The organism is Actinacidiphila bryophytorum (assembly GCF_016916835.1).
Lineage (GTDB): Bacteria > Actinomycetota > Actinomycetes > Streptomycetales > Streptomycetaceae > Actinacidiphila > Actinacidiphila bryophytorum.
Window position 1 is genome coordinate 54,824 of sequence record NZ_JAFFIX010000004.1, and the last position, 225,561, is coordinate 280,384.

A 225,561-nucleotide genomic window follows, 5' to 3' on the forward strand; every position below is an offset into this window, starting at 1 on the left:
GCCCCGTCTCCCGGGCGGGGCCGGCGGTCAGTCCGGCGGTCACACGGTCTCCCGCGGCGCGGGCTCCTGTGCAGGCCCCGGTACGGCCGCCGCGCCGTCCGCGTCCTCGCGCCTGGGCGCCGGCCGCACCAGCAGGGCCAGGGCGCCCAGCAGCCCGCCCGCGCTCGCGCCCACCGCCGCGGAAAGGGCAGCGGAAGGCGAGGCGGGGGAGGACGGCGCGGCGGCGGGCGAGAAGACCAGCAGCCGCACCCCCGTGCTCGGGGCGCTGCGGTTGCCCGTCGCGGTCAGCGACTGCGCCACGGCGTTGGCGTAACGCGCCGCCGCCGCACCGCTCGACGCGGTACCCGTCACCGAGATCATGGGCGCGTCGGGCGACGTCTGCGCCTGTACGTGCTCGCGCAGCCGGTCCGCGGGCGTTCCGGCGGCGGCCTGAGCCCCCACGAGCACAGCCGAGCCGGTCACCACCCTGCCGTACGCCTGCGCGAAGCCAAGCGCCGTCGGCGAGTCGGCATGGCCGGGTACGACCATCACGTAACTGGTCGCCGCATATTGTGTCGGCGCGGCAATTGCGTAGCCGATACCGCCCAGCAGGCCGATACCCAGGCCCAGCGGGAGCGGAAGCCAGCGGGGTGCCTTCATGCGCGTGCTCATTTCTTCCTGGCGGACGCGAGAGCCGACTCGTACAGGGCCAGCACCCGGTCCGCGGTATGGGCGATGTGGTAGGTGTCGACGGCCGGCGGCACCGGCAGCCGGTCCGGACCGCCCGCCTGGCGCTGCCGGCCGATCGCCGCGGCCAACTCCCGCAGGCCCCCGCCGATCCGGCTCGCGCCGGGTGCGGCGTCCGGCGGCAGGTCCTCGATCGCGGGGCACGCCGCATAGAGCACCGGCAGTCCCGCAGCCAGCGCCTCCACCACGGCCAGCCCGAAGGCCTCCTCGGGGCTCGGCGACACGAACACGTCGGCTGCCGCCAGCACTTCCGGTACGTCCGGGCCGCCGTCCTGCGCGCTCACCACGCGGACCCGGTCCGCCGCGCCCAGGTCCGCGGCCAGTCGCAGCAGACCCTCGCGCTCGGGGCCGCCGCCCGAAAGCAGCAGCCATGTGCGGGGGTTCGCCGCCACGGCCCGCACCAGCAGGTCGAAACGCTTGGCCTGGACGAGCCGTCCCACGCCGGCCACGGTGTACGCCCCCGCCGGCAGCCCCAGGCGCCCGCGCACCGCCGCGCGCACGGCAGGGTCGTGGCGGAAACGGGCCGGGTCGATGCCGTTCGGGGCCAGGTGGATGCGGTCGTCGGCGACGCCCCACTCGCGCAGCCGCCGCGCCACCGTCGCCGACACGGCAGCGGTGCCGCTGCCCAGCCGCTCCGTCGCGCGGTACAGCGCGCGCGTGCCCGTGCTCAGCGGCCTCCCCTCGATCTGCGACTCCCCGAGCGAGTGCTCCGTCGCCACCACCGCGCGGACGCCCGCCAGGCGGGCGGCGATCCTGCCGTACACGCATGCGCGGTACAGGTGGGTGTGCACCACGTCGAAGCCGCCCGCCCGGATCACCCGCACCAGGCGGTGCACCGCCCGCAGGTCGCGGTTCCCCGCCATGCCCAAGTGGGTGACGGCGGTGCCGTCCGCCCTGATCCCGTCCGCGACCGCGCCCGGATTCGTCAACGTCACGACCCGGCACTCGACCTTCTCCGGCGGCAAGTGCCGCAACAACAACCGCAACTGCCCCTCGGCCCCGCCCACCCCGAGCCCCGTGATCACCTGCACCACCTTCACCACCTGCCCCCCGGACCGCGCCCCCACTGCACCGGCGCGGGTCCGCGGTGGCCGGTCGCGCAGTTCCCCGCGCCCCTGGGGGTGGTTGCGGTGCGTGTGCCCGTGCCGGTCCGCTGTGGCGTGTCGCGCCGTTCCCCGCGCCCCTGGGGGCGGTTGCGCCCGGTGCACTGGGGCGGGTGCGTCGTGGTTGCGCGCGCGGTTCCCCGCGCCCCTTGGGGTTGTTGCGCCCGTTGCGCTGGTGCGGGTGCGCGCGTGAGGCCTGGTCGTTGGCCACAGAGGGCGACCGCAACAGGGGCGCGGGGAACGGCGCGACCAGCCACGATGGCGCGGAAGATGGCAAGGTCACAGCAAGTGGCACTCACCCAGGGGCGCGGGGAACTGCGCGCGCAACCACGACGCACCGTCAGGTGGCCGGCGGGCGCGACAAGCCACAGCGCACCCGCAGGGGTGCACGCGCGGAACGCACAGCAGGGGCGCGGGGAACGGCGCGACCAGTCACGGCGGACCGGCATGCGGTGGAGGCGGGTGGGAATCTGCCCGTCGCGGCAGCGGCTAGGCATGGAGGGCCTCCCGCACGGCGGGAAAGGCGTGGAGGAGGCGCTTGGCGTGGAGCCGGGGAGAGGAGTCACGGTCGCCGACATATGTGCGCGCGAGCGCGTAGGTCCCGGTGAGGGCACCGGGCGCGACCCCGCACGCGTACCCGTACCCCGCGGAGCGGACCGCGTCGAGGGCGCGCTCGTCCACGGCACCGTAGGGGTAGCAGAAGCCCTCAGGAGCGCGCCCGGTGACCTCGGTCAGCAGTGCCCGGCTGTCCTGCACCTCGGCGGCGAGCCGCTGTTCGTCGACGGAGGCTGACGTGAGGTCGGTGTGGAGGAGCCCGTGGGATCCGACTTCCATGCCGGCGGAGCACACCGCCCGGATGCCCTGGGCGGTGAGGAGCGCTTTGCGCGGCCCGTCCGCGTCCCACGCGTTGGTACCGCCGAGCCGTCCTGGCAGGGCGAAGACGGTGGCGCGGTGGCCGTGTTCGAGCAGCAGCGGCACCGCGGTGGTGAGGAAGTCGTCGTAGCCGTCGTCGAAGGTGAGCCCGACGAGCCCGCGCCCGCGGCCTGCCGCGCGGGCGGCGAGGAGTTCGGCGACGCCGACGCCGGTGAGGCCGCGGCGCCGCAGCCAGCCGAGTTGTGCGGCGAGCCGCTGCGGGCTGACGGTGACGTGGTAGGGGTCGTCGCGGCAGTCGGCGACGGAGTGGTACATGAGCACCCAGGGTGCTTGCGTGGTGTCAGACGGCATGGTGCAGGCTCCGTACGGGTGCGCCGGCCGCGGCTGCTGCGGCGGCGAAGGCGAGCGGGACGGTGAGGCAGCAGGCGGCGGCGACGGCCGCTGCGGGGGCGCCGGCGGGCAGCAGCCGGGTGGTGCACCACCCGGCCCCGGTGGCGGCGGCCGCGGCGAGTGCGTAGCGGGACACGGCCGCGGTGAGTGCGGGGATGCGGACGGGGACGGCGCGGGCGGGCAGCCCGCGCAGCAGCAGGGCGGCGGTGAGGCTGATCCCGGCCGCATTGCCGGCGGCGATGCCGTAGGCGCCCCACGCGGTGACGGCGGCGGCGTCGGCGGCGGCGGTGACGCCGAGTCCCGCGGCCATGGCGGCGACGGGGTACCAGGTGGGCCGCCCCGCGGAGAAGTACGGGCGGATGAGCGCCCCGACGAGGCTCTGCCCGAGCAGCCCGAGTGCGTAGACGCGCATGACGGATGCGGTGGCGGCGGTGTCGGCGGCGTCGAAGGCGCCGCGCTGGAAGAGCGCCTGGACGATCTGCGGTGCGCAGGCGAGGACGTATGCGGTGCCGAGCAGGACGACGACGCAGGCGAGGGTGAGGTCGCGTTCGACGCGCTGCCTGGCGCCTTCGCGGTCGCCCTCGGCGAGGGCGCGGGCGACGACGGGGAAGGTGACGGTGCAGACCATGAGCGAGAGCACCATCGGCAACTGGGCGACCTTCTGGGCGTAGTTGAGGTGCGAGATGGCGCCTGCGGGCAGGTCGGCGGCGAAGAACCGTTCGACGAGGACTTGCGCCTGCCGTGTGAGGGCGAAGAGCACGACCGGTGCGACCACCGCCATGCCGACGGCGGCCGTCCGCCCTCCGGACGCGGGCGCGGACGCGGGCGCGGGCAGCGGGGGCAGGCGCAGGGCGCGGACGAAGGAGGGCAGCTGGACCAGCACCATGGCGGCGCCGCCGACGGCCACGCCCGCCGCGGCCGCCCGCACTCCCCACCGGGCGTGCAGGGCCAGCAGGGTGGTGATGATGGCCGCGTTGTAGGCGACGTAGACCGCCGCCGGGGGCAGGAAGCGGCGGTGGGCGCGGAGGGCGGCGCTGAGGTAGCCGGCCAGGCCGAAGGTGAGGACGGTCGCGGCGGTCAGCCGGGTGCAGCTGACGGCGAGCCGGGGGTCGGCGAGCCCGGGGGCGAGGAGGTGGACGACGAGGGGCGCGGCGGCGTACAGCGCGGCGGTTGCCGCCGCCAGCAGCGCGGCAAGGCGCGGCAATGTGCCGCGGACGAGGGCGGCCGCGCCGCCCTTGGCAAGGGCAGCGCTGAAAGCGGGCACGAGCAGCAGCGCCATCGCGTCCTCGATGAGGACGGTCGCGGCGAGTTCCGGCACCGTCCAGGCGACGAGGAAGGCGTCGCTGCCCGCGCCCGCGCCGAAGAGCCGGGCGATGACCTGGTCGCGTAGGAGGCCGAGCCCTGAGCCGGCCACGCTGAGGCCCGCGGTCAGTGCGGCGGCCCGCGCGACGAAGCTGCGGGGCGCCGCATGCCGCGCCCGCTCCCGCGCTCGTACGCGTACGACGTCGGTCATCGCGCGCCGCCGTCCTCGGGGTGCAGCGCCCACCACGCGGCAAGGCCGAGCAGCAGCGCGGTCAGCACGGTCGAGGGGCCGCCGATGTCGGCGTAGAGGAAGTCGGTGCACTGCCACAGCAGCAGCCCGACGGCGGCGAGCCCGGGTGCGCGCCCCGAACGCCGGGGGAATGTGCGCAGCCGCCGCAGGCCGAGCGCCAGGAGGGCCGCCCAGCCGCCGGCCAGCAGGGTGCAGCCGAGCAGGCCCTGCTCGCTCAGTGCGAGCAGGTACATGTTGTGCGGGGAGAGCAGGGGTTCGCGGGCGAAGGCCTGCCCGGCGCCCGCGGTGTCGCTGGCCGAGGACAGGGCGAGCCCCGCGTGGCCGTCGCGTTCCGCGGGGAAGCGCTTCAGGCCGACGCCGGTGGCGGGGTGTTCGCGCCACATGCCGAGCGCCGCGGCCCACAGGGTGTAGCGGTCGGTGACGGAGGGGTCGGGGGCGTCGGCGACCCGGGTGATGCTGGCGGCGCGTTCGCTGATCATGTGCGAGCCGACGCCGAGCCCGCCGACCACGACGACGGCGACCGCGGTGAGCGCGGCCAGCACGCGCACCGCCTGGCGCCGCCCGGCGAGCAGGATCATCACCAGGCACGCGGCGGCGGTGGCGATCCACGTGCCGCGGCTGAAGGACACCGCGAGCGGGACGACGAGCAGCGCGGCGCAGCACATCGCGGCGGGCCGCAGCCACCGCGGGGCGCCGGGGCGCGGCGGTACGAGCGCGTAGCCGACGGCGACGACCAGGCCGTACGCCACGACCGTGGCCATGCCCATCACGTCGGAGGGGCCGAAGGTGCCGACCGCGCGGACGTCCTCGCCCATGTACGAGGCGCCGCTGCCCGTCGCGTACTGCCAGGTGCCGATCGCGCCCTGGAGGAGGGCGAGCAGCACGATCGCGCCGGCGACGACGCCGAAGTCGCGTCGGTCGCGCAGCAGCAGCACCACGGCGGCGGGCACGGCGACGAAGACCTGCACATAGCGCAGGAATCCGGCGAGCCCGGCGCCCGGGTCGAGGGAGGTCGCGGCGGCGGCCGCGAAGCCGACGGCGGGTGCGCCGAGCACGGCTGCCGCCGCCGGGGTGAGCGGGCGCGCGCGGTCGCGCAGCGCCCGGACCACGGCGGTCGCGACGAGCACCGCGGAGGCGGCGTCGGCCGGGGTGACCTTGCCGGAGGTGCTGACGTCGCCGGTGCCGACCGGCGCGGCCAGCAGCAGCACGGTGGCCAGCGCGGGCAGCAGCGGCGCGAAGTGCCGCAGGCGGCGCAGGGCGGGCGTAGAAAGGCCCGGAAGGCCCGGAAGGCCCGGAAGGCCCGGGAGGCCCGGGAGGGCCGTGCTGCCGCGCGGCGGGCCGCCCGCGCGCGCACCGGGCGCCGCGGCCCCGGCGGCGGGCGGCGGGACGTGGCGGACAGGCCCTGGGGTCATGGCTGGTCAGCTCCCGCCGCAGCGGAACAGCGTGGCGGCCGTCCGCAGCAGGATCGACACGTCCTGCCACAGCGTCCAGCTGTCGATGTAGTGGTTGTCGAAGCGCGCGCGGTCGGCGATCGAGGTGTCGCCGCGCAGCCCGTGCACCTGGGCGAGCCCGGTGATGCCCGCGGGCATCCGGTGCCGGTCGGCGTAGCCGGGCAGGGTCTGGCTGAACTGGGCGACGAAGTAGGGGCGTTCCGGGCGCGGCCCGACCAGGCTCATGTCGCCCCGCAGCACGTTCCACAGCTGCGGCAGCTCGTCGAGGGAGGTGCGCCGCATCAGGCGGCCGGCGCGGCTCATGCGGTGGTCCTCGGCGATGTTCCACAATGTCGCCGACTCGTGCTCGTCCTCGGGGCGCAGGGTGCGGAACTTCAGCAGCGTGAACGGCCGCCCGTGCAGCCCGATCCGCTCCTGCCGGAAGATCACGCCGGGGCCGTCCGCCAGGCGCATGGCGAGCGCGCACGCGGCCAGCACCGGCGCCAGGCAGAGCAGTGCGGCGGCGGCGACCGCCGCGTCCAGCAGGCGCTTGCCGCCGCGGGCGGCGCGGCCGGCGGTCGGCGGGTACGGGTCGAGCCGGCGGCACGGGTGGCCCCACAGGTGGCCGGCGTCTGCGCCCTTGCCACGCCGTTCCGCGTCCACCTGCCAGAGCCGGCAGCCCTGCGCGGCCAGCAGGCGCACGGTCGCGGTGGTCCTGGCGTCCAGCGTGGCGGGTCCCGCGACGACCGCGTCCCTTACCGCGTTCTGGATCACCGCCCGGGTGACGTCGCCGGGCGAGGGCAGCACGGGCAGCACCGGCGGGGGTACGGGCGCGGCACCGTACGGCGACGCCATGTGCACGTTCTGCGGTGGTTGCGGCGGCGCGGGACGTACGGGCGCGGGCGCGGCCAGGCCCACCGGGCGCATCCCGTACTCGGGCCTGGCGTGCAGGACCGCGGCGATCCGGGCGGCGGAGGCGGCGTCGGCGCCGACGACCAGCGTCGAGGCGGGGCGCCTGCGGGCCATCCGGCGCCGCGTGCCGTAGACGGCGGCCCGCAGCCCGCCCGCGACGGCCACGGTCACCGCCACCGCCGCGGCCAGCCCCGCCCAGCCGGGCGCGCCGGGACCCGCAACGACCGCGAGCAGGCCCCAGGCCAGGACCGTACGCCAGGCCAGCCCCGGCAGCTCCGTGAACGCCCCGGGGGCGAAGCCCGGCCGGTACAGCCCGGCTCTGTGCTGCGTCAGCAGCAGGCACCCTGCGACCACGCACCCGGCGACCACCCCGTGCGGCACGGCGACGGCGACCCCGCCGACCGCCCCCGCACAGTCCGCCCCGGCCAGCACTCCCCCGACCCGCTCCCGCACGGCCCGATGCCGCGGCTGCCCCACCCCCCGCCTGCCGACCCCGGCATACCCCCGCCCCCGCACCCCACCCAGCGGCCTGCGCCCGTACGTGCGCGTGCCCCCCGGCCGGCTGCCGAGCCGCTCGTCGGCGCGGGTGGGGTCGTACGTGCGGGTGCGTGGCCGCTGTTGGGCGGCCGTGCGGGTGCCGTGCGTGTCGGGCGTCGGCCGGTTGCCCGGCCGGTTCTCGGGGCGGGTGGGGTCGTACGCGCGGGTCGCCGCGGGTTGTTGGGGGGCGGGGCGCATGCCCGGGCGGTCGTCGGGGCGGCCCGGGTCGTATGGGCGGGTGCCGTACGTGTCCGGCGACGGTCGGTTGACCGGGCGGTCCTCGTCCCGCGGGGGCTTTTCCGCGCGCGCCGGGTCGTACGTGCGGGTGGATGTCGGTTGTTGGGGCGCTGGTGGGGTGGGGTCGGGGGTCACCGGGGGAGCCGCCGGGCGCGGGCGGGGTGGGGGAGTGCCAGCACGTCGCGGTAGAGCGCCGCGGTCTCGGCCGCGGCTCTTGCCACGTCGTGGCGTTCGCGTGCCCGGGCCAGTGCGCGCAGCGACGCGGCCGTACGCAGCGGGTGGTCGGCCAGCAGCCGCTGGAGCGCCGCGGCGAGGGCGGCGGCGTCGTCCACCGGGACGGCGCAGGCGTCGGCGTCGGACGGGTGGAGCGCCTCACGGGCGCCGCTGACGTCGGTGGTGACCACCGGGCGCCCGCAGGCCATCGCTTCGAGCGGTGCCAGCGCCATGCCCTCCCACCGCGAGGGCAGCACCACGACGTCGGCGGCGCGATACCACGGCACCGTGTCGCGGGCTGCGCCCGCGAGCAGCACGCCGGGGGGCGCGTCGAGCAGCAGCCGGCGGTGGTCGGGGCCGTCGCCGACCAGGACGAGGCGGGCCTCGGGCACGGCCGCGGCGACGGCGGGCCAGGCCCGCAGCAGCACGTCCTGGCCCTTCTGCGGGCACAGCCGGCCGACGCACACCACCAGCGGCGTACCGGGTCCGACGTCGGACAGCGCGGGCAGCGCGGCCCTGACGGCGGCGCGGTCGGCGGCCGGGGTGAAACGGGCCAGGTCGACGCCGTTGCGCACCACGGCCCAGCGGGCGCGTACCCCGGCCGCCCGGCCGGCGAGGCACTCGGCGTCGCTGACGCACAGCACCCGGTCCGCCCAGCGCGCGGCGTACCGCTCCCAGGCGCGGGCGCCCGCGGCGGTGGCGCCGCCGACCGCGTCGAAGGACCAGGCGTGCGGCTGGAAGACGGTCGGCACCCGGCCGCGTACCGCGAGGCGTCCTGCGAGGCCCGCCTTGGCGCTGTGCAGGTGGAGCAGGTCGGGGCGTACCGCGCGGACCAGCCGGGCCGCCGCCGCCACTTCCCCGGCGAGCGCGGGTCCCGGCGCGCGGCGGGCCGGCCAGCGTACGACCTGCGCGCCGGCGCGGGCGGCGGCTTCCGGCAGCGTGTCGGGCGCCGGGACCAGCGGGTCCCGCGCCCGCGCCCGCCCCCCGGCGCCCGGGTCGGGGCAGCCGACGACGACGCGCGCTCCCGCGCGTACCTGCGCGCGGACCAGGTCCGCCACGACGCGGCCCACCCCGCCCTCGACGGGCTGGGCCATGTGCAGCACCGTCAGCCCGGCGAGTCCGTCCTGCTGTTGCGGCATCGCGCGCGGTTCTCCCTCTACGAGCCCGTCAAACCCCGCCACTCGGTCTCGCGGGGCGGCTGCGTGGACTCAACGAATACCGAGTCGGTCAGGTAATCCCCGGAAACAGGAATGCACGGTCGCAGAAGGTGCGTCGAAAATCACGTAAGCCGCGCTCACCGGCGCCTTGTTACCGCCTCTTGTGACGATCACACCGGCAGCGTGTTGACGTGGTGTCAACCGGGAGGCGGCGCACTCACCCCGCCGCCTGGCGCACGCGAGTGCCATGCCCGGCGATAGCCATTCGAGTGAAAGGTCATTACCAAACGCAGGCGCCGGTGTTGGACAGGCAGACCCGTCTTCCGGGGGCAATCTCACTCCAGTTCACAAAGGACCCACCGTGATCAAGAAGTTCCTCGCCACGGCCGCCGTGGCCGTCTCCGTCGCGGGCGTCTCGGCGTCGATCGCCCCGCAGGCGATGGCCATCGGCAACGACACCGGGACCACGACCGCCAACGGCAACGGTTCCGAGCAGAACTACGGCAACACCTACACCAGCGGCTACATGAGCCCGTCGTTCGCGCTGATCCAGGGCTCGCTCAACAAGCCCTGCATCGCCCTGCCGGCGAAGGCCAACCTGGGCTCGCTGGTCGGCGCGATCCCGATCACCGTCCAGGACATCAACGTCCTGTCGTCGCCGCAGAACCAGCAGTGCACCGAGAACTCGACCCAGTCGAAGGGCGACGAGCCGCTGTCGCACATCCTGGACAACATCCCGGTGCTGTCCGGGAACGGTGCCGGCAACAACTGAGGACGCGGCCGTCCGGGTTCCGCCAGGTCCCCTTTCGCGGCTCCGGCCGCCGGTGGAAATCCGGCAGCCGGAGCCGTTCCTCGTACCGGTAAGGCGAATCACGCCCTCCATTCGAGTGGATGATGCCACCCGAAGAAGAGCGGGGAGTCACCTACCGGCATCAATCGTCGTTGACCGGTCGGCGCGGTGTGCAGGTACTCGGGATTAACGGGTTCGCCGCCACGAAATCCGTGACGGCTCATGGCCGCCGCCGCCGGAAAAGGAGTAGAACCGTGAAGAAGCTCACCAAGGCCGCTGCATTCGCCGCGGGAACCGTGATCGCCATGGGCGTGGCCACCCCGGCCTTCGCCAGCTCGGGTGCGGGCGGCGTCGCCGCCCACTCGCCCGGCGTGCTGTCCGGCAACCTCATCCAGGTCCCGGTCCACGTGCCGGTCAACCTGTGCGGCAACACCGTCAACATCATCGCCCTGCTCAACCCGGCGTTCGGCAACACCTGCGTCAACGCCGACTCCCACTGAGGTCGACCGACGCAGAACCGGTCGGGCGCAACGCTCTGATCAGGTACCGCCCCGGGCCGAGTGCACACAGCACTCCGGGGCGGTCCGTCATCTGCACCACCTTTTGCACGACCCTGCACCATGCACGAGCGGAGAAGAGAGTCCATGCGACGACAGATTCTGAGCCGGAGTCTGCTCACCGTTGCTGCCGCGAGCAGCATCCTCGCCGTGACGGGCGGCTATGCGAGTGCCGACACCGACGCCCAGGGCGGCGGAGCCGATTCCGGCCATTCGGCTGACGATCATTCGGCCGACGACTATTCGGACGGAGCCACCGCGGACAGCAGCGCGCACGGCTCCCCCGGAGTGCTGTCGGGAAACAGCGTGAACATCCCCGTCGAGGCACCGGTGAACGTGTGCGGCAACTCCGTCGACGTGGCCGCACTGCTCAATGCGGTGAGCGGGAATTCCTGTGCGAACGGTGCGGCGCCCGCCCCCGTGGTGCCCGGTCCGCGGCACTCGGAGCCGCCCGCGCCCCAGGTCGACACGCCCGCGGCGCCCGCTCCCGCCCCCGAGGTGCAGTTGGCGGAGACCGGTACGTCGAGCGCCGCGGTGGGCACCGCGACCGGCGCGGGAGCCGCGCTGCTGCTGAGCGGCGCGATGCTCTACCGGCGTTCCACGCGGGCCGCGCGTATTCGCCGTACCTATTCCTGAGCCATTCACTGCCGATTTGCGGGAAGTCACGTCCGCACTATCGGGTGATTGTCACGCGGCGGGTCTGCACACAGTTTCCGTTGCAATCCGTAGTCGTTGTCCAAGAGACAGACATCCGGCGCTACCGAAAGGGTGGCAAGTGAAGTACTCGAAGGTTGCAGCGGTTGTGGCCGGCTCCGTGATGGCGGTCGGCGTGGGTGCGCCCGCGTTCGCCGACACCGTGAGCACCGACAACATGAGCACGATGCCCACCAGTATCAACGGTGGGGTCGAGCAGGCGCTCAACGAGCAGCCGCTGCAGAAGGCCGCCGACAGCGCGCAGGTCGACTCGACGCTGAACACCCTGACCCAGGCGACCGAACACCTCCGGGGCGACACCTCGGCCGACGCCCTCCTGGGGCAGGCGAGCACCGCCACCCAGGGCGTCGCCAAGTCCGGTCTCGGCGGTGCCGTGCCCGGCGCCTCGCTGCTGGGCGGGCTGCCGCTCGGCAGCCTGCCGCTGGCCGGCGTGCTCGGTGGTCTCGGCGGCTGACGACCCGTCACATCTCCGGCGCCCCCACTCCACCGTCGGAGTGAATCGCCGGAACCAAACCCCCCGTGAGCGGTTGATCAGATCGCTCAGACCTTCCTTCCACAACCGTGCAACCTCGCACCGCAAAGGGACATTCAATGATCAAGAAGATGCTGGCCGGAGCCGCCCTCGCCGCCTCGGTCGTCGCTGTCGGCGCCTCCGCCGCCCCGGCCATGGCGATCGGCGACGACTCGGGCACCACCACGGTCAACGGCAACGGCGCCGTGCAGAACTACGGCAACACCGTGACCAGCGGCACCGAGAGCCCGCAGATCGGCCTGGTCCAGGGCACCCTGAACAAGCCCTGCGTCGGTCTGCCGGTCAAGGCGAACGTGGGCTCGCTCATCGGCTTCATCCCGGTCACCGTCCAGGACATCAACGTCCTGTCGTCGCCGCAGAACCAGCAGTGCGCCGAGAACTCGACCCAGGCCAAGGGCGACGAGCCGCTGTCGCACATCATCGACAACATCCCGGTCCTGTCCGGCAACGGCGTCAACAACAGCTGACCCCTGCTCGACCAGCACCACCAGTACCACCAGCACTACCTGCTCCACCTGTTCCGCCAGGGCCGTCGGCGATCTCGCGCCGGCGGCCCTTTCGCCGTCCGCCGATGGCAGGAAAGGTGGGAAACTCGTCATTGCCGCCATCCGGGCGCACTGCAAGGCTGAACGGTGTGACCACCCGTGACGTGCTCATCGTGCTCTTCGAGGGCGTGCAGAGCCTCGACGTGACCGGCCCGCTCGAAGTCTTCGCGGTCGCCGCGGACCTGGCCCCGCAGGCCCCTGCGCAGGACGCCGGCCCGCCCGCGTACCGGATCAGGACCGCGGCGCTCGGCGGCGGTCCGGTACGCACCTCCGCCGGGCTGCGGCTGCTGCCGGACGAGGACCTGCGGACCGCCGCGGTGCCCGACGTCCTGCTGGTGCCCGGCGGCCACGGCACGCACCCCGCCGACCCCGAGGTCGTGGCACGGGTCGCAGAACTCGCCGCCGGCGCCGGGCGCGTCGTGTCGGTGTGCACCGGCGCCTTCCTGCTGGCCGCCGCGGGCCTGCTCGACGGCCGCCGGGCCACGACGCACTGGGCGTACTGCGGCACCCTCGCCCGCCGCTACCCGCAGATCACCGTCGACCCCGAGCCGATCTTCGTTCGGGACGGCCGGTACGCCACCTCCGCCGGTGTCACCGCGGGCATCGACCTGGCGCTCGCCCTGGTCGAGGAGGACCTGGGCCGGGACCTCGCCCTCGCCGTCGCCCGCGGCCTGGTGGTCTTCCTGCGCAGGCCCGGCAGCCAGGCGCAGTTCAGCACGCAGCTGGCCGCGCAGGTCGCGCAGCGGCACCCGCTGCGCGAGGTCCAGCGCTGGATCACCGAGCACCCCGACGCCGACCTGTCGGTGGCCGCGCTCGCCGAGCGCGCCGCCCTCTCACCGCGGCAGTTCGCCCGCGCCTTCCGCGCCGAGGTCGGCGTCACACCCGGCCAGTACGTCGACAGGACCCGCCTGGAGGCGGCCCGCCGGCTGCTGGAGGACACCGGCTCCGGGGTCGCGGAGATCGCCCGCGCCGCCGGCTACGGCACCGCCGAGGCCATGCGCCGCGCCTTCGTCCGCACGCTGTCGGTCCCACCGGCGGAATACCGCAGGCGCTTCCACTCTGTCAGGAGCTGACCATGCAGATTGCCGTACTGCTCTACGAGGGGTTCACCGCGCTCGACACGGTCGGACCGTACGAGATCCTGTCGCGCATCCCCGGCGCCGAGGTGGTCTTCACCGCGGCCGAGGCCGGGCCTGTGCGCACCGACATGGGCAGCCTCGCGCTGACCGCCGACCTCCCGCTGGCCGAGGTCACCGCACCCGACCTGCTCGTCGTGCCCGGCGGCCCCGGCACCGAGCAGGCGCTCGGCGACACCGCCGTACTCGACTGGCTGCGGGCCGCCGACGCCACGACGACCTGGACGACGTCCGTGTGCTCCGGCTCGCTGCTGCTGGCCGGGGCGGGCCTGCTGCGCGGGCGGCGGGCCGCCTCGCACTGGATCACCCTGGAGCACCTGCCGCTCTTCGGCGCCGAGCCGAGCACGGACCGGGTCGTCTTCGACGGCAAGTACGCCACGTCCGCCGGCGTCTCGGCCGGCATCGACCTGGCCCTCCAGCTGGCCGGCCGCCTCGCCGGCGACGCAGTGGCCGAGGCCATCCAACTGGTCGTGGAGTACGCCCCCGATCCCCCCTACGCCTGCGGCTCCGCCCTCACCGCACCCCCCACCCTGCTCGCCTCCCTCCGCGCCTCCAACCTCGTAGTCCACGCCTGATCATCTTCCCCGCCGAGGACAGACGTTTCTCAGGGGCGCGGGGAACTGCGCGCCCAGCTCCGATGGCGCTGCGGGCGAAGGCGGCCCGCAAGGGGCAGGACCTGAGGGGCGCTGGGGGTACCCCAGGTGAAGCTCTGGGGGGCGGAACTGCGCGCCAAGCCACGGTGCAGCCGCAGGCAAGTCACGCACCACACAGTGGCAATCACCCGACAAGTCGTCCGGGGCCGAACCCCGCGCCCCCCGGCGGGGGGAACACGCGCGCCCCCCGCGGGGAAAGGGTGACTGCCCTCCGCGAGGGCGCCGCTGCTCACACGCACAGGCCCCCGCCTGTGCAGAGGGTGTAACCGCGGGCGGCCCGCGGAGTGACCGCCGCGTAATGGCGGCTTCGTAGCGTCGGGCTGGCGCGGCCGCGGGGGCCGCGGAGGGAGGACCCGCGGGTGGGCACGACGGTGGGCACGACAGTGCGGACGGTGTGCTCGTACTGCGGCGTCGGCTGCGGCCTCCTCCTGGACGTCGGGGCAGGCCCCGACGGCCACCGCACCGTACTGAAGGCCGTCGGCGACAAGTCGCATCCGGCGAACCACGGCCGCCTGTGCACCAAGGGCGCCACGACGGCGGACATGCTGTCGGCGCCGGGCAGGCTGGATCGGGCGCTGGTGCGGGCGGAGCGCGGCGCCGAGGCCGTACCGTCGCCCGCCGCTGAGGCGATCGCCGAGACCGGCCGCCGGCTGCGGGCGATCGTCGACGAGCACGGCCCGGACGCGGTGGCCCTGTACGTGTCGGGCCAGCTGAGCCTTGAGGCGCAGTACCTGGCGAACAAGCTGGCCAAGGGCTTCGTCGGCACGAACCAGATCGAGTCGAACTCCCGGCTGTGCATGGCGAGCGCCGGCAGCGGCTACAAGCTGTCGCTGGGCGCGGACGGCCCGCCCGGGTCGTACGAGGACCTGGACCGCGCCGACGTCTTCCTGGTCATCGGCTCGAACATGGCCGACTGCCATCCGATCCTCTTCCTGCGCATGATGGAGCGGGTCAAGGCGGGCGCCAAGCTGATCGTGGTGGACCCGCGGCGCACCGCGACCGCCGCGAAGGCGGACCTCTTCCTGCAGATCCGCCCGGGCACGGACCTGGCCCTGCTCAACGGCCTGCTGCACCTGCTGCACGAGAACGGCGACACCGACGAGGACTTCATCGCCCGCTGGACCGAGGGCTGGGAGGCGATGCCCGGTTTCCTCGCCGACTACCCGCCGGCGGCCGTCGCCGCCACCACCGGCATTCCGGAGGCGGACATCCGGCGGGCCGCCGAGCTGATCGGCGGCGCGGCCGAGTGGACGAGCTGCTGGACGATGGGGCTCAACCAGTCCACGCACGGCACCTGGAACACCAACGCGCTGATCAACCTGCACCTGGCGACGGGTGCGATCTGCCGCCCCGGCAGCGGCCCGTTCTCGCTCACCGGCCAGCCGAACGCGATGGGCGGCCGGGAGATGGGCTACATGGGTCCCGGCCTGCCCGGCCAGCGCTCGGTGCTGGTCGCGGAGGACCGGGCCTTCGCCGAGCAGCTGTGGGGGCTGCCGCCGGGCACCGTGCGGGCCGACGGTGTCGGGCGCGGCACCGTGGAGCTGTTCCGGCGCATGGCGGACGGCGAGATCAAGGCCTGCTGGATCATGTGCACCAACCCCGTCGCGTCGGTCGCGAACCGCCGCACCGTCATCGAGGGCCTGGAGGCGGCCGAGTTCGTCGTCACGCAGGACGTGTTCGCCGACACCGAGACCAACGCGTACGCCGACATCGTGCTGCCCGGCGCGATGTGGACGGAGTCCGACGGCGTCATGGTCAACAGCGAGCGCAACCTCACCCTCGCCCGGCAGGTCGTGGACCCGCCAGGCGAGGCGCTGCCCGACTGGCGGATCATCGCCGAGGTGGCGCGCGCGATGGGCTACGGCGACGCCTTCGACTACGCGGGGCCCGAGGACGTCTTCGACGAGATCCGCCGCGCCTGGAACCCGGTCACCGGCTACGACCTGCGGGGCGTGACGTACGAGCGGCTGCGCGGCACCCCCGTGCAGTGGCCGGCGCCCACCGCGGACGGGCGGGACCGCAACCCGATCCGCTACGTCGAGGGCGACGGCCTGCGCTTCCCGACGCCCAGCGGCCGGGCGGTCTTCCACGCCAGACCGCACGTGCCGCCGGCCGAGATGCCCGACGACGACTTCCCCTTCGTGCTCAACACCGGCCGCCTGCAGCACCAGTGGCACACCCTGACCAAGACCGGCAAGGTCGCCAGGCTCAACAAGCTCAACCCCGGCCCCTTCGTGGAGCTGCACCCGCGGGACGCCGCCGAGCTGGGCATCGCCGAGGGCGACGCCGTCGAGGTCGCCTCGCGGCGCGGCCGTGCGGTGCTGCCCGCGGTGCTCACCGACCGGGTGCTGCCGGGCTGCTGCTTCGCGCCCTTCCACTGGAACGACCTCTTCGGCGAGTACCTCAGCGTCAACGCCGTCACCAGCGACGCGGTCGACCCGGTGTCCTTCCAGCCGGAGTTCAAGGTGTGCGCGGTGTCGCTGACCAGGGTCGCGGCACCCGCCCCTGCCCCCGATCCCGTCGCACTGCCCGCCGTGGAGCGGGGGGTCGCCGCGGCCGGGCAGGTCTTCGGCGTGACCGACATGGCGCCGCCGGTCCTGGCGGAGCACGAACGCCGCTACCTGATGGGCTTCCTGGCCGGTATCAGCTCGGGCCTTGCCGGGGTGCCGGTACTGCCGACCGAGGCGCCCTTCACACCCGAGCACCGGCTGTGGGTCAACGGGGCGCTCGCCGGCATGTACTCGCGGCAGCCCGCGGCACCCGACCCCGCCGCCGGCGGCGACGTACCGCAGTCCGGCCGGGAGGTGGTGGTGCTGTGGGCCTCGCAGACCGGCAACGCCGAGGACTTCGCCGCCGCCGCGGCCGAGCGCCTCACCGGCACAGGGCACCGCGCCACCCTGCTCGGCATGGCCGACGCCTCGCCCGCGGCGCTGCCCGCCACCGCCGACCTGCTGCTGATCACCAGCACCTTCGGTGACGGCGACGCCCCCGACAACGGCACCGGCTTCTGGGACGCCCTCACCGCCCCCGACACCCCCCGCCTCGACGGCCGCCGCTTCGCCGTGCTGGCCCTCGGCGACTCCTCCTACGACGACTTCTGCGGGCACGGCCGCCGGCTCGACGAACGCCTCGGCGAGCTGGGCGGCGTACGCCTGGCGCCGCGCACCGACTGCGAGCCGGACTACGAGACGTCAGCGCTGGCCTGGCTCGACCGGGTGCTCGGCGCCCTCGCGGACAGCCCGGCGCCGCCCGCCGCCGCACCCGCGGCTCCGGTGCGCAAGGCCGCGGGCGGCACCGCGCGCCTGACCGGCAACGTCCTGCTGAGCCGCCAGGGCGCCGCCAAGGAAGTGCGCCGCTTCACCTTCGACACCCGCGACAGCGCGGTCCCGCTGCCCTACGAGGCCGGCGACGCGCTCGGCGTCATGCCCGTCAACTCCCCCGCCCTGGTGGACGAGTGGCTCGCCGTGGCCGGCCTCGACGCGCACACCGCGATCACCGTGCCGGGCGTCGGCGACGTACCGCTCGGCGAGGCGCTGCACCGGCACCTGGACATCACCAGGATCAGCCCCGACCTGCTGCGCTTCGTCGCCGACCGCACCCACGACCGGGTCCTGAAGAAGCTGCTGCGGCCCGACAACAAGGACGAGCTGGCCAAGTGGTCCTGGGGCCGGCAGGCCGTCGACGTCGTCGCCGAATACGCCGTCAAGGCCCGCGCCGACGAATGGGCCGGGGTGCTCAGGCGGCTCCAGCCGCGCCTGTACTCGATATCGTCCAGCCCGCTGACCGACCCCGAGCACATCGCGGTGACGGTCTCCGTCGTGCGCTACGACAACCCCGAGGGCCGCCCCCGCGGCGGTGTCTGCTCACCCTTCCTCGCCGACGCCGAACCGGGTACGACAGTGCCCGTCCACGTCCGCCGCACGCCGGGGTTCCGCCCGCCCGCCGACCCCTCGATCCCCATGATCATGGTCGGCCCCGGCACCGGCGTCGCCCCCTTCCTCGGCTTCCTCGACGAGCGCCGCGCCCGCGGCCACCGCGGCCCCAACTGGCTCTTCTTCGGCGAGCAGCACCGGGCCACCGACTTCTACTACGAGGACGACCTGGCCGCCCGCCTCGCCGACGGCACCCTGACCCGCCTCGACACGGCCTTCTCCCGGGATCAGCGGGCCAAGGTCTACGTCCAGGACCGGATGCGCGAGCACGGCCCGCTCCTGTGGTCCTGGCTCCAGGACGGCGCGCACTTCTACGTGTGCGGCGACGCCGCCCGCATGGCCAAGGACGTCGACCAGGCCCTGCGCGCCATCGCCACCACCCACGGCGGCCTGTCCCCCGAGGCGGCAACCGCGTACGTCAAGGCCCTGGCGGCCGACAAGCGCTACGTCCGCGACGTCTACTAGGCGCCGCCCCCCCCGCGGCCCTCAGGCCCTCAGGCACTCAGCTGAGGATCTTCTGCTTCGCCTGCTGGAACTCCTCCTCCGACAGGTGCCCGGCACTCTTCATCTCGGCGAGCTTGGCCAGCTCGTCGGCGGAGGACCCGCCCCCTGAACCGGCGGTCTTGCGGATGTACTCGTCCACCTCGTGCTGCTGCGACTTGGCGTGCTGCGCCTCCCGGCGCCCCATACCGGCGCCGCGCACACAGACGTAGACGAAGACGCCCAGGAAGGGCAGCAGCACCACGAAGACCAGCCAGCCGGTCTTGGCCCAGCCGCTCAGCGAGTCGTCGCGGAAGAGGTCGGCGATGATCCGGAAGAGCAGGAAGATCCACAGCACCCACAGGAAGACCCACATGGCGGTCCAGAAGGCGCCGAGCACGGGGTAGTCGTAGGCGAGATACACGGTGTTGTTCATGGCGGTGCCTCCGGATTCAGCCGGGATGGGGGGATGCGGGGACGCGGCCTTCCGCCGCCGCGGCGGCGAGGGCCTGGTGGTCGAGGGCGTTGCGGTCGGCGTAGGCCTCGGCGAACTCGGCCAGGGCACGGTCGAGCGCTTCGCCGGTGCCGGCGTAGGCGGCAAGGGCGACGGGGTCGCCGGAGCGGGCGTGCGCGCGGGCGAGCGAGGCGCCGCAGACCCGGGCGAAGAGCCGCAGCATCTCCGCGGTCATCGTGTCGGGCCGCGCGATGCCCTTCCAGTCGCGCAACTGGCGCACGTAGAAGTCGCGCTGCCGCCCGTCGATGCCGACGACCCGCTCCCAGCCGAGCAGGATGTCGCCGGCCGACTGCATCAACCGCTGGCCCGCCACGACGCGTTGGCCCTGGTTGTCGTGGGCGGCGGCGCCCGCGTAGGGGGTCAGGACGGAGGGTCCTGCCTCCTTGGCCTGGAGCAGCAGCGGGTCCTGGTCGTCGCGCCCGATGGCCAGGATCACCCAGCAGCGGGTGCCGACACTGCCGACGCCGACGACCTTGCGCGCCATGTCGACCACCTCGAAGCGGCTGAGCAGCAGCCGCCGCTCGGCCGGCAGGCTCTCGCCGTAGCGGCGGATCAGCTCGCGCAGCGTCGCCTCCAGCTCGGCCCGCCGGGCGTCCGGCAGCAGGTCGCGCAACGGCGTGATCAGCGGCGGGTCGGGGGCGATCCTGCGCTGCCCGTCGACGAGGCGGGTGAGCTTGTCGAAGGCCTGCGCCGTGGTCCTGGTGCGGGCTTTGGCGAGCGCCTTGCCGGTCCGCTTGCGTATGCCCGCGCCTGGCTGCTCCTCGGGCAGCAGCGCGGTGAGCTGGTCGGTGTCGTCCTGCGCGTACCAGATGTCGAGGGTGCCCATGCCGGCGAAGAGCTGCATGCGCTCGCGGTAGGACTCCACGGCGCCGCGGACGATCGCCCCGCGCTTGGCGGCGCTGAAACCGCGGGCGCGGGCGACGATCTCCAGGCTGGCCGTCAGCCGCTTGAGGTCCCATTCGAAGGGGCCGGGCAGCGTCTCGTCGAAGTCGTTGATGTCGAAGACGAGATGGCGCTCGGGGGAGGCCAGCAGCCGGAAGTTGAGCAGGTGCGCGTCCCCGCACAGCTGGGTGGTGAGCCCGGTGTGCGGTGCCGTGCCGAGGTCGGCCGCCATGATGCCGGCGGCGCCCCGGTAGAAGCGGAAGGGCGACTCCAGCATGCGGCCGTAGCGGATCGGCACCAGCTCCTGGACCCGCTCGGCGGACTGCCGTTCCAGCAGGTCCACCGGGTCGAAGCGCTTCTTGCCCGGTGCGAAGCGGGCGTGTGCCGACCGTGGCAGGCGGCGGCGTACCGCTTTGCCGTGTGCGGCCCGCTCGGCGGGACTGCGCCGTTCCGCGGCGCCGCCGAGCGGGTCGGGGACTGTGTCACGCATGGGCTCACCGCCCTCCGTTGCCTCCATCCTGACCCCGACCCGGCGACTCCGCCACGCGAGCGTATGTCACTGTCCGTGACGGATGGTGACGGTGCCGCCGTCCACCGATCGGTGGACGGGAGTGTGGCCGTACGGCCGTTCCCCGTGCGGGTGAGCGGCGCGATGGTGGGTTCATGACGGACGACGTGGTGAAGGTGCGCGGGCTTCGCAAGCGGTATGGCGACGTCGACGCGGTGAACGGGGTGGATCTCGGCATCCGGCGCGGTGAGGTGTTCGGGATCCTGGGGCCGAACGGGGCCGGCAAGAGTACGACGGTGGAGATCCTGCAGGGCCACAGGCGCCGCGACAGCGGCGAGGTCGCGGTGCTCGGGCAGGACCCCGGCACCGCGGACCGGGCGTGGCAGGCGCGGGTCGGGATCGTGTGGCAGGACGAGTCGGCGGCGGCCGAGCTGACCGTCGCCGAGACCGTGGGGCACTTCGCGCGCTACTACCCGCGGCCGCGCGACCCCGCCGAGGTCATCGACCTGGTGGGCCTGACGGAGAAGGCCGGCAGCCGCACCAAGGCGCTGTCCGGGGGGCAGCGCAGGCGGCTCGACGTGGCCCTCGGCGTGATCGGCGGCCCCGAGCTGCTGCTGCTCGACGAGCCGACGACCGGCTTCGACCCGGCCGCACGACGGCAGTTCTGGTCGCTGATCCGCCGGCTCGCCGACGAGGGCACCACGATCATCCTCACCACCCACTACCTGGACGAGGCCGAGGCGCTGGCCGACCGCCTCGCGGTGATCGCGGCGGGCCGGGTCGTCGCCGAGGGCGAACCCGGCTCGCTGGCCGGGCGGGCGCAGGCGCGCGCGACCGTGCACTGGGCGGAGCCGGACGGCACCGCGCGCAGCGAGGCGACCGACACCCCGACCCGTACGGTCGCGGAGCTGGCCCGACGCTTCGACGGCGAGATCCCCGAACTTCGGGTCACCCGGCCCACGTTGGAGGACATCTACCTGCGGCTCATCGGATCGGAGGACGCGTGATGGCCGAAACCGCCGCCAGGGCGCTCGGGGTGGTCGGCGACGACCGCACCGCACGGCTGCCGGGCGCCTGGCGCCTGGGCCTGCTGCGCGGGGCGATGGAGATCCGGATGTTCTTCCGGCTGCGCGAGCAGGTGGTCTTCACCTTCGCCTTCCCCATCGTCTTCCTCTTCCTGTTCGCCTCGATCTTCCACGACGACATGGCGGACACCGGCTCGACCGCCTCCCAGTACTACGTGGCCTCGATGACCGCCGCCGGCATCATGTCCACCAGCTTCCAGTCGCTGGGCATCTCCATCGCCATCGAGCGCGACGACAAGGTGCTGCGGCGGCTGCGCGGCACCCCGATGCCGCCGGCCGCGTACTTCCTCGGCAAGATATGGCTGGTTCTCGCCACCGGGCTGATGGAGACGGCCGCGCTGCTCGTCTTCGGCGCCGCCGTCTACGACGTGGACCTGCCCTCCGGCCTCGGCGGCTGGCTCACCCTCGGCTGGATCTTCGTGCTCGGCATCACCGGCTGCGCCCTGCTGGGCATCGCGATCAGCAGTGTGCCCAAGTCCGGCAAGAGCGCCACGTCGGTGGTCGTCCTGCCCTTCCTGGTGCTGCAGTTCATCTCCGGGGTGTACATCCTCATCGACACGGTGCCGAACTGGATGCTGACCGTCGGCGCGCTCTTCCCGCTGAAGTGGATGTGCCAGGGCCTGCGCGGGGTGTTCCTGCCGGACGCGGCCGCAGCCCTGGAACCGGCGGGCAGTTGGGAATACGGACGTATCGCCCTGGTGCTGGGCGCCTGGTGCATCGGAGGATTGGTGCTGTGCCTGCTGACCTTCCGCTGGAAGAGCCGGAACGACGGCTGACGGTGCCGGCCGTGCGGCCCGCTCCGGCCGTGCCCGCCGCGGGCGGCCCCCGCGGCGGGCACGTCTGGGAGCGCAGCTTCCTGCCGTGGGACGCGTACTTCGCCGTGGTGTGGGTCGGCACGGTGCTCTTCGCGCTCGCCGCCGAGAGCCCGGGCATCCGCGTACGGGTCGCCGCCGCCTGCCTGTTCTGCCTGCCGGTGTTCTGGTACGTGTGGGTCGGCCGCCCGCTGCTGGTCATGCAGTCGCAGACCACCGGCACGCCTGCCGCCGTACGCTACCTGGCCGGCCTGGTGCTGCTGTTCCTGCCGCCCGCCGCGCTGGTCGGCGAGACCCGGCTGGCCACCTTCGCCCTCGTGCCGCAGTGCTTCATGCTGCTGCGGGTGCCCGGCGCGCTCACCGCCGTCGCGGTCATCAACACCGCACCGGTCGCCGCGTGGGCGCTGGTCTGGCGGCCCGACACCCACGACCTGTACTACAACTCCGTCTTCGCGGTCGTCACCCTCGCCTTCTCCGCGGTCGTCGGCAGCTGGATCATCCGCGTCATCGAGCAGAGCACCGAACGCGCCGAACTGGTCGCGGAACTGGACGCCAGCCGCGGCGAGATCGCCCGGCTGTCCGCGGAACACGGCGCCCTTGCCGAGCGTGAACGGCTCTCCCGGGAGATCCACGACACCCTCGCGCAGGGCTTCACCAGCATCCTGATGCTCGTCCAGGCCGTCGAGACCGAACTCGCCGCCGACCCCGCCCTCGCCCGCCGCCACCTCGCCCTGATGGCAGGCACCGCCCGGGAGAACCTGGCGGAAGCACGCGCCCTGGTCGCGGGCACCGCCCCCGCGGGCCTGGACGGCGGCTCCCTGCCCGACGCGGTACGCCGCCTCGCCGCCCGCCACAGCGAGCAGACCGGCGCACCCGCCACCGTCGCCATCACCGGTGCCGTACGCGCCCTGCCCGCGGCCGTCGAGGTCGTGGCCCTGCGCAGCTGCCAGGAAGCGCTGGCCAACTCCCGCCGGCACGCAGGCCCCGCCGTCCCCGTCGCGCTCGACCTGGACTACGCCGAGGACACCCTGCGCGTCGCGGTACGCGACACCGGCCGCGGCTTCGACCCCGCGGGGCCGCCCGGCGGCGGATACGGCCTGCCCGGGCTGCGGGCCAGGGCCGCCGAGATGGGCGGCACCGCCGCCGTCGACAGCGCCCCCGGCCGCGGCACCTCGATCACCGTCACCCTGCCGCTCGCCGCCGCCGCAAGGAGCACCCCGTGATCCGCATCCTGCTCGCCGACGACCACCCCGTCGTCCGCGAGGGCCTCCGCGCGATGCTCGACGCCGAGCCCGACCTCGACGTCGTCGGCGAGGCGTCGAGCGGCCCGCAGGCCGAGGCGCTGGCCGCCTCCCTGCGGCCCGACATCGTGCTCATGGACCTGCGGATGCCGGACGGCGGCGGCGTCGAGTCCATCGTCCGCATGACCGCGGCCGGGCTGCCCTGCCGGGTCATCGTGCTGACCACCTACGAGACCGACGGCGACATCCTGCGCGCCGTCGAGGCCGGCGCCGCCGGCTACCTCCTCAAGGACCTGGCCCGCGGCGAACTCGCCGACGCGGTACGCGCCGCCGCCCGCGGCGAGACGGTCCTGGCCCCCACGGTCGCCGCCCGCCTGGTCGACCGCCTCCGCGTCCGCCCGGAACGCCCCCACCTGTCCGACCGCGAGACCGCCGTCCTGCGCCTGGTCGCCGACGGCTGCACCAACGCGGAGATCGGCCGCCGACTCTTCATCGGCGAGTCCACGGTCAAAACCCACCTGCTGCGCACCTTCACCAAACTCGGCGTGACCGACCGCACGGCGGCGGTGACCTCGGCCATGCGCCACGGGCTGCTGTGACCTCGTGGCAACCACCGCAGGGGCGCGGGGAACTGCGCGCCCAATCACGCACCGAGGGAAGGCCGCACCGCCGCGGCAAGTGGCACCCCCGTAGGCGCACCCCCCGGGCACCGCAGGTTCACGCGCCCGCCACATACGCAGGGAAGGAACGGGCCGGGTGGCCGGTCACGTCGTGGACCGCGGAGGTCACGGCGGCATTGCCGCCGCCCCGCACATGGCGGAAGAGGGCCAGCTGCCACTCCACCGCCCGCTCCCCGCCGCCGCCCCGGCGCATCGCGTCCGCGAAGTCCGCCGGCTCCAGCGCTTCGTACCGCAGGGTGCGCCCGCTCGCCTGCCCGAGCAGCCGCAGCGCCTCGCCGTGCGTGAGCGCGGACGGCCCCGTCAGGTCGTAGACCTGGCCGCCGTGCCCGTCCGACGTGAGGGCGATCGCGGCCACCTCCCCGACGTCCCTGGTGTCGACGAAGCTCACGGCCGCGTCCCCCGCGGGAAGCCCCAGCACCCCCCGCGTCCGCAGGCCCTCGGCGAAGCCCTCGCCGAAGTTCTGCTGGAACCAGTTCGGCCGCAGCACGGTCCACTCCCGCCCTGACATCCGCACGTCGTGCTCCCAGCTCGCCATCGGCACCAGCGACGGCAGGCGGTCAGCGCCGAGCACCGACAGCAGCACCACCCGCCGCACATCGCCCGCCTGGTCGAGCAGCTGGTGCATGAGCAGTTCCGGCTCCGGCTGCCCGAAGGGGCCGACCACGTAAAGGCCCTCGGCCCCTTCCAGGGCCGGCAGCCACGTGTCGCGGTCGGCCCAGTCGAAGCGGACCGGCTCGACACCGGGCGCCGCGGCCCCGGGCGTACGGGCGGCGGCGCGGACCTTCGCACCGCGCGCGACGAGCGCGTCCACCACCGGCCGCCCGCTCTTGCCCGTCGCCCCGATCACCAGCACGTTCATGACGTCTCAGCTCCTTCGTGTGTGCCTTGCGAAGCCGACACTATGGACCGAGCCGCGGATGATGAATGCCGCAGAATCCGGAATTCATGTCCATGCGTCCGGCCGCGACAGGGGCGGCCGCCGTAGACTGCCCGGCATGGACGTACTGGCCGACGCACTCGCCGCGATGCGCACGGGCCGGACGCGCTCGGCCCGTACCGAGGTCCGCGCCCCCTGGGGCCTGCGCTTCCCCGAGGTCGGCGGCGCCACTTTCCATGTCGTCCTGGAAGGCGAGTGCTGGCTGCTGCCGCCGGATGCGGGCGCCGCCGTCCGGCTCGGCCCTGGCGACGCCGTCTTCCTGCGGCACGGCAGCCCGATGAGCCTCGCGGACGACCCGGCGACGCCCCTGACCGACTTCGTCCCGGGCGACTGGGAGCCGGGCCAGACGATCGGCCGGGTGGAGATCGAAGGGCCGGGGCCGCGCACCCTGCTGCTGTGCGGCGCCTATCCGCTGGGCCGCGCGCGTCCGCACCCGCTGATGGCCGAGCTTCCCGACCTGGTCCACCTGCCGTGCAGCCCCGCGGACCAGCCGGCGCTGCATGCCGCGATCGGCCTGCTCAGCACCGAGCTGGACGTGCGCAGGCCCGGCAGGGACGGCATCGTGCCCGCGCTGGTGGACGCCCTGCTGCTCTACATCCTGCGCGGCTGGCTCGCGGACAGGTCGGCCGCCGAGGCCCGGGGCGCGGGCCGGCCGGGCTGGGCCACGGCCCTCACCGACCCGGCGGTCGGCCCGGCGCTGGAGGCGATCCACGCCGAGCCGTCCCGCGCCTGGACGGTGGAGGAGCTGGGCGCGTGCGGCGGCCTGTCGCGTTCGGCGTTCGCCCAGCGCTTCACGGCCCTGGTGGGCACGCCGCCGCTGACGTACCTGACGTGGTGGCGTATGACGGCCGCGGGCCGGCTGCTGCTGTCGGGGGACGCACCGCTGCGCGTGGTGGCCGAGCAGGTCGGCTACAGCGCGGAGTTCGCCTTCGCGAAGGCCTTCAAGCGCGAGTACGGGATCGCGCCGGGCCGCTACCGCAGGTCCGCGGAGGTGCCGTCGGGCTGACGGCCGCTGAACGCCCGTGAGCCGACCGCCGTCGCAGGGCCGCTGAACGCCCGTGAGCCGCCTCGTCGGTGACGGGGCGGCTCACGGGGTGGGCGGGGGTCCTGCGGGGCCTCAGCGGCCCGCGGCGGCGGTCACAGGCCGCCGGTGAAGAGCAGCCGGTTCGGCGAGCCCGCGCTGACGCTCAGCACGTTCGCGGTGGCCTGTCCCGCAACCCAGTTGCCCACGGTCTGCGAGTCGGCGGACGGGTTCGCCGCCTTGTAGAGCAGCGCGACGCCCGCCGCGTGCGGGCTGGCCATCGACGTGCCGCTCAGCGCGACGCTGCCGCCGCCGAGCTTGGCGGAGGTGATGTTCTGGCCGGGCGCGTACAGCGTCAGGCAGTCGCCGAAGTTGCTGAAGCCCGTCTGCCGGTCGGCGGAGTCGGTCGCCCCGACGGTGAAGGCGCCCGCGGCGCCGGCGGGCGAGATGTTGCAGGCGTCCTCCGAGCTGTTGCCCGCGGCCACCACGGGCAGCACACCCGCGTCGGCCACCGCGGTGGCGGCGTCGTTGACCGCGGGGGAGAAGCCGCCGCCGAGCGAGGCGTTCAGCACGGCGGGCTGCTGGGCGTTCTTCGCCACCCAGTCGAAGCCCGCGATGATCCCGGCCCAGCTGCCGGTGCCGTCGCAGCCCAGCACCCGGACGCTGACCAGCTTGGCCTGCGGGGCGACACCGTAGGTGGCGCCGCCGACCGTGCCGGCGACATGGGTGCCGTGGCCCTGGCAGTCCTGCCCGTTGCGGCCGTCGCCGACGGCGTCGAAGCCGGGCACGGCCCGCCCGCCGAACTCGCTGTGGCCGAAGTCGATACCGGTGTCCATGATGTACGCGGTCGCTCCCGCGCCCTTGCCGGTGGTGGTGAACTGCCCGTCGAGCGGCAGGTTGCGCTGGTCGATCCGGTCCAGGCCCCAGCTGCTTGCCGCGGCCCTGATGCCGCGCTGCCCGGCCGCGGGCCGGGTGGTGGTGCCGGTGGCGGTGCCCAGGTCGAAGGCGGACACCGTGGCGTTCTCCTCGACCGCCTCGACGCCGGGCATCCTGCGGACCGCGTCGAGCTGCGTGGAGTTGAGCGTGACGGCGAAGCCGCGCAAGGCGCTGCTGTAGGTGAAGAAGGGCTTGACGCCGGTCTTCTGCGCCATCGCCGAAGGGTCGAGTGCCTTCTGCACGGTGACGATGTACTGCCCGGCGACGGCGTCCGCGTGCGTGCGCAGCGGGGCGAGCGTGGCGGCGGGCGTGGGAAGGGGGATGGCGGCGACGGCGGGTGTGCCGACCGCGGTCAGTGGTGCGAGGACCAGTGCCGCGGCTGTCAGGCCGCGCGCGAACAGGCGCATGTCGGACTCCGGTGGGGACGGTGGCGGTTCTGTGGTGGGGCGTGCCCGCGTGTGGTGCCGCCCGCCGTCAGGTGCGGCGTGCACGGGCGTACGAGGGCGTGGCCGCACCTACGATCTGACGATCACTCACCTCGGCGGGCCCGACACACGTACGAGGCGGGGGTGTGTCAGCCGAATGGCTGCCGCATCCGGCGTATATGCGCAGCCGTGGCCATATGCCGCGCCCTACCGGAGCGCCGCGGAAGGGGAGGCCGCCGCGTGCAGCAGCAGTTCGGAGCCGAGCGCGGTGAGGGTGTGGTGGCTCGACCGTCCGCTGCGCCGGGTGGCGACCAGCCCCGCCCGCCGCAGCACCGTGGCGTGCTCGCTGGCCGACGCGGGCGACAGGCCGACCTTGCGGGCCAGCTGACCCGTCGTCACACCGTCGGCGATCACCTCCAGGACGGCGGCCCTGCTGTGCCCGAGCAGCGCGGCAAGTCCCTCGTGCGGGCCGCCCGGCGGCGCAAGCAGCGGGTGGCGGCCGGCGCCGGGCGCCACCTCGTAGTAGAGCGTCGGCTGCTCCTCGTCCGGGTCGCAGGGCACGTACGAGCTGAAGGCGCCGGGTGCCAGCACCAGTCCGCGCCCACCGAGGTGGTAGTCGTACTCGGTCTCCGCCCTGGTCTGCACTTCGAGCACCGGCGCCCGCCAGCGCATCCGCGGGCCGAGGCTGTGCAGCACCTCCTCGATGCCGCCGTCACCCAGCTGGCGGTTGCGGGCGGCCCGATCCGCGGCAAGGGCGGAGGCCAGCGCGCGCCAGTACGGTGCCACGGCCACCCGGTGGTAGTCGCGGACCGCCGCGGCCAGCCGGTCCGCCGCCGCACGGTCGCCGTCGGCCAGGTCCCAGGTCCAGCGGGGCAGCGGGCGGTGCCTGCCGACGTACTCCAGGTCGGCGCGCAGCACCTGCCGCGGTGTGCTCAGCAGCCGCTCCAACTCCTCGTCGAGCGTGTGCAGGCCGACGTTGGGGCGCAGGAAGCGCGGAACCGGGTGCGCAGGGTTGCCCGGCGCGATCTGCGCGAAGTACGGCTCCCCGGCCCGCCGCCGGCCCGTACCGCCGCCCGGCGCCGGTCCTGACGCGGCCAGGCCCGCGAGCACCAGCCGCCGCCAGCCGTCGAGACCGGGCGTGCCGGTGCGCTGCGCCAGCCGGAAGGCGCTGAAGGTGGTGGCCGCCAGCGGGCTCGGGCGGCCCGCTATCCGGGTGCGGGCCAGGTCGGTCAGCGTGAAGTGGATGCGCACGGACTCCCCCATTTGCTTCGACCAGGGCCGAAACGTGTCGCCGCAGTCCTTTCTACACGGCACGGTGGTTGTGCGCGGCGCCCCTGAACGTACGGGGGCGTGACAGGGCCGCCGCGCCCTGGGAGCCGGCCACCGGACCGCCTGGTCACGGGACCGCCGCACGCAACGGGAGGACGCGGGATGAGAGCACGGCAGTGGGCTCAGGGGCGCGGGACGCGCGCCACGGCGCAAGGCGCGGCGCAGACCGCGGCGGGAACGTCCGCCCGCGGACGGGCCTCCGCCAGGATCGGCGGCGCGGCCCTGGTGGCGGGTGCGGTCGCCGCCGCCCTGCTCGCGGTACCGGCCGACGCCAGTGCCGCGGCATCCGGCGGCGGCATCCCCCACCTGCCGGGAGTCCCGGCGGACGTGACGGGCCTGCAAGGCCCCGTCGTCACCCACCCGGTGCAGGAGTCGTTCGACTATCCCGCGGGCGAGGTGTGCGCCTTCCCCTCGCACGCCGACTTCCCGGTGAGCGACCTGACCACCAGCACGTGGACGGACGCGGCCGGCACCCCGGTCTTCGCGATCGAGAGCGGCCCGCTGATCATGAAGGTCACGAACCTCGCGACCGGCAGGTCCGTCGAGCGCGACATCTCCGGCACCGGTGTGATCACCTACCCGGACCCCGACTCGTTCGTCCTCAGCGGCAACGACTGGTCGGCGGGCTTCCACACCGGCGACCACCCGCACAACCAGTGGATCGTGGCGAGCACCTTCATGTCCGTCAAGATCAGCACGGTGGCGGGCAAGAGCACCAGGACGCTGCTGGCGCTGGCGGGACCGTACGAGGACCTCTGCAAGACGCTGTCGTGAGTCGGGCGCACGGGTCGGCGGGCTGACAGGCCGGCGGGCGTTCGGCTTGGCAATAGCCACGCCGAACGCCCGCCGGTATTGCCGCGTGCTGCGGGGGCTTCAGGCCTCGGCCACCGGGGCCGGGTCGCGCCACATCGGGTACATCTGCGGGCCGCCGGGAAGGTCGATGGTGCTGCCGCTCCATACGAAGCCGAGGCGGGCGTAGAGCGCGCGGCTGCGCGTGGAGCTGGCCTCCAGATAGGCGGCGCGGCCCTCGCGGTCGCAGCGGGCCAGCACGTTGTTGATCAGCTCGGTGCCGCGGCCCTGGCTGCGGGCGGAGCTGTCCACCGCGATCAGCATCAGGTGCTCGTGCGCCCGGTCCTTGGGGTGGTTCTCGTCCAGGATCCTGGCGATGGCCTCGACACGCTCGTTGTCCGGGTCGACGGCCAGCCGCAGTTGCGCGGGACCGTCGTCGTCGGCCGGGTGGCCGCCTTCCGGCACCGAGAACCACAGCGCCACGCCGGAGCCGTCCTCCGCCAGGTCGACGTAGCCCTCGGCCAGGGCGGAGGCCGCGAAGGCGCCCATCATCGTGCCGTGCTTGGCCCGCCGGTCGTCCGGGTCGGGAAACACCCAGCCGCTGACCGGGTCCTCACCGAAGACCCGGTCCAGCAGGTCGGTCACCGCAGCCGCGTCGTCCTGCCCGGCCCGTCGGATCGCCACACCCATGTGCTTGTCCTCCGCCTGTCCGCTGGTGGTATCAACTGATCATGCCCATAGGGCGGTTGCAGCCTAAGCCCTGGCGGAGGACGGGGTGGCGGCGGAGTCCTCCGCTGCGGTCCGGGCCTCGATCGCGTGCAGTACGGCGACCATGTCGGCGCCGCCGTGGCCCAGTCCCACGGTCTCGTCGAAGAGGGCATGGCAGACGTCGAGCAGCGGCGACGCCAGACCGGCGGCACGGGCCGCCTCGGCGATGAGCCGGTTGTTCTTGAGCACGTCCAGTGCGGCGGCCTGGACCGCGAAGTCACGGTCCCTTAGTTTGGGCGCCTTCGCCCGGGACACCGTGCTGGCCATCGGCCCGGCGTCCAGCACGGCGAGGAAGGTGTCGCGGTCGAGCCCGTGCCGGTCGGCGAAGTGGAAGGCCTCGGTGAGCCCGGTGACCATGGTGATCAGGAAGAGGTTCACCGACAGCTTCGTGAGCAGCGCGTTCGGCACCGGCCCGCAGTCGGCGGCGTCCCGGCACATCGGCCCGAGCAGCGGCCGTACGGTCTCCACGGCCGGCCCGTCCCCGGCCAGCATGGCCACCAGCTGCCCCTCTTCCGCCGGACCGCGCGACCCCGACACCGGCGCCTCCACGTAACGTCCGCCCGCCGCACGGACGTCGGCCGCCAGCCCGTGCGAGTAGCCCGGTGAGGTCGTCCCCATGTGCACGAGGGTCCGCCCCCCGACCAGCCCGCGGAACGCACCGGTCCCGCGTCCGAGCACAGCGTCGACGGCGCCGCCGTCCGCGAGCATCAGGAAGACCACGTCGCTTTCCCGCAGCACCTCGGCCGCGTCCCGCGCGACCCTCCCCCCGGCCGCCCGTACCGCCTCGCACCTCGCGGCCGTCCGGTTCCACACGAGCAGCGGCGTCCCCCCGCCCGCCGCCAGGTGACGCGCCAGATTGACGGCCATGGGCTGCCCCATGACCCCGAGCCCGAGAAACCCGACTCTGAGCATCCCGCCACGCCCTTCCGCCCATGCCGCATGCTTGCGCTCTATGACGGCCGTCATAATACTGGCTTCTATGACCACCGTCATAGAAGCCGCCCCTTCACAGCCGCCGGATGCGCGGTCCGCACCGGATCCCGCTTCCCGGGAGCAGGGGAGAGACCCCGAGCCGTCGGCCCGGCGCTGGCAGACCGCGTTGGCCACACCCGCGGACGCCGCCGCACTGGCGGACCTGTTCGCCGCGTGCTCTTTGGAGACCGTCCGCCTCCGCTTCTTCGGTCGGGTCCGCGCCCTGCCCGCCGAATACCTGGCCGACGTCCTGGCCGGCCGCCCCGACGTGCACGACGCGGTGGTGGCATACGCGTACGGAGCGAGCAAGGCGCACCTCGTCGGTCTCGCGAGCCTCGCCACGCCCCCGGGCGGGCGGACGGCGGAACTCGGGGTGCTCGTCGCCGACGCCTGGCAGCGGCAGGGCGCGGGCCGCGCCATGGTCGACCTGCTGCTGACGCGGGCCCGCGCCCGCGGGGTGCGGCGCGTCGGCGCCGCCGTACTGCCGGGCCGTTCCGCCCTGCTCGCGGCGCTGGGCCGCCGGCTGCCCGCCGAGCACCTGGCACTTTCCGCGGACGGACCCAGCGGCGTCTATAGGCTGGACTGACCAGAAGGAGGCCCGCGATGACGGCACCCCGCACACACGGCCCGCGGGAGCGCATGGTCTTCGCCGCGGCCCAGCTCATCCGGCGCGACGGCGTCGGCGCGACCGGCATGCGCGACGTCGCCGCCCGCGCGGAGGCGCCCCGCGGTTCGCTCCAGCACTACTTCCCCGGCGGCAAGGAGCAACTGGTCAACGAGGCCGTGACCTGGGCCGGCCGCTACGCGGGCAAGCGCATCGACCGCTACCTCGCCGCCCTGCCCGAGCCCACCCCCGGCGCCCTCTTCGCGGCGATGACCAAGCAGTGGATCGACGAGTTCGAGGCCACCGGCTTCGGCACGGGCTGCCCGGTCGCCGCGGCCACCGTCGACTCGACGGCCTCCACCCCTTCGGCCCGCGAGGCCACCGCCACCGCCTTCGCGTCCTGGTCCACCCCCCTGACCGCCGCCCTGACGACCCTCGACGTCCCCCCCACCCGCGCCCCCGCCCTGGCCACCCTGATGATCTCCACCCTGGAGGGCGCCATCCTCCTGTCCCGCGCCCAAGAGTCCACCACCCCCCTCATGACGGTCACCAAAGAACTCACCCCCCTCCTCAACGCCTCCACCACCCCCTGACCCGCCCCAGCCTGTGAAGGCGCCGCGGGCCGGCCCAGGGGGCGCGGGGAACTGCGCGCCCGGCCCCATCGGACGGATCGCAGGCAACGCCACAGCAAGTGGCACCCACCCCGCCCCCGCCTGTGAAGGCGCCGCGGGCCAGCCCAGGGGGCGCGGGGAACTGCGCGCCTGGCCCGATCGGACGCGCGGCAGGCATGCGGCAGCAAGTGGCACCCACCCGGCCCCCGCCTGTGAAGGCGCCGCGGGCCAGCCCAGGGGGCGCGGGGAACTGCGCGCCCGGCCCGATCGGACGCGCGGCAGGCATGCGGCAGCAAGTGGCACCCCCTCCCCCTCCCGCATAAGGTGCGAATTGCCGGGCGCCCCCCCACCAGGCCCGCGCCCCGCGCACCGAGGCAAGCCAGCCGGCAGGCAATCGGCAAGCCAGCCAGCAGGCAACCGGCAGGCAACCGGCAGGCAAGGAGCCGCACCGACGGCAGTCGGCCAGGCCGGCAGGGCCAGGCAAGGGCCGAAGAGCGCCCACGGCGAGTGAGGAGCACCACCGCCATGACAAACGGCAAGATCATCGTCGGCGTCGACGGCTCGACCCCCGCCCAACAAGCCTTGCGCTGGGCCGGCCGCCAGGCCGAACTGACCGGTTCCTCGCTGGTCGCCGTGATGGCCTGGGAGCTGCCAGGAGCCTTCGGCTGGGCGGGAGTCCCCGGCCTCCCGCAGGACCTCGATCTGGAGGAGCCCGCCGCCAGGGCGCTCGCGGAGGCGGTCGCGGACGCCCTCCCGCCGCAGCAGGCGGAATCGGTCGAGCAGGTGGTCGTGATGGGCAACCCGGCCCAGGCCATCCTGGACCGGGCGGAGGGCGCGGACCTCATCGTCGTGGGCGTCCGCGGCCACGGCACCTTCCGCGCCACCCTCCTCGGTTCGGTAAGTCATACAGTCACAGTTCACGCGTCGTGCCCGGTGGTGGTGGTGCGTGGGACCACCGAAGTGACGGGATAGCCGCAGCTCATCGCACGTGGACGAGAGTTATCCACAGGCTGTGACGACAGCCGCTCCTGAGGTGTGCTCGGCGGAGCATCATGGGGGCATGAACGAAACGACCGGATCCGCCAGCGGGTCCACGCCCGAATCCGACGCCGTGCCCGCCGTGCCCGCTCCCTCCCCCGCCCCGTCGGGCTCCCGGGACGGCGCCCTGCCCGACGCCGTCCCGGGCTCGCTCCCCGACTGGGAGAAGAGGTATCGCGCACCCCGGGTGGGTCTGCCGGAGTGGGCGGAGGACGCCCCGGACCGCAGCCTGTACGTGTCCGACGTCACCGGTACGTACGAGCTGTACGCGTGGAATCGGACGACGGGCGAGCGCCGCCAGGTCACCGACCGGCCGAACGGCACGACGGACGGCACGCTCAGCCGCGACGGCGAATGGGTGTGGTGGTTCTCCGACACCAACGGCGACGAGTTCGGCGTGTGGATGCGCCAGCCGTTCGGCGGTGGCGAGGACATACCGGCCGCCCCGGGCCTCGCCCCCTCCTACCCGGCGGGCGTGGCGCTGGGCGTCGGCGGCCTGGCCGTCGTGGGCCGCTCCACCGACGACGAGGGCACGACCGTGCATGTCGTGCCGCCGGACGGCGCGGAGCCGTACGAGATCTACCGGCACGAGGAGTCCGCGGGCGTCGGCGACCTGTCGGAGGACGGCACGCTGGTGGTGATCGAGCACACCGAGCACGGCGACGCGATGCACAGCGCGCTGCGGGTGCTGCGGGTCGCGGACGGCTCGGTGGTGGCCGAGCTGGACGACACCGAGGGCGGCACCCGGGAGCTGGGCCTTGACAGCCTCGGCTTCGCACCGGTGCCGGGCGACACCCGGCTGCTGGTCGGCCACCAGCGGGCGGACCGCTGGCTGCCGATGATCTGGGACGTCGCGACCGGCGAGGAGAGCGCGCCCGCGATAGACCTGCCGGGCGACGTGCAGGCCGAGTGGTATCCGGACGGCAGCGCCCTGCTGGTGGTGCACGACTTCCGTGCCCGCAGCGAGATGTTCCGCTACGACCTGGCGGACGGCACGCTGACCGCGCTGGACACCCCGCGGGGTTCGGTGGGCGGCGCCACCGCCAGGCCGGACGGCACGGTCGAGTACCTGTGGTCGTCGGCCGCCCGGCCCCCGGCGGTGCGCTCGACGACCGGCGCGGTGGTGCTGGAGGCCCCGGGGCTGCGGGCGCCGGACTCGGTCCCGGTGGAGGACGTGTGGGTGGACGGCCCGGGCGGCCGTATCCACGCCCTGGTGCAGCGGCCGCCCGCGGGCGCCGGCCGGGTCAGGGGGCCGCTGCCGACGGTCTTCGAGATACACGGCGGCCCGACCTGGCACGAGTCGGACTCCTTCGCGGCCGGCCCCGCGGCCTGGCTGGACCACGGCTTCGCGGTGGTGCGGGTCAACTACCGCGGGTCGACGGGCTATGGCAGGGAGTGGACGGACGCGCTCAAGCACCGGGTGGGCCTGATCGAGCTGGAGGACATCGCCGCGGTCCGCGAGTGGGCGGTGACGTCGGGGCTGGCCGACCCGGCGCGGCTGGTGCTCACCGGCGGCTCGTGGGGCGGCTATCTGACCCTGCTGGGCCTGGGCACCCAGCCGGAGGCGTGGGCGGTTGGCATCGCGGCGGTCCCGGTCGCCGACTACCCGACGGCGTATGCCGACGAGATGGAGGCGCTCAAGTCGCTGGACCGCACCCTCTTCGGCGGCTCCCCCGCCGAGGTGCCCGAGCGCTATGCCGCCTCGTCCCCGCTGACGTATGTGGACAGGGTCGCCGCCCCCGTCTACATCAGCGCAGGCATGAACGACCCGCGCTGTCCGATACGCCAGATCGACAACTACGTGGAGCAGCTGCGGGCGCTGGACAAGCCGCACGAGGTGTACCGGTATGACGCGGGCCACGGCTCGCTGGTCGTGGAGGAGCGCATCAAGCAGGTCCGGCTGGAGCTGGCCTTCGCCCTACGCCATGTGGGCGGCTGATCCGGCCGGCTCGTCGGCGCCGCTCGCCGGCTCCGGTTCGCCGGGGTCCGGCGGGGCGACCAGGCCGAGGGCCGCGTCGTCCCGGGCCTCGGCCTCCCGGCGGGCGAGCCGGAAGTACATGAAGACGACGAAGCCGGCGAAGACGAACCACTCACCGGTGTAGCCGAGGTTCTGGAAGGCCTTGAGGTCGAGGCCGCTGCCCGGGGGTGCCACCGGGGGTACCGGCTTCAGGGGCGCCGCCGAGTGGGTGGCGGTGATCCAGCCGCTGTAGACGGGATAAGGAAGGACGTTGACGAGAGTCGCGGCACTGATGATGCCGAGCTGCCCGGTCGGCAGCCCCCCGGGGGCGGCGGGCACGCCGTTGCTGCCCGCGGTCTCCGCGTACTGCATCGCTCCGGTCACGGTGACCTCGCCGGCCGGGGCGGGCGGTACCGCACCCCGCTCGGCGGCGGACGGGACGTCGCCGGGCAGCCAGCCGCGCACGACGGGCAGCGCGGCACCACCGTCGACCCGGAGAGGAGTGAGCACGTAGTAGCCGTTGCGGCCGTCGAGCAGGCGGTCGGGCACGAGGAGCTGGTGGGCGGTGTCGAAGCGGCCGATCGCGCTGACCGGGCGGCCGGAGGCGTCCGGCGGCACCTGGGTCCTGGTGTCGGGCAGCAGTGAGGCCAGTGGCACCGGCGCCCGGCCCGCGGTCTGCACCTCGGTGTGCTTGGCGTCCTTGTGTGCGTCCACCCGGGTCTCGAAGCGGCTCAGCTGCCAACTGCCCATGAAGACGCAGAAGGGCACGGCCAGCAGGACGAGCACGCCGACCACCAGCCAGCGCGGGGTGAGCAGGAACCGGTACACGCCTCCACGGTACGGGGGCGTCCCGGGCCGCCCGCCACCGGGACCCTGCGGGCACACCCTAGGGCGCCGGGGTCTCCGGGACCGCGTCCGGCAGCGGAGTGGTCGTGTAGATGGTGCCGGCGCAGGCGCCCTGCAGTGTGGGGCCGAAGACGACGGGGGCGCCTGCCGCCGGTGTGTGGCGCAGCGAGAGGTCGCCGGGCTGCCCGGTGGGGGTGCCGGAGGGCACGTCGTTCGACGCCATCGGGTTGCCCGCCGAGGTCCCGCCGGCGTCGGGCGCCGCGGTGTTCGTCGGGGTGTCGCTCGGGGTCGGGGAGTCCGGCGGCGAGCTCGGCTGCGGACAGCCGCCGGGTCCGGTGTCCGCGGGCACCCAGACGAAGTCGACCTCGTAGTGCTCGCCCGGGGCGAGGACCAGCGAGGCGCCGGCCGGGTCGGCAGGCAGTTCGCCGGCGGGGTCGTCGGCGGTGTGGTTGACCACGGTGATCTGCGAGAGGTCGGCGTGGCCGACGGGGTAGAGCTGCACCTTGGCGGGGCCGGTCGGCACCGTACAGGCGGATCCGGAGACGTTGGCGACGCGGAACCAGCCGTAGGCGCGTTCACCGGCGTCCAGGGAGCCGGCGTTGCTGGAGCCCTGCCCGAGCTGGCCGCTGGAGCACTCGGGGGTGTCCGGCGGGGCGGTGCGGCCCGGGCTGGTGGCCAGGCTCGACGGTCCGTCGCTGCCCGCGGCGGGGGGCGAGCTGTCCGGCCCCGTGGTGTCCTGCGGGTGGTCGGACCTGCCCGCCTCGCCCGTGGTGCCCCAGATGTCGGTGCGGCCGTCCTCGCCGGGCTCGGCGGCATGCGTGCTGGCCACGGTGGCCGGGGCGGCACTGGTGCGGCCCGAGGTGTCGGCGGCGTGGATCAGCGCGGGCACCGCGGTGCCGACGAGCAGCACCGCGGCGGCGGTGCCGGCCAGCGCCTGCCGCCGGTGCTGGCGGCGGGCCGGCACCGCCCGCCGCAGGTGGTCCAGTGCGTCGGGCGCGGGCTTGAGGTCGCGGACGGCGTCGCGCAGCAGGTCGCGCAGCGCCGCTTCCTCGGGGCTCTCGTCGACCGGCCCGCCGGTCAGGTCGGTCGGGTCGCCCGGGGCGTGCCCGGGGGAGTTGTGCGGGTCCATGCCAGGGGTGTTGTCCGGGGCGTCGGGGGTGGTCATGCCGTGGCCTCCATCGCGACCCGCAGGGCGGCGATGCCGCGCGAGCCGTACGCCTTCACCGAGCCGAGCGATATGCCCAGCGTCTCGGCGACCTGGGCCTCGGTCATGTCGGCGAAGTAGCGCAGCACCAGCACCTCGCGCTGTCTGCGCTGCAGCGTACGCATCGCCGCCTTGAGCTGGTCGCGCTCCAGCAGCTCGTACGCGCCCTCTTCCGCGCTGGCCATGTCGGGCATGGGCTTGGAGAGCAGCTTCAGGCCGAGGATGCGGCGGCGCAGCGCGGAACGGGAGAGGTTGACGACGGTCTGCCGCAGGTAGGCGAGGGTCTTCTCGGGGTCGCGGACCCGGCTGCGCGCGGAGTGCACGCGTATGAAGGCCTCCTGGACGACGTCCTCGCAGGAGGCGGTGTCGTCGAGCAGCAGGGCGGCCAGGCCCAGCAGGGCGCGGTAGTGGGCGCGGTAGGTCTCGGTGAGGTGGTCGACGGTGGTGCCGACGGCCGTCACGGGGTCAGTGCCCTCGCGTTCGCCGGCGGCGCCTTGGGCGGTGTCCACCCGGGCCACCGGCCAGGGCGCGATCACCGGGAGCCCGCCGTAGGGTTGCCCGGTCCGCGCGGGTCGTGCCGGGCGTGCCGGACGTACGGGTACGATCGTCCCCCGCTGCCCGAATACCGTCTCGATGCCCAGTGCCTCCGCCACGTGTGTTGGACACGCATCCCCCCGTCAGGGTTGTACGCGCAAGGCACACCGCCCGACGGAGCGTCAAATATCCCCATGCGCACCAGCTCTTCCTCAGCGCCCCATTTGCACCGACGGCCCCCGTTCACGTTCGGTGTGCAGCACCCCAGGACAGCACCCAGGCAGTGCGCTGACACAAAGACGCTCCCCCATGGCCGGCGGTTGCAGCCACGGGGGAGCAAATTCTCCAACGGTTCGGCGGACGGATTCAAGTGGTCCAGACCAAATTGCGGCCACTTTCCGCCGAATTAAGCGATATTCGCCTGGAATCAGCGCGGTACCAGTGCGGTATCGGTACCGGGGTCGGCACCGGTGCCAGCGCCGGTGTCAGCGTCCGGTGCCGCCGTAGACGACGGCCTCGTCGCTGTCGCTGTCCAGGCCGAACGCCGAGTGCACCGCCTGCACGGCGGGGTTCACGTCGTCCGCCCGGGTGACCACCGAGATGCGGATCTCGGAGGTCGAGATCAGCTCGATGTTGACCCCGGCGTTGGACAGCGCCTCGAAGAAGGTCGCCGTGACGCCCGGGTTGGTCTTCATCCCGGCGCCGACGAGCGAGATCTTGCCGATCTGGTCGTCGTAGCGCAGCGAGTCGAAGCCGATCACCGACTGCGCCCTGGTCAGCGCCTCCATCGCCTTGTGCCCTTCGGCCTTCGGCAGCGTGAAGGAGATGTCGGTCAGCGCGGTGGCCGCGGCCGACACGTTCTGCACGATCATGTCGATGTTGATCTCGGCGTCCGCGACGGCCCGGAAGATCGTCGCCGCCTCGCCCGGCTTGTCCGGCACGCCGACGACGGTGATCTTCGCCTCGGACGTGTCGTGCGAGACGCCGGAGATGATCGCCTGCTCCACTGGCCTGTCTCCTTGCGATGCGATGTGCGGTGCGAGCCGCAGCGCGACCTGCGGCGGAAGGCCCTGCGGCCGTTCGTTGCTGACCCAGGTGCCGGGAAGTCCGGAGAAGGACGAGCGCACGTGGATCGGGATGTTGTAGCGCCGCGCGTACTCCACGCAGCGGTGCAGCAGCACCTTCGAACCGGAGCTGGCCAGCTCCAGCATGTCCTCGAAGGCGATCCAGTCCATCTTGCGGGCCTTCTTGACCACCCGCGGGTCCGCGGTGAAGACGCCGTCCACGTCGGTGTAGATCTCGCAGACCTCGGCGTCCAGCGCCGCGGCCAGCGCGACGGCCGTGGTGTCGGAGCCGCCCCGCCCGAGCGTGGTGATGTCCTTCTTGTCCTGCGACACGCCTTGGAAGCCGGCCACGATCGCGATGTTGCCCTCGTCGAGCGCGGTGCGGATACGGCCCGGCGTCACATCGATGATCCGCGCCTTGTTGTGCACCGAGTCGGTGATCACACCGGCCTGGCTGCCCGTGAACGACTGCGCCTCGTGGCCGAGGTTTTTGATCGCCATCGCCAGCAGCGCCATGGAGATCCGCTCTCCTGCGGTCAGCAGCATGTCGAACTCGCGACCCGCCGGGATCGGCGAGACCTGCTCCGCGAGATCGATCAACTCGTCCGTCGTGTCGCCCATCGCCGACACCACGACAACGACCTGGTGGCCGTTCTTCTTGGTGTCCACGATCCTTCGGGCGACGCGCTTGATGCCTTCGGCATCGGCGACGGAGGAGCCGCCGTACTTCTGCACGACAAGGCCCACGTGCGCTCCTCGCTCAGGGGTGAATCGGTCGGCCCAGTTTAACGAGCAGGTCCGATCCGCCCGGAACGTATCGCATGGTGAGATACGCCGCTCAAAGAATGATCACCGCCGGGAGCCGCCGACACCCCGTACGGAGCCGCCGCGGCCGGCCGCCCCGGGGCGGCCTCACTGCGCCGGGCGCAGCCCCAGCGTCCCCAGCTCGGCCTCCATCACCTTGCCGGCCTCCTCCGCCAGCTCGTCGTCGTCGTCCGCGCCCCCGCCGGTGTCCAGGCCGTTCAGCTCGTCCAGCGGGCTGTCCAGCCGCACGTGCGCGACCAGCGACTGCAGCGCCCGCAGGCTCGCGCTCGCCGTCGAACCCCAGTTGGACAGGTAGGAGAACTGCCACCACCACAGCGCCTCCGACACCCGCCCGGCCGAGAAGTGCGTCAGCCCGTGGGTGAGATCGGCCACGACGTCGGCCATGTCGTCCGAGATCCGGCACGCCACCGGCGTCGACCTCGGCACATACGGGTCGAAGACCTCCGAGTAGACGTCGATCGGCTCCAGCAGCGCCGCGAGCTGCTGCCGCAGGTCGTCCTCGTCCGGCTCGGGTCCCGCGTCCGGCTCGTAGCGCTCGTCGGGCACGAAGTCCTCGTGCGCGCCCAGCCGCCCGCCGGCCAGCAGCAGCTGCGAGACCTCGAGCAGCAGATACGGCACCGCGCTGTCCGGGTCGTCGCCCTTGGCCACCTCGCGCACCGCGACGATGAAGCTCTCGATCTGGTCGGCCACCTGGACGGCGAACTCGTCCGGCTCCTGCGGCACGAACGGCTCGGCCTGCGGCTCCGCCGCGCCGGCTCCCGCGCTCTTGTTCACCACGGTGTCAGACATCGAGCAACCGCCTCCCTTCGAAGGCCCGCCCCAGCGTGACCTCGTCCGCATATTCCAAGTCACCGCCCACGGGCAGGCCGCTGGCCAGCCGCGTCACCCGCAGTCCCATGGGCTTCACCGTCCGGGCGAGGTAGGTCGCCGTGGCCTCGCCCTCCAGATTGGGGTCCGTCGCCAGGATCAGCTCGGTGACGGTGCCGTCGGCCAGCCTGCGCAGCAGTTCCGCGATCCGCAGGTCGTCGGGACCGACACCGTCGATCGGGCTGATCGCCCCGCCCAGCACGTGGTATTTCCCGCGGAACTCCCGGGTGCGCTCGATCGCGACCACGTCCTTGGGCTCCTCGACCACGCAGATCACCGCCGGATCGCGGCGCGGGTCCCGGCACACCCGGCACAGCTCGTCCTGCGCGACGTTGCCGCACACCTTGCAGAAGCGGACCTTCGCCTTGACCTCGGTCAGCACGTGCGCCAGCCGGCGGACGTCCGCGGGGTCGGCCTGCAGGATGTGGAAGGCGATGCGCTGCGCGCTCTTGGGACCCACGCCGGGCAGCCTGCCCAGTTCGTCGATCAGGTCCTGCACCACGCCTTCGTACACGCCGGCACGCCTTCCAGGATTCGGGGGTTCGGGGGTCGTCGGAGGTCGGTCGGGGCCGCCGGGCCGTCAGCAGCCGTCAGCAGCCGTCAGAACAGCCCCGGCAGTCCGCCGCCGAGCCCCTGCGCGAGCGGGCCGAGCTTGCTCTGCTGCAGTTCCTGCGCCGCGTCGGTCGCACTGTGGACGGCGGCGACGACCAGGTCGGCCAGCGTCTCGGTGTCGTCCGGGTCCACGGCCTTCGGGTCGATCACCAGCGCCCGCAGCTCGCCCGCGCCGGACACCGTCGCCTTCACCAGGCCACCGCCCGCCGTGCCCTCGACCTCGGTCTCGGCGAGCTCCTGCTGCGCCGCGGCCAGGTCCTGCTGCATCTTCTGCGCCTGCTGGAGCAGCGCCTGCATATTCGGCTGACCACCGGGAATCACGGTTCGCTCCTGCCTCGCGTCTGCTGTCGTGCTGCTGTCGTGCTGCGTTTTTCACTGACACGCCGAGCCTACGTGCTCGTACGGCGGCGCGCCCTACGCCGTACGGAGGATCGCTGCGGCGCGGTCTCCACCCGGAGTGGCGTACGGCTGCGCCGCAGGGAGTACGCGACCGGGTCCGTCCGCATCACCGCAGGTCAGTCGTGCTGGATTTCCTCGATCACGGTGGCGCCCAGCTCGCGGATGAACAGATCGTGACCGCTGAGTGCAGAATCGACGAGGTCGGGGTCGTCGTCCTCGGGGATGTCGTCCTCGATCGGGGGCGGCGGCATCTCGTCGGTGTAGCGCCGCTCCTGCCGCTCCTGCTGCCGGGGCGCGTCGGCCGGTGCCGAACGCGGACCCGGCGGTGCGGCGGTCGCGGTGGCCGTCCCCGATCCGACATGGCCGTTCTGTACGTTCTGTACGCCGCCGGGCCTGGTCTGCGCTTGCGCCTGCGGCGCGGTCTGCGCGGAGCCGTACGCGTCCGGTCCCGCCGGGCCGCCCCCGCCGTACGCCTGGGGTGCGGTCGGGGACTGCGGCGGCGCGGGCGGCCGCGGTGAGCCGCCACCGCCACCGCCTGCGCCGGGGCCGCCGCCACCGGACGGGTCGACGATGGCCTCGATGCGCCACTGCACGCCGAGCGCGTCGTTGATGGCCTGCTTGAGTACGTCCTCGCTGCCGCTGTTGGCGAAGCTGTTGCGGGCGCCGGGATTGTCGAACCCGACCTGCAGCGTCTCGCCGTCGAAGCCGGAGACCTGGGCGTTGTTGAAGAGCAGCATCCAGGTCAGCCGCCGCCGGTTCTTGACGGCGTCCAGGATCTGCGGCCACATCTGCCGGACCCGGGAGGGGTCGCCGGTGCCGGCCGCCGGTGCGGTCTGGGGCTGGGGCTGAGCCTGGGCTTGCGGCTGGGGCTGCGCCTGGGGCCTGGCCTGCGGTTGGCCTTGCGGCGGCTGCTGGGGTCCTCCGGCGGTGGGCCAGGCCCCAGGTTTGGCGGGCGCCTGGGCCTGCGGCTGCGGTACGGGGTCGGGTGCGCGTACGGCTTCGGGCGCGGGCGGCGCGGGTTCCGGCGCAGGGGCCGGGGCGGGCGCGGGGGCCTGGCGTACCGGCTCGGGCTGCGGGGTGCGTGCCGCGGCGGCCCGGGCGGCGGCGGCCCCGGAGGCGGCGTCCCCCGGCGTACCGCCCACCGGCGGCGTACCGGCGACCGGGCCGGCAGACGTACCCGCGGGCGTACCGGCGACCGGACCCGCGCCGGTTGCGAAGCCGCCCCGCTCCAGCCGTTCCAGCCGGGCCTGCAGGGAGCGCTCGTCGTCGTACGCGGCAGGCAGCAGCACCCGGGCGCAGATCAGCTCCAGCTGCAGTCGAGGCGAGGTCGCCCCCCGCATTTCCGTCAACCCGGTGTTGACGATGTCGGCGGCCCGGCTCAGCTGGGCGGCCCCGAAGACCGACGCCTGCGCCTGCATCCGCTCGACCACGTCACGGGGCGCATCGATCAGCCCCTTGTCCACGGCGTCCGGCACGGCGGCGAGGATGACCAGGTCGCGGAGCCTCTCCAGCAGGTCCGTCACGAAACGCCGCGGGTCGTGCCCGCCCTCGATGACCCGGTCGACCATCCCGAAGACCGCACCGCCGTCCCCGGCGGCGAAGCCGTCCACCACGTCGTCGAGCAGCGCGGCGTCGGTGTAGCCGAGCAGCGCGGTGGCCATGGCGTACGTCACCCCGTCCGCGCCCGCCCCGGCCAGCAACTGGTCCATCACCGACATCGAGTCCCGCACGGAACCCGCCCCGGCCCGCACCACCAGGGGGTAGACGCCGTCCTCGACGGCGATCGACTCCCGCTCGCACACCTCGGCCAGGTAGTCGCGCAGCGTCCCGGGCGGGACCAGCCGGAAGGGGTAGTGGTGCGTACGCGACCGGATGGTCCCGATGACCTTCTCGGGCTCGGTCGTGGCGAAGATGAACTTCAGATGCTCCGGCGGCTCCTCGACCACCTTGAGCAGGGCGTTGAAGCCGGCCGACGTGACCATGTGGGCCTCGTCGATGATGTAGATCTTGTAGCGGCTGCTCGCCGGCCCGAAGAAGGCCTTCTCCCGCAGGTCACGGGCGTCGTCCACACCGCCGTGCGACGCGGCGTCGATCTCGATCACGTCGATCGACCCCGGCCCGTTCCTGGCCAGGTCCCGGCACGACTGGCACTCCCCGCACGGCGTCGGCGTCGGCCCCTGCTCGCAGTTCAGGCAGCGCGCCAGGATCCGCGCACTGGTCGTCTTCCCGCACCCGCGCGGCCCGCTGAACAGGTACGCGTGATTGACCCGGTTGTTCCGCAGGGCCTGCTGCAACGGGTCGGTGACATGCTCCTGCCCGATGACCTCGGCGAAGGTCTCGGGTCGATAGCGGCGGTACAGAGCGAGGGACACGCCACCGAGCCTATCCGCGCCCACCGACACCCGGCCCCCACCCACGCAAAGACCCCCCACGCACCCGCCAGAGCCCACCTACCCTTGCTGCCTTCCGGCCCTGGGGGAGTTCAGCGAGATAGCGCCACGTGAGGGGCTGCCGCCCACCCTACCCGATCCCCCCACCCCGAACGAGTTCGCTACCACCCCCCCGCGTCTTGTACTGTTTGCGGCGGAGGATTCGCCTAGTGGCCTAGGGCGCACGCTTGGAAAGCGTGTTGGGGGCAACCCCTCACGAGTTCGAATCTCGTATCCTCCGCCAGTGCCTCACCGGGCACGACGTCGAAGGGCCCCACCGTCCGCGGTGGGGCCCTTCGACGTTTGGAGCGGCGCCAGCGGCACGACTGTGTCCGGGCGGCCGTCGGTCCGCTTCGCAAGCGGTCGGTCTGCCCGTACGGTGCAGAGGGTGATCGTTCCCCGGGCGCGGCCCATCCTTTTTCTTGACGTGGACGGACCGCTCATCCCCTTCGGGGCGACTCGGGAGCAGTACCCGGGCGGTTACCCGACGTACGTGCCGCAGGAGGCCGACGCCAATCCACTGCTGGCCAGGGTCGATCCGGCGCTCGGCCCCAAGCTGCTGGCGCTGCCGTGCGACCTGGTGTGGGCCACCACGTGGGAGTCCGAGGCCAACGAGTGCCTCGCGCCGTTGCTGGGGCTGCCGCAGCTCCCGGTGGTCACCTGGCCGGAACCGTCCGACGAGCCCGAGCCGGCAGGTCTGCACTGGAAGACCCGCACGCTTCTGCGCTGGGCGGCAGGACGCCCCTTCGCCTGGCTCGACGACGAGATCACCGACGCCGACCGCACCTGGGTCGAGGTTCACCACCCCGCCCGCACCTTCCTCTACCGCGTCGACCACCGCCACGGCCTCACCACCGCGGACTTCGCCGCCCTCGACGCGTGGCTGCAAGCGGAGTAGTCGTCCTCCGGAGCCTTCATGTGCAAGCCGATGCGGCGGATGGGCCTGAGCCCGCTCGTCTCCGTCGCTCGGAGCGTGTCGCCGGACGGCGTCCGGTCGATGTCCGTTGACGTACTGGCCGGCCGCATCCCTACTTGCCCATACATTTGGCTATCTATATAGTCAGCTATATGCGCGATGGTTGGGAGATCGAGATCGAACCGGAAGTCCGGCGCTGGCTGGACACCCTGTCCGATCGCGACTATCTCGTAGCCGAGCACGCGGCCGAACGTCTGCTCGACGCGCCCACAACCCTCTCCGAGCCGTACGCCCGATACCTCGGCGACGGGTTACGGGAACTGCGATTCAGCCTCGGCCACGATGGCAATGCCGTCCGTTTGACCTACTGGCTCGCCCCCGAGCGCCGGATCGTGCTGCTGACCGTGTTCCGCAAGACGCGGATGCGGGAGGATACGGAAGTGGATCGGGCCAAGCAGGCCAGGAAGGCGTGCGAAGCCGAGCGCCACAGCGCGCACGACGAGTTCTCTCGCGACGTCACGAAAGGAGAAGGCCCGTGAACCACGCCCAGTGGAAGCTCGCCCGCGAGCGGAAGGCCGCAGAAGGCTACGCCGAACCTCCCGAAGTGGAAGCGACGCGCACGGAGATCCGTATGGCCTTCGACCTCGGGCAAGCGGTGTACGACCGCCGGACCGAGCTCGGAATCTCCCAGACCGAACTTGCCCGACGAGCCCGCATGACACAGCCCCAGGTATCCAAGCTCGAACTCGGTGGCACCGTCCCCACCCTTCCCTTGCTCGCCCGGCTCGCCGGCGCGCTCGACGCGTCGCTCAACATCGCCCTCGACGGGGAGACCTCTACCGTCGAGTTCGTTGCGCACGCTGCGTGAGGGCTGGTGGTCTCAGTTCTGGTCTCATTCGGCCCCGTCGACGGCGTTCGGAACCCGGACCACCACCTGATTCATCCCAGGTCAGACCGGCTCTGGCTCGTGGCGCACGCCGCCGTGACCGCTTGGAAAGCGTGTTGGGGGCAACCCCTCACGAGTTCGAATCTCGTATCCTCCGCCAGTGCCTCACCGGGCACGACGTCGATGGCCCCCGCTGCTTGCAGCGGGGGCCATCGACGTTCGTAGTCTCATCTACAGTCTCAACGAGTTCTGCCAGCAGGCTCCGAGCCGTCCTCGGTTCCCTCCTTCGCCACCTCCCAGATGAGACCACCGTCACGCGCAGTCCCCTCCATCGGTGTTCGGCGAGTGGTGATCAGAGGTCCCTGGCGGCCGCACCTGCCAGACCGGAGTCGACCAGGATGCGGTCGACGGATTGCGGCAGGCTGCTGTCGGGGCCGATGACCGTTTCGACGCCCCCGGCCAGCAGGTCCAGTTCGCGGTACCAGCTGCGCATCTCGGCCTCGCCGTACTCGTCCGCCTGCGGCTTGTCGGCGTGCCGGGCGAGGGTTTCCGCGAAGGGGACATGTAGGTAGTAGGCGTGCGTCGCGCCTCGGTGATCTGCCATGAGGCGGGCGAGCATCTCGCCGTAGTGGTCGGCGTACAGGATGCCCTCGACGATGACGTGGTACCCGGCATCGAGAGCGTAGCGGGCGACGGTGCTGATCAGGCCGATGTTCGCCGCGCCCGGTTGGTCGCGCTCACGCAGGACGGTCCGGCGCAGGTTGTCCTGGCCGACCACGGCCAGACCGCGACCGAGCCTCGCGCGGAGCCCGGCCGCCACGGACGACTTCCCCGACGCGCTGTTGCCGCGGAGTAGGACCAGGACGGTCTCCTGCGTGCCCACTGTCATGACGGTCACGCTATCGAGGCCCCTGGCACCCGGCGACGCCGTTTGGGGGGCCGCCAGGGGGACGCAGGCACGGTCTCCCCTTGACTTCGGAATGTGTTCCGAAGTAGTCTCGATTCATGTCCAATCTGACCGTTTCGTTCTCCGATCTGTCGAAGAACTCCAAGCGGGTCGCCGACACCGTCGAGCGTGCCCAGCGCGTTCACGTGACGCGTCGCGACGGCGAGGATCTGTACCTCACCACCGAGCGCCATGACCGTCAGCGCGAGGAGACCGCCGACGTCACTGCGCGGCTGTTCGCGGCCCTGATCAGCAGCGACGAAGGTGCCCGCGCGATTCTGCTCGCCCTGCCCGAGGTCTTCCCGTGGACCCGGCACCTGTCGACGGAGGAGGTTCGCGAGTTCGTCGTCGACCTGGTGAACGCGACCCATGACGCCGCGGAACTGGACGTGCACACCAACCTGCACCGAGTCATCGTCGAGTGGCGTGCCACCGCCCGGATTCTCGCGGACCCCGAACTTACGGCGCAGCTGACCGCCCCGCTCCCGGACGAGGACCACGGCGAGGTACCTGCTCCATGAGCCCCAAACGCGGCGACGACGTTCCGCCACCGCCGATCGGCAGCGAATGGCGCCTCCGATTCGCCACGAACGATGCAGCCAAAGGCTGGGGAGACCTGTGCACGGAGGCTCCGGGTAACACCCGGCGCTGCTACGAGGCGCTGCGCGCCGACCCGGCCTCCGTAAAGGACCCCGACCGTCAGCACAGACTCCGTGGCCGACTCGGCACTGCCACCCTCGGCGGCACCGAGTACCCGCAGTGGGAGTACGAGGTCACTGCCGGCGGCCGCGTCCGCTATCTCATCGACCAACCACGCCGGACCGTGCATCTCGTCTACGCCTCCACCCGGCACCCCAAGGACACCGACAGCTGAATCCGTCTCATCGCACGCGAGCGAATAGTTTTCGACCCGATGCGCGATGCCCGGCGCGCGCTGGACGGGCTTATCTCGTGGACGACAGTGCGCTTCGGCCGCTGACCAGAAGGAATCTGCGAAGTCCGGTCTCAGTTCTGGTCTCGTTCGTGCCCGTTCATCGGCGTCCGTAAGCCTTTCGCCCGACCACTCCATCGCTGGTCAGGACGTCCCCGCCTCTCCGTGGATACCAAGGCGACCCGTTGGAAAGCGTGTTGGGGGCAACCCCTCACGAGTTCGAATCTCGTATCCTCCGCCAGTGCCTCACCGGGCACGACGTTGATGGACCCCACCGCTTGCGGTGGGGTCCATCAACGTTCGTAGTCTCATCTGCAGTCTCGACGGGTCGTTCCGGGGGACTCCGAGGTGGCACCTTCCACATGCTGCTGACGAACGGCTCTCCTTGAGAGGGCGGCCGTGGGGCTACCAGGGGAGGGGGTCGGGGCGGCGGGTCCACCACCAGGCCGCGTCGTGCGGGTCGGGGACGTCGAGTCCCTGGGTCCTGAGGTCCAGGTACCAGGCGGGATCGGGGACGGTCAGCTTGATGAACTCCCGGTCCACCAGGTCCACCGCTGCCTCCAGCAGCTCTGCGGCCTGAACGGGGAGTTGCGGCTGCAGGGCTTCCAACTCGTCCCGGGCCGAGAGGGTCTGCACGTACAGGTCCGGCGGGTACCAACCCGCGGGAGCCCAGTCGTCGGCCTTGGTCCGCACGAGCTTTTCCCACGCCCCCAGGTTCGTCGCGGCCGTCCAGTACGGGGAGCCGATGTCGTCCGTACGCCCCGTCCCCAGAATGTTCAGAGACGCGACGAGGCCGTCCCTCACCGGAGTCGGCTTCCGCTGGTATCGCACGATTTCGGGAAGTCGGGTGACCTGGGCGTTCGGGAGGTCGGTAACAGGGGCCTCGACGGCATCGACCTTGTAGCCGGCCGTTTCATCGTGCGGGTCCTCGCCCGGGTCGAGCAGCCGGGCACGGGTGACCGTACCGTCAGCCGCCGCGAGACCGGGGACGCCCTGCAGAAACTCCTCCGCCGGGTAGAGGACCGAGTGACCGAGCACCCGCGCGAGCGCGGCGGCGAGTTCCGGCTCACTCGGCTGCGGCTGCACGCTGTCCCGCGCGTAGATGTCCAGGGACGTCCGTACATCGCCCCGGAGGTTTTCCGTCCCGCAGAGCACCATCGCGTCCCAGTGCCGCGTGTTCTGGTCGGTTTTCTCGTCGGCCACGTCGACATCGCTCACGGGGACCCGGAAGCACTGGGCAAGTGCTTCGGCAACGACTCTGTTGCTCAGGGGCTCGGTGACGAGCAGGTTGTAGTCAGTCATCAGTACGTCCCATCGTAAACTGCCTGGGCTTTCTGGATGGCTTCCGGGTTGTTGATGAAGCGCGGAGCTCTCACAAACGCCTGCACGGATTCGGCATTCCCCTTGGCCTTGGCGATCTCCTGGAGTGCTGCGTATTCGTTGCGGTCGAGTTCGACGAGACCTGTGCCACTGCAAGGGAATACTGTACCCGTATCTTTCACCCTGTACGTGCGTCCGTTGATCTCATAGAGGTTGGTGTCCTTGTCGAATTTTGCCCGCCCTGCCGCGATGCCGGCGATGTCCTGATTGACTTCCTCCTCGTACCCGCGCAAGATCACCGTGTTTTCCTCGTCGACATTGCCGGATGCTGCGCCAGAAATGGTGTGTCGTTTGTTCGGTAGCCGCAGTGATTTACCTTTCGCAGGCCCCTTTACCGACTCGGAAACGGGAAAAGGGCCCTTGCCAGGTCCGGCGCCGCCCTCCCCGGTTCGCATGACCATGCCGAGGTCGTCGAGCGAGGCTGCGGGGCCGCTGGGGAGGGCCAGGCCGGGTTGGAAGTCCGGGAGGTGGAGGCTGTCGAGCAGGCCCTGGAGGCCGCCGTTCTGGGCGATGGTTTTGATCGTGCTGCCGGCGGCGCCTATGCCGCCGCCGAAGACTGCTCCGTAGAGTGCGGCGTCGGTCGCTTCGTCGAGGTTGAGGCCGCTGCTCTGGCCGGTGGCCATGGCGATGGGTTGGGTGACGGCGAGGTCGACGGTGATCGATTCGACGCCGGCGATGGCGGCGGTGGCCAGGGTGGTGCCGATGATCGCGGCGACGTCGGCGGAGACGGTCACGCCCAGGGCGGCGGACAGTTCCAGGACCTCGGCGGTGGCTGCGGCCGCGGCGCCCTCGGAGATCCCGAAGGTGAAGAACGCGAGGGCGGTGCCGGCGACGATGGTGCCGCCGACGATCTCCAGCTCGTGCTCCAGCTGCTTCACCGCGCTGTGGACGCTGTCGGCGTACCGGTCGAGGGCGGTGGCCAGGTCGCGGGCGCCGTCGATCATGTCCTGGAGCCAGCCGCGGTTGCCGTAGTAGTAGCGGCGCCAGAACGGGTCGTCGAAGGCGGATATCGCCTTGCCTGTGTTGTTCTCGATCAGGGTGCGGGCTGTGGTGTTCGCGGCGGCTGTGAGCGTCTCGACGTCGTCGGCGAAGGTCCGCCATGCGGTGGCCGCGTCCCGCAGGCCGCCTTCGTCGGCGTCCGGCCACCACATGCCGGTGAGCTTCATGACGATCTTCTTGGCCTCGTCGGCGACGCTCATTGCAGGTCTCCCCCGGCGGTGTGCGGGGGAGGTTCCGGCTTCGGCCCGTTCCTGCTGAACATCGTGCGGATGAGGGCCTCGTTGCCGACGTGGCCGTCGGCCATGTCGGCCATGGCGTCGTGGATGCTGGCCAGGCCGAGGGCCAGGATCTCGGCCGCCATCGTCATGCTGGTCACGTTCGGTACGTACTGGTCCTCGAACTGCTTGCCCTGGTCGTCCGCGCCCCACGGTGAGCCGGCCGCGGCCAGACCGCCCTGGAGCTTGGCCAGGGCTGTTGCGAGGTCCGAGCTGTGCGTCAGGAACTGCGGTGCGCTCGTCTGCAGGTCCGTGAGCTTGATGTCGAGTATCTCGCCGTCGTCGTTTGCGCCGCCCATACGTCATCCACCCCCATGAATCGACGATTCCCCCAGAGCATCAGCTGATCAACAGCTGTTGCCTCCTGCCACTTTGGCCCAGTGCGCACGGGCTCCGGACAGGAACCGCGGCAAGTGGCAAGGGAATGGCCTGAACAGCGGCATCGCTGACTGGTGTTCAGCGACGCGCGATCTGGCACAGGGCTTGCGGACGGTAATGGCCGTCACATTTCCGCCTGCCCGTCACCCAGGGCAGAAGCGGACCCGGCGCCGCCACGCCCTCGGTCTCAGGTCTGGCCTCATTCAGCCGCGTCCGGGTCCGTCCGCCACCTGCCTGGGTGCTCGCTCGGCCGCAGGTCAGAACGCCTCCGCTCCCGCGCGTACGGCATCGTGACCGGTTGGAAAGCGTGTTGGGGGCAACCCCTCACGAGTTCGAATCTCGTATCCTCCGCACCGCCTGAACAGGCAGAACGAAGACCCCGACCGCCGAGCGGTCGGGGTCTTCGGCATGCTCTGGTCTCAATCTCGGTCTCATTTATTTCCGACATTCGAGACATTCTTGCACTGTGCCACCTCAGCCCTGGCGGGCGCCGCTCATCCGGGGGAGCAGACGCTGCGCGCCTCGGCGGGAGATAGGAGTATGTTTATTGTAAGTACACCTCTACAAGCGGGGCGCCAATGGACAAGCCTGCCGAGATGTTCGACCGGGACCACGAGTGGTCAGCGCTGAGCCGGTTCATCAACGATCCCCAGCGAGGGGCGACTCTGGGTGTGGTCTCCGGGCGTCGCCGCCAGGGCAAGACGTTCCTGCTGGACGCCGCTTGCCGAGCCGCCGGAGGGTTCTATTTCGGTGCGACCGAGGCTGCCGATGCCGAGTCGCTACGGCGGATCAGCACAGCGCTGAGCGCGCACGTCCGCCCCGCAAGCCCGTTCCACTTCGCCAACTGGTCAGAGGCCGTCGACGCGCTGCTCGCGCTCGGCGCCGAGCGACCGGTCCCCGTGGTGATCGACGAGTTTCCCTACCTCGCCAAGGCCAACCCGGAGCTGCCCTCGATCATCCAGGAGGCCCTGCGGCCGCTGCGTGAGCAGCGCACCAGCTCACAAGCCCGGATGCTGCTGTGCGGCTCAGCCCTGTCCTTCATGGGCCGACTGTTGTCGGGCAACGCCCCCCTGCGTGGACGTGCCGGACTGGAACTGGTCGTCCGCCCTCTCGACCACCGCCTCGCCGCCGAATTCTGGGGCATCACCGATCCCCACCTGGCCATGAAGGTGAACGCGATTGTGGGCGGCACCCCTGCCTACCGGCGCGAATTCGCACGCGGGGACGTCCCGAAGGGTCCGGACGACTTCGACGACTGGGTCGTCCGCACCGTCCTCAATCCCGAGACCCCCCTTTTCCGCGAGGCCCGCTACCTGCTGGCCGAAGAACCCGACCTTCGCGACACCGCCCTGTACCTGTCCGTCCTGGCGGCCGTCGCCGACGGGAACGCCACCCGCGGAGGCATGGCCAGCTACCTGGAACGCAAGGCCACCGACATCGCCCACCCCATCACCGTCCTCGAAGACGCAGGACTACTCCACCGCGACGCCGATGCGTTCCGCGACAACCGGCCCACCTATCGCATCTCCGAACCGCTGATCGGCTTCTACCACGCGATCATGCGACCGGTCTGGGACCAGCTCGAACGCCCGGGCAGTGCGACACGCGTCTGGCAGGCAAGCCGCCGCCGCTTCGTCAGCAACGTCCTCGGTCCGCACTTCGAACAGGTCTGCCGCGATTGGGCGCTGCACCACGCCGACCCCGAGCGTCTGGGCGGTCTGCCCGCCCGTGTCGGACAAGGTGTCGTCCACGACCCCAAAGCCCGTACCGGTCATGAGGTCGACGTGGCAGTGATCGGAATCGCGGACGGGGCCAAGCCGCCGCTCCTGGCCATCGGAGAGGCCAAGTGGAACGACACCATGGGCGCCGCTCACATCGAACGCCTCCGGCACATCCGTGACCTCATCACCCTGGCAGGCCGCTACGACACCACCGCCACGCAGCTCATGTGCTTCAGCGGCGTCGGCTTCAACGACAAGGCACACGCCGCAGCGGCAGCCGACCCGGGCATCCGACTGATTGACCTGGCGAGCCTCTACGGCCAGTCCTGAGGCACGCCCAGGCACCCGTTCCCAGCTACGACGCCTTCACCTTGCCCAGCTCGCAACCCACTGCTGCAGAACGCCGGGGGACCCTCGCCGCAACCTCCGGTGCCATCAGCACCTGCGCCCCCACGTGCTGGCGGGAAGAACCCGGCGGACCGGCAACCGACCGGCGCATCGAGGGTGCCGTCCTCGGCCCGACGGCCAGCCGACCACGGCAAGCACTCTGCGTAGCCTGGCAGCCCCGATGAAGAAGCAGAGGCCGATGAGCCGGGCCGAGCTTCTGAAACGGATCGAAGAACTTCGAAGGCTCGACGCCAAGAAGCCTCAGGCGGCCAAGAACCCGCGGCCCCGGCCTCGCTCCGAACCCAGGGTGGTATCCGCGCACACCGCCGCCTCCCTCGAACCGCAGCCGTACGCCGGGGTGGAGATGAAGTACCGAAATGGCCAGTGGGTCCAGATGCACCCCGAATCCGAGTAGTGCCTCACCGGGCACGACGTCGATGGCCCCCGCTGCCCGCAGCGGGGGCCATCAACGTGCGTGGCGGCAGTTGGCCGATGCAGGCCGATCGGTCTCTTGGCTTTGCCTGCCCGGAAACGTGGGCTCAATCCCCGGCTGCGGGCACGAACGCTGTCGGCGGCAGTTCGATCCGGCGAGCCCTATTCGGTGCGAAGTGCGGTCGCGGTGCCGGTGCGGGCGGCCCAGGCCGCCGGCAGGAGGGCGCCTGCAATGGCGATGACCAGGCCGCCGAGGACAAGCGGTACCAGCGCTCCGGGGTGGTAGGCGTCCAGGTCGGCGGCGGGCAGCCGGGTGCCGGCGGCCCGGCCCATCGCGGGCAGCACGGCGTGGTGCAGAGCGACGCCCAACGGGGTGCCGATCAGGCCGCCGAGCAGGCCGATGCCGCTGACGGACGTGAGGACCATGGCGACGGTCTGCTTCGGGGACATCCCGAGTGCTTTGAAGACGCCCAGGTCGTGGACGCGTTCGCGGGTGTCGAGCACGACGGTATTGAGGACGCCGAGACCGGCCACAGCGACCAGCATCCCGGTGAGCATCACGGCCAGCGTGTCCATCGAGAGGATGGTCGGGTTGAAGAGCGGGTGGTAGCTGCCGGGGCAGAAGCCGTAGGGCTTCAGCGCGAGTTGCAGCCGGTCCAGGGCCTCCTGCCGGCTGCTGCCGGGCTTCAGGTCGATCTGGTAGTCGACGCTCTGCGGGTCGACCGGGGTGTTCAGTGCGGCCAGCGAGGCACTGTCGGTGCGGATCGTCATGCCGGACTCCTGCATGTCGAATGCCTCGCCGACGATCCGGACGGGGGCACTTCGGCCGCTGCCGTTGGACAGGGTGATGCTGTCGCCGACCTTGGTGCCGGTGGCCTGGAGGAAGGCCGAGGGGACCACGGCTTCGCCCGGGTGGTGGAACCAGCGGCCGGCGACCATCTGGTAGGCACCCCAGGCGGCGTCGCCGTCGTAGCGGATCACGGTGGTCGGGCCGGCCAGTCCGACCACGCTGAAGGTGGCCCGGTCGGTGCTGAAGTACCGCCTCGTGCCCGGGTAGGCGGCGATCTTCGCCGCGATGGCGGGCAGCTCGGCGACCTGCAATTGGTGGGTGGTGGCGGCGGGGCCGAACGGCGGCAGTGGCATGACCTGCACCGCGCCGGGCCGGTCACGGTTCATGCCGTCCGTGATCGTGTTCAAAGAGACCACCAGGCCCACGCCGAAGGACACCCCGACGGAGCCGAGCACCACAGCGGTGACCATCGTGGCCGACCGCCCTGGCCTGGCGAACGAGTTGCCCAGCCCCAGGCTGACCGAGCGCGGCATCGGGAGCCGGCCGAGCAGCCGGCGGGCCGTCCAGCCACGTCCGGGGCTCGGGGTGCGGCCGACCGTGAGCGCCTCGACGGTGCGCAGCCGTCCGGCCCGCAGCGCCGGCACCAGTGCTGTGCCGGCCACGGCGGTGAGGGCGCCGAGTGCGACGGCAAGGTCGAGCCAGGGGGCGATCAGCCGGCCGGCGCCGGTGTTGAACGCCTCGCCGGCCTTGGCCAGCACCGGGACCGCCGCCAGGTTGCCGAGCAGCACGCCGAGTGCGGTGCCGACACCGGCCGGGACCAGCGCCTGCCCGACGTAGGCCCGCACCACCTGCGCGGGGCTGTAGCCGATCGCCTTGAGGACGCCGATCCGCCGGGTCGAAGCCCCGACCGCGCCGCTGACCACGATGCCGATGATCAGCACCGACATGACCAGGCCGATCACAGCGAAGGCGATCACGAACGGCACGAAGGTGGCGGTGCTCTTGTCCGAGGCCGTCTTGATCTTCAGGTAGGAGGCGGCACTGGTCATCGACCGCGGCGGGACGGCGGCGGCGAGCGCGGTGCGGTCCACGTTCAGCCGGGCGTTGTCGCCGGCTCGGGCGAAGCGGTACAGCATCTGGTAACCGGTCGTGCCGGCCGGCGGGGTCAGCGCGGCCAGTTGCTGGGGGGAGACCCAGGCGTCGGCGCTGTGTCCCGCGGACCGGGCCAGACCGACGACGGTGAGTATCGGCTTGCCCGGTAGAGCCGGGAAGCGGAGCTTGTCACCCACGCCCAAGGGGGAGTTGAAGTCGCTCAGCACGACCTGCCCCGGTCCTGTGGCCCAGTGCCCGGCAGTTACGGTCAGGTCGTCCACAGCACCGCCCGGGCCGGTTCGGCCGACGAAGTCGAGCGCCGGATTGACCAGGCCCACCCGTAGCCCGGAGTTGTTCTCGCCGATCACGGAGTTGAGCGAAGCGATCGGGTAGGGGCCGGCCGATGCGGTGACCCCGGGGACACGGGCGGTCTGCGCCAACTGCGCGGTATTGACCTGGGCGGGGTCGAAGCGGACGGTCAGGTGGGCGCCGCGTTGCCTGGCGAAGCCCTGGTCGAATGAGACGTGGGCTGACACCAGCAGCCCGCCGCCGAGCAGTGAGGCGGTGACCGCCGTCATGGTGGTGAGCATCATGACCAGGCTCTGCACCCGGCGCCGGCCGACTCCGGCCCGAACCACCTTGGAGAGATGGCTCATCGGGCGACCGCCACCGTGACGTCGCGGGTGATTCGGCCGTCGGAAAGCTCGATGACGCGGTTGGCGCAGGCGTCGGCGAGCGAGGTGTCATGGGTGACCAGCAGGATGGTCTGACCGGCGGTATTGAGCTCGACGAGCAGCTCTCGCACCTCCGCTGCCGAGGCGCTGTCCAGCGCGCCCGTCGGCTCGTCGGCCAGCAGCAGAGGTGGCCGGTTCATCAAGGCGCGGGCCACTGCGACACGTTGGCGTTCGCCGCCCGAGAGCCGACCGGGGAAGGTTCGGGTGTGGTGGGCGATCCCCAGTTGCTCCAACAACTCGGCCGCGCGGCTGCGGGCCCGGTCGCCCGGCATCCCGGCGAGCTGAGCCGGTAGCAGCACGTTGTCCTGGACGGTCATGTCATCCAGGAGGTTGAAGAACTGGAAGACCATGCCGACGCGCTCCCGCCGGTACCTGGCCGAGCCCGCCTCGGTCAGCCGGTCGATCCGCATGCCGTCCACCGTGACCGTACCCTCGGTCGGCCTGTCCAGCCCCGCGATCACGTTGAGAAGGGTGGATTTGCCGCTGCCAGAGCGGCCGAGGACGGCCAGCGCTTCACCCGCGTGCACCTCGAGGTTCAGCTGGTCCAGAGCCGGGCGGCCGGCTTCGTAGGTCTTGCTCACATCGCGGATCTCGATGAGCGGCGCGGTCACGGTGTCCTCCAGGGATCGGTCTGCTGAGCGATGACGCTAGGTAGTCGGCGGCCCTGCGGGATATACGGCTGAACGGTGGTTCCGGGGTGTACGCAGGTACACCCCGGATTCGGAGCACAGACCCCCTGTGTGACCGCTCGGCGGCCCGGAAGACTGGAGCCGTCAGTCATCTCGCGGTGATCTCAAGGGAGGAGGACCAATGGTGAGCAGTACGAGGACGGCTCCGGCTCCCCGGGCTCGACGACATCGACCGTTCGGCTGGATCGGCGCGAGGGTGGTCGCGCTCGGCCGCGTGGCAGTCCTGAGCGCGGTGGCATCGGCCGGCGCCGTTCCACTGGTGTCGCTGCTCAGCGTGTTGCGCGGTCTCCTGAGCGACGGCACCAGGCAGATCACCCTGCACGGGCCCTACCACACCTGGGCGATGCTGGGCCTGGTGCTGCTCGGTCTCGGAGTGGTGCGCATGCGGTGGGTGGTGCGGCACACCAGACGGCTGGTCGGGAAATGGTGCGGCGTGGTGATAGCCGAGCCGTACCGACCCGCGCCGACGGGTGATCCGGTCAGCCGGTGGCAGCGCATCGGCTGGCTGCTGAGTGATCCGGCGACCTGGCGCGACCTGTTGTGGACCGGGCTCAACGCGGTCGGCGGCTTCCTCCTACTACTGATTCCGGCGGGGGCGCTGTTGGCGTTCAGCTTCGGTTACCTGCTGCGCGCGCCCTCGTCCGGGCCGCCGGACGAGTCGGCGCCGTCTGCCCCACCCTCGGATCCCTCGGCGCCTCCGCTGCCGGCCCATTCCGGGCGTCCGCTGGCCGGGCCGATACACAGCCTGCTGGCCGCAGACCCGGTGGCGTTGTGTCTGGCCTTGATGTTGTGCGGTCTGCTTGTCGCTGCCGCGCTGCTCGCCGCACCGCGCCTGCTGACGGGCTACGGCCATCTGGCGGGCCGCCTGCTCGGGCCCACTCGGGAGGCTCAACTGGCGCAGCGGGTGGATCACTTGGCAGCGACACGATCCGACACCATCGACAGTGGCGCGGCCGCGATGCGCCGTATCGAACGGGACCTGCACGACGGTGCACAGGCCCGGCTGGTGGCCATGGGTATGACGCTGAACTCGGCCGAGCAGCTCTTCGAATCAAACCCGCAGGCCGCGCTGGCGCTGCTGACCGAGGCCAGGAACTCCTCGGTCAAGGCACTGGCGGAGCTGCGCGACCTGGTTCGCGGCATCCACCCGCCGGTGCTGGCCGATCGCGGTCTCGGCGACGCGCTGCGCGCGCTGGCCCTGGACCTGCCGCTCCACGCACAGGTGGACGGCGTGCTGCCGGCCCGCGCGCCGGCGGCGGTGGAGTCGGCGGCCTACTTCGCCGTCAACGAGCTGTTGGCCAACGTCTCCAAGCACGCGGGTGCCGCCCGGGTCTGGATCGACATCGGCCATACTGGCGAGGCGCTCAGGATCGGCATCACCGACGACGGCCGGGGCGGTGCCGACCCCACCCGCGGCACTGGACTGCGCGGCCTGGAACGGCGGCTTGCCACATTCGACGGCGTGCTCGCCGTCAGCAGCCCACCCGGCGGTCCGACCATAGCCTCACTGGAGATCCCGTGCGTGTTGTCATCGCCGAAGACCTCTTCCTCCTGAGAGATGGTCTGACCCGGATGCTTCAGGCGCACGACATGACGGTGGTTCAGGCCGTCGAGACCGGTCCTGAACTGCTCGCCGCCGTGGCCGCCGAGGAGCCGGATGTGCTGATAGTGGACGTCCGGCTCCCGCCGACCTTCACGGATGAGGGCCTGAGGGCGGCGCTGGAGGCCCGGCGGAGCACACCGGGCCTGCCGGTACTGGTGCTGTCGCAGTACGTGGAGCAGCTCTACGCAAGGGAGTTGCTCGCCGGCGGCTCCGGCGGGATCGGGTACCTCCTGAAGGACCGGGTGATGGCCAGTACCGAGTTCGTCGACGCGGTGCGCCGGGTGGCGGCTGGCGGTACCGCGATGGACCCGGAGGTGATCGCCCGGCTGCTCACCCACAACGCCGGTAACGACGCAGTGGCTTCGCTCAGTCCGCGGGAGCGGGAGGTGCTCGGCCTGATGGCGGAGGGCCGCTCCAACGCCGCCGTGGCCCAGCAACTGGTGATCACAGAGCGGGCGGTGGCCAAGCACACAGCGTCGATCTTCCTGCGACTCGGCCTTCAGCCTTCGGACGACGACAACCGACGGGTGCTGGCGGTGCTTGCCTACCTCAACCGCTGAGGCGACCGGGCACCGAGGGCGTCCTTCCGGCCGCCCCATCGCGTGGTCTCAGTTCTGGTCTCATCCATCACCGTCCGGCGACGTTCGGAACTCGGACCACCACCTGCTTTGCCCCAGGTCAAAACGGCTCCGGCCCGTCATGCACGCCTTCGTGACCCGTTGGAAAGCGTGGTGGGGGCAGCCCCTCACGAGTTCGAATCTCGTATCCTCCGCCAGTGCCTCACCGGGCACGACGTTGTTGGCCCCCGCTGCGAGCAGCGGGGGCCAACGACGTTCTTCAGCCCCATTTGCCCCTTCTGGACACCGCTGGACCTCGGCCGACGCAGCCTGGGAGCCGGTCAGCAGACCAGGCGTCGGCCGCTCGGAACCATGCTGTCGGCGAGCCGGACGGGCGGCCGCTGAAGCGGGCGGAGTCGGCCGGCCGCAGAGGGTGTTCAGGCGTCGCGCCTGCACAGCAGCAGCCCGCCGACAAGCAGCGCCGCGGCTGCCCACCCGGCGGTCACGCCGAGACCGGCCCAGGGACTGATGGGCAGGCTGGGGAGATCGGTGGTGGCCTGGATGGCGAGGCCGGCGCTCATCGGCGCGATCTTCTCCAGCAAGAGCCGCAGATGCGGATCGCTGATGGTCCCCGCCACGATCGGGAAGATGTACAGCAGGCCGAGGACCACCCCGATGCCGGTGGCGGAGTCCCGCACGGCGGTGGCGATACCGAGGCTGAGCAGGCCGATCAGGACCAGATAGAGGACCGATCCGAAGACCGCGCGCAGCGTCGGCCCGTCGGACAGGGACAGCGCCCGGCCGCTGAGGTCGGGCAGCACGATCCGCCCGGTGAGCAGCGCTCCGAGGACGGCCGCCGTTCCGCCGACGGCCGCAGCGCCGCTGAGGACCACGCACTTGGCCGCGAGGACAGTCACCCGTCGCGGTATCGCCGTCAGGCTGGTGCGGATCACGCCCGTGCCGTACTCGTTGCTGACGCCCAGCACACCCAGGATGGCGACCAGCGCCTGGCCGAGATCGACCCCCACAAGGCTGATCCTGGTCGGGTCGCTGCCACAGTCGGCAGTCGTACAGCTCACCGCCGAGGTCGCCACGGCGCTCAGGGCCACCGTCACCGCGACAGCGCCCAGCAGCAGCCAGAGCGGGCTCGTGAGGGTCCGAAACTTCGTCCATTCCGCGTGCAGTGCCACCGTCATGCGTCCCTCCGGTTCAGCAGCACGGCGGCCACAGCCAGCGCCGCCACCGCGTAACCGGCCAGGACGGCGAAGCCGACCCAGGGCTGGAGCGGGTAATAGCCGTAGTAGGGCGTGTAGTTGCTTGCCACCTGGTGATAGGGCACCAGCGTCTGCTGGACGGCGAACGCCGCCCCAGGTGTCACCTTGGCCAGCCAGTCCGCCGCGCCTGCAGGCATGAACGGGATGGCGGTCAGGACATAGGGCAGCACGACGGCCACGGTGACGGTGGTGACCGCACCGGCGCCCTGCCGGAAGATGGCGCCGCACGCCATGCCCGTGATCGCGGTGGTCGCGAGCAGTGCCGCGGTTCCGAGCGCCACCCGCAGTTGGGTCGAGGACGACGTCGGGAAGATGTACACGCCGTGGGCGCTGGCGAGCCGGGTGCCGATCGGAATCGCCGCGGCCGTGCCCACCAGCCCGGCGACGAAGGCGACGGCTCCCACCACGATTGACTTGGCCACCAGCATCCGGCTCCGTCTCGGGTCGGCCGCCAGGGTGGTGCGGACCATGCTGTTCTGGTACTCCGTGGTGATGAACAGCGCCCCGACGACGATCACCGCGATCAGTGCGGCGAACGTGCCGGTGAGGATGTCCCGGAGATGGCCGCCGGTCGGCAGCGTGTCGCGGACCGCGGGAGCGATGTCGCCGGCACCGGTGACCGTGTACCGGTCGCCGGACCGGGAGAACGAACCCGACCCGTGGGCCGGGTAGCCGGAGAACGTGGGCGAGTGTGCCCCCATTTGCTCACCGGCCCAATTGCCGGCCGTCCAGCCCCCGTGGACGCGAAGGTCCTGGAAGGTGGCCGTGGACACGCTGCCGGCCGTCCCCCCGCCGCCCACGGTGGGCGGGGAGGCGACGAACAGTCCGACCTGCGCGGTCGATCCGAGTCCGACCAGCTTCGCGGTGCCCACCTCGGTCCATTTCCTGCCGTCGGTGGAGTCGTAGCCGGTGATCGTGTCTGCCGAGCGGGCCAGCCGCAGCCAGCGGGGGGACCCGGCGGAGACCGCGTCGGGTAGGCCGGCCCTGTCGTTGACGTAGTCGTCCTGCATTCGCACGCCATGGCTGCCGGTGGCCATCACCGCCGCGTAGGGTGCCCCCTGGCGGGTGCTCTCCCTGATGATCAGTCCGGCCTTCGCCCAGGGCACCGCGCCGGGCCGCAGGCCCGTCAGGCCATCGGAGAGGCTGCTGCTCAGCGCGGAGACCGAGACGGTGACGCTGCCGTCCCCGGCAAGCGGCTGATGCACGAAGTAGTAGGTGTCGGCGACCGGTTCGCCGCCCGGCCCGATGGGAACGGGCGATGCGCCCTTCTGATCGCTGCTGAAGCCGGCGAGCAGGGCGACCGCCACCACCAGCAGCGCCGCCACCACCATGCCGTGCACCCAGCTCCGGACGGTGCGGAACTTGGTCCATTCCGCGTGCAGCAACTGGAGGAAACTGTCCCGCCCGGGCATGTGGCCGGGCGGGCCGAGGGGGGTCATGGTGGCGGTCACCGGGCGGCCTCCCCGGGCGTCTCGGCACGGAACTCGACCTCTTTGCGCGTCAGTTCCATGTAGGCTTCTTCGAGGCTCGCCCGATGCGCCGACACGTCGGAGAACGGCACCGCGCTCTCGACGAGCAGCGTCACGATCCGGTCCGCAGGCAGGCCGGAAACGGCGACGGTGTCGCGGCCGGAGGCTGCCACGGCGGCACCGGCATGCGCGAGCACCGTCATCGCGTCAAGCGGGGCCGTGGTCCGCAGGGCCACGCGGTTCCCGGAGACGGCCGCGATCAGGTCGGCCACGCCGGTGTCGGCGATGGCCCTGCCGCGACCGACCACGACGAGATGGTCGGCGGTGTCCTGCAACTCGCTCATCAGATGGCTGGAGACCAGCACGGTGCGGCCCTGGGAGGCCAGAGATCGCAGGAAGCCGCGCAGCCAGATGATGCCTTCGGGGTCCATGCCGTTGAACGGCTCATCGAGCATGATGACCGGGGGGTCGCCCAGCAGGGCCGCGGCGATCCCGAGCCGCTGCCGCATGCCGAGCGAGTAGCCGCCGGCATGGCGCCGGGCCGCCGAGGTCAGGCCGACCTGCTCGATCACCTGGTCCACCCGCCGCGCAGCCAGGCCCTGTGAATGCGCCAGCCAGAGCAGATGGTTACGCCCGCTCCGGCTGGGGTGCAGCGCCGCCGCGTCCAGCAGTGAACCGACGTGTTTCAGCGGGTGCCGAAGACTGTGGTAAGGCCGGCCCTCGATCAGCGCGGTGCCCTCGTCGACCGCAGCCAGACCGAGTATCACCCTCATCGTGGTGGACTTCCCGGCCCCGTTCGGGCCCACGAAGCCGGTCACCACACCCGGACGGATGGCGAAGGACATACCGTCGAGGGCCAAGGCAGCCCTGTACCGCTTGCGCAGTCCCGCAACGACGATCCCCGGGGCGCTCATCGCGGCCGGCTCACGGTTCGAAATTCACTCATGCCGACGGTTGTACGCGGCACCCGGTTCCAGCCGGGGCGCAGCCGCTGCGACCGGGCTGCGACCTGGGATCTGGCATCGTTGACGCATGTCACCTCGACCCGCGGGCCGGTACGCCCGCCCCGCCCGCACGGCGACCGGCGGTGGGGGGAGGTGAGGGTCCTTGTCGTCGAGGACTTCGAAGTCCTCGCCCGCTCCATCGGCACCGGCCTGCGCCACGAGGGCATGGCCGTCGACGTCGTCCTGGACGGGACAGCCGCGCTCGACCAGCTGGCCGTCACCCGCTACGACGTGGTGATCCTCGACCGCGACCTGCCCGGCGTCCACGGAGACGAGATCTGCCGCCAACTCGCGCACGGCCGCTGCGTGACCCGTGTGCTCATGCTGACCGCCTCCGACACTGTCGAGGACCGTGTCGACGGGCTCCGGCTCGGCGCCGACGACTACCTGCCCAAGCCGTTCGCCTTCGCCGAACTGGTCGCGCGCGTCCGTGCCCTGGCCCGCCGCGCCACCCCACCGGTACCGCCCACCCTGGCATGCGGGGACATCGCCCTCGATCCGGCTCGCCACGTGGCGTTCCGGGCCGGCCGGCGCCTTCAGCTGAGCCCCAAGGAATTTGCCTTGCTCGAATGCCTGCTCGCCGAACCCGGTCTGGTGATCTCCGCCGAGGAACTGCTCGAACGCGTCTGGGACGCCGTCGCCGACCCCTTCAGCAGTGCCGTCAAGCACACCATGCACCGGTTGCGGGCCAAACTCGGCGACCCGCCCGTGATCGAGACCGTCCGTGAAGGCGGCTACCGCATCGGATCGTCGTCATGACCTCCCAGCAGCCGGCCAGAAGACCCCTGCAGACACGGCTCGCGCTCGCCTACGCGGCGGGCATCTACGCCGCGGGGGTCTTCGTGCTCGTCCTGGTAGCCGTCGCGCTCAGCAGCGTCGATGCCGGCACACCCGAGGGCCGCCCCTCGTCGCGCGTGACCACCGGAAACGGGCACGGGTTCAGCCTGGCCCAACTCCTCACGGGATCCGCCGTCGCCCTGGTCATTCTGATCCCCGTCGCCCTGGCGCTCGGCTGGTTCGTGGCCGGCCGGTTCCTGCGCCCCCTGCGCGCCATCAGCGCCACCGCAAGAAGCATCTCAGCCGGCAACCTCCACCGGCGCCTCGACCTCGGCGAGCCCACGGACGAGCTGACCGAACTCGGCGACACCCTCGACGACTTGTTCGCCCGCCTTCAAGCCTCTTTCGATGCCCAACGCCACTTCGTCGCCAACGCCTCCCACGAACTACGCACCCCCCTCGCCGGCCTGCGCACCCTCCTCGAAGTCACCCTCGCCGACCCCGACGCCGACACCGGCACCCTGCGCTCGGCCTGCCAGGAGGCACTCGCCCTCGGCGCACACCAGGAGCGACTCGTCCGAGCGCTGCTCGTTCTGGCCACCAGCGAGCGCGGCGTCACCCGCTGGGACACCCTCGACCTCGCCCACGTCGTCGAAGGAGTGCTCACCTCCCGCCGCGCCCAGGCAACGGACAGAGGCATCGGCATCACCGAACACCTGACGCCCGCCGCGACGGCCGGGGACCCGAGACTGATCGAAAGCCTCGTCGCCAACCTCATCGACAACGCCGTCCGCCACAACCACCCGGACGGGTACGTACAGGTCACCACCCACACGTCCGCCACTCAGGCGGCCCTCACGGTCACCAACAGCGGGCCGGTCATCCCCGCCGAGCAAATCCAGTGCCTGTTTCACCCCTTCCAGAAACTGGCACCCGATCGTCACGGCCACGGCGAGGGCTACGGTCTCGGCCTCGCCATCGTCAACGCCGTTGCCCAAGCCCACCGCGCCACCCTCACCACCCGTGCACCCGCCGAAGGCGGCCTGTCCATCACCGTAGGGTTCACACAAACCTCTCAATAGCCGGTGAGGAGATCTCCCTGTGGAGACCCGACCTGTCCGGCGAATGAAGCCGATCGTGTGGGGCCCGCTCGATGATCACCTCGGGCGGCCCGGGCTACCGACGGAGCCCGATCTTGCCGTGGTGTCCCCGTTCCAGCTCGCGGAACGCGTCCCGCACCCCCTCCGGTGGGGTAGGCGCGGGCGATCGGCACCTCCAACTCTCCGCGCACGCCGCCGAGCCTTCTCCGTAGGTCCGCGCACCGACCTTGGCCGCGGCCTGCCAATCGCGGATCGTGTTGATCCGCTCGGGCCGCACGCCCAAGGCTCGCAGCGTGCCCTTCGACGTGCGTGGTCTCAGTTCTGGTCTCAGTTGACGCCCTGCGGCCCTGGCCGTACCTGCATGAATGATGCTCAACGCGGCTCGTGCGACCAGACCGGTCCCTCGTCGGGTGACATGCAGAGGAACGCCTGTGCGGCATCGTCGACCGCCGGTACGACCGACTCATGCAGCGTTGGTCGCGTCTCAACGAACGCCAGCTCGCCCTTCCGACCCGCATTGCTGCAGGTGATGATCCGGCGACCTCGGACAGTCCCGAGCCGGCCCTCTCTGCTCGTGCGCTGAAGGAGCGGCCTGATCACGGTGCTCAAGGGCGGCGGCAAGAAGTGGCGGGCAGTGATGACGGAGGCCGGCACCTTCTCTCTGGAGCACGGCCACCAAAAGGACCTCGCCGTCGGGACGGCTACTGCTGGGTGATGAGAGCGCGGGCGGTGATCGCGGGGCCGGCGCCGGGGGTGGGGCCGGGCATGTCGTAGTTGGAGAGGAAGACCGCCGTCCAGTCCAGGTCCGGGAACCAGTCGAGGTTGGTCCAGACACCGGGCGCCGCTCCGCTGTGGCCGACGGCCCAGTGGTTGTTGACGATGTCGGTGGTGGTCGCGTAGGAGTCGAAGGGGAACTGAGCGGGAACGCCGGGCCCGGCGGGCATCGGCGCCCTGGGCACCTTGGGGCTGAGGGTGAGCTCGGTGTAGACGGGGTCGAGCAGCTTGTGGCTCAGCAAGGCGCGCTTGAAGCGGATCAGGTCCGGTGCACTCGCGAGGGCGTTACCCGCTGGGGAGCCGATGAGGGAGAACGTGCCCTCAAGGGCATCGACACGTTGCCCGGAGGGCTGGTTCTGCGAGGTGTACGGGTGGGCGATGCGCCGGTCGGCTCGCCACTGGGGCGCGGTGTAGAAGTCCGAGGAGGTCATACCGGCCGGGCCGAAGACGTGGTCGCGGACATAGTCGTAGTAGGACTGGCCGGAGACCTTCGCGACGATGGCGCCCAGGACGTGGTAAGCGGAGTTGCTGTACTGCCCCCTGGTGCCGGGGACGAAGCCCAGCGGACCCTTCCGGATGAACTCCAGGGTCTCGTCCATGACCTGCTCGGGGCTGGTCCAGGTGAACGACGCTTCGAAGAACCCCGGGAGCTGCGTGTAGTCGCCCATACCGGAGGTGTGGGTGAGCATGTGGTGGATCATGACGCTGCTTGCCGTGTCCGCCGGGAAACCGTCCAGGTACGTGCCCAGGGTCGCGGTGTACGCGATCTTGCCTTGCTGGGCGAGCTGGGCGACGGCGACGGCGGTGAAGATCTTGGTGATCGAACCGAGGCAGAAGATGGTGTCGGGCCCGTTGGGAACGGCCCGCTTCTTGTCGGCCATGCCGTAGGACCGCGCCAGCACCGGGCGGTCGCGGTGCACCAGGAGCACGGTGCCGGAGAAGGTGTCGTCCGCGGCGAGCTTGGCGATGAGCTGGTCGAATTCGCCGCCGGGCCGCAGCCCCGGCGGTATCTGGCCGGACGCCGGAAGGCCACCGGTGCCGGACGCCCGAGCGGAGCCGTCTGTAGTACCGCTCGTGGCGGCGGCGCCCCAGGCACCGCCGGCTGCGACGGAGACGGCACCGAGCAGGCCGAGAACAGAGCGGCGGCCCATCCGGCGCCTGCGGTGCCCGTCGGGAAAGGGATCACGTCGTGTCATGCGATCACCTTGCTGCGCGGGGTGCAGCGGGCGCGTCTGCCCTGGGGCGCATCATCGGGTCTGTCGCGAGTCGTACGCCGTCGGCCGCCTCCGTCGTACGACAGACGCGCCGCCGCCGGGCGGACCATAGACTCCCCGAACGATGAAGAAGCAGCCGTCCGCGCTACGCGGCCCGGAGCGCCGCGCCGCGGATCGGACCGACATGGGCGCTGTCGTGCGGGCCCTCGTGCCGGAGGTCGCGCGGGACGCGGCACTGGCCTGTGGGCTGTTCGCGGTGTGCCTCGTGGTGAACAACCCGCGAGCGGTCGTGAGCGTGGCGTCCGCCGGGTCGGCCGACGGTGCGGTGCGGGGGCTGACCGTGGCCTGCCTGTGGTGGACGGCCACCGCCGCCCTGCTGGTCGCCGTCACGTTCCGCAGACGCCTCCCGGTGACGATGTTGGCCGTCTGCACGGCCGCCACCGCGTGCCATGTCGTCCTTGCAGTGCCTCCCATGGTCGTCGACACCGGCGTGCCGGTCGTGCTGTGCACGGTCGCCGCCCACCGGGGCCGTGCGGTGTCGCTCGCGGCGCTGGCCGCACTGATCGCTCTGGTCTCCGGGTGGAGCGCGTACTACGCAAATCACGGGCGGCTGGCCCCGGGACTGCCCATGACCGCGACCCAGGTCTTCCACCGGACCCCCTCCGAGGCCGGGGACGCGCCCAGCGGCCCGGACGACGTCAGCACCCAGCTGCGTGACCCCTCGGCGAACGCCTGGAACACCGCATTCGTGTACGGCATCGCCCTCGTGGCCGCCTGGTCGACCGGCTACGGCGCCCGCAACCGCCGCGCGTACCTCGGCCAGCTCCACCAGCGCGCACAGGGCCTGGAACGCGAGCGCGACCAGCGGGCGACCCTTGCCGTCGCCGCCGAACGTGCAAGGATCAGCCGTGAGATCCACGACGTCGTCGCGCACGGCCTGTCCGTCATCGTGATCCAGGCCCAGGGAGCAGCCGCCGCACTCGACGACGACCCGGCCGAGACCCGAACGGCGCTGGAGGCGGTCGTCACGATCGGCCGCGACTCACTCGCCGACATGCGCCGGGTGCTCACCGCGACGAGCGGACCGGGTGACTTGGCCGCGACGGGCGAGGACGGCGACGCCTGGCGCCCCCCGCCCGGACTGGGTCGGCTCCCCGCGCTGCTGGACCGGCTGAACCGAGCGGGCACACCGGTGCGGCTGCGCATCGAGGGCAGCCCCTCCGAACTGCCGACGGCGGTGGACCTGTCGGCGTACCGGATCGTCCAGGAGGCCCTGACGAACACCATCAAGCACGCGGGGGCCGGTGCCGCAGCGGACGTTCTCGTCGCCTACGACCCGAGCGAGGTCTGCGTGGAGATTCGCGACGATGGGCGCGGGCGGCAGCCAGTTGTGGGCGACGGCGGTGGACCCGGTGGTGCCGACGGGCCCATCGGCGTAGGCGACATGCGCGGCATCGGCGCCAAGGGCCTGCGCGGAATGCGGGAACGCGCCAAGCTGCTCGGCGGGAGTTTCACGGCGGGGCCTGGTCCGCACGGCGGTTTCGTCGTACGGACGGTCCTTCCGATACACGCGCCCGACCTGGCGGCCGCCGGGCCCGGCCCGGCGGCGCGTGGGACCGATCCGGCTCACGCACCTCGCGATCGCGCGGGGGTTCCGGGACCCGACATCCAGGACCAGGGCACGTGATCAGCATCCTGCTCGTCGACGACCAGGCGCTGGTCCGGACCGGCTTCCGGCTGATCCTGGAACGGGCGCCCGACATGCGGGTGGTCGGCGAAGCCGGTGACGGCGCGCAGGCCATTGAAATGACCGTCGACCTGCAGCCGGACCTCGTGCTGATGGACATCCGCATGCCCGAGGTCGACGGAGTCGAAGCGACCCGCCGGATCTGCCGGGATGTGGCCGCCGCGCGGACCCGCGTGCTGGTCTTGACCACCTTCGATCTGGACGAGTACGTCTACGCCGCGCTTCTCGCCGGCGCCAGCGGGTTCCTGCTCAAGGACACCCTCGCGCCTGATCTGCTTTCGGCCGTCCGGGCCGTGGCCCGCGGTGACGCGGTCGCGGCACCCAGCGTGACCCGCCGGCTCCTGGAAAGGTACGTGGCGACCGCGCCTGCGCGGACCGAACCCAACGGCCGCCCGAGCCCCCTGACCGAGCGCGAGGCCGAAGTGCTCGTGCTCATCGCCCGCGGTCTGTCCAACGCGGAGATCGGTGGCCGCCTCCACCTGACCGAAGGCACCGTCAAGACCCATGTCAGCCGCGTACTGGCCAAGCTGGGACTCCGCGACCGCGTCCAAGCCGTCGTCCACGCCTACGAATCCGGGCTGGTCCGGCCCGGTGACACCGGGTCCCCCACCTGACCCGGCGCACAGGAGGGAAGGGGTGACCATGTCCGGCCGCGGCAGGCCGCGGGCGCCGGTTCCGCATAGCGCCCTCGCCGTACGAGGGCTCGCCTGCTCTGCCCGATACCCATGCCGGCCACAAGCGGTCCAGCAGGCCACGAGCTTGGCCGGTACCTTGCCACCTCCCACGCGCAGGTAGGCCCGCCTTTTCTCCACAGGACCCGGCTTGCGGAGAGGCGCCCGCCACGTCGAACGCCCCGCATCCCGAAGGGTTGCAGTTCGGGTTGCATTCAGTCCCGTCCAGGGGCGTCCGAAGGACGCACTCCTCAACGCTGCTTCACAGATCAGAACGGTGGCGAACTCCGGCGTACGACGAGACGGAGAGTTGGAAAGCGTGTTGGGGGCAACCCCTCACGAGTTCGAATCTCGTATCCTCCGGCACTGGTCCTCGCGCACAAACGCCCCCTCGGTCGCCGCTCTGACTCTGCGGGTCGGCTCCCTGAACGAGCAGCCAGGTGCCTGGAGGCACCCCGCCCGCGTGCGGGTCGCACCAGGGCTCAAGAGACGGTTGTACTCGCGGGGGTCAGGAGCGTCAGTTCCGTGCGTTGATGTCAGTGCCTCGTGGGGGGGTGTCCTTATGTCAGAGGATCCGATGTCGCCCAGGACCGACCTCGCAGCAACTCTCACAAAGATGAAGCGCTTCGACCCAGAGGGGGACTACTACGCGTTGACGATCGGCTCCGACCGCCGCGGGCAGCCTTTCTGGTCTGTGCAGTCTCACTGGGTCGGATGGTGCGAGAGGAACCCAAAATGGGAGCTTCGCGAGGCGCGTCTGGTCTCACCCGAAGCGATGAGCAAAGCATGGGCCACTATGGGCCAGGACTGGCTGGCGGTTCACGATCAGGCTTCTCTCGCCATCTTCTTTCAACTCGGTGGAAATGCGCTCGTCGGTAAAGAGGTTGCGGAAGCGCAACTTGCCGAGGTGATCGCACCTTCGGAATGCGTACGTGACGGGGTGGTCGAGGTCGGCGGAGCCGGTTTCATCAACACGGAACACCTTCCCGACGAGGCCGTCGGACGCCGGGCACCCACCAGGAAGCTCCGGATGAAAGTACTCAAGCGAGATAATTATCGTTGCGTGATTTGCGGGCGCAAGGCGACTGATCACGTGGACATTGAACTTCATGTACATCACCTAATTCCATGGCGAATGAAGCGGCCCACCGCCGAGGAGAATTTGGTCACACTTTGCGGTACATGTCATAAAGGACTCGATCCCGATTTCGAGCCGTCTCTGCGTGAACTTGCGAGCCTACCCGGCGGGGCGAGAATTCTGGATATGGAGAACTCTGAGTTCAACGCCGAAGTGGCGCGCTACCGCGAGTACATCCAAAGTTTGCCATCAGACGAATAGTCCTTCGACCGTTCGCAAGGAAACCACCATCCTGGAAGCCTCCTTCGACAAGGGCCTCCTCGGAGCCGGGGCGACGGCCACCGGATCTTGGTCTCCCAGGCGTTCGTGGGGCGCAGCGCTGTCGCTCGCGAGCACGTGGTCGCGCTCGCGAGCCGCCCGTTGATCGGTCCGCAACCGGTTGCGCTGCCGGTCGCGGCGGCCCACCGTTCCTGGCACTCGCGGCAGGTCTTCCATGGAGCCCCGCGCCCCACCGAGACGGGGGAATCGCCGGGCGCCCCTGAGTTCACTTGACTGGTAGGTCTACGGACACCTGGAGTATGGTGGCTTATATGGTGAGTAAGAAAGTAACGGTGACGATTCCCGAGGATCTCCTTGACGAGATCCGAGCGGAGGCCGCCGAGCGCGGCCTGTCGGCATACGTTGCCGAGGCGCTACGGGCCAAGCGCGACCGCGACCGGCTCCAGGAACTCGTCGGCTGGTTGGAGGAAGAACACGGCCCCGTCACTGAAGAGGAACGCGTGGCGGCCCTCGACGAGCTGAACAGGCTCGACGCCGAGCACAAGCACCGCCGGGCGGACAGCGCCGGAGAGGCCGCGTGAAGAAGCGCAGCGGTGAGCCCGGACCCGCACTCCGAGTCTTCGTTCTCGACTGCGAAGCCCTGTCCCTCGCCGTGCGCGGTGACCGAAAGATGATCGCCTGGCTCGACCTCGCCGCCCGGGGCGAAGCCGATGTCGTGACGGCTCCCATGACGCTGGTCGAGGCGTACGACGGGAGAACCACCGAGCAGCGCTGGGACTGGGTGCTCTCTCGGCTCAAGGTCGCCGACGTGGGCAAGGACGAGGCCCGCCAGGCCCGCCGCCTTCTGGCTGATGCCAAGCTCCACGGCCACAAGTACGCGATCGACGCCGTGCTCGCCGTCATAGCCCGACAGCAGAAGGGACAGGTCACCGTCTTCACCTCAGACGTCGACGACCTGGAGAAACTGGTCCCGGACACGATCGTCGTCAAGAGGGTGTGACCCGCCGGCTCCGGTCTCGGTTCTGGTCTCGTTCAGTCGTGTCCGGCGGCGTTCGGGACCTAGACCACCATCCGATTCGACGCAGCTCAGATCGGCTCTGGCCTGTGGCGTACGGCCTCGTGACCGGTTGGAAAGCGTACCCAGGGCAACCCCCCACGAGTTCGAATCTCGTATCCTCCGCCAGTGCCTCACCGGGTACGACGTCGAGTGAGTGGCACGAGCAACATGAGCAAGCGGTACACGGCTGAGTTCGAGCGGGGACGCCGACGAGGGCCAGGCCCCCTGCCGCACTGGGGCTGACCGCGCGGGCGGTCGCCGTAGAGACCGCACGGCCAGCGCGCTTCAGGAGCACTGAGGGGGTCTGTTGCCGGACTTCGCTGACAGAAGGTGTCAGTGAACCTTCTGGATAGTGGTGTCGTGATCCTCAACCGCCACTCCCGCCGGGCCGAGCAACTGCTCGTGCCCGCTGCCTTTGCCACCGCTCTCGGCAACAATGTCCAGCTCATTGCCGGTGCGCTGCTCGTGATCAGGGAGCAGCAGGCCATGATGGCCGTCGGCTGGCTCTTCATCGCCGTCGCCGGGCCGCAGGCGTTGCTGTCGCCTCTCTTCGGACGGCTGGCCGACCGCTTCGACCGGCGGGCGCTGTGGATTGGCTGCGATGTCACCAGTGCGGCGCTGGCTCTCGGGCTGCCGTTGTGGCTGGCCTGCGGCGGCTCCCCAGGGCCCGGGATCTACGGCGCCAATCTGGCGCTGGCCGTGGTCGGTGCCCTGTTCTCTCCGGCAAGTTCCGCGCTGATCAAGGAACGGATCTCGGCGGACCGGCTGCGGCGGTTCAACGCCCGCTACGAGATGGGAACCCAGGCGGGGATGCTGCTGTCGGCGACGATCGGCGGACTGTGCGTCCAGGCGTTCGGTGCCGTGCCGCTGCTGGTGTTCAACGCCGGGACCTTCGTCGTCTCGGCGCTCTGCGTCGCCGCGGTGGGGCGGCGCCCGGACCGGGCGCCGACGGCCACCGCCCCCGGGGCGCCGACCCAGGCGACTACTCGCAGGCCGCTGCGGATGCGCCGCTTCATCCTGCTCTACGCCCAGGGGAGTGTGGTCGTCACAGTCTTCAACGCCCTGCTGCCCACTGCCGTCATCGGTGAACTCCACCTAGGGGCAGCGACGTTCGGTGTAGTGGACGCCCTCGGGTGCCTCGGATTCCTGGTGGCCACCGGTGCCTACCGGATCGTCAGCAGACGCGGTCCGGACCTTCGCATCGCCGTCGTGGGCTTCCTGCTCTGCAGCGTCGGCCTGGTGCTGCAGAGCCAGTTCGGGATCGTCGGCTATCTCGTCGGGGTGCCGCTGGGTGCGTTTTTCTTCGGGCAGGCTCGGATCGCCTCCCGGACCATGCTGATGACCTCGGCCGACGACGCCTCGGTCGGCAGAGTCTTCGGGCTGGCGAACGGCGCCGGGCTGGCGGCCACGGTCGTAGTGATGTTCCTGGTCGCGACGGTCACCGACCACAGTGACACGCGCTACGGCTTTGGGATCCTCGCCGCCCTTGCGCTGCTGGCGACCCTGTCCGCCGGACTGCTGCTGAGGTCGCCGGCCCCCGCCGGGCCTGATGTGTCCGCCGGCCAGGCCATCTGCCTTCCGCGGCCCGGCCGGCCGGGCGGCCGGGCCGAAGCCGTCAGGGTGCTCGAAGCCGCCCCACCCGGGAGAGGCACCGCTCAAAGCGATCAGTGACCGATGTGTCTGTCTCGGTGGCCGATCGCTTTGTGGCGGGCCGCAGTAGGGCGGCACCGACGTCGCGGCGGTTGAGGCGGCACTCGGACCGATGCAGCGATCTGGTGCTGGCCGGTGTCATTTCTCCGTGACGCGGCTCCAGGTGAACGGGCCGAAGGATGTGGCCGTCGTCAGGCGGTGGGCGCCCGGGGTGACGGTCAGCTTCAGCCATTCCAGCGGGGTGGTGCTGCCGTGTACGACGATGCGGTGGAAGTTGGCGACGTCGTACGACGGGTGGCTGTTCCAGGCGTCGTAAGCGCAGACGTCCGCGTCGCCTGTGCAGGGCGCGCCCTGGGCGAGGGGGTTGTCCGAGCGGTAGACATGCGAGTCGCCGACCAGCAGCAGCACCGGCTTTCCGAAGGCCGTGGTGTGCTTGGCCAGGCTGGAGACGACCGGCTCGTAGTTCGCCACGTGGGCTGCGGCCTTGCCGTCCAGGTCCCACATGTCGGCCTGGGTCGTGATCACGACGCTGGACACGCCGCCGACCTTGGCGAGCGCGAAGGCGGTGTCCAGCCAGCGCAGGTCGGCCGCGGTGCGGTGGGCGGCCTCGTCGAGTTGCTCCTGCGAGGCCGTCGGCGCGCCGTACCAGGGGTCGGCGTCGTTGTTGGAGCCGCCGGGCACGTCGACCGTCACGAAGAGGGTGCCGTTCTTGACCCACAGCACGTTCTCCACGTACCGGGCGTCCTCGGGGTGTGCCCGGTCGGGCACCTGCGCCTGCGACAGCACGCGCAGCGTCCCGCTGCCGAGGGTGTGGCCGGGCTCGGGGAAGAACGACTGGCGGATCAGGTCCAGGTTCGCGACCGGGTTGCCGGAAGCGTGGTCCACGGGCTTGCCGGTGGCCGGGTCGAGCACGGGGTCGATCTGCCCGGTGGCCGGGTTGTACGTGCCGCCGCCCTCCGCGACCTTGTGGCAGTCGGCCCATTCGTTGTCACCGGGGGTGTAGACCAGCGGATCGGCGAAGGTCCTCCACAGGGCGGCGATGGACCGGTCGTACGCGGCGGTGCAGTACTGCTTGCCGGAATGGATGTCACCGACATGGATCACGCTGCTGACGTCCGGGTCCGCATTGACGTTGGCGATGAACGCCGGCGTCGCGTCGAACTCGGAGGTGTCGGTCGGAGAGGTGCCGTACGGGGCGTCACCGTACACGGCGAGCGTGAACGGCGCCCGGGCACCGTGCCCGAAGTCGCTCGCGTCGGCCGTCGCGGCGGCTGGTACGACGCTGAGCGCGAGGGCCAGGCCTACGGCTGCGTAAGACCTTCTTCTCATTCTGTCTCCTCGATGAATTCGACCGGTGCCGCAGCAGCGTGCTGGCGGCGCACGTCCCATCGGGAACGGACAGGTGAACGGCCGTCCAATGCGAGGTATCGGTGTGTCGATCTGTGACGTCGGGGACGTGGCGAGCGGTGCCCGCCCGGGGTGCTGTGTCCGCGGCGGAGCGCGCAGCGTGGCTCGCCGGGACTCCTACCGCTCGTGGTGGGGCCGCGGGCGGAAGGCCGCAGAAGGCCACGCTGAACCTCCCGAAGTGGAAGCGACGCGCACGGAGATCCGCATGGCCTTCGACCTCGGACAGGCCGTGCACGACCGGCGGACCGAACTGGGCATCTCGCAGACCGAACTCGCCAGGCGAGCCCGTATGACACAGCCCCAGGTGTCGAAGCTCGAACTCGGCGGCACCGTCCCCACCCTTCCGCTGCTCGCCCGGCTAGCCGAGGCGCTCGACGCGTCGCTCAACATCGCTCTCGACGGTGACACCTCCACCGTCGCCTTCATCGCGCACGCCGCATGAGGTGAGTGGTCTCAGTTCTGGTCTCGTTCATCTGCGTCCGGGCACGTTCAGGTACTCGCTCCTCAACTACTCCGTCGCAGGTCAGAACACACCCGGCCCAACCCGTTCACGGGGGTGACCCGTTGGAAAGCGTGTTGAGGGCAGCCCTCACGAGTTCGTATCTCGTATCCTCCGCCAGTGCCTCACCGGGCACGACGTCGAAGTGCCCCAGTGAACTGCGGGGCACTTCGACATTCGTAGGCCACCGGCTGGCGAGGCCCTTCGTCGTTGCCTCAGACACCCGGGCTTGGGCCGCTGCGGAGCATGCTTACCGCCCCGATCAGCTGCGACCTCTCCAACTGGTCCAAGACGTCAGCGAAGGTAACCGGCTTCTGCGTACGGCTGTTTGCTATCTCCATTACACAGCCGTAGACGATCCGGTCGTCAAGGTCGATCAAGTCCATGACGAGGTCATCAGCTGTCTTGCGTTCGATGTCCCAGTTGGCGAGGTAGTCGGACGGAAAGTCTTTACGGTTGTCCGTCACGATGACCTGCGCACCAGCCTTGATGGCCGCAGCGAGTACGTGCCGGTCGTTCGGGTCAGGCAGCTTGAGACCTTCGATGAGCGACTCGTAGCCGGTGACCAGGCAGTCCCGCACCGCTGCGTTCATGCGACGGCGCAGTTCTGTGCGTTTCTCCTCGTCTCCGACACCGTTGCGGCGCAGCGCTTCCTGCATCTCGTCAAGGATCTGCTCGGTCCACTTGGCTTGGACGATGCCGTGCCGAGCCAGGCGGATCAGCAGATCCCTGACGGTGTTCGGGTAAAGCACGTTGGAGTCGTACAGAACAACAAAGGCCATGTCAGAGGAGCCCCAGCTCTTCGTCGAGACTGGTGAGCGAATCGGCTGAACCCTTGCGGTCGCGGTCGTCCTTGCGCTTGTACTCCATGACGTCGTTGAAAGTGACACGCCTATGCCGACCGACGAGTTCGAACGGGATCTCGCCTCTTTCCAGTAGCCCGATGAGGTAGGGCCGCGAGACGTTCAACATGTCCGCTGCCTGCTGCGTGGTCAGCATGGCGTTGACCGGCATCAGCTGAACACCTTGGCCGTTGGCGAGCGCAGCGAGCATCGCTGCGAACATCTCGACGGTAGCCCGAGGCAGGACAAGCGGGTCGTCGTCACCATGTTCGCCGAGGATGGTGATGTCAGTGGTGGCGTCGGCGCTGTGAGCGAGGTGATCGCGGATTCTGCGCAGGGCTCGCTGCGCGCTCTCGGCGTCGACCGTCCCGGGAGCGATTTTGCGGCCCTCTGTTGCTGTAGCCATGTGGGCACTCCTTCCCCTAGTAGTCGAAGTATCCGCAGTATCCGAAATATTCGCAACCGCTTCTCGGTAACGATCCCACGACTGGTCGGTTCGTTCCCCTGTCGAAGGGGCTCCGGCTCCGAGTGGTCGAGCTCTCCTGCACTAGGGCTCCCCAGCTGAGTCATTGCAGGTCAGATGCCGTACGAGTAGAAACGCGCCACGGGCCGACCGAAGGCCGATGCCGATGCCGATGCCGGCCAGACGGCCAAAGGGCAGATCGGCAGTTGCGGCGACCGCGGCGGCTATCCGTGCACCGTTCGACGCCGCCGCTACGGCATCTGGACCACATACCCTCTCTGATTGGCAAGATCACGTGATCCTCTGGCGCAGTCGTGGTCTCATTCAGTCGCGTCCGACGCCGTTCACCGGCCGCCTCGGCACCGCCTCAGTCGCAGGTCAGACCGTCTGTGGGCTCCTGCGTACGGTCTCGTGACCCGTTGGAAAGCGTGTCGGGGGCAACCCCTCACGAGTTCGTATCTCGTATCCTCCGCCAGTGCCTCACTGGGCACGACGTCGAAGGCCCCTGCTGCTCGCAGCGGGGGCCAACGACGTTCTGGGTCTCGCCCTGTGCGTATCTGCGGCCGCCCGCTGACCGGGGCCGGGCCGCCTTCCGCGGTATGACAACCGCGGCTACGTGTTCCTCGACACGGTTTCCGCTGCAGCCGTCATCGTGTGGCTCCGCTCATGACCGGCCACTCGTGTTCAGGTCGAGTGCGGAAGCCCGGCCGACCGCGGCAAACAGGATGAGCGGCAGCTCCTTGTCGGCTTGGCCGATCGCCAGCGCGAGCCAACGGCCGCGGTCGGGAAGCGGCCACACTTGCATGCTCACAACCTGCTGGCTGAGGTGGTCGAGCGGCTCGGGCACAGGCTCTCCCTTGAAGCCAGCACTGAGATATGGTCCGAGATCCACGACGAACGCATGGCCCCACCGAGTCGTCAGGCGTGCTACCAGGTCGTCGAGGCAGGTCCGCAGCTCGGCTTCGGCCTCAACCGCGGCCTGCCCGTCGTCGTCATCCCAGAAATCCCGACTGACCTGCAGCTCGCGCAGATGATGCTCTGGCCCACCGCCCCCGGAGTTGTCGACATAGGTCACCTCCGGGAACGGCCGCACAGCCAACGCGTCAATCGTCGAGAGGTACTCCTCGGTGGTCATGCGCGCAGACTATGGGACCGTGCAGACAACCGCCGTGACCGTGCGCACCGACCGGTGATCGGCCGGACAGCTCCTGGTACTACAGCCGTACATTGGGTTGTGACCTGGGTTGATACCTCGGGAGTGGGGGACGCAACACGGCCGCCGCGTCCGGTTTGTCCGAAGATGGGTAGATGAACGTGCGGCATCACCTGGGTGCGTGGATCAGGCATCGGTGGTCGGCGATAGCGTGGAGTCGAAACCCAAGTGACGAGGAGTTCGCGTGCGATTCGCGCTGGACGCACTGTTCGCTGACGTGCCCGCGGAGCAGGTCGATGAAGTTCGTGACTTCTGCAAGTCGAGGGCGGGAGGCCGCGGCCCCAGCACGCTGCGAGAGCTGGAGGAGGCGCGAGCGAAGAGGTCTGCTCCGCGTGCCGCCGATCCCCCCGCGATCGAGGAGACGATCGAAGCCGCGGAAGCGCGCGTCCCTGTCAGGATCTTCACTCCTGTCGACGGTCCACCGCGGGGCGTCTACCTGGACATACACGGCGGCGGCTTCTACATGGACTCTGCAGCGCGAGGAGACGAGCGCAACCGCGAGCTCGCAGACGCCCTGCAGCTCGCTGTTGTCAGCGTCGACTACCGGCTGGCGCCTGAGCACCCCTGGCCGGCGGCACCCGACGACTGTGAAGCAGCGGCGCTCTGGCTCGTCGAAGAAGCTGATGCCCGCTTCGGGACGTCTCGTCTTGCGGTCGGCGGGAGCTCCGCGGGAGCCACACTCGCCCTGGCGACCCTGCTCCGGTTGAGGGACAAAGGTGCCGTCGGCCGATTCGCCGGCGCCGCGCTCCAGTTCGGCACCTACGACTTGAGCGCACGAACCCCGGCCGGTCGCCGCATCGCCGACGAATACTTCATCCAGGCGTACGCCGGCCATGTGGAAGAGCGCACTGTTCCCGACATCTCTCCCGTCTACGGCGTCCTTGGCGGGCTTCCCCCGACGCTGCTGATCGTCGGCGGCGCAGACGTGTTGCTGGAGGACAACCTGGCGCTGGCAGGTCGGCTGTCAGCGGCCGGCAATGACGTCGAACTCCGGGTCTACCCCGAGGCACCCCACGGTTTCACGAGCCACCCCACGGCAATGGCCGGCACGGCGCTCAGCGGCATCAACTCCTGGCTGCACGACCGGATTACGCGACCGTAGGGAATGCCGCCGACGCGGACATGGATGCGACCACCGTTGATCATCGTGAGTTGTGTGGACTGACGAAGGTCGGCACGTCGGATCTCGGTGCTGAGCGGCGCGGTGGTGTCGGTGCCCCGGCCGGTGGCGAAGAACCGGCGGAAGACGGCGCACTCGGCGGCGATGGCCACCACGCAGAGCAGCGTCATCAGGGCGGCGAACGGGTCTGGTGCAGGTCAGGTCAAGCCGAGGTGGTGACGTCTCCGACGGCACTGGTCGAGGCGTACGCCGGCCGGACCACCGAACAGCGCTGGGACTGGGTGCTCTCCCGGCTCAAGGTCGCCGACATCGGAAAGGGCGAGGCCCGACAGGCCCGTCGACTTCTGGCCGACACCAAGTTGCACGGGCACAAGTACCCGAGCGATGCGGTGCTCGCCGTGGTGGCACGACAGCAGCAGGGCCAGGTCACCGTCTTCACCTCGGACGTCGACGACCTGGAGAAACTGATCCCGGACACCGTCGTCGTCAAGAAGGTATGACACCGACGTCCGTCTCAGTCCTGGTCTCATTCGGCTGTGTCAGGGGCGCGGCCATATACGGGCAGGCGGCTGTCGACCCGTTTCCGGGTCGGCCGGTGGCGCCCGTACGGTGCAGCTGTGACCCGGCCCATCCTCTTCGGCTGCCCTGCGACCTGGTGTGGGCCACCACCTGGGAGTCCGAGGCCAACGAGTATCTCGCGCCGTTCCTGGGTCTGCCGCAGCTTCCCGTGGTCAGCTGGCCGGATCCCTCCGAGGAGCCCGAGCCGTTCACGAATCATCCGGCGAGGATTCACCAGGCCGGGGGGGTGCGGCAGTACGGTCAGGAGCGCTATCGGCCGCAGCAGACGGGCCGACTGGCCGGCACTTCTTCCTTGATGACGCGGGCCGGAAGGCGGAGCGGACAGGAGAACGGCATGGACGCGGCGCTTTCGCTGATTCTGCTCGCGCTGTTCCTGTGGGGACTGTGTTCCCGGCGAGTGGCAAAGGCGGAGCTCACCGGTCCAGTCGTCTTCGTCCTGCTCGGGCTGGTCATGCACGAGGGAATCGGTTCGGTGGACCTGGCACCCTCGCCGAAGACGGTCAAGGTGCTGGCGGAGATCACGCTCACCTGGGTGCTGTTCACCGACGCGGCACGGCTGTCGGTCCGGTCCGTACGGGCGGACCTGCGCTTGTACGTCCGTCTGCTGGCGGTCGGTCTGCCGCTGTGTATCGGGCTGGGGGCGCTTCTGGCGGGCGCTCTGCTCCCGGGCGTCTCCGGTTGGGCCGCGCTTTTCGTCGGCGCCGCTCTGGCGCCGACGGATGCCGCGCTCGGCGCCTCGATGATGGGAAATCCGGTGGTACCGGAACGTATCCGCCGCGCCATCAACGTGGAGAGCGGCCTCAACGACGGCATCGCCACCCCCTTCGTGGTGCTGTCCCTGGCCGGAATCGCCGCCCTGGAGGCCGGGGGCGGCCATGAGGGGCACGGCGGCGCACTTGTGGAACTGCTGATCGGCGTTGCGTACGGCGGCGCACTGGGCCTGGTCGCGGGACAGCTGCTGAACTGGGCGCTCCACCGGGGCTGGGCGACCGAGGATTTCGCACCCGCGGCAGTGCTCGCGCTGGCCCTGCTCAGTTACACCTCGGCCATCGCATTCGGCGGAAACGGTTTCGTGGCCGCGTTCGTCAGCGGCTTGGCGTTCGGAGCCGCGGACGCTCAGGGGGCACCCCAATGGCAACTCGCATTCGCCGAGCAGTCGGCTTCCGTGCTGTCCCTGCTGGTGTGGCTCCTGTTCGGTGCCGTCCTGCTGCCTGAGGCCTTCCATCACCTGTCCTGGCATCTGGTGCTGTACGCGGTGGTGAGCCTGACCCTGGTCCGGATGGTGCCGGTGGCACTGGCACTGCTGGGCGGCGGTCTGGACCGCAGCACGGTGCTGTTCGTCGGCTGGTTCGGTCCGCGGGGGTTGGCTTCGGTCGTCTTCGGCCTGCTGGCGGTCGAGGAACTGGACCCGGCCGCCGCCCGTGAGGTGGTGCCTGTGGTGGTCTGCACGGTGCTGCTCAGCGTCGTGGCTCACGGCACCAGTTCGGCACCTCTCGCACGGCGCTACGGGACGCGGCACGCAGATGCGGCGGCGCAGCCGGAGCGAGGACACGGGCAGGGGGAACTCCCTGTCAGGGGGCTGGCGAAAAGCGCCGGCCATGGTGTGTGAACAACAGGCCCGACACTCTGGCGGTGAACGCCTCTCGGAGAAAGCACCCGCACCTCACCGTGGTCGTGTTCCGCAGCGAGATCCCTGGCTACTTCATGGCCCACTGGGACTTCACGGCCGACAACGTCCGGGTGGCGATGATGAGTCCCGGGCCGACCGGCCTGCGCCCGTTGTCTCGACGACGAGGTCGGTGTCGGTACCGTCCCCGGCGGCGGACGCATGGCGAGACTCGGACGGCTGGTCGGCCGGGGCCGCGCCCTGGAGATCCCGCTCGGCGGCGATGACATTCCCGCCGATCTGGCTGCCCGGTACGGCTATGTCGACCACCTCATTCCGGATGCCCAGATCGAGAACGTCACCGACGCCTTCGCCGCCGGCGAGCACGGCGAAGTACAGCTGCCACGAACTTGCATTCCCGTTGCATTCACCCCCGTCCAGAATCGTGCGGCCGTCACCTATCGGGCCTTTCCATCGCAGGTCAGGCAGCTGGACAGATCCTCCGCGCAGGCCACAATGCCGGGATTGAGACGGACCGTTACTGTGGGAGGGCAGGCCGACCGTTAAGCCCGAATGTGGTGCACGGCGGCTCCCCCACCGCAACTGGAAAGTAGGTCCGGACATGACTACAGCGTCGGACACTCCTGTTCTGGACACCCTCACCGCCATGACGGTCGACTCGATCGAACGCTGCGGCCTGGACGAGCGCGCGCTCATTCTCACCCGCATCGCCGCGCTGGTCGCCATGGACGCCCCCGCAGCCTCCTACCTTGCACACATCGATCCGGTCGTCCGGGCGGGCCTGACAGCCGAGCAGGTGCAGGACGTCCTGGTCGCCGTCGCTCCCGTCGTGGGCAGCGCGCGCGTCATGTCGGCCGCCGCCTCCATGACCGAAGCGCTTGGGTTCGCCATCGCCGTGGCCGAAGACCAGGAATAGGCGTGAGCACGGGCGGTCCGGGGCCGAGGCACCGCTGCACCGCAGGTCATAGCGCCTGCAGTCTCGCGCACGGGCTGCACGGGCTGCACGGACGGCTCGACGGGGCCGTGACCTGTCCGGTTCCCGGTTCCCGGCTCCCGCGTACGGTCGAGGCGGACGCTGCCAGAGGGGTCGTCAGGACGGCGAGGGCGCGGCGAGGGCGTGCTCGTAAGCGAAGATGACGACGTGGACGCGGTCGCGCAGTCCAAGCTTCTCCAGGACGTGGCCGAGGTGGGTCTTCACCGTCGTCTCTGCGACACCGAGGCTCCGGCTGATCTCGGTGTTCGTACGGCCCGCCACCACGAGGTCGAACACCTCGTGCTCGCGTGGGGTGAGCCTGGCCATGGCGGGAGGCCGGCGCGCGGGGCGCGGCCGGTCGGCCGCGAAGGCCTCGATCAGACGGATGGTCACCGACGGCGAGAGCAGCGCCCCGCCCTCGACTGCCGTGCGGATGCCCCGCAGGAGGTCCTCCGGAGGTGCGTGCTTGAGCAGGAAGCCGCGGGCGCCGACGCGAAGGGCGTCGAAGACGTACTCGTCCAGGTCGTATGTCGTCAGGATGACTACCCGGGGTGAGGGTGAGGTGCCGGTCCCCCTGATCCGGCGGGTGGCCTCGATGCCGTCCACGACCGGCATCCTGATGTCCATGAGCACGACGTCGGGGAGTAGTTCGGCCGTCAGCCGGACTGCCTCCTCACCGTTTGCCGCCTGGCCCACGACGGCGAGATCGGGCTGGCTGTCGACCAGCATCGCGAGTCCGGCCCGTACGACGGCCTGGTCGTCGGCGATCAGGACGGAGACCGTCATGCGGCGCCTCCCGCGGGGCCGTGGGGCAGCCGCACGTGGACGGCGAACCCGCCATCGGGCAGTGCGGTGGTGCTCACCCGCCCGCCGTGGAGCCGAGCACGCTCCCGCATGCCGACCAGACCGAGGCGAGCGGTCGACTGGAGGGGACGGCCCGAGGAGGAGTCCGCCGCACGCCCGTTGACGACGGAGAGCTCGAACACCTGCGGCAAGTAGCGCAGCACGACCCGCGCAGACGCACCAGGCGCGTGCTTGACCACATTGGTGAGCGCCTCCTGCACGATCCGGTACGCGGCGAGTTCGACGCCGGAAGGCAGCGGGTGCGCCTGCCCGATCACCGCGATCTCCGCCATGACGCCGGCTTCGCAGGCCGTGGAGATCAGGGCTGGTATCTCCCCCAGGCAGGGGATAGGACGACGGGCGGCCGGCTCGCCGTCCTGCCGCAGCACGCCGAGCAGTTGCCCCAGCTCGACCACGGCTTCGCGCGCCAGACGCTCGACTGTCCCGAGCATGTCGATGGTTGCCGCGTCCTGGCGGCCGTCACCGGTGGCTGCGACGATCCTGACCGCCCCCGCCTGGATGGTGATGGCGGAGAGCTGGTGAGCGAGGACGTCGTGCAACTCCCTTGCGATCCGTGCGCGTTCCGCCGCCTGTGCGGCCTCCAGCGCGGCCTCTTCCGCGAACCGCCGGGACACGGCCGCGTCGCCCGCGAGGAGCCCCGCCGAGAGCAGGACGCCCGGCAACCCGATCGCCATGCGGACCTGGTAGCTCACCGCCGCTGCCAAGGCGGCCGCCATCGCGCCGCCGAGGAGCGGTCGCAGGTGACGGCGTGCGAAAGAACCGTGGGAGCCGACCGCGTATCCCGTTGCCGCCACGGCCGCCAGGCCCGAGACGGTGTGCAGGCCCAGAGCGGTACGCAGGGCCAAGGCGCCGAGTGCGAGCGACAGGCCCGTCCCCGGGAGGCGCCGCCGCCAGATCGAGGGCACGGACTGCACGAGGGCCAGTGCCAGGAAACCGCAGACGGCGGCAGGTGCGCCGCCGTGTCCTGGCGGCCGCCAGGGCCAGGGCACGTCAGCCAGTGCCCAGCCGAGCAGCACTGTGGCGACCAGCAGATCCGCCCCGCTCCGGGCGGCGGTGGCCTGCAGTCGGGCAACCCACGGCATGACGTGAGCGTACGCCCAGGTCAACCCGTCACGTCCAGACGCCGGAACACCACGAACGCGGCCACCGCACAGGTCACGAGCAGTCCCGTCACACCGGCCAAGCCCATCGCGTGGCCTGGCGCGGTGCCGCCGGTGTCGATGAACCTGGACCAGAAGTTGTCCGGCAGGCTTCCGATGGACTCCTGGCCCCCGGCGAACCCCATCCACCCCTGGACCCAGGTGGCCGGTGTCCAGCGGCCGAGTGCCGGCAATGTCGCTGCGATCAGCATGGCGAGGACGATCGCGGCGCTGGCAGCCATTGTTCCGATCGTCCCACGCGTGACCACACCGGCCAGCAGGCCGATCGCCGCGAATGCGGCCAGCACGACCAGCGAACGTCCGAACTGGGTGCCCGCCCATGTCACGGCGTGGTGTGTCGGCTGATGCGGATCCGGCAGATGGTCGGCGGCACGGATCACCGGTCCAGCGACGGCCAGACAGGTCCAGCACGCGCAGACGAGGCCCACACCGGCGATCCACAGGCTGACGAGTTTCGCCGCCACGACCCGTAGGCGCCGTCCGTTCTGCGTGAGTACGTTCTTCAGTGTCCGGCCGGACCACTCCCCACCGATATGGCCGCCGGCCAGCAGCGACACCGCGAGGGCGCCCGGAAGCGAGGCCATCAGGCCGGCAGCCTCGGCTCCGGCGGCGATCGGGTCGAGTTGCGCCGCGGTACGGGCGGCTGCCCTCGTACCGGCGGCGTGCTCCTCCTCGATCCGCCGCTTCTGGATCGCAAGCGCCTGGGCGCACGCCGGTCCCGCCGGCAGGCGCATGACGGCGCATGACGGCGATCGTCCGCCGCCGGTATCGTCCACTGCCCGCCGGGCGTTGTCCGCGCCGCCGATCGCGAGGAGGACGCAGAACAACGCCGCGGCCGTCATGACCGCCCAGGTGAGAGGCCGGTTCAGCGTGGCCAGCTCAGCGCGGAGATGCCGCATCGTCTTCCACCTCCTCGCCGGTGGGTCCGGTCAGAGCGAGAAAGGCGCGCTCCAGGCCGGACCGTTCTACGCGGATCTGGTGCGCCCACACCCCGCCTCGTCCGAGCAGTTCGTTCACGGCATGACCGTCACCGCTTCCGACCACAAGCGCGTCCGAGTCCTCGGCACGCACCGGGAAGCTGCTGGACAGCAGGGTCCGCGCCGCCGCTCGGTCGGCCGGTGCGAGAACTACCCGGACCACGGCGGTTGTCAGGTCGTCCGGGCGTCCCTCGGCGATGACGCGTCCCGACGTCATGACAGCCACCCTGTCGCAGATCTGCTCGACCTCTGTCAGCTGGTGGCTGGACAGGAACACCGTCGTCCCACTGTCGGCGACGCAGCGCACGGTGGCCCGGAACTCCCGGATCGCGGCCGGGTCCATCCCGTTCATGGGCTCGTCCAGCAGCACGACCGAGGGTGCCCGCATCAGCGCCAAGGCGAGGCCCAGTCTCTGGCGCATGCCCTGGGAGTACGTCTTCACCTTGCGATCGGCGGCGGAGGTCAGACCGACCTTTCCCAGCGCTTCGGCGACGGCGTCCGCCCGGCGGAAGGGCGGGCCGTACAACGCAAGCACTTCGAGGCTGCGCCGCCCGGTCATCCAGGGGTGGAATGCCGGCTCCTCGATCATCGCACCGACGTGCGCCAGGCCGGCGGGGTCCGGCAGCGCCCGGCCGTTCAGCCACGCTCGGCCGGAGGTCGGCCGGATCAGTCCTAGCAGCATCCGCATGGTCGTCGTCTTTCCGGACCCGTTCGGCCCGAGGAACCCGTACACTTGGCCTGCTTCGACAGACAGGTTCAGATCGCCAACGGCAACTGCCCTGCCGTAGGTCTTGCCGAGCCCTTCGCAGCGAACGGTCTCCACAGACTCTCTCCCTCCATGTCATCCACCCGGCCGTCCTCCCCGACGTTAGGAGCCACCGCAGCGCGCGTCATCGGCCGCACGACGAAGCCGCCCTCGTCGATTCGACGAGGGCGGCATGCCGGGCGGGCGGACGGCGTCCCCACGAGGTGAGGGATTGAGGCGGAGCGCGGACCACCGGTGCATCGAAGTCCCCAGCCCCATCACGACCACGGCCAGGGCCAAGACCACGCTGACCAGGGCTTGGGCGCGCTTGGGGCATGTACATGTGGTCCTGGTGGGTGAAGAAGGGGCCGATCGTCGCGCGCTGAAGCGGACTGGACGGCGCGACCGGCTACAGGTGTACATATGGTCCAATTCCTCCTGCGCCGACGCGCCGCTCTCCTAGCCCTCGCGGCTATGCTCGTGGCTGCCCCCGGCGCCACGGCAGCCGCGCCCTCGTCGGGCATGTCGTCCGGGTCCTCGGCCACTATCGGTGAGTACTCGCCGCAAGGTGACACCGGCGGGCAGGTGGCCCGTTTCAAGCAGCAGTTGGCCAAGGCCGACTACGTGTGGCAATCAGGCACCGAGGGCGTCTTCGACCTGAACGCCAAGTACTGCGACGGGAGTCTCTTCAGCGGCCTGTGGCCCAATCCCCAGTCGCCCTACATCCTCTCCGGGCTACCGGAGGTACCGGGGCAGGCGCCCGACACCAACCCGGAGAAGTCGTGGCGGCTGCGACAGGACGAGGCCGTCGTCCTGATGGGGACGACACCCCCGCCGGTGGAGTACTTCGGCTTCGACCTCACTACGCTCAAGGGCTCCCTGCACACTGGGCCGATCGTATGGACCTCCGTGGGCGACGCGGTCAACAACAAGACGGTGCGCACCGCAGGTGCGACGCCGTTCGGCCGACAGTTCGCCCTGGTGATCACGGGCAACCGGCGCACCCGAGCGGAAGTGAACCAGATGCTGGCCGCCTCCGGGCTCGGGCGCGCAACGAACAACATGACGGTTTCGCCTGCCCTGTACCGACTGGGTCTTGACAAGAGATCGGACCAGTTCGTGTTCGGGTTGCGCACCAGCGTGGCCAAGCCGGGATTCGACAAGGCGCTCGACGAGTACCGCGCCGTTCCCCCGCTCCAGGTCTTCCGGGTGCGGCCTGAAGGTGAATCCGCAGACCAGACCACGCCCGTGTACGGGCCCGACCCATTGCCCGTGCCCAAGCTGCGCGTGTCGGGGACCGGTGCCACCGAACTCAACCTCAACCCCACGCTGCAACTCCTGCGCCACCGGATCATCGACACCTACCCGGGCTACAAGGCGCGCGACCTCGTCGTTGAGCGCGGCTTCGAGGAGTCGAACCCTGGGTTCCAGGACAACCTAGTGACCAATCCGCCCATCACCGGGGTCGACGAACTCTCCAATGACGCGGACGACCCGATCACCCCGAACTTCCGCCTGCCCAACGGCTCCTTCGTCGTCGCCTACGGCACCAACCACGTGGCCACCCGGCAGGCCAGCTATTCCAGCATCACCCTCTACGCCGGCGCCAAGGCTGCCGTGTCCCTGGCCGCCCAGAACAACGTCGTCCTCCGAGGCAGCGCACGGGACTACATCCCCGACCAACCGAATGCGGACAAGCTCTACGCCTGGAGTTTCAGCCGCGCAGGCAACGCCGGACCGACCGGGCCGCACGTGACCAGACTCCCGTCCGCCAGCGCCAACTACTGTGCGAGCTTCGGCTCCAACAGGTCCGTCGACATGAGCACGCTCCGGGCCGTGGCCCGCGCGTACATGCAACCTGCGACCCGCACCCGGCCCGCCCTCTCCTCCCTCCTCCTGGACCGGATGCTGGTCTTCATCCCGAGATCATGAAGCGGTGATGCGGGGTCGCGATCCATTGCACGCCGCGATCCGTCGGATCCTGTGCTGGGGCAACCCCTCACGAGTTCGCATCTCGTATCCTCAGCCATTGCTCTCACCGGGCAATACGTCGAAGGCCCCCACCCCTCGCGGTGGGGGCCTTCGACGTTGTCTCAGCCCTCGTTGCCCTGGTCTTTGTCCACAGGCGGGGGGCTCCCCGGATCGCTGCGCCGGTCCTCCACCCGCCGCGCCCTGGACACACCCGGTGCAGTTGACCGCTCCGGGCCTGCGACCCGGGATCCAGCTCAGGAGCCAGGGCCGCCTCCGGAGAGGATCGAGCGGGCTCGAGCCAGTGCGTCCGGCCATGTCCTTCCGTAGAGCGTGATGGCCACGAGCAAGATCCCCGCCGACGCCGCCGGCACTCGCGCACCTTCCGGCAGCCGCAGCTCAGCTGGGAGCCACGTCACGAACGGTGCTGCGACCGCGACCCTTGCAGCTGTCCGTACCGGTCACCGCCTACCAGAGCTGGCAGTCCCGAGGCGAGCCATCCAGGAGGGTGGCCCCCACACGCCGGCTCGAGTTCTGGTGGTGGTCGCAACACCCAGTTCAGGGGGTGCGATGGACTACAAGATCCGCCAGGATCGGACCCCGCAGGAGCGGAAGAAGCTGACCGCTGGGCGGGCGGCATACTTCCAGCTCATGCGGGAGGGATACAGCAACAAGGAAGTGTGCCGGATCGTGGGCATCAACCCGCGGACCGGCAAGGTGTGGGGCAACGGGCGCAACGCGCACAAGGGCCGGTCGAGGTCCGCACCCCCGGTTAGGGGGGCGGCCTCGACCGGCCCTTCTCGGTATCTGCGGGAGTCGGACGGCATCCACATCGCCGACGGGCTGAGAGAGAAGGCGTCCTTACGGCCCATCGCGGCCGAGTTCGGTCGCAGCCCCTCCGCCATCGGCCGGGAAGTCCGGCGCAACGGAAAGCTCTACGAGGCCGGCGGCGCGTGGGCCTACCGGCCGCACGCCGCACGAGGCCGTGCTGATGGCCGCCGGCCGCGCCCGAAGCAGGGGAAGATCGGCCGGAACCCGGAGCTGCGGGAGTTTGTCCAGGACCACCTCGAACGCCGCTGGAGCCCTGAGCAGATATCCCGGGTCCTGCGCTTACGCTTCCCTGACGGGCCGGAGATGCACGTGGTGCACGGGACGATCTACCAGGCCCCTACGTCCAGGGTCTGGGACACCCCGGCCGGGCGCCTCGCACAGCTCCTGGACCGCCGGTTGATCACTGCGACGCGCCCACCGCCGGGATGCGCCTCTCGGCGGTGGGAAGTGTCACCCCCAACAACCTGACACGCTATAGCCCGCGTAGTAGAAGTTGTGGACATAGAACCACCCGTTGCCGTTCGATGTCCCGCAAGCGGTATACCGGCCGCCCAGGAGGGGGACACTTCCACCACAGGCCCACGTCTGCCCCTTCAAGGCAGTGGTCACCAGAGCGGCACTGGTACTGGTATCGGTGCGGATGGCCACGTTTTCCAACGCTGTCCCCTTGCCGTCGCTACAGGCCGTGTTGGTCATGGGCTGTAGCGAGCCATCCGCAGCACCCGCAACTCCCGGAAGGGCAAGGCCGACGACGGCGGCAACCGCCAGCGCGACAGTCAGCCTCGAACGCAGAATCTTTCTCATCGAGCCCCCTTTGATCGGCATTTTATGCAGTGAGCACTGACAAGTAGCGCCCGAGCCTCGCACCCCGTCAAGCGCCCTACATCAGGTTGCCGTGTTTTCCGAACTGGAGATTCGTCGGCCGGATGCCGCCGCCCGGAGCTGGACGCCGCTGCCGCCGAACTAACAACATCCGCTGCCATAGCGGACGCCGTCTCGGGCTACCGCCGACTCGACAAGCCGACGGGCGCCGGCGACCACGACGGCCTCGTCTTCCACATCGACACCGCTGCCATCGACACAGCCGCCCCATGGGCGTATCGCCAACCCGCCGCCCTTGTGGCCGCGCTGGGCATCATGCGGCACCCCCACCCACGAAGGTCCGCCGACGAATTGGCTCCGTCGCCTTGACGGAGCGCCCTGCTGGCGCGTTCGACGGCGTTCTACAGTCTTGGTGTCGTCGCTGAGTTGTGGGGTGCTGCAGGTGAGTGAGGCGAGGGAGCCTGACGCGAGGGGGTTACCGGGTGTCGTGAGCGCGACGGGGGGCAGTGCGGCCGCAGGTGGCAGCGTCGAGATCCATGCCGCGGGCGGCTCGATTGCCGCGCAGCGGATCGGGGAGGTTCATCAGCACATCCATCCTCCTCGCTGGGAGCCGGTGTCATGGCCGCACATGGTGGGGCTGATCCCGCCGCGGGCGGGAGCGTTCCAGGACCGCGCCGAGCGCTCCCGGCTGCGGGCCGCTGCCGCGGGCGCCGGGACTGTGGTGTTGTGTCAGGTGCTGACCGGGATGGGTGGGGTCGGCAAGACCCAGTTGGCGGCCGACTACGCCAAGGAGACTTGGGCGGACGGGACCGGGGTGGACCTGCTGGTGTGGGTCACCGCGAGTAGCCGCACGGCCGTCGTGAGCGAGTTCGCACAGGCTGGGGCGCAAGTATGCAACGCGGATCTGTCCGATCCGCTGCGGGCCGCCCACGCTTTCCTCACATGGCTGCAGACCGGGAGACGACGGTGGCTGGTCGTCCTCGACGATGTCGCCGACCCCGCGGATCTGACCGGGTTGTGGCCTCCGGCCGTTTCGGAGGGGCGGACGGTGGTGACCACTCGGCGGCGTGACGCCGCCTTGGCCGGGGGCGGCCGGCGCATGGTCGATGTCGGCGTGTTTACCCCCGCTCAAGCGGGGGACTATCTGGCGTCGGTGCTGGCCATCGGAGGGCGCGTGGAGCCGGCGGGGGGACTCGCGGGGCTGGCAGAGGACCTGGGGTGTTTGCCCCTGGCGTTGTCGCAGGCCGCCGCCTACGTTCTCGACGCGGGCATCTCGGTGGGCGAGTACCGCGAGCTGCTGGGCCGAAGGGCACGGTCGCTAGCCGAGATCAGCCCGGACGTACCACCAGACGACCAGGCGCACAGTATGGCTGCGGCGTGGGAGTTGTCGGTGGACTACGCCGATCGTCTCCGCCCGCGTGGGCTTGCGTGCCCGATGTTGGAGCTGGCCGCCTTCCTCGCGCCCAACGCCACCCCGCTGACCGTGCTGCTCAGCCAGCCAGCTCTCGACTATCTGGCCGCCCACCGCACCCCCTCTCCGCCGGGGCCAAATGCCGCGCCGGCACCGGGGCCGGGTGAGCCGGTCACCCCGCAGGACGCGACGGGGGCGCTGCGCGCACTGCACCGCCTGAGCCTGCTCAGCGCCCCCGACCGCGCGCCCGCGCCCGTGGAAGGCGACGCCGACGCTTCGGGTGGCAGGAGCGAGGCGGCCTGGGACGGTCGGGTGGTGCGGGTGCACCAGGTCGTACAACGCGCCACCCGCGACACCCTCCACGGCGACCGATACCGGAACACTGCTTGGGCGGCCGCAGATGCCCTGCTCGCCGCATGGCCTGAAGTCGAACGCGACATCGAGCTGGCCCAGGCCTTGCGCGCCTGCACCACCGCCCTTGTCACGTCCACTGAGGAAGGCGCCGACCACGCCGGGTGGCTGTACCAGCCCGACGCCCATCCGATCCTCTACCGGCTCGGGAGCAGCCTGGGTGAGTCCGGCCAGGTGGAGGCCGCCACTCACCACTTCCATCAGCTCAGCCAGACCACCATGCACCGCCTCGGCCCCGACCACACCTACACTCTCGCCGCACGCGGCCACCTTGCGAAGTGGCAGGGGCACGGCGGGGATGCGGCCGGGGCGGCGGCGGCCTTCGCCGCGCTGCTGGACGACCAGCTGCGGGTGCTCGGCCCCGACCACCTGCACACCCTCGCTACACGCAACAGCCTCGCCACCTGGCGAGGGCAGGGGAAGGATGCGGCCGGTGCCGCGGCGGCCTTCGCCGAACTGCTCGATGACCAGCTGCGGGTGCTCGGCCCCGACCACCCGCACACCCTCGCTACACGCAGCAACCTCGCAAACTGGCAGGGCGAGGCGGGGGATGCGGCTGCTGCGGCGGCGGCCTTCGCCGCGCTGCTGGACGACCAGCTGCGGGTGCTCGGCCCCGACCACCCCGACACCCTCGCTACACGCAGCAACCTCGCCACCTGGCAGGGGCGTGGGGGGGATGCGGCCGGGGCGGCGGCGGCCTTCGCCGCGCTGCTGGACGACCAGCTGCGGGTGCTCGGCCCCGACCACCCGCACACCCTCACCACACGCGCCAATCGTGCCCACTGGCAGGGGTCGGCCGGGGATGCGGCCGGTGCCGCGGCGGCGTTCACTGAACTGCTGGACGACCAGCTGCGGGTACTCGGCCCCGACCACCCGCACACCCTCGCTAGACGCAACCACCTCGCAAACTGGCGGGGGTCGGCGGGGGATGCGGCCGGTGCGGCGGCGGCGTTCACTGAACTACTGGACGACCAGCTGCGGATGGTCGGCCCCGACCACCCCGACACCCTCGCTACACGCAGCAACCTCGCAAACTGGCAGGGCGAGGCGGGGGATGCGGCCGGTGCGGCGGCGGCCTTCGCCGCGCTGCTGGATGACCAGCTGCGGGTACTCGGCCCCGACCACCCCGACAGCCTTACCTGGCGCCTCAACCTTGCCTACTGGAGAGGGAAAGCGGGGGACACGGTCGGCCAGACGGAAATATATTCCGAGCTGATAAATGCCCAGATACTCGATGCCGACCACGCTAGCCATCCCGACACCCTCGCGACCCGCCGCAGACTGGCCGTCTGGCGGGGGGAGGCGGGAGATCCGGCCGGTGCGGCGGCGATGTTCGCTGAACTACTGGACGACCTAGTGGGCGTGCTCGGCCCCGACCACCCGGACACCCTCACTGCACGTGGCAGCTCTGCCCACTGGCGGGGGGAGGCGGGAGATCCGGCCGGTGCGGCGGCGATGTTCGCCGCGCTGCTGGACGACCAGCTGCGGGTGCTCGGCCCCGACCACCCGGACACCCTCATCACCCGCAATAACCTTGCCCACTGGCGGGGGGAGGCGGGAGATCCGGCCGGTGCGGCGGCGGCCTTCGCCGCGCTGCTGGACGACCAGCTGCGGGTGCTCGGCCCCGACCACCCGTACACCCTCACCACGCGCAACAGCCTCGCCCGCTGGAGCGAACAGGCGGCCACAGGCGAAGCGTAGAGCCTTCCGGTGGGAATCGCGTCCGCTGAATATCGGACCGATTCAGCGCCAAGGGTGGGGGACTACAGGTCAGCGCATTTTCGTCGGTGACCCAGGGACTCCGTCATCCAGCACGAGCATCTTGTACCCTCCAGCTGGCCCGGCTGTCCGGATACCTGCGCATGATTTCGATGTGGAGGCGGTACGCGAGGCCAGCGTCGGATGCGGTGATGACGCTCTTAGAAAACGGCTCTGACCGCAGTCCCGTGAAGCCAGTGATCACGAAGACTTTTGGGAGGGCCACGGCTGGCCGTCAGGTGCCACAGCGGGACGGTTGGCCAATACGTAGTCGCGGTACGACCGGTACCTGACCGTGAGGTGCTGTGCGGTCAGGAAGCGGCGGGTACTTTCGCGTCGAGGCCGTGGCTGGCGACGAGCTGGGCCTTGCCGTCGGCCAGGCGGTAGCGCAGTCCGACGACGGCGGTCCGGCCGGCGGCGACCTTCTCGGCGAGTGCACGGGAGCGGTCCAGCAGCCGGTCGGTGGTGTTGCGTACGTGCTCGGCGAGTATCTCCTCGGGCCGCACCCGTCCGGCGGCCCGCGCCGCCAGCACGCTGGGCGTCACCCGCTCGACCACGTCCCGGACGTATCCGGCCGGCGCCGTGCCGTTGTCGAGCACGTCGCACGCCGCGCCCACGGCGCCGCAGGAATCGTGGCCGAGGACGATGACCAGCGGGCAGTCCAGCAGGTCCACGCCGTACTCGATGCTGCCCAGCACCTCAGGGCCGATGACGTGGCCTGCGGTGCGCACCACGAACAGGTCACCCAGGCCCCGGTCGAAGATGATCTCGGCGGCCAGTCGGGAGTCGGAGCACCCGAACAGCACGGCGAAGGGCTGCTGGGACGATGCGGTCTCGGCGCGGCGGGTGGCGTCCTGGTTGGGGTGCTCCGGGGTGCCGGCGACGAATCGCCGGTTGCCGGCCAGCAGCAGCTCGAAGGCCTCGCCGGGCGTCGGGATCTGCATCTGTGTCATGGTCATCGTCCTATGAATCGGGGCGGGTCGGGACGGAGGAGGGTCTTGGGGCCGCTGGCCGGGTCGGGTCATGCCGGCAACACCGCCATCCCTAGTCGCCGGGCCAGGACGGCCTCCACGTGCAGTCTCAGCGCGCGGGGTTCTTGACCTGCCCCGTTCGGCCGCCGGTCCGTTACGCCCCTGCCGTTGTCGGCCGCGTCGCCGCACCGGGCAGAGCGGCGTCCGTGCCGTCGGCCGAAGGGGACCGAGACCACGGCCTCGGGGAAGGCGTCACCGCAGTGGGTGAGATCCAGGACGCGGGCCACAGGCGCCGACACCGCGCTCACGGTCAACGGGGCACCCACGGCAAGCGCGTGCTCGCGAGCCTGGAGGAGTGCATTGAGCCCGGAGGAGTCGCAGAAGCCGAGGCCGGTCAGGTCGACGTCGACACCGCGAGGGGCGGTACGCAGACATTCGGCAAGTACTTGGCGCAGCATGTCCGCACACCCGAGATCGATCTCGCCCCCGACGGACACCCGGACGCGGCCGCCGTCCTCGACCATCCGGACGGTCAGCCCGCCGTGCCGGTGCGTGATCACTTGGGGTGCCAGCACATCGTGTGCCATGGTGCGCGACCTCCAGAGGTCATCATCTGGCCGCCGGAGCGGCCGGCGCCTGCCCCGAAGGGATGTGTGGATCTCCGTGGGCGCCTGGCGTCACCGAAGCCCCTGCCAGAGAGTACAGGAAATTTTGTTCACGTATTCTCTGACCTGAATCACGCATCGTAGAATGTCCCCATGGATGAAGCCGCCCGCCCGCGAACCGGATGGACCTTCCTGACCAATCACGCGCGCGTCCTCGCGGCGATCGCGCGCGACCCGGGGGTCCGGGTCCGTGACATCGCGGCACAGTGCCTTCTGACCGAGCGCGCCGTCCAGAAGATCCTCTCCGACCTCGAGGCCGACGGCTATCTGAGCCGCACCCGCGCCGGCCGCACCAACGTCTACGCCATCTCGGCCGACACGTCCTTGCGGCACCCGGCCGACGCAGGCCCCACCGTCGCCGCCCTGCTTGCCCTGTTCTCCCTCGACGCCGCGGCCCAGGAAGATGCGGACGGGCACGCCGCGGCCTCATGAAGGCCCCGCCACCGCACCGCGCCGGACACCGAGTCCACCGACCTCAGCCGTCCCTCATGGGGCTGAGGGACACCCACCTGCATCACCCTCTGCCGGTGCTGACCGGCCGCTCAGGATTCGGTCGGGTCAGTGCGGCGTCCGGGAGTTGGCGGGCTGGCGGTGGGCGGCTCGCAGGCGCTGGTACCAGCGGGGAGGCAGGGGGACGAAGCCGCTGGTGCGGGCGGCGTACGCGGTGTAGCCGGGGCGTCCGGCCATGTGCTTGTCCAGCAGGCGCTTGCCGCTCCCGAGGATCAGCAGGTACGACATGAGGAGCGGGGCGGGCGCGGCGACGGCGGCGGACTGCCAGCTGCCGCAGGCCGTCAGGTACAGGCCCCACCACACGAGGAAGTCGCCGAAGTAGTTCGGGTGCCGGGTCCAGGACCACAGGCCGCGGTCCATGAGGCGGCCGTGGTGCGCAGGGTCGGCGGTGAAGCGGGCGAGTTGGTGGTCTCCGACGGCTTCGCACACCGTGCCGGCCGCCCAGAGCGCGACGCCCACCGCCGTTGCGGCTCCGGGCGCAGCGGCCACGTACTGCCCGGCCTGGACGGGCAGCGAGATCTGCCAGACCAGGGCGCCTTGCGTCAGGTACACGGCGCGCAGGGCGTAGGCGTTGCGGCTGCCCGGGGCCTTGGCGAGCAGGCGGTCGTAGCGGGCGTCCTCGCCGCGTCCGCGGCCCCGGCGGGCGATGTGCGCGGCCAGGCGGAGGCCCCACACCGCGGTCGCCGCGGTGATCAGGTATCTCCGTCCGGGGTCTCCGTATCCTGCCGACGCCGCGCAGGAGACGGCGGCGACCGCGGTGAAGGCCACTCCCCAGGCGATGTCGGCCCCCCGGTGGATGCCCTTGGCCGCTCCGACGGCGAAGGCGGCGGCCATGACCGCGAAGGCGGCGAGCGCGGACCACCCCAGCCCGGTGGCGAAGGCCACCCACGGGAAACCGCCACCCGCCGCGGTCACGGACGCTCCCCGTACCAACTCGACGGTGTGGCGGGCATGCCGGAACCGCCGTCCTCGGCTGTGCGCACGGCGAGGATCTGGTCGACGCCCATGCGCCGTTCGGCGAACGCGAGTGCAGCGCCTGCCAGATACAGCCGCCACAGGCGTGCGGTCGGCTCGCCGGCCAGGACGGTGAACCGCGGCCAGTCGTCCTCCAGCGTGCGCAGCCAGGCCCTGATGGTGCGGACGTAGTGTTCCCGCAGCGACTCCACCGACCGCACCTCAAGGCCCGCGGACTCCAGCATGCCGACGGTCGCGCCGACCGGGCGCATGTGCATGTCGGGCGCGATGTATGCCTCGATGAAGGCGCCGCCTCCCGGCGCGGTCGAGTCGCGGGACATCTGCTGGACGAGCAACCGTCCGCGAGGGCGCAGCAGGCGGTGCAGCCGCGAGGCGAAGCCGGGGTAGTCGGGTTCGCCGACGTGTTCGCCCATCTCCACCGCGGACACCGCGTCGTATCCCGTGCCGCCGCTGGCGTCGAGGTCTCGGTAGTGGCCCAGCCGCACCTGGACCAGTTCGGTGAGGCCGCGTTCCCGGACGCGGGCGGCCACGAAGTCGTGCTGCTCGCGGGAGAGGGTTATGGCGGTGACGTGCACCCGGTGCTCGACGGCGGCGTGCAGGGCCAGGCTGCCCCAGCCGCAGCCGACGTCCAGCAGGCGGCCGGCGGGAGCGAGCGCGAGTTTGCGGCAGATCAGTTCCAGCTTGTCGCGCTGGGCGTCGGCGAGCCCGTAGGCGGGGTCGTCCTCGGGCGCCGTCCAGTAACCGCAGGAGTAGGCCATCGACGGGTCGAGCAGGGCTGCGTACCAGTCGTTGGACAGGTCGTAGTGATGGCTGATGGCGGCCCTGTCGCGGGCGGTGCTGTGCGGTTTGCCGCGCAGCCGTGCCCGGGGGGCGCCAGGCGCGGCCGGCCGCGGGCCGAGCACGCCCAGCCGCAGCGCGACCCCGGCCGCCCTGGCCGCCTCAGCGGGCCGCAGCCCCGCGATCCGGGGAAGGGGGAAGGGACGGGCGGCGGGGCCTGCCGGCCTCTCCCGTACCGCGTGCAGGACGCGGCCGAGCCCTTCTGCGAGGTCCCCTTCGACGTCGAGATCACCGGCGATGTAGGCCTCGGCGACGCCGAGTTCACCCGGCTGCCACAGCAGCCGGCGCAGCGCGCGGCGGGAGTGCAGCACCACCACAGGGGCCGCGGCCGGCCCGGTCTCGCTGCCGTCCCAGGCTCGCAGCCGCAGCGGCGCCTCGCCGGAGAACACCGATTCCAGTACGGGCCCGAGCCGTTGCGCCACCGTGGTCACCGGGCGCCTCCCGCCGTGCCCGAGGCGGTCAGCAGGAACTGTTGCACGTTCAGGTACCGCGCCCGGAAGCCCGCCTCGCAGTAGGCGAGGTAGAACTCCCACATGCGTGAGAAGACGTGGTCGAAGCCCAGGGCGGCCACGTCGCCCGAGCGGGCTCTGCCGGCGAAGCGGTTCCGCCACAGCCGCAGCGTCTCGGCATAGTGCTCGCCGAATCCGGTGTCGGACCTCACCCGCAGGCCGCAGGACTCCGCCGTGGTGGCGACCGCGGTGGCGGAGGGGATGATGCCGCCGGGGAAGACGTACTTGCCGATCCAGCTCTGGCTGCGGCGGGTGGCGAGCATTCGGTCGTGGGCCATGGTGATCGACTGGAGTGCGATCCGGCCGCCCGGCGCGAGGAGCCGAGCCAGCGTGGTGAAGTACACCGGCCAGTATTCGGCGCCGACAGCCTCGATCATCTCGACGCTCACCACGGCGTCGTAACTGCCCTGCACCTCGCGGTAGTCGCGCAGTTCGACCTCGACGCGGTCGGACAGGCCGGCTGCGGCGATCCGGGCGGCGGCCAGGTCGCGCTGCTCGACCGACAGTGTCACTGTCCGCACGTGTGCGCCGCGCCGGGCGGCGCGCAGCGCCAGCTCGCCCCAGCCGGTGCCGATCTCCAGCAGCCGGGTGCCGTGCCGGACGCCGGCCAGGTCGAGCAGCAGGTCGATCTTGTGGCGTTGCGCGGTCGCCAGGTCGTCGGCGCCGGCCGGGAGGTCGCGGAAGACGGCCGAGGAGTAGGTCATCGTCTCGTCGAGGAACAGCGCGAAGAGGTCGTTGGACAGGTCGTAGTGCCGGTGGATGTTGTCCCGGGCGCCCTGCGGGGTGTTCGCCTGGTCCAGGGGTCTGCGGTGCGCCCACAGCCCGCGCAGCCGTTGCAGGGCCAAGGGCACCAGTACCGTGGCGTGTTCGGCCAGCACCGTCAGGACGGCGACCAGGTCGTCGGCGTCCCACTCGCCTGCCATGTAGGACTCGCCGAAGCCGATCAGGCCGTCGGCGCCGATCCGCCGGTGGAAGGCGCCGGGGTCGTGCAGGTACAGGACGGGGCCTCCGCGGCCCGCGATGCGGCCGTCCGGCGCCGCGACGCGCAGCGGCAGCCCGGCCAGTGCGCGCCCGACGAGCCGCCGGGCGACCGCGGTGCGGACCGCGGAGGCGGCGGGCAGTCGCGCGACGTCGGGCCAGACGCCGGGATCCACCGGGGCAGCGGGGCGGCGGCCGGTCACGGCGGCGGTAGGGAGCTGGACGAGTCCGTTCACTTCAAACCTTCCTGCGGTGCGGACGAGGGCCGGGGCGTGACGGGCAGTCCGCGCAAGTACAGGTGGATGCCGTGCATCTTGATGGCCGCGGAGACCGCGAGGGTCGACCAGGGGTGCCGTACGGCCGCGGCGAGCAGCTGACGCGCGGTGGCCGGCCGCCGTGTTCCTCGTAGCGCCGCGGTGAAGGGCACGTCGTCGCCGCGCCGCAACCGCACGGTGACGCCGAGCCGTTCACCGGGCTGGGGCAGGCGCATCTTGTAGGAGCCGTCGACGGGGAAGAACGGGGAGACGTACAGCTCCTTACGCACCTCGGCGCGGCCTTCCGCATCCGGGCGCAGCAGGTAGCAGTGCCGGTCGCCGTAGGTGTTGTGCACCTCCGCCACCACGCACAGCGGCGATCCGGCCCGGTCGGAGCACCAGTAGAGGGTCAGCGGGTTGAAGACGTGCCCCAGAACGCGCGCATGTGTGAGCATCAGCACCCGGCCGCCGTCGAGGTGGATGTCGTGTACGGCAAGGAAGCGTTCCAGCGCCGTGCGCAGCGGCTCGCGCGCCCCGCCGAAGTGGTCGCGCGGGTCGAACCCGGCGAGCGGGCGCAGCGCCACCGGCAGTACGGGTAGGTGGTCCACGTCGACCAGCCACATGTAGGTGCGGTGCCGGAAGGAGTGGCGGACCGGCGTGGTGCGGGCGTGGGCGACGACGCACTCGTAGAGCGCGGGCGCAGTGCCGCTCCCGGGTGCGTGGACCTGGCCGGCCCTCACCAGCGCACCCCGAGTGCGGCGGCCGCGGCCACCCCCGACCGGCAGCCGTCCTCGTGGAAGCCCCAGCCGTGGTAGGCGCCCGCGTACGCGGTGACACCGGTGGTGAGTTCGGGCAGCAACTGCTGCGCTGCAACGGACTCGGGGGTGTAGACGGGATGTTCGTAGGCCATGCGGGCCAGCACCCGGTGGCCGTCGACGAGGTCGCCGCCGTTGAGGGTGACCACGTAGTCCTCGGCGGCGTCGAGCCGCTGCAGCCGGTTCATGTGGTAGCTGACCAGGACCCGTTCCGCGGCGGCTGTGCACGAGGGCAGCAGGTAGTTCCACGAGGCGCGGGCACGCCGCGCGGACGGCAGCAGCGAGGTGTCGGTGTGCAGCACCGTCTCGTTGCGCGAGTACCGGAAGGCGCCGAGGATCCGCTGCTCGTCGCGGGTGGGGTCGGCGAGCATGCGAAGGGCCTGGTCGGGGTGGACGGCTGTCACGACCGCGTCGGCGTCGTACGTCGTGCCGTCGTCCGTGGTGATCTCCACACCGGTGGCGTGGCGGCGCACCGCCCGCACAGGTGTCGCGGTGTGCAGCGCTGCCAGCCGCTTGCCGATCCGCTGGACGTACTCCACGGATCCGCCGGTGACCGTGCGCCACTGCGGAGAGCCGCTGACCGACAGCAGTCCGTGGCGCTCCAGGAAGCGGAAGAGATATGCCGCCGGATAGCGCATCGCGGTCTGCGGGGCGCAAGACCACACCGCCGAGACCAGCGGGATCACGAAGTGATTCACGAAGTACGGCGAGTATCGGCGCTCGGTGACGAAGTCACCGAGGGTCTGGTGCTCCGGCCCGCCTGCGGCCAGCACCGCCCGGGCCGCCCGGTGGAAGGCCGGGACCTGGGTGAGCATGCGCAGGTAGCGGCCCCGCGACACGCTGCTCAACTGGGCGAACAGGCCGCTGGGGCCGCCACGTGCACCGGCGTACTGCAGACCGCAGCCGTCGCAGCGCACCGACATGCTCATCTCCGAGGCCTGGGTGCTGACGCCCAGTTCGTCGAACAGCCGCAGGAGCGTGGGGTAGGTGCGCTCGTTGTGGACGATGAAGCCGGTGTCGATCCGCAGCAGGCGCCCGCCATGTGCGGCCACCTCGTGGGTGTCGGCGTGGCCTCCGAGACGGTCCTCCGCCTCGAAGAGCAGGACGTCGGCTCTCTTCTGCAGCACGTGGGCGGCGGTCAGCCCCGCCACTCCACCACCCACCACGGCTATACGTCGCCGGTCCACGTGCCGCTCCTCCTCCACCGGGGCGTCGGCTCCGCACCGCCCGGTGCGAAACCCTCTCGTACGTGATTCGTCACGACGGGCCGCGCGGATTGGTCCCCGAGCACCCGAAGCGGAATCCGCGTTCGGCGCGGAGCGCGCGGCAGCGGGTCACGCGGCGGCAGCTGCCCCGTCGGCCGGGGCCGGCTCGGTGTGGGGCGGCCCGGTCGGGCGCGGAGTGCTCGGGTCACAGGGGCAGCAGGGCCAGGGGGTCGCTGGTGGGTGCCGCGGAGCCTCCTTGCGGTTCCGCGGTCACACCCACGGCGTCGGCGCCCGCGGTCCGGCCGTCGAGCAGGGTCGAGCCGGTGGGGCGGCCGCTCGCCAGCAGGCCCGCGGACACCATCGTGCCGCCGCGGCTGAACCAGAGCTGGTAGACCCCGGAGTCCGGCAGTTCCGGCAGGTCGTGGTAGATCACGGCAGCCTTGCCGAGCCGTGCGGAGGACACCACGGTCGCCGTTCCGCCGCCGGTGAGCGCGCCGGTGCGGAAGGCGGCGTCGGGTGCGGCGGCCACCGCGCTCACCGCGGCGGCCTGCTGCTGCGCCCTCGCAGTGTCCGCGCGGGCCTGGTCGGCCTGGTGGCGGGCGTCCACGGCCACGCCGGTGGCGACCGCCGCGGCTGCCAGACACGCTGCCGCCACCAGGGCGGGCAGGCCAGGCCACCGGCTGCGCCGGGACGGCGGCAGCAGGGTGCCCCTCGCCGCCTCGGGCGGCAGCTGCCGCACGTCGGGCAGCGCGGCCATGACGCGGTTGCGCAGCCCGGCCGGGGGGACCTCGGCGACGGCGAGGGCCAGCCGTGCCGCGGTCTCGCGCAGCTCGCGCACCTCCTGGGCGCAGGCCGGGCACTGCGCCAGGTGCCGGGCGAACTCCTCGGCCTCGGTGTCCGACAGTGCGCTCAGGGCGTAGGCACCGGTCAGCGTGTGGAGGTCGGCGGGGTTCACGCGGTCACTCCCAGGCAGTCGCGGAGCCTGATCAGGCCGTCCCGCAGGCGGGTCTTGACGGTGCCGAGGGCCACGCCGAGCAGGTCGGCGGTCTCCCGGTAGGTGCAACCGCGGTAGTAGGCCAGGGTCACCGACTCGTGCTGCAGTTCGGTGAGCTGTTCCAGGCAGCGGAGCACCTGCTCGCGCTCCAGCCTGCGTTCGACCTGCTCTACGACCTCGTCGTAGGGGGTGCTGCGGTCGCGCAGCGCGGCGTTGTGGTCGCGGGCCGCGGAGGCCTGGGCGGACCGCACCCGGTCCACCGCGCGGCTGTGGGCGAGCGTCATGATCCATGCCATGGCGGTGCCATGCCGCGGGTCGAAGCGCGCGGCGCGGCGCCAGACCTCGATCAGCACCTCCTGGGCGACCTCCTCGGACTGCGCCGGGTCGCGCACGATCCGCCGGGCCAGGCCGAAGACGGCGCCTGCGACTGCGGTGTAGAGCGTTTCGAACGCCTGTTTGTCACCCCGGGAGACGCGGTCGAGCAGCGTCTCCAGCGCGCCGGAGCGCGGCTCAGGGGCCTGGTCGTCGAGCGCCGCCAGGCGCATGGGCACCTCCGTGAGTAGAACCGTCACCACTTGTTCGTCGCTGGGCCACTCCCGGATTGGTCGCCGAGGGATGTCGCCGAGGCTACGTCGGCGCAAGCACCGTGCCGATGATCTGCAACGTGCCTCTGCCCGTCATCGCATTGCCGCATTCCACGTCGGCTGCGACCACGAACCCCGGAGGTGTCTCCGGCCGTGACTGACCAATCCGTACCTGCGGCCGCTCCGAACCAGGGGTGGAGGTAGTCACCTCCGGACGCCGAGCCGGCTCCGTGCCGGCTCTGCGGTTTCCGCGAGTGAAGGGCAGCACCATCATGCGATCCACCAGCGCACGTGTCGTGACCGCGATGGCAGTGGCCGCCGTTCCGTTGGCGTTCCCGGCGGCGGCGTGGGCGGCACCGGCGGACACCGCCGGGCAGTGGGCCACCTACCAGGCGTCGCTCGACCCGGTGACGGCCAATCACGTCACGGGCAGCGGCAAGGCGATGATCCAGCTCTCCGGCAACACCGCGAAGATCACCGTGACCGCCTCAGGACTCGTCGGCGGCAAGTCGCCGCACGCCATGCACATCCACGTCGACGGCGGCGGCGTCTGCCCCAAGCCGTCGGAGGCCGTGGACCACAACGGGCACCCCTCGATCAACGTCGCCGACGCCATGAAGGACTACGGCATGATCGGCACGTCGCTGACCACCAGCGGCGACAGCACCGACAAGAGCGCGCTGGCCGTGGACCGCTTCCCAGCCGGCGCGACGGTCTCCTACAGCCGCACCCTCGACGTGAGCGACAAGGTGGCCGCCAACCTCAAGTCCGGCAGGGCCGTCCTCGTCGTGCACGGCATCGACTACAACGCCAACGGCATGTACGACAAGGTCCTGGGCGCCAGCGAACTCGACAAGACACTCCCGGCCGAGGCCACCGACCCGGCCCTGTGCGGCGCGTTCACCGCCTCGCAGATGTCCTCGATGCCGGCAGGCGCCGCCGACACCGGTGACGGCGCCACGCAGACCGGCCACACCGATGCCGGCATGGTCGCGGGCGGCGGCGCCGCCGTACTGGCCGGCCTGGGCGCCGGCGGCTACGCGCTGCGCCGACGGGGCACCGCCGGCCGATGACCACCACCCCCACCACCGGCAAGGGCCATCCGCGACGCACGGCGATCCTTCTCGTCGTGCTCGCGGTGGCCTGCGTCGCCGCGGGCGTCACCGCCGTCTTCGCCGCGACCACCGGCGGGGGCTCGCCGCCGCCGCGGCCCGGCCCCGCTGCGGCCGGGCAGCTGCCCGGGCATTCCATGTCCCCGATGTCCGGCACGCCTTCGATGCCCGCGACGCCGAGCCGTGCCGCCCCGGCCGCCCCGGCGCCCACCCGCAGCGGCACGCTGCCCGCGTCCCGGCCGACCGTGCTGGACATCCCCGCCGTCGGCATCCACTCGGCGCTGCTGGACCTGGGCCTGAACAAGGACGGCACCATCCAGGTCCCGGGCAAGCCCCTGCAGGCCGGCTGGTACCACGGCTCCCCGACGCCCGGCCAGGCCGGTCCTTCGGTCATCCTCGGCCACGTCGACTCGTACGCCACCGGGCCGGCCGTCTTCTACCGGCTCGGCGCGATGAAGCCGCACCAGCAGATCCGCGTCACCCGCGCCGACCACAAGGTCGCCGTCTTCACCGTCGACGCCGTCCGCTCCTACGACAAAGCGGCCTTCCCCACCCTCGACGTCTACGGCAACACCCCCGACGCCGAACTGCGCCTCATCACCTGCAGCGACTGGAACGCGCACACCCGCTCCTACGACGGCAACACCGTCGTCTTCGCGCAGCTCACCACGGGTTAGCACGTTCGTGCGCCCCGGGGCCGCCTATTCACTCTGGCGGGTGATCCTCCCGGTCCTCAGGGGGTCCGACCAATCCACCCGGCCCACCGTGCCGAATCCACCACGCAGACTCCGCCGTCCGGGCGGGCACATGAGAGAGGGACGCGATGGCCGCAGAGCGCATCGACACCCGACTGCTGGAACAGCTCACCGAGCAGTCACAGGACCTGAACAGCGACGCCGTGAGGATCACCAACGAGGCGCTCGGCGACTTCACCGAGGTCGCCCGGGACGAGGCGGCGGCACGGCGCCGCTGGTGGCAGCGCGGTGGCACCGTCGCAGGAGCGGTGGGGGCGGCGGCGCTGATGTCCTCCCTGCGGGCCACCGCGGCCACCTCAGGCGACGACATCATGGCGCTGCAGACCGCCGCGTCGATCGAGAACCTGGCGGTCAGCGTCTACCGGACCGCCGCGGGCCTGCCGTTCATCAAGAACGGCAACAAGACGATCGCCGCCTTCATCGCCAAGACGACCACCCAGCACCAGGCGCACGCCGAGGCATTCAACTCCGCAGCCACCCAGGCCGGCGGCAAGGGGCAGACCGGGCCCGACCCGAAATACGCGGCCGTCGTCAAGCAGACGCTGCCGTCGATCACGACCCCGGCGGACGTCGTGAAGCTGGCCATCACCCTGGAGGACGTGGCCGCTCAGACGTACACCAAGAACGTCGGGCAGGTCAGCAGCGCGGAACTGCGCAAGCTGTTCGCCTCCGTCGCGCCGGTGGAGGCCCAGCACCGGGCGACGCTGCTTGCCGTGCAGGCCCTGCTGGCCGGGAACACGGCAGACCTGATCGCCGTCCCGACCGACGTCGCCAAGCTGCCCGCCGCGGCCGGCAGTGTCGGCATCCCCGACACCTTCTACCCGACCGAGAACGCCTCGCCGATCACTGAGGGGGCCGTGAAATGACCACCGCACGCGAGGGCTGGGAACTGCCGATCAGCGAAGCCCAGCTGACCCGCCTGACCCGGGACATGGAAGACGCACACAGGTCCACGCTGCCGGCCATGCGAACCGGCGCGGTCGACCTGGCGGAACAGACCCGCACCCGCTCCACCCCCGACGACGGGGCGGCCGATCCCGGTCGGCGCCGCTTCCTGCTCGGCGCCGGCGGGCTCGCCGCGGCGTTGACGCTGGCGGCCTGCTCCAGCAACGGCAAGAACACCTCGGCTTCGTCCACCAAGGGCGCCGGCGGCGTGTCCGCGTCCGCGTCCTCGGCCGGGAAATACACCGGCGACCTGAAGGTCGTCGCTCTCGCCGTGGCGCTGGAGAACCAGGCCGTCGGCGCCTACCAGGCGACGCTCGCCGCGGCCAAGGCCGGCAAGCTCGGCACGGTGCCGCCGGCCGTCGCGACCTTCGTCTCCACCGCGATGGCCCAGCACGCCGACCACGCCAAAGTCTGGAACACCGTACTCACCCGCGCAGGCAAACCCGCCATCACCAACGTGCCGCTGTCCAACCAGGCCGCCACCACGAGCGCGCTCGGCAAGGCCACCAGCGTCGGCGACGTTGCCGAGCTGGCCCTGCAACTGGAGGACCAGGCCGCACAGACCTACCTTTTCGCCACCTACAACGTGACCAGCCCCGCCGGCATCGAGACCGCCGCCACCATCGCGCCCGTCGAGGCCATGCACGCGGCGATCCTCCACTACGTCCTCGGCCAGTACCCCGTACCCGACGACTTCCTCCCCACCGACAAGGCCGCCGACCCCGCCCTCCTGACCATCTGACCCACCCCCCCGGACCTGACCGGGAGGGTTGCAGTCCGGGTTGCGTTCAGCCCCGTTCAGGGCCATCGGATATGCGTTGACCGACTCGCCGGTCGGCCGGCTGGCCTGGATCGCGGAGCGCTTCGCACAGTGGACCGACTCGCACTCACCAGTCAGCGACGACCGGATGCTCACCGACATCTCGCTGTACTGGCTGACCGCCACCGCGGCTCACTCCACGCGGCTGCACCGAGTCGCACCCCGCGGGCCGGGCGTGCCGTGCCCGGTGCCGCTCGCCATGGCAATGTTCGTGCACGACATCACGCAGTCGGTGCGGGCGCTGGCCGAGCGGCTGTTCGACGTCAGGCACTGGTGGGGGTTCGACCGCGGCGGCCACTTCGCCGCGATGGAGGTGCCACAGCTGCTCGCCGAGGACGTCCGGGACTTCTTCCTCGCCCGGATGGAGTACGGCTGGCGGGTTCATTCGCCGAGCAGGAGTGCGGCGACAGCCTCCGGATCCTCGTGCATGGCGTTGTGCCCGGTGGGTAGGTCGTGGACCTGCCACCCGGGATCGGCCTGGAGCCGGGCGCGCAGTCCGGCGAACGGCGTCCGGTCCTCCCAGCCCGAGCAGTAGACGAACTCCCTGCGAGGGACCTGGGCGAGCGCGCCGGTGAGCCGGACGGTCTGCATGACGGAGGCGAGGGGATGGGGACGGCGGCGGGGGTCTCCGCCGTCCGGCGGGCGGACGGAGTAGCCGGTGGCGGCAGCGCCGGCCGCGAACACCTGACGGAAGTAGTCGTTCGTACACGACCACCACGACTCGCCGTCGCGCGGTACGAAGGCGTCGAGGTGCACCAGTCGTGAGATCCGGCCGTCCGCTCGGTCGGCGGCCGCGGCGATCACCATTCCGGCGTAGCTGTGGCCGACCAGCGTCGCGCCGGTGATCTGGTGGCGGTTCAGGTGCCGCAGTACGTCGTCGGCGTGTGTGTCGAGGCCGGCGGTCGCGACGGTCGCGGTGTCGTCGTCCGGCCGCAGGCCGGTCAGGGTCAGGGCATGGACGGCATGGCCGGCGCCCTCCAGCAGCGGAACGACCGCCTCGAACGCCCAGGAGCCCTTCCATGCGCCGGGAACGAGGACGAAAGTCGCCATGTGCTTCTCCTTCTCTCAAGCCGCGGCACCTGGCCGCACTGCCTGAGGCATGTGGTGCGGTCGGTCGGGCGCTTCGCGCGACCGAGGACCATGTCGCACAGCCAGTGTCACCAGGCCACCATCTGGCGTGCTATCGCTACGATGCCAACCAATGCCCGTTCACCGCCAACCTCCCCGGAGCGCCGGTTCGACCTCACATATGGCCGTCCGGCGGCCGCTGCCTCGGGGCGTCCGGGGACACGAGCGCGGTGCAGTCGCACGCATACGCGCACCTGGTGTACACGGTCGGGGGCGTCCTCGTTGTTCCCACCGAGGGCGGTACGTCGACCGTCCCCGCCGACCAGGCCGCATGGACCCCCGCCGTCTTCACGTACCGCCACCGCGCCCACGGCGACACCGACATGCGGATCGTCTTCGTCCCGCCGTCCCTCGCCCGGCTCCTCCCGGACCGCCCGGCGGTGTTCCTGGCCTCCGGACTGGCCCGCGACGGTCCTGCTCGCTCTGACCGGCCCGCGAACCAGCCGCAACTCCATGGAGTGATGCGCAGTTCCCCGGCCCGCGTCCATCGCGGACGGCCTCATCCTCGGCGGCGTCGATGCGCAAGAATCGCGGCATGCCGATACAGGGACCAGCTCACGAAGCGTGGTCGATGCTCGACGTGCCGTGGCGGGCGGCCCTGGAGATGGCCTGGGACTCCTACCGCGAGGGCGGGATCGCCGTCGGTGCCGTTCTGACGGACGCAGCGGGGAGCATCGTCGGCAGCGGACGCAACCAGCGCTTCGGGACGTCACCGCGTGGACTTCTCTCCCACGCCGAGATGGAGGCGCTGCGTGCGGTGCCGGCGGACAAGGACCGCGCTCGCGGCAGCGTGCTCTACACGACCCTGCACCCGTGTCCCATGTGCCTTGGTGCCGTAGTCGTGGCGCGCGTCGGCCGACTTCACTTCGGTGCGTTCGACCCGACCTGGCAAGGGATCGAGCAGTTGCCCCAGCTCAACGACGAGGTGCGGCGGCGGTGGCCGGACGTCACGGGCCCGCTGACCGGACCGCTCGGGGAGTGGGTCGCGGTGCTGCCGTGCCTGAACACGAGCGGCGCCCTGGTCCGCGCGATGGAGTCAACGGCGCCGCACCGCGCTGAACTCGCCCGTGCCGTCACCCGGCGACTCGGCAGCGGGGACGGACTTCCTGACACTGCCGGCGAAGCCCTGGAGCAGGTCTGGGACCTGCTCGCCGACCGGGGGTAATGGCCCCGCCGCAGGGCGGGGACGGCGTGCCGCGTCAGGCCAGCATCTCCCGGAGCCAGGATTTTTCCGCCCGGCTGGTCGCGCGGGCGATGGTGAGCATGCCGTGCCGGTAGGGGTCGTCGGTGTCCTCGGCACGCTGCAGGCGGTCACCGTCGTGGAAGAAGCTCGCGGGCTGCTCCAGGAAGTCCAGCCGGCGGCGCAGTACGGCGTGCTGGTCGGCGGTGTCGGGCAACTGGGAGAGGAAGGCCAGAACCGTGAAGAACCGCGTGCTGTCCGTGATCTCCAGGCCGTCGGCATCCCGCAGTCTGCGCAGCAGCTCACGGTGGCCGGCGGCGGTCAGGCTCAGGACGTGCCGCTGGGCGGCGGACGCGCCCGGTTCGGTCCGCCGTGCGAGCAGCCGGGCCTTCACCATCCGATTGATCGCGGGGTAGAGGCTGCCGTCGCTGACCGGCCTGGCGTGGCCGGACAGGCGGGCGATCCGGTGGCGAAGTTGGTAGCCGTGCAGCGGTCCCTCGGCCAGGAATCCCAGTATCGCGAGCTCGAGCATATTGCTATTCTCACACATCGAATCGAGGTACATCGAAACGAGGTAGGCGAAACATGGCGTACAGCGAGGAGTGGGTGACAGCGCGGGCGCGCACCGCCTACGAGAGCGGCCGGGCATCGTTCGACATACGGCCCGAACGGACGGCGTTGCTGGTCATCGACATGCAGGACGAATTCGTCGAACCCGGATCGAGCCCGTACTGGGTCCCCGCGGCGACCCGGATGGCGCCCCGGCTGAGGGGGTTGGTCGACCACTGCAGGGGGGCCTCGGTCCCGGTGATCTGGACCATCTTCGACGACACCCATCGAGGACTGGACCGGCCGCACGCCTTGCGTTTCATGCCCCACGCGGACAGCGACTGGCGCAGACCGGGCACTTCCGCCGTATGGGGCCCGATGGGCCGCCGTCCCGACGAGATCCTGATCCGCAAGCCCTCCTACGGGGCGTTCTACGACACACCGCTCGACACCCTGCTGCGCAACCTCGGCCGGGACACGGTCATCGTCACCGGAACCCTCACCAACTACTGCTGCGGGACCACAGCCCGGCAGGCGTACGAGCGCGGCTACCAGGTCGTCTTCGGATCCGACGTCACGGCCACCGACGACGAGTCCCGGCAGGAACCGGAACTCGCCGTTCTGCGCAAGGGCTTCGCGCTCGTGCTGACCGCCGAGGAGATCGCCGTCCGGCTGACCGCGGCCGCCCCGCCTGGACCGCCGGAGATGTGCAGTGTCGGCGATGCAGCACCGCCCGTGGAGGCGGACGGACGCAGGACGCCGAAGCGGGAGCCGCTCTCGTTCCCGTCCCGGTCTGCGGACACGGCGTAGGGAGGGTTCTTGCGGCGCTACGTGGCGGTGTGGCGGATGCCGGGGGCGCCGTTGCTGCTGGTGGCCGGCGTGATCGCCCGTCTGGGCACGGGGGTGACGCCGTTGGCCCTGCTGCTGTCGGTCGCCCAGGCCACCGGCCGTTACGCATCAGCAGGCTTCGCCGCCGGCAGCTACGCGCTGTCCGGAGCCGCTGTCAGTCCGGTCGCCGGACGCCTGGCGGATCGGCTGGGCGTGGCACGCGTGCTGCGCGTGTCCGCGGTGGCCCATCCGCTCGGCCTGGTTGCGTTCCTGTTCGCCGTCTACTGCGGGGGGCTGCCGCTGATCTGCGCAGCGTCGGTGTGCGCAGGCGCTACCTATCCGCCGTTGACGTCGGCGATCCGCAGCGCGTGGATCGCCCTCACCGGGGACGGCACTGCCCGGCAGCATCTGCGTGGTGCAGCGCTGGCCGTGGAGACCTCTCTGTTCGAGCTGGTGTTCGTGGCGGGTCCGCTGCTGGTGGCCGTCGCAGTGCTGCTTGCCTCCCCGGCCGCCGCCATCGCCGGATCGGCGATCACGACGGCGGCCGGCACGCTGTTGCTGGCACGTAGCCCGGTCGTGTGCGACCAGCCACCTGCCTCACCGGATGACAGGACGCGGGGGCTGGGTCCGCTGGTGGTGCCCGGTTTCGCAGTCATGCTGGTCTGCGTGGGCGGTCTCGGGATGGCTTTCGGGGCAATCGGCGTGACCGTGCCGGCGTTCGCCGCCGAGCACGCGGGGACGGGCGCCGAGCAGCTGGCCGGGGTCCTGCTCGCCACATGGGGTCTGGGTTCTGCGTTGGGAGGTTTCGGGTATGGCATTGCGCAGCCGCACGCCCCGCTGCCAAGGCAGTTCACCTGGTTGCTCGGCGCCGTGTGCTTGACCACGGCACTACTGGCCGTCATGCCGAACCCCTTGGCGCTGGGCATCGCGCTCGCAGTGGCCGGTATCACCGTGGCCCCGACGTTGACCGTGTACACGGCGATCGTTGGACGTATCGTGCCGGCCGGTATGCGAAACGAGGCCGGCACCTGGCTGGTGACCGTTCCCATGGCCGCCAACTCGGTCGGCGGTGCGCTGGCCGGACTGATCGTCGATCAGTCCGGCGGAATACCGTGGTCGTTCACTTTCGCGGCGGCTGTCATCGCAGTCGCCACTCTCGTCGCAGCCCCGCCGTCCGGATCCATCGCCCGCGCCGACGCGGCGGTGACGAGCAGAACCGAGACGGGGTTGCCGTCCCCGCGCGACGGGCGTGCTGATCTGCCGTCCCGGACGCCCGAGGGGCCCGCCGCATCGTGACGAACGCTTGGTCACGTCTGCTGGAGTGGTGTATCGACGGCCACTCGGTGATCTCGTCTGTGACGCTATGCGGTGAGTTCGGTGGGTAGGACCGTCTCGTGGTTTTCTGACTCGATCGGGTGGTGGGCCTTGGCCAGCAGATCGAGCCCCATGTAGCGGCGGGCCTCAGTCCACTCGTCGTTCTGCTCGGCCAGGACGGCGCCGACCAGGCGGATCAAAGCGGTGCGGTCGGGGAAGACTCTGCCGCCAAATCTGGCGGGGGAAGGCGGTGAGAGGGTTGTCGTTCCGAGCTTGAGGGCGGCGTTTTGCCTGGTCAGGCATAGGGACGGTGACTCGGTGGGAGTTGTGGTCTGTCGGGTTGTCGCTGGCCTGGGAGGCTTGGATGCCGTCAGTTGTCGGACTGCTCGAACAGCATGAGCTCGCTGCTCGCCGTCGTGTCGACGGGTTGCGGGAGGAAGCCGATCGGATCCAGGCCGAGTTGGCTGCGGCTGAGCTGGAATGGCAGGAATGGACGGTTGCCGGTGGGCTACCAACGGATCGTGCAGGTCCTCGCGGACCGGTCCCGGCTGCATCAAGTGCCCCTGACCTGCCAGGAGATGGCCGCAGCGTTCGGGATGGACGTGGTGCCGGCACGGGTGGAGGGTTTGCGGTCGAAGGCGAAACGCCTGGTTGCGCGGGGCTGGCCGGCCGAACCGCGGCCTGGCCGGTTCATGCTCGGGAAGGGTGTGGCCGGGCCGGGCGGCGGGTCATGGGCAGGCTCATCGACCAGTAGACGATCGCCTCGGCGCTGGTGGCGCGGCGTTCGTAGTCGCGTGCCCAGGCGTCGGGTGCGCATCAGCCAGGCGTTGGTGCGCTCCACGATCCACCGTTTGGGCGGCACCACGAAGCCCTTCCGGTCGTCACTGCGTTTGACGATGGCCAGGGCGTAGCGGACGGCGTCCAGTTTGGCCCGGTGGCAGTACGCCTCCGGCTGCCCGCCCCGGCCCCGCATCCAGCACGGCACCCAAGTGAGGACGCAGCAGCCCGTCAGCCAGCAGGGCTCCGGACCCAAGTCAGGCCAGCTGTGCAGGGCCGAGCCTTGCGATGACCTCGTGCATCTCCTCCTCGTTAGCTTCGTAGACGGTCTCGCCCATGCGCGGGTCTCGGGCGTGAAGGGTGTGGATGAGCGGCCCGTGGGGCGCTCCGAGGTTGACAAGAGAGGCCGACGGGCCGCGAACGGCACGCTCGGTCCCGGGGCGGGCGGTCAAGTCAATGCGGCTGACGACGCCGGGCGTGACCCAGACGGTCGCCTGTTCCAGGCGCGCCAGAATCTGCAGGTGGAAGTGCCCGCATAGGATCAGTTGGACGTCCGTCCCGCGGATCGTCTCGGCCAGCTCTGCACTGTTCTGCAGGCCCAGCGCCCGCTGAACGTCTACGTCCAGGGCAACCGGCGGGTGGTGAAACGCCAGGACGGTGCCCGCCGGTGCGGATGTGACCAGTAGTTCGCGGAGCCAGTCGAGTTGGTCGCTGTCAAGTCGCCCGTAGCCCTTACCCGGTACGAGCGTGTCCAGCGTGATCAGCCGCCATCCGCCGACGGTGCTTACTCCCGCCCGCTCACCCGCCCCTCCCCCATACACCGTCTCTGGCCGGACGTGGCCACTGCCGAGCACGTCCGCGAATGCGATGCGCTCGTCATGGTTGCCGGTCGTGTAGAAGACCTCCGCGCCTCGTCGGCCGGCGTAGCCGGAAAGGAGTTCGCTCGCCCGCGCGTAGGCCTCGCGGGAACCGTCGTCCGCAACATCGCCGGTGACTACAACCGCATCGAGGTCGTCCAGGTGGCCCAGCTCGGCCAGCAGCCGACGAAGTGCCCCAGTACCGTCGGCCCCGTCAGCGTCAGGCCCGCCGGACCGGTCGAGATGAGTGTCGGAGAGATGCAGGATCCGCATCGTCCGAAGGTAGCCTCCGCCGCCGCGCCGAGCCACGGCGTTTCTCACTAAGCGGTACTGCTGGCCCAGATCGACGCCGGCGGGGTGGGCCTGAACCTGCAGGCCGTGTCCGTCGTGATCATCTGCGAGCCGCAGGTCAAACCCACCATCGAGCACCAGGCAGTGGCCCGCGCCCACCGGATGGGACAGGTGCGCCCCGTCCAGGTTCAACGGCTGCTGGCCACCACCGGCGTGGACCAGCGACTGCTGGGAATCCTGGAGAGCAAGTCCCGGCTGTTCGACGCCTATGCGCGGCGCGGCGACGTCGCTGATGCGACACCCGACGCCGTCGACATCTCCGACGGTTCGCTGGCCCGCCGGATCGTCGAGGAGCAGCAGCGGCTGGCAGGTGCACCCGAGCCGATGTAGCAGGGAGAACCCGCTGTGCCCCCTGCATCCCAAGTCGGCCCGTTACCCGGTTGCAGTTCTGGTTGCATTCACCTTCGTCCAGCCCCGTCCGCACTGGGACGTCCCGAGAGCTCCGCCGCAGTTCAGGACTTCCCTGGCCCTGGCCGGACCCGGGTACGGCCAGTTGGAAAGCGTGTTGGGGGCAACCCCTCACGAGTTCGAATCTCGTGTCCTCCGCACCCGCACACGGAGGGGCTGCCCGGGCACATCCACGTGCTGGGTGGGTCACGGGGCCGGTCAGGCGCAGCCGCCGAGTGGAGTCGCGTAGGCAGATGGTTTCCGGATGGAACAGCGACCGACCGCTTGGGACGGACGTGGAAGCCGCGTTGTCCGGGCTGCTTGCGGACGATGGCCACCTTGCGGGGCAGGCCTGTGCCCGCAGCGCAGGGCTTCAGCCCGGCGGGGAGCCGTTCCATATCTCGGAGCTGCACACTATGGCGCTCCGACGCCGCAGAAAATCTGTAGCGGCTGAGGTAGACATTGACGCCGAGGAGGGTTAGTGTCTTCTGCGTGGCCTGAAAGTCCGTGAGGCGCGGCAGGGACGAACTGCCGCGCAAGCAGTTCAATGCAGGAGAGGTCCGGCAGTGCAGTGGCGGAGCCAGATACAGGAGGGTTCCCTCGCTGGCTGCCGGGCCGAGCGACTCGGAGGTCGCACAGCAGTAGCGTTGCCGGCAAGTGCACGTTGATCGAAGAGGTAAGGAGCAGAACGCCATCAGGATCGCCCGGGTCGGGACGATGTCCGCCCGGGTACCGCAGGCCCCGGATTGGAAGGTGGTCCCCGGTCACGCAACCGCGATCCCCGCAGCCCCACCCCCCGTGGGCGGCCTGCGGAAGAAGAAGGCCGGTGCAGTCAACCGGTAGATGGTGTTGAAAGCTCGGGGCCCGAGCGCCGGTAAGGCGCTCGGGCCCCTCGATGCGTCCCCGGAAGAAGAGGTCTGTGCCCCCTAGCAGTGCCAGCGCCGCCGACAAGTTCGACGACGACGACTATCCCGCTTACACCATGGGCCGAGCTGCCGAGATGCTCGGTGTCACGCCGGCCTTCCTGCGCGCGTTGGGTGAACACCGCTTGATCACCCCGCTGCGGTCCGAAGGCGGTCACCGCCGCTACTCCCGTTACCAGCTGCGTATTGCCGGCCGGGCTCGCGAACTCGTCGACGCCGGCACGCCCATAGAGGCGGCCTGCCGCATCATCATCCTTGAGGATCAGCTCGAGGACGCCCAGCGCATCAACGAGGAACTGCGCGGTCACGGCCAGTCGAATCCCTCGGCCTGATCGCCGTTCGGCTGCCGGACGGGCCGAGCGCTCCGAGGCGCAGACACGTGTCGGCCCAAGTACGGTCCGTCCAGCGGCGGTTCACCGGGCGGCGGAACGCCCCGGGCACAGCGGTGCGACGGCCGTGACGGCTGCTTGACCGCCCGCCGGGCTCACATCCGACCGTAGGCGAGGCGGACGGGCTGCTGCCTGCCGAGCATGGCGGAAGCTCGCTGGTAGGGGTCGGCCACGGGAGCGGGTCCGGCGGTGGGGTGCGGGCGGCAGGTGAAGCCGAGGCGGGTCATGGCTCTCAGGACTTCCACGGCGCTGAAGTCACGGCGGTCCTGGCGGGTGATGATCTGGCCGACCTGTTTGGCCGGGTAGTGGTGTCGTCCGATGATGACGAGGTCGAGGTCGTCGGTGACCAGTTCGGGCTTGACACCCTTCATCGATTCCAGCACGCCGTTCTTGGTCAGGTCGAACGGGAAGCGGGCGATGACACAGCGCATGATGCCTCACAGGGAAGGAGCGGGCCGGGTGGTGCAGTACGGGGCTGTGGGGGCGTTCAGTGGGAAAGAGCGAACGCGCCCGGGTCGCTGCCGCGCTCTTCGAGCGTCCGGCGGCGCATCGGCGGGTGCATGCGGACCAGTGTCAAGAGGTGCCGCCCGCAGAGACGGAGGAGAGGGAAGTGATGGGTCGGTTTCCTGCTCTTCCTGATCTTCCTGATCACGAAGGCTCCAGGCCGCCACGCCGGATTCGGCCGCCCGGGCGGGCGTAGGGCGCGGCGGCCGAAGCGGGCCGGCGTCGGCCGCGTGAGGCGGCGCCGCGCTTGCGGCGCGGTTCGACCGTCGGCGCGGTGATGATGACGGGGATGCCGGAGGGGGTTTGTGCGCCGGTGATGCGATGCAGGGCCTCTTCGCCGACGCGGACCTGCGTGGTTTGCGGAACGATGCCGACCGCTGCCATCAAGCGGGCCATGCTCCGCCGCTGGCTGGGCGTGACCAGGGTGACGACGCTGCCGGACGCGCCGGCACGGGCTGTGCGTCCGCCGCGGTGGAGGTAGTCCTTGTGGTCCGTCGGCGGATCGACGTTGACGACGAGATCGAGGTTGTCGACGTGGATTCCGCGCGCGGCGACGTTGGTCGCCACCAGCACGCTGACATGACCCGTTCTGAAGTGCGCCAGCGTGCGGGTGCGCTGCGGCTGCGACTTCCCGCCGTGCAAGGACGCGGCCCGCACCCCGCTGTTCAGCAGACGTTCGGTCAGGCGGTCGACGGCGTGCTTGGTGTCCAGGAAGAGGATCACGCGGCCGTCGCGTGCGGCGATCTCGGTGGTGGCCGCGTCCTTGTCGGCGGCGTGGACGTGGAGCACATGGTGCTCCATCGTCGTGACCGCGCCGGCCGAGGGGTCGACGGAGTGCACCACGGGGTCGTGGAGGTAGCGGCGCACGAGCAGGTCGACGTTACGGTCCAAGGTGGCGGAGAACAGCATGCGCTGCCCTCCGGGCCGCACCTGGTCGAGCAGGGCGGTGACCTGCGGCATGAATCCCATGTCCGTCATCTGGTCGGCCTCGTCGAGGACCGTGACGGCCACCTCGTCGAGTCGGCAGTGGCCGCGATCGATCAGGTCCTTGAGGCGCCCGGGCGTGGCGACGAGGACCTCGGCGCCATGGCGCAGAGCGGCCGTCTGCCGACCGATCGGCATCCCGCCCACGACCGTGGCCAGCCGCAGGTGCACGGCGCGGGCGTAGGGGGCGAGCGCGTCGGTGACCTGCTGAGCCAACTCGCGGGTCGGTACGAGGACCAGCGCGAGCGGCTGTCCGGCCTCGGCACGCCGCCCGGCTGTACGGGCCAGCAGGGCCAGGCCGAAGGCGAGCGTCTTTCCCGAGCCGGTGCGTGCCCGGCCCAGGACATCGCGACCGGTAAGGGAGTTCGGAAGCGTCGCCGCCTGGATCGGGAACGGCACGGTCACGCCCTGCGAGCCAAGTGCCGCCACGAGCGTTCCGGGCATGTCGAGGTCTGCGAACCCCTCGACTGCGGGGAGCGCGGGGCTGATCGTCCGGGGGAGGGCGAACTCGCCCTGCGCCCGGGCGGGTCGCATGACTCCGCGGCCACCGGAACGGGCCGGACCGCCGGGACGGCCCGCCCTCGGCGAGCCGGAGTGACTGCTCTTCCCCGAGCCGGCGTTGCCATCACGGGTGCGGGAGGAGCGGCGATTCGTGCCTGTGCGGTTCATACGGAACCTTCCTTGATGCGGCACACATCAAGGAATTTCCGCAGCGATGAGCAGCGCGGAGAATCGCAAGAATTGGCCGGGTGGAACGCGAGAGAGAAACTTGACCGCGTGCGGTATGCGAGGCGCCTGCGGAAAGGCGGCCGCGATGGTGACGCGTCACCGGGGAGCTTCGGCCGTAGGACGGCCGGGGTGTGTTCCTCCGCCCCTTCGGGGCACGTCGGGTGTGGCGACGTACAGCTTCGTCGCCGCGGGAACGCAACCGGGGCCCGCACCCCGAAGGATGCGGGCCCCAGCAGCGAGTTGTGTCAGGCGCGTCAGGCGGGAACGATGTTCTCGGCCGTCGGGCCCTTCTGGCCCTGCGCGATGTCGAAGTTCACCTTCTGGCCTTCGAGCAGCTCACGGAAGCCCTGGGCGGCGATGTTCGAGTAGTGGGCGAACACGTCAGCGCCGCCGCCGTCCTGCTCGATGAAGCCGAAGCCCTTTTCCGCGTTGAACCACTTCACGGTACCTGAACTCATGTCATTCTCCTTCGGGGCAGTGCACCGGCATCCGCACGATGCGAATACCGTGTCGCCGCGATGATTATCCCGACCGGAAAAGACCGGAAATTACCAGGAATTTTCAGTGGCGCGAACGCCGGCCGAAAACCTGAAGCACTGGGAACCACAACTGCAACTGGGACGACAGTAGCACGTCGAAGCGGGCCGAGCGGGCCGAGTAATTCCATTACGGCCGCCGCGAAAGTAAATCTGTGCGCGCGTCCGGCTAAATTCTGGATCAGCCGGAACAGGTTTTGAGGTGGTCGGAGCACAGAATCCCGGGAGAAATGATGTCGCGCCCGGCCTCGTCGCGCCCGGCCTCGTCGCACCCGGCGTTGCGCCCCCGACTGCGCAGCAGGGCTTGGGGAAGAGCGAGCCTGGGCAGTGCCGCGAACAAGCGATCGACCCTCGCGTACGGAAAGGCGTTGAGCCCGCGGCGGGCGGGCCGGAGACTGTGGTCATGGATGGCCCGAACTTCACGGCACCGCCGCCGGGTCCTGAGCCTGACGCTGTGGACGCCTTCCTGTCCGGCGTCGATCACGCCGTGAACAGCAACACCCTGCTGCTTACGGCGGTCTGCGATGTGCCCGTCACGGCGGACAACCGGCAGGCTGTCCTGCGCGCCTTCCTGCGCAGTGCCCTGTTCGAGCAGCTCATGCGTGCCGCCGACCGGGACCGCGGGTGGTACAACCTGGCGGACGGGTATGACGACCAGCACTGCGAACGGCCGCTGTTGCGGGCCGGCGTGGTCCTTCGCCGCAGTCAGCCCGGACTTCCTGCGCTACACCGGGTATTACGGCGATGAGGAGGAGGAGCCGCTGCGGCAGGTGTACTTCGACGGAGGTGACAGCGACACCGCTACGTTCATCCACCGGGACCGTACCTTCCACATGCTGCTGACGAACGGCTCGCCGTGAGAGGCCCGGGCACGTCCCGTGCCCTGGTTATGGTTGGGCCAGCGGTGGCTTGCGGCGCGAACGGGTGGAGATCCGCAGGCCGGCAGGGCAGGGAGGATCGGGATGGGGATGGACCAGGCGGCTCTTGAAGCCGCCCTCCACGAGGCCGAGCAGCGGCTGCAGGCCGCCGTTCGATCAGGTGATGTGCAGGCGTTGGACCAGCTCCTGGACGACCGCGTCGTCTACACGGGACCGGACGGCAGCAGCATGACGAAGGAGGAGGACCTGGCAGCGCACAGGTCCCGGACCCTGGCCGTCGAGGTCTTCGACCAGCAGGACCTGGACGTGATCGTGGTGGGCTCCACCGGAATCACCCGCGTACTGGCCGGGGTTGAGGGCACCGCGGGAGGACAGCCCTTCACGGCGCGTCTCCGCTACACCCGCACCTGGGTGCACGTCGACGGCACCTGGCGCGTCCTCGCCGCCCACGCCGGCGCTGCCCCGGATCCCGGGTAAAGGCCCCGAGGCGAAGTCGGCCCGCCCAACGGCCCGCCCGCCCGGGTACGGCCGACTCCGGCGGGCTACCAGGGGAGGGGGTCGGGGCGGCGGGTCCACCACCAGGCCGCGTCGTGCAACCCGCGGGATCCCAAGCGTCCGCCATCGTCTGTACGAGCTGTTCCCACGCCCCCAAGCAGTCTGCGGCCGTCCGGTACTGGGCGCCGATGTCGTCGGTTCGGCCCGTTCCCAGGGCGTCCAGAGCCGTGGCGAACCGGTCGCTGGTCGGAGTGGGCTTCCGCTGGTATCGCACGATTTCGGGAAGTCGGGTGACCTGGGCGTTCGGTAGGTCGGTAACAGGGGCCTCGACGGCATCGACCTTGTAGCCGGCCGTTTCATCGTGCGGGTCCTCGCCCGGGTCGAGCAGTCGGGCACGGGTGACCGTACCGTCAGCCGCCGCGAGACTGGGGACGCCCTGCAGAAACTCCTCCGCCGGGTAGAGGACCGAGTGACCAAGCATCCGCGCGAGCGCGGCGGCGAGTTCCGGCACACTCGGCTGCGGCTGAACACTGTCCCTGACGTAGATGTCCAGGGACGTCCGCACATCGCCCCGGAGGGTTTCCGTCCCGCAGAGCACCATCGCGTCCCAGTGCCGCGTGTTCTGGTCGGTTTTCTCGTCAGCCACGTCGACATCGCTCACGGGGACCCGGAAGCACTGGGCGAGTGCTTCGGCAACGACTCTGGTGCTCAGGGGCTCGGTGACGAGCAGGTTGTAGTCAGTCATCAGTACGTCCCATCGTAAACTGCCTGGGCTTTCAGGATCGCGTCCGGGTTGTTGATGAAGCGCGGAACTCCGCCCGCCCGGCCGCGATCTCGGCGATGTCCTGATTGACTTGCTGCTCGTACCCGCGCAAGATCACCGTGTTTTTCTCGTCGACATTCCCGGATGCTGCGCCAGAAATGGTGTGTCGTTTGTTCGGCAGCCGCAGTGATTTACCTTTCGCAGGCCCCTTTACCGACTCGGAAACGGGAAAAGCCCCTTTCCGGGGTCGCCGCCGCCGCCCGCCCCGGTGCGCATGACCATGCCGAGGTCGTCGCGGCCGGCCGCCGGGCCGCTGGGGAGGGCCAGGCCGGGTTGGAAGTCCGGGAGGTGGAGGCTCTCGAGCAGGCCCTGGCGGCCGCCGTTCTGGGCGATGGTCTTGGAGCCCTGGGCGGCTGTTCCAGAGCGGTGACAAACGGCCCGTGCGGGGGCTCAGCGGAGCAGCCAGCTCAGCAGGGCCGTCGCCGTGAACACCGCACCTGACGCCAGGCTGACCGCGCGCAGGGTCAGCCACCTGGGGGGTTCCCGGGGAGGGGGGACCGGTGCCAGCAGGGCGTCCGCGAAGGCCTGTGCGGTCGGCGGCCGGTCCGCCGGGTCGACGGACATCGCGGTCCGCAGCAGCAGGGCGGTGCCCGGCGGCAGTTCCCGGCCGGCCGGCGGCGCGGGCAGCGTCGACGCGGACGGCTGGTCCGTGATCAGGGCGGTGGCGCGTCCGCCCGGGCCGAACGGCTTCTGACCGGTGAGCAGTTCGTAGGTGACGACGGCGAGCGCGTACACGTCGGCCCTCCCGTCGAACCCGCCGGTCTGGAAGGCCTGTTCTGGCGCCATGTACGCGGGTGTGCCGGTGGTCACCGTCAGCCCGGACGCGTCGGCCAGCTGCTTGGCGCTGCCCAGGTCCGCGACCAGCACCGCGGCGGGCGTGGAGCCGGTGGCGAGCAGCAGGTTGGACGGTTTGACGTCGCGGTGCACCACGCCCGCCTCGTGCAGGACCTGCACCGCGAAGGCCGCCTCCGCGGCCAGCCGCAGCGCCTCCTGCGGGCCGCACTGCCCGACCCGGTCGGCGAGGGTGCCGCCCCGTACGTAGTCCATGACGAAGTAGGGCCGGTCCTCCTGCACGCCGACGTCGTGCACCCGGACCACCCGCGGGCTGGCGATCCGGCGCAGGAGCCGCGCCTCGGCCAGGAACCGCTCGCGCACATCGGCGTTGGCGGCCCAGTTCTCGGCCAGCACCTTGACCGCGACCTCGGTGTCGAGCTCCGGGTCGTAGGCCTTCCAGACCGTCGCGAAGGAGCCCGCCCCGAGCCGGTCCAGGAGGAGGTAACGGCCGAGCTTGCGCATGTGGCAGCATTCTGCCGGAACCGCGGGGGGCGGAAAACACCTGTTCGGCGAGTGGGACGCACGCGGCAGGTACGCGGCATGGGCCGACAGGCACAGGCAGGCACAGGACGGGGGCTCGGGGTGTTCGAGGAAGGCGAGCTGGAACGGCTCGTGGCGGCTGCCCAGGCGGGTGACCCGGGGGCGATGGAGTACCTGCTGGCCAAGCTGCGGCCGGTGGTGCTGCGCCGCTGCTCCCGCTTCCTGCCGCACCACGCCGACGCCGAGGAGGCCGCGCAGGACGCGCTGCTGTCCATCAGCACGCACCTGGGCGAGTACCGCGGCCGCGGCTCGTTCCTCGGCTGGGTGACGGTGATCGCGTCCAACGCCGCCCGGGCCACCTACCGTTCGATGCGCCGGCGTGCCGAGGACAGCCACGCGGACGTACCCGAGTCCGTGGACCCGCGGACCACCAGCGTCATCGCCGGGACCCGGCTGGACCTGATGGAGGCGCTCACCGCGCTGGAGCAGCAGCACCCCGCCCTGGTGGAGTCCTTCGTGCTGCGCGACCTGGGCGACCTGACGTACGTCCAGGTGGCCGAGGAGCTGGACGCCCCGCTGGGCACCGTCAAGGACCGTATCCACCAGGCGCGGCGCTTCATGCGCGAGCGGCTGGCCGGCGGCCGGTGAACGGCGCCCCCGCGGCGGGGCGCGGCCGCGGTACCGCCCGGTCCGGGTACGCGGCCCGGTCCGGTTGTGCGGTCCGGCCCCGGTACGCCGTCGCCGCCGTCGTGGCGGCTGCCGCGTGCGGCCTGGCGGCCGGGCGTTTCGTCCTGCCACCGCCCCCCGGCTCCCCGCACCCGGCAGCGGCGGCCCCCGCGACCGGCGGCGCGTCCGCCCACGTACGAACGACCGCCGGCTCCGGCTCGCCCAAGCCCGCCACCGGCCCGGTGACGACCGCGGACCTGCTCGGCCCCGCGGCGTTCGGCGCGGTCGGCATCACCGCCCCGATCCGCACCAGGGACCGCTTCGGCGACGGCGTGTACGCCAACGCGGCCTGCGCGGGGGAGAAGACGCTCGGCCAGACGCTGGGCGGGCCGGGCGCCCACTTCCGCGGGCTGATGACCGGCACCCGCACCGACCCGGACGACCCCACCGTGGCGGTGGACCACGCCGACCAGGTCGCCCGCGAGGTCGCCGCGGAGGCCCAGAACCCGGCCCTGGCGCAGAACTTCGCCCAGCGCCTGCTGCTGGAGGAGGTCCCCTGCCAGGACGCACCTCCCGGCCACTGGGTCTACGGCAGGACCACGACGCTGGAACTCGCCCCCGGCGTCAGCGCCAGCTGGATGGGCAGCTACCAGGGGTCCCTCAACACCGGCGGCACGGCTCCCGAAGGCGCGGAGCCCTGCGGCGGCATCGCCGTCCTCCGCAGCGGCAGCCACTACGCGGTGCTGGAGGTCGACGCCTGCCTGGGCGCGGACGCGATGTCCCGCATCGTCAGGACCGCTCTGTCACAGCTGTGAAACAGCCGGTCAGGGCTCCAACATTCGCTCCGCCGGCGTCATCTCCCCGGTTGCACGAGGACGCAGCAGGCGTCCCGACCAGCAGGGAGAGCCAGATGTCCGAGAACCGGTCCGTCCAGCCCGAGTCCGTCCGGCCCGAGTCCGTACGCCGCAGGTCCGTACGCCGCAGCCGTGCCGCCGCCGCGGCCTGCTTCACCGCCGCGCTGGTCGCGGTCGGCGTCGTGGGCGTCCAGTCGGCCGCCGCCCACCCGGCGGCCCGGCGCCCCGCCGCCCCGGTCGCCGCCGTCGCCGCTCCCGGACTCGGCTCCGCCGCCCTCCTCCAGAGCGAGGACTTCTTCCAGCAGGGCCTCGCCCCGGTCGCCGCGACCGTCGCACTGTCCGGGCGCCAGGCGCTCTCGGCGTGCTCGGGCGAGGAGGCGATGCGGGACCTGACCAACGGCAAGGCCACCGCGTACGCCTCGGTGACCTGGACCTTCGACACCGACAGCAGCCTGCTGACCGAGTCGGCCGCGAGCGCCGCCACCGGCACCTCGGCGGGCGCCTACGTGAAGCGGCTCGACGCGCTGGTGCGGGACTGCCAGGACGAGCCGGCCGGCCACTGGCACTACGGCGCCGCCCACACCCTCACCGCGGGCGGCGGTACGGGCCACTGGTACCCGTCCTACAACGGCGACGGGACCGCCACCGGCGGTGTCGCGGTCCTGCGCAGCGGCACGAGGGTCGCCGTTGTCGAGCTGACCGGTCAGCCCACGGACGACCCGGCGTACGTCGAGGGCGTCGCCACCGCGGCCCTGAACCGCCTCGCCTCCTGACACCCGCGCCGGCGGGCGGAACCGGCCCGGTCAGTGAACGGGAGCCGCGGCCGGGAGGGTCTTGGCGAGGCGGGTCGTTCCCGGGTCGCCGCCGGGTATCGGCCGGTAGCCCTCGCTCTCGTAGAGCGCGATGTTGCGGCGGCTGGCGGCGCCGGTGGTGAGGACCAGGCGTTCGCCGCCGCCCGCCGCGGACTCGGCGGTACGCAGCATCCACCGGCCGAGGCCGCGCCCGCGCAGGTCGGGGGCGACGGCGAGCCGGCCGATGTGCCAGTCGTCGCCGTCGCGGCGGGCGCGCACCGTCGCCAGCAGCCGCCCGTCGAGGAAGAGGCCGGTGGCCTGCCATGCGGCGAGCCCCGCGCGTACCTCTTCGAGCGGCTCGTGGAGGGCGGGTACGGCCAGCGTGTCGTTGGCCAGGGCCTCGTCCACCCAGCAGCACCGCTGCAGCACCGTGACCTCGGGGGCGTCGGCGGGGGTCAGGGGCCGTACGTACGAGCCCGGCAGCGGCCCCGGCGCCGTGTCCGCGGCGGCGCGTTCGCGCATCGGCCGCAGGGCCTGGGCGACCCGCACCAGCTCGTCGAGTACGCCGACGGCCGCCGCCGCGCGGGCGTCGTCCGGGCGGACCTGCCCGTCGTGCACGGCGTCGGCGATGCGGAGCGCGACGGTGGCGCCGACGGGCACCAGGCGGAGTGTGGTCACGACCTGCTTGGCGTGCTGGACCGCGCGGGTGCCCGCCGAGGTGTTGCCGTAGCTGACGAAGCCGACCGGCTTCCAGGCCCACTCGGGTCCCAGGTAGTCGAGCGCGTTCTTCAGCGTCGCGGGCATCCCGTAGTTGTACTCGGGCGTCACGATGACGAAGCCGTCCGCGGCTGCGACGGTCGCGCTCCAGCGCCGGGTGTGCGCGTGGCGGTAGAGGCCGGCGGACGGGTGCTCCTCCTCGTCGAGGAAGGGCAGGCCGAGGTCGCCGAGGGCCAGCGGCATCAGGTCCACGCCGAGTTCGCGGGCGCGGGGGGTGATCGCCTCGGCCAGCCAGCTGCCGACCGCCGGGCCGAGGGCGCCGGGGCGGGTGCTGCACACGAGGAGGAGGATGAGCGGCCTTTTCGTTGACATAGAAACGAAGCTACCTGGTAGATTGGTTACATGTCAACGAGATCCTCGGGCCACGGGGCCGCCACCCGATGGCTGACCCCTGAGGAGGAGCGCGCCTGGCGCGCGTACCGCCGCATGGTGACCGCCGTGCAGGTGCGCACGGCCCAGGACCTGGCCGAGCACGGGCTGTCGGAAGCGGACTACGAAGTGCTGAGCACTCTCTCCGAGCGCCCGGGCAGCGCCGGTCCGCTGCACGAGCAGGCGGCGAAGATGGGGTGGTCGCGCAGCCGGCTGTCCCGCCATGCCACGCGCATGGAGTCCCGCGGCCTCCTCCGCCGCGACCCGGACCCGGCGGACGGACGCGGCTGCATCCTGGTCCTCACCCCGCAGGGCCTGCGCACCCTTGAGGACACCGCCCCCGCCCATCTGGCGTCAGTACGCCGCCACTTCGTCGACCGCCTCACCCCCGAGGACCTCGCCGCCCTCGAAGCCATCGCCGCCAAGGTCGACCCGACCGGGGGCTGAAGAGCCAGGGGCCGTCAGCCCCAGGCGGTGACCGTGAGGCGCACGCATGCCCCCTCGCCGAGGAGCGGGGCGGCGGAGGCCGCGGGGGGCAGGGGGACGAGGGCGGTCCAGGTGCCCGGCTCGGGGTTCTCGTCCAGGAGGGACGGACCGGCGGCTTCGTAGTCGCGGATGCTCCCCGGGATACGGGAGTTCCAGGCGGCCCGCGCGGACGGGGCTGCGTCGGAGGGCGTGACGTCGACGATGAGGGTGTCGTCGAAGTCGCGGACCTGCTCCAGGTGGTCGCGGAAGGTGAAGAGCCGGTGCTGCCCCTGGCGGACCGCCAACACCCGCAGTTGCAGGGAGAAGCGCAGGGTGTCGGTGCCGGCCGGCGGCAGTCGGCTGGACAGGAAGGTGGTCGCCAGCCGTACGGCACCGTCGGTGCTTCCGTCATCGCCGGGGGCCGACAACTGGAGCGGGCACCAGTGGGCTGCGAGCCTTTCGTGCAGGACGACCGGCAACCCCCGCACCGACAGGCGGACTTCGGCCTGCCACGTCGTGTCCTGGTCGGCGCCGGGGAGCCGGTGCCCGACCAGGTCGGCGTCCACCCGCAGGTCGCCGAACAGAAAGCGCCGCAGACTCTGGTAGGCCTCCTCGGAGTTGACCAGTCCGTAGCGCCCGCTGTGGCTGCGGTGCACGTAGGCGCGGTGGGCGCCCGGCACGTACGCGTTCTCGATCTGGACCAGGCCGTCGCTCCTGACGCCCACGGCGTCCGCCGAGAGCCCGAGCGCGACGTCGTAGTCCGAGGAGTCCGTGCCGACCACGCACATGACCTTGTCCAGCGGGAGTGCGCCCGGTCCTGTGGGCATCTCACGGGCCTGCCAGCCTTCGGGCGGACCGCCGGGATCCCGCTGCGCCTCCGGGGTCAGGTACTCGTACATGCGGTGCGGGCCGAAGATGTCGGCGCCCTCGATGCCCAGCGCGTCCCGCAGCCGCTCCAGGGTGCCGAATCCGACGTCGAAGGCGATGCCGCCGTGGGGTGTGCCGTAGGTGAACAGCTTCTCGACGTGGTCGCGCGGGTCGCCGCCCTCGTCCGGGATGATCTTCTGGAGCAGGCAGCGGCAGATCAGCCCGCCCATGGAGTGCGCGACGAGGTGGACCCGCGGCGCCCCTGTCTTCTGCTGCAGCGTCCGGATCAGGCCGAGCAGGTCGCGGGCCGCGTTCTCCAGACTGAAGTCCTGCGGACTGGTGCCCCAGGTGTCGGCGGAGACGTCGTAGAAGCGGTGCACCCAGATGCTGGTCGGCGGGACCCGGTCGTGCCGGTCCAGGTACGCCGTCTGGCCGCCCTCGACGAGGATCTGGTAGTCGTGGTCGGCGAGGAGCCTGAGCAGCGGCCCCTCGAACTGGTAGAACAGCGGCTCGTCGCCGCTTCCCACCCGCACGTGCGTCGAGCCCTCGTTGAACCCGTAGAACGGGTCCGTCACCGCCTTGTCGATGCCGGGCGTGCCGCCCGCGAACCCCCGTACGTACACGAGGGGAAAGCCGGACCCGGCCGACATCGGACCTCCAGGGTGCACTCGCGCGGACAAGACCTGTATGTCATATGTTGACCGGATATCGTGCCGCATAGACATGACTGCGCCGCGCGGGTGAATGTTGCCCGGCTGCCGCCGAAAGCCGGGCGGGCGAGGAAACAGTGACAGGGTGAAGGTTGGCGGAGGCGCTGCGTGGAGGAGGCAGGGGGCCTACGACCAGGCCCGGAGGTGGCGGGTACGCAAGAGCGGGTGGTATCTGCCCCTGCTGGCGCTGACCTTCGCGGGGGCGGTGGTCATGCTGTTCCTGGCGGCCGAGGCCGTCTACACCCTGGCCGGCAAGAAGGGCGCGCGGGACCGCCGTTTCTGGTCGCCGATGGTCTGGATCGACGGGCAGTGCAGCGAGAGCGGCTTCTCCTGCGGCGTCCTGCAGAACGTCTTCATGCCCTTCCTCACCCTCGCCCTCGTCACCGTCGCCTACCTCTTCTTCCGGTTCAGCCGGGTGCGCAGGGCGTATCTGAGGAAGGCCCGGGAGGCCCCGCACGAACTGGTGGAGACGGCGGGCGACATCTTCGGCGAGGTCGTGGGCCGGGACCAGCTCTGCGCGGTCCTCATCGCGGATCTGCAGGACAGCCGCTTCCGCCGCACGCACGTCGTCGTCGGAGGGATCGGAACCGGCAAGACCGCACTGGTCGTGCTGCTGACCCGGCAGCTCGCCGGCTGCAACGCCGTGCCCATCCCACTGCGTCTGCGCGGGGTCGAGGGCGGCCTGGACTTCCTGCAGATGGCGTCCGAGCGGTTCTCCCGGGAAGTGCAGGGCCACATCCGCTCCGGTGCCGAGGGGGAGAAGGTGTGGCGGCGGTTGTGCCAGCAGGGACGCGTCGTCGTCCTCGCGGACGGGCTGGAGGAGGCGCTGACCGGTGAGGAACTGGCCGAGGAGCGCGACAACATCATCCGGCTGGCCATCCGCCGGGCCAACGAGGAGCGGCTGCCGCTGATCATCACCTCACGGCCGCACGACTCGCTCCGGGGGATGGACGCGTCGCTCACCGACCTGGAACCGCTGAGCGAGGATGCGGCTCTGGAGTACATCTCCTCCGGCAACGGGTGGGAGGACCGGCAGCGGCTGGACTGGATCGTCGAGATGGCCGGCATCGCCGAGGCGCCCACCTACCTGCAGATCGCCCGCGAACTCCACGAGGAGGGACTGCTGGAGCACGCCCTGACCGGGCACGCCGAGGCGGAGGCGCTGGAGACCCGCGGCGGGGACCGGGCGGCGCTCCGCCTCCATCTGATCGACACCTGGCTCAACGCGCTGATCAGCGGCGATCTCCATCCCGAACTGCCGCTCAGCCCGGACGAGCGGCGTGCGGCGATCCACTACCTGTCGGCCCTGGCATGCGCAGGACTGGCATCGGACTCCTCCGACGTGCGGTTCGCCGACGTGATCGACGAGCAGGACCCGCTGCGCCCCCGCTACCCCGAGATCGTCAGGGAACTGGCGAGGAGAGTCGAGGACAGCCGGCTGGACATCCGCCTCGCGGCGCAGTGGGGGGCGAGGATGGGTCTGGCGGAACTCGCCGGGGACCGCGTCCGCTTCCAGCACAGCGTCCTCCAGGCCCATCTCGGATCCCGGTTCATGAACGCGGTGATCCACCCGGGAATGCCCGCCGAGCCGGCCGAAAGATCCTTCTTCCCCGCGGCGTTGGACAGACCTGGGCGCGAACTGCTGATCGCGATGGTGCTCCACTCCCGCACGGTCGAGGGCTCGTGCGTGCACGGGGAAGCCGACGCCGGCGACTCCTGGTGCCCGGTGTCGGCCTCGCGCGACCTGCTGCTGAACGCCGCCTGCCGGGCGCAGACGGCCACGGGGCGGGGGCCGGAGTCCGTCGGCGGCGGGCGGGCTGCCGCAGACGGCTCCGCCCAGGCGCAGGTCATCTTCGAACGGACCCTGCACACCAACGCGCTGGAGCTGTACGCGGCGGCCCTGGTCATCGACAGCGTCGACGCGGAACCGCAGCAGCACCTCATCGCGATGCGGCTGTGCACCTCGTGGCCGGACCTGCTGGCCAGGGACCCGCGCACCCTGCGAGCGGCCAAGGCGCTGCTGGTGTCCCGCTTCGGCGAGGCGATGCGCGGCGTCGTCCGCAGACAGACCCTGCAGCCCGCCTACCTGGAACTGTTCGACATCGCGTGCCAGGAGCCGTCGTATCCCATCCGCGTGGCCATTGCGCAGGAGATCGGGTCCGGTGGCGACGGGGCCTTCGCCGCGCTCCAGTCCCGGCTGCGCGGACCGCGGGTCGTCCCAGGCCGGCGGCTGGAGCGCGGGAGCGAGACGGATCTGCTGCTGGAGCTGTACGACGGCCAGCAGCCGGAACACGTCGCGGAGCAGGAAACCAGGGAACAGCGCCGGGCGGAGGGCGGGGTCGGCCGGATCAAGCGGGAACTGCGGGAGCGGGAGGGGCAGCGGCACGACGAGCGCCGGCGGGCGGCGGAGGAGCGGGAGGCGGAGGAGAACGACTGGCGGGACAACACCATGTGCGCATGGCTGGTCCCCATGCTCGTGGGTTCGGTCACCACCCACCGCCACCGGGACACCCCGTACGCGTTCCTTGAGGCCTGGGTCCGGCGGGTGGGTGCGCCGGACGGGGACGAGGCGCCGCCCCTCGACCTCACCGTGGAAGTGGCCCTGGCCCAGGGCTTCAAGTACGCGGCCAACCGCAGGCGGCGCCATCCGCACGCCCGGCCCGAGGCACGGGAGTACCTGGCCGGGCAGGCCTGGGACATGCTCAAACGCAGTCGCTTCTGGTTCACCCAGCTCACGCTGCTGCACGCGCTGACCCTCTGGAACGTGCCTGACGGCGCTCACGCGACGCGCCCCGCGCACGGACACGGCTCCGATCCGGCCGAGCAGGTGCACCAGTGGCTGGCGCTCCCCGGTGGGGAACGCCGGCATCCCTTCGTGGAGGCGGCCGCGGAACTGTGCGTCTGGGCGCTGGAGTCCCGGCAGCCCGAGCGGTTCCTGTGGATCGACGAGTGCGGTGTCGCCGCGCATGTCGGCTCGCACACCTCAGAACACGGCGAGGACCGCAAACACCAGCTGTGGATCCCGCCGTCGACCGGCTGGAGCACCCTGCACGAGCGCGCCCAGCAGCTGCTCGGCGACGTGACCGTGCTGCTCAACCTCGCCGAGCGGGCCGACTGGCCCAAGGACCGGCTGCGGCGCCTTCGGCTCACCGACCGCCCCGACCTGCCTCCCTGCCTCACCCGGGACCGCAGCCCGCTCGATCCGAGCCGCACCGTCGTCCGCACGGCGGAGTCGCAGGCGGGTTCCAACTGCCTGGACGACTGCGGCTTCAACCTGTGCCCGTACCCGCCCAGGGGCCTCGACGGACACCGGGTGGAGTTGAGCCAGGCATTCTGCCGCGCGCAGTCCACCCTGGTGTCGCGGTCCCGCTCCCTGCTCCACCCCGAGGCGAGATGGCAGCGGAACACGAAGACGGGCGAGCTCAGGCGCTTCTGGGACCTGATGGGGCAGCGGGCACAGGACAACGCCCGCTCACGGTGACAGCCGTTCGGGGGAGGTCAGCGCCGCTCCCACGCACTCCTGGTGATCTCGTACCGGACACCGCCGTGTTCCGAGCCCTCGACCCGCGCCATGTCGGCAGGAGTGGGGAGGGTGCCGGTGAGCGTCATGCCGAGTTTCTCCATGACGTTGCGCGAACCGCGGTTCACGGTCATCGTCTCGGCCCAGACCATGCGCATGCCCAGTTCGGTGAATCCCTTGTGCAGCAGGGCGCGTGAGCCCTCGGTGGCGTAGCCCCTGCCCCAGGACGCCTGCCGCAGCCGGTAGCCGAGTTCGGCCTCGTCGCGTGGGCCGTCCGGTTCGGGGCGCAGGCAGAACCAGCCGGCGAACGCCCCGCCGTCCTTCTCGTACGCGGCGAACAGCCCGAGGTCGCCGTCCCACCTGGCGTACCCCGCGAGGATGGACGGCAGATGGCGTTCGCGGACGGTCTCGGGGGCCGTCGCCTCGCCTCCGGACAGGAAGCGCATCACCGCGGGGTCGCTGTCCAGCTCGATCAGCAGGTCCGCGTCGTCGGCCGTGAAGCGGCGCAGGGTCAGGCGTTCGGTCTCCAGGTACTCCAGGTTGGTGTCCACGGGGCGGATCATGCCGCGGGAGCCGCCCTTACCGCTACGTCGCGCTCGCCTGGACCGGCGTCCGGGACTCCCGGCGATCCGCGTCGGGAGCGGCGGCGCGCAGGGCCGCCTCGACCCGGCGGTTGCCGGTCATGGCCGCGGTCACCGCCGTCATCGTGAGCAGCAGGCCCGCGGCGGCGAACAGCGGGGTGCGGACGCCGTACGCGGTGGCCAGCCAGCCACCGAGGAAGGCTCCGAACGGGGCCGCGCACATGGCGAGCATGCGGGAGGTGGAGGCGACCCGGCCCATCAGGTGGGCGGGGACGACGGCCTGCCGCAGGGACGGGCCGATCACCATGGTGGCGCCCATGCCGGCACCGCAGGCGGCGAGCGCGAGGCCGGCGGCGTACGCGTTCGTGGCGGCGGCCAGGCCCAGGACGGCGAGGCCCTCGACGGCGGCCGTGCAGGTCAGCGCGGTACCGGTGCCGAGCCGCCGGCCGAGGGACGAGGCGGCGCCCGTGCCGAGCAGACCGCCGGCGGCCTCCGCCGTGAGGAGCAGGCCGAAGCCGGAGGCGCCGATGCCCAGGCGTTCGCGGGCGAAGAGGGCGAGGACGGTCTCGACGGCGAGGAAGGCGATGTTCCCGACCGCGGGACGCAGCGCGAGCCCGAGCAGCAGCCGGTCCCCGAAGACGTACGAGGCGCCGGCCCGCGCCTGCCGCAGCAGCGGCTCGCGGGCCTCGGGTACGGGCAGGGGCGCGGCCGGCAGCGATCGCACGAGCAGCGCGGAGAGCACGAAGGACACCGCGTCGGCGAGCAGCGGAACCGCCCGGCCGAGCGCGAGCAGGGCGCTGCCCGCGGGCGGCCCCGCGAAGCCGGACGCGGCGGTCTGGGCGCCGCGCAGGCGGGAGTTGGCCCTTTCCAGCAGCGCGGGGTCGCGGCCGAGGAGGTCGGGGAGGAAGGCGGTGGCGGCCGTGTCGAAGAAGAGCCCGCCGAGGCCCAGCAGGAAGGCGACGGCGGCGAGCAGCGGAATGCTCAGCACGTCGAGCGCGGCGGCGACCGCCGGTATCGCGAGCAGCGCGGCACGTGCCGCGTCCGTGACCCACATGGTGCGCCGCCGGTCCCAGCGGTCCACCAGCGCACCGCCGAGCACCCCGAAGAGCAGCCACGGCACAGTTCCGGCGGCCGTGACGACGGCGAGCGCCATCGGGTCGCGCGTCAACGTCAGGGCGAGCAGCGGCAGTGCCGCATAGGTCACGCCGTCGCCGAGCGAGGACACCGTCTGCGCCGTCCACAGCCGCCCGAAGCCGGCCGACAACTTCCCCGCGTCCGCGCTCACTTGGCCTCCCCTCCCGCGGGCCCGCCCTGCGCCGGGTGGAAGAGGGCGAAGACGAGCGACGCGTCCGGCAGCGCCGGGTCCGACAGCTCCCGGTACTCGTCCGCCAGCGCCTCCAGCCGCTCCGCCAGCTCGGCGAACTGCTCGTCGGTGAGCCGCAGATGGGCCATCCGCACATGCCGCTCACCGTCCGCAGGCGACGCCTCCAGGTCCGCCACCGCGTGCCGCATCAGCACGTCGGGCCCGCCCTCGCCCGGTTCTGGCAGCACGATCGACCGCGCGGCCATCGCGTAGTACCGCTCGGTGACTCCCCGGACCTTGCGCGTCCGCACCACCTTGACCAGCCCCGCCCGCTCCAGCAGCCGCACGTGGTAGCTGGAGCTCCCCTTCGCGAGCCCCACCCGCTCGGCGATCTGCGTGATCGTCGCGGGCTCGAAGCGCAGCACCGCCATGATCCGGTGCCGCGTGAGATTGGAGACGGCACGCACCTGCTCGTCGGTGGTGACGTGGAGGGTCCTGGGAACGTCGTCGCTCGGCATGGCACCAATGGTCAACGTTTCTTGACCATTGCACAAGAGGGTTCCGCCCGCAGATCACGGCGCCTACGCCCAGGGCGTCGTCGGAATCAGGCGGAAGGGGAGCATCGCGGACGCCGGGGGCGCCGGCATCGTCGTGGCGATGTGGCGCCACTGGTCGGACTCGGCGATCGACGTCAGCTGCTGGGTGGTCAGGGGGGCGTCGGTCGTCGGGGTCCTGCTGTCCGTGCCGGGCTTGCGGATCCACTGCTGGTTGACCGTGACCTGGTAGTCGGGGGTCTCGTACGTCGAGGTCAGCCAGTCCTTGGGGGCCGGATGCACGGACTGGCTGACGATCAGGCGGCCGTCCTTGTAGAGGGAGAGGTGGCAGGGGTCGTCGGACGCGCCGCCGCGGACGGGGGGGCATCCGGCCGTGGAGGGGCCGGAGCCTGCGGGTTTGCGGGTCACGAAGACCGACACCACCGCCGTGCCGCGGGAGTTGGTGAACTTGGCCGCGATGCCCGCCGCGGGGGCGAGGTGCTGGGCCGCGTCGTCCTTGGGGGCGCTGTCCTGGGAGCGTATGCCGGTGAGGGTGCCAGGGGTGAGGAGCGTGGTCAGGGCCTGGTGCATACGGGCGGCGCGGGCGGCCGAACCGGACGGCGGGGCCGGGGGGGAGGCGACCATCGTGTCGATGTGGTGGCCGTTCGACCCGGACGTCGCCACGACCGTGCCGCCGACCGCGGCGGCCACGGCGACGGCCGCCGTCACCGACACGATCGCGGCCGTGCGCCGCCGCCGGGTCCTGCGGCCCTGGGCGTGGGCCGCGGACACCAGGCGCAGCGGGCGGTCGGGCTCGGCGGATTCTGCGGCCTGGCGCAGTGCGGTGCTCAGGGCGTCCTCGAATGCGGGCATGGGTGATCCTCGTCTGGTGGGCATGCGCGGGCCGCGCGTGCGGACGGCTGGGGGAAACGAAGGGAGGTACGCGGTGGCGGCTCAGCGCGGGACGAGATCGGCCGCCTGCTCGCCGAGTTCGGCCCGCAGCCGGTGCAGGGCGCGGGCCGTCCGCGTGCGTATCGCCCCCGACGTGGAATTCAGCGCCTGCGCCGTCTCCTCGACGCTGCGGTCCTCCCAGTAGCGCAGGACGAGCACCGCCCGGTCCTTGGGGGCGAGCCGGCCGAGCGCGTGCAGCAGCGTCACCCGCAGTGCCACGTCGCCGGTGCCGCCGCCGGCCCGCGGCTGCTGCTGCCCGTACTCGGGCGGCTCGGCGGTCAGCCGCTCGGTGGCCGTGGAGCGGCGGCGCCGGTGCATCAGGAAGGTGCGGACCAGGACGGTCTGCGCGTACGCGGCCGGATTGCCGAGCTTGTCGGAGCCGCGGCCCCAGACGACGTACATGCGGCTCAGCGTCTCCTGGACCAGGTCCTCGGACAGGTGGGTGTCACCGCCGGTGAGCAGCCACGCGGAGCGGTACAGCGACCGCGTTCTGGCCTGGGCGAACTCGATGTACGCCTTGGTCTGTGCATGTCGCAATGCGGGCGACCCCCTCCGGACGGCAAGTGCTTACCCGTACTCGATGCACGGGACCGCCGGTGTGTTACAGCCGTCTTCCGCGGGCTACGACACCTCGATGCCGTGGTCGCGGATCAGCGACTCCAGGCCGCCGGTGTACCCCCGGCCGCCGGCCACGAAGTCCCAGTCGCCGCCTGCGCGGCGGCGGAAGGAGCCGAGGACCAGGGCGGTCTCGCCGGGGCGGCCGTCGGAGACGGGGAGCCGGTCGAGTTCCGCGGAGCCGGCGTCCAGCAGGCGGACGGCGGCGCGGGTGAAGCCGGACAGGTCGGCGCCTGGGTTGACGGTGGGGTCGATCGCGGTGGCCAGGACCAGGCGGTCGGCGTCGGCGGGGAGGGCGTCGAAGGCGACGCGCAGGGCGGCCCGGTCGGGGGGTGTCGCGGGGACGGCGGTGACGGTGCCGTCGGGGGTGCGGGGGTTGTTGTAGAAGACGAAGTGGTCGTCGCTGAGGACGGTCGCGCCGCGGCAGACCAGGGCGCAGACGTCCAGGGCGACGCCGCCCGACCACTGCACGCCGAGCACGTTGTGGTCGGGGGCCGGCGGTGCCGCGGGGGCGGGCGGCCGGTCGCCGGGGCCGAGGCGGCCGCGCAGGCCGTGCTGGTGCAGCAGTTCGACCAGCTGCTCGCCGGAGACCAGCTCCAGCGGCTTGCCCCGGACGAAGGTGTGCGAGCCGTTGCCGAAGCGCGAGGTGGTGACCAGGACGCCCTTGTTGGCGCCGGTGTGCTGGACGGTGCCGTAGAGGTCGCGGACCGCGGTGGGCTGCACGGTGTGGCGGTAGCGCTTGACCTGGACGACGATGGTGCCGCCGCGTATCGGGGTGGGGTCGACGGCGTCCACGTCGACACCGCCGTCGCCGGAGCGCTGCGTGGTCACCGCCTCCATGCCCATGGCGCGGAAGAGCGCGGCGACCAGCTCCTCGAAGACCAGCGGGTCCATCGCGAACAGGTCGGGTTCGTCCTCGTCGTCCACCAGGGGGGCCGCGGCCATCGGCACGGGGGCGCCCACGTCCTCGGGCAGCCGGCCGGGGCGGACGGCGACGCGCTGCTCCGGGCGGGCGGACAACTGGCCGTGGAAGACGTCGACCAGGCAGTCGACCGCACTGAGCCGCGCCAGGTCCAGGGCGGCGAAGACGCCGCGGTCCGCGATCACGGTGGCCAGGTAGATACGGGCCTCGCGGCCGGTCGCGGGGTCGTGGTCGTCGACGTAGCCGGCCAGTTCCACCGACTCCAGCACGCCGGATCCGTCGGCGGCGAAGACGTCGCGCAGCGCCAGCAGCACGCACTGGGCGAGCAGGTCGCGGTAGAGGGCGCGGCGCTGGGCGGCCGGGCGGGGGGTGTCCTTGTGGCGGTCGGCGGTCGGCATGTACCGCACCGCCTTGGTCTCGGGGACCGCGTCGTACCCGGGCAGCTCCCAGGTGAGCACCAACTGCCGGGCACCCGCGTCGTAGGCGGCGTCCACCTGGCGCGGCAGGTCCTGCGGCCAGGCGGTCGACAGCGACAGGGCGGCGGAGAAGTACTGGGCGACCGCGTCGGGTTCGCCGGTGCGCAGCCCGTCGGCCAGCCGCTCGACTCCCGCGTTGTGGCGGCGGATCGCGGCGAGCTGGTCGGCGGCCCACTGGTCGTACTGCTGCCGGTAGGCGGCCAGTTGCTGCTGCCGCTGGGCTTCCGCGGCCTGCGCCGCGGCAAGGTCGCGGGCGTAGCGGGCCTGCGCCTCCTCCTGCGCGCGGCGGTTCGCCCGGCCCCAACCGCCGGGCGCCTGGGCCTGGTAGCGCTGCGGGTCGGGCATGGGGACGGGGCGGGCGAGCGGCCCGGCGTCGAAGGGCTGGAGCTGCTGGGAGCGGTGCAGCGCGGCCATGCTGAAGGCGGGTGCGCTGACCCCGGTGGCCAGCAGGCCGGTCAGGGCGGCGACGCGGGCGTCCAGCTCGTCGGTCAGCCGCTGCGCCTCGGCCTCCTGCTGCTGCCGGTAGGCCGCCTGGCGTTCCCGGTTCTGCCGGGCCATGTCCCGTTCGTACGCGCGCTGCTGCCGCTCCCGTTCGCGCTGCTGCTGCGCCCGGGCCCGCTGCTGGGCCTCCTGCTGGCGTTGCTGCTGGCGCTGCATCTCGGCCCAGACGGCGATCGGACCGCTCGTGGAGCGACGGGTCATGCGGTGTTGCCCTCCCCCGGGGGACGTGCTGTCCCGGAACCGCGCGCCGGGTGACCGGCAGCACACATGTCCGACTCTACGGCGAAGTCGCAGCCCGGCCCATCCACTTGGGGCACCCGGCCGGCGCCGGCCGGCCGACTCCCGGGCACCCGGCGGCCCCGCCGGGTACCCTCACCGCGTCCTCACATGGTGAGCACCATGCGGAAGCGCGCGGCTCCGGACATCATCCGCTCGTACGCGGCGCCCGCCTCGTCCAGCGGCACCGTCTCGACCATCGGCCGGATGCCGTGCAGCGCGCTGAAGCGCATCGTGTCCTCGACGTCCTGCGAGGTGCCCGACGGGTGGCCGCGCACGACCCGGCCCTGCATGAGCAGTTGCAGCGGGGCGATGCCCATCGGGTCGGTGGTGGCGCCGATGACGACGAGTTCGCCGCGCCGGGCGAGCCCGTCGACGACCGAGCCGATGGCGTCGGAGTTCCCGACCGTGGCGAGGACGACGTCGGCGCCGCCGAGTGCCTGCAGCGCCTCGGCGACCGGGGTGTCGGCGGTGGAGTCGACGTAGTGGTGGGCGCCGAGCTGCTTGGCGAAGTCCGCCTTGTCGGCGCCGCGGGCGATGGCGACCGTCTCGTAGCCCATGGCGGCCGCGTAGCGCACGCCGAGGTGGCCGAGGCCGCCGATGCCGAGGACGGCGACCAGGTCGCCGGGTTCCGCCTTGCTGCGGCGCAGGCCGTTGTACGTGGTCACGCCCGCGCAGCCGAGCGGCCCGGCGTCGGCGGGGGAGAGGGCGTCGGGGATGCGGGCCAGGGCGTCCACGGGGGCGATCACGGACTCGGCGAAGCCGCCGTCGTAGGCCCAGCCGGGGACCTTCAGGTTCTCGCAGACGATGAAGTCGCCCTGGCGGCAGGGCTTGCAGTGGCCGCAGCTGCCGCCGAACCAGCCCACCGCGACCCGGTCGCCGACCTGCCAGCCGCGTTCGGCCACGCCCTCGCCGAGCGCGTCGAGACGCCCGGCGATCTCGTGCCCGGCGACGACCGGGAAGCTGACCCCGGGGAAGGCGCCCTCGACGAAGCCGGCGTCGCTGTGGCAGACCCCGCAGGCCTCGACGGCGATCCTGGCGTGTCCGGGGCCCGGCACGCGCACCTCCCGTTCGACGATCTCGAACGGGCCGCCGGCGGCGGGGACTTGTGCAACGCGGTAGGTGGTCATCCGGACCTCCCTGAGGCGACGGAGAGCATTCTTCCTTCCATGACAGCACGCCTGGTCCGCCCCCGCGCGTCGGCGAGAAGTGGTGTACGGCTCAACGAAGGTGTCGCACGACCCTTGACCCTCGCAGGTCCCGCACTGCGAGAATCCGTGTGGCATTGGTGGATTCTGTTCGTTGCTGATCCATTGTGAGCGTACACATCGCCAAGGCCTCCGTCGCGTATACCCTCATCGAGGAGTGGTCGCAGTGCCGGTCAATCGCAGGTCCTTGCTGGTCACCGGAGCCGTGGGAGCCGCTGTCCCCGCTCTGCCGGGGCTCGTCCCCAGCGCTGCCGCCGCCCCCGCCCACGGCGCCGGCCCCGATCCCGCACACGGTCGTACACCCGCCAGGACGGTCGACCTCAGCGACGGCTGGCGCTTCGCCCTGGTCAACCCGGCCGGAGTCACCGACCCGACCGGTGCCTACGCCGACGCCGCCGCGCCCGGCTACGACGACTCGCGCTGGCGGGCGGTCTCGGTACCGCACGACTGGAGCATCGAGCAGACGCCCACCACCGACTCGGGCACCTCCGGCGGCACCGGCTTCCTGCCCGGCGGCCTCGGCTGGTACCGCACGTCCTTCACGCTGCCGCCCGCGACGGCCGGCCGCCGGGTGTCGGTCGAGTTCGACGGCGTCTACATGGACAGCTACGTCTACTGCAACGGCACCCTGGTCGGCAACCACCCCTACGGCTACACGGGTTTCGCCTTCGACCTCACGGACCTGCTGCACACCGACGGCCGCACGCCCAACGTGATCGCCGTCCAGGTGCGCAACCAACTGCCCAGCAGCCGCTGGTATTCGGGCAGCGGCATCTACCGCAACGCCCGGCTGGTCATCACCGACCCCGTCCACCTGGCCCGCTGGGGCACCTTCGTGACCACCCCGGGGCTCGCGGAGAGCGCGGCGGCCGGGCACGCCACCGTCCGGGCGGAGATCACCGCGGTCAACGAGTCCGCGCAGCCGCGCCGGGCCACCGTCGTCGCCACCGTCCGCGACCCGCAGGGCCGCCAAGTGGCCCGGCAGAGCGCACCGCTGGACCTCGCGGCCGGCGGGCAGGGCACCGAGACGCTGGAAATGACCGTCGCGGCACCGAAGCTGTGGTCCCTGGAGGCGCCGCACCTGTACTCGCTGGAGGCCGAGGTGCAGGCCGGGGGGAGGACCCTGGACAGCCTGCCGACGACCTTCGGCTTCCGCTTCGTGGCGATCGACCCGGACACGGGCATGACCGTCAACGGCGTCCACGCCAAGATCCAGGGCGTCGACCTGCACCACGACCAGGGCGCGCTGGGCTCCGCGATCAGCGCCGACGCGCTGCTGCGGCAGATGACGATCATGAAGTCGATGGGCGTCAACGCCTTCAGGACCTCGCACAACCCGCCGTCGCCGGAGATGATCCGGGTCTGCGAGCAGCTGGGCATCGTGATGATGGTCGAGGCCTTCGACTGCTGGCACACCGGCAAGACCACCTACGACTACCACCGCTTCTTCGACGCCAACAGCGCGGCCGACATCGCCGAGATGGTGAAGGCGGCCCGCAACTCGCCCGCGGTCGTGATGTGGTCGATCGGCAACGAGATCCCCGACTCCACCAGCACCGCGGGCCTGGCGATGGCCCAGGGCCTCATCGACACCGTCCGCTCGCTCGACACCACCCGGCCGGTCGTGATCGGCTCCGACAAATACCGCGGGCTGCCCGCGGTCGGCTCGGCTGCCGACCTGATGCTCGGCAAACTCGACGGCCTGGGCCTGAACTACAACACCGCGGCCTCGGTCGACGCCCTGCACGCCCGCTACCCGCACCTCTTCCTCTTCGAGTCCGAGTCGTCGTCGGAGACCTCGACCCGCGGCGCCTACCAGGAGCCGCAGCACCTCAACACCGGCGAGAACTACACCCCCGGCAGGCGGGAGACGTCCTCGTACGACAACAACCTCGCCTCGTGGACGATCAGCGGCGAGTACGGCCTGAAGAAGGACCGCGACCGGCGCTTCTTCGCCGGGCAGTTCCTCTGGTCCGGCATGGACTACATCGGCGAGCCGACGCCCTACAACGTCTTCCCGGTGAAGGCGTCCTTCTTCGGCGCGGTCGACACGGCCGGCTTCCCCAAGGACATGTACCACCTCTTCCGCAGCCAGTGGACGGCCGAGCCGATGGTCCACCTGGTGCCGATGGACTGGACCGACCACAAGGCCGGGGAGACCGTCGAGGTGTGGGCGTACTCCAACGTCGACACGGTCGAACTCTTCCTCGACGGCCGCTCGCTCGGCGTGCGGCGCTTCGACACCAAGACGACCACCGACGGGCGCACGTACCTGGAGACCACCGAGGCCACCGGCGACGACCGCACGGTCACCGGCGGCCCCTACCCGGGCAGTTACACCAGCCCCAACGGCAGCGCGGGCAAACTGCACCTGACCTGGCAGGTGCCCTTCGCGCCGGGCGAGTTGAAGGCCGTCGCCCGGCGGGGCGGGCGGACCGTGGCCACCGACGTGCTGCGCACCGCGGGCGCACCGCACACCGTGCGGCTGCTGCCGGACCGCGACGGGCTGCCCGCGGACGGGCGTTCGCTGGTCTACGTCACCGCCGAGGTCATCGACGCGCGCGGCACCGTCGTGCCCGGCGCGGACCACCTGCTGACCTTCACGGTGGACGGCGGCTCGCTGGCCGGCGTCGACAACGGCCGCCAGGAGAGCGCCGAGCGCTACCAGTCCAGCACCCGCACCGCCTTCCACGGCAAGGCGCTGGCCATCGTCCGCGCCGGCACCTCAGCCGGGCGGCTCACCGTCACCGCGACGGGACCCGGCCTGCACAAGGCGAGCGTCCAGGTGCGGACGCTCCACGCCTCCGACGCGGCGACCACCCCGCCCGCGCGGTTCGCCGCAGGCCCGGCCCCGCAGGCCCCCGACCACCCGCTGGCGGACGCCAGTTACTCCGGCGCCCCGAACACCCTGCCGGCCGCGATGCTCGACGGCGACCCGGCCACCGGCTGGTCCAACGCCTTCAAGAAGAGCGCCACCGCCCTGCTCCCGGCCTTCAGCGGGGCCCGCGCGGCCGACTGGGTGTCGGTCGCCTGGGCGGCGCCCCGCAGCGTGGAGTCGGTCGCGGTCTCCTTCACCGTGGACGCCATCCACACGCTGCCCGCTGCGGCCACCGTCTCGTACTGGGACGGCGACCGCTTCGTACCGGCCCGCGACCAGGCCGTCACCTGGGCGGCCGGCTCCGACGCGCCGACCGTGATCACCTTCGCCCCGCTGCACACCGACCGCATCCGGCTGGACCTGACCAGCGCGCACCCCGACGGTGCGGACGGAGCCCAGCGGATCACGGCGTTCACGGTCACGCCGCAGTAGCCGCCGGCCGGACGGAACGGCTGTGACACCCCTGTGACGGGAAGTGTGGCTCCCGTCACAGGGGTTGCGGGCCTGCCGGTGGTGGGGTGGTCCGATGCGCAGCCACCTGGCCCTCTCCGCCGCCGTCCTGGCCGGCACCCTGCTCCTGACGGCGTGCGGCACCGGGCAGCCCGCGGGCGGCGGCCGCGGCCCCGGCACAACTGCCGCGGACCGCTGCGGACTCGGCGGCGGCCCCGCGCCCGAGGCCGTGGACGGCGTCGAGATCACCGACGCGGGCGGCGGCCCGAGCGGCTGCGGTACGGACGGCGGGGCGGACCGTTCCGTGCGCTTCCGTATCACCAACCACGACACCCAACCCCTCACCTACACCGTCGAGTTCGAGGTGCGGTCGCCCGGCGGCGAGTCGCTCGCCCACCCGAAGGGGACCGTGGCGGGCGTGCAGCCGGGCCGCAGCGCGGACGCCGCGGTGGACCTCGGGGCGCTCGTCGCGCCGGGCAACGGGGCGCGCGTGACGGTCTACCGGGTCAGGAGCGTCCCCGCAGCCGAGGCACCCGCCGAGACCGGCCCCTGCCCGGCCTCCGGGGTACGCGTCTACGCCGACCGCGGCGACGCCGCCATGGGGCTGCGGGTGGTCGGCCTGCACCTGGAGAACTGCTCCGACCACCCCTACCGGCTGAGCGGCTACCCGCAGGTCCAGCTGCTCGACCTGCACCGCAGGCCCGTCACCGGTGTCCGCGTCCTGCACGGCAGCGGCGGCATCTCCACAGGCACCGGCTTCGACGACCCGCCGCGCGCGATGACCCTCGCACCGGGGGAGCAGGCGGCCTCGGGCCTGATGTGGCGCAACACCCTCACCTCCGGTGCGCCGGTCGACGTCCCCTACGCCAGGGTCGTCGCGCGGCCGGGCACGCACGCGGTGACGGTGACGCCGGAGATCGACCTGGGCAGTACGGGGAAGCTGGGCGTCGGCCCCTGGCGGCGGCAGGAGCGGTAGCGCCGCCTCAGTGGTAGGCGTGGACGACGGCGTGGCCCTTGCCGCGGCCGATCATCCAGCGGTTGACCGGGGTGGTGATCACGAAGGCCGCGGCCAGGGAGAAGGCGAGCGAGCCCCAGAAGAGCGCGTCGGCCAGCCCCGCGTCCAGGGCGCCGGGCACCCCCACCATCACGGTGTTGTCGATGATCTCCATCACCGCGATGGACACGGTGTCGGCGGCCAGTGCGATCTTCACCGCCTGCCGGAAGGGCACCTGGGCGCGCAGGACGCCGCGCATGGTCAGGGCGTAGCCGAAGACGAAGGCCAGGGCGATGGAGATCGCCACGGTCGCACCGTTGTGCAGCCCGGCCGCGGTGCCGATGACCATGCCGAGGACCTCGCCGATGGCGCAGCCGGTGAGGCAGTGCAGCGTCGCCTGCGCGGCGGTGCGCCAGGTGGCGGGGTGCGAGCCCTGGTCGTGGTCGTGCCCGGTGCCGTGGTCGGCGTGCGAGCCGCCCTCGTGTCCTGCCTCGTGCTGGTGGTGATGTGTGTGGTCCATGGCCCCGTCCCCTTCGTGAGCGCCGGTTCGTGCTGCTCTCGACGTGTGCCAACCATATACCCCCTGGGGGTATTCCCGCACTCGTCGTCCGGGTGATTTGCCCGTTGGTGCTTTCCGAAAGTTTCGCCGACATCCCGGAAAGTGGCTCAAAGTCGCCGCCGGACAAAGATGCAGCTCAGAGACTTGTCGGTGGCCGGTTTCCGCCGTTCCGCCCGCCTCGACGGGGGTGTGAAGGCCTGCTGCGGGTGTGAAAACGGCCAAGCTGACGTGCCGGCGTTCGGCGTATTGTCACGCTCATGACCCGTACCTAACATGGGAGCGCTCCCGGCGCACTTCCAGCCCCCCACGGCTTCTGGAGGTCCCCCCATGCGCTTCCCCCACCATCGGCCCCGGGTATGGGCCGTGTCGGCGGTCGTGGCCGTCGCGAGCCTGACCACCACCGCGGCCCTCATGCCCCAGGCCGGTGCCGCAGCCGGCAGAACCGCCGCGGCCGCCGCCGCGCCCCAGCTCATCGCGTCCACCGTCGAGGACGAGGGCGCCAACTGCCCCGTGTCCCCGGGCCAGACGCCCTCCAACGCCAAACTCCCCGACCCGTTCACCACGTCGGACGGCACGCGGATCACCACCACCGCCGACTGGCAGTGCCGCAGGGAGGAGATCAAGCGGCAGGCGGAGGCCACCGTCTACGGCACCAAGCCGGCCAGGCCGTCGAGCGTGACCGGCACCGTCTCGCGTACCGGCATCACCGTGAACGTCTCGGACCAGGGCAGGAGCGCGAGCTTCTCGGCGTCCGTCGACCTGCCCAGCGGCACAGGACCCTTCCCGGCGGTCATCGTCCTCGGCGGCCTCGGCGCCGACACCGCCACGATCAAGGCGTCAGGCGCCGCGATCATCAACTTCGACCCGACGACGGTCGGCAAGGAGGGCACGCCCCGCAGCAGCAAGCAGGGCGCCTTCTACAGCATCTACGGCTCCTCCAGCAGCACCGGCCTGCTGATGGCGTGGTCCTGGGGCGTGAGCCGGATCATCGACGTCATCCAGTCCGCCGACGGCAGCGTCATCAAGAAGGACGCTGCCGGTGTCACCGGCTGCTCGCGGTACGGCAAGGGCGCGTTCGTCGCGGGCGCCTTCGACCAGCGCATCGCCCTGACGATGCCGATCGAGTCCGGCTCCGGCGGCACCGACGCCTTCCGCAGCATCCCCACCGAGAGCGGCAGCCAGCCGCTCAGCAGCGCGTACTCCGAACAGCCGTGGCTGGGCGACGCGTTCGGGTCGTACACGGGCAACCCGGCGGGCCTGCCGGTGGACACCCACGAGATCGTCGGCATGGTCGCGCCGCGCGGCATGTTCGTCATGGAGAACCCGCACGTGGACTGGCTGGGCGCGAAGTCCGGCAGCGTGGCCGCACTCGGCGGCGCCGAGGTCTTCAAGGCACTCGGCGCGGGCAGCAACATCTCCTACTGGTCGGACGTCGCGGACGGCACGCACTGCGCGGTCAGGCCCGAGTGGAAGGCGCCGCTCCAGGCGAGCATCCAGAAGTTCCTGCTCGGCACCGGCAGCGCGCCCGCCGTCTTCCGGGTGGCCCCCTCGAAGGCCGGCGACCTGGCCTCCTGGCGCACCTGGACGACCCCGACCCTCACCGACGGCGGCACGTCGTCGGGTACGAGCACCGGTACGTCGACGGGCACGAGTACGGGCACCAGCACGGGTACGTCGACGGGCACGAGCACCGGCACATCCACCGGTACGTCCACGGGCACCTCGACCGGTACGTCCACCGGAACCACCGGCGGCGGTACGGGCGGCTGCACCGCCACCTTCACCCTCGTCAACAGCTGGACCGGCGGTTACCAGGCCGAAGTCGCCGTCCGCGACAGCGGAACGACCGCGCTGAGCAGCTGGAGGGTCGGCATGACGCTGGCCTCGGGCCAGACCGTCACCAGCCTGTGGAACGGCGTCAACTCCGGTACCAGCGGCGCCGTCACGGTCTCCAACGCGCCCTACAACGGCACCGTCGCACCCGGTGCCTCGACCACCTTCGGCTTCACCGCCGGAGGCAACGCCACCCCGCCCACGGCGCTGACCTGCACCGGCAGTTGAGCTCCGGCTGACCTCCAACCCCCCACCTCACGAGGAGGACCCACCCCCCATGCGCATCCCAAGGAAACTGTCGCCACGCGCGCTGGTCACCGGGCTCGCCGTCGCCGCGCTGGCGGTCGCGACCACGCTGACCTTCACCACCGGCGCCACCACGACGCAGGCGGCCACCTGCAACGGCTACGTCGGGCTCACCTTCGACGACGGCCCGTCCAACGACCACACCCCCGCCCTGCTCAACGCGCTCAAGCAGAACGGGCTGCGGGCGACCGTCTTCAACGAGGGCCAGTACGCGGCCCAGTTCCCCTCGCAGGTCCAGGCCGAGGTCAACGCGGGCATGTGGGTCGGCAACCACAGCTACACCCACCCGCACCTGATCCAGGAAAGCCAGGCGCAGATCGACTCCGAGATCTCCAGGACCCAGCAGGCGATCGCCAACGCGGGCGGCGGCACCCCGAAGCTCTTCCGCCCGCCGTACGGCGAGACCAACTCCACGCTCCAGGGCGTCGAGTCCAAGTACGGCCTGACGCAGGTCATCTGGGACGTGGACTCGCAGGACTGGAACGGCGCGAGCGTGGACGCGATCGTCGCGGCCAACAACCAGCTGCAGAACGGCCAGGTCATCCTGATGCACGAGTGGCCGGCCAACACGCTGGCGGCGATCCCGCGCATCGCGCAGAACCTGGCCAGCCGCGGCATGTGCTACGGCATGATCTCGCCGCAGACCGGCCGCGCGGTCGCCCCGACCGGGGGCGGCGGCACGGTGGGCGGCACCACGGGCAGCACCACCACCGGTGGTACGACCGGCAGCACCACCACCGGCGGCACCACCGGCGGTGGCGGCAGCTGCACCGCCAACGTCACCGCAGGATCGAGCTGGAGCGACCGCTACAACCTCAACGTCTCGGTCTCCGGCTCCAGCAACTGGACCGTGACGGTGAACCTGCCCGCCCCCGAGGTCGTGATGTCGACCTGGAACATCAGCGCCAGCTACCCCAGCCAGTACCAGCTGGTCGCCAAACCCAACGGGAGCGGCAACAACTGGGGCCTGACCATCCAGAAGAACGGTTCGACCACCTGGCCGTCCTTCTCCTGCAGCGCGAGCTGACCCCGCGCTCTCCCCGCAAGGGCGCGGCGGCCCCCGGGCCGCCGCGCCCCCTCGCGTCCGCCTCCCGGCGGTGAGAGCCACGTCACACGCGGGCCGGTCACATGACCCCGGCCCCTTACGTCAAAGGGGTGTCAACGCCGCGGAGAGCGCGGCATCACAGCAGATCAGGGAGCCGGTCATGGACGCGCGCCTCAACTTCTTCACCAACCCCACCGCCCAGAAGTTCACCAAGTACATCAACTCCGCGGGCAAGGCGGTCACCGACTCGTCGCTGCCCCGGGCCACCCAGGACCTGGTGCTGCTGCGGGCCAGCCAGATCAACGGCTGCGGCTTCTGCACCGACATGCACACCAAGGACGCGGAGGCGGCGGGCGAGACCACGCAGCGGCTGCACCTGGTCGCGGCCTGGAGGGAGGCCACCGTCTTCACCGACGCCGAGCGGGCGGCCCTGGAGCTGACCGAGGAGGGAACCCGTATCGCGGACGCGGCCGGCGGTGTGTCGGACGAGGTGTGGGCCGCGGCCGCGAAGCACCACGACGAGGACCAGCTCGCCGCGCTGGTGGGCCTGATCGCCGTCATCAACGCCTACAACCGGATGAACGTCATCATCAGGCAGCCCGCGGGTTCCTACCAGCCCGGCCAGTTCGCCTGAGCCCGGGACGCCCCGACCGCCCCTTCCCGCACGGAAGTTCAACGGGGGTTGCCGCCCGCGTCTCCCAGCCGTCGCTGTCCTGCTGCACCGTCGTGACGACCCAGGCAGGACCGCGCACCGGCTGAGAGGAACTCGCCATGAAGGACATCCGCAGGTCACGACCCCGTACCGGCACCAGGGGGCTGGTCGGGGGCGCGGCGATGGTGCTGCTGGCCGGGCCGGCGCTCGGCCTCGCCGCCCCGACGGGCGCCGCGGCCGCCGTCCCGCAGGCCGGCGCCGGCAGCACGGCCCACGGCGGCCACGCGCCCGAGGTCACCGTCCGGCGCGGCGGCCCGGCGCGTACCGTGCCCTTCGTGGTGCGCGGCCCGGGCGAGGCGGTGCTGACGCTCGACTCGCGGGCGCCCGGCGTCTCCTGGGGGACCGCGGGCAGCGAGTCGGCGGTGGTGTCCGCGTACGTCGACGGCCGCTACACCACCGATATCGTGATCCCCTCCGACCAGCCGACCACCCGCACCTTCTCGCTGGGCCACCTCGAACGCGGCCCGCACAGGCTGGAGTTCCGCTTCGCCGCGGACCGCTCCCCCCAGGGCGCCCGCAGCGCCCGGCTCGGCGCGGTCGCCGTGCAGGTCTACGGCGAGACCACCGACATGGGGCTCGTCCTGCGCAATGCGCCGGTCTACTACGGCCGTAACCTGCCCGAGCTGGGCACCGCCTTCCAGAGCGCGACCACCGACGCGCCGCTGTACTCGTACCACGAGGTGCTGCCCGCGAAGACGCCGGGACACAAGGTGCTGCAGTACACCGTCATCTGGACCAACGAGGACGGCGGCACCAACTCGCCCGCACTGATGGCCCGCTGGGGCCGCACCACCGACATCGAGTGGGCGTACGACGTCGAGGTGGACGCCCAGGGCAAGCCGGTGCCCGGCAGCGGTGTCTACCAGGCCGCCAACCACCAGACGCTGGTCTTCGCCGGCGGCCACGAGGGCGACCGGCCGCTTCTTGAGACCTGCACCTCCAACAACAACCTGTGCGACGTCGTGGACGACCCGATGCGCTTCTCGCCCGCCCCCGTCCAGGAACTGCCCGCGGGCCAGCCGCGCGAGCACATGATGGACGTCAACCCCTGGCTCTACCCGGTCATGGCGCAGGAGATGACCCGCGAGGGCAAGATCGAGTCGCCGTCCGACCCGGCCACCCCCGGACTGGGCGACCAGCGCACGTACCTCTACCTCGCCGTCGCCCACACCGCGGCGCCGTCCACCGACGCCGGTAGCGTGGGCCTGTCCATCGGCGTACGGCTCAAGGGCGACCCCGCGCTCTACCGCTCCAACCACGTCGACCCGACGTGGTCCGTCACCCGCGAGGGCACCGCGGCCACCACCGTCGAACTGCCCGCGGGCACCACGCAGTCGGACATCGAGGAGATCGTCGCGCTGCGCACCCCGGTGGTCGAGACAGGCGCGTCCCTGACCGTCACGGCCGTCACCCGCGCTTTCTTCCTGGGCGAGGACTACCTGCCGTCCGCGTCCTTCCTGGACTGGACCGGCTCCACCGTCCTCACCCGGCAGGCCCCGTCGGCGACCCTGTGGGCGCCCGCGTCCTGACCCGCCGTCGGGAAACGGCCCGCCGCGGGGTGTCGGCTCCCCGCGGCGGGCCGTGCCGTGCCGGTCAGGAGGCGGCCAGCAGCTGCAGGGTGTCGATCACCCGGTTCGAGAAGCCCCACTCGTTGTCGTACCAGGCGACCACCTTCACATGGCGGCCGTCCACCCGGGTCAGGGCCGAGTCGAAGATCGCCGAGGCCGGGTTCCCGGTGATGTCGGAGGAGACCAGCGGGTCTTCCGAGTACTCCAGGACGCCCGCGAGCGGGCCGTCCGCCGCGGCCCTGTAGGCGGCCAGCACCTCGTCGCGGGTCACGTCGCGCGCCACGGTCGTGTTCAGCTCCACGATCGAGCCCACCGGGACCGGCACGCGGATCGAGTCGCCGGACAGCTTGCCGTCCAGGTTCGGCAGCACCAGGCCGATCGCCTTCGCGGCGCCCGTCGTGGTCGGCACGATGTTGACGCCCGCCGCCCTGGCCCGCCGGGGGTCGCGGTGCGGGCCGTCCTGCAGGTTCTGCTCCTGCGTGTAGGCGTGCACGGTCGTCATGAAGCCGTGCTCGATACCGGCCAGCCGGTCCAGCACCGAGGCCAGCGGCGCCAGCGCGTTGGTGGTGCAGGAGGCGTTCGAGACGACGGTGTGCGCGGCCGGGTCGTACGCGTCGGTGTTCACGCCGTACGCGATCGTGGCGTCGGCGCCCGCGGACGGGGCGCTCACCAGCACCTTGCGCGCGCCCGCCGTCAGGTGCGCGCGGGCCGCCTCCGCGGAGGTGAAGCGCCCGGTCGACTCCAGGGCGATGTCCACCCCCAGCTCGGCCCACGGGAGCTTGCCCGGGTCGCGCTCGGCCAGCACCTTGATGCGGCGGCCGTCCACCACGAGGGTGTCGCCGTCCACGGTGACCGGGCGGCCCAGCCGGCCGGCGGTCGAGTCGAAGGCGAGCAGGCGGGCGAGGGCGGTGGGCTCGGTCAGGTCGTTGACGGCGACGACGTCGAGGTCGCTGTCGCGCTCCAGCAGCGCGCGCAGCACATTGCGGCCGATACGGCCGAATCCGTTGATGGCGATACGAGTCATGAGACCAGGTTCGCCGGTGGCGTCCGGGCGTGGCGGCGGCGTGAGCGCCACTGTTCGAAAGGATCGCGCCACGTGTGCGAGCCCCCTCTGCCGCCTACTCGCCGCGGGCGAAGGTGCGCCGGTAGTCGCTCGGCGTCGTCCCCAGGATCTGCTGGAAGTGCTGCCGCAGATTCGCCCCCGTCCCCAGGCCCACGTCCGCAGCGATCTGCTCGACCCCGCGCTCCGAGCGCTCCAGCAGCTCCCGCGCCATGTCCACCCGGGCGCGCATCACCCACTGCATCGGCGTGTAGCCGGTGTCCTCGGCGAACCGCCGGGAGAAGGTCCGCGGCGACACCGCCGCGTGCCGCGCGAGCGCCTCCAGGGTCAGCGGCTCGCCCAGCCGGTGCAGCGCCCACTCCCGCGTCGCCGCGAACCGCTCGCCCAGCGGCTCCGGCACGCTCCGCGGCACGTACTGCGCCTGCCCGCCGCTGCGGTAGGGCGCCGCGACCAGCCGCCTGGCCGCGTGGTTGGAGGCGGCCACGCCCAGGTCGCCGCGCAGGATGTGCAGGCACAGGTCGATGCCCGACGCGGCGCCCGCGGACGTCAGGACGGTGCCCTCGTCCACGAACAGCACGTTCTCGTCCACCCGGACCAGCGGGTGCTTCGCGGCGAGGCTGCGCGTGTAGTGCCAGTGAGTGGTGGCGCGCTTGCCGTCGAGCAGGCCCGTCGCGGCCAGCGCGAAGGCCCCGGTCGAGATCGCCGCGAGCCGCGCACCCCGGTCGGCCGCCGCCACCAGCGCGTCCAGCACGGCGGGCGGCGGGTCCTCGCGGTCGGGGAAGCGGTAGCCGGGGATGAAGACGATGTCCGCCCACTCCACCGCGTCCAGCCCGTCGGCGACGTGGTACGACAACCCGTCGCCGCCGGCGACCAGTCCCGGCGCCGCCCCGCACACCCGTACCTCGTACGGCATGCTCGCCCGGTTCGCGAACACCTGCGCCGGAATCCCGACGTCAAGCGGCTTCGCCCCCTCCAGCACCAGCACGCCCACCCGCCCCAGTCTGCGTCCCACCCGCGCCACTCTATGCGCCGCGGGACGCCGCCAAGCCGCCGCCAAGCCGACACATAGTCCCCGCCAAGGCCCGCGGCCAATGCTCAGGTGACGGAGCAGCAGGAAGCGGACACGGACAGTGACGGCGACTGGACTGTCGGTGATCTTGCCTCATTCGAACTTGGAGGGCGAATGGCCGGGACGACGGAGCTGGAAGACCTTTACTCGGTCATCGAGGAAGCAGCTCGGCAGACGGGTGTGACCAGCTCGCGTGACACGGTCTGGCCCATCATGACGACCTATCAGGACGTGATACCACATTCCGCGATCGCCTTCCGGGTGGAGACCAGCGCGCGGCGCAGCAACGACTTCAGCTGCCGCTTCACGATGATCCCCAAGGATGTCGACCCCTACGCGATGGCGCTGTCCGGCGGGATCACCCCGCGCACCGACCACCCGGTCGCCTCGCTGAGCGCGGACATTGCGGCGGCCTGCCCGATCGACAACTACGGTGTCGACTTCGGCGTCGTGGGCGGCTTCACCAAGACCTTCCAGTTCTTCCCGCCGGACGACCTGCAGCTGATCTCCACGCTGTCCTCGATCGGCGCGGTGCCGCCCGCGGTGGCCGAGAACGCCGCCTTCTTCGAGCGGCACGGCGTCGCCGACCAGGTCGCCCTGACCGGTATGGACTACGAGCACAAGACCTTCAACGTCTACCTCAAGACGCCCGACGGCTACCTGCTCGAACCCAAGAACGTCGCCTCGATCCTCAGCGACCTGGACATGCCCGAGCCGAGCGAGGCGCTGCAGACCCTGGCCAAGTCGGCGGGCGGCTTCTACGTCACGCTCAACTGGGACTCCCCCAGCGTGCAGCGGATCTGCTTCAGCGCGATGACGCTGGACCCGGCGGCGACGACCGGCGGCCGGCTCGACCCGAAGATCGAGCAGCTGGCGCGCAACGCCCCGTCCGCCGACCCGGACGCCGAGCGCCGCTTCATCGCCTACGTGGCCTCGTCGCCGGCCGGCGAGTACTTCAAGCTGCTGTCGTTCTACCGGGCGCAGCCGGACGTCGTGCGGCTGTGGCGCGAGTACGAGGACAACTGAGCCAACTGAGCCACCCGGGTGGCAGCAGGGGCCGGTTCCGCACCGCGGAACCGGCCCCTTCGTCACGCCGCGGGTCAGTGCAGGGTGAACTTCTGCGCCGCGGACCCGTTGCAGTCCCAGATCTGCAGCCGGGTGCCGTTGGCGGTGGCCCCGCTGGGGGAGTCGAGGCAGCGGCCCGACTGCGGGTTGAACAGCGAGCCGTCGGAGCGCTGGTTGAAGACCTGGCCGCCGACGCCGTTGCAGTCCCACAGCTCGACCTTGGCGCCGTTGGCGGTGCCGTTGCCCTCGATGTCCATGCAGCGGCCGATCGTGGACAGCGAGCCGTTGGTGTGGTGGTGCCAGAACTGGTCCTCGGCCCAGTTCTGGCAGTCCCACAGCTGCACGGCCGACCCGTTGCCGCCGGTGTCGTCGGCGGCGACGTCGACGCACTTGCCGCCGGGTCCCGTGATGGTGCCCTGCGGGCCGTTGGGCACGTTCGTCTCACCGGAGTAGCCCACCGAGACGATGTCGGCCTGGACGGCGTTCTCGGCCGCGTCGGTCGGGTAGCCGGCGACCATGACGCCCTCGAAGAAGGTGCCCCGGTTGCGGTTGCTGTTGTCGCCGCCGGTGCCCAGGATGATGCCGCCCTCCTGGTGCATGGGACGGTAGCCGCCGCGGGTCGGCAGCCCGCCGTTCCACCAGGTGCTCAGGGACCCGGACTGCGAGTTGCCGCCCTTGATGGCGTACGTCGTCTGCCCGTCGTTCTTGAGCACCGCGGTGACGAACGCGCTCTTGTTGCCGGCGTTGGCGGTGTTGGACCCGTTGTCGCCCTGGAACATGCCGTTCTCCATGTCCGCCTCGACCCACGGACCGGTGCCGTTGCAGGGCGCGAAGTAGCAGGTGGTGGCGATGCTCACGGCGTCCATGTGGCCGTTGCCGGTGTCGGCGGGGGTGGCCTCGGCGTTGCCGTAGTCGAAGCAGCAGTCGGAGCCGACGTGGGTGCCGCTGGCGACCATGTAGGCGCCCTCGGCCTGCCCGTTGACCGCGGTGCCGGACGCGGCCCCGTGCGAGCGGTAGCCGACGCCGGGCGAGACCCAGATCCCGTACACCTTGTGCCCGCCGGCCGTCACCGACAGCTCGGCTGCGTCCGCGCCGCGGTCGGCGCCGCCCGCGGTGCCCGCGGGGCCGATGAACAGGTCGTTGTGGCGCGAGGTCTGGTCGTAGACCTTGGTGATCCGGCAGGTGGTGTCCGCGCAGAAGGAGTCCTGCGCCGCGGCGTTCGCGTAGCCGCCCTGGGAGAGCAGCCCGATGTCGGCCGTTGCGCCGTTCGAGGCGCGGGTGACCTGGTAGAGGGGGCCGTTGTAGCCGGAGAAGAGCGCGCGGGTGGTGCTGTGCGCGGCCACGCACGGGGTGCCGGCCGAGCCGTAGATGTCACAGGGCAGGGTGCCCGCCGCCTGCGCCGTCGAGCCGGGCAGGCTCAGGAACGCGGCGAGCAGCAGCCCGAGGGTCGCCAGTGCGGACAGCAGCGCCCTGCGGTGGCGCGCGGCAGCGGATCTCGTTCTGCGCATGAGTGCTCCTTGGTGGGGGGTGGGAGCCAGAACTCACCGGCGGTGCGGTGCGGTTGGGGCACTGCGGCCGACGGCTGCGACGGAACGTACGCGCGCTGATTGTTTGCGTCAATATTTGTTGCTTTCATTTTTACGAGGCGCCTGACGATGTCCGGATATGTTGTTTCCAACGTTGGATCAGGCCAGGGCAGCCCCGTGTCCGGTGGCCGGGACCGTCACGGCTTCTCCCACACGAAGCCGTCCGGGTCGGTGAAGGGCCCGTTCTCCGCGTGGATCGTCAGGCGGTGCGAGCCGGTGCCGTCGGGCGCCACGCCCGCGTCCTTGGCCAGTGCCTTGCGCCCGTACAGCGCCAGCTTCACCGGGCTCGACGGCATCGCGAACTCGGCGTACTTGCGCGCGAAGCTGCGGCCCACCGTCAGGCCGTGCGCCACGTAGAAGTCCTTGGTGGCGGCCATGTCCGCGACGCCGAGCAGCAGGACGAGCTGGTCGAAGGACCCGGTGTCGGGACCGGTGTCCTTCTTCGCCGAGGTCGCCACCTTCCACAGCGCCCCGTCGGGCGCCTGCACGACGCCGCCCCAGCCCCACAGCGACTTGTGCACCGGCTTGACCGGGGTGGCGCCGCCCTTGACCGCGGCGTCGAAGAAGCTGTGGACGGTGGCCGGCTGGGCCACCGTCAGCGACAGCGTGTAGCCGCGGAAGCCCGTGGAGGGCTCCTTCGCGGCCTGCACCCGCACCTGGGTGTCCAGCCGGAAGGCGGTCGCGTAGAAGTCGGCGGCGGCCGCCGGGTCGTCGGCTTCGAGGGTGACTGATGCGATGGAGGTCATGGAACGACGCTAAGCGGCAGGTCGTGACCTGCGCTTCTCGAAAGCTGACCGGTGTGCGCGGCCGTGGGCCTCGGGGTCACGCCCGGCGGGCGTGCCGCAGGCAGGAGACGACGACCACCACCGGCCAGATCGACTGCAGCACCGTCACCACGCGCTCGGCGACGCCCGCGGCCCCGTGCACCGCCAGCTCGGTCAGGAACCACCCGGCGCCCAGCACCATCAGCCCGGTCGCCGTCAGGGACGGGACGGGGCGCAGCCCCCAGGGTGCGACGGCCCTGCGGTCAGAGGCCAGTACCGGCCACAGCGCCAGCAGGGTGAAGCCGATGGCGACGACCGTGCCGTGCGAGAAGGAGCCGCCGGTCCTCGGCGCGGGGAAGAGCGCGAGCACCATGGCCGAGATGCCGCCGGCGCCGAGCGCCAGCCGCCCGGCGAGCGAGGCGGCCCGCAGCCCGCAGGCGGTCGCCAGGTGGCACACGCCGAGGGCGACGAGCATCAGGGTCAGGGTCCAGTAGCCGGAGGGGCCGCCCGCGGCGAGCACGCTGATGGTCTGGCGGACGGGGTTGTAGCTGGGACCCTCCAGCACCGTGGCGGTCGTGGAACCGCCGATCAGCAGGACGGGTGCGGCTCCGGACGAGACGACGGCCCACCATGTCACGTATCCCATCGGATAACCGTAAAACGAACATGCGGCACGTTCTCGTGCACACGCGGGGGGTGGCGCAAAGCGGCCGTCGGGGGCTTGTGCGCCGGGTATGTGTCATGGAAAACGAACATTCGTCTTGACGATGGGACGCCGCCTGGCCTACTCTCGTCCATAAAGAAGAATGATCATTCGCTTATTTGGAGTGGGAGGCGTGACCGTGAGCAAGCCGTTGACCGCCCTGCCGTGGCGGCAGGCCGTCGTCACCGCCGTGGGCCTGCCGCTGGTGATCGCCCTCGCCGTACTGGCCTACGCATGGCCCGCGGCGCGGGTCGCACCCCGGCACGTGCCCGTCGGTGTCGTCGCCGCCGAAGCCGCCGCCCGCAGCGTCACCGAAGAGCTCGGTCAAGCCGCGCCCGGCGGCTTCGACGTCCACCGCTACCGCGACCAGGCCGCGGCCGAGGCCGCGATCGAGCACCGCGACGTCTACGGAGCCTTCGCCGTCGGCCCCGGCGGCGTCACCGTCCTGCAGGCCGGTGCGGCAGGTCCCACCGTGGCCCAGCTGCTCGCCACGGCGGGCGGCAAGCTGGCCGCCCATGCGGGCCCGCATGCCGCGGTGCGGACGGTGGACGTCGTCCCGGTGTCCGCACACGACCCGCGCGGCCTGGTCTTCAGCTCGGCGCTGCTGCCGCTGACCATCTGCGGCGTCCTGGTCGCCCTGGTCGTGACCATGTCCGGCACCGTCAGGCCGGGCAGGCGCCGGCTGCTCGCCCTGCTCACCGCCTCCGCGGCCGGCGGCCTGGCCGCCTACCTGGTCGCCCAGGGCTTCCTCGGCGCCCTGCCGCACGACCACCTGGCCACCTGGGCGGGCCTGGCCCTCACCGTGCTGGCCGTCTCGGCGCCCGTCGCCGGCCTGGTCACCCTGCTCGGCCGGGCCGGGCTCGGAGTGGGCGCGGTCACGATGGTCTTCCTGGGCAACCCCTTCTCCGGCAGCACCTCGGCGCCCGAGCTGCTGCCCGCCCCGGTGGGCGACCTCGGCCGCTACCTGCCCCCGGGCGCCGGGGCGAACCTGCTGCGCGGCACCGCCTACTTCGACGGCCACGGCTCCGGCGGCCCGCTGGCGGTGCTCGCCGTGTGGAGCATGCTCGGCCTGGCGGCGGTCGCCGCCGGACGCGCCACCCCCGCCGACACCGGCGACCACCTCGTCGCCGAGGGCGGCAAGGACCTCAGCCGTCCTGCCCTGACTGCCCTGCGTTCCGCGGCCGGGCCAGCAGGGCGCGCACCCCGGCGGTGATCTGCTGGTGGGCGGCCAGGCCCATGGTGTTCCACTGGATGATCCAGCCCTGGATCAGCGCGATCACGACCCGGGCGGTGTCGCCCGGGTCGAGCCCCGGGTCGAGCACCCCCGCCGCCTGGTAACGCCGGCACAACTCGGTGAGCCGCAGGTGCACGTCCCCCAGCATCCCGGCGACAGCCGCGGCCAGCCGCGGGTCCCGCATCGTCTCCGACCACACCTGCGGCGCCAGCGCCGCCGGATCCGTACCCCCTGTCGCCGGCAGGTCCTCCACGATCGCCGGCAGCAACTCCTCCGGCGGCGGCAGCACGTCCGCGGCCAGCCGCGCGTCCAGCAGGTCGATCAGCTGCTGCGTCGACACCTCCGCGATGGCGGTGATGAGCGCTTCCTTCCCGGGGAAGTACCGGTAGACCGCCCCGGCCGACAGCCCGGCCTCGGCGAAGACGTCCGGCATCGACGTCTTGTGGAACCCGTTGCGCGCGAAGCACACCCACGCGGCATCCAGAATCTGCCGCCGCCGCGCTTCACGGTGCTCTTCACTGACCTTGGGCATGGCCCATCGTAAAACGAATGTTCGTCCCACCGGCGAGGATGCCTCACCGGGCGGAAGGGCGGGGTTCCGGGTGGTCAGTTGCCCGGGGTGCGGCGGAGGCGGAGGGCGGAGGTCAGGAAGAAGACGCCGCCGAGGAAGGCGTAGCCCGCCAAGGGGTGGAGGGAGGGGGAGGTCTTCGTGGACTGGGCCGCGAAGGAGGCGCCGGCCAGGGTGGAGATCGCGCCGCTGGCGATCATCGGCCACTGGCCCGGGAGGGTGCGGCGCTGGAGGGCGACGAGGAGTTGGGCGAGGCCGGCCGTGACGGCCCAGGCGGCCCAGACGCGCAGGACGGCGGGGGTGCCGGAGAAGACGGCGGCGAGCAGGCCGGCCGTCGTGAGGGTGCTGAGGGCGATGTTCGCGTAGAGGGCGCGTGCCGGGCCGCGGGATGCGCGGGTGGACCTGAGATCGACGATCGCGCAGGCCACGTCGAAGACGGGGTAGAGCACCAGCAGGGTCCGGCTGAGCGGGCCGAGGCCGTCGCCGGAGGCGAGGAGCAGGGCCGCCCACACGGCTGCGAAGCCGAAGCGCAGGAAGTACAGGGGGCGCAGTGTCGCCGCGGGCGGGGTGACGGGGGCGGGGGTGGCGACGGAGGTGGCCATGGCGGATCCTTTCGAGAGGAGGGAGAACGTTCGGTCTAGTCGAGCTGGTGCCCAGTCAACGGCCCCGCCCGCCGCCTTGTCAAGACCGAACGTTCTCCCTCTCTCGCTGCTACCCTTTGCACCATGAGCACCAGCACGGAGAGCGAGGGCCGCAGCACCTCGGAGGCGCGGGCGCGGCTGCTCGACGCCGCGACCCGGATCTTCTACGCCGAGGGCATCCACTCCGTCGGCGTGGACCGGATCATCGCCGAGGCCCAGGTCACCCGCGCCACCCTCTACCGGCACTTCACCGGCAAGGAGGACCTGATCCTGGCCTACCTCCAGCTGGCCGACCGCGCCATCCGCGGCCAGGTCGCGGCGGTGCGGGCGCAGGAGCTGGCGGCGGGCGACACCGTACGTGCGGTCGCCCGGTCCATCGCCGACGGTATACGCTCCACCGGCTTCCGCGGCTGCGCCTTCCTGAACGCGGCGGCCGAGTACCCGGACCTGGCGCACCCCGTGCACCAGGCCGTGCTGGCGCACCGGCAGTGGTTCCTCGAGACCTCCACCGAGCTGCTGGCGCAGGCCGGGTGCGCGGACGCCGGCGCGGCCGGGCGGCACTTCGTCATGCTCAGGGACGGCGCCATGGCGTCGGGCTGCCTGTCGGACCCCGCCCTGGTCACCGAGACCTTCCTGCAGGGCGTCGACGACCTGCTGCAGCGGCACGCCACCCGGTGAGCGGGCGGGCGCGCTTGTAGGGTGAGGCGCATGCCGGACGCCGCGCCCCGCCCCGAGCCGTTCACCGCGCGGACGCCGCCCGCGCAGATCGAGGACCTGCGCGCACGGCTGCGGGCGACGCGCTGGCCGGACGAGCCCGCGGACGCCGGGTGGTCGCTCGGCGCCGACCTCGGCTACCTCAGGGACCTGGCCGCCTACTGGGCCGACGGCTTCGACTGGCCCGCGCAGGAAGCGGCGCTGGCCCGTATCCCGCGCTTCCGGGTCCGACTCGGCGGCCTGGGCGTCCACTTCGCCCATGTGCGGGCCGCCGCACCGGCCGGCAGTGCGCTTCCGCTGGTCCTCAGCCACGGCTGGCCGGACTCCTTCTGGCGCTACTCCAAGGTCGTCCCGCTGCTCACCGACCCGGGGGCGCACGGCGCCGACCCGGCGGACGCCTTCGACGTGGTGGTGCCGGACATGCCGGGCTACGGCTACTCCGACGCCCCGGGCGGGCCGCCGCTGGACTCGATCGCGGTGGCGGGATTGTGGGCCGAGCTGATGGACGTGCTCGGCTACCGGCGCTTCGGCGCGGCGGGCGGCGACATCGGCAGCCACGTCAGCCGCTACCTCGGCCTGGACCACCCCGGCCGGGTGGTGGCCGTCCACCGCACCGACGCGGGCGTGCCGTTCTTCGACGGCGACCCGGCGGGGCTCGCGCCCGAGGAGCGCGACTGGCTGGCGACCGCGGCGGCCTGGGGTGCCGCCGAGGGCGCGTACGGGGCCATGCACCGCACCAAGCCGCAGACCGCCGCGGTCGGGCTGACCGACTCGCCGGCCGGTCTTGCCGCGTGGATCGTGGAGAAGCTCAGGGCGTGGAGCGACTGCGGCGGCGACGTCGAGCGCAGCTACACCAGGGACGAGATCCTCACGAACGTCACGCTCTACTGGCTGACGGGGACGATCGCGTCGTCCATGCGCATGTACCGCGCGAACGCGGCGATCCCGCCCGCCCAGCTGGCCCGCAGGGTCGAGGTGCCCTCGGGCTTCTCGCTCTTTCCCGGCGACATCGTCCGCCCGCCGCGCGCGTGGCTGGAGCGTACGGCGAACACGGTGTACGTCGCCGAGCCCGCGCGCGGCGGGCACTTCGCTCCCTTCGAGGAACCGGAGATCTACGCGGCCGAGCTGCGCGCCTTCTTCCGCCCCTTCCGCGCCGCCGCCTGACCGACCCGGTGTCCCGGTGAGCGCAGCCCGCACGAGCAGCTGAACGGCCCCACGCGGCACCGCCGGCCCCTGCCGTAGCGGCTGACCTCCGACATTCACCGCACGGCCATCGCGTGGACGGCGGCCGGGGGCCGTGCGGGCACCGGCCGCGGGCATCAATGGGCGCGGGTTCCCCCATGCGGTTTCCGGCCACCTCTGCTCCGGCACACGGGAGTTGTGATCTGTCATGCCCATGCCTCTTTCCGTTCGCTCGTACGTCACCTCCATCGCCTCCACGCAGGAGGAGGTCCGCGCCGCCCAGCGGCTGCGCTACCAGGTCTTCGCCGAGGAGAAGGGCGCGGTCCTGCACACCCCGCTGCCCGGCCACGACATCGACGACTTCGACGCCCACGTCGACCACCTGATCGTCAGCGAGCGCGGTACGGGCGAGGTCGTCGGCACCTACCGGCTGCTGCCGCCCGGGCGCACCCCGCGCCTGTACTCCGACGGCGAGTTCGACCTGGCCGCGCTCGACGGCCTGCGCGACTCGCTGGTCGAGACCGGCAGGGCCTGCGTCCACCCGGACCACCGCGACGGCACCGTCATCAACCTGATGTGGTCGGGCCTGGCCCGCTACGTCCTGCTCTCCGGCCACCGCTACCTCGCCGGCTGCGCCTCCGTCCCGCTCGACGACGGCGGCCTCGCCGCGGCCAACGCGGCCCTGCTGGGCAGCACCAAATACGCGAGCCCGCGGGAGTTCCGCGTCACGCCCCGCGAGCCGTGGACCGGCGGGCAGCCGCTGCCCGGGGCGCCCAGCCCGGCCCTGCTGCCCCCGCTGCTGCGCGGCTACCTGCGGGTCGGCGCCTGGATGTGCGGGGCGCCGGCCCACGACCGGGACTTCGGCGACGCCGACTTCTTCGTCCTGCTCGACCTGGAGCGGATGAACGACCGCTACCGGCGCTACTACCTCGGCGAGGACCGGTGAACGGCAGCGCACCGGTGAACGGCAGCCCCTGGGCCGCCGTCTCCCCCTGCTCGGCCGCCTGCCTGGCAGGCGGCCCCCCGCGGGTACCGCTGCCGGTGACGCTGCGCCGGGCCGCGGGCTTCGGCGCCCACCTGGGCGGGGCGCTGGCCGCGGGCGGCAGGCTCGGTTCGGGGGAGCAGATACGGCGGCGGGCCGCGGTGCTGCTCGCCGACCTCGGGATACGCCTCGACGCCCCGAGCGGCGAACTGGCGGTGCCGGGCGCGCCCACCGGCACCCTCGTGGTGGCCAACCACATCTCCTGGCTCGACGTGCTCGCCCTGCTCGCGGTGCAGCCGGCCACCCTGCTCGCCAAGCGCGAGGTCGGCTCCTGGCCGGTGGTCGGCACGCTGGTGCGGCGGGCCGGGACGCGCTTCATCGACCGCGACGGCCTGCGCGGCCTGCCCGGCACCGTACGGGAGCTGGCCGCGCTGCTGCGCTCGGGCGAGTCGGTCGTGGTCTTCCCCGAGGGCACCACCTGGTGCTCGGTTCCCGGCGGCCCCTTCCGCCGCGCCACCTTCCAGGCCGCCCTGGACGCGGGCGCCCCCGTACGCCCGGTGACCCTGGCCTACACGAGCCTGGGCGCGCCCACCACGCTGCCCGCCTACGTCGGCGAGGGCACGTTCGCCGGGTCGATGCGCCGGGTCGCCACCGCCCGCGACCTGGCCGTCCATGTCACCGCGCACCCCGCGCTCGACCCGGCGGGGCACGACCGCCGCAGCCTCGCGGCGCTCGCGCAGGCCGCGGTCTTCCGCGGGCCGCACGAGCGGGTGGCCGCTCACAGCGGCCGGCAGCGGCTGAGCCCCTCGGGTGTGTAGCAGGGCAGGTTGCCGCGCCCTGCGGTCGGTTCCTCCGCCCGGCCCTCCCTGACGAAACGTCCGCCCCCGCCACCGTGTGCGGGCGCCTCGGGCAGGTCAGCGCCTTCCCGAACCGGTCACCGGATGTGCATCCGCAGTTCACACGCAGGGCCGACGGGCGGCTGCGGAAGGCGCCGTGCAGCTGGTGCCGGCTGTGGGAGGATCCGGGCCATGACGTGACATCACGTCAGCCCAGTCCCTGCCGGCCTGCGGAGGAGCCTGCACGTGGTGAGCGTCGAGACGGACCTGCTGTACGCGGACGCCGGCGGGGTGCAGCTGCGCCTCGACATCCACCGCAGCGCGGAGCCGGCGGCCCCGGTCGTGGTGTACGCGCACGGCGGCGGCTGGACGCGCGGCGACCGGCGGACCGACGCGACCACGAGGGTGGCGCCGCTGGCCGCCTGCGGTGTGACCGTGGTCGCCGTCGACTACCGCCTCGCCCTCGACGCGGTCTTCCCGCGGCAGCTGCACGACCTCAAGGGTGCGGTGCGCTGGCTGCGGGCCAACGGGGAGCGGCTGGGGCTGCGCACCGAGCGGCTCGGGGTGTGGGGCGCCTCGGCGGGCGCCTACCTGGGGTCGCTGCTGGCGCTGTCGGAAGGGGACAGCGCGCTGGAGGGCGACGTCGGCGGGAACCTGGACCGGTCGAGCGCGGTGCAGGCGGTGGTGCACTGGTTCGGGCAGGCGGACCTGGCGGCCACCGCGGGGCGCAGCGCGGTCGAGGCGCGGCTGCTGCCCTTCCACTTCGAGGCGGACCTGCTGGGTGCGGGTGGTGCGGGTGGTGCGGGTGGTGCGCAGAGCCTGGCCGAGCGGGCGCGCGGGCTGAGCCTGCTGACGCGGGTGAGCGCGCAGGCGCCGCCCTTCCTGATCGCGCACGGCGACCGGGACCGGATCGTGCCCCCGGCCGAGGGCCTGGCGCTGCACGACGCGCTGAGCCGGGCCGGCGGCAGCAGCCGCTTCGAGCTGCTGGGCGGGGCCGGGCACGAGGACCCGCTGTTCGACGCGCCCGCGAACCTCGCGCTCACCGCGGCCTGGCTGCGGGCGGTGCTGGGCTGAACCCGCTGCGGGCCGGGCACCTGGCCGCGGCCCGCAACGGTGCCGGTCTCAGCCGATCTTGACGACCTGGCCCGAGGTCGAGTAGGTGGGATCGCCGAAGGGCCACATCGACGAGTAGTTGCTGACGTAGATCGAACCGTCCGGGCCGGCCAGGAAGCCCGCGGGTGCGAAGAGCTTGTCCCCGCCCAGGGTGGTGCGCTTGCCGTCCCGGCCGATCTGGATGACCGCACCGGTGGGCGGGATGTCGGGCGACGGGAAGCCGATGGTGTCGAACTCGGTGACGTAGAAGTCGCCGTTGGCGCCGAAGCCGCAGCCGTTGATGGCGCTGAAGCCGGACTGCCACACCGTCAGGGCGCCGGTGTGCGGGTCGTACCGGAAGATGTTGGCGTCGGTGGCCGAGCTGCCGTAGCCGGTGAGCCCGCCGATGTAGACGGCGCCGTCCGGGCCGATGTCGAGGCAGGTGGGTACGGAGTTCGCGCCGGCCGGGGTGTTGGGCACCAGCGCGAGCACCTGCACATTGCCGTGGCGGTCGATCGAGTCCAGGGTGTTGGAGCCCCCGTCGACCAGGTAGAAGCCGCCACGCGGGTTCGCCGCGAGAGCGTACGGGTTGCCGTCGTGGTCCGGCGCCCACTGGTAGTCGACGTCACCGGGGTTCGCCAGCGCCTTCGGAGTCCTGCCGGTGACGTCGAGCAGCGCGCCGTACTGCGTCCTGAGGGTCGCGCCCAGCTCGGGCGTGAGGCCCGGCAGGTCCGCGGGGACGAATTCCGGCGACGCCGGCTCCAGCGCGTACAGGTGTCCGTTGACGTATTCCAGGTCGTCGGGGCCGACCATCTCGCCGCCGTTGAGCAGCGAGGCGAGCCCGGTGCGGATGCGCACCGGGGTGCCCGACGAGACGTCGGCGATCGAACCGGTCAGGCCGAAGCAGTTCACCGCGGCCGGGTTGCTGGTGTCGCACAGCGAGGGGACGGTGCCCGCCTCGCCGACCAGCAGGTGGCCGTGCGGCCCCCAGACCAGCCCCCGCGGGCCGTTGAGCCCGCTCGCGACAACGCTGACCGGTGCGTTGCTGCGGAGTTCCGCCGGGCGGCCGGCCGCCTGGGCCACCGGTCCCGACGGTCCGGCACCCAGGCCGGCGAACGCGGCTGCCGCCGCGGCGGCCACCGCCATCCGTCGTGCTGCAAGAGGTCGCATCAGCGCCTCATCTCCTCCCCTAGAGAGGGCACGAGCATTGTCGAGCCGACTTACCGGCGGCCTGTTTTCGGCTTGTCGTCCGCTCGGATTTGCGCCCCGGCGGGTCCGGGCCGTGGTGTCAGCGCACGTGCACGGTCACCGTGACGGTCTTCAGGACCGCGGGCAGCTTGGTCGTGTCGACCTTGAGGATCTCGCCGCTGTCGGTGGCGCCGGTGGGCGGCAGCACCTTCTGGTGCACCGTCCACGTGCCGTCGGGGTCGACGGCGATGGTGTCGATGCCGAAGTCGTCGTCGTTGGACAGGTAGAGCGTCCTGCCCGCGTCCGCGGTCGCGACTCCCTCGACCTTGTCGTGCGCGAAGAAGGCGCCTGTCGGGTCGAGCTGGCTGACCAGGGCGCCGACGTTGACGTACGGCTGCTTCTGGGCGACGTTGACGCCGGCCCCTTGGTGAGGGCGGCGAGCGCGGTGTTGGCGTCGCCGGTCGCCGACGGGTCGTCCAGCAGGTAGAGGTACTGCCTGGTCTTGTAGGTGCGCAGGTTCACCGTGACGATGCGGGTGGGCGCGACGTTGCCCGCCTTGGTCTTGCCCAGGTCCGGCTGCTGGAGCGCGGACTGCATGACGCCGACCAGGGTCGAGCCGTCGGGGGTGATCGTCAGGCCCTCCATGCCCTTGTTCTTGGCGCGGTTGGCCAGTTCGGCCGGCAGGTAGCCGATGACCTTGTGGTACGCGTTGTCCGGGCTGTCGCGGTACGGGGTCAGCCGGCCCAGCTCGTAGCCGTCGGCGTCGAAGTGCGTGATGTACGGGCCGTACTCGTCGGAGACCCAGAAGCTGCCGTCGGGCTGGGCGACCAGGCCCTCGGAGTCGTAGCCGTACGGGTCCCTGGCGACCGGGACGGGGGTGCCGCCGGCTGCGTTGGTGGCGTTGACGTCGTCGATCACCTCGCTGGTGTCGTGCGGCGGGCGGCCGCTGTAGTTCACACCGCCGAGGCTCCTGGGACCCTTCGAGGTCACTGTCCTGACCAGCTCGGCCTTGCCGCCGACCAGGCGGAACTCGCCGATCCGCGGGACGAAGGAGGTCAGCATCTCCGACTTGTTGCCGTCGGGGGCGTCGGCGTTGGGGCCGCGGTCGGTCAGGCCGTAGAAGTAGCCCGACCTGCCGGGGGCGGGGGCCAGCGAGGAGCCGTGGCCCTCGCCGGACAGCTCCGTGGTGCTGCCGCCGGGGCCCGGGACCTGCGCGAGAGGGGCGAGCGGGGAGCCGTCGGACCGGGTGTCCTGGAAGAGCTGGAAAGGGGTCGTGAAGTCATAGCCCCGAACCTGGCGCTCCGCGGTGAACTCCCGGACGACCTGCGGTGAACCGGCTTCAAACAGCACCACCTCATCGGCTGCCGCTTCCCGCCGCCCCGGCACCGACCGCAGGGCGTCTGACCTCGGGGTCCCATCCGGCACCGCAGCCGCTCAGGGCGCAGCGCGGAGCCGTACGCGGGCTTCCCCGGCGAGGGTCAGCCGCGCCGCTGGAGACGGTGTACGAGACCCTCCTCCGCGCGGGTCAGGTTCGGGTCGGCGAGCCGCCGCTGCGTGGCGGCCGGCATGCCCGCCCGCCGGTCCGCGCCGCTGCTGCGCGCCATCGACCGCAACAGGCCGCGGACCAGCAGGCGTTCGTGCGGGCGCAGCACGATGCCGCGCAGGATCACGAAGGTCATGGCCACATCGACCTCCGGCGGACCCGCGTGCGCGTTGGCCCAGTCGATGACCCGCGGGCCGCCGCCGGTCAGCATGACGTTGTCCGGGTGCAGGTCCAGGTGCAGCACCGCGGCTCCCTGCCCGTCCGCCTCCTGCGTGTCCGCCCCGTGCCCGTCCGCCCGCAGCCGGGGCAGCCACTCGGGCGCGGCCAGTGCGTGCAGTTGCCGGTGCAGCCGGCCCAGCAGCGCCCCGTACCGCACCGCACGCCACGGCCTGCGGCGCAGCGCCTCGCTCATCGTCGGGCCGTGCAGCCGCTCCATGACCAGGTCCGTGCCCGCCGCCTCGTGCACCGCGGGCACCGGATAGCCCTGCGCGCCCAGCCAGCGCATGACGCGCGCCTCGTGCTCGGCGGGGCGGCCGTCCCGGAATCTGCGCAGCACCCGGTCCTCGCCCAGCGCGTACACGTCCGCCTCGCGTCCCCGCCCGATCAGCTCCATGCCGGGGAGTGTGCCAAACCCGCGGCGGGCGGATCCGGGCGGCGTGTCGATCGACGGGCTTCCCGTTCGACGCTTGGGTGAAGGGGCGACCGGGACGGTCGCCGCCGCCGACCGTGTCCTGGCAGGCAGACCGTGTCCTGGCCAGCAGGAGGAGACAGCCATGAGGATCAAGTCCCGTATGAGCACCAGCGCCGACGGCTACGTGACGACGCCCGCCGGGTGGCCCGCGCTGACCGCCGACCCCGCCTTCGTGCCGGGGCAGAGCCACGGCATCCGCGAGTTCCTCGACGGGTGCGAGGCCGCGCTGATGGGGCGCACGACCTTCGAACCGGCCCTGAACAACGACCGCTGGCCCTGGCCGGACCTCGACGTCTTCGTCCTCGCCTCGCACCGCCCGGCCGGCACCCCGGACCACGTCGTCACGGAGAGCGACCCGGTGCGGCTGCTGGAGGCGGTCCGCGCGGCCAACCGCGGCGGCGACGTCCACCTCATCGGGGGGCCGCGCACCATCGGCACCTTCCACGCGCTGGGCGCCCTCGACCGGCTCGAACTGGTCGTGCTGCCGCTGCTGTTCGGCGGCGGCATGCAGCTGACGCCGGGGCTCGACCCGGCCGCGGGCCTGGCCTTCGAGAGCCAGCGCGCGCTTCCCGGCGGCGCGGTCGAGATCGCCTACTCCTGCGAGGGCAGCCGCGCCCCGCTGCCCGGCAGGCCCGCGAGCCAGCGGTGACCTGCCCGGCGGGCGGGGGCGTGCGGCTCAGAACAGCCGGTTGCGCAGGGCGTTGACCCGGCCGAGGGCCGCGGCCGAGGCCGTCGCGTCCAGGGTGCCGTTCTGCAGTGCGGTGGCCAGCGCCGAGACGACGGCCTTGCCCTTGGTGACGTCCTGCGAGGCATCCAGAATCAGGTCCATGCCGGCGGCCGCCGCGGTGACCGCGTTCTGGCCGGGGGTGCCCAGTGCGCTCAGCGCGCCCGCGTTGATCGCGTCGGTGACCGTGACGCCGGTGAAGCTGAAGCGGTCGCGCAGCTCGCTCTGCACCACCGTCGGGGACAGGCCCGCCGGGTGGGCGGAGTCCAGCCGGGAGTAGATCGCCCAGGACACCATCACCAGGTCCACGCCCGCGGTGAGCGCGGCGACGTAGGGGATCTCGTCGATGTTGCGCAGCTCGGACAGCGACGTCCTGAGGGTGACCGGGCGCAGGTCGGTGTTCTGCGTGGCGGACGCGGGGCCGAGGCCGGGGAAGTGCTTGGCGGTGGCCGCGACGCCGGTGGCCCGCTGGGCGGTGATGAAGGAGCTGCCGCACACCGAGACGACCTCGGGGTCGGTGCTGTACGAGCGCTCGTACTGGTCCTCGAAGTCGCCCGCGGTGCGGTAGACGTCGAGCACGGGGGCCAGGTTGACGTTCATCCCGACGCTGCGCAGCAGGTTGCCCGCGCCGGTGCCTGCGGTCGCCGCGGCACCCGCGGGGTCGGCGGAGGCGCCGATCTGCTTGGCCGACTGCACGGGCGCGCCGGGCAGCCGGCGTATCTGCCCGCCCTCCTGGTCGGTCATCAGCAGCAGGGGCGCCGGGTTGGGGCTGCTCTGGTTGGCCTGCCGCAACTGGGCTACGGCCGAGGTGATCTGGGCGAGGCTGCTGATGTTGCCACCGAAGAAGATGACGCCGGCCGCCTGGCCGGCGCTGATCTGGTCGAGCAGGCTCTGGGGGACGGTCGTGCCCGAGTAGGACAGGACGACCCGCTGCCCAGCCTGCTGCTGCGGGGTCAGGGCTGCGGGGGCGGCGTACGCGGCCGGCGCGGTCGCGGTGCCTTCGGCCGGGCGGCGCGGCCTGCCCAGGGCGCCGACGGCTGCCGCCGCTGCGGCTCCGCTGCCGGCCGCCAGGACGCCGCGGCGGGTGAGGTGACGGCCGGGACCGGCCATGGCGTGCCTCCAGGGGGGATGGGTGCTGCTGCGGGGTCTGCGGGCCTGGTGCCGGTTCCTGCCGGGGGCCGCGGCGGCCGGTGGGGGCCGCCGCGCGCCCGCGGGGTCAGCCGTTGGCCAGCGCCTGGACGCGGCTGTAGTCGCCGTTGAAGGTGTCCTGGTCACCGGGGAAGATGCCGCTGTCGGCGTACTGCCAGATCGTCTGGTAGGGCCAGTTGTACGGCATCGGGCCGGGGCTGCCGTTGTAGTTGGCCAGCGCCAGCGGGTTGGTGGAGGAGAAGTCGCCGGTGTTGCCGGTGCACTGGCTCCACCACGACGTCGCGGTGTAGATGGTCACCCAGCGAGTGGTCCTGGCGTGGTACTCGTTGCTGAACGACAGGATCCAGTTGACCATCGAGGACGCCGACAGGCCGTAGCAGGTGGCGCCGTACGGGTTCCACTCGATGTCGAGCATCCCGGGCAGGGTCTTGCCGTCCTTCGACCAGCCGCCGCCGTGCGCGAGGAAGTAGTCGGCCTGGGCGGCGCCCGACGAGGTGTTGGGCGTCGCGAAGTGGTAGGCGCCGCGGATGAGGCCCGCGTTGTAGGACCCGTTGTACTGCTGGGTGAAGTACGGGTTCACGTACGACGTGGACTCGGTGGCCTTGACGTACGCGAAGCGGCCGCCGTTCGCCGCGACCGACGCCCAGTTGACGTTGCCCTGGTAGCCGCTGACGTCCAGTCCCGGGGTGCCGGCGACGTTCGGGGTGACGGTCAGGCGCCCGGCTGACGCGGGCTGGTGCAGGGCGATCTGGGAGCCGGCCCAGTCGAGTTCCGGGTGGGTGATCTGGTTCCTGGCGGCGGTGGGGGCGGCTGCCGCCGCGGGCAGTGCGGTTGCGCCGAGGGCGGCGCAGGCCAGTGCCGCGGCGGCGGCGAGTAGGCGCGTTTTGGCAGGTGCATGCCAACTGACCATCGAATCCTCCGGAGGGGAAGCACGGTTCGGGTGGGGCCGGGGCGTCGTGCACGCCCAGAGTGAAGGAAACTTTCGCCACGCACAAGGTTCGTGAAAGAAAGTTTACGTGCCCCGGGGGCGGCTGTTCGCCCGCTGTTCGCCCCCCCGGGACACGCGGCAACGTCCTTGCGGCGTACGGCCGTTGCGCCCGGACCCCCGCGCGGCGGCATGCGCAGCCCGTTCGTATGCAAGCCGCCGCGGGGGGTGCCTTACGCGGGGCGCCGGCGGATGCGCAGCAGCGGTGCCGCGGCGGCTGCCAGGACGGCGATCAGGGCGCCTTCGCCCGCCGGGGAGAGCGGGTACAGCAGCGGGACCGTCGACTGCACGGCCAGCGGGAGCACCGCCACCGCGAGGCCCGCGGCAGCCGGCCGGCCGCGCCCCGTGCACAGCAGGGCCACCGCGAGCACCCCCGCCCACAGCGTGTGCGTGATACGCGGTCCCCCCGGCGGCATGTAGTGGAAGGACGCGGTGAACTGCGCTCCCCACACCACGACGGCCAGCGCCGTGGCGGCCGCGAGCGTGGTGCGCTGCGCGGCCGAGGAGCCGAGCAGATCCCTCGGCGCGGCAAGGACGACGGCGGCGGTCAGCAGCGGCACGACCACGTTCAGCACCATGCCCGTGCGGTAGCCGTGGACCTCGGAGTGCGACAGCGCGAGCAGCGGTACGTCGCACAGCCGCAGCAGCGTCGCCGGTACGACCAGGGCGCGGGCCGCGGTCCAGCGCCCGGTCCACACCGCCGCGAGCACCGCGGACCACAGCAGCGGCGCGGCGAACTGGTCGGTGAGGACGAGGACGTTGGGCGGCGAGTCCGCCGGCAGGTGCCGGACGTCCGGCGCGAAGAGCGACAGCAGGTTCACCACGCTCCCGCCCAGGGCCAGGGCGACGGCCAGCGGTGCGGCCTGCGCCATGGTGCGCCCGGCGGCCCGGTCGGAGCCGAGCCCGGCACGCCGCCGCAGGCCGAGCGCGGCGATGTCGAGGGCCTCGCGCAGCCGCCCGGCCCGCCCCGCGCCCCGCGTGGCCTGGTCGTATATCGCGGCCAGTTCGGCTCCGTGCTCGGCGCGGTAGCCGGCCGGGAGGCAGCGCAGCGCCCAGCGCAGGGCGCGCGAAGGGTGCCGCTGTGTCATGCCAGTGCTCCCTTCGGGCGGGCGGCGGACGCGCGGCGCCCGGCGAGCCGGCGCTCCGCCTCCTCCACGACGGAGCGCAGCCGCGCCGTCTCCGCGGCCAGCGTGGAACGGCCGGCCGAGGCGAGGGCGTAGACCTTGCGGGCGCGGCCGTCCACGACCTCCTCCCGCTGAACCTCGATCAGGCCCTGCTGGAGCAGGCGGTCCAGCGCGCCGTAGAGAGTGCCGGTGCGCATGCGCACCCGGCCGTGCGAGATCGCGTCGATCTCCTGGATGAGGCCGTAGCCGTGCCGGGGCTCGTCGGCCAGTGCGGTGAGCAGGAGCAGCGTCGGCTCCTGAAGGGGTCGGTCACTCATGTCACCTATATATATCGGCAACCGTCATATGATGTCGAGTGGAACGACAGCCCGCGCACACCGGCGAACCCCCGTAGTGCCAACCGGGAGGGACAACTCACCGCAAGCCGCCGACGCACCCGAGGGGACGGTTCGGGGGTGTCCCCGCAGGCGTGCACGCGACTCCCGCCGCCTCGTCCGGGAAGAGGTAAGGCGCGCAGGCCGAGGAGATACCCCCGAAGCGGCACCGACCCCGACCGCGCACAGCAGGCGCACCCCGGGACAACACCGAACTCGTCAGCCCTCCAAGTCCAGCAGCGCGCGCATCGCGGCCAGCGGCAGCGACGGGTTGCCGGCCGCCGCCTGTGCGACCTGCCAGTCTGGGTCGGCGGTCAGTCCGGCGATCAGTGCCGGGGGGAGGGCCGGGTGCCCTGCTGCCGGCGGGCGGGCCTGGTGGTCCTCCAGGCAGGCGAGCAGCGCCGTGGGCGTGGCCTGGGGCCGGCGGGCGATCTCGCGGAGGGCCTTGCGCACCGGCGGCACGTGGCGGGCCAGGTCCTCCAGCAGTTCGGGGGAGGCGTCCGGGTTGGCCGCGACCTTCGCGACGACCCGGACGCCGTGCCGGTCGACCATGGCGCGCAACTGCGCCTCCGACAGGCCCGGGTGCGGGGCGACGGACTTGACGACCTTCGCGTCGGGATCCGCGGCGAGCGCGTCGCGGACCGCGTCGGGCAGGTCCCGCCGCTGGGCGACCATCATCCGGACCTCCGGTTGCGGTGAGCGGGCCAACTCCCGTACCTCGTCGGGGGATGCGCCGGTGATCCGCGGCAGGGTCGCGGCACCCGTCTTCCCCGCGCCGGCCAGCCGGAGAAGAACGTCGAGCCGCAGGTCGGGGCGGAAGGCCACGGTGCGCTGCACGTCGTGGCCGCGGTCGTCGGCCAGCAGGCGGACCAGGTCCTCGCCGACCGAGAGATTCGCCGCCAGCGTGGACCGCACGTGGGGTACGGGGTCGGCGGCCAGTTGCTCGTACACCCGCGGAGGCACATCGGTGCGGGCGGCCAGTGCCCACCGCAGGTCCGCCGAGGGGTGGTCGGCGAAGACCGCGGCAGCAGCCGCGGGGGTCGCCGGGTTCCAGAGCGCGGCATAGTGCATGTCGTGCACGGCGGACTGGTGCGAGCCGTCGCACGCGGCGCCCGGCGGCAAGTCGCAGTCCTGGCGCGGGCATTCCGGGTCGTGCGCGAAAGGCACCTGCTCGCGGTCGCAGACCAGGCACCGCAGTGCCGGCGGGAAGTCGCCGCGGACCAGGGCCGCCAGGACCTCGGGCGGTGCCGTCTCGTTGCCCGCCGCGCCGCGCCGTACCTCGGCGTGCGGGTGGCGGGCCAGGCGCTCGACCACCTCACGTACCGTCGTGAACTGCGCCAACTCCGCCACGACCCCTATGTCCGGGTCGGAGGCGAGCCGTTCGACCACGTCGGCCGGGAGGCCCGGGCAGGCGGCCAGCTTCTGGCGGCGCGCGACCTGGGGCTCGGAGGCGAGCAGGCGTGCCCACTCGGGGAGGCCCGCGGCCTCGTCGAGCAGGGCCAGTGCGGCGTCCGGCTGGGCTGCGGGGTCGATGTCGGCGGCGGTCAGCCTGCCCCTGTACGCGAGCAGGACCGCCGTCTCGGGGGAGCGCGCCGCCAGTGCGACCGCGTGCGCGTGGGTGAGGTCGGCGCGGTAGGCCAGTTCCGCGGCGACGTCGTCGTCCGCGGTCTCGACCAGGCGGTCGAGCAGGTCGGGCGGCAGCGCCGGGTTCTCTGCGAGTCCGCACAGAGCGGGGTCGGACACGGCGCAGGCCCCCTCAGGTGGCGCCGTGGTAGGTGATGCCGAGGGTCAGGACGGCGGTTGCCGTTGTCAGGAAGACGATGCCGCCGACGATGTCGCGGGAGCCCACTCGCAGGTGGGCGAAGATCGCGCCGATGAAATACAGCACCAGGCCGGACGCGGCCAGGGTGCCCAGCACGGGGATTTTCAGGCCGGCGAGCAGGCCCAGGGTGCCGGCCGCGAGCAGGGTGCCGAGGACCGGGACGTACGTGCGGGGGATGCCCTTCATGTCGGCCTGCGTCTTGGGATATTCGTGGCCGATGAGATACGTGACCGCCGCGGCGCCGTTGAAGACCGCGCCGACGACGACGAGCGTGAGATAGGCGGCGAACACCCTTCTTCTCCCCCCTGGTTACCGGAAAACCCTGCCTGGGGGCCGCCCGTGGACGGGCTGTCGGACCGTCGGCAAGGTTGCCCGCCCGCCGACCCTACCGGGGCGGACACGGCCGGCCGGGGGAAGCGGCGTGGCCAATTTGCGCCGTTCAGGGCAGGGTGACGACCTTGGCGCCGTCCGGCGGGGGCGGGGCCTGCTGCGGGCGGGGTGCGGTGAAGACCAGCCGGCCGCCCGGGAGGATCAGGGTGGCGGGCGCGGCCAGGGCGTAGAGGCCGACGCCGACGAAGAGGCCGATCACCGCCGACCGCACCGGCGGCCGGCCGCCGTCCAGCAGCTGGAAGTACACCGTGCCGATGATCGCGACGCCCGTGGCGGCGCCGACCTGGATCGAGGTGTTGACCAGCCCGGCGGGGCGCCGACGCCGCCGACCGAGAAGGTCAGCCCTGATGGTCAGCGACCTGAGCCGGCAGGGCGTCGTGGACCGCCGCTCCGACCCGGCCGACGGCCGCCGCACGATCGTCAGCATCTCCCACGACCCGGAGACCCGCGCCGCCATCGAAGGCTGGCTCGCGAACGGGGCGAGCGCCTGGCGTGCGGCTTTCGAGCCGCTGAGCCCGCAGGAACGTGCCGTCTTCGTCCGCACCATCGAGGCGTACGAGAAGGGCGCCGCGGGACCCGCGGGCGCCGCGGGCGCCGACTGAGGCGGCCCGCCCCCGCCCGCGCCCCAACTCCTGCCGCCGCACCGAGTCCTGCCACGACCTGGCCACGGTCCTGGCGCTGTCCTGGGCGCTGTTCGCGCTCACCATCGCCATCCAGTTCCCGCTGCTGATCCGCTTCGGCTACGCCCGCATCAGCATCCTGGGCACGTCCCTCCCGCCGGCCCTGGACACCCTCACACCTGGCAGGCCGCCCTGTGGGCCGGAGCCCCGCTCGCCCTCACGGCATCCGCGGCCCTGGCGGTCCGTCTCTGCGGCCGGCCCTGGACAACGGGCGGAGCCGACCGGATTCGAACCGGCGTCCTCGCGGTTTTGGAGACCGCGCGCGACGACCCCTGCGCTACGACCCCGCCCGGCAGGATCGTAAGCCCGGACGTCAGGGCCGCCAAGACCCGCCCGTGCGGAAAGGGCCGGCGGTGTCGAGACCGAGGCGGGCCGCCCAGGCCAGGGCCTCGTCAAGGGTGGCGTCCGTGTCGGTCAGGCGGGCCGCTGCCAGGGCGGGCGGGGCGCCGGCGCCGTCCAGCAGGGCGGACCACTGGCGGCGGTCGAGCGCCAGGTAGCGCAGGCCCGTCAGGCCGGTGAGGACGGACACGTCGGCGATGTCCGCCGCGGACAGGTCGAGGCCGCGCAGGCGGGGGACGGTGCGCAGCGGGGTGAGGTCGGCCGGGGCGATGGTGGCCAGGTCGAGGGACGCGAGGTGGGGGTGCCCGGCGAGCGGGGTGAGGTCGCCGCCCGTGAGGCCGGCGCGCAGCGACTCGACGGGCAGGCCGCGTACGGGTGCCAGGTCGGCGGTGGTGGCGCGGTTGAGGTGCAGCCGGCGCAGGCCGCGGGCGGCGCTGAGCGGGGTGAGGTCGACCGGGCCGGGGACGTCGTTGATGTGCACGGCCTGGAGGCTGGGCGCCACCTCCTCGGGGACGCCGCCGCCGATGTACTCCTGGGGGGCGTGCTCGCGGGCGGGCTCGCGCAGCGCGATGTAGTCGCCGCGCTTGTCGTACGCGCCCTGGTCGAGCAGGTCCAGGTAGTGGCCGAGCAGTGAGGTGACGGAGTCGGCGACGTAGCCGGGACCGTCGTTGTGGTCCCGGCCGGTCCATATGACCTGGCCGGGGCGCCCGGCGCGGGCCGGAGCGGTGTCGACGGCGAGGTAGTTGCCGTCCTCGGGGGTGGCGAAGCGCAGCCAGCCTGGGTGGTCGCCGCAGCGGCGCACGGTGTCGCGCGGGGTGGCGTCGAAGACGACCGCGTCCCACTCCAGGTCCCAGCCGTACCAGGGGCGCGTCTCCTGCTCGTCCTCGTGTTCTGCCACGAGGCTTTTCAGCGGCAGCCAGGCGCAGCCCTCGAAGAGGTAGCGGTGGTCGTACCCGACGCCGTCGCCGTCGGCGATCTCGTAGAGGGCGCGCAGGTCGGCGGGCAGGCGGCAGCCCAGCCGGGACTCGGCCTCGGCGATGTCCGCCGCGGTGGCGGGCGGCGGCAGCTCCTCGGGGTGGCCCAGGATCGCGGCACGCCGTTCGAGGTAGGCGCGGAAGCGGGCCGCGGCCAGCTCGGGGTCGCCCGCGGGGGCGGCGGTGGAGGCGGGCTGGTCGAGCCCCGGCTGCGGCAGCCGGACATCGGCGTCGAGGACGGCCTCGAAGCCGTTCATGCCGCCGCTCACCCGGGTGACCGCGTCGTGGAAGGCGGTGAACCGGTACTCCCCGGACGGCAGGCAGCGGAACTCCATGCTGACGGGTTCCCAGCCGCGGTCCTGGCCGAGGGCTTCCGCGAGCTGCATGAGCTGCTGGTGCGGGGCGGCCACGCCCCGGTGGAAGCCCGACGGGCGCGGCAGGTAGCCGCCGGTCGTCGAACTGCCGCCGCGGCCCGCCGTGGCGTGCAGTTCCGCCTGCGTCCAGCCGCCGGGTGCGCCCGCGGCGATCGCCTCGGCTATCGCCCGTACCGTCTGCTCCACCATGCTCTGCTCCCGTGCCGTCGTCGGTGCACAGCATCATGGCAGCGGCGTACGACAGGTCGGCTGCAGCCCGGTGGGGTCGCGGCCGCGTCAGCCGGTGGTCGCGGTGGCCGGGTCGCTGGTGCTGGGGGCGCCGGTCTCGATGTGGCCGGCGAAGCGGCGTACGTATGCGGGGTCGGTGTTCGAGGTGACCGTGATGTCGTACCAGCGGTTGCCCGCGGGCACGCCCCAGCCGGGGACGCTGCGCATGGCGCCCGCCGCGACGGTGTACGAGTAGTGCTGCGCGGGCGCGTACGCGTCGGTGCCGGTGAAGGTGACGGATCCGGGGCCCGGGTTGCTGAAGACCAGGTCGACGTAGCCGGTCGCGCTGTCGTGCCGGGCGGTCACCTCGGGGCCGACCGAGCCCGCCGTGCCGGCCATGCGGCGCAGGAAGCCGTTCGGGCCGTGGACGGAGAAGTCGTAGCGGTCGGCGGCTGCGGGCATGGCCCAGGTGTCCGAGAGCGTCTTGCCCGCCTCGACGGTGTACGGCCAGGGGCCGTCGGAGCGTACGGCGGAGGTGACCAGGAAGGCCGCGCCCGCGGCGCCGAAGTTGCCGAAGGTGAACTGCATCCGCCCGCCGACGGGTTGGGTGTCGGCGGCCAGGACGTACGGCAGGGCGCGGGCGTTGCGCAGCCCCGGCTCCTGCCCCGGCAGCGACCCGGTCGCGGGCGGCGTCGGGACGTAGCTGCCGGGGTTGTCGTGGTCGGCCGGTACGTATCCGCCGGTGCCGGGGAGCGCGGGCGCGGCGGGGTTGCTGCGGGTGAAGTCGAACGCGGCCGTCAGGTCGCCGCAGACCGCGCGGCGCCAGGGCGAGATGTTCGGGTTGTGCACGCCGAAGCGCTTCTCGACGAACTGCACGATCGAGGTGTGGTCGTACGTCTGCGAGCACACCCAGCCGCCGGTGCTCCAGGGGGACAGGACCAGCATCGGCACGCGCGGCCCGAGCCCGTAGGGGCCTGCCGCGTAACCGGACACGCCGCCGGTGTCTCGACGTCGCGGATCGTCCCCGTCCCCTGCACCGCCGGGATCGCGGCGGCTCTGGTGACGCTGCCGGTCAGTACGGACGCGGCGGCGGTGGCGCCGGCCAGCTGCAGGAACCTTCGGCGGTCGACGGTGGCCATGGCTGGCTCTCCTGACGTCGGGACGACCCGGTCGCGTATGACGTGCACATGGTGATGATGTGCGGCTCAGGGTGTCAATCCCGTCCCAACGGCCCCTTGCCCCACCGGAACCGTCGGCTCGACACCCGACACCCGGCGTCGTAATTGCGCCATCCCGCGGGAACCGGTGGTGTGTCACCGGCGTCTGACGCAGGGTAAGAGGGGAGCCGGGGGGCTTCTGGGGCCGGAGGGGGACGCGATGACACAGCCGCGGCTGCACGCCACCGACGCCGACCTGACGCGGCTCGCGGGCGATCTCGACGGCATGCAGGAACACCTGGCCACGCAGATCGGCAAGCTCAACGCGCTGGTCGACGCAGCGGAGAAGGGCTGGCGCAGCCCTGCCGCGAGCGTCTACCGCGACCTGCAGCGCAGCGCCAACGCCGATGCCGAGACCGTACGGAAGATGCTGGCCCTCGTGGAGGAGGCCGTGCGGCTGAGCCGGGACGGTTTCAGCGCGCAGGACCTGGACACCCTGGAGTCCTTCCGCGCCCTCGAAATCCCCGACGACCGCCCGGCCCTGGACGCGCCCGGCCCGGGCACACCGGCCGCGCCGCCACCGCGGAGCCGCCTTTCCGACCTGTAGCGGCAGAACTCGTAGCGGCGGGGGCCGCACGTCCACCCGGGGGAGAACGTGACACAGCAGGACGACGGCATCACCGTCGACTTCGGCACCATGAAGCACCTGTCGTCGGAGCTGGAAGCGATCCTCAAGGACCTCACCGGCCGCCTCGACGAGCTGTACGCGCGCGTCACCCCCGTCGTCCGCAGCTGGGAGGGCGAGGCGCGCGACATGTGCGTCGACAGCCTCGACCGCTGGGACCGCGCGGTACAGGACATGCACGGAGCGCAGGCCTGGCTGCACGATGTCGTCGTCACCGGCCACCTCAACTACGACGCCGCCCACAAGGCGGTGCTGCGCGGCTGGGGCGCCGCCTGATGGGCACACCCGCCACCAGCGACGACAAGGACGACCTGGGCGACGGCCGCCCCAGCGACAAGCAGCGCGACAAGGAGATCAAGGGCCTGGCGACCCCGCCGCCCGGCGCCGCCGGCGGTTTCGACGTCAAGCCCTCGCACCTCTACCTCACCTCCTACAAGGTGCGCGACGAGCAGTTAGCCTTCGACAAGGCCGCCAAGACGCTGATGGACGCCCTCACCGGCCACGAGCAACTGGCAGGCAAGGGCACAGGCCCCGGCGAGGTCGCCTCCTCCTACCGGAAGATCGCCACCACCTTCTTCGACGTCTGGGGCAACGCCGTCGTCGCCGTCGGGGGCGCGGCCGTCGGCTTCACCGCCACCGCGAACAACTACGCCGCCGCCGACTTCCGGACCAACCGCAAGCAGCAGGGCCCGCCCCCGCACCAGGAACCGCCCTGGGTGATCCGCGTCCCCACCTACTACGGCGAGGTCCCCGACCTGACCTGGCGCGGCACCGACGCCGACTCCGACCACGCCGTCGTCCGCATGCTCGGCCACATCCCCGACTTCCTCGCCGACCACGTCCAGGGCCTTATCGACCAGACGCTGCGCCTCGGCACCATGTACAAGATCACCCCGGGACCCGACAAGGACGAACTCCGCACCATCGGCACCGCCTGGGGCATGATCTTCTCCGACGGGACGACGTCGGCCGACAACCTGAACGGCGACATCGCCTACCTCACCAACACCGACAGCGGGCACGACGAGTGGCAGGCGGCCATGAAGGCCTTCTGCCAGACCCTCTGGGGCACGTCGGCCTGGGGCAAGATGCAGGGCACGGTGGCGTACAAGACCGCCCCCGGTGTCCAGGGCGCCCTGCGCCGCCCGGTCATCACCGTCCTCGGTGAGACCGCCCAGGCCGTCCAGACGGCCCTGCTGGACCTCGCCGACGCCGCCGACAAGGTCACCGGGGTGAGCGAACCGGCCGCCAAGCACGCGGCCGTGGAAATGGTCAAGGACATGGCCAAGGAGTACGGCACCCACCCCTGGCACCTGCTGGCCGAACTCACGCCGTTCGCCGCGGTGGACATCACCACCCAGATGGTGCTCTCCTTCCGCAGCCACATGGACTACGCCGGCATCGAGGCGGCGGTGAACACGTACAACGAGACCTGCTCCGGCATAGCGAGAACCCTCGACGGCCTGGAGGAGAAGCTCGAAGAGGCCCGCAAGAGCGTCCCGACCTTCGAGGCGGAGGAAGCCCGCGCCGAGACCTTCGGCGGTCGCTCCCTGAACGACTTCAAGCACGAGCACGTGTGGACCCTGCAGACCGACTCGGCGGACATCCACAAATACCCGGTCGACCTGGTCAACCAGGAGGGCATCGACGGGTCGCACGCCATCGACAGGCACGTGGCCAAGACGGACGAGCAGCTGGCGCAGCGAATGCGCGACAAGATGCCCAGTGCGGCCTCGACCTACACCGACCTGGGGAGCGCGCAGGCCTACACTCAGCAATGCCTCGACATGAAAGCGGACGACATCAAGAGGTGGATCGACAGAGGCGGCCAACCGTCACCCAGGCCGTTCACCGTCGACTTCGGCCCCACAGGTCCGGTGACCGGGCGCAGCATCACCAAGGCCGACTACCTGGCCGACCCCGCGAACCCGCATGTCACCGAGATGCACGGTGTCAAGTTCGAGCTGAAGTACGCACCCGGTATGAAACCGCCGTTCGTCGTCAACACGTCCTATCCCGCATGACGCGCAGCCCGAAGAGGACCGCATGATCGACCGCGAGCACTACGACTACCAGCGCTTCTCGGGCGCCAGGACCCTGCTGGCGGGGGTCGATCTGCGAGCGGGGGTCGAGCCCACGGGCATCGCGGCGCGCAAGGCCCTGGTGGAGCCGATGGTCCGGGCGCTGTGGGATCTGTGGGAACGCGGTGGGCGCGCGCTGCACGAGATCGCGGCGGAGTTGTACGCAGCGGCCGACCTGATGGAGTCCGGGCAGGACGCACCCCTGAAGGGCATCACCGGAACGCCCGAAGTGCTGCGGGAGATCGCCGAGTACGTCGCCACGTGGAACGTGGGCTCTTCCGCCCGGGTGGCCCAGGCCATCCCGACCAGCGCGGAACTCGCCTTCCGGCTACCGACGTTGCTGGAGATGCTGGTCATCTACTACGGCCAGGACGGCCTGGCCCTGGAGGACGACTCGCTCTCCCCGCGTGAAGGCTTGCGCCTGGCTGTCGACAACTACCATCCGCTGTGCCTGTGGTGGCTGCCGCACATGGCTGCCGAGTGCCAGGAGGCGCTGGCCGTCTTCCAGACCGAGGAGGCGCTGGAGCGCTTCTTCGAGGTGGAGCACGCCGTCGGGACGCCCGGCCTGCCGTGGCTGGAGTGGCTGCCGCTGATCATCGACGTCTTCGGCGAGCACATGCGCGCCGAGCACCCGCCGCGGTGGGTGCGCACCTCCCGCTGACCGTTTCGACGACCCCGACCCGACAGGCGGCAGACATGCGTACCCGTAGCTCCACCTATCCCGACCGGGAGACGGCCCAGTGGTGCACCCAGCAGGTCATCACCGGCAACGAGCAGGCGATCCACCGGTGGCTCGCGCAGGGGACGCGGCAGCGGCTGACGGTGGAGGCGGCGTGGCCGTCGCGGGAGGAGGCGGTGGGGCGGGTGCTGATCGACGCGATGATGTACGCCGGGCGCGGGCCGGTGGACGTGCGGGCGGCGCGGGTCGTGCTGCGGCGGGAGGCGGCGAGCGAGCACGGGTTCGTCGTGCACGCGACCTTCCCGGTGTACCTGTGAGCCGCGACGTCCCCGAACGCCTGCACACGAGGAGGGCCGCAGCTCATGGAGCCGCTGCAACACGACCGTAGCTACGGCGAGTTGGACCAGGTGATGCGTGCGTATCTGGGGCAGCCCGCCGACGACACCGACGACGAGCCCGCAGCCGCCCTCCAGGCGTACCTGCGGCACACCTGGCACACCCGGCCCTGGGCGCTGGCCACGGCGGAGCGCCAGCTCAGGGAGTACGCGCGCAATCCTCCCGGGCGGCTGCGGCACGAACTGGGCGAGTTCTACCCGGTGCCGGACACCGGGGTGCCCGGCCCGGGCGTTCAGGCGTGGCTGCTGCGCCTCGCCGGCCACATCGCGCGCAGCGTCACCGAGGGTGCGGTGCCGCCGCCCGGCGTGCCGCAGACCCACTGGGAGTGGCACGCCCGCTTCCCCGAACTGGCCCAGCTGCTCGGCGGCTGGTTCTCCCAGGACATGCCGGACGAGTTCGACGACCACGACGCGGCCCTCGCCGACTACCTGTCCGGCACGGCCCCCGCCCTGGTCGCCCGCCTCGCCGGCGAACTCCACGAACTCCTGGCCCTCACCCTGTCCGAAGCCGACCTCAACCTGGCCGCGGCCACCTTGGGCCTTGAGGTCCAGCCCCCACCCCCGTACACCCCCGCCGCCTGGCTCGCCCACCTCGCCACCGTGCTCACGGCGGCGGCCGGGGGAGCGGCAGGCGCTAGCTGACCCGCAGGGACGCCGACAGGGCGCGGGCCTCCAGTTCTGTCATGCGGGAGGTTTCGTAGGGGGCGGCGTTGGCCCAGCGGTGGGTCAGGCGGGCGATGCGGTCGCCGTAGCGTTCTGCGGTGATCAGGTCGCCGCGGGAGCCGGTGTGGGCGTGGTCGAGGTCGGTGTGGCTCTGGCTCATCAGGCCGAGCCAGGAGCCGAGGCGGTTGATGTCGTCCCGGTGGCCGCCGCTCCAGTTGTTGCCGGGCATGTCGCCGACGCCGATCCACTGCATGCCCATCTGGGCGGCGAAGACGGCCAGTTGCTCCAGGACGGAGAGCTTGTCGCCGCTCTGGGAGGCGGACATGGTGAAGCCGCCCGCGAGCTTGTCCTTCCAGGCCTGGGACACGAAGGGCGTGAAGGCCGCCTCCATGAAGGCCTTGAGGACCGCGGAGGCGCTGCCCATGAGGGTGGGGCAGCCGAAGACGACGGCGTCGGAGCGTTCCAGCAGGGCGAGGACGGCGGCGTCGTGCCAGCGGCCCGCGGTGACGTCCTCGGCGCGGATCTCGACCAGGTGCACGCCGGTGCCGGGGACCAGCCGCGCCCCGTCGGCGATGTGCTCGGCCAGGACCCGGGTGTGGCCGTGGACCGAGTGGTAGACAACGGTGACCGTGACGGTGTCCGTCGGCCCGTCGTCCCCGGGATGTGCGTCGTTGACCGGCATGTGCTCTCCACTGCTCGCGTTCGGCGGCGCGGGGTGTTCCGGCCGCTCCGTCCATCACAGCCCGCCCGCGGCGCCGCATCAACGCCGAACTTCGGCACGCAGCGATCGGCCGCACCGATCGATCGGGTTAGCCTGGGGTGGTGGACAGGATGGAGCTGGAGGCCTTCGTCGCCGTCGCCGAGGAACTGCACTTCGGGCGGGCGGCCGCGCGGCTGCACCGGGGGCAGCCGACGGTCAGCGACGCGGTGCGGCGGCTGGAGAGCACGCTGGGCGGGCGGCTCTTCCACCGTACGAGCCGCCGGGTGTCGCTGACCGAGCTGGGCGCGGCCATGCTGCCCGACGCGCACGCGACCCTGGCGCAGATGCGCCGCTTCCAGCAGCGCGGCCGCTCCCTGGCCGCGGGCGACGGCACGCCCACGACCCTGGTCGTCGCGCAGGCCGAGTACACCAGCGACCAGCTGCTGCTGCGCTGCCTGCCGCAGCTGCGCGAGCGCTTCCCGGACGTGGCGATCGTGCCGGAGGCCATGCCGACCACCGCCCAGCTCAGCGCGCTGCGGGCCGAGACGGTGGGGCTGGGCATCGGGTGGGCGACCGGGGGCGTCTCGGGCGTACGCGCCAGGGTCCTGTCCACCGAGCGGTTCGTGGCGCTCGTGCCCGCGGACCACCCGCTGGCCGGGCACACCGCGCTGACGGCGGCCGAGCTGTCGACGACCGCCCTGCTGACCTGGCCGCACCAGATCAACAGCGGACTGTGCGACCGGCTGCTGTCCGCTTTCCGCATCGGCGGGGCCGACCTGCGCATCATCAGGACCGCGGACAGCGTGCACGCCATCGCCGCCCATGTGGCCGCGGGCACGGGCGTCGGCATCACCGTCGCGTCGGCGCTTGACCACCAGCCGCCGGGCCTGCGGGTCATCCCGCTGACCGGCCCCTCGACCACCGCGGACCAGGTCGTGCTGACCCCGGCCGAGCCGTCGGCCGCGGCGACCGCGCTGCGCGACCTGCTGCTGGTCAGCTCAGGGCCGCCAGGCGGTCGAGGAACTCCGCCTGCGCCCTGACCACGACCTCCCGCGCCGCGTCGAGCCCGAACCACGCCACCCGGTCCAGCTCGGGAAACTCGGCGGTGCGCCCGGACCCGCGCGGCCACTCCATCGTGAAGGTCCCGGGCACGACGCCCGCCGGATCGAGATCCCCCTCCACCGCCCACACCGTCACGTGCTTGCCGCCCGACTGCACCACCTCGCCCAGCGGCAGCGGCTCCCCGTCGGGCGCGGCCAGCCCCAACTCCTCCCGGAATTCCCGCCGCGCCGCGTCCCAGGCGGCCTCGCCGCCCTCGTACTCCCCCTTCGGCACCGTCCACGCCCCGGCGTCCTTGCGCGCCCAGAACGGCCCGCCCATGTGCCCGAGCAGCACCTCCACCCCGCTCCCGGTGCGCCGGAAGAGAAGCAGACCCGCACTGCGCTTGATCTCCGCCATGCCCCCAGTCTGCGCCCGCGCCTCTGCTAGAACGGTGACCATGGGCTGGGTGGCGAACGTGATGGTCTCCGTCGACATGGCCGACAACGCGAACATGGCGGCCTTCAACGACTGGCTGCGGGACCAGGCCCCGCGGCTGTTCGGTGCCGAGGCCCTCGGGGTGGGCTTCCTGCGGCTGACCACCAGCGTGGAGGGCAACGAGTGGGGCGGCTGGAAGATGCCCGAATGCGAGGTGTGGGCGGGCGCGTTGAACAACGCCGACCTCCCGGCGCTGCGCCGCCGCTTCACGCAGATGCCGTGGCGCGAACCGAACGTGGTGCAGCTGATGACGATGGACCAGGAAGAGGGCTTCTTCCGCCTGTGGATGCTCCGCGACGGGCAGTTGCGCCAGTACGCCCCGCAGGAGCCGGATGAGACGGACGAGGGTTTCTACCGCGAGTGAGCGCACCTCACGGCAGTGAGCGGACCTCACGTCCGTGAGAGGCTGTCACGCCCGTGAGCGGCTGTACGCCGCTGAGCACCTGTCACGCCGGTGAGAGGTTCTCACGACCGCGTGGCCCTCACGCCAGTGCCGTCGTCAGCCAGGCGTGGGAGGCGCCGGGGGTGGGGTGGGACGGGCCGGTGACGCGGGTGACCAGGTCCCAGTAGTGGTCGATGCGGGGGTCGGCGGCCAGTACGGCAGCCAGGCCGTGGCGGAAGGCGGGGGTGTCGCGGACCTGCTGGGAGGTCGCGTACGCGGCGACGAAGCAGTCGAGCGCCTCGCCCGGCTGCGGAGCCCGTCCGGCCCGCAGGTGCGGCGCGGCAAGCGCGTACGCCTCCTCCAGGCCCTGGTACAGGACGGCCGGCCGGTGCCCCGCGTCCGTGCGGTGCGCCGCGGGCTGCCCGCTGCCGGTGCGGCCGGAGCAGTCAGCGGACACGAAGGCGTGCAGCCGGGCGAAGGCGAGGGCCTGTGTGGGCGTCGGGTCGTCGGGCGGCTGCGGCACCGCCAGCTCCAGGACGCGTGCGACGCTGCGCGCGGGCATCCGCGGGGGCAGCCAGCGCCGCCAGAAGCGGGCCATGGCGGCGGTGCTGGGCGGCGCCCCGGTCGCGCACACCGCGCCGAGCAGCCGCAGGCGTTCCGCCCGCTCCTCGGGGCCGCACTCGTGCAGGAGTTGCAGGGCGGTCTGCTGCCAGCGCAGGGCGGCGAGCCGCGAACCGACCTCGCGCAGCCGCCCGGCGACGGCGTCCTCCCAGGCGCCGCCGCCGGTGGGTTCGTCCTCGCGCAGGACCCGGGCGACGTCGGGCAGCCCGAGCCCGAGTGCGCGCAGCGAGCGGATCGTCCGCAGCCGGTCCAGCGACTCCGGCCCGTATCTGCGGTGGCCGCCCGCGCTGCGGTGCGCCTCGGGCAGCAGGCCGCGGTCGGAGTAGAACCGCACGGTCTTGACGGTGACACCGGCCTGCCCGGCCAGTTCGCCGATGCTCCACAGGTGCTCTGGCGGCATGGCTTGAACCTCCCTCCGGGGGAGTTCCTACGGTACCGGCGGACCGCGGCGCGGGCGGAACGCGCCGACGGCGAGCAGAGCGGAGAGGGGACAGCCATGGCGGCTGGTACGGCGTTCATCCTGGTGCCGGGCCTGCACACCGGCGGGTGGGTCTGGCAGGACGTGGCGGGACGGCTGCGCGAGGCCGGGGCGGAGGCGTACGCGCTGACGCTCACCGGCATGGGCGGGGAGAACGAAAAGGGAGCCGGCGCCGAACTGGAGGCGCACATCGCGGACGTGCTGCGGGCGGTGGACGCGGCGCAGGCCGACGACGTGGTGCTGGTCGGCCACTGCTACGGCGTGCACCCGGTGCTGGGCGCTGCCGACCGGCGGCCGGAGCGCGTCGCGCGCATCGTCCTGGTGGACACCCCGATGCCGCAGGACGGCGACACCCCGGCCGCCCTCGTCCCGGCGCAGGGGCTGCGCGGGGAGCTGCTGCTGCGCATCGCGGAAGACGGCCCAGAACAGGGGGAGTTGGCGCCCCCGACGGACGAAGGGTGGCGCACCTTCGGCAGCTTCGAGGGCCTCGGCCCTGCAGTGGCGGCCGAGTTGGCCGGGCGGGCCGTACCCCAGCCGTGGCGGACGCTGGCGCAGCCGCTGGAGCTGAAGCGGGCGGCCGCGTCCGGCGCGGTGCCGGTGACCGGCGTGCTGTGCACGGCGAACGGGTCCAGCCTGGCGATGGTCGAACAGGTGCTGGCACTCGGCGACCCCCGCTTCCGCTACCTCGCCGCCCCGCACATGAGCTACCTCGAACTGGCCACCGGCCACTGGCCGATGCTGTCGGAGCCGGCGGCGACGGCCCGGCTCCTGCTGCGTGCCGCCGCGGGCGAGGGGACCGCGGCGCGCGGGCCGTCCGCGGCAGAACCGCCCGTGCATCTGCGGCCGTTCCTCATCGACGTGCCCGAGCACCCGCGCGAACGGGTCGGCCGCGTCGACCTCCACCTGCCCGAGGGGGACGAAGTCCCGCGCCCCGCGGTGGTGTTCGTGCACGGCGGCCCCGTACCGGAGGGTGCCCGCCCGACACCGCGCGACTGGCCCGCCTTCCGCGGCTACGCCCGCCTCGCCGCGGAACTCGGCGCGGTCGGCGTCACCGTGGACCACCGGCTGCACGACGTCGCCGACTTCGCCCGCGCGGCGCGGGACGTGCAGGACGCGGTGGCGCTCGTACGGGCGCACCCGCGGGTGGACGGCGACCGGGTCGCCCTGTGGTTCCTGTCCACGGGCGGGCTGCTCTCGGCGGACTGGCTGGCGGCCCCGCCGCCCTGGCTGCGCTGCGTCGCGCTGACGTACCCGCTGCTGGCCCCCATGCCCGGCTGGGGTGTCGAGCGGCGGTTCCAGCCCGCGCGGACGGTACGCGACGCGGGCCGGCTGCCGGTCGTGCTGACCCGGGTGGGCCGCGAGAGCCCCGAATTCGCCGCGACGGTCGAGGACTTCGTCGCCGCGGCCGGCGAAGCCGGCGTACCCGTACGGATCGTGGACGTCCCGTCGGCCCGGCACGGCTTCGAGACGTACGACGACCCGGGCGACGCCCGGCGCGCGGTCGGCGAGGCGGCGCGCGCCGTCCTGGCGCACCTCAGCCCCGGGCCGGAGACCCGGGGCTGAGAGTGACAGGCGCGGGTGCCGTCAGTACAGGCCGACGTACGAGTTCCAGCCGGTGCCGATCTGGACCCGGGCACCGCTGAAGATGCCCGACGCCGTGCCGTTGTAGCGCCACAGCCGGCCCTGCGGGTCGCGGGCCACGAGGTCGTTGTGGCCGTCGTGGCTCAGGTCGCCGAAGCCGACGAGCGTGTTGTACATGTTCCAGCCCGCACCGATCTTCACGCGGGTGGTGAAACTGCCGTGCTTGTCGCCGCTGTAGCGCCACATCGCGCCCGCCGCGTCCACGGCGACCAGGTCGCCCGCACCGTCACCGGTGAGGTCGCCGACCGCGACGAGCTTGGTGTAGATGTTCCAGCCCGCACCGATCCGCACCCGCGACTTCAGCGTCGACTTGCCGGTGCCCGCGTAGAACCACAGCACGCCCGCGGTGTCCTCGGCCACGAGGTCGTCGTGCCCGTCGCCGTTGAGGTCGCCGGCGGACAGCAGGGACCTGTAGATGTTCCAGCCGGCGCCGATGCGCACGTGCTCGACGCTGGGCTCGTCGGTGTTGAAGTACGCCTGGCCGATGCCCAGGTAGGCGGTGAGGACGCCCGAGGGGTCCCGGGCGAGCACGTCGCCCTGGTCGTCGCTGTTGATGTCGCCGAACGGCACGATCGCGGAGGTCTGGCCCGCGCGGGTGCCGGGCGCCCAGATGTCGGTCCAACCGCCGTCCGTCAGCCGCCCGTTGGCGGTGGCAGCCCACCAGTGGCCCTCGTAGCCGTTGGAGGTGCGCTTGATGCCCAGCATGGCCTGCTGGCCGGTGCTGCAGTCGTAACTGCGGAAGCGCAGCGCCCCGCACATCACCAGCACCTGGCCCGAGGCGCCCTGGACGGCGGTGCTCGTGCCGTCAAGGGTCGCGGTGAGCGCCCACTTGTAGGGGCCGCTCTGGGCGAGGGCGCCGCTGGGAAGGCGGCCGTTCCAGTGGACGTTCACGATCTCGTTCACCGGTCCGCCGGTGAAGGTGGCGGCGGCCTTTCCGGTGGCGGCGTCGCTGATGGTCAGCTTCCAGCCGTCCACGGGACGGGAGAGGGAGATGTAGGCGTAGAAGGTGTTCAGCTGCCCGGACGTGGACTTCGGCTGGATCTCGCTCTCGCCCGTCGGCGCGAGCGCGGTCGGCGGGGAGGCCGGCACGCCCGAGGCCACGACGTGCACGGTCCGGTCGGCCGCCACGTAGGCGAGGTCCGAACCGTGGCGGTCGACGGCGAAGGTGATGCCGCGGTCGTCGGTGAGCCCGGAGTCGGGCAGGTCGGCGAGGGTCTGCGGCTTGGCCGCGGTGCCCGAGTGGAAGTCGACCATGACCAACTGGCCCGCGGCGGCGTCATGCTGGACGAGGTAGCCGTCGCCGAGCAGCGCCTGCCCCGGGGGCACGGTGATCTTCCGGCCGCTGGTGAGGTCGTAGACACCCACCTGTCCGGTGGTCCCGCAGGACCAGTACAACCAGTGCTGCGAGACCTGGAGTTCGGTCGGACGGCAGGCGGCCCCGGTCGTGAGGGTGCGGACGGCCTTGGCCGGGGTGGCGGAGTGCAGGTCGAAGGCGCTGACCGTGCCCGCGGTCGCGGTGGTGGAGGCCTGCCACAGTGTGTTGTCCCACAAGGCGGCCCCGGTGACCGGTCCGGTTCTGACGGTCTCTTCGTGGGTGGTGTAGATCACGTACTGGGTGGTCGCACTCTCGACCACGGCGTAGTTCATCGACACATCGACGATCCGCCCGCCGGTGAAGGGCAGTATGTCGGTCTGCTGCCCGCTGTGGATCTCGCTGTTCCCGCTCGTGCCGGCGGTCAGATAGGACGTTCCGTACCAGTTGCCGGGGACGATGCGGATGCAGCTTTTGCCGGCCTCGCAGGGAAGTACCGTGGCGGGCAGGGAAGAGGGGTGCGGGCTGCCGAACGGCTGCGCACCCGACGTGGCGTCCGTGCCGGGTGCGATCGGGAAGTTGTACACGGCCTGGCCCGGCGACTGGATTCCGGTGACCGGGATGTTCTGCACGTGCCGCAGGTATCCGTGGTCCAGCGAGAGCCCGGCGTTGCTCGACGGCAGCGGCGGCAGGTCGAGGACGGTGGCGTCGTCCAGGGTGCCGTCCGCCGCGAGCGTGTAGCGGTGCACCTGCGACACCGTGTCGTCCGCCCCGCCGACGGCCAGCACCGAGCCGTCGGAGACCGAGAATGGTCCGCTGACGTCGGCGCCCATCAGGGTCGTGGGGTCACCGCCGCCGAAGGGGTGGTCGACGAGGGTGTTGGGAGCGGTCGACGTGCCGTATCGGGCGGTTCCGGCCAGCAGGTGGTCTCCGACCGGCCGGTAGGTCGTGGTCACACCCGAGGGCTCGGGGACCGTCACCGTGGCAGGGGCTGCGGCGGCGGCGGTTCCGTCGAGGACGGCGCTCACCGGCAGCATGCTCACCACCCCGGTGGATGTGGTTTCGTCGTGCACGACCCAGGCGACGTCGGAAGGTGTCAGCAGCATCTGCGCGCCGGTGTTCAGCCACGGGATCGTGGTCGCCGCGCCGGTGTCGAGGTCGACCAGGGCGTACTGCGTCGCAGCCCCCGCAGCCACCTGGTACCTGACGAGCGCGTGCCGTGCGCCGTCGTTGATGCCTGTGTGCACTTGGGAGATCACCGCGCCCTCAGGCAGTCCGGTGACCGGCACCGGGGTGACGCTGCCGTCCGCCCCCAGGTCGAGCACCTCCACTTGGGCAGGGGCGGTCGAGGTCACGCGCTTCAGGACCAGCGCCCTGGTGCCGTTCTCTGCCACACCCGTGGTGGTGAACCCGGCGGGGAGTTGGTAAGTGGTCAGCGCATCCCGGTCGGGCGACCCGACCTTGAGCACATTTGCAGAGAGGTTCCGCTGGTAGAAGGCGTCGCCGCCGGCCGACGCGATATATCCGGTGAAGATCCCGGCCAGTGCCGGCAGGCTGCGGTCGCTACCGGTGGCGTAATCCGTCCACACCGGGTCCGTCGCCCCCTGGCGCAGGTGGACATAGCCGCTCGTCCCTGCGGCCAGCACGCTGTCGGACGGCGGCACCGCCGGGTCGTCCGGCGGGATCACCTTGATCTCGGACGGCCCCGGCGCGGCGCCGGTGTCCGCCGTCGCCGCCGGTGCGGACGACAGGGTGGCGCCGATGGCGAGCGCGACACATCCCGCCAGGACGGCCTTGGAAGTGGCTCGGGATGCGGCTCGGTACGAGGTTCCGGCCGTCGTTCTGGCCGTCGTTCTGGACGTGGCGCGGGCGCGCTGGCTCACAGTGCGGATCTCCCCCCCGGAAGTCATGTGAGCGTGAGAGTAACACCAGGTCAGCGCGGTGGTGCAGGGCTATTCCTCGCGGTGGTATTTCAGCCCGCCCATCATGAACAGCAGCGTGGCGACGCTGAACGCGATCACCACGAGCGAGAAGCCGATCGTCTCCAGTGCTCTCATGGCGAGGTCCTCTCCGGGGCGCCTGGCGCGCACGTCCTCCCAGGTCACCGTCGCACGGCGGCGCACGCCCCGCATGCCGCACGCCACCGGCCGGGACCGGCGTCTCACGGACCGGACGGGGGCGGCTGCGGTGCGGGGTGTTGCCCGAGGGGCGGGGGTGTTGCCTTTCCGGTGCTGCGGCGCCCGTTGCGGCCTGCAACGGTGTTGCGCGCCGCCAGTCTGTTTACCGCCGCGCCGTGCAGGCCGGCGTCCCCCCGGCCGACGGGGTGCAGGTCCTGCAGCGGCAGCTGGCCGACGCCGACCGCGAGGCCCGCCGCGCCACCGACCAGGAGGACCTGATCGGCGACGCCCTGCTGGACCGCAGGCACCGCATCGCCGACCTCGAAGTGCGGCTGCTGCTCGTGCCGCACCACAGGCGGCTGCCGATGGTCGTGCTGGCCACGGCCGCCACCGTGATCGCGTCCCAGGCGGTGATCACTGGGGCGTACTCGGTCGCCTCGCAGGCCGCCCAGCTCGGCTACCTGCCGCGGCTGCGGATCGCCCACACCTCGGGGTCCACCATCGGGCAGATCTACGTCCCGTGGATCAACTGGCTGCTGATGGCCTCGGTCCTGACCCTGGTCTTCGCCTTCCGCAGCTCGACCGCCCTCGCCTTCGCCTTCGGCATGGCGGTCACCGGCACGATCACCATCACCACGCTGCTGTTCTTCTACATCGCCCGCGCCAAGTGGGGCACACCGGTGTGGCTGCTGTCGGCGGGGGCGGCCGTCCTGCTCACCGTCGACCTGCTCTTCGTCGCCGCCAACATGACCAAGCTCATCCACGGCGCCTGGCTGCCGCTGCTGATCGGCCTCACCGCCTTCACCGTCATGACCACCTGGCAGCGCGGCCGGGAGATCGTCACCGCCGACCGGGCGCGACGGGAGGCACAACCACGTGCGGCACGACCATGTGGTGATCCTGTCCATCGAGACGCAGCCGGTGCCGCGCGTCGCCGCGCAGGACCCCACTCGTAGCCCGCTACGGGGCCTCGTGGATCCAGGGCGCCCGGGGCCTGGCGGTGGCGGTTTTGCGCCGACGGGGGTCGGGCGGGGGGCCGGGAGGGAAGGGAGGTGGTGCGGATGGACGAGTCCGCCCGGCACATCGGCGTCGGTGGTGTGTTGCGCGGCGACAAGGCTTGGCAGGGGGAGGAGTACGGAGTGATTCGTCGTCAGGACAACTCGAAGAGCGACATCCCGACCAGGGGCGGGAAGGAGGAAGGGCTGAGCAGGCGCGGCATGCTGTGGCGGGGCGGGCTCGCCACCGCCGCCGGGGTCGGGGTGCTCGGCACTCTGGGCGAGCAGAGCGCCGCCGCCGCGACCGGCGCCCAGGCCGGGCTGCTCAACCCCTTCGACTATGGGGCGGTCGGCGACGGGACGCACGACGACACCGCCGCGATCCAGGGCGCGCTGAACGCCGCACGCGACGCGAACGGCGGGATCGTGCTCATCCCCGGCGGGTTCCGGTACAAGCTGACGGGCACGTTGTCCGTCTTCTCCGGCACCACGGTCGTCGCCTACGGCGCGTACGTGTTCATGGGCGACGGCAAGACGGCGACGCTGATGAACGACTCGGGCGACGGCGGCTACGGCAGCTACAACGGCTACAAAGACCATGAGAACATCACCGTGGCCGGCGGCACCTGGGACGGGAAGGCCACCGCGACCCAGGGCTTCACGGTCAACCACGGCAGCAACTACGTCTTCCGTGACGTCACCGTCCGCAACATCGCCTCCTACCACGCGATCGACATCCAGGGCGTCCAGCACATGCGGGTCGAGAACTGCCGGTTCGAGGGCTACGAGCAGGGCAGCAGCACCTTCCCGCGCGGCCCGATCCAGATCGACAGCGGCACCGAGTCGGGCGACGCGAACCCGTGCGACGACATCACCGTCCAGAGCTGCTACGCGGGTCCCTCGCCGATACCGGGGGAGTCCGGTCCGTGGGGGCGGCTGGTGGACTGCCACACGCAGGGGACGTCGGCGCACAGCCGTATCCGCGTACTCGACAACGTCGCCGACTCGGTCCTGGACTCGGCGATCCACGCCTACTCCTGGTCCGAGTCGGTCATCGAGGGCAACCTCATCCAGAGCCCGAAGGGCCACGGCATCTACGCGGGACTGGGACCGAGCGTGTCCGGTGCCCGGCTGGTCATCCGCAACAACATCGTCAAGGACGCCGGCCGCGGCGGCATCCGCGTCGACCCCGTCACCTCGGACGGCGGGGTCAGCAGCGGCAGCTGGTCCTACGTCGACATCGACGGCAACCAGATCTACGGGTCGGCCTCCAACGGCATCTACCTCGCGGCATGCCTGGTCGGCAGCGTCGCGGACAACGAGGTCATCAAGGTCCAGACCGCGGCGAACCACTGCATCCAGATCGGCGAGAGCTCCGCGGGCGCGAAGTACGCCGTCGAGTCGGTCGCCGTCAAGGACAACCGGGTGTACTCGGAGGTCACCTCCGCGATCCGGCTCAACGGAGCAGCCGCGTGCCTGCTCACCGGCAACAAGGTCATGGGTACGTCGTTCAGCCACGCCTTCGCCTGCCGGGACGTCGACCGGACCGTCATCTCGCAGAACGACTGCGCCAGCAACGTCCCCGGAACCGCGGGCAGCGGCCTGGTCGCCACGAACTGGCTGGCCGTCGACAGCGACACCACCACCTGCAAAATCGCCCTGTCCGCCCCGCAGGGGCAGGCCGTCGTCTTCCAGGACTACGCAGGCACCAGCCCCACCGCGAGCGGCGACAACTACGTGGACGGGGCGCCCGTCGGCCGGTCGGTGGTCACGCTCGGAGGGACGGTCGTCATCACCCCGAGCGCCGCCTACACTCCCACCAAGGTCACGGTCGGCTTCCCGGACGGCGTGTTCACCACGACCCCCGTCGTCGTCGCCACGGCCAACACGACCCTGCCGGGCAACGCGGTCACGGGTGTGGGCATCGGCACCCGGTCGGCGGCCCAGACCGACATCTGGCTGACCCGCTCCGACACCACGGCCACGTCGGTCAGCTGGATCGCCACCGGCTCCTGACACCGCGGAAGGCGGAAGGCGGAAGACCCGGCCCGGCGGAGAGCAGCGGGAAGCGTCGGGAAGCATCGGGAAGCGTCGGGAAGCGGGGGAGAGCAGAGGGACATGCGCATCGGCATCGTCGGGACGCACAACAGCCACGTCGACCACATCGTCGAGCACCTCAACGTCAGGGCGCTCGGCGGTGACGCCCGGGTCGTGGCGCTCAGCGGCGGCGCCTCGGAGCGCAACGAACTGCTGCGCGCCCGGGGCGGGATCGAGCGGCTGGTCGACGCACCCGGCGACCTGCTCGGCCTGGTCGACGCGGTCGTCGTCGCCGACCGGGACGGCGGCGCGCACCGCGCGCACACCGTGCCCTTCCTCCGGGAGGGGCTGCCGGTCTTCGTGGACAAGCCGCTGGCGTGCACGGTGGCCGACGCGGAGGCGGTCGTCGCCGCCGCCCGGGAGCACGAGGCGCCGCTGACCTCGTACTCGGCCGTGCGCTGGCTGCCCGACACCGACGCGCTCGCCGCCGAGGCGGCGGGCCACGGGGCGGCGCAGATCGTCGTCGCCTCAGGCCCCGCCGACCCCGGCGGCCCCTACGGCGGCGTCTTCTACTACGGCATCCACCCGGTGGACACGGCACTGCGGCTGGCCCCCGGGCCGCTCGGCGACATCCGCGTCGAGTGCTCGGGGGCGGCCGTCACGGCCACGGCCCTCGCGGGCAGCACCCGCGTCGTGGTCAACCTGGTGCCGCCCACCGAGACGGGTCAGATCCCCTTCCACGCCATGGTCGTCTCCCGTGAGGCCGTCGCCCAGCGCACCCTGACCGTCGGCGGGCAGTACGTCGTCCCGGGCCTGGAAGCCTTCCTCACGATGGCCCGCACGGGCAGGCCGCCGCTGGCGTACGACGACCTGCTGCGCCCGATCCGCTTCCTGGAGGCGGTGGCCGGGGCGGTACAGGGCTGACCTCAGCCGGGGGACAGCCCCGGTGTCCTGGGCGGCACGGGCGTGGACTGGACGATCGAGGTCGTCGTCTGCCCGTACAGCAGGAAGCGGTCCAGCACTTCCTCGAAGGTGGTGAGGTCGGTGGCGTGGACCTTCAGCAGGAAGCAGTCCTCGCCTGTGATGCGATGGCACTCGCTGACCTGCGGCAGGCTCCGCGCCAGCTCGGCGATCCGCGGCAGCTGCCCTGGACCCGGCCGGACCCGTACGAAGGCCGCGACCGGGTAGCCGAGCGCGGCAGGGTCCACGTCCAGCCGGTAGCCGCGGATCACCCCGGTCTCCTGCAGCCGCCGCACCCGCTCGCGTGCGGTGGGCACCGACACCTCGACGCGGCGGGCGAGTTCCGCCATCGGCATGCGCGGGTTCGCGTCCAGCTCGGTGAGCACGGCCCGGTCCACAGCGTCCACACTTTCCCCTTCGTCAAACAGCAGCCCCCGCCGAGATGTGAACCGTAAAGCATTCACCCGCTCGGCCACGCCTTTCGCCATGGTCCCCGTGCTCTGCGCTTGCGACCATTGTCGACCTCCACCAAGACAAGCACGGAAGAGGCGAGAACACCGCATGAAGTACCTGAACCTGGGGTCGACGGGTCTGAAGGTCTCCCGGATCTGCCTGGGCATGATGAGTTACGGCAATCCGCCCGACCCCGGCGACCCGTCCTGGCGGGACTGGCACCTGAGCCGGGAGGACGCCGAGCCGATCGTGCGGCGGGCCGTCGAGGCGGGGGTGACCTTCTTCGACACCGCCGACATGTACGCGCAGGGCGCCAGCGAGCGGGTCACCGGCGACCTGCTGAAGTCGCTCTTCCCGCGTCGCGAGGACTACGTCCTGGCGACGAAGGTGTACTTCCCGATGGGCGCGGGACCCAACGACAGGGGCCTGTCCCGCGGCCACGTCCTCGACGCCGTCGACGCCTCGCTGCGCCGGCTCGGCACGGACTACGTCGACCTCTACCAGATCCACCGCTGGGACGAGGACACGCCGATCGAGGAGACGATGGAGGCGCTCAACGACGTCGTCCGCTCGGGCAAGGCCCGCTACATCGGCGCGTCCAGCATGTACGCCTGGCAGTTCGCCAAGGCCCAGGAGGTCGCCCGCGCCAACGGCTGGGCGCGCTTCGTGACCATGCAGAACCACTACAACCTGCTCTACCGCGAGGAGGAGCGGGAGATGATCCCGCTGTGCGCCGACCAGGGAGTCGGCGTCCTCCCCTACAGCCCGCTGGCCCGCGGCCTGCTGACCGGCACCCGCGAACGCGCCGGCCGCGGCATCACCACCCGCTCCGGCGACGACCCCCTGGCCGACGAGATGTACGGCGACGCCGACTTCGACATCGTCGACGCCGTCCGCGCCCTGGCCGCCCGCCTGGACGTCCCCCCGGCCCGGGTCGCCCTGTCCTGGCTGATGTCCCGCCCGTCGGTGACCGCCCCGATCGTCGGCGCGACCAAGCCCCACCACGTCGAGGACGCGATCGCGTCCCTCGACCTGGCCCTCACCCCCGACCAGACGGCCCCGCTCGAAGCGCTGTACCGCCCGCACGGGGTCCTCGGCCACCACTGACAGCGGTGCGGGGCCCGGCGTGCGGGCCCCGCAGGCTGCTCAGTCGGTCCGGTGGGGCATCACGATGCTGCCTGCCCGCTCGCCCGGGCCGGAGATCAGGCACCAGGTGCCCTGGTCGAGGATGCCGTCGTGGGACGGATCGGCCTTCACGACGGGCGGGAAGGCCACCTCGCGGGCGAGCAGGTCGAAGTCCAGGGGGAGTTCGAGTTCGCAGATCCACCCGTCGCGGGTCAGCCGGAAGCCCTCCCCGGCCGCCGTGTACCGGTTGCCGTGGTGCCGGTCGCGCGGGTCGACGGCTCTCTGGCCGCCTTCGCCGTGGGCCGCGGCTCCGTCGTCCGCGTGGTCGCCCGCGGTGTCGGTTCCGGACGCCCCGGCGTCGACCGAGCAGGTCGACACCGCCGGGGCAGCTCGTCGAATACCCCTGCGTCCAGTCCGACGCGATGGTCTCGCCACCGCAGTACGTCTTCGGCGCCCGGCCTCCCTCGGCACGGTCAGCGGCACCGCCACCCACGCGCCTACGGCGAGTACGCCAACGGCCAGGTCAGCGACGTCCGGCTCTGCCAGTCGGCGCTGCCCTTGGCCGACGCCGCCTCGGGAGGTGACGCACCGGCGGTGGTTCAGCTCGGCTGACCCTCCGCGGCGGGCTCCTCGACGGTGCGGGAGTCGGTCAGGCTCAGCGCGCCGCCCGCCGCGATCAGGCCGACGACGACGGCGAGCACGGCGTAGGTGATCCGCTCGCCGTGGAAGAACGACGCGACGAGATCGCCGCTCCAGGTACCGGCCGGCAGCCGGGTGGTGACCAGGGCGGCGATCAGCGTGCCGACCACGGCGGTGCCGACGCTGGAGCCGACCTCCTGGGCGGTGTCGTTGAGTGCCGCGCCGATCGAGGTGCGGTTGGCCGGCATCGCGTCGACCAGCGCGACCGCGCAGATCGTCATCACGGTGCGCAGCCCCACGGTCATCAGGACCATGCACACCGCGATGGCCGCGTAGCCGTGGTCGACGCCCCAGGCCAGGCCCGCCAGCGAGCCGGCCAGGCAGACCGCGCCGACCAGGCACGCCACCCGGTGGCCGAAGCGCCGGGCGAGCCACTCCGACAGGGGCGTCGCACCGAGCATCGTCACGATGATCGGCAGGTTGGCCAGGCCCGCCCGCACCGGGCTCCAGCCGTAGGCGTACTGGAAGTGCAGGATCAGCCCGAACATCACGCTGGCCATCGCGATGGAGGTGCCGATCTGTGCGATGGCGGCGCCGCGGACGGTGCCGTCGGAGAACAGGCCGAGGTCCAGCATGGGCGCCGCGGTGCGCCGCTCGTGCCGGACGAAGGCGAAGGCCGCCGCGACGGCGCCCGCGACCGAGGCGAGGGTGACCGCGGAGAGCCAGCCGCGGTCGACGCCGCTGGTCAGCGAGTAGCACGCGAGGCCGATGGCGGTCACGCTCAGGACCGCGCCCGGCAGGTCGAGCCGGTCCTTGGTCAGGTCCTCGGGGCGGTCGGCGGGGACGCCGAGCCGGACGCCGATGCAGGCGACGACCGCGATCGGCGCGTTGACGACCAGCAGCCACTCCCAGCGCACGTGGGCCAGCGCGGTGCCGCCGAGCAGCGGCCCCAGGACGAAGCCGGACATGCCGACGATGATCATCACCGTCATGGCGCGCATCCGCAGTGCCTTGTCGTCGAAGAGCCGGAAGACCAGCGAGTTCGTGATCGGGGCCATGGCCGCGGCGGCCACGCCGAGTGCGGCGCGCAGGGCGATCAGCTCGCCGGTCGTGGTCACGGCGACCACGCACAGGCTGAGCGCGCCGAAGACGGCGAGCCCGACCAGCAGCACCCGGCGGCGGCCGAGCCGGTCGGCCATCGACCCCGCGGTGAGCAGCAGGCCGCCGAAGGTCAGCGAGTAGGCGCCGGTGACCCACTGCAGCGCGGTGGTGCCGGAGCCGAGGTCGCGGCCGATGGTGGGCAGCGCGATCGACAGGAGTGTGTTGTCGACCATCTCGACGAAGAAGGCCAGGCAGAGGGCGGCCAGCGGAATCCAGGCCGCCCGCAAAGACGCGTAGGTGCGTGACGGGGCTTGGGGCGGGGCGGTGGCGGTGGTCATGGCAGTCCTCCCATCAATCGAACGACGTTCGGCTATCGAACAACGTACGATAGAGTACGATAGAACAACGTTCGATACGAGGCAAGACGCGAGGGGATGTGAGCCATGGCACACCTGCAGCACCGCCCCGGTCAGGGACGCCGGCGGGCTTCGCACTCGATGGAGTCCGTGCTCACCGAGGCGGTCGCCCTGCTGGACGAGGCCGGTGCGCACGCACTGACCTTCCGGGCGCTCGCCCAGCGCCTCGGCGGCGGCGTCGCCAGCATCTACTGGTACGTCGCGAACAAGGAGGAGCTGCTCGACCGCGCCACCGACCACGTGATCGGCAAGGTGCTCGCCGACATCGAGGCGCTCCCGGGCGGCGACGACCCGGTGGACGACCTGCGCGCGATGGCGCTCACGCTCTTCGACGCCATCGTGGACCGGCCCTGGCTGGGCGCCTACTTCATGCGCAACACCGACGTGCAGGGCAACTCGCTGCGCCTGTACGAGCGGCTCGGGCAGCAGACCCTGCGGCTCGACCTCAGCGCGCGCCAGCGCTTCCACGCGGTGTCCGCGATCGTGGGGGTCGTCGTCGGCTCCGCCGTCGACATGGGGCAGGAACCGCCCAAGGAAGTGCTCGACGGCGCCGTGGACCGCGACGAGTTCCTCGGCCGCTACGCCCAGGCCTGGCGGGAACTCGACCCCGGCGACTTCCCGTTCGTGCACGAGATCGTCGACGAGTTCGACGGCCACGACGACGTCGACCAGTTCCGCTCCGCGCTGGACCTCACCCTGGCGGGCCTGCGCCTGCAGGCCGGAGCCTGACCGCCGGCCCCCGGCTCAGCCGAGCCAGTGGTAGGGCATGCGGAGGATCTCGGCGGCCCTCGCGGCCACGGCACCGGCGTGCGGCGGGACGCCGCCGTCGGCCAGGCCCCGGGTCAGGTGCAGGTGCAGCGACTGCAACGTGGCGAAGGTGTTGAAGGCCCACGCGGGGACGGCGCCGGGGCCGCTGCCCTCGAAGGCCGCTGCCACCGTGTCCAGCCAGCCCGTCGCCTGCCCGGCGGTGAGCCCCGGCGCGAGCAGGATGCGGGTCACGGCCGCGGCCAGCCGGGCGTCCTCGACCTGCACGTAGCGGTGGTCGGTGTCCCGTGCCGTCATCCGCCGTGCGCACAGCTCCAGCAGGTCGGTGCGGCTGTCGGGCAGCGCTTGCGCGAAGGCCGCGGCGGCGTCGGCGCCGTGCGCGACGGCGTGCAGCCAGCCCAGGGCGTCGTCCCAGCCGCGGGTGTCGGACTCCCGCGGGTACCAGCCGGCGAAGCCGTCGTACCAGCGCAGCACCGCCGCCTCCGGTACGGCGCCCGGCAGCTGCGAGGCGCGGGCCAGTACGCACGTGAGCACCAGCGGCGCGAACGTGCGGGCCTGCACCTCGGGGTGGCGGAAGCGCCCGGCCGCCGCGTCCCCCACCGCGACCAGCACCTCGTCCAGGTGCCCCGCCCGGATCCAGCCGGCGGCGGCGGTGTAGCCGTACTCGTCCCGTACGACGGGGTCGGCCGAGACCAGCGCCACCGCCAACTCCCCGGCGACCCGCCCCGCTTCCGCCCCGTCCGGATAGGCGAAACCGGCGGCGGCCAGCCCCGCCCAGTCCAGCGTCTGCGACGTCATCGGGCCACCCTGCCATGCGCTTCCGCCGCAGGCCAGGGCTCCGGTGCGGCCGACGGCAGGTGAACGTGCGGGCGTCAGCGCAGGCGCTGGTAGACCGAGCCGTCGCGGGTGCGGCCGAGGAAGCCCTCCTCGACCAGATACCGGCGCAGCGCGGAGGTGTCCTCGTGCACGGTGGCGATGGCCTCGTTCACCTCGCGCTCGGTGTAGACCCGGCCGCCCGTGAACAGCCGGGCCGCGAGATAGCCGAGCAGCTGCACGCGCCGGGCGGGGCGGCGCGGTACGGCGATCAGCCGCTCGCCGGAGAAGAGGTCGCTCACGCCGTGGGCTGCCCTGCGTGCTTCGTCGTCGGCGCTCATCCGGCCACCCTTCCCCAGCCCGCCCCGGCCGGCAACGCATTTCCGGGCGGGGCCGTGCGGCTGGGCTGTCGCCTCGCTCCTTCCGCCCGTCCCGTCACATGCCGACCGCGGCCAGCAGGCCCTCGAAGTCCTCCGTGCACGGGCCGCAGGCCCGCAGGTGGGCCGCCACCCCCGGGTAGCGCGCCGCCGCCCCGCCGCCGGCCGCGACCAGGTCGACGTAGATGTGCAGCACGGCCATCGCCTCCTCGCAGCCCACGTCGCGGGGGTCGGTGTCCAGCAGGCGGGCGATCCGTGCCGCTGCCGCCTCGGATGGCTCTGTCACGTCGTCCCTGCCTTCCCGTCCAGGTGGCCGCCCGCGACCAGGTGTGCCCGCAGCTTCCTGCGTGCGTCGGAGACGGTCTTGTAGATCGCGTTGCGGTTGGTGTCCCACCGCGCCACCAGAGCGTCCAGCGGCACTCCGTCGACCACGACGGCGACGAAGGCCCGGCGCTGGTGCTCGGTGAGCACCTCGTCCACCCCCTGCCGCAGGGCGTCCACCAGTTCGCGCCACTGCGGCTCCTGCGCCGGGTCCAGGCCCAGGCGGTCGGGCAGTCGCTCCCAGTCCTCGGCGTCCAGCACCGCGGTCGGGCGGCGCCAGAAGTGCCGGCCCAGCTTGGCCGACACCTCTAGGACCACGAAGCGGTACGCCCAGGTGGTGAAGCGGCTCTCCCCCCGGAAGTCCCCGAGCTTGCGGGTGACGGCGAGCAGCGCGTCGGCCGCGGCCTGGTGGGCGAGGTCGTCCAGCTCGGGGCCGGTGACCCGCGTGTCGGTGCTGCGGCGGCGCAGTTCGCTCCTGGCGATGCGCAGCAGCAGGCCGTGCAGCCGCTCCTGGGCGTCCTCGCGGGTCCGCCGCGAACCGTCGCCCAGGGCGGCCACCCAGGCGGCGGACTCCGCGTCGAGGTGCGGCCCCGCGAGGTCCCGCTGTTCCATGGCTGCGAGCCTACGCGGCGTGCTCCCTGACGTAGCGGACCAACCCGGCGACGTCCTCGGGCACCAGGCGCCCGATGGCGCCGTTGGAGTAGACGCCGACGACGACCCTGCCCTCCGGGTCGAGCACGAAGCCGGTCGACTGCAGGTGCTCGGGCTCGGGGTTGACGAAGGCCCCGGTCAGGGCGGCGACGGCCCGTGCGTCGGCGCTGTGGCCCACGGGGTAGGTCAGCTTGAGCCGCTCCACCAGCGCGCGGGTCGTGTCCTCGTCGTCCACCGACAGTGCGACGACCTTCACGCCGAGCCCGTCCAGGGTCTCCCGGGCGCGCTCGAAGGCGCGGAGCTGGGCGTTGCAGTACGGGCACCACGAGCCGCGGTAGAACAGCACGACCCCGTAGTGCCCTGCCAGGTCGCCGGGCACCGAGGCCGTCCCGCCGCCGGGCAGGTCGAGCGTCAGCGCGGGGAAGGCGTCACCGGGGTGCAGCAGGTCGGGCATCGGGTTCTCCTGTCGTCCGAGTCGTGCGGCGGCGGCTTTTCCGCCCCGCAGGAGATCAGCGTCAGAAGACGGGCGCTTCTTACCGCTCCTGGCCGAGGTTTCTTTGTGCTTGGTTTGTACATAAGGGTCCGCGGCTGCTCCCGGACCCACCTCAAAGACCTCGCTGAATGTCCCACCGCGGCGGCCGGTCCGTCAGGAGGCGGGCCGGCCGTTCGGGTTGCGGGAGAAGGCCGTGTCGCCGGCCGTCGCCACCAGGGCGTCCCCGACCAGCAGCAGGCTCGGCGGGATGTCGGTCGCCTTGTCGCCCGTGTCGTCCAGCGCGGGGGTGCGCCACACCTCCGCCCCGGTGCGGCTGTCCAGGGCCAGCAGGCGCCCGAAGCGGTTCGCGAAGTAGACCCGCTTGTACGCCGCCGACACCGCGGGCACCGACAGGTTCTCCATGTCCGTGCCCTTCTGCCACAGCTGCCTGCCGCTGTCCGCCGACACCGCGGTGACCGAGCCGTTGGAGCGGACGAAGTAGACGACGCCGTCCTGGCCGGGCTCGGTGCCGGCCGAGCACAGGGCGTACGGGGCGCCGCCCAGCGCCGCCGCCGTCCACGACCGGCGCCGTGAAGGCCCCGCTCACCCGCCGCGCAGCCGCGACCTCCTGCCGGAACCGCCCGCGGAACTCCTCGTCCTCGGCGTACGAGCCGCGCACGAACTTGACCGCGACCTGCCGCCCCGAAGCCGAGACCCCCAGGTACACCACCCCCATGCCGCCCGCCCCGAGCCGCCCGAGCAGGGTGTACCCCCCTATGGACGACGGGTCCTCGGCGCTCAGCGGCGTCATCGCCCGCCGCCCTCCCCACACCAGCTCTGCGTCATGGCCCTGCGCCCCTCAGGCTAGGCCCTGCGCTCCCGAGCCCGAGAACGGCCCTCGACCGGCCGGGCGGGGGGCGGCCGCGTGCCCCGGCGTTCCCGGGGTCCCGGCGGGTGCGGGCGGGACCTGCGCAGGAACGCCGGGGGTGTGCGGGGTCATGCGGTCAGCGGGGGCCTCTGGCGGGTGGCGGTGTCGAGCAGGAGCTGTGCGGCCTCGGCTGCTCCGTCGGTACGGATGCGGCCGGCCACGGCCCGTGCGCGGGCGAGGGTGCGGGGGCTGAGGGCCGTCGTCAGGGCGGCCGTCAGGGACCCGGTGGTCGGGGTCGGATCGTCATGTGCGGCGCCGATGCCCAGGGCGGCGACGCGGCCGGCCCAGTAGGGCTGGTCCACCGCCTGCGGCACCACCACCTGGGGTGCGCCGGCCCGGGCGGCGGCCGTCGTGGTGCCCGCGCCGCCGTGGTGCATCACCGCGGCGACCCTGCGGAACAGCGCCTGCTGGTTGACCTCACCGACGGCGAAGCAGTCGTCCCCGTCGTCGATCCTGGCCAGTTCCGCCCAGCCGCGGCCGACGATCGCGCGGCGGCCGTGCGCGCGTATCGCCTCGATGGACACCCGGGCGGCGTCCGCCGGGAGGTCCCGCGTGCTGCCGAAGCCGACGAAGACCGGGGGCGTACCCGCGTCGAGGAAGGCCAGCAGGTCGTCCGCCAGCGGGCGTTCGTCCGGCAGGATCCACGCGCCCGTGTGCACCACATCCAGCTCGGCCGTCTCCTGCCACGGACCCAGAAGCGGGTCCGAGGCCAGCCACGGCCGGTCGGTGAAGACGAACTCGTAGACGTCGTCCACCCGCGGCAGCCCGACCGAGGACCGGTGCTCGTTGAGCGCGCCGCCGTGCAGCGCGGTGATGGTGCGGGAGTTCAGGTCCCACAGCGCCCGGTTGTCGGTCACGCCGGTGGGGAAGGACTGGCCCGCCAGCAGCGCGGGAGGAGCCTGGTAGGGCGAGCGCAGCAGGAACGGGCAGAACGTCACGTACACATAGGGGATGCCGAGCTTCTCGGCCGCCGACCGCGAGGAGAAGTGCGCGAGCCCCGTCGCCAGCAGGACGTCGCACCCCTCGGCCGCTGCGGCGACCGAGGCGAACTGCGCGGCCAGCTCCGTCACCCGCTGCGAGGTCTCCGGCTCCGTCGACGGCTCGGTGAGCACGACCCGCGCCCTGCCGACCCCGACCAGCTCCACCCCGACCCTCGCCAGCAGCTCGGCGAAGATCTCGTCCGGCGGCGCACAGACCCTCACCTGCGCACCCAGTTCCCGTAATCGCACCGCCAGGGCCGCGAGCGGTTCCACATCCCCGCGCGACCCATACGTCGATAACAGCACACGCACTTGGCAACTCCCCTTTTTGCCGGTATTGGCATCGGGCGGCAATTCTGCGACCCGACGACACTCTTGCGGCAAGTCCCCCGGTGCGCTGTACGTTGGTGCCCGCCCGACTCCCGCGCCCCGGGAAGGGCCGCGCCCGGCCGCCGTCACGTCACGGCTGCCCCCGCGCCCCCCGAAACCCGTCCGCAATCCGCTGCAGATCCGGGTCCAGTTCGGTGAGCCTGGGCAGCAACTCCTCGACCCGCCGGGCGATCTCCGGGAATTCCTCCCAGGTGGCAGGCTCCCGCCGAACCACCGCCGACAGCAGGTCGTCGTCGTAGAACCCGCCCTCCGCGAGCCGCGGAACCGTCTCCTCCAGCACCTCCAACGCCACCGGAAGCGTCCACGCCAGCCCCACCCCCTGCCCGATGAGCCGCGCGAGGTTCCAGGGATTGAGGGTGCCAATGGGTCGACGCCGCAGTTCATGGACGTCCCGCACCATGGCCGTCGAATCCTCGGGCGGATCCGGCCACCGATCGCCTTCGAGCGTCTCGATGGACAGATTCCGGTCAAACTCGCCCCGAGTCACCAGTGCGTCCCCTCTGAAGCCGTGTACGAATGAATGTCCGTCAGTGTCCGATGGAATGCAGGAACCCCTTCAGCCGGTCGAGTTCCCTCGTCACCTCTTTGTGCTTGGCGAGCCGTACCTCGATGCCTCGCTCCGTGATGGGGGAGTCGCTGCCGCCGACAGCGCCGGCGGCTCCCCCGTGTCGGCACGATGCGGGCGCGTACAGGACCCGGGCGGGTGTCAGCGCGGGCGGAAGAGGTGGGCGAGGTTGAGGGCCACCAGTCCGGCCCAGGAGATGAGCAGTGCGGTGGTCCCGCCGGGAGTGAAGGTCGTTGCGACGGTGCCGAGGACCAGGGAGAGCAGCAGGACGCCGAGGTCCGCCCTTCGGTCGCGGACCAGGGCTCGCCGAAGAGGGCCGGGCTCCGCCAGCCGCTCGGCGCACACCTCGTCGAACGACGCGGCGACGCGGTCGTCGATCCGGTCCCCGAGCCGTTCGACGAACAGGTCCACGATGGCGTTCTCGTCCCCGCCTTCCGGGCGCTCGGCGGGCCGGGGGTGTTGTGCCGGTGCCGGTGGCTGCTCGGTCATCGTGGTGTCCTCCCGGACGCGGGCTTGTGTGCCGTACAGGGCCGTACAGGGACAGGCTTTCCTGCGGCGGGCGCGCGCGTCGGTAGCGCAGAGGTCCGACTCGGGGGTGGTGCTGGCGTCACCACCGATCCGGGTGCACGGTGCATGGCATGTGCGTCACCAGGCGTTCTACCGTCGGGTCATGAGGAACTTCCGGACGCTGCGACGCGCGTTCCTCCGAGCGCGACGGGACACCGGCTTCGTGGCAGCCGGCATTCCGCTGCACCTTGCCCTGGCGTCGCAGTGGGTCTGGGGCGTGACCATCGTCCTGAAGGCGAACGCGTGGGCCGTGGTGCCGATACCGTTCGCGCTGTTCCTCGTCGGCATTCCGACGCTCACCGCTGTCCAGCGGCACCGCTGTCGGGCGCTGCTCGGTGTGGACGTCCCGCGGCCGGCGCCGACGCCGGAACGAAGGTGGCCCAGGCGTGCCGTGCGGTGGCTGTCCTCGGCCCGGACCTGGCGACAGGTCGGATACCACCTCCTGCTCGGGCCGTTGCTGGCGGCTGTGGAACTGCTCGTGCTCGCGGCCTGGGCCGCGGCCGTGGCGGGCGTCACCGCCTTCGGCTACGCCTCCGCGCTCCCGGTGTACCAGACGCTTCTCTGCACCGCCGGCGGCGTCGTGCTGCTGTGCGTCGCACCCTGGCTGGCCGGGGCGACGGCCAGGACCGAGGCCCGGCTCGCGCCCGCGCTGCTGGGGCCGAGCCGCAACGAGCGGCTTCGGCGGCGTGTCGAGCACCTGGCCGAGAGCCGCACCGACCTGATCGAAGCCGTCGACAGCGAGCGCCGCCGCATCGAACGCGACCTGCACGACGGCACCCAGCAGCGCCTGGTCTCCCTCGCGGTCAACCTGGGGCTGGCCAGGGCCACCCTCACCGACCTGCCGGACGACGCCCGCACCGCCATCGACGAGGCGCACCGCGAGGCGAAGGAGGCCATCGCCGAACTCAACGACCTGGTCCGCGGGTTGCACCCCGCGGTCCTCGAAGACCGGGGGCTGGACGCTGCGTTGTCCGGCCTGGCCGCCCGCGTACCGCTGCCGGTGGGCGTGCGCGTCGACATCGGAGAGCGAGCAGCGCCCGTCGTGGAGTCGGTCGCGTACTTCGTGGTCTCCGAGGCGCTGGCCAACGTCACCAAGCACGCCCGCGCCACCCGTGCGGAGGTGACCGTCGAACGGATCGGGAAGCTGCTGCGCGTGAACGTCACCGACGACGGGAGCGGTGGCGCCGACGCCTCGGCCGGCAGCGGACTGAACGGACTGGCCAGACGCGTCGGCTCCGTCGACGGAACCTTCCGCGTCAGCAGCCCCGCCGGCGGCCCTACCACCCTCATCGCGGAGCTGCCGTGCGAGCTGTGATCGCCGAGGACTCGGTGCTGCTGCGCGTCGGGCTCGTCAAGGTGCTGGAGATGGCCGGCTTCCTGGTCGCAGCCGACGTGGGCGACGCGGACGCCCTGCTGACCGCGGTCGACCAGCACCGGCCCGAACTCGCCCTGATCGACGTCCGCATGCCGCCGTCCTTCACCGACGAGGGAGTGCGCGCCGCGTTGGTGATCCGTCGCCAGTGGCCCCGGACGGCGGTGGTCCTGCTCTCGCAGTACGTGGAGGAGCGGTACGCGGCCGACCTGCTGACCGCCCACACCGACGGTGTCGGCTACCTGCTCAAGCAACGCGTCGCCGACGTGGAGGATTTCATCGCCGCGGTACGTCGCGTCGCCGACGGCGGCACGGCGCTGGACCCCGAGGTCGTCGCCCAGCTGCTGCTGCGCCGCCGCAGCGACCCCTTGTCGCGGCTCACGCCCCGCGAACGGGAAGTGCTGGCCCTGATGGCCGAGGGACGCTCCAACGCGGGCATCGCCGAGGCGCTGGTGGTCAGCGACAGCGCGGTCGCCAAGCACATCAACAACATCTTCGCCAAACTCGCCCTCCCCGCCGCCGACGCCGACCACCGACGCGTCCTCGCCGTTCTGCAATTCCTCGGGGCGGCGCCCCCGAACTGACCGCCCGCCGCCACGAGCGCGACCGTACGCCCGGCTCGCCGGAAGGGCGGGGATCATGCGCTTGCAGGGCGCGCTGCGCGTGACGGACGCATGTGCGTCGGGCCCGGCCCTGGCTGGGCTCCTACGACGGGTCAGCACTGGAATGACTCCGCGTCGTCATCGTCATCGTCGACGCTTTGGGGCACGACCGTGTAGTTCGGGATGGTCATCGGGACCGGTGGGCCGTTACGTGGCCGCCTCCGTGCTCGCTGCTGCGTTCTTGGCAGCATCTTCTGCCAGGGTCTTGCCGGCTGCGCTGCCGCCGATGTTGCCGACGAGGCGTCCGCTTGCTTCGGAGCCGTCGGAGCCCCAGCCGGTGCCGAGGATGGTGCGGCCTGCTTGTCCTTCGCGCCGGGGTCGGTGAACGCGGCCGGCGCGACGGGCTTGCTGCCGGGGTACTCGCCGTATCGCGTGCGTCGCGCGCGACGACGGCGTGCGTCAGGCGAACCAGATCATGCTGCCGACGCCGGCCACCAGGCAGTAGATCGCGAAGGGGGTCAGCGTGCGGGTGGTGAACCAGCGGGACAGGAAGCGCACCGAGCCGTACGCGCACACGCCCGCAGTGAGGAAGCCCGCGGCCACCTGGCCGTGGATGTGGTCGCCGGCCGACCCGGCCAGGCTGGGCAGTTTGAGGATGCCGGCCGCGAGGATGACCGGGGTTGCCAGCAGGAAGGAGAACTTCGCGGCGTCCTCGTGGTCCAGTCCGCGCAGCAGTCCGCCGACCATCGTGATGCCCGACCGGCTGATCCCCGCCAGTAGCGCCAGCGTCTGGAACAGGCCGATGATGCCGGCCTCGCGGTAGTTGAGGGTGTCCAGGCGGCGCTTCGGCGCGCGGGCGTGGATGTCGCCCTCGGTGGCCGCGCCCGGCCCGGCGCTCAACCCGGGCACCGGGGCTGCGGCTCGGAGTTCGGCACCGCGGCGCAGGCGTTCGCCGGCATAGAGGATCACGCCGTTGAGGGTCAGGAAGGCGGCCGCGGCCTCCGGCTTGGCGAACAGGGTGCGGAAGGTGTGCTCCAGGGCCAGGCCGGTGATGCCGACCGGGATGGTGCCCACCACCAGGAGCCATGCGAGGCGCTCGGTGGACGTGGTCACCGTGCGGGTGCGCAGGGTGGTGAAGAGCGCCCGGACGATGGCCACCCAGTCCTTGCGGAAGTACGCCAGCAGGGCCAGGGCGGTCGCTACGTGGAGGGCCACGACGAACGCCAGGTACGGGGAGGTCCCCGAGTCGCCGGAGGCGTTCTCTGTGACCAGGTGGTGCCAGGAGCCGCCGATCCACGCCGGTACGAGCACGGAGTGGCCCAGGCTGGAGACCGGGAAGAGTTCGGTCACGCCCTGGAGGGCGCCGATGGTGACGGCTTGGAGGTAGGACAGATCAGACACGGGTGGTCCTCAAGGGCCGGGGTGGGCGGGGGCGGAGGCGCCCCCCCACGGGTGGTGACACCGGGCCGCTCACGTCTACATGACTGTAGACGTCCAGGTGAACGTAGGAGACGACGGATGGTGCCACAAGCCAATCCGGATGAATGCCCACCGAATGGCGCATGGCGGTGAGGCTGTCCGTTCTCTGGACTGCTCCCCGCGCCCGCGGGGATGGACCCGCCTGCGGCGCGTTCAAGCCGTCCCCCGAGGCGGTCTCAGAGCCGACCAGCCTGCTCGCCCCCGGTGATGCGCGCCGCCGTCACTGTTGTGCCCTGCCGTGGAACCACACCACACCGGCGGCGAACCGCTGCGCGCCGCCGCTCCGGGCGCCCGCGCCGCCCGGGGCACAGCCGGTTCCGCTACGATCACGGCATGTGCTGCTGTGCTCCCATGACGACAACCGCTGCCTAACGGCGGTACCGCGGTTCCTGCAACCGCGGCCATTGCCTGCCCCCGCATGGGGAGCAGTGCCAGGACGTACCGCCGGATCAGTGTCCTGCCGGCAGTCACTCATATTCCTGTGACGCCGGGTCATCCTGCCTGATCAGGGAAGTCATGCCTCAGTCTCAGCATTTCGATTCACAGCATTCGCATGCAGCCGTACCCAGCGCTGCGCAGCACCCACGTGCTGCCATCCTGCTCCTGATGGTCGGGCTCCCCGGGGCTGGGAAAACCACCCGCGCCAAGGAGCTCGCCGCAACCCACCGGGCGCTGCGGCTGACTCCAGATCACTGGATGATCCCGCTGTTCGGCGATTCGATGGCCGACGGCAAGCGCTGGGTGCTCGAAGGGCGGCTCATCTCAGTCGCCCTACAGGCACTGAGGCTGGGGACCAGCGTCGTGCTCGACTTCGGGCTCTGGAGCCGCGACGAACGGTCGGCGCTGCGCTGGATGGCCCGGTCGGTCGGGGCATCATGCCAGGTGGTCTACCTGCCTGTGGACAAGGACGTCCAGCTCGCCCGCGTCGCTCACCGCCAGGAAACAACACCGCATCAGACGTTCCCGATGAGCAAGGCCGACCTGGATGCCTGGCGGGAGCAGTTCCAGGTGCCTGACGCCGCCGAACTCGACAGCGGCGAGATCCCCGCCCCGCCGGCGGGCTGGCCGAGCTGGCCGGACTGGGCAGCAGACACCTGGCCCTCGTGCACCGACAGCTGACCTGGCCGCCCGCCCCGCAGCACCGGCGCGTCACCCTGCCCGCCCCCTCGGGTGAAATCCCGGCCACCGGCGACGGTGTGTGCTGTTAGGGTCCGCGAGAATTCGAACGTGGGGAGCCGCCGGAGGATTCGCTCTCCTGGCGCCGTCCCGTTCAGCATTGCCCTCCTCCGTATTCCGAGGTCATGGCCGGTGCGACGGGCTTCCTTTCGTCCCCCGAGTACGACTTGCTGTGGACCCGGTACGCCGACGGTTCGACGACCAGTTTGGGTGCTGACTTCTGGCATTCCCGGTTGTCCATGTCCCACGGGTCGGTGTCCGATGTGCTGGCGACCGAGCAGGGTGAGCTCGGCTCGGACGTCGACCACGGGGTGAAGCTGCGCGACATGTCGACCGGAGCGACTTCCTTTGTCACCCTGGGTAGATTCCGCGATTTTGTGGGGGCCGTCGGATCGACGGTGCCGGCCTGCCCTTGGTCGCCGGCGCAGGGCGTCGACGACTGCACCCAACTGCAGTTGCTGGGCATCGTGGACGGTGCGGAGACCGACCGGACGGTCACCGGCATTCCGGCCGACGCGCGAGACGTGCGCGTGGAGTCCTCGGCCCCCGGCTCCGTGGTTCTGTCCTACAGGGCTCTCGCCGGCACGGACACAGAGGTCCACTACGCGGTGGTGGACCTCTCCTCCGCCGCTGCGACACCGTCACACCTCGCCCCTTCCGCCTGGGGCCGCCCTGCGCTGTCTCCGGCATGTCTCGCCACCGTGACCAGCCCCATGCCGCCGGCCACAGGGCAGTTGCACCTGGAGAACAGGGAAACCGGAGCGGTCACGCAGATCGACACGCACCAGCACATCTCCAGCCTCCTGGTGGGCATGGTCGGGGACTGGGCACTGTTCGGTCCGAAAACCACGCTCGACGGAGGATCGACCAGCGACGACTTCTCCTTCAGAGCGGTCCCGGTCGCTGGGGGCACCAGCCGCAAAATCCTGGACCACGCCACCTCGCTGGCGGCCTCTCCCGACGGCGCGCTGCTGGTCATGGGCGGCACACTCGCCCATGGCGAAGGCGTCTACCGGGTGTCTGCAGGCGCCGACGGTGCGCCCGTGGCGGAGCTGGTCGCCGGAACCGGCCAGCCGCTGGGGATCACCTTGGTGAGTTCCACCGTCCCGGCGGCGGCCGCGGTCGACACCGCGCCGTGGAAAGCGAGATGGCAGCTGTCGCGCTCCACCGCGGAGGTCGTCCCGACCCTCCGCAACGCCGCCACGGGCGGCTCCGAAACGTCGTACCTGTCCCCCTCGGACAACACCACCGAGCCGGTGGGGATGGGCTACGACGGACGGGTGCGATTGGACTGGACCGGGTGGACCGACTCCGGCTGGCCGCGCTGAGGACGACCCGTGCCGCCCGCCTGAGCGGAAAGAGTACGTCGCCAATCGAGCGGAGAAGTGATGCGGAAAACGCGGGTGAGCCCTGTCGCTCGGCGGCACCGACCGGGCACGGCCGTCGGTACCACGGCCGCTTGCCGTGGTACCGACGTCAGCCGGTTCCCTGTCTCCTCAGCTTCCGGTGCGGGCGCAGGACGCCTTGTTGAGAAGGAAGCGGCCCGGTGCGGACCGGTCGTCCGTGTGGGAGGCCAGATAGCCCAGGGTGATGGATCCGCCCGGCGGGATCGCCGAGTTGTATCCGGAGTCGGACGCAGTGTAGAGGTCGCCGATGTTGGTCAGAGTGGTGTCCCAGTCCGAGATGACAGCCTGCCCATAGGGCAGCGGGAACTCCAGCGCCCAGCCGTTGATCGGGGTTGTGCCCCTGTTCGTGACGGTGAGATACACGGCCATGCCGGTGCCCCAGACGTTCGTCGTGACGGCGACCTGGCAGGTCGGCGTCGTGTGCGCGAACGAAACCCGGTGCAGGCCGCCGGGGAGGTCGTTGACCACGTAGAGCTCGCCGTCAGGGGTGGACCCGAAAGCCGTCACCTGGGTGGGCATCTGGCCGATCGCGGCCTGGCGGAGGACGCCGTTGCTGTCGGGGCGCAGCGCCCAGATGGTGGACGTGCAGTAGTCGGTGGCGATGTACGTGCCGCCGGCCAGGTCGGCGAACTGCCGGCCGCGGTAGACCTGGCCGCCGATGACCGCGCAGCTGCCGTTGTAGTGCGAGTAGTAGAAGTCCTGGGCGCGGTAGCGGGCACCGGACGAGCACTGGGACGTGTCGAAGACCTGCGGCCCCTCGTAGCACGACCAGCCCAGGTTGGTTCCGGGCTGCTCGTCGCGCGCCAGGTGGTCGATCTCCTCCCACAGGCCCTGGCCGACGTCAGCCACCCACATCGACCCGTCCGCGGGGTCGAAGGAGAACCGCCAGGGGTTGCGGGCGCCCCACACCCAGATCTCGCCGCGGGCGCCGGCGACGCCGGCGAACGGGTTGTCCGCGGGGATGCAGTACGGGAGTGCACCGCAACTGCGGCTCACGTCGAGGCGGAGGATCTTGCCGAGCAGGGTGTCGGTCCGCTGCCCGCTGTCGAAGGGGTCACCGGCACCACCGCCGTCGCCGATGCCCCAGTACAGCTTGCCGTCGGGGCCGAAGGCGAGCTGGCCACCGTTGTGGTTGGTGTAGTCGGCGTGCGGCTGCTGCAGCAGGACCTCGAGGCGCGCTTCGGCGAGGCTGTAGCGGGCCAGGGTGACCGCGCCGTCGGGCAGCGCGGTGAAGGCGAGGTAGAGCTGCTGGCTCTGGACGAAGTCCGGGGGGAGGGCGATGCCGAGCAGTCCGCGCTCGTTGTCCGACGAGTCCACCTGGGACGTGATGTCCAGCAGCGGGGCGGAGGCGAGCCCGGTGGCCGGGTCGTAGACGCGAACCCTTCCGAACTTCTCGGTGATGAACAGCCGCCCTGTGCCGTCGTCGGGCGCGGCCAGGGCCGTCGGGCGTTGCAGGCCGGAGGCGACCTGGGTGGTGGTCGCGGTGATCTCCTCCAGCGGTACCGCCGAGGCGACGGCTTGCGACTCCGTGGAGAGCGGGGCCTCGGCAGACGAGGCGGGGAGGGACAGGGGGCCGGTCACGAGCACGGGGAGTGCGAGCAGCAGGCCGATCCATCGGCGACGTAAGTGTCTCAACATTGCGGCTCCAGCGAGGGGGGGACCCGTTCGGGAAACGAACGAGCAGTGCGGGACCGTACTTTCGTCGGCACTACATGTGCTTCGCGGGACGCTACTGCCCTTCCCACCTAGGTGCCAGGCCGTCTCCCCGTGGATGTCCCCGTATCTGGGCCGCTCGCAGGCAGTGGGCACCGGGGCGGCCGTCGAAGGCAGTGACTTGCGTGCCCCGAAGGGCGCGGCCATGCGGCAGGCCCCGTTCGAGCGACTTCCCAGATCGCCGTCCCGCGCACCGCGCGGAATGGCACTGATTGACCGCCAGGAGTGCTGCGGAAGTGGTGCGGGTTCTTCAAATGGTCCAGACAACAAAGAGGCCCAAGTCATTGGCCTGGGCCTTCTCTATGGAGCGGATGACGGGAATCGAACCCGCGCTCTGAGCTTGGGAATCACGGGAGCCAGGCGGGCGTCCGTCCTGGTCAGCGGCAGGCGCAGTCCTGGAGTGCCGACTGGGGCTACGCCCTGGGCGACCGTGGCTGACCGCGCCGTGCCGCTGTGCGTGACGCGGATGTGGTTCGCGCCGCCCGGCCCGACGTGCGGTGCCTGCCAATCCGGTACGTGTCAGGAGCGGGGTTCGCCCTTCAAGCGTGCGCGGTCTGCGAGCTCGTCCATCGCGCGGGAGATTCCGTTGCCGAGGCGCTCGTGGACGTCGAGGCTGCGGCGGCGTTCGTCGAGCCAGCTACGACCGTGGGTACTGGCCGGCCGGAGAGACCCGTCGTGCGGAAGTGGTGGGGTAGGTGCCCAGCGCAGTCGTCCCGCGCATCGTTCCCGCGGACCTCATGCAGGCGGGACGCAAAGCCTCACGAGACAGCGCCGCCGGGGCGCTTGCTGACGAAGGAAACGATGGGACCATCCTCGGTGTCCATCGCTTGGACGGAAAAGCTCCTTCCTGGAAAATCCGCCGCGAGACGGAACCGCCACGTTGTTGCGATGTCCTCGGCCAGGGACAGCCCGTTGGCACGCGAGGTGGCGTCGTCGTCGACATCGACGTACAGATACAGCTTGAGCTGATTCAGGGTGGCTTCGATTGCCGTGACGTCGCCGTTCAGTGCGGATCGCCATGTCTCGAAATTCTCGGGATCGTAGGATCGATCCCACAGGACGCACCCCTCCACCTCGACGAATGCCGGCAGGAATACGCGCGACAACGCAATCCATTCCGCAATGCCGGTGGACTGGGAAAGGAAGTCGATGTAGTCGGCGCGGTGACCTGTCGCTTCCGTCCATTCCCTGACCTGTGGGTCTCTCATCGGGTCCATGCGGTATTCCTTATTGCGGCAGTTCGTCAGGTCTTGCGGGCCGTGGCATCTTATCCCACGTCAGGAACGTCTGGCCTGTTCTCGGGTTGACGTTCTTGTGCGTCTCGAGCACATGTGGTGCCGGAACGCCGCCGTGTGGTGCGGAGTCCGGGTCCACATCCACTCGCTTCACCGGGAGTCCGTCTCTGTCGTACACCGCGTACGCGGTCACGCTGCCATCCTGTTTGCGCCGCACGAGGATCTCATCGGGGTTCGCGGTCTTCGGGAATCGCCCCTGGTGGGGCGTCGCGTTCGAGAGGTCTATCCCGCACTTGGGAGTGAGGCCGAGAGGGTCGGACCAGTTCAACGCGTTGAGCACGTAGGCATGGTGATTGTCCGCCGGGTCAAGGCCCAGTGGGTCTGCGCTGATGTACCTGGCGATCTCAGGATCGTAGTAGCGCGAGTAGTTGTAATTGAGCCCCGTTTCCGAGTCCGCATACTGCCCCGGGAAACGGAGCGGGCAGTCGACGAGGTTGGTCTCCGCCTCGACCGGAAGGGTTGTGCCCCAATGCGTGGAGCTTCGCTTCCAGGCCACTTCTCCTTCGGGTGTCACCAACTCGGTCGGCGTACCGACCGAGTCCGTGACGACGGCGTGGAAACGCGTACTCCGGCTGGTGGACGAGCGGTGGGTGATGACGGCGCGCAATGGCTCCTCGTCACCCCCTCCGACCGGTCCGCGGTTTCTTTGCGCGAGCGGAGTGTGGGTGCCGGGGGCGAAATCCCACGTGGTCACTTGGCCATCCGCCGCCCGCTGCTCGATCAGGCGGGTCTCGTCCCAGGTGAAGTCCGTACGGTTGGCCGCCGAACCGCCCTCGGCCAGGCGATGCTTGGATATCCGGCGGCCCAGCGGGTCGTAGGCGTACCGCCAGCGACAGCCGTCCGGCGTCACTGCTTCGGCGAGGCGGTCTTCGGCATTCCATGCGTACGTCCAGGTGCGTCGCTGCCCGCTGAGCAGTTTGCGGGTTTTGCGGACCAGGCGACCCTGCGCGTCGTGTATGTACGTCGTGCGCCCGGCGCGGTGTACGAGGGTGCCGCTGAAGGCGCGTTCGCCGGCCGACTCATGGGCGGGCGCCGTTGCGTGAGTGACGTTGCCGGCCGAGTCGTAGGCGTACGTCTCGCTCCAACCGTGTGCACGCACCTCGGTCACACGGCCCATAGGGTCGAGTCCGAAACGACGTATACGTGAGGAAAAGTCATGTATCTCGGTGAGGTAGCCGTCGGCGCGGTGGGTGAAAGTGCGGTGGATGAGTCGACCCTTTCCGTCGTCACGCCCCCAGAGCGTCTGCTCGGTGAGGCGGTGAACGGGGTCCCAGGACTGGGTGAGCCCGACGCTCTCGCTGAGGCGCCGCTCACGCTCCCGGCCGACTGTGTCGTAAGCGAACGTCAAGGAGTCAGTGCCGGCAGCGATCGCCGAGGGCCGGCCCGTCGGATCGTAGGTCCACAGCGATGTCAGTCCGGACGGCGTGGTTCGACAGGTGACCCGCCCGAGTGCGTCACGCGTGTACGTGACCGTCCGGCCGTTGACCGTTTCCGCGAGCACGCGACCGCGATCGTCGCGCTCGATGGACACCTCCGCCTCGCAGTTCACGCTGCGGATCAGATGCCCGGAAGCGCTGTACTGGTAGGTGGTGCCGTCCAGGTCAGTGCGCTGCTCTGTGACACGGCCGAGAGCGTCGCGCGAAAACCGCAGCACTTCGCCCATGGCGTTGGTTCTGGACGCGAGGTTGCCCGACGCATCGTAGGAATAGGTCAGACAACGGCCGTTGAAGTCCACTTCCGTGACCAGGCGTCCCGCTTCGTCGTACTGGTAGGACCACTTGAGCCCCTGGGGATTCGTGACGCCGACCAGTTGGAGTTCTGTGTCGTAGGCGAAGGCGTATGTCACGCCGTCCGGATCCGTGCGCGTGGCGGGCAAGTCGAAGTAAGTGGTGGTGTGGCGGGTGACATTGCCTGCGGGGCCGGTATGGCTGGTCAGGTTGCCTTCCGCGTCCCAGGTCCACGATTCCCTGGAACCATCGGCATACTCGCGCCAGTCCAACGTGCCCTCGGAAGTCCAACCCGTGCGGGTGGTATGCCCGAGAGGATCGACGACCTCCACGACGCGTCCGAACGGATCCCGTCGTATGACAGATGTATGCCCAGCCTCGTCGGTGATCGCGACCACCAGCCCGGCAGGGTCGCTGACGAACGTCCGAGTGTGATCGATGGCGTCGGCGGTGGAGAGCAGATGTCCCGATGCGTTGTAGACGTGGCGGGTTTCCGCGCCCAGGGGATCCGTTGTGGTGAGGAGGTTGCCGCGCTCGTCGAACGAGTGCCGCCAGGTCACCCCGCCCGGTTCGACGACTGTGACGGGCCGGCGCAGGGAGTTGTAAGAAGCCTGCGCGATCGAGCCGTCCGCGAGGAGCAGTTGAGTGAGATTGCCCGCTTCGTCGTAGGTATAGCGGGTCGTGTTCCCCAGCGGATCCGTCCTGGCGATGAGATGGCGGTTGGCCTCGTCCCACTCCTGGGTGGTGGTGTGTCCGAGAGGGTCGGTCTCGGCAATGAGGCGGTGGGCGGTGTTGTGGGTGTAAGTGCTGGTGTGGCCGAGTGAGTTGGTGAAGGTGGTGGTGCGGGTGGCGTCGTCGTAGCTGAAGGTGCTGCTCAGGAAGCCGTCGGTGCCGTTGGTCGCGACGCAGCGGCCGTGCTGGTCGTATGTGTAGGCGTAGGTGGTGTCGTTGCGGTCGGTCCAGGAGGTGATGCGGGCGATGGTGTCGTAGGTGAAGCAGTACGGCACGCCGGTGGAGTCCGTGAAGTTGCCGAGGTTGTCGGCCCCGTCGTAGGCGTATTCACGGATGAGGGTGCCGGGAGCCTCGGGCGCGGCGGGGTCCTGCAGGCGCAGGGCGGTGATGCGGCCGTCTCGGTTGCCGAGGGTGAGGTGGTATCCGCCGCTGTGGCGGACCTCGGTGGGGACGCCGGCTTCGTCGTATGTGATCGCGTAGGCGTTGCCGTTGCGGTCGGTGACTTCGGTGAGCGGCAGCAGCATCGGACCGCCGGACGTGGCCGTGGCTCCTGGGACGGTGGCGAAGTGGAGTGTCCGGCCGGTCTCCGTCTTGGTGATTCGGAGTGGTGTGCCGGGTGTGCCGTCCCATTCCAGTGGCCAGCGGGGGCCGTGGCTGGGCAGCGCGGGGACGCCGGGTTCGGGGATGGGGTAGAGCAGGATCGAGCCGTCGTCGGCGACGAACGCCACGCCCTGGTTGTCGAGTTCGAGGCGTTGGTCAAGGGTGGAGGCCCAGCTGGGGCCGAAGAAGCGGCCGATCCGGTACGAGGACAGGTGGGTGCGCTCCAGGACCAGGGGGAGGGTGCCGGGGAGGGTGATGTCGGTCTGGGTGAGGATCATGTCGCCGGTGGCGACGTCGATCGGGTCCGAGAGGCATTTCTTCGCAGCCTGCTCGATGGCGGATTTGGCGGGGTCTTCGGCCGCGGCCCGGGCACCGTTCTTCGCGGCTTGCTCGCCGGCGTCTTTGGCTGCGTTCTTGGCGGCGTCTTCTGCGGCGGTTTTGCCGGCTGCGCTGCCGCCGTCGGTGGCGATGGCGAGGAGGATGTTGCCGACGAGGCGTCCGGAGGCTTCTGAGCCGTCGGAGCCCCAGCCGGTGCCGAGGATGATGCCGGGGAGGCGTTCGGGGTGCTGGGTCATGTCGACCAGGCCTGCGGCGGTGGCGTTGAGGTGGGTGAGGTACTGGGCTGGGTGGGTCATGTTGTACGGGTCGTACGGGTTCAGGCCGCGGGCGAACTTGACCAGGTCGGTGCCGGAGCGGACCAGGCCGCCGACGAAGTGCTCGCCCGCGATGGGGAGGGCTTTGCCGACGTCGCCGAAGTCGTTCTGCATGCGGTCGGTGAAGTCCGGTTTCGCGGGGGCGAGTTTGGTGGCTGCGCGGACCTTGGCCTCGGCGGTGGCGGCGGCGCTGTCGCGCTGTGTGCGGGCGGCGTTCAGGGTGTCCTTGGCGGCCTGCTTGTCTTTGGCACCGGGGTCGGTGAAGGCGGCGGGTTTGGTCGGTTTGGTGCCGGGGTCCTTGCCGTCGTCGACCTTGTCGTTGTAGGCCTTGACGTCGTCGTGGTACTGGTCGACGGCCGAGTTGTAGGCGTCGGCGGCGGCCTTGCGGGCGGCGGCGCCCTGCTTCCACAGCCGGACGGCTTCCTTGGCCTGGTCCTTGGCCCAGTCCACGGTCTCGGCGTAGTTGTCCAGCGCGAGCCCGGCTTCCGCGCACGCGGTCGCCGCGTGTGCCCACTTGGCGGGCTGGGCCTTGAACATCTTCCGGAAGGCGTCGGCACCGAAGCCGTCCCAGTCCCCGGGGTCGAGGTGCGACAGGCCGGTGTGCCCGGCGTCGAAGGCCATGGCCAGCTTGGCCAGATGCAGGACCGCCTCGCGGATCTTGCCCGCGTCGCCGTGCAGGAGTTCGTCCGGCTCGTCGGACTGGCCGAGCTGCTGCTCGGCGACGTGCGCGCCGAGGTGGTCGGCGATGTGGTCGCCCTTGTCCTCGACCCAGTCCGCCGCATCGTCGAGGCCGACGTGGTCGAGCCCGTCACCGACGATGTGGGCGCCGTCGTCGATGAGTTCGCCGGCCTTCTTCTTGGCCTTGCCGAGCAGCTTCTCGCCGCCGTCACCGATCTTGTTGACGGCTCCACGAAGGCTGAACCCCATACCCGCCACCCCCCCAACGGCAGTACGACCGTCACACGAACCTAGCAACCAGCCGTGACACCGTCATCACCACCCGGTCCCCGGGGAGCTGAGGACCCTCGGATGCGTCGATGCGTAAACCCGCGTCGGGCTTGTGACCCCCCCCGGACACTACGAAAGCGGATGGCGCCGATTGACCGCCAGATGTGGTGCGGAAGCGGTACGGGTTCCCCAATGGGTCTGGACAACACAAAAGGCCCGGGTCATTGACCTGGGCCTTCTTTATGGAGCGGATGACGGGAATCGAACCCGCGCTCTGAGCTTGGGAATCACAGATGCCTCGCCGGCGTCCGTGCTGGTCAGCGACACGAGGAAGCCCTGAAGCACGCGTATGACCAGCGCCGTTGGTGAGTGTGGCTGACCGCGCTGTACCGCCGCGCGTGGTGCAAAACGGTGCGGCTGCGGAGCTCTATCGGTCGTGCAGAACGGTGGGCCGGGTGAAGGGTGCGGCACGACCTCAGCGACGTCACGCCTCGCCTTGCGTCCGGTGCTGATCGGGGTGAAGCAGGAGCGGGAGCTTCCGCGTCGCGGGGACGGGGGCCAACGGCGCGTGTGGTGGTCATTCGTGAGGGTTGGGCTCCGTGGCGATGACATGCTGAATTTGCCATCGGGCCTCCTCCCAGCGGGCAGCGCGATCGGCCTTACGGCGGTCCACTCCCTCTGCTGCGCGCTCCGCGCTCCGACTGCCCACGATGGATTGAGCGCTACGCGCAATGTACTGGCAGGTCAGCCTCGTTCGCCCGATCTTGTTCAACGCTCCAGCCTCGATGAGCATGTCCTGACAAGCGAATCGCACCGCTGAGTCATGGATACTGGTGAACTCCGAGTGTCCCGGCGCCTTCCAACCGGCCGCGAAGAAGGATTCGTAGGCCCGGACGAGCCGGTCGGTCGCCCGACCCGACGCGATTGCCTCGCGCGCCGCGGCGACGTACTCAACGGTGGCGGCTCGCAGATCCTCCGTCAAAGCCTCCGCTTCGAGGTCCGCCGCGTGTTCTGCGAAGTCCAGTGCGAGCGTTGCCGCGCGTGCGCCGTCCACGTCGTTGAGCATCTCGGTCAGCCGCACCGGCAGGACGATCATTGCTTGTTCCATTCTCCCGGCCCTCGACTCAGGAGCTCCAATAGTTCGGCCGTGTCGCCGGAACCAGTAATGACTCTGTTTGGATTGAGAATCCTGACATGCGCTGCGGCGTCCATCGCGTTTTTGAGTTGCTTCCCCGCATCGCCGCCGCCCACGTCGGCCGTCAGAATCCGTACGGATACAGCTCGATCCGCGCCACGCTCAGCGACACCACCTGCCCGAGCCCGGGCACGAGGGAATCTTCCGTGAGTTCAAGCAGGATCACGTCATCACCGACCCGTAGCGCCACCACTCCGTCGTCCGCCACGCTTTCCACCGCGCCGGAGACGATCGCCCCTCCCTCTTCGGAGTCCGCCAGGAAACCCGTCGGCGCAAGCGGTTGTTGGGCTTGATGGACGGAGGCCGGGTCGGGGATCTCGATCTCCACTCGGTACCGACCGCCGAGTCGGGGAGTCTCCGTGCCCCTCCATTCCGCGTGGGCCCGGCCCGTTGGCGATGTGAACTCGACGAGGCCACGACCCATGTCGCCGCTACCCGTGACTGTGATGTGCACTACTTCAACCCCCCCAAGGGAACTCGGACCATGGTATTGCCCACAACCCACTCATCGGCCGGGGCGATGAAATCCCATGTGGTGGTGATGGGGCGCCGCGCGCGGTCGAACTGATGCGTGCGGCGGGCCCGGCCGGCCGGCGAAGTTCCTTGTTCCGCGTACGTTTGGGCCACCTTTTCGCTCGCGCCTGGATACGCTGTCTCGGCTCCGTGGACCATGTCGGTGTGAAGGGCCGGGCCTGGCCTCCGTACCAGTGTGCGCGGTGGGGAGGCGGTGCGCGCCACTGGGATGGGAGCCGAGTGCGCCAACCCGCGGGTCAGGACCGGGTCCGCCACGTAGAGAACGGTTCTAAGGCCCGGCTGGGGTATTGGGCGAGTGGTTGGTGTGCAGGATCGCCCCGGCGAGGCTGCCGCGGGTGCGTTCGGCGGCCGTCAGGGCATCGGTGACCAGTTCGGTGCGCATGTGATCGGCGGTCGCCCAGCCCGCCGGCCGGCGCGAGGCGAGGTACCCGGAGAACGGGTGGCCCCTCCCCGGGAGATCACCCGACCAGTTCCAGTCCGTTCCAGCTGCGTGGACCTCCCGCCGTCCACGCATCCAGCAGCTGCCGGGCCTCGGTCTCAGGGGCGGCCAGCCAGACGGTCTGCGAGCCGCCGTGCGTCGGCACACTCGCCTCATCCCAGTCGATGACACCCTCGCTGCAGCATGCGCACAGCATGTGGAAGCTGCTCGCCGGCTCGGCGCCGAAGTCCCGTGCGAAGAACGAAGCCACCAGGGCGTCGACGTCGGAGGCAGCCGCGGCGTTCACGGTGGCATGCAGCGTCGGCAGCGACGAGGCTTCGAGAAGCAGCAACTCGTCGAAGACAGCGACGCTCTGGCCGTTGTACGTCCGCTGGCCGGTCGGCTCCCCGTCGTGCACGACGATCTCGCCGAAGCGACGGCCTCTCGTGGCAGGGACGTTCACCACGCGTCCTCGCGTCGGGCAGAGCCGCTGGATCCAGACCACCTCGCGCTCGCCGCCCGTATCCAGCCGTACGCACGCTGGGTCGAAGGCGCCGTTGATCTCCCCCTCGCCCTCCGGCATCGGGATCCCGAAGCCTTCCCACGCGTCACGAGCGGTCGCCCAGTCACGCTTGATCGTGGCAGCGACTCCCAGATTCCAGAACGCCGGGTCCTGCTCACCACGCGGTGAGCGGGCGGCAGCCTCACGGCCGAGTTCATAGGCCTTTGCCCAGTTACGCAGAAACTTGTACGCCAGTGCTGCGTCGTACCACCATGCCACGCTGGTGGCTTCGTCCGGATAGTGGCCAAGGATCTGCTCGTACAACTCGGCGGACGCCAGCCACTCCTCCGCATCCCACATCTCGCGAGCGCGTTCCAGCAGCCGCTTCGCCTCTGACTTCTCCATGCCCCTCCCCCTGACCAGGGATGGAGTTTCGCACGACGACCGAGGGGATATCGGAAGGGGGGTCGCATAAGGTCCTGATGGCGAGGCCGGCCGTCAACCCGGACGGCCGGACGTCGCCACCCCGGCCTGGGCAGCCGCTCATACGCGCCGCTCATACGCGCCACATCCCCGTTTTTTCGACGTGAACCGTTCTTGCTGGCGGCCGTGCTTGGACCGGCCGTTCAACTGTTCTTCGAGATCGGCTTGACCGGGAAGCCGGACACTGCCTTCAAGCGTTCGGCGGAGGCGATGCAGGGGTTCTTCGGATCGCCGGGCACGTCGATCACGCGGCCGCTGACCACCGGCCTCTTCGCGCCGGTTCGCCGAGGAACCTCGGTCCGGTGTCCAAGGCATCATCCGAGGTGTCGGGGGTGAGGTAGCCGGCTTCGCGGTAGGTGGAGCTGTGGTGGTGCCCGACGCGGTCCGCACGGTGGAGCTCGAGTCAGCCGCTCCCGCCCTGGAACCGGGTGGCGCCCTTATTGCGTCGCGTCGCAGTCCTGGCAGCGGCTCACAGCAGCCCGCCCGGTGTTGCCGTGGGTGGCGCGGAGGGGACTGGAGGGGGCGAGGCGACGCCACGCCCCGGGGGACGGGGCGGGCACCCAGCCGTACAGGGGCGGCCGGATGTCGGACGGCTCGATGTGCGTGCACCCGGGAAGGTGGGCTTTGCCGCTGGCGTGGATGATGATCGCAGCCGCCGACCAGCTGCCCCAATCCCCGGCGGGCGTACTGCTGCGAGGTGCGCGAGGAGCGCAGTCCGCGCAGTTGTCCATCTCATGGCGTTCGCAGTACTGCATGTCCTCACTCTGCCAGGCCGCGCGCTGCTGACCGGGACGATCGATTCAATGCTGCTCGAACCAGCCGAGAATTCTGTTAACCCCCGTAACCAGAAAACCTGGAGCGACGCACAGCAGTCGGGGGCATGGCTGAGCAGGTCTCCTGCCTGGGCCTGGGGATGTGAAGATGACGGTCGTTCAACAGCTTATCCCGTAGGGCCTTCGGTCAGCACAATGAGCACTCCGAATGCGCACTTGGCTCATCCGCCACCTCCCTCGTACCGTCCTCTCGTCGGAAGATCGACCGGCCCGACCTTGAGGAGCCACGTTGGAGCCGCAACACGAAGCACAGACAGGTCTGATCACCCGGCCGCAGATCGCCGACCGCCTGGGCGTCAGACGTCCGGCCGTGTCGAACTGGGCCCGGCGCCACAAGGACTTTCCCGCCCCGGTGCGCTCCGGCGACATGGACCTCTTCCTGGAGGCCGAGATCGCGCGGTGGTTGGTGAACCGCATGGTCCCGCACCGCCAACTGCTGGACGGGGAGCCGCCGGGCACCACCTACGCCGACCGGTTCAGCCGCACAAGCGGTAGGCGACGCCAGGCGGAGCCGAAGGCCGGCGGGAGCCCGTACCCTCACGTGGGCGCCGAGGACAGGAAGGCCGTCGAGAAGTTGATGGGCCGCCTCGCCGAGCGGGTGCGCGGTCCCGCGACGATGGCCGACTTCGTGAACCTCTGCCTCATCGTGATGTATGTGCGCCATGCGGAACCGGATCGCTGGTCGCGGATCGAGAAGGCCATGGCAGTGGGCCAAGGCACCCAGGGCGTGCAGGGCCTCCTGCGCTTCCTCGGCGACGTGGCACAGGAAACGCTGCGCCGGAGCGGCGACCGCACCGACATGCGCGGCAGCCTGCTGCAACTCGAACCGCGGAGCTGGGACGACCTCACCGCAGCGGTACGGACGGCGGCCGGCGCGGGCAGGGGCGCGTTCCAGCTGGTGTGGGAGTCGTTCAGCGCCCGGGAGGGGCTGCAGAGCTTCGAGTTCTGCAGCCCGGTCGGCCTGGCATCACTCGCCGCGGAGCTGGTGCTCGCCCCAGGGCAGAAGGCCACGGTGCTGGACCCCTATATGAGGGGCGGGGAAATGCTGGCGGCCGCGTACCGGCACCTCGGTGACGCGGGCGGGACGTTGTACGGCGAGACCCTCGACGGTCGTCTGCAGGCGGTCGCGAGTCTCTACCTGCTCCACCTCGGCGTGCGGCCGAAGCTGACAAGCACCCGGTCCGACCGGTGGCCGCCGCACCGCGAGCACGGCGCCGATGTCGTACTGACGAACCCCCCGTTCAACATGAGCGACGCACCCGGTCCCGGTCGGCGCACGGGGGACTGGCCGTACGGGGCGCCGCCGCGGGGCAACGACAACTTCGCCTGGGTGCAGTACGTCCTGGGCGCCCTGGTACCCGGCGGTCGAGCAGCGGTGGTCATGCCGGTGAAGGCGGGCAACTCGGTGAGCGCCGCCGAGCGCGAGATCCGTCGTTCGCTGATCCGCAGGGGGGCGGTGGAGTGCGTCATCACGCTGCCGCCCCACCTGTTCTCCGCGACCCCCGTGCCAGTTTCCCTGTGGCTGCTACGACGGGTCGAGCAGCCGGCGCGCGAGGATGTTCTCTTCGTCGACGCCCAGGAGCTGGGGGAGAGGATGCGGCGCCGACGAGTGCTTCGGGACATCGACAGAGAGGCGATCACTGCGCTGGTCCGGCCGTGGCTCGACGGAGAGGCGTGCCCGGACGACGCGGGGAAGCACGTGCTGCGCGTAGCAGCGCAGGGTCTCTCGGCTGTTGCGGTGGCGCGCGCGGAGATCATCGGCGAGGAGTGTTCGCTACGCCCCGCCGACTACCTCGGCGGCGGACACTACGGCGCCGGTCCCGACACGGCGATGCTGCGCGCCGCCAGTGACGACGCGGCAGAGCGCAGGCACAGGCTGGAGCGGGGGGCGCCGGGAACGGAGCACGCCTACCGTACGGGGCCTGGACCGGTGGCCTGGGACGAAGCCGTCCTCGGCGACCTGTGCGAGATCCAGGCCGGGCCTTCGTACACCCGCCTTCCCGCAACGGCACGGACGAGGGACACCGGAGTTCCTCTCGTCTTCCCACAGGATCTCGTCGGAGGGAGGATCGCGGAGGTTACGCGTGAGGGCGTGCCGTGGGAGACGGCCGAGCGCTTCAAGAAGTTCATGGTGCTCGAGAACGACATCGTCTGCGTGCGCACGGGTGCGCAGCAACGGCCCGCGCTGGTCTCCGCCTCCCAGGCCGGCCGGCTGCTCAGTTCGAACGTGACGCGTCTGCGGCTACGTCCCACGGCCGAGGTCGATCCGCTGTACCTGCACGCCTATCTCGGTCTCCGCCACGCGCGGGAGTGGATGTCCCACCGCGCCGCAGCCACAGCCGCCCCCTCACTGAGCTCCGCGGCTCTGGGCCACCTTCCCGTGCGCTTCCCGCCCATGGGGCAGCAACGCCGGTGTGTGGAACTCCTCAGCGATCTCGGCCGGCGCGTCGAGGCGTACGAGGAGTACGCCGCCGCTCTCGGCCGGCTGCGCGGCGAACTCGCTGAACACCTGCTGCACGGCTCGGCCGAACCGCTGTGACGGCCCACCGCCGGCCGGCACCCCAGACCCGTCCCTCGTCCCCTTCCTCCGTGACCACCGAAAGGACCGAGTCCATGCCCGAACCGACAGCCCCATCCGGACGCACCTGGCGGCTGTGGCTTGCGCTGTACGTCGCGTGTTCCTTGGTGGTCGGCCTGGTGGTGAGTCTGCTCGTGCTCCGATCAGGCGCCGACACCACCGATGCCATGCTCACCGGGGGAGGCGGCTTCGCGACGTCCTTCGGCCTCTGCCTCGCACTGCCCGCGGCGGTGCGCGAACTCAAGCGGCTGGACTGAACGGTGGTCAGCGCCTGGCCGCGGGCGAGGCGAAGTCGGCGATGGGCCTACGCAGGGGTTCGTCCGCGGACCCCTGGATTGGAATGGGTGTCCAGGCCGAGCACGCAGAATGCGTCCCACCAGCCCGCCTGGACCGCGGGCAGTGGGTGCCATCGGGCTCGCGAGATGTCCCTGCGCCCCTTCGGGCGACCGCTGACCCTCCGCGGACTCAGCTGACCAGCCCCGATCCGAGATCATCAGACTTTGCAATCGCCCTGCTCCGGAGAGCCGAACTCCGCTGTCCCACAGTTGTCACCCAACTCCGGCCCCTGAACTCAGGGCTGGTAAGAGAGAAGAGCCGGCAAGCCAGAGTGGTCCGTGCTTTCCATCGTCACGATGACCTGCTTGCCGGTGGCGTCGCCGAGAAGGCGGACAAATTTCTCGACACCGGAGAACCGGGCCGCATCTGTCACATCGGAAGGGTCGAAGGTGAATTCGATCTGGTCCGCATCGAAGAAATAACAGCTGAACGTGACATCGTCCACACTGACGGACAACGCCGCAGATTCGTCCGCATCCGTACTGAGACGGTGAAAGATCTCATCTGCTTCGGGAACGACTTCAAGCGGATCGACCTCTGCCAGTGTCCATGCAAAATGAGTTTGCCATCCCGTTCGGCGCAGTGCGCGCAGGGCGCTCTCCCAGTCCGCCGTATCCACATCGAACACCAGCACATCGCGCAACGCGCCGTCGACGACGAAATCTTCTTCTCTGTAGTGCAGTGTCCCATCGCTGGACATCACAGGAACCCTTCGAACGTGGAGGCTCTTCCAACCTGGGCGCCTGGCAGGCCGGTTGGCCAAGGGCGACGTTGAAGAAAAAATGAAGCTCCTGGTAGATGGGTTGTCGACCAAGATCAACCTGTCTGCCCGGAGCTTCACGTGCTTGTCTACCCATCGGGGATGGATCTGTCCAGTTCGGCCCTGCGCTACCTGACCGAGCTGCTAATACTCCAGCTGTAGATCTTGATCACGACTGTTGGAGGGCCTGACGTTGGTAGTGGCCGCTCCGTGCACGGGCCTGGTGTCGTCGGCGCCAGCATGACCAACTGAGCCAACTGGGCTCCTACGACGGGGTCAGAACTGGAATGACTCGTCATCGTCACCGTCATCGTCGATGCTTTCGGGTACGACCTTGTAGTTCGGGACGGTCACGCTCCGATCGCGTTCGGGAACGTAGACGGAGTCCATGGGAACGTCGTCAGGTACGGGTACGCGTGACAGGTGGATGCCGAACAGACAGGTGGAGCACCAGAATGATGCGTACCCGACCCTGTCGGCGACAAGACCGGTAAAGGCCAGGTTGAGTGTTCTGGCGCCACAGTTGGGGCACGCGTCGGGGGGCGAATCCGGCAGCAGTTCGTAGGCGCGAACGTACGCGGCGAGCCAGTCCTTCCAACTCGCCCTGTTCTCGGCGATGTCATTCACTTTCGCTGCTCCGGTTCTCCGGGTGGTCGTCCCACCAGCCGTCCTCGTGGGCATACGCCTCATCTTCCCATGCCTTGAGCGTTGCCTCGTCCTTCGGTATCGGTGCACCCCGTTTTATCTGGTCCACGTGGAATCTTTCGTGGGCGAGTGTTCGCGCCAGTTGTTCGTTGTCGTAGAAGGCGTCCCGGTACAGGTTGATGTGGGTTGCAGACGGGGTACTTCCGTAGAGACCGCTGACCGACTTCTTTATCTCGATTCTGATCCCGCGAAGGTCGATGGAGTAACGCGCAGCCACGTCCCGGACGCTCGCCATGGTCATCGGGACCGGTGGACCGTTACGTGGCCGCCTCCGTGCTCGCTGCAAGAGGCCGTCGCCGCGATCCGCAGCGGCGACATCTCTGGCGCCCTGCTCGCCTGCGTCTTTGGCTGCGTTCTTGGCGGCGTCTTCTGCGGCGGTTTTGCCTGCGGCGGAGCCGCCGTCGGTGGCGATGGCGAGGAGGATGTTGCCGACGAGGCGGCCGCTTGCTTCGGAGCCGTCGGAGCCCCAGCCGGTGCCGAGGATGATGCCGGGGAGGCGTTCGGGGTGCTGGGTCATGTCGACCAGGCCTGCGGCGGTGGCGTTGAGGTGGGTCAGGTACTGCGCCGGGTGGGTGAGGTTATAGGGGTCCATCGGGTTCAGGCCGCGGACGAACTTGTCCAGGTCGGTCAGTGAACGGACGAGGCCGCCGACGAAGTGTTCTCCTGCGATGGGGAGGGCTTTGCCGACATCGCCGAGGTCGTTCTGCATGCGGTCGGTGAAGTCCGGCTTGGCCGGGGCGAGCGCGGTCGCGGTCCTGATCGCGGCCACGGCTCGGTTCGCGGCGGCGTCGCGCTGGCTGCGGGCGGCGTCGAGAGTCTCTTTGGCGGCCTGCTTGTCCTTCGCGCCAGGGTCGGTGAACGCAGCCGGCGCGACGGGCTTGGTGCCGGGGTCTTTGCCGTCGTCGACCTTGTCGTTGTAGGCCTTCACGTCATCGTGGTACGTGTCGACGCTCGCGTTGTACGCATTTGCCGCCGTCTTGCGTGCCGTGACGCTCCGCTTCCACAGGCG

Annotated in this window: 207 protein-coding genes, 2 tRNA genes, 1 other RNA gene and 8 pseudogenes (2 of these 218 only partly in view); 99 read left to right on the forward strand and 119 right to left on the reverse strand. The window is 71.6% G+C overall.

The window, feature by feature from the left end:
• The 8 genes from JT723_RS07570 to JT723_RS07605 form a co-directional block, all read right to left on the reverse strand.
• Positions 1-43: the 5' end (the start) of a GNAT family N-acetyltransferase gene (locus tag JT723_RS07570; protein ID WP_251513287.1), read on the reverse strand. 1,160 nt of this gene lie to the left of the window's left edge; 43 of the gene's 1,203 nt are visible here — the first part of the coding sequence; it begins with the start codon at positions 41-43; its stop codon lies beyond the left edge, outside the window.
• Positions 40-639, reverse strand: a complete 600-nt coding sequence (locus JT723_RS07575; protein ID WP_240165252.1) for a lipopolysaccharide biosynthesis protein — start codon at positions 637-639, stop codon at positions 40-42. The genes JT723_RS07570 and JT723_RS07575 overlap by 4 nt, the downstream gene beginning before the upstream one ends.
• Before the next feature lie 8 nt (positions 640-647).
• Positions 648-1,766, reverse strand: a complete 1,119-nt coding sequence (locus JT723_RS07580; RefSeq protein WP_205043713.1) for a glycosyltransferase — start codon at positions 1,764-1,766, stop codon at positions 648-650.
• Between the two features lie 552 nt (positions 1,767-2,318).
• The gene (locus JT723_RS07585; RefSeq protein ID WP_205043714.1) at positions 2,319-3,053 is read right to left on the reverse strand and encodes a polysaccharide deacetylase family protein; all 735 of its coding nucleotides are present in this window, start codon (positions 3,051-3,053) and stop codon (positions 2,319-2,321) included.
• Complete coding sequence (locus JT723_RS07590) at positions 3,043-4,605, reverse strand: lipid II flippase MurJ (RefSeq protein ID WP_205043715.1); 1,563 nt, start codon at positions 4,603-4,605, stop codon at positions 3,043-3,045. Before JT723_RS07590 ends, JT723_RS07585 begins: the two co-directional genes overlap by 11 nt.
• Positions 4,602-6,056: an O-antigen ligase family protein gene (locus tag JT723_RS07595; RefSeq protein WP_205043716.1), complete on the reverse strand. Its 1,455-nt coding sequence runs from the start codon at positions 6,054-6,056 to the stop codon at positions 4,602-4,604. The genes JT723_RS07590 and JT723_RS07595 overlap by 4 nt, the downstream gene beginning before the upstream one ends.
• A 6-nt stretch (positions 6,057-6,062) precedes the next feature.
• Complete coding sequence (locus JT723_RS07600) at positions 6,063-7,439, reverse strand: sugar transferase (protein WP_251513284.1); 1,377 nt, start codon at positions 7,437-7,439, stop codon at positions 6,063-6,065.
• 452 nt (positions 7,440-7,891) lie between these two features.
• Positions 7,892-9,112 carry a glycosyltransferase family 4 protein gene (locus JT723_RS07605; protein WP_240165253.1) on the reverse strand — a complete coding sequence of 407 codons (1,221 nt, stop codon included), beginning with the start codon at positions 9,110-9,112 and terminating at the stop codon, positions 7,892-7,894.
• 379 nt (positions 9,113-9,491) lie between these two features.
• Between JT723_RS07605 and JT723_RS07610 the strand changes: the two genes are divergently transcribed.
• The 8 genes from JT723_RS07610 (at position 9,492) to JT723_RS07645 (ending at position 18,454) form a co-directional block, all read left to right on the forward strand.
• Positions 9,492-9,902: a rodlin gene (locus JT723_RS07610; RefSeq protein ID WP_205043718.1), complete on the forward strand. Its 411-nt coding sequence runs from the start codon at positions 9,492-9,494 to the stop codon at positions 9,900-9,902.
• A gap of 323 nt (positions 9,903-10,225) precedes the next feature.
• Positions 10,226-10,420: a chaplin gene (locus JT723_RS07615; protein ID WP_205044008.1), complete on the forward strand. Its 195-nt coding sequence runs from the start codon at positions 10,226-10,228 to the stop codon at positions 10,418-10,420.
• A gap of 144 nt (positions 10,421-10,564) precedes the next feature.
• Entirely contained in the window at positions 10,565-11,113 is a 549-nt protein-coding gene (locus JT723_RS36075) for a chaplin (protein WP_205043719.1), read from the forward strand.
• Between the two features lie 166 nt (positions 11,114-11,279).
• Positions 11,280-11,645, forward strand: coding sequence for a hypothetical protein (locus tag JT723_RS07625; protein ID WP_205043720.1), 366 nt, complete (start codon positions 11,280-11,282; stop codon positions 11,643-11,645).
• A 137-nt stretch (positions 11,646-11,782) separates the two neighbouring features.
• Positions 11,783-12,190: a rodlin gene (locus JT723_RS07630; protein WP_205043721.1), complete on the forward strand. Its 408-nt coding sequence runs from the start codon at positions 11,783-11,785 to the stop codon at positions 12,188-12,190.
• Positions 12,191-12,357: 167 nt separating this feature from the next.
• A complete protein-coding gene (locus JT723_RS07635; protein WP_251513281.1) occupies positions 12,358-13,341 on the forward strand; it encodes a GlxA family transcriptional regulator in 984 nt (327 codons plus the stop codon).
• Positions 13,342-13,343: 2 nt separating this feature from the next.
• Positions 13,344-13,979, forward strand: coding sequence for a DJ-1/PfpI family protein (locus JT723_RS07640; RefSeq protein ID WP_205043723.1), 636 nt, complete (start codon positions 13,344-13,346; stop codon positions 13,977-13,979).
• A 437-nt stretch (positions 13,980-14,416) separates the two neighbouring features.
• Complete coding sequence (locus JT723_RS07645) at positions 14,417-18,454, forward strand: bifunctional nitrate reductase/sulfite reductase flavoprotein subunit alpha (RefSeq protein WP_251513279.1); 4,038 nt, start codon at positions 14,417-14,419, stop codon at positions 18,452-18,454.
• Between the two features lie 37 nt (positions 18,455-18,491).
• Here JT723_RS07645 and JT723_RS07650 read toward each other — a convergent pair whose 3' ends face one another.
• On the reverse strand, positions 18,492-18,905 hold the full coding sequence (locus tag JT723_RS07650) for an SHOCT domain-containing protein (RefSeq protein ID WP_205043724.1): 414 nt from the start codon (positions 18,903-18,905) through the stop codon (positions 18,492-18,494).
• Positions 18,906-18,921: 16 nt separating this feature from the next.
• Positions 18,922-20,355: a DUF2252 domain-containing protein gene (locus JT723_RS07655; protein WP_205043725.1), complete on the reverse strand. Its 1,434-nt coding sequence runs from the start codon at positions 20,353-20,355 to the stop codon at positions 18,922-18,924.
• Positions 20,356-20,528: 173 nt separating this feature from the next.
• Between JT723_RS07655 and JT723_RS07660 the strand changes: the two genes are divergently transcribed.
• Genes JT723_RS07660 through JT723_RS07675 form a run of 4 tightly spaced genes read left to right on the forward strand, consistent with a single transcriptional unit; the run spans position 20,529 to position 24,110 of the window.
• Complete coding sequence (locus JT723_RS07660; protein ID WP_205043726.1) at positions 20,529-21,380, forward strand: ABC transporter ATP-binding protein; 852 nt, start codon at positions 20,529-20,531, stop codon at positions 21,378-21,380.
• The gene (locus JT723_RS07665) at positions 21,380-22,234 is read left to right on the forward strand and encodes an ABC transporter permease (RefSeq protein WP_205043727.1); all 855 of its coding nucleotides are present in this window, start codon (positions 21,380-21,382) and stop codon (positions 22,232-22,234) included. The genes JT723_RS07660 and JT723_RS07665 overlap by 1 nt, the downstream gene beginning before the upstream one ends.
• A complete protein-coding gene (locus JT723_RS07670; protein ID WP_205043728.1) occupies positions 22,192-23,493 on the forward strand; it encodes a sensor histidine kinase in 1,302 nt (433 codons plus the stop codon). The genes JT723_RS07665 and JT723_RS07670 overlap by 43 nt, the downstream gene beginning before the upstream one ends.
• Positions 23,490-24,110, forward strand: a complete 621-nt coding sequence (locus JT723_RS07675) for a response regulator (RefSeq protein WP_205043729.1) — start codon at positions 23,490-23,492, stop codon at positions 24,108-24,110. The genes JT723_RS07670 and JT723_RS07675 overlap by 4 nt, the downstream gene beginning before the upstream one ends.
• Positions 24,111-24,228: 118 nt before the next feature.
• Here JT723_RS07675 and JT723_RS07680 read toward each other — a convergent pair whose 3' ends face one another.
• Positions 24,229-25,050, reverse strand: coding sequence for an NAD(P)H-binding protein (locus tag JT723_RS07680; protein ID WP_205043730.1), 822 nt, complete (start codon positions 25,048-25,050; stop codon positions 24,229-24,231).
• 136 nt (positions 25,051-25,186) lie between these two features.
• Here JT723_RS07680 and JT723_RS07685 point away from each other — a divergent pair, with 136 nt between their 5' ends.
• A complete protein-coding gene (locus tag JT723_RS07685) occupies positions 25,187-26,134 on the forward strand; it encodes an AraC family transcriptional regulator (protein WP_205043731.1) in 948 nt (315 codons plus the stop codon).
• Positions 26,135-26,265: 131 nt separating this feature from the next.
• Here JT723_RS07685 and JT723_RS07690 read toward each other — a convergent pair whose 3' ends face one another.
• Both JT723_RS07690 and JT723_RS07695 read right to left on the reverse strand, forming a co-directional pair.
• On the reverse strand, positions 26,266-27,492 hold the full coding sequence (locus tag JT723_RS07690) for a S8 family peptidase (protein WP_205043732.1): 1,227 nt from the start codon (positions 27,490-27,492) through the stop codon (positions 26,266-26,268).
• Positions 27,493-27,717: 225 nt separating this feature from the next.
• Positions 27,718-28,773 carry an ArsR/SmtB family transcription factor gene (locus JT723_RS07695; RefSeq protein WP_205043733.1) on the reverse strand — a complete coding sequence of 352 codons (1,056 nt, stop codon included), beginning with the start codon at positions 28,771-28,773 and terminating at the stop codon, positions 27,718-27,720.
• Positions 28,774-28,941: 168 nt separating this feature from the next.
• Between JT723_RS07695 and JT723_RS07700 the strand changes: the two genes are divergently transcribed.
• Positions 28,942-29,613, forward strand: coding sequence for a hypothetical protein (locus JT723_RS07700; protein ID WP_205043734.1), 672 nt, complete (start codon positions 28,942-28,944; stop codon positions 29,611-29,613).
• Positions 29,614-29,712: 99 nt separating this feature from the next.
• Here JT723_RS07700 and JT723_RS07705 read toward each other — a convergent pair whose 3' ends face one another.
• Positions 29,713-30,318, reverse strand: a complete 606-nt coding sequence (locus JT723_RS07705) for a GNAT family N-acetyltransferase (protein WP_205043735.1) — start codon at positions 30,316-30,318, stop codon at positions 29,713-29,715.
• A 63-nt stretch (positions 30,319-30,381) separates the two neighbouring features.
• Positions 30,382-31,308: an NAD(P)-dependent oxidoreductase gene (locus JT723_RS07710; RefSeq protein WP_205043736.1), complete on the reverse strand. Its 927-nt coding sequence runs from the start codon at positions 31,306-31,308 to the stop codon at positions 30,382-30,384.
• Between the two features lie 67 nt (positions 31,309-31,375).
• Here JT723_RS07710 and JT723_RS07715 point away from each other — a divergent pair, with 67 nt between their 5' ends.
• From JT723_RS07715 to JT723_RS07730, 4 genes are all read left to right on the forward strand, one after another.
• Complete coding sequence (locus JT723_RS07715) at positions 31,376-31,954, forward strand: GNAT family N-acetyltransferase (RefSeq protein ID WP_205043737.1); 579 nt, start codon at positions 31,376-31,378, stop codon at positions 31,952-31,954.
• 17 nt (positions 31,955-31,971) lie between these two features.
• Positions 31,972-32,565 carry a TetR/AcrR family transcriptional regulator gene (locus JT723_RS07720; protein WP_240165254.1) on the forward strand — a complete coding sequence of 198 codons (594 nt, stop codon included), beginning with the start codon at positions 31,972-31,974 and terminating at the stop codon, positions 32,563-32,565.
• 543 nt (positions 32,566-33,108) lie between these two features.
• The gene (locus tag JT723_RS07725) at positions 33,109-33,555 is read left to right on the forward strand and encodes a universal stress protein (protein ID WP_205043738.1); all 447 of its coding nucleotides are present in this window, start codon (positions 33,109-33,111) and stop codon (positions 33,553-33,555) included.
• Between the two features lie 88 nt (positions 33,556-33,643).
• Positions 33,644-35,560: a S9 family peptidase gene (locus JT723_RS07730; protein WP_205043739.1), complete on the forward strand. Its 1,917-nt coding sequence runs from the start codon at positions 33,644-33,646 to the stop codon at positions 35,558-35,560.
• On the opposite strand, the gene JT723_RS07735 is transcribed toward JT723_RS07730, so the two are convergent.
• The 9 genes from JT723_RS07735 to ffs all read right to left on the reverse strand — a co-directional run bounded on the left by JT723_RS07735 (position 35,540) and on the right by ffs (position 44,442).
• A complete protein-coding gene (locus tag JT723_RS07735) occupies positions 35,540-36,406 on the reverse strand; it encodes an SURF1 family protein (protein ID WP_205043740.1) in 867 nt (288 codons plus the stop codon). The two genes, JT723_RS07730 and JT723_RS07735, sit on opposite strands and share 21 nt — an antisense overlap.
• A gap of 58 nt (positions 36,407-36,464) precedes the next feature.
• Positions 36,465-37,589: a hypothetical protein gene (locus tag JT723_RS07740; protein WP_205043741.1), complete on the reverse strand. Its 1,125-nt coding sequence runs from the start codon at positions 37,587-37,589 to the stop codon at positions 36,465-36,467.
• Positions 37,586-38,281 carry a SigE family RNA polymerase sigma factor gene (locus JT723_RS07745; RefSeq protein WP_372441247.1) on the reverse strand — a complete coding sequence of 232 codons (696 nt, stop codon included), beginning with the start codon at positions 38,279-38,281 and terminating at the stop codon, positions 37,586-37,588. Before JT723_RS07745 ends, JT723_RS07740 begins: the two co-directional genes overlap by 4 nt.
• 366 nt (positions 38,282-38,647) lie before the next feature.
• A complete protein-coding gene (locus JT723_RS07750; protein WP_205043743.1) occupies positions 38,648-39,973 on the reverse strand; it encodes an aspartate kinase in 1,326 nt (441 codons plus the stop codon).
• 165 nt (positions 39,974-40,138) lie between these two features.
• A complete protein-coding gene (locus tag JT723_RS07755) occupies positions 40,139-40,840 on the reverse strand; it encodes a DUF5063 domain-containing protein (RefSeq protein ID WP_205043744.1) in 702 nt (233 codons plus the stop codon).
• The gene (gene recR / locus JT723_RS07760; protein ID WP_033173317.1) at positions 40,833-41,432 is read right to left on the reverse strand and encodes a recombination mediator RecR; all 600 of its coding nucleotides are present in this window, start codon (positions 41,430-41,432) and stop codon (positions 40,833-40,835) included. Before recR ends, JT723_RS07755 begins: the two co-directional genes overlap by 8 nt.
• 86 nt (positions 41,433-41,518) lie before the next feature.
• Complete coding sequence (locus JT723_RS07765; protein ID WP_078582165.1) at positions 41,519-41,851, reverse strand: YbaB/EbfC family nucleoid-associated protein; 333 nt, start codon at positions 41,849-41,851, stop codon at positions 41,519-41,521.
• A gap of 194 nt (positions 41,852-42,045) precedes the next feature.
• Entirely contained in the window at positions 42,046-44,301 is a 2,256-nt protein-coding gene (locus tag JT723_RS07770) for a DNA polymerase III subunit gamma and tau (RefSeq protein ID WP_205043745.1), read from the reverse strand.
• A gap of 44 nt (positions 44,302-44,345) precedes the next feature.
• Positions 44,346-44,442, reverse strand: an RNA gene (gene ffs, locus JT723_RS07775) — signal recognition particle sRNA small type.
• A gap of 72 nt (positions 44,443-44,514) precedes the next feature.
• On the opposite strand from ffs, the gene JT723_RS07780 reads away from it, so the two are divergent.
• From JT723_RS07780 to JT723_RS07795, 4 genes are all read left to right on the forward strand, one after another.
• A tRNA-Ser gene (locus JT723_RS07780) sits at positions 44,515-44,602 on the forward strand.
• Between the two features lie 147 nt (positions 44,603-44,749).
• Positions 44,750-45,256 (forward strand): HAD domain-containing protein, encoded by a 507-nt coding sequence (locus JT723_RS07785; protein ID WP_205044011.1) that lies wholly within the window; start codon positions 44,750-44,752, stop codon positions 45,254-45,256.
• Between the two features lie 170 nt (positions 45,257-45,426).
• Positions 45,427-45,813, forward strand: a complete 387-nt coding sequence (locus JT723_RS07790) for a type II toxin-antitoxin system RelE/ParE family toxin (RefSeq protein ID WP_205043746.1) — start codon at positions 45,427-45,429, stop codon at positions 45,811-45,813.
• Positions 45,810-46,142 carry a helix-turn-helix domain-containing protein gene (locus tag JT723_RS07795; RefSeq protein ID WP_205043747.1) on the forward strand — a complete coding sequence of 111 codons (333 nt, stop codon included), beginning with the start codon at positions 45,810-45,812 and terminating at the stop codon, positions 46,140-46,142. Before JT723_RS07790 ends, JT723_RS07795 begins: the two co-directional genes overlap by 4 nt.
• Before the next feature lie 370 nt (positions 46,143-46,512).
• Here JT723_RS07795 and JT723_RS07800 read toward each other — a convergent pair whose 3' ends face one another.
• On the reverse strand, positions 46,513-47,049 hold the full coding sequence (locus tag JT723_RS07800; protein WP_205043748.1) for an AAA family ATPase: 537 nt from the start codon (positions 47,047-47,049) through the stop codon (positions 46,513-46,515).
• Positions 47,050-47,165: 116 nt separating this feature from the next.
• On the opposite strand from JT723_RS07800, the gene JT723_RS07805 reads away from it, so the two are divergent.
• Entirely contained in the window at positions 47,166-47,627 is a 462-nt protein-coding gene (locus tag JT723_RS07805; protein ID WP_205043749.1) for a prevent-host-death family protein, read from the forward strand.
• Positions 47,624-47,980: a hypothetical protein gene (locus tag JT723_RS07810; RefSeq protein ID WP_205043750.1), complete on the forward strand. Its 357-nt coding sequence runs from the start codon at positions 47,624-47,626 to the stop codon at positions 47,978-47,980. Before JT723_RS07805 ends, JT723_RS07810 begins: the two co-directional genes overlap by 4 nt.
• A 462-nt stretch (positions 47,981-48,442) precedes the next feature.
• Here JT723_RS07810 and JT723_RS07815 read toward each other — a convergent pair whose 3' ends face one another.
• Genes JT723_RS07815 through JT723_RS07825 form a run of 3 tightly spaced genes read right to left on the reverse strand, consistent with a single transcriptional unit; the run spans position 48,443 to position 50,990 of the window.
• Complete coding sequence (locus JT723_RS07815; protein WP_205043751.1) at positions 48,443-49,339, reverse strand: hypothetical protein; 897 nt, start codon at positions 49,337-49,339, stop codon at positions 48,443-48,445.
• Positions 49,339-50,616 carry a WXG100-like domain-containing protein gene (locus tag JT723_RS07820; RefSeq protein WP_205043752.1) on the reverse strand — a complete coding sequence of 426 codons (1,278 nt, stop codon included), beginning with the start codon at positions 50,614-50,616 and terminating at the stop codon, positions 49,339-49,341. The genes JT723_RS07815 and JT723_RS07820 overlap by 1 nt, the downstream gene beginning before the upstream one ends.
• On the reverse strand, positions 50,613-50,990 hold the full coding sequence (locus tag JT723_RS07825; protein ID WP_205043753.1) for a hypothetical protein: 378 nt from the start codon (positions 50,988-50,990) through the stop codon (positions 50,613-50,615). The genes JT723_RS07820 and JT723_RS07825 overlap by 4 nt, the downstream gene beginning before the upstream one ends.
• Before the next feature lie 657 nt (positions 50,991-51,647).
• On the opposite strand from JT723_RS07825, the gene JT723_RS07830 reads away from it, so the two are divergent.
• The gene (locus tag JT723_RS07830) at positions 51,648-53,120 is read left to right on the forward strand and encodes an AAA family ATPase (RefSeq protein ID WP_205043754.1); all 1,473 of its coding nucleotides are present in this window, start codon (positions 51,648-51,650) and stop codon (positions 53,118-53,120) included.
• A 238-nt stretch (positions 53,121-53,358) separates the two neighbouring features.
• A complete protein-coding gene (locus JT723_RS07835) occupies positions 53,359-53,592 on the forward strand; it encodes a hypothetical protein (protein ID WP_205043755.1) in 234 nt (77 codons plus the stop codon).
• Between the two features lie 179 nt (positions 53,593-53,771).
• On the opposite strand, the gene JT723_RS07840 is transcribed toward JT723_RS07835, so the two are convergent.
• Both JT723_RS07840 and JT723_RS07845 read right to left on the reverse strand, forming a co-directional pair.
• Positions 53,772-56,147 carry an ABC transporter permease gene (locus JT723_RS07840; RefSeq protein ID WP_205043756.1) on the reverse strand — a complete coding sequence of 792 codons (2,376 nt, stop codon included), beginning with the start codon at positions 56,145-56,147 and terminating at the stop codon, positions 53,772-53,774.
• Positions 56,144-56,836, reverse strand: coding sequence for an ABC transporter ATP-binding protein (locus tag JT723_RS07845; RefSeq protein WP_205043757.1), 693 nt, complete (start codon positions 56,834-56,836; stop codon positions 56,144-56,146). Before JT723_RS07845 ends, JT723_RS07840 begins: the two co-directional genes overlap by 4 nt.
• A 274-nt stretch (positions 56,837-57,110) precedes the next feature.
• Here JT723_RS07845 and JT723_RS07850 point away from each other — a divergent pair, with 274 nt between their 5' ends.
• Entirely contained in the window at positions 57,111-58,469 is a 1,359-nt protein-coding gene (locus JT723_RS07850) for a sensor histidine kinase (protein ID WP_307863930.1), read from the forward strand.
• Positions 58,433-59,077: a response regulator transcription factor gene (locus tag JT723_RS07855; protein WP_205043758.1), complete on the forward strand. Its 645-nt coding sequence runs from the start codon at positions 58,433-58,435 to the stop codon at positions 59,075-59,077. Before JT723_RS07850 ends, JT723_RS07855 begins: the two co-directional genes overlap by 37 nt.
• A 434-nt stretch (positions 59,078-59,511) precedes the next feature.
• Here the strand turns inward: JT723_RS07855 and JT723_RS07860 are convergent, their stop codons facing one another.
• Genes JT723_RS07860 through JT723_RS07870 form a run of 3 tightly spaced genes read right to left on the reverse strand, consistent with a single transcriptional unit; the run spans position 59,512 to position 62,731 of the window.
• Positions 59,512-60,270, reverse strand: coding sequence for an ABC transporter permease (locus tag JT723_RS07860; protein ID WP_205043759.1), 759 nt, complete (start codon positions 60,268-60,270; stop codon positions 59,512-59,514).
• Positions 60,267-61,799 carry a DUF1349 domain-containing protein gene (locus JT723_RS07865; protein WP_251513270.1) on the reverse strand — a complete coding sequence of 511 codons (1,533 nt, stop codon included), beginning with the start codon at positions 61,797-61,799 and terminating at the stop codon, positions 60,267-60,269. The genes JT723_RS07860 and JT723_RS07865 overlap by 4 nt, the downstream gene beginning before the upstream one ends.
• Entirely contained in the window at positions 61,796-62,731 is a 936-nt protein-coding gene (locus JT723_RS07870) for an ABC transporter ATP-binding protein (RefSeq protein WP_205043760.1), read from the reverse strand. The genes JT723_RS07865 and JT723_RS07870 overlap by 4 nt, the downstream gene beginning before the upstream one ends.
• A 183-nt stretch (positions 62,732-62,914) precedes the next feature.
• On the opposite strand from JT723_RS07870, the gene JT723_RS07875 reads away from it, so the two are divergent.
• Complete coding sequence (locus JT723_RS07875; protein ID WP_205043761.1) at positions 62,915-63,580, forward strand: response regulator transcription factor; 666 nt, start codon at positions 62,915-62,917, stop codon at positions 63,578-63,580.
• Positions 63,577-64,680: a sensor histidine kinase gene (locus JT723_RS07880; RefSeq protein WP_205043762.1), complete on the forward strand. Its 1,104-nt coding sequence runs from the start codon at positions 63,577-63,579 to the stop codon at positions 64,678-64,680. Before JT723_RS07875 ends, JT723_RS07880 begins: the two co-directional genes overlap by 4 nt.
• A 719-nt stretch (positions 64,681-65,399) precedes the next feature.
• On the opposite strand, the gene JT723_RS07885 is transcribed toward JT723_RS07880, so the two are convergent.
• Positions 65,400-66,668, reverse strand: a complete 1,269-nt coding sequence (locus JT723_RS07885) for a serine hydrolase domain-containing protein (RefSeq protein WP_205043763.1) — start codon at positions 66,666-66,668, stop codon at positions 65,400-65,402.
• Between the two features lie 142 nt (positions 66,669-66,810).
• Here JT723_RS07885 and JT723_RS07890 point away from each other — a divergent pair, with 142 nt between their 5' ends.
• From JT723_RS07890 to JT723_RS07915, 7 genes and pseudogenes are all read left to right on the forward strand, one after another.
• Positions 66,811-68,373 (forward strand): sensor histidine kinase, encoded by a 1,563-nt coding sequence (locus JT723_RS07890; protein WP_205043764.1) that lies wholly within the window; start codon positions 66,811-66,813, stop codon positions 68,371-68,373.
• Positions 68,370-69,047 carry a response regulator gene (locus JT723_RS07895; RefSeq protein ID WP_205043765.1) on the forward strand — a complete coding sequence of 226 codons (678 nt, stop codon included), beginning with the start codon at positions 68,370-68,372 and terminating at the stop codon, positions 69,045-69,047. The genes JT723_RS07890 and JT723_RS07895 overlap by 4 nt, the downstream gene beginning before the upstream one ends.
• A gap of 673 nt (positions 69,048-69,720) precedes the next feature.
• Positions 69,721-70,443 carry an HNH endonuclease gene (locus JT723_RS34925; RefSeq protein ID WP_240165255.1) on the forward strand — a complete coding sequence of 241 codons (723 nt, stop codon included), beginning with the start codon at positions 69,721-69,723 and terminating at the stop codon, positions 70,441-70,443.
• A gap of 43 nt (positions 70,444-70,486) precedes the next feature.
• A pseudogene (locus JT723_RS34930) lies at positions 70,487-70,734 on the forward strand (phosphorothioated DNA-binding restriction endonuclease); the annotation flags it as partial.
• Between the two features lie 38 nt (positions 70,735-70,772).
• Positions 70,773-71,042: a ribbon-helix-helix domain-containing protein gene (locus JT723_RS07905; RefSeq protein WP_205043766.1), complete on the forward strand. Its 270-nt coding sequence runs from the start codon at positions 70,773-70,775 to the stop codon at positions 71,040-71,042.
• The gene (locus JT723_RS07910) at positions 71,039-71,461 is read left to right on the forward strand and encodes a hypothetical protein (protein ID WP_205043767.1); all 423 of its coding nucleotides are present in this window, start codon (positions 71,039-71,041) and stop codon (positions 71,459-71,461) included. The genes JT723_RS07905 and JT723_RS07910 overlap by 4 nt, the downstream gene beginning before the upstream one ends.
• Before the next feature lie 417 nt (positions 71,462-71,878).
• Complete coding sequence (locus JT723_RS07915) at positions 71,879-73,189, forward strand: MFS transporter (RefSeq protein WP_251513268.1); 1,311 nt, start codon at positions 71,879-71,881, stop codon at positions 73,187-73,189.
• 117 nt (positions 73,190-73,306) lie between these two features.
• On the opposite strand, the gene JT723_RS07920 is transcribed toward JT723_RS07915, so the two are convergent.
• Positions 73,307-74,497 carry a hypothetical protein gene (locus tag JT723_RS07920; RefSeq protein ID WP_205043768.1) on the reverse strand — a complete coding sequence of 397 codons (1,191 nt, stop codon included), beginning with the start codon at positions 74,495-74,497 and terminating at the stop codon, positions 73,307-73,309.
• Positions 74,498-74,753: 256 nt separating this feature from the next.
• On the opposite strand from JT723_RS07920, the gene JT723_RS07925 reads away from it, so the two are divergent.
• Complete coding sequence (locus tag JT723_RS07925) at positions 74,754-75,017, forward strand: helix-turn-helix transcriptional regulator (protein ID WP_251513265.1); 264 nt, start codon at positions 74,754-74,756, stop codon at positions 75,015-75,017.
• A gap of 272 nt (positions 75,018-75,289) precedes the next feature.
• On the opposite strand, the gene JT723_RS07930 is transcribed toward JT723_RS07925, so the two are convergent.
• From JT723_RS07930 to JT723_RS07940, 3 genes are all read right to left on the reverse strand, one after another.
• The gene (locus JT723_RS07930; protein ID WP_205043769.1) at positions 75,290-75,856 is read right to left on the reverse strand and encodes a PIN domain-containing protein; all 567 of its coding nucleotides are present in this window, start codon (positions 75,854-75,856) and stop codon (positions 75,290-75,292) included.
• 1 nt (position 75,857) lies between these two features.
• Complete coding sequence (locus JT723_RS07935; protein ID WP_205043770.1) at positions 75,858-76,322, reverse strand: helix-turn-helix domain-containing protein; 465 nt, start codon at positions 76,320-76,322, stop codon at positions 75,858-75,860.
• Between the two features lie 721 nt (positions 76,323-77,043).
• A complete protein-coding gene (locus tag JT723_RS07940) occupies positions 77,044-77,514 on the reverse strand; it encodes a hypothetical protein (protein ID WP_205043771.1) in 471 nt (156 codons plus the stop codon).
• A gap of 262 nt (positions 77,515-77,776) precedes the next feature.
• Between JT723_RS07940 and JT723_RS07945 the strand changes: the two genes are divergently transcribed.
• The 5 genes from JT723_RS07945 (at position 77,777) to JT723_RS07965 (ending at position 81,834) form a co-directional block, all read left to right on the forward strand.
• Positions 77,777-78,694, forward strand: coding sequence for an alpha/beta hydrolase (locus tag JT723_RS07945; protein ID WP_205043772.1), 918 nt, complete (start codon positions 77,777-77,779; stop codon positions 78,692-78,694).
• 20 nt (positions 78,695-78,714) lie between these two features.
• The gene (locus JT723_RS34935; protein WP_240165256.1) at positions 78,715-79,212 is read left to right on the forward strand and encodes a PIN domain-containing protein; all 498 of its coding nucleotides are present in this window, start codon (positions 78,715-78,717) and stop codon (positions 79,210-79,212) included.
• A 155-nt stretch (positions 79,213-79,367) separates the two neighbouring features.
• Positions 79,368-80,900, forward strand: a complete 1,533-nt coding sequence (locus JT723_RS07955) for a cation:proton antiporter (RefSeq protein WP_251513264.1) — start codon at positions 79,368-79,370, stop codon at positions 80,898-80,900.
• Positions 80,901-81,119: 219 nt separating this feature from the next.
• Positions 81,120-81,464: a Clp protease/crotonase-like domain-containing protein gene (locus JT723_RS07960; protein ID WP_205043773.1), complete on the forward strand. Its 345-nt coding sequence runs from the start codon at positions 81,120-81,122 to the stop codon at positions 81,462-81,464.
• A 55-nt stretch (positions 81,465-81,519) separates the two neighbouring features.
• Positions 81,520-81,834 (forward strand): carboxymuconolactone decarboxylase family protein, encoded by a 315-nt coding sequence (locus tag JT723_RS07965; RefSeq protein WP_205043774.1) that lies wholly within the window; start codon positions 81,520-81,522, stop codon positions 81,832-81,834.
• A 174-nt stretch (positions 81,835-82,008) separates the two neighbouring features.
• On the opposite strand, the gene JT723_RS07970 is transcribed toward JT723_RS07965, so the two are convergent.
• Genes JT723_RS07970 through JT723_RS07985 form a run of 4 tightly spaced genes read right to left on the reverse strand, consistent with a single transcriptional unit; the run spans position 82,009 to position 85,715 of the window.
• Positions 82,009-82,677 (reverse strand): response regulator, encoded by a 669-nt coding sequence (locus JT723_RS07970; protein WP_205043775.1) that lies wholly within the window; start codon positions 82,675-82,677, stop codon positions 82,009-82,011.
• The gene (locus tag JT723_RS07975; RefSeq protein ID WP_205043776.1) at positions 82,674-83,837 is read right to left on the reverse strand and encodes a sensor histidine kinase; all 1,164 of its coding nucleotides are present in this window, start codon (positions 83,835-83,837) and stop codon (positions 82,674-82,676) included. Before JT723_RS07975 ends, JT723_RS07970 begins: the two co-directional genes overlap by 4 nt.
• A gap of 20 nt (positions 83,838-83,857) precedes the next feature.
• A complete protein-coding gene (locus tag JT723_RS07980; protein WP_205043777.1) occupies positions 83,858-84,814 on the reverse strand; it encodes an ABC transporter permease in 957 nt (318 codons plus the stop codon).
• Positions 84,795-85,715, reverse strand: a complete 921-nt coding sequence (locus tag JT723_RS07985) for an ABC transporter ATP-binding protein (protein WP_205043778.1) — start codon at positions 85,713-85,715, stop codon at positions 84,795-84,797. The genes JT723_RS07980 and JT723_RS07985 overlap by 20 nt, the downstream gene beginning before the upstream one ends.
• Before the next feature lie 507 nt (positions 85,716-86,222).
• On the opposite strand from JT723_RS07985, the gene JT723_RS07990 reads away from it, so the two are divergent.
• From JT723_RS07990 to fxsT, 3 genes and pseudogenes are all read left to right on the forward strand, one after another.
• On the forward strand, positions 86,223-87,569 hold the full coding sequence (locus JT723_RS07990; RefSeq protein WP_205043779.1) for a hypothetical protein: 1,347 nt from the start codon (positions 86,223-86,225) through the stop codon (positions 87,567-87,569).
• A gap of 606 nt (positions 87,570-88,175) precedes the next feature.
• Positions 88,176-88,792: pseudogene (locus JT723_RS07995) on the forward strand (transposase); the annotation flags it as partial.
• A 1,094-nt stretch (positions 88,793-89,886) separates the two neighbouring features.
• Entirely contained in the window at positions 89,887-92,781 is a 2,895-nt protein-coding gene (fxsT, locus tag JT723_RS08000) for an FxSxx-COOH system tetratricopeptide repeat protein (RefSeq protein ID WP_240165257.1), read from the forward strand.
• A gap of 368 nt (positions 92,782-93,149) precedes the next feature.
• On the opposite strand, the gene JT723_RS08005 is transcribed toward fxsT, so the two are convergent.
• Together JT723_RS08005 and JT723_RS08010 are read right to left on the reverse strand one after the other, a co-directional pair.
• Positions 93,150-93,791, reverse strand: a complete 642-nt coding sequence (locus tag JT723_RS08005; protein WP_205043782.1) for a carbonic anhydrase — start codon at positions 93,789-93,791, stop codon at positions 93,150-93,152.
• A 68-nt stretch (positions 93,792-93,859) separates the two neighbouring features.
• Positions 93,860-94,396, reverse strand: a complete 537-nt coding sequence (locus JT723_RS08010) for an STAS domain-containing protein (RefSeq protein ID WP_240165258.1) — start codon at positions 94,394-94,396, stop codon at positions 93,860-93,862.
• Between the two features lie 171 nt (positions 94,397-94,567).
• Between JT723_RS08010 and JT723_RS08015 the strand changes: the two genes are divergently transcribed.
• Positions 94,568-94,906, forward strand: a complete 339-nt coding sequence (locus JT723_RS08015; RefSeq protein ID WP_205043783.1) for a helix-turn-helix transcriptional regulator — start codon at positions 94,568-94,570, stop codon at positions 94,904-94,906.
• Between the two features lie 126 nt (positions 94,907-95,032).
• On the opposite strand, the gene JT723_RS08020 is transcribed toward JT723_RS08015, so the two are convergent.
• The 7 genes from JT723_RS08020 to sigK form a co-directional block, all read right to left on the reverse strand.
• Positions 95,033-95,899 carry a DUF1295 domain-containing protein gene (locus JT723_RS08020; protein WP_251513260.1) on the reverse strand — a complete coding sequence of 289 codons (867 nt, stop codon included), beginning with the start codon at positions 95,897-95,899 and terminating at the stop codon, positions 95,033-95,035.
• Positions 95,896-97,227: a class I SAM-dependent methyltransferase gene (locus JT723_RS08025; RefSeq protein WP_205043784.1), complete on the reverse strand. Its 1,332-nt coding sequence runs from the start codon at positions 97,225-97,227 to the stop codon at positions 95,896-95,898. The genes JT723_RS08020 and JT723_RS08025 overlap by 4 nt, the downstream gene beginning before the upstream one ends.
• Positions 97,224-98,519, reverse strand: a complete 1,296-nt coding sequence (locus JT723_RS08030; protein WP_205043785.1) for an SAM-dependent methyltransferase — start codon at positions 98,517-98,519, stop codon at positions 97,224-97,226. The genes JT723_RS08025 and JT723_RS08030 overlap by 4 nt, the downstream gene beginning before the upstream one ends.
• On the reverse strand, positions 98,516-99,277 hold the full coding sequence (locus JT723_RS08035) for a DUF1365 domain-containing protein (RefSeq protein ID WP_205043786.1): 762 nt from the start codon (positions 99,275-99,277) through the stop codon (positions 98,516-98,518). The genes JT723_RS08030 and JT723_RS08035 overlap by 4 nt, the downstream gene beginning before the upstream one ends.
• On the reverse strand, positions 99,274-100,539 hold the full coding sequence (locus JT723_RS08040) for an NAD(P)/FAD-dependent oxidoreductase (protein ID WP_205043787.1): 1,266 nt from the start codon (positions 100,537-100,539) through the stop codon (positions 99,274-99,276). Before JT723_RS08040 ends, JT723_RS08035 begins: the two co-directional genes overlap by 4 nt.
• A gap of 223 nt (positions 100,540-100,762) precedes the next feature.
• The gene (locus JT723_RS08045; RefSeq protein ID WP_205043788.1) at positions 100,763-101,512 is read right to left on the reverse strand and encodes an anti-sigma factor; all 750 of its coding nucleotides are present in this window, start codon (positions 101,510-101,512) and stop codon (positions 100,763-100,765) included.
• Positions 101,509-102,096 carry an ECF RNA polymerase sigma factor SigK gene (gene sigK, locus JT723_RS08050; RefSeq protein WP_205043789.1) on the reverse strand — a complete coding sequence of 196 codons (588 nt, stop codon included), beginning with the start codon at positions 102,094-102,096 and terminating at the stop codon, positions 101,509-101,511. Before sigK ends, JT723_RS08045 begins: the two co-directional genes overlap by 4 nt.
• Positions 102,097-102,407: 311 nt before the next feature.
• Here sigK and JT723_RS08055 point away from each other — a divergent pair, with 311 nt between their 5' ends.
• From JT723_RS08055 to JT723_RS08070, 4 genes are all read left to right on the forward strand, one after another.
• Positions 102,408-103,208 carry a hypothetical protein gene (locus JT723_RS08055; RefSeq protein WP_205043790.1) on the forward strand — a complete coding sequence of 267 codons (801 nt, stop codon included), beginning with the start codon at positions 102,408-102,410 and terminating at the stop codon, positions 103,206-103,208.
• Complete coding sequence (locus tag JT723_RS08060; RefSeq protein WP_205043791.1) at positions 103,205-103,924, forward strand: class F sortase; 720 nt, start codon at positions 103,205-103,207, stop codon at positions 103,922-103,924. The genes JT723_RS08055 and JT723_RS08060 overlap by 4 nt, the downstream gene beginning before the upstream one ends.
• A 146-nt stretch (positions 103,925-104,070) precedes the next feature.
• Positions 104,071-104,868: a ferritin-like domain-containing protein gene (locus JT723_RS08065; RefSeq protein WP_205043792.1), complete on the forward strand. Its 798-nt coding sequence runs from the start codon at positions 104,071-104,073 to the stop codon at positions 104,866-104,868.
• Positions 104,865-105,689, forward strand: a complete 825-nt coding sequence (locus JT723_RS08070; RefSeq protein ID WP_240165259.1) for a ferritin-like domain-containing protein — start codon at positions 104,865-104,867, stop codon at positions 105,687-105,689. Before JT723_RS08065 ends, JT723_RS08070 begins: the two co-directional genes overlap by 4 nt.
• 459 nt (positions 105,690-106,148) lie before the next feature.
• Here the strand turns inward: JT723_RS08070 and JT723_RS08075 are convergent, their stop codons facing one another.
• The gene (locus tag JT723_RS08075; RefSeq protein ID WP_205043793.1) at positions 106,149-106,817 is read right to left on the reverse strand and encodes an alpha/beta fold hydrolase; all 669 of its coding nucleotides are present in this window, start codon (positions 106,815-106,817) and stop codon (positions 106,149-106,151) included.
• A gap of 613 nt (positions 106,818-107,430) precedes the next feature.
• Here JT723_RS08075 and JT723_RS08080 point away from each other — a divergent pair.
• Complete coding sequence (locus tag JT723_RS08080) at positions 107,431-108,060, forward strand: nucleoside deaminase (protein ID WP_205043794.1); 630 nt, start codon at positions 107,431-107,433, stop codon at positions 108,058-108,060.
• A gap of 34 nt (positions 108,061-108,094) precedes the next feature.
• Here the strand turns inward: JT723_RS08080 and JT723_RS08085 are convergent, their stop codons facing one another.
• Entirely contained in the window at positions 108,095-108,607 is a 513-nt protein-coding gene (locus JT723_RS08085) for a PadR family transcriptional regulator (protein ID WP_205043795.1), read from the reverse strand.
• Between the two features lie 53 nt (positions 108,608-108,660).
• Between JT723_RS08085 and JT723_RS08090 the strand changes: the two genes are divergently transcribed.
• Both JT723_RS08090 and JT723_RS08095 read left to right on the forward strand, forming a co-directional pair.
• The gene (locus tag JT723_RS08090) at positions 108,661-109,434 is read left to right on the forward strand and encodes a cysteine hydrolase family protein (protein WP_205043796.1); all 774 of its coding nucleotides are present in this window, start codon (positions 108,661-108,663) and stop codon (positions 109,432-109,434) included.
• Positions 109,435-109,443: 9 nt separating this feature from the next.
• Complete coding sequence (locus tag JT723_RS08095) at positions 109,444-110,748, forward strand: MFS transporter (protein WP_205043797.1); 1,305 nt, start codon at positions 109,444-109,446, stop codon at positions 110,746-110,748.
• Positions 110,749-110,876: 128 nt separating this feature from the next.
• On the opposite strand, the pseudogene JT723_RS36545 reads toward JT723_RS08095, so the two are convergent.
• Positions 110,877-110,987 (reverse strand): annotated as a pseudogene (locus JT723_RS36545) (transposase); the annotation flags it as partial.
• A 143-nt stretch (positions 110,988-111,130) separates the two neighbouring features.
• Here JT723_RS36545 and JT723_RS34940 point away from each other — a divergent pair.
• Positions 111,131-111,497, forward strand: a pseudogene (locus JT723_RS34940) (hypothetical protein); the annotation flags it as partial.
• Between the two features lie 68 nt (positions 111,498-111,565).
• Here JT723_RS34940 and JT723_RS36550 read toward each other — a convergent pair.
• Both JT723_RS36550 and JT723_RS08110 read right to left on the reverse strand, forming a co-directional pair.
• A pseudogene (locus tag JT723_RS36550) lies at positions 111,566-111,670 on the reverse strand (IS5 family transposase); the annotation flags it as partial.
• A 130-nt stretch (positions 111,671-111,800) separates the two neighbouring features.
• Complete coding sequence (locus JT723_RS08110; RefSeq protein WP_205043798.1) at positions 111,801-112,673, reverse strand: metallophosphoesterase family protein; 873 nt, start codon at positions 112,671-112,673, stop codon at positions 111,801-111,803.
• A 51-nt stretch (positions 112,674-112,724) separates the two neighbouring features.
• Between JT723_RS08110 and JT723_RS08115 the strand changes: the two are divergent.
• A pseudogene (locus tag JT723_RS08115) lies at positions 112,725-113,081 on the forward strand (C-terminal helicase domain-containing protein); the annotation flags it as partial.
• Positions 113,082-114,033: 952 nt separating this feature from the next.
• A complete protein-coding gene (locus JT723_RS08120) occupies positions 114,034-114,393 on the forward strand; it encodes a MerR family transcriptional regulator (protein WP_240165260.1) in 360 nt (119 codons plus the stop codon).
• Between the two features lie 152 nt (positions 114,394-114,545).
• Here the strand turns inward: JT723_RS08120 and JT723_RS08125 are convergent, their stop codons facing one another.
• The 4 genes from JT723_RS08125 to JT723_RS08140 form a co-directional block, all read right to left on the reverse strand.
• On the reverse strand, positions 114,546-114,881 hold the full coding sequence (locus JT723_RS08125; RefSeq protein ID WP_205043800.1) for an SCO5918 family protein: 336 nt from the start codon (positions 114,879-114,881) through the stop codon (positions 114,546-114,548).
• Between the two features lie 217 nt (positions 114,882-115,098).
• The gene (locus JT723_RS08130; RefSeq protein WP_205043801.1) at positions 115,099-116,607 is read right to left on the reverse strand and encodes a DEAD/DEAH box helicase; all 1,509 of its coding nucleotides are present in this window, start codon (positions 116,605-116,607) and stop codon (positions 115,099-115,101) included.
• A gap of 314 nt (positions 116,608-116,921) precedes the next feature.
• Positions 116,922-117,125 (reverse strand): cold-shock protein, encoded by a 204-nt coding sequence (locus JT723_RS08135; protein WP_205043802.1) that lies wholly within the window; start codon positions 117,123-117,125, stop codon positions 116,922-116,924.
• Positions 117,126-117,384: 259 nt separating this feature from the next.
• Positions 117,385-117,864, reverse strand: a complete 480-nt coding sequence (locus JT723_RS08140) for a hypothetical protein (RefSeq protein WP_205043803.1) — start codon at positions 117,862-117,864, stop codon at positions 117,385-117,387.
• Here JT723_RS08140 and JT723_RS08145 point away from each other — a divergent pair.
• Positions 117,851-118,063 (forward strand): hypothetical protein, encoded by a 213-nt coding sequence (locus tag JT723_RS08145; protein ID WP_205043804.1) that lies wholly within the window; start codon positions 117,851-117,853, stop codon positions 118,061-118,063. The genes JT723_RS08140 and JT723_RS08145 overlap by 14 nt on opposite strands.
• A 102-nt stretch (positions 118,064-118,165) precedes the next feature.
• Positions 118,166-118,558, forward strand: a complete 393-nt coding sequence (locus tag JT723_RS08150) for a nuclear transport factor 2 family protein (protein ID WP_205043805.1) — start codon at positions 118,166-118,168, stop codon at positions 118,556-118,558.
• Between the two features lie 1,231 nt (positions 118,559-119,789).
• Here the strand turns inward: JT723_RS08150 and JT723_RS08155 are convergent.
• On the reverse strand, positions 119,790-120,695 hold the full coding sequence (locus JT723_RS08155) for a serine/threonine-protein kinase (protein ID WP_205043806.1): 906 nt from the start codon (positions 120,693-120,695) through the stop codon (positions 119,790-119,792).
• 78 nt (positions 120,696-120,773) lie between these two features.
• On the opposite strand from JT723_RS08155, the gene JT723_RS08160 reads away from it, so the two are divergent.
• The 3 genes from JT723_RS08160 to JT723_RS08170 all read left to right on the forward strand — a co-directional run bounded on the left by JT723_RS08160 (position 120,774) and on the right by JT723_RS08170 (position 123,006).
• On the forward strand, positions 120,774-121,361 hold the full coding sequence (locus JT723_RS08160) for an RNA polymerase sigma factor (RefSeq protein WP_205043807.1): 588 nt from the start codon (positions 120,774-120,776) through the stop codon (positions 121,359-121,361).
• A gap of 101 nt (positions 121,362-121,462) precedes the next feature.
• Positions 121,463-122,194, forward strand: coding sequence for a hypothetical protein (locus JT723_RS08165; RefSeq protein WP_205043808.1), 732 nt, complete (start codon positions 121,463-121,465; stop codon positions 122,192-122,194).
• Between the two features lie 95 nt (positions 122,195-122,289).
• Complete coding sequence (locus JT723_RS08170) at positions 122,290-123,006, forward strand: hypothetical protein (protein WP_205043809.1); 717 nt, start codon at positions 122,290-122,292, stop codon at positions 123,004-123,006.
• A 30-nt stretch (positions 123,007-123,036) separates the two neighbouring features.
• On the opposite strand, the gene JT723_RS08175 is transcribed toward JT723_RS08170, so the two are convergent.
• Positions 123,037-124,113, reverse strand: a complete 1,077-nt coding sequence (locus JT723_RS08175) for a GNAT family N-acetyltransferase (protein ID WP_205043810.1) — start codon at positions 124,111-124,113, stop codon at positions 123,037-123,039.
• A 30-nt stretch (positions 124,114-124,143) separates the two neighbouring features.
• Here JT723_RS08175 and JT723_RS08180 point away from each other — a divergent pair, with 30 nt between their 5' ends.
• A complete protein-coding gene (locus tag JT723_RS08180) occupies positions 124,144-124,617 on the forward strand; it encodes a MarR family winged helix-turn-helix transcriptional regulator (protein WP_240165261.1) in 474 nt (157 codons plus the stop codon).
• Between the two features lie 14 nt (positions 124,618-124,631).
• On the opposite strand, the gene JT723_RS08185 is transcribed toward JT723_RS08180, so the two are convergent.
• A complete protein-coding gene (locus tag JT723_RS08185; protein ID WP_205043811.1) occupies positions 124,632-126,152 on the reverse strand; it encodes an esterase/lipase family protein in 1,521 nt (506 codons plus the stop codon).
• Positions 126,153-126,297: 145 nt separating this feature from the next.
• On the opposite strand from JT723_RS08185, the gene JT723_RS08190 reads away from it, so the two are divergent.
• Positions 126,298-129,693 (forward strand): NACHT domain-containing protein, encoded by a 3,396-nt coding sequence (locus JT723_RS08190; protein ID WP_205043812.1) that lies wholly within the window; start codon positions 126,298-126,300, stop codon positions 129,691-129,693.
• Between the two features lie 17 nt (positions 129,694-129,710).
• Here the strand turns inward: JT723_RS08190 and JT723_RS08195 are convergent, their stop codons facing one another.
• The 7 genes from JT723_RS08195 to JT723_RS08225 form a co-directional block, all read right to left on the reverse strand.
• Positions 129,711-130,295 (reverse strand): GNAT family N-acetyltransferase, encoded by a 585-nt coding sequence (locus JT723_RS08195; protein WP_205043813.1) that lies wholly within the window; start codon positions 130,293-130,295, stop codon positions 129,711-129,713.
• Positions 130,296-130,317: 22 nt separating this feature from the next.
• The gene (locus tag JT723_RS08200; protein ID WP_240165306.1) at positions 130,318-131,577 is read right to left on the reverse strand and encodes an MFS transporter; all 1,260 of its coding nucleotides are present in this window, start codon (positions 131,575-131,577) and stop codon (positions 130,318-130,320) included.
• A 17-nt stretch (positions 131,578-131,594) separates the two neighbouring features.
• Positions 131,595-132,134 (reverse strand): ArsR/SmtB family transcription factor, encoded by a 540-nt coding sequence (locus JT723_RS08205; protein ID WP_205043815.1) that lies wholly within the window; start codon positions 132,132-132,134, stop codon positions 131,595-131,597.
• Positions 132,135-132,197: 63 nt separating this feature from the next.
• Entirely contained in the window at positions 132,198-133,022 is an 825-nt protein-coding gene (locus JT723_RS08210; RefSeq protein WP_205043816.1) for a hypothetical protein, read from the reverse strand.
• A gap of 81 nt (positions 133,023-133,103) precedes the next feature.
• Positions 133,104-133,637 carry a SigE family RNA polymerase sigma factor gene (locus tag JT723_RS08215; protein WP_205043817.1) on the reverse strand — a complete coding sequence of 178 codons (534 nt, stop codon included), beginning with the start codon at positions 133,635-133,637 and terminating at the stop codon, positions 133,104-133,106.
• Positions 133,638-133,721: 84 nt separating this feature from the next.
• Positions 133,722-135,815, reverse strand: a complete 2,094-nt coding sequence (locus JT723_RS08220; protein WP_205043818.1) for a restriction endonuclease — start codon at positions 135,813-135,815, stop codon at positions 133,722-133,724.
• Positions 135,816-135,997: 182 nt separating this feature from the next.
• Positions 135,998-137,020 (reverse strand): alcohol dehydrogenase, encoded by a 1,023-nt coding sequence (locus JT723_RS08225; RefSeq protein WP_205043819.1) that lies wholly within the window; start codon positions 137,018-137,020, stop codon positions 135,998-136,000.
• A 244-nt stretch (positions 137,021-137,264) separates the two neighbouring features.
• On the opposite strand from JT723_RS08225, the gene JT723_RS08230 reads away from it, so the two are divergent.
• A complete protein-coding gene (locus JT723_RS08230; RefSeq protein ID WP_205043820.1) occupies positions 137,265-140,408 on the forward strand; it encodes a glycoside hydrolase family 2 TIM barrel-domain containing protein in 3,144 nt (1,047 codons plus the stop codon).
• A 94-nt stretch (positions 140,409-140,502) separates the two neighbouring features.
• Positions 140,503-141,402 carry a DUF4232 domain-containing protein gene (locus JT723_RS08235; protein WP_205043821.1) on the forward strand — a complete coding sequence of 300 codons (900 nt, stop codon included), beginning with the start codon at positions 140,503-140,505 and terminating at the stop codon, positions 141,400-141,402.
• 7 nt (positions 141,403-141,409) lie between these two features.
• Here the strand turns inward: JT723_RS08235 and JT723_RS08240 are convergent, their stop codons facing one another.
• Positions 141,410-141,940, reverse strand: a complete 531-nt coding sequence (locus tag JT723_RS08240) for a DUF4396 domain-containing protein (protein WP_205043822.1) — start codon at positions 141,938-141,940, stop codon at positions 141,410-141,412.
• A 402-nt stretch (positions 141,941-142,342) separates the two neighbouring features.
• Between JT723_RS08240 and JT723_RS36080 the strand changes: the two genes are divergently transcribed.
• The 4 genes from JT723_RS36080 (at position 142,343) to JT723_RS08260 (ending at position 147,404) form a co-directional block, all read left to right on the forward strand.
• Entirely contained in the window at positions 142,343-144,040 is a 1,698-nt protein-coding gene (locus JT723_RS36080; protein ID WP_251513258.1) for a glucuronyl esterase domain-containing protein, read from the forward strand.
• A 49-nt stretch (positions 144,041-144,089) separates the two neighbouring features.
• Entirely contained in the window at positions 144,090-145,145 is a 1,056-nt protein-coding gene (locus tag JT723_RS08250; protein ID WP_205043824.1) for a polysaccharide deacetylase family protein, read from the forward strand.
• A 178-nt stretch (positions 145,146-145,323) separates the two neighbouring features.
• On the forward strand, positions 145,324-145,797 hold the full coding sequence (locus JT723_RS08255; protein WP_205043825.1) for a carboxymuconolactone decarboxylase family protein: 474 nt from the start codon (positions 145,324-145,326) through the stop codon (positions 145,795-145,797).
• 137 nt (positions 145,798-145,934) lie between these two features.
• Positions 145,935-147,404, forward strand: coding sequence for a hypothetical protein (locus tag JT723_RS08260; protein WP_240165262.1), 1,470 nt, complete (start codon positions 145,935-145,937; stop codon positions 147,402-147,404).
• A gap of 64 nt (positions 147,405-147,468) precedes the next feature.
• On the opposite strand, the gene gap is transcribed toward JT723_RS08260, so the two are convergent.
• Together gap and JT723_RS08270 are read right to left on the reverse strand one after the other, a co-directional pair.
• Positions 147,469-148,467 (reverse strand): type I glyceraldehyde-3-phosphate dehydrogenase, encoded by a 999-nt coding sequence (gene gap / locus JT723_RS08265; protein WP_205043826.1) that lies wholly within the window; start codon positions 148,465-148,467, stop codon positions 147,469-147,471.
• 94 nt (positions 148,468-148,561) lie between these two features.
• Positions 148,562-149,515, reverse strand: coding sequence for a GlxA family transcriptional regulator (locus JT723_RS08270; RefSeq protein WP_205043827.1), 954 nt, complete (start codon positions 149,513-149,515; stop codon positions 148,562-148,564).
• Positions 149,516-149,686: 171 nt separating this feature from the next.
• On the opposite strand from JT723_RS08270, the gene JT723_RS08275 reads away from it, so the two are divergent.
• Positions 149,687-150,598 (forward strand): aromatic prenyltransferase, encoded by a 912-nt coding sequence (locus JT723_RS08275; protein ID WP_205043828.1) that lies wholly within the window; start codon positions 149,687-149,689, stop codon positions 150,596-150,598.
• Between the two features lie 74 nt (positions 150,599-150,672).
• Here JT723_RS08275 and JT723_RS08280 read toward each other — a convergent pair whose 3' ends face one another.
• From JT723_RS08280 to JT723_RS08290, 3 genes are all read right to left on the reverse strand, one after another.
• Positions 150,673-152,145: an arabinofuranosidase catalytic domain-containing protein gene (locus JT723_RS08280; RefSeq protein ID WP_240165263.1), complete on the reverse strand. Its 1,473-nt coding sequence runs from the start codon at positions 152,143-152,145 to the stop codon at positions 150,673-150,675.
• Between the two features lie 215 nt (positions 152,146-152,360).
• Positions 152,361-152,969 carry a VOC family protein gene (locus JT723_RS08285; RefSeq protein WP_205043829.1) on the reverse strand — a complete coding sequence of 203 codons (609 nt, stop codon included), beginning with the start codon at positions 152,967-152,969 and terminating at the stop codon, positions 152,361-152,363.
• Positions 152,970-153,045: 76 nt separating this feature from the next.
• Positions 153,046-153,633, reverse strand: a complete 588-nt coding sequence (locus JT723_RS08290; RefSeq protein WP_205043830.1) for a DUF998 domain-containing protein — start codon at positions 153,631-153,633, stop codon at positions 153,046-153,048.
• Between the two features lie 196 nt (positions 153,634-153,829).
• Between JT723_RS08290 and JT723_RS08295 the strand changes: the two genes are divergently transcribed.
• Positions 153,830-154,903 (forward strand): ABC transporter permease, encoded by a 1,074-nt coding sequence (locus tag JT723_RS08295; protein ID WP_205043831.1) that lies wholly within the window; start codon positions 153,830-153,832, stop codon positions 154,901-154,903.
• On the opposite strand, the gene JT723_RS08300 is transcribed toward JT723_RS08295, so the two are convergent.
• On the reverse strand, positions 154,836-155,456 hold the full coding sequence (locus JT723_RS08300; RefSeq protein WP_205043832.1) for a TetR/AcrR family transcriptional regulator: 621 nt from the start codon (positions 155,454-155,456) through the stop codon (positions 154,836-154,838). The two genes, JT723_RS08295 and JT723_RS08300, sit on opposite strands and share 68 nt — an antisense overlap.
• A 74-nt stretch (positions 155,457-155,530) precedes the next feature.
• Positions 155,531-156,094 carry a hypothetical protein gene (locus JT723_RS08305; protein WP_205043833.1) on the reverse strand — a complete coding sequence of 188 codons (564 nt, stop codon included), beginning with the start codon at positions 156,092-156,094 and terminating at the stop codon, positions 155,531-155,533.
• 123 nt (positions 156,095-156,217) lie between these two features.
• Here JT723_RS08305 and JT723_RS08310 point away from each other — a divergent pair, with 123 nt between their 5' ends.
• From JT723_RS08310 to JT723_RS08330, 5 genes are all read left to right on the forward strand, one after another.
• Entirely contained in the window at positions 156,218-156,811 is a 594-nt protein-coding gene (locus tag JT723_RS08310; RefSeq protein WP_205043834.1) for a TetR/AcrR family transcriptional regulator, read from the forward strand.
• Positions 156,812-156,841: 30 nt separating this feature from the next.
• Positions 156,842-158,011 (forward strand): epoxide hydrolase family protein, encoded by a 1,170-nt coding sequence (locus JT723_RS08315; protein ID WP_205043835.1) that lies wholly within the window; start codon positions 156,842-156,844, stop codon positions 158,009-158,011.
• A gap of 226 nt (positions 158,012-158,237) precedes the next feature.
• Entirely contained in the window at positions 158,238-158,975 is a 738-nt protein-coding gene (locus JT723_RS08320) for a GNAT family N-acetyltransferase (protein ID WP_205043836.1), read from the forward strand.
• The gene (locus JT723_RS08325) at positions 158,972-159,829 is read left to right on the forward strand and encodes a lysophospholipid acyltransferase family protein (protein WP_251513255.1); all 858 of its coding nucleotides are present in this window, start codon (positions 158,972-158,974) and stop codon (positions 159,827-159,829) included. The genes JT723_RS08320 and JT723_RS08325 overlap by 4 nt, the downstream gene beginning before the upstream one ends.
• 267 nt (positions 159,830-160,096) lie before the next feature.
• Complete coding sequence (locus tag JT723_RS08330) at positions 160,097-160,921, forward strand: alpha/beta hydrolase (protein WP_205043837.1); 825 nt, start codon at positions 160,097-160,099, stop codon at positions 160,919-160,921.
• A 48-nt stretch (positions 160,922-160,969) separates the two neighbouring features.
• On the opposite strand, the gene JT723_RS08335 is transcribed toward JT723_RS08330, so the two are convergent.
• The 3 genes from JT723_RS08335 to JT723_RS08345 all read right to left on the reverse strand — a co-directional run bounded on the left by JT723_RS08335 (position 160,970) and on the right by JT723_RS08345 (position 164,283).
• Entirely contained in the window at positions 160,970-162,109 is a 1,140-nt protein-coding gene (locus tag JT723_RS08335; RefSeq protein WP_205043838.1) for a ScyD/ScyE family protein, read from the reverse strand.
• 150 nt (positions 162,110-162,259) lie between these two features.
• A complete protein-coding gene (locus JT723_RS08340; RefSeq protein ID WP_205043839.1) occupies positions 162,260-163,477 on the reverse strand; it encodes an esterase-like activity of phytase family protein in 1,218 nt (405 codons plus the stop codon).
• Between the two features lie 128 nt (positions 163,478-163,605).
• Positions 163,606-164,283 (reverse strand): phosphotransferase, encoded by a 678-nt coding sequence (locus tag JT723_RS08345; RefSeq protein ID WP_205043840.1) that lies wholly within the window; start codon positions 164,281-164,283, stop codon positions 163,606-163,608.
• A gap of 160 nt (positions 164,284-164,443) precedes the next feature.
• Between JT723_RS08345 and JT723_RS08350 the strand changes: the two genes are divergently transcribed.
• Positions 164,444-165,010: a dihydrofolate reductase family protein gene (locus JT723_RS08350; RefSeq protein WP_205043841.1), complete on the forward strand. Its 567-nt coding sequence runs from the start codon at positions 164,444-164,446 to the stop codon at positions 165,008-165,010.
• 27 nt (positions 165,011-165,037) lie between these two features.
• Here the strand turns inward: JT723_RS08350 and JT723_RS08355 are convergent, their stop codons facing one another.
• The 7 genes from JT723_RS08355 to JT723_RS08385 all read right to left on the reverse strand — a co-directional run bounded on the left by JT723_RS08355 (position 165,038) and on the right by JT723_RS08385 (position 171,176).
• The gene (locus tag JT723_RS08355) at positions 165,038-166,195 is read right to left on the reverse strand and encodes a glycoside hydrolase family 3 N-terminal domain-containing protein (RefSeq protein WP_205043842.1); all 1,158 of its coding nucleotides are present in this window, start codon (positions 166,193-166,195) and stop codon (positions 165,038-165,040) included.
• 106 nt (positions 166,196-166,301) lie between these two features.
• A complete protein-coding gene (locus tag JT723_RS08360) occupies positions 166,302-167,144 on the reverse strand; it encodes a lysozyme (RefSeq protein WP_205043843.1) in 843 nt (280 codons plus the stop codon).
• A gap of 248 nt (positions 167,145-167,392) precedes the next feature.
• Positions 167,393-168,307, reverse strand: coding sequence for a hypothetical protein (locus JT723_RS08365; protein WP_205043844.1), 915 nt, complete (start codon positions 168,305-168,307; stop codon positions 167,393-167,395).
• Positions 168,304-168,660 (reverse strand): PadR family transcriptional regulator, encoded by a 357-nt coding sequence (locus JT723_RS08370; RefSeq protein ID WP_205043845.1) that lies wholly within the window; start codon positions 168,658-168,660, stop codon positions 168,304-168,306. The genes JT723_RS08365 and JT723_RS08370 overlap by 4 nt, the downstream gene beginning before the upstream one ends.
• A gap of 276 nt (positions 168,661-168,936) precedes the next feature.
• A complete protein-coding gene (locus tag JT723_RS08375; RefSeq protein ID WP_205043846.1) occupies positions 168,937-170,460 on the reverse strand; it encodes a hypothetical protein in 1,524 nt (507 codons plus the stop codon).
• A gap of 13 nt (positions 170,461-170,473) precedes the next feature.
• The gene (locus JT723_RS08380; RefSeq protein ID WP_205043847.1) at positions 170,474-170,830 is read right to left on the reverse strand and encodes a DoxX family protein; all 357 of its coding nucleotides are present in this window, start codon (positions 170,828-170,830) and stop codon (positions 170,474-170,476) included.
• Between the two features lie 148 nt (positions 170,831-170,978).
• Positions 170,979-171,176, reverse strand: a complete 198-nt coding sequence (locus tag JT723_RS08385) for a hypothetical protein (protein ID WP_205043848.1) — start codon at positions 171,174-171,176, stop codon at positions 170,979-170,981.
• Between the two features lie 7 nt (positions 171,177-171,183).
• On the opposite strand from JT723_RS08385, the gene JT723_RS08390 reads away from it, so the two are divergent.
• The gene (locus tag JT723_RS08390) at positions 171,184-171,531 is read left to right on the forward strand and encodes a winged helix DNA-binding protein (protein ID WP_205043849.1); all 348 of its coding nucleotides are present in this window, start codon (positions 171,184-171,186) and stop codon (positions 171,529-171,531) included.
• Between the two features lie 290 nt (positions 171,532-171,821).
• On the opposite strand, the gene JT723_RS08395 is transcribed toward JT723_RS08390, so the two are convergent.
• From JT723_RS08395 to JT723_RS08405, 3 genes are all read right to left on the reverse strand, one after another.
• Positions 171,822-171,896, reverse strand: a tRNA-Trp gene (locus tag JT723_RS08395).
• Positions 171,897-171,922: 26 nt separating this feature from the next.
• Positions 171,923-173,485, reverse strand: coding sequence for an SMI1/KNR4 family protein (locus JT723_RS08400; protein WP_205043850.1), 1,563 nt, complete (start codon positions 173,483-173,485; stop codon positions 171,923-171,925).
• Positions 173,486-173,572: 87 nt separating this feature from the next.
• The gene (locus JT723_RS08405; protein WP_251513253.1) at positions 173,573-174,496 is read right to left on the reverse strand and encodes a phospholipase domain-containing protein; all 924 of its coding nucleotides are present in this window, start codon (positions 174,494-174,496) and stop codon (positions 173,573-173,575) included.
• 384 nt (positions 174,497-174,880) lie between these two features.
• Here JT723_RS08405 and JT723_RS08410 point away from each other — a divergent pair, with 384 nt between their 5' ends.
• From JT723_RS08410 to JT723_RS08435, 6 genes are read left to right on the forward strand one after another with little or no spacing between them, the layout of a single operon-like run.
• Positions 174,881-175,267 carry a WXG100 family type VII secretion target gene (locus JT723_RS08410; protein WP_205043851.1) on the forward strand — a complete coding sequence of 129 codons (387 nt, stop codon included), beginning with the start codon at positions 174,881-174,883 and terminating at the stop codon, positions 175,265-175,267.
• Between the two features lie 48 nt (positions 175,268-175,315).
• Entirely contained in the window at positions 175,316-175,621 is a 306-nt protein-coding gene (locus JT723_RS08415) for a WXG100 family type VII secretion target (RefSeq protein ID WP_205043852.1), read from the forward strand.
• On the forward strand, positions 175,621-177,369 hold the full coding sequence (locus JT723_RS08420) for an RNase A-like domain-containing protein (RefSeq protein ID WP_205043853.1): 1,749 nt from the start codon (positions 175,621-175,623) through the stop codon (positions 177,367-177,369). The genes JT723_RS08415 and JT723_RS08420 overlap by 1 nt, the downstream gene beginning before the upstream one ends.
• 22 nt (positions 177,370-177,391) lie before the next feature.
• The gene (locus tag JT723_RS08425; RefSeq protein ID WP_205043854.1) at positions 177,392-178,087 is read left to right on the forward strand and encodes a hypothetical protein; all 696 of its coding nucleotides are present in this window, start codon (positions 177,392-177,394) and stop codon (positions 178,085-178,087) included.
• A 35-nt stretch (positions 178,088-178,122) separates the two neighbouring features.
• Positions 178,123-178,422 carry an RNase A-like domain-containing protein gene (locus tag JT723_RS08430; protein ID WP_205043855.1) on the forward strand — a complete coding sequence of 100 codons (300 nt, stop codon included), beginning with the start codon at positions 178,123-178,125 and terminating at the stop codon, positions 178,420-178,422.
• Between the two features lie 45 nt (positions 178,423-178,467).
• Positions 178,468-179,142 (forward strand): contact-dependent growth inhibition system immunity protein, encoded by a 675-nt coding sequence (locus JT723_RS08435; RefSeq protein WP_205043856.1) that lies wholly within the window; start codon positions 178,468-178,470, stop codon positions 179,140-179,142.
• On the opposite strand, the gene JT723_RS08440 is transcribed toward JT723_RS08435, so the two are convergent.
• Entirely contained in the window at positions 179,135-179,845 is a 711-nt protein-coding gene (locus JT723_RS08440) for a flavodoxin family protein (RefSeq protein ID WP_205043857.1), read from the reverse strand. The two genes, JT723_RS08435 and JT723_RS08440, sit on opposite strands and share 8 nt — an antisense overlap.
• Before the next feature lie 149 nt (positions 179,846-179,994).
• Here JT723_RS08440 and JT723_RS08445 point away from each other — a divergent pair, with 149 nt between their 5' ends.
• On the forward strand, positions 179,995-180,903 hold the full coding sequence (locus JT723_RS08445; RefSeq protein WP_240165317.1) for a LysR family transcriptional regulator: 909 nt from the start codon (positions 179,995-179,997) through the stop codon (positions 180,901-180,903).
• On the opposite strand, the gene JT723_RS08450 is transcribed toward JT723_RS08445, so the two are convergent.
• Positions 180,857-181,321, reverse strand: coding sequence for an NUDIX hydrolase (locus tag JT723_RS08450; RefSeq protein ID WP_205043859.1), 465 nt, complete (start codon positions 181,319-181,321; stop codon positions 180,857-180,859). The genes JT723_RS08445 and JT723_RS08450 overlap by 47 nt on opposite strands.
• A gap of 40 nt (positions 181,322-181,361) precedes the next feature.
• Between JT723_RS08450 and JT723_RS08455 the strand changes: the two genes are divergently transcribed.
• A complete protein-coding gene (locus JT723_RS08455) occupies positions 181,362-181,763 on the forward strand; it encodes a squamosa promoter-binding protein 15 (protein WP_205043860.1) in 402 nt (133 codons plus the stop codon).
• A gap of 118 nt (positions 181,764-181,881) precedes the next feature.
• Here the strand turns inward: JT723_RS08455 and JT723_RS08460 are convergent, their stop codons facing one another.
• Positions 181,882-182,802 (reverse strand): MerR family transcriptional regulator, encoded by a 921-nt coding sequence (locus JT723_RS08460; RefSeq protein WP_205043861.1) that lies wholly within the window; start codon positions 182,800-182,802, stop codon positions 181,882-181,884.
• A gap of 96 nt (positions 182,803-182,898) precedes the next feature.
• Here JT723_RS08460 and JT723_RS08465 point away from each other — a divergent pair, with 96 nt between their 5' ends.
• Positions 182,899-184,443: an alpha/beta hydrolase gene (locus JT723_RS08465; RefSeq protein ID WP_205043862.1), complete on the forward strand. Its 1,545-nt coding sequence runs from the start codon at positions 182,899-182,901 to the stop codon at positions 184,441-184,443.
• A gap of 21 nt (positions 184,444-184,464) precedes the next feature.
• On the opposite strand, the gene JT723_RS36085 is transcribed toward JT723_RS08465, so the two are convergent.
• Positions 184,465-187,716: an FG-GAP repeat domain-containing protein gene (locus JT723_RS36085; protein ID WP_205043863.1), complete on the reverse strand. Its 3,252-nt coding sequence runs from the start codon at positions 187,714-187,716 to the stop codon at positions 184,465-184,467.
• Between the two features lie 410 nt (positions 187,717-188,126).
• Between JT723_RS36085 and JT723_RS08475 the strand changes: the two genes are divergently transcribed.
• From JT723_RS08475 to JT723_RS08485, 3 genes are all read left to right on the forward strand, one after another.
• Entirely contained in the window at positions 188,127-188,906 is a 780-nt protein-coding gene (locus JT723_RS08475; RefSeq protein WP_372441252.1) for a KUP/HAK/KT family potassium transporter, read from the forward strand.
• A 105-nt stretch (positions 188,907-189,011) separates the two neighbouring features.
• Positions 189,012-190,961 carry a right-handed parallel beta-helix repeat-containing protein gene (locus JT723_RS08480; protein WP_240165264.1) on the forward strand — a complete coding sequence of 650 codons (1,950 nt, stop codon included), beginning with the start codon at positions 189,012-189,014 and terminating at the stop codon, positions 190,959-190,961.
• Between the two features lie 102 nt (positions 190,962-191,063).
• Complete coding sequence (locus JT723_RS08485; RefSeq protein ID WP_205043865.1) at positions 191,064-191,906, forward strand: Gfo/Idh/MocA family oxidoreductase; 843 nt, start codon at positions 191,064-191,066, stop codon at positions 191,904-191,906.
• A 2-nt stretch (positions 191,907-191,908) separates the two neighbouring features.
• On the opposite strand, the gene JT723_RS08490 is transcribed toward JT723_RS08485, so the two are convergent.
• Positions 191,909-192,349, reverse strand: coding sequence for an Lrp/AsnC family transcriptional regulator (locus tag JT723_RS08490; RefSeq protein ID WP_205043866.1), 441 nt, complete (start codon positions 192,347-192,349; stop codon positions 191,909-191,911).
• Positions 192,350-192,503: 154 nt separating this feature from the next.
• Between JT723_RS08490 and JT723_RS08495 the strand changes: the two genes are divergently transcribed.
• Positions 192,504-193,502, forward strand: a complete 999-nt coding sequence (locus JT723_RS08495; protein WP_205043867.1) for an aldo/keto reductase — start codon at positions 192,504-192,506, stop codon at positions 193,500-193,502.
• A 39-nt stretch (positions 193,503-193,541) separates the two neighbouring features.
• Here JT723_RS08495 and JT723_RS08500 read toward each other — a convergent pair whose 3' ends face one another.
• Both JT723_RS08500 and JT723_RS08505 read right to left on the reverse strand, forming a co-directional pair.
• The gene (locus tag JT723_RS08500; protein WP_205043868.1) at positions 193,542-193,898 is read right to left on the reverse strand and encodes a hypothetical protein; all 357 of its coding nucleotides are present in this window, start codon (positions 193,896-193,898) and stop codon (positions 193,542-193,544) included.
• A gap of 221 nt (positions 193,899-194,119) precedes the next feature.
• On the reverse strand, positions 194,120-195,598 hold the full coding sequence (locus JT723_RS08505; RefSeq protein WP_205043869.1) for an MFS transporter: 1,479 nt from the start codon (positions 195,596-195,598) through the stop codon (positions 194,120-194,122).
• 159 nt (positions 195,599-195,757) lie between these two features.
• Here JT723_RS08505 and JT723_RS08510 point away from each other — a divergent pair, with 159 nt between their 5' ends.
• Positions 195,758-196,405 (forward strand): TetR/AcrR family transcriptional regulator, encoded by a 648-nt coding sequence (locus tag JT723_RS08510; RefSeq protein WP_205044025.1) that lies wholly within the window; start codon positions 195,758-195,760, stop codon positions 196,403-196,405.
• A gap of 15 nt (positions 196,406-196,420) precedes the next feature.
• On the opposite strand, the gene JT723_RS08515 is transcribed toward JT723_RS08510, so the two are convergent.
• From JT723_RS08515 to JT723_RS08555, 10 genes and pseudogenes are all read right to left on the reverse strand, one after another.
• On the reverse strand, positions 196,421-197,239 hold the full coding sequence (locus tag JT723_RS08515; protein ID WP_205043870.1) for a DUF2785 domain-containing protein: 819 nt from the start codon (positions 197,237-197,239) through the stop codon (positions 196,421-196,423).
• 74 nt (positions 197,240-197,313) lie between these two features.
• Complete coding sequence (locus tag JT723_RS08520; RefSeq protein WP_205043871.1) at positions 197,314-197,595, reverse strand: DUF2087 domain-containing protein; 282 nt, start codon at positions 197,593-197,595, stop codon at positions 197,314-197,316.
• 94 nt (positions 197,596-197,689) lie between these two features.
• Positions 197,690-197,917 (reverse strand): hypothetical protein, encoded by a 228-nt coding sequence (locus tag JT723_RS08525; RefSeq protein ID WP_205043872.1) that lies wholly within the window; start codon positions 197,915-197,917, stop codon positions 197,690-197,692.
• Entirely contained in the window at positions 197,914-198,564 is a 651-nt protein-coding gene (locus JT723_RS08530; RefSeq protein ID WP_205043873.1) for an RNA polymerase sigma factor, read from the reverse strand. Before JT723_RS08530 ends, JT723_RS08525 begins: the two co-directional genes overlap by 4 nt.
• A 10-nt stretch (positions 198,565-198,574) precedes the next feature.
• Entirely contained in the window at positions 198,575-199,057 is a 483-nt protein-coding gene (locus JT723_RS08535; RefSeq protein WP_205043874.1) for a peroxiredoxin family protein, read from the reverse strand.
• A gap of 192 nt (positions 199,058-199,249) precedes the next feature.
• Entirely contained in the window at positions 199,250-199,543 is a 294-nt protein-coding gene (locus tag JT723_RS08540; protein ID WP_251513252.1) for an outer membrane protein assembly factor BamB family protein, read from the reverse strand.
• An 82-nt stretch (positions 199,544-199,625) separates the two neighbouring features.
• Positions 199,626-199,886: pseudogene (locus JT723_RS34965) on the reverse strand (serine/threonine protein kinase); the annotation flags it as partial.
• A gap of 185 nt (positions 199,887-200,071) precedes the next feature.
• A complete protein-coding gene (locus JT723_RS08545) occupies positions 200,072-201,295 on the reverse strand; it encodes a glycosyltransferase (protein ID WP_205043875.1) in 1,224 nt (407 codons plus the stop codon).
• A gap of 148 nt (positions 201,296-201,443) precedes the next feature.
• Entirely contained in the window at positions 201,444-201,860 is a 417-nt protein-coding gene (locus JT723_RS08550; RefSeq protein ID WP_205043876.1) for a contact-dependent growth inhibition system immunity protein, read from the reverse strand.
• A gap of 219 nt (positions 201,861-202,079) precedes the next feature.
• A complete protein-coding gene (locus JT723_RS08555; RefSeq protein WP_205043877.1) occupies positions 202,080-202,427 on the reverse strand; it encodes a hypothetical protein in 348 nt (115 codons plus the stop codon).
• Positions 202,428-202,608: 181 nt separating this feature from the next.
• Between JT723_RS08555 and JT723_RS08560 the strand changes: the two genes are divergently transcribed.
• The gene (locus JT723_RS08560; protein WP_205043878.1) at positions 202,609-203,820 is read left to right on the forward strand and encodes a sensor histidine kinase; all 1,212 of its coding nucleotides are present in this window, start codon (positions 202,609-202,611) and stop codon (positions 203,818-203,820) included.
• Positions 203,808-204,461, forward strand: a complete 654-nt coding sequence (locus JT723_RS08565) for a LuxR C-terminal-related transcriptional regulator (RefSeq protein ID WP_205043879.1) — start codon at positions 203,808-203,810, stop codon at positions 204,459-204,461. Before JT723_RS08560 ends, JT723_RS08565 begins: the two co-directional genes overlap by 13 nt.
• Before the next feature lie 477 nt (positions 204,462-204,938).
• On the opposite strand, the gene JT723_RS08570 is transcribed toward JT723_RS08565, so the two are convergent.
• Positions 204,939-205,880: an undecaprenyl-diphosphate phosphatase gene (locus tag JT723_RS08570; protein WP_205043880.1), complete on the reverse strand. Its 942-nt coding sequence runs from the start codon at positions 205,878-205,880 to the stop codon at positions 204,939-204,941.
• Positions 205,881-206,564: 684 nt separating this feature from the next.
• On the opposite strand from JT723_RS08570, the gene JT723_RS08575 reads away from it, so the two are divergent.
• Positions 206,565-207,077 carry a P-loop nucleotide/nucleoside kinase family protein gene (locus tag JT723_RS08575; RefSeq protein WP_240165265.1) on the forward strand — a complete coding sequence of 171 codons (513 nt, stop codon included), beginning with the start codon at positions 206,565-206,567 and terminating at the stop codon, positions 207,075-207,077.
• Between the two features lie 182 nt (positions 207,078-207,259).
• On the forward strand, positions 207,260-208,462 hold the full coding sequence (locus JT723_RS08580) for a hypothetical protein (protein ID WP_205043882.1): 1,203 nt from the start codon (positions 207,260-207,262) through the stop codon (positions 208,460-208,462).
• A 168-nt stretch (positions 208,463-208,630) separates the two neighbouring features.
• Here the strand turns inward: JT723_RS08580 and JT723_RS08585 are convergent, their stop codons facing one another.
• The 7 genes and pseudogenes from JT723_RS08585 to JT723_RS08610 form a co-directional block, all read right to left on the reverse strand.
• Entirely contained in the window at positions 208,631-210,178 is a 1,548-nt protein-coding gene (locus tag JT723_RS08585; protein ID WP_205043883.1) for a PQQ-dependent sugar dehydrogenase, read from the reverse strand.
• An 833-nt stretch (positions 210,179-211,011) separates the two neighbouring features.
• Positions 211,012-211,470, reverse strand: a complete 459-nt coding sequence (locus JT723_RS08590) for a hypothetical protein (RefSeq protein WP_205043884.1) — start codon at positions 211,468-211,470, stop codon at positions 211,012-211,014.
• 10 nt (positions 211,471-211,480) lie between these two features.
• On the reverse strand, positions 211,481-216,187 hold the full coding sequence (locus JT723_RS08595; RefSeq protein ID WP_205043885.1) for a putative T7SS-secreted protein: 4,707 nt from the start codon (positions 216,185-216,187) through the stop codon (positions 211,481-211,483).
• A 598-nt stretch (positions 216,188-216,785) separates the two neighbouring features.
• Complete coding sequence (locus JT723_RS08600; protein ID WP_205043886.1) at positions 216,786-217,304, reverse strand: hypothetical protein; 519 nt, start codon at positions 217,302-217,304, stop codon at positions 216,786-216,788.
• A gap of 163 nt (positions 217,305-217,467) precedes the next feature.
• A complete protein-coding gene (locus JT723_RS08605) occupies positions 217,468-217,731 on the reverse strand; it encodes a hypothetical protein (RefSeq protein ID WP_205043887.1) in 264 nt (87 codons plus the stop codon).
• 501 nt (positions 217,732-218,232) lie between these two features.
• Positions 218,233-218,355, reverse strand: a pseudogene (locus JT723_RS34970) (IS3-like element IS3502 family transposase); the annotation flags it as partial.
• Positions 218,356-218,395: 40 nt separating this feature from the next.
• Positions 218,396-219,262 (reverse strand): tetratricopeptide repeat protein, encoded by an 867-nt coding sequence (locus JT723_RS08610; protein ID WP_205043888.1) that lies wholly within the window; start codon positions 219,260-219,262, stop codon positions 218,396-218,398.
• A gap of 1,221 nt (positions 219,263-220,483) precedes the next feature.
• On the opposite strand from JT723_RS08610, the gene JT723_RS08615 reads away from it, so the two are divergent.
• Both JT723_RS08615 and JT723_RS08620 read left to right on the forward strand, forming a co-directional pair.
• On the forward strand, positions 220,484-222,712 hold the full coding sequence (locus JT723_RS08615) for an N-6 DNA methylase (RefSeq protein WP_205043889.1): 2,229 nt from the start codon (positions 220,484-220,486) through the stop codon (positions 222,710-222,712).
• Positions 222,713-222,786: 74 nt separating this feature from the next.
• Complete coding sequence (locus JT723_RS08620) at positions 222,787-223,008, forward strand: hypothetical protein (protein WP_205043890.1); 222 nt, start codon at positions 222,787-222,789, stop codon at positions 223,006-223,008.
• A gap of 314 nt (positions 223,009-223,322) precedes the next feature.
• On the opposite strand, the gene JT723_RS08625 is transcribed toward JT723_RS08620, so the two are convergent.
• The 3 genes from JT723_RS08625 to JT723_RS08635 all read right to left on the reverse strand — a co-directional run.
• Complete coding sequence (locus JT723_RS08625; RefSeq protein WP_240165266.1) at positions 223,323-223,787, reverse strand: hypothetical protein; 465 nt, start codon at positions 223,785-223,787, stop codon at positions 223,323-223,325.
• A gap of 336 nt (positions 223,788-224,123) precedes the next feature.
• Positions 224,124-224,474 (reverse strand): hypothetical protein, encoded by a 351-nt coding sequence (locus JT723_RS08630; protein WP_205043891.1) that lies wholly within the window; start codon positions 224,472-224,474, stop codon positions 224,124-224,126.
• Positions 224,467-225,561, reverse strand: the 3' portion of a protein-coding gene (locus JT723_RS08635; protein WP_205043892.1) for a putative T7SS-secreted protein. Its footprint extends 513 nt past the window's final position; the window shows 1,095 of its 1,608 coding nt (coding positions 514-1,608); its start codon lies off the right edge, out of view — the gene reads right to left on this strand; it ends in the stop codon at positions 224,467-224,469. Before JT723_RS08635 ends, JT723_RS08630 begins: the two co-directional genes overlap by 8 nt.

Excerpts from the sequence above, each read along its gene's own strand:
- JT723_RS08275 (WP_205043828.1), top strand. The coding sequence starts at position 149,687 with ATGGCCGGGACGACGGAGCTGGAAGACCTTTACTCGGTCATCGAGGAA.
- JT723_RS08075 (WP_205043793.1), bottom strand. The coding sequence starts at position 106,817 with ATGGCGACTTTCGTCCTCGTTCCCGGCGCATGGAAGGGCTCCTGGGCG.
- JT723_RS34925 (WP_240165255.1), top strand. The coding sequence starts at position 69,721 with ATGAAGCGCTTCGACCCAGAGGGGGACTACTACGCGTTGACGATCGGC.
- JT723_RS07930 (WP_205043769.1), bottom strand. The coding sequence starts at position 75,856 with ATGGCCTTTGTTGTTCTGTACGACTCCAACGTGCTTTACCCGAACACC.
- JT723_RS07975 (WP_205043776.1), bottom strand. The coding sequence starts at position 83,837 with ATGCCGTGGGTTGCCCGACTGCAGGCCACCGCCGCCCGGAGCGGGGCG.
- JT723_RS08620 (WP_205043890.1), top strand. The coding sequence starts at position 222,787 with ATGCCCGAACCGACAGCCCCATCCGGACGCACCTGGCGGCTGTGGCTT.
- JT723_RS08205 (WP_205043815.1), bottom strand. The coding sequence starts at position 132,134 with ATGCCGAGCGACGACGTTCCCAGGACCCTCCACGTCACCACCGACGAG.
- JT723_RS07835 (WP_205043755.1), top strand. The coding sequence starts at position 53,359 with ATGAAGAAGCAGAGGCCGATGAGCCGGGCCGAGCTTCTGAAACGGATC.
- JT723_RS08060 (WP_205043791.1), top strand. The coding sequence starts at position 103,205 with ATGACCACCACCCCCACCACCGGCAAGGGCCATCCGCGACGCACGGCG.
- JT723_RS08440 (WP_205043857.1), bottom strand. The coding sequence starts at position 179,845 with ATGCCGGTCAACGACGCACATCCCGGGGACGACGGGCCGACGGACACC.
- JT723_RS07695 (WP_205043733.1), bottom strand. The coding sequence starts at position 28,773 with ATGGGGGAGTCCGTGCGCATCCACTTCACGCTGACCGACCTGGCCCGC.
- JT723_RS08170 (WP_205043809.1), top strand. The coding sequence starts at position 122,290 with ATGTCCGAGAACCGGTCCGTCCAGCCCGAGTCCGTCCGGCCCGAGTCC.
- JT723_RS08435 (WP_205043856.1), top strand. The coding sequence starts at position 178,468 with ATGGAGCCGCTGCAACACGACCGTAGCTACGGCGAGTTGGACCAGGTG.
- JT723_RS07840 (WP_205043756.1), bottom strand. The coding sequence starts at position 56,147 with ATGAGCCATCTCTCCAAGGTGGTTCGGGCCGGAGTCGGCCGGCGCCGG.
- JT723_RS08055 (WP_205043790.1), top strand. The coding sequence starts at position 102,408 with ATGCGATCCACCAGCGCACGTGTCGTGACCGCGATGGCAGTGGCCGCC.
- JT723_RS07640 (WP_205043723.1), top strand. The coding sequence starts at position 13,344 with ATGCAGATTGCCGTACTGCTCTACGAGGGGTTCACCGCGCTCGACACG.
- JT723_RS07660 (WP_205043726.1), top strand. The coding sequence starts at position 20,529 with ATGACGGACGACGTGGTGAAGGTGCGCGGGCTTCGCAAGCGGTATGGC.
- JT723_RS08390 (WP_205043849.1), top strand. The coding sequence starts at position 171,184 with ATGATCGCGACGCCCGTGGCGGCGCCGACCTGGATCGAGGTGTTGACC.
- JT723_RS07590 (WP_205043715.1), bottom strand. The coding sequence starts at position 4,605 with ATGACCGACGTCGTACGCGTACGAGCGCGGGAGCGGGCGCGGCATGCG.
- JT723_RS08445 (WP_240165317.1), top strand. The coding sequence starts at position 179,995 with ATGGAGCTGGAGGCCTTCGTCGCCGTCGCCGAGGAACTGCACTTCGGG.
- JT723_RS08175 (WP_205043810.1), bottom strand. The coding sequence starts at position 124,113 with ATGTCAACGAAAAGGCCGCTCATCCTCCTCCTCGTGTGCAGCACCCGC.
- JT723_RS07595 (WP_205043716.1), bottom strand. The coding sequence starts at position 6,056 with ATGACCCCAGGGCCTGTCCGCCACGTCCCGCCGCCCGCCGCCGGGGCC.
- JT723_RS07810 (WP_205043750.1), top strand. The coding sequence starts at position 47,624 with ATGAGCCCCAAACGCGGCGACGACGTTCCGCCACCGCCGATCGGCAGC.
- JT723_RS08530 (WP_205043873.1), bottom strand. The coding sequence starts at position 198,564 with ATGGAACAGCGGGACCTCGCGGGGCCGCACCTCGACGCGGAGTCCGCC.
- JT723_RS07715 (WP_205043737.1), top strand. The coding sequence starts at position 31,376 with ATGACCACCGTCATAGAAGCCGCCCCTTCACAGCCGCCGGATGCGCGG.
- JT723_RS08065 (WP_205043792.1), top strand. The coding sequence starts at position 104,071 with ATGGCCGCAGAGCGCATCGACACCCGACTGCTGGAACAGCTCACCGAG.
- JT723_RS34935 (WP_240165256.1), top strand. The coding sequence starts at position 78,715 with ATGGATGCGACCACCGTTGATCATCGTGAGTTGTGTGGACTGACGAAG.
- JT723_RS07825 (WP_205043753.1), bottom strand. The coding sequence starts at position 50,990 with ATGGGCGGCGCAAACGACGACGGCGAGATACTCGACATCAAGCTCACG.
- JT723_RS07890 (WP_205043764.1), top strand. The coding sequence starts at position 66,811 with ATGAAGAAGCAGCCGTCCGCGCTACGCGGCCCGGAGCGCCGCGCCGCG.
- JT723_RS08145 (WP_205043804.1), top strand. The coding sequence starts at position 117,851 with ATGACGACCAGCACTGCGAACGGCCGCTGTTGCGGGCCGGCGTGGTCC.
- JT723_RS08520 (WP_205043871.1), bottom strand. The coding sequence starts at position 197,595 with ATGAGCGCCGACGACGAAGCACGCAGGGCAGCCCACGGCGTGAGCGAC.
- JT723_RS08015 (WP_205043783.1), top strand. The coding sequence starts at position 94,568 with ATGGATGAAGCCGCCCGCCCGCGAACCGGATGGACCTTCCTGACCAAT.
- JT723_RS08485 (WP_205043865.1), top strand. The coding sequence starts at position 191,064 with ATGCGCATCGGCATCGTCGGGACGCACAACAGCCACGTCGACCACATC.
- JT723_RS08195 (WP_205043813.1), bottom strand. The coding sequence starts at position 130,295 with ATGATCCGCCCCGTGGACACCAACCTGGAGTACCTGGAGACCGAACGC.
- JT723_RS08460 (WP_205043861.1), bottom strand. The coding sequence starts at position 182,802 with ATGCCGCCAGAGCACCTGTGGAGCATCGGCGAACTGGCCGGGCAGGCC.
- JT723_RS07860 (WP_205043759.1), bottom strand. The coding sequence starts at position 60,270 with ATGACGGTGGCACTGCACGCGGAATGGACGAAGTTTCGGACCCTCACG.
- JT723_RS07720 (WP_240165254.1), top strand. The coding sequence starts at position 31,972 with ATGACGGCACCCCGCACACACGGCCCGCGGGAGCGCATGGTCTTCGCC.
- JT723_RS08355 (WP_205043842.1), bottom strand. The coding sequence starts at position 166,195 with ATGGCCGGTCCCGGCCGTCACCTCACCCGCCGCGGCGTCCTGGCGGCC.
- JT723_RS08345 (WP_205043840.1), bottom strand. The coding sequence starts at position 164,283 with ATGGAGCTGATCGGGCGGGGACGCGAGGCGGACGTGTACGCGCTGGGC.
- JT723_RS07935 (WP_205043770.1), bottom strand. The coding sequence starts at position 76,322 with ATGGCTACAGCAACAGAGGGCCGCAAAATCGCTCCCGGGACGGTCGAC.
- JT723_RS08580 (WP_205043882.1), top strand. The coding sequence starts at position 207,260 with ATGGCCGGTGCGACGGGCTTCCTTTCGTCCCCCGAGTACGACTTGCTG.
- JT723_RS08220 (WP_205043818.1), bottom strand. The coding sequence starts at position 135,815 with ATGACCCGTCGCTCCACGAGCGGTCCGATCGCCGTCTGGGCCGAGATG.
- JT723_RS08425 (WP_205043854.1), top strand. The coding sequence starts at position 177,392 with ATGATCGACCGCGAGCACTACGACTACCAGCGCTTCTCGGGCGCCAGG.
- JT723_RS07965 (WP_205043774.1), top strand. The coding sequence starts at position 81,520 with ATGACTACAGCGTCGGACACTCCTGTTCTGGACACCCTCACCGCCATG.
- JT723_RS08480 (WP_240165264.1), top strand. The coding sequence starts at position 189,012 with ATGGACGAGTCCGCCCGGCACATCGGCGTCGGTGGTGTGTTGCGCGGC.
- JT723_RS08430 (WP_205043855.1), top strand. The coding sequence starts at position 178,123 with ATGCGTACCCGTAGCTCCACCTATCCCGACCGGGAGACGGCCCAGTGG.
- JT723_RS07970 (WP_205043775.1), bottom strand. The coding sequence starts at position 82,677 with ATGACGGTCTCCGTCCTGATCGCCGACGACCAGGCCGTCGTACGGGCC.
- JT723_RS08585 (WP_205043883.1), bottom strand. The coding sequence starts at position 210,178 with ATGTTGAGACACTTACGTCGCCGATGGATCGGCCTGCTGCTCGCACTC.
- JT723_RS08285 (WP_205043829.1), bottom strand. The coding sequence starts at position 152,969 with ATGACCTCCATCGCATCAGTCACCCTCGAAGCCGACGACCCGGCGGCC.
- JT723_RS08210 (WP_205043816.1), bottom strand. The coding sequence starts at position 133,022 with ATGCCCGCATTCGAGGACGCCCTGAGCACCGCACTGCGCCAGGCCGCA.
- JT723_RS07710 (WP_205043736.1), bottom strand. The coding sequence starts at position 31,308 with ATGCTCAGAGTCGGGTTTCTCGGGCTCGGGGTCATGGGGCAGCCCATG.
- JT723_RS08225 (WP_205043819.1), bottom strand. The coding sequence starts at position 137,020 with ATGACCACCTACCGCGTTGCACAAGTCCCCGCCGCCGGCGGCCCGTTC.
- JT723_RS08350 (WP_205043841.1), top strand. The coding sequence starts at position 164,444 with ATGAGGATCAAGTCCCGTATGAGCACCAGCGCCGACGGCTACGTGACG.
- JT723_RS08135 (WP_205043802.1), bottom strand. The coding sequence starts at position 117,125 with ATGAGTTCAGGTACCGTGAAGTGGTTCAACGCGGAAAAGGGCTTCGGC.
- JT723_RS08280 (WP_240165263.1), bottom strand. The coding sequence starts at position 152,145 with ATGCGCAGAACGAGATCCGCTGCCGCGCGCCACCGCAGGGCGCTGCTG.
- JT723_RS08255 (WP_205043825.1), top strand. The coding sequence starts at position 145,324 with ATGGACGCGCGCCTCAACTTCTTCACCAACCCCACCGCCCAGAAGTTC.
- JT723_RS08420 (WP_205043853.1), top strand. The coding sequence starts at position 175,621 with ATGGGCACACCCGCCACCAGCGACGACAAGGACGACCTGGGCGACGGC.
- JT723_RS07790 (WP_205043746.1), top strand. The coding sequence starts at position 45,427 with ATGCGCGATGGTTGGGAGATCGAGATCGAACCGGAAGTCCGGCGCTGG.
- JT723_RS08410 (WP_205043851.1), top strand. The coding sequence starts at position 174,881 with ATGACACAGCCGCGGCTGCACGCCACCGACGCCGACCTGACGCGGCTC.
- JT723_RS07960 (WP_205043773.1), top strand. The coding sequence starts at position 81,120 with ATGGCGAGACTCGGACGGCTGGTCGGCCGGGGCCGCGCCCTGGAGATC.
- JT723_RS08080 (WP_205043794.1), top strand. The coding sequence starts at position 107,431 with ATGCCGATACAGGGACCAGCTCACGAAGCGTGGTCGATGCTCGACGTG.
- JT723_RS08370 (WP_205043845.1), bottom strand. The coding sequence starts at position 168,660 with ATGAGTGACCGACCCCTTCAGGAGCCGACGCTGCTCCTGCTCACCGCA.
- JT723_RS08560 (WP_205043878.1), top strand. The coding sequence starts at position 202,609 with ATGAGGAACTTCCGGACGCTGCGACGCGCGTTCCTCCGAGCGCGACGG.
- JT723_RS08515 (WP_205043870.1), bottom strand. The coding sequence starts at position 197,239 with ATGACGTCGCAGACGCTGGACTGGGCGGGGCTGGCCGCCGCCGGTTTC.
- JT723_RS07685 (WP_205043731.1), top strand. The coding sequence starts at position 25,187 with ATGGACGTACTGGCCGACGCACTCGCCGCGATGCGCACGGGCCGGACG.
- JT723_RS08290 (WP_205043830.1), bottom strand. The coding sequence starts at position 153,633 with ATGGGATACGTGACATGGTGGGCCGTCGTCTCGTCCGGAGCCGCACCC.
- JT723_RS07830 (WP_205043754.1), top strand. The coding sequence starts at position 51,648 with ATGGACAAGCCTGCCGAGATGTTCGACCGGGACCACGAGTGGTCAGCG.
- JT723_RS08155 (WP_205043806.1), bottom strand. The coding sequence starts at position 120,695 with ATGCGCAAGCTCGGCCGTTACCTCCTCCTGGACCGGCTCGGGGCGGGC.
- JT723_RS08180 (WP_240165261.1), top strand. The coding sequence starts at position 124,144 with ATGTCAACGAGATCCTCGGGCCACGGGGCCGCCACCCGATGGCTGACC.
- JT723_RS08555 (WP_205043877.1), bottom strand. The coding sequence starts at position 202,427 with ATGACCGAGCAGCCACCGGCACCGGCACAACACCCCCGGCCCGCCGAG.
- JT723_RS08005 (WP_205043782.1), bottom strand. The coding sequence starts at position 93,791 with ATGACACAGATGCAGATCCCGACGCCCGGCGAGGCCTTCGAGCTGCTG.
- JT723_RS07755 (WP_205043744.1), bottom strand. The coding sequence starts at position 40,840 with ATGTCTGACACCGTGGTGAACAAGAGCGCGGGAGCCGGCGCGGCGGAG.
- JT723_RS08450 (WP_205043859.1), bottom strand. The coding sequence starts at position 181,321 with ATGGCGGAGATCAAGCGCAGTGCGGGTCTGCTTCTCTTCCGGCGCACC.
- JT723_RS08185 (WP_205043811.1), bottom strand. The coding sequence starts at position 126,152 with ATGTCGGCCGGGTCCGGCTTTCCCCTCGTGTACGTACGGGGGTTCGCG.
- JT723_RS08310 (WP_205043834.1), top strand. The coding sequence starts at position 156,218 with ATGAGCACCAGCACGGAGAGCGAGGGCCGCAGCACCTCGGAGGCGCGG.
- sigK (WP_205043789.1), bottom strand. The coding sequence starts at position 102,096 with ATGCGCCTGGCGGCGCTCGACGACCAGGCCCCTGAGCCGCGCTCCGGC.
- JT723_RS08235 (WP_205043821.1), top strand. The coding sequence starts at position 140,503 with ATGCGCAGCCACCTGGCCCTCTCCGCCGCCGTCCTGGCCGGCACCCTG.
- JT723_RS07880 (WP_205043762.1), top strand. The coding sequence starts at position 63,577 with ATGACCTCCCAGCAGCCGGCCAGAAGACCCCTGCAGACACGGCTCGCG.
- JT723_RS08535 (WP_205043874.1), bottom strand. The coding sequence starts at position 199,057 with ATGCCCGACCTGCTGCACCCCGGTGACGCCTTCCCCGCGCTGACGCTC.
- JT723_RS07605 (WP_240165253.1), bottom strand. The coding sequence starts at position 9,112 with ATGCCGCAACAGCAGGACGGACTCGCCGGGCTGACGGTGCTGCACATG.
- JT723_RS08305 (WP_205043833.1), bottom strand. The coding sequence starts at position 156,094 with ATGGCCACCTCCGTCGCCACCCCCGCCCCCGTCACCCCGCCCGCGGCG.
- JT723_RS07630 (WP_205043721.1), top strand. The coding sequence starts at position 11,783 with ATGATCAAGAAGATGCTGGCCGGAGCCGCCCTCGCCGCCTCGGTCGTC.
- JT723_RS08160 (WP_205043807.1), top strand. The coding sequence starts at position 120,774 with ATGGGCCGACAGGCACAGGCAGGCACAGGACGGGGGCTCGGGGTGTTC.
- JT723_RS07575 (WP_240165252.1), bottom strand. The coding sequence starts at position 639 with ATGAAGGCACCCCGCTGGCTTCCGCTCCCGCTGGGCCTGGGTATCGGC.
- JT723_RS08315 (WP_205043835.1), top strand. The coding sequence starts at position 156,842 with ATGCCGGACGCCGCGCCCCGCCCCGAGCCGTTCACCGCGCGGACGCCG.
- JT723_RS07585 (WP_205043714.1), bottom strand. The coding sequence starts at position 3,053 with ATGCCGTCTGACACCACGCAAGCACCCTGGGTGCTCATGTACCACTCC.
- JT723_RS08150 (WP_205043805.1), top strand. The coding sequence starts at position 118,166 with ATGGGGATGGACCAGGCGGCTCTTGAAGCCGCCCTCCACGAGGCCGAG.
- JT723_RS08120 (WP_240165260.1), top strand. The coding sequence starts at position 114,034 with ATGCGTCCCCGGAAGAAGAGGTCTGTGCCCCCTAGCAGTGCCAGCGCC.
- fxsT (WP_240165257.1), top strand. The coding sequence starts at position 89,887 with ATGGTGGGGCTGATCCCGCCGCGGGCGGGAGCGTTCCAGGACCGCGCC.
- JT723_RS07800 (WP_205043748.1), bottom strand. The coding sequence starts at position 47,049 with ATGACAGTGGGCACGCAGGAGACCGTCCTGGTCCTACTCCGCGGCAAC.
- JT723_RS07815 (WP_205043751.1), bottom strand. The coding sequence starts at position 49,339 with ATGACTGACTACAACCTGCTCGTCACCGAGCCCCTGAGCAACAGAGTC.
- JT723_RS08400 (WP_205043850.1), bottom strand. The coding sequence starts at position 173,485 with ATGGTGGAGCAGACGGTACGGGCGATAGCCGAGGCGATCGCCGCGGGC.
- JT723_RS07650 (WP_205043724.1), bottom strand. The coding sequence starts at position 18,905 with ATGAACAACACCGTGTATCTCGCCTACGACTACCCCGTGCTCGGCGCC.
- gap (WP_205043826.1), bottom strand. The coding sequence starts at position 148,467 with ATGACTCGTATCGCCATCAACGGATTCGGCCGTATCGGCCGCAATGTG.
- JT723_RS07870 (WP_205043760.1), bottom strand. The coding sequence starts at position 62,731 with ATGAGCGCCCCGGGGATCGTCGTTGCGGGACTGCGCAAGCGGTACAGG.
- JT723_RS08090 (WP_205043796.1), top strand. The coding sequence starts at position 108,661 with ATGGCGTACAGCGAGGAGTGGGTGACAGCGCGGGCGCGCACCGCCTAC.
- JT723_RS07820 (WP_205043752.1), bottom strand. The coding sequence starts at position 50,616 with ATGAGCGTCGCCGACGAGGCCAAGAAGATCGTCATGAAGCTCACCGGC.
- JT723_RS07690 (WP_205043732.1), bottom strand. The coding sequence starts at position 27,492 with ATGCGCCTGTTCGCGCGCGGCCTGACAGCCGCGGCACTGGTCCTCGCA.
- JT723_RS07920 (WP_205043768.1), bottom strand. The coding sequence starts at position 74,497 with ATGAGAAGAAGGTCTTACGCAGCCGTAGGCCTGGCCCTCGCGCTCAGC.
- JT723_RS08575 (WP_240165265.1), top strand. The coding sequence starts at position 206,565 with ATGGTCGGGCTCCCCGGGGCTGGGAAAACCACCCGCGCCAAGGAGCTC.
- JT723_RS07885 (WP_205043763.1), bottom strand. The coding sequence starts at position 66,668 with ATGACACGACGTGATCCCTTTCCCGACGGGCACCGCAGGCGCCGGATG.
- JT723_RS08455 (WP_205043860.1), top strand. The coding sequence starts at position 181,362 with ATGGGCTGGGTGGCGAACGTGATGGTCTCCGTCGACATGGCCGACAAC.
- JT723_RS07615 (WP_205044008.1), top strand. The coding sequence starts at position 10,226 with ATGGGCGTGGCCACCCCGGCCTTCGCCAGCTCGGGTGCGGGCGGCGTC.
- JT723_RS08110 (WP_205043798.1), bottom strand. The coding sequence starts at position 112,673 with ATGCGGATCCTGCATCTCTCCGACACTCATCTCGACCGGTCCGGCGGG.
- JT723_RS08010 (WP_240165258.1), bottom strand. The coding sequence starts at position 94,396 with ATGGCACACGATGTGCTGGCACCCCAAGTGATCACGCACCGGCACGGC.
- JT723_RS08085 (WP_205043795.1), bottom strand. The coding sequence starts at position 108,607 with ATGCTCGAGCTCGCGATACTGGGATTCCTGGCCGAGGGACCGCTGCAC.
- JT723_RS08260 (WP_240165262.1), top strand. The coding sequence starts at position 145,935 with ATGAAGGACATCCGCAGGTCACGACCCCGTACCGGCACCAGGGGGCTG.
- JT723_RS07740 (WP_205043741.1), bottom strand. The coding sequence starts at position 37,589 with ATGACCACCCCCGACGCCCCGGACAACACCCCTGGCATGGACCCGCAC.
- JT723_RS08590 (WP_205043884.1), bottom strand. The coding sequence starts at position 211,470 with ATGGACCCGATGAGAGACCCACAGGTCAGGGAATGGACGGAAGCGACA.
- JT723_RS07680 (WP_205043730.1), bottom strand. The coding sequence starts at position 25,050 with ATGAACGTGCTGGTGATCGGGGCGACGGGCAAGAGCGGGCGGCCGGTG.
- JT723_RS08365 (WP_205043844.1), bottom strand. The coding sequence starts at position 168,307 with ATGACACAGCGGCACCCTTCGCGCGCCCTGCGCTGGGCGCTGCGCTGC.
- JT723_RS07725 (WP_205043738.1), top strand. The coding sequence starts at position 33,109 with ATGACAAACGGCAAGATCATCGTCGGCGTCGACGGCTCGACCCCCGCC.
- JT723_RS07805 (WP_205043749.1), top strand. The coding sequence starts at position 47,166 with ATGTCCAATCTGACCGTTTCGTTCTCCGATCTGTCGAAGAACTCCAAG.
- JT723_RS08300 (WP_205043832.1), bottom strand. The coding sequence starts at position 155,456 with ATGCCCAAGGTCAGTGAAGAGCACCGTGAAGCGCGGCGGCGGCAGATT.
- JT723_RS08070 (WP_240165259.1), top strand. The coding sequence starts at position 104,865 with ATGACCACCGCACGCGAGGGCTGGGAACTGCCGATCAGCGAAGCCCAG.
- JT723_RS08625 (WP_240165266.1), bottom strand. The coding sequence starts at position 223,787 with ATGTCCAGCGATGGGACACTGCACTACAGAGAAGAAGATTTCGTCGTC.
- JT723_RS07980 (WP_205043777.1), bottom strand. The coding sequence starts at position 84,814 with ATGCGGCATCTCCGCGCTGAGCTGGCCACGCTGAACCGGCCTCTCACC.
- JT723_RS07665 (WP_205043727.1), top strand. The coding sequence starts at position 21,380 with ATGGCCGAAACCGCCGCCAGGGCGCTCGGGGTGGTCGGCGACGACCGC.
- JT723_RS08250 (WP_205043824.1), top strand. The coding sequence starts at position 144,090 with ATGCGCATCCCAAGGAAACTGTCGCCACGCGCGCTGGTCACCGGGCTC.
- JT723_RS08360 (WP_205043843.1), bottom strand. The coding sequence starts at position 167,144 with ATGGTCAGTTGGCATGCACCTGCCAAAACGCGCCTACTCGCCGCCGCC.
- JT723_RS07730 (WP_205043739.1), top strand. The coding sequence starts at position 33,644 with ATGAACGAAACGACCGGATCCGCCAGCGGGTCCACGCCCGAATCCGAC.
- JT723_RS07700 (WP_205043734.1), top strand. The coding sequence starts at position 28,942 with ATGAGAGCACGGCAGTGGGCTCAGGGGCGCGGGACGCGCGCCACGGCG.
- JT723_RS07905 (WP_205043766.1), top strand. The coding sequence starts at position 70,773 with ATGGTGAGTAAGAAAGTAACGGTGACGATTCCCGAGGATCTCCTTGAC.
- JT723_RS07940 (WP_205043771.1), bottom strand. The coding sequence starts at position 77,514 with ATGACCACCGAGGAGTACCTCTCGACGATTGACGCGTTGGCTGTGCGG.
- JT723_RS08465 (WP_205043862.1), top strand. The coding sequence starts at position 182,899 with ATGGCGGCTGGTACGGCGTTCATCCTGGTGCCGGGCCTGCACACCGGC.
- JT723_RS08600 (WP_205043886.1), bottom strand. The coding sequence starts at position 217,304 with ATGATCGTCCTGCCGGTGCGGCTGACCGAGATGCTCAACGACGTGGAC.
- JT723_RS08240 (WP_205043822.1), bottom strand. The coding sequence starts at position 141,940 with ATGGACCACACACATCACCACCAGCACGAGGCAGGACACGAGGGCGGC.
- JT723_RS08335 (WP_205043838.1), bottom strand. The coding sequence starts at position 162,109 with ATGCGACCTCTTGCAGCACGACGGATGGCGGTGGCCGCCGCGGCGGCA.
- JT723_RS07705 (WP_205043735.1), bottom strand. The coding sequence starts at position 30,318 with ATGGGTGTGGCGATCCGACGGGCCGGGCAGGACGACGCGGCTGCGGTG.
- JT723_RS08320 (WP_205043836.1), top strand. The coding sequence starts at position 158,238 with ATGCCCATGCCTCTTTCCGTTCGCTCGTACGTCACCTCCATCGCCTCC.
- JT723_RS08510 (WP_205044025.1), top strand. The coding sequence starts at position 195,758 with ATGGAGTCCGTGCTCACCGAGGCGGTCGCCCTGCTGGACGAGGCCGGT.
- JT723_RS08130 (WP_205043801.1), bottom strand. The coding sequence starts at position 116,607 with ATGAACCGCACAGGCACGAATCGCCGCTCCTCCCGCACCCGTGATGGC.
- JT723_RS08125 (WP_205043800.1), bottom strand. The coding sequence starts at position 114,881 with ATGCGCTGTGTCATCGCCCGCTTCCCGTTCGACCTGACCAAGAACGGC.
- JT723_RS08595 (WP_205043885.1), bottom strand. The coding sequence starts at position 216,187 with ATGGGGTTCAGCCTTCGTGGAGCCGTCAACAAGATCGGTGACGGCGGC.
- JT723_RS08505 (WP_205043869.1), bottom strand. The coding sequence starts at position 195,598 with ATGACCACCGCCACCGCCCCGCCCCAAGCCCCGTCACGCACCTACGCG.
- JT723_RS36075 (WP_205043719.1), top strand. The coding sequence starts at position 10,565 with ATGCGACGACAGATTCTGAGCCGGAGTCTGCTCACCGTTGCTGCCGCG.
- JT723_RS08495 (WP_205043867.1), top strand. The coding sequence starts at position 192,504 with ATGAAGTACCTGAACCTGGGGTCGACGGGTCTGAAGGTCTCCCGGATC.
- JT723_RS08610 (WP_205043888.1), bottom strand. The coding sequence starts at position 219,262 with ATGGAGAAGTCAGAGGCGAAGCGGCTGCTGGAACGCGCTCGCGAGATG.
- JT723_RS07655 (WP_205043725.1), bottom strand. The coding sequence starts at position 20,355 with ATGCGTGACACAGTCCCCGACCCGCTCGGCGGCGCCGCGGAACGGCGC.